The sequence below is a fragment of the Betaproteobacteria bacterium genome (assembly GCA_016713305.1).
Classification (GTDB): Bacteria; Pseudomonadota; Gammaproteobacteria; order Burkholderiales.
In genome coordinates, this window is the sequence record JADJPK010000009.1 from 172,031 (window position 1) to 402,716 (window position 230,686).

Genomic DNA, 230,686 nt, shown 5'->3' on the forward strand with positions numbered 1-230,686 from the left:
CCCACATTGCGGATCCCCAGCGCGTAGACGAATCTTGCCAGCGTCGTGTTACGGCTCTTGCCGATGCCCGCCACGATGTTGGCTGCCGATCGCTCGCCCATGCGATCGAGCCCTGCAAGATCTGCCGCGCCAAGCCGGTAGAGATCCGCAGGTGTGCGCACCATGTCGCGGTCCACCAGCTGATCCACCAGGCGCTCGCCCAGGCCTTCGATGTCCAGCGCCCGGCGCTGCGCGAAATGCAGCAAGGCCTGCTTGCGCTGGGCAGGACAGAACAGCCCGGCCACGCAGCGGCGCACCGCCTCGCCTTCTTCCCTCACGGCATCCGAGCCGCAGATGGGGCACCGGTGCGGCAGGTGGAACTCCTCGCCGCGTGTTCCATCGGAGGGCACGACACGCACCACCTCGGGGATCACGTCGCCCGCGCGCCGCACGATCACCCGGTCACCCACACGGATGTCCTTGCGCCGGATCTCGTCCTCGTTGTGCAGCGTCGCATTGGTCACGGTCACGCCGCCGACGAACACCGGCTTCAGCCGGGCCACCGGCGTGAGCGCCCCCGTGCGGCCGACCTGGACCTCGATGTCCAGCACCTCGGTCAGCTCCTCCTCGGGGGGGTACTTGTGCGCGATCGCGAAGCGCGGTGCGCGCGATACGTATCCCAGCATCTCCTGCTTGCGGAGTTCGTCCACCTTGTATACGACACCGTCGATCTCGAAAGGCAGCGAGGCGCGCCGCTCTCCGATGGCACGGTAGTAACCGAGCAGGCCCTCCATGCCCGACACCACGCGGCGCTCGTCGCTGACCGGAAACCGCAGTTCCTGCAGCCAGTCCATCAGCCCGCTGTGACGCTCGCTCGGCGCCGCGCCACCCTCGACCTGCCCGATTCCGTAGGCGTAGAACGAGAGCTTGCGGCTCGCCGTGATGCGCGGATCGAGCTGACGCAACGCGCCTGCCGCCGCGTTGCGCGGATTCACGAAGAGCTTGTCGTTGCGGGTGCGCTGCTCGGCATTGAGTCGATCGAACTCGCGCTTGGTCATCAGAACCTCGCCCCTCACCTCCAGCACGTCCGGGAGGCGCGGGCCGTCCCGCCCGAGCGGAATGGAGCGCACCGTGCGCAGATTGCCGGTGACATCCTCGCCGGTGGCGCCGTCACCACGCGTGGCCCCGCGAACGAGCACTCCTGCGCGGTAGGTCAGGCTGATGGCGAGCCCGTCGAACTTGGGTTCGACGGCGTACTCCACCGTCTCGGCACCGGTCGTCTCCCTCACACGCCGGTCGAACGCTTCCACGTCCGCGTCGGTGAAGGCATTGTTGAGCGAAAGCATCGGCACCGCGTGCGGCGCCGGAGGAAACGCCTCGACCGCGGACCCGCCTACCCGTTGCGTGGGGGAATCGGGGGATGCCGCCTCGGGATGCTCGGACTCGAGCCACTGCAGCCTCAGGAACAGGCGGTCGAACTCCGCGTCCGGGATCTCCGGCGCGGACAGGACGTAGTAACGGTAGTTGTGATGCTCGAGGTTCCGCCGGAGATCTTCGATCTCGGCCAGAACGTCCGGCGGAACGGGCATCAGGAGAACAGTCGGTTGGCGGTGGCGCTGCCCGCGGGGATGCCCGCCTTTTCCATGGCGGCGTAGACGCCGCTCAGATGACGGCGGATCGCATCCAGCCCGTTGTCGGACAGCGCATTCCGGTTGTCGTCCACGATGATGCCTTCCAGCGTGGAGGAAAAGCGCTTGGCGACCTGCACCATCCGGTCGAACGTCGCGATGCCGCCGCTCGCGCGCGGCACGTCGAGCAGGAAGGTGATGCCGTTGGTCGAGAGCGACTTGATGCTGTCGGGAAAGAACGGCTCCGTGGCCTGGTTGTCCAGCGTGAACTGCGACTGGCCCTGGGCGTCCTCGAAGTGGAACTGGCCGTCCGGCTTCAACTTGAGTCCGGCGCTTTCGGCCAGCGCGCGGATCGTCGTGCCCGGGAACTGATGTCCGCCGCGCGCCACGACCGACAATCCGATCGCGATGTCGACCTCGGCGCAGAAGTTGTCGAGTTCCTGGGCGCGGGCTTCCATGATCGAGGTGTCGGAAGCCGTGAGATCCACCGCGGCCTCGTCGGAGACCGCCTGCATCGCGCCGACGAATTCGTCGAGTTCCGCCCGCGAGATGACCGCCTGCCTGTCCGCGAGCTGCACCGAGGTGCGGATGCGCCGGAAACGTCCGCTGCCGGCCTCGTCGACCGGCACCCAGAGGCCGCTGCGGTCGTCGAGCCCCATCACGCGGACGGGTCGCGAGAGGGCGGAGATCGCCTGGGCGAGCCGCACCAGGAATTCGTCGCCGAAGGGTTCTTCCTGCTCGAACTCGGCGCGGCAATCGACCATGGCTTCGTCGGGTTCGCCGGCCGCCACGGGCGGGAGTTCGCGTACAGCGCGGGTCGGAACCTCGATCTCCGGCTCGCGATGTACCGGCTCTTCGGACGGGGGGTCATCGAGTGCGATCGCCGCGGGGCTGGGGAGTGGCGGCTCGGGCGCCGCAATCGGCTCGTGCTCGAACAGGATATCCCGGGCGGGCACGTCGAAGGCCTCCTCGGCGCGCCGGCGGTGGTTGCGTTCCTGCCACCAGTTGAACACCAGCACGCCGACGATCACCAGTACACCGAAGCCGAGAAGTCCCAACTGAAAATCGCTCATGTCATTGCCCTTTGCGGTACGCCCGGCACGACGGTCATGCGGCCTGCTCCTCGCGCATCTTGAGCGCTTCCTCGATGTCGACGGCGACGACCCTGGACACACCGAGTTCGGGCATGGTCACGCCGACCAGCTGCTCGGCGAGCTCCATCGTGATCTTGTTGTGGCTGATGAAGATGAACTGCGTCTGGTCCGACATCTTGCGGACCAGTTGACAGAAACGGCTCGTGTTCGAATCGTCCAGCGGCGCATCCACCTCGTCCAGCAGACAGAACGGGGCGGGGTTCAACCTGAACAGCGAGAACACGAGAGACACGGCGGTCAGCGCCTTCTCGCCGCCGGACAGCAGGTGGATGGACGCGTTCTTCTTTCCCGGCGGCCGGGCGATGATCTGCACGCCGGAATCGAGGATCTCCTCGCCGGTCATGACGAGCTTCGCCTCGCCGCCGCCGAAGAGCTGCGGGAACATCTCGCCGAGATTCTTATTGACCTCGTCGAAGGTGCCCTTCAGGCGCTCGCGCGTTTCGCGGTCGATGCGGCGGATGGCGTCTTCCAGCGTCGCCACGGCCTCGTTCAGGTCCGCCGACTGGGCATCCAGGAAGCCCTTGCGCTCGGTGGTCTTCTGCAGTTCGTCCAGCGCGGCGAGGTTCACCGCGCCCAGGCCCGTCAGCTCTTCCTGCAGGCGGGTGATCTCCGCCTGCAGCGCGTTGGGCCGTGGCGGCTTCTCCATGAGCGGCGCGAGTTCCGCCTCGTCCGCCCGCGCCTCCGCGAGCTGCGCCGCGAAATTCTCCTCGGCAAGCCGCGCTTCCTGCTCCTTGAGCCGCAGGTCGCCCAGACGGGTGCGCATCGGTTCGAGCTGGCGTTCGAGGCCATTCCGGCGCTCGTCCAGCCCCCGCAGGTCGCGCTCCGCTTCGCTCAAGGCGTCCCGGCACCGGGCGAGCGCGGCTTCGCGCTGCTGTTTCACATCCAGCGCCACCCCCAGTTCGGATTCCAGCGGGCCCTCGTCGGTGCGCTCCAGCTCGCCGAGAACTTCCTCCAGCGCGGCGCGCGCGCGCGTCAGCGCATCGCCCAGCCCCGTGAGGCCGCGCTTCAATTCGCCCTGGCGCGCCTCCAGCCCGCGCACTTCGAACTGGGCTTCCTGCCATTGCCGCTCGGCGGACATCGTGCGGTCGCGAGCGGTCGACAGACCGGCCTCCGCCGCATGAAAGCGCTCCTCTGCGCTTTCCAGTTCCTGGGAGAGCCCATCCGAGGCGTCGCCGGACATCTCGATGTCGCGGTCGGTCTCGCTGCGGATTTCGTGCTCGCGCGCCTGCTCCTGGGCGATCTCGGCAAGCTCGCCTTCGATCTGCGACCGCCGTTCTCGCGCCCGTCCCGCAAGCTGGGCCGCGCGCATGTGCGCCAGATCGGCTTCGTGCCGCGACTGGGAGAGCGAGGAAACCCGCTGGCGGATCCGGTCCAGTTCGGCACGCGCTTCCTTCAGTTCCGCTTCGGCATCCGTCTGCGTGTCGCGCTGCAGGGCAAGCTCGTTCTCGACTCCGGGGATCTCCCGCTCCAGCGCCTCGATTTCCTGCTTGCGCTCGAGCAGCCCGTGGATTTCGGAGTCGGGCGCATGAAAGCCCATGCTGTGCGCCGTGAACATGTGTCCTTCGCGGGACACGACCATCTCGCCCGGAGGCAGCGAGGCAGCCGCTGCCATCGCCTGCTGCGCCGACTCGGCCGCCCAGACGCCCGTCAGCCATTCCCGCAGCGCGCTTTCGACGCCCGGCTCCTGGCACGTCACGACGGCCGTCAGAGCGCGGCATCCCGCCGGAGCAGGCGCAGCATCCTGGCCGGCAGCGGCCGGCTCGGGGCGATAGACGGCGAGCTTTCCGGGAGGGGCGGAACCGAACCAGTCGGACAGGCGCGCGGGATCCACCAGGGCAAGCGCGTTGAGGCGTTCGCGGAGCACGGCTTCCACCGCATCTTCCCAACCGGCCTCGACGCGGACCTTCTCCCACAGGCGCGGCATGTCCGACAGGCCGTGCTGACCGAGCCACGCCGCCATCTGTTCCGACGATCCGACCTGCTGCTGCAGAGCCACGAGCGCATGGCGCCGCGCTTCGAGCGAGGCCAGCCGGCCGCGCGCCGATTCCACACCCTGCGCCGCGGTCCGGTAGGCCGATTCGAGTTGCGGGATGCGCGCCTGCAGCGCGCTCTGCCGTTCCTGCAGCCCCTGAATTTCCTCGGCGAGGGCCTCCTTTTCCTGCAGCAGCCGTTCGATCTCGGCCTCGTCCGGCGCCGCGATCGATTGCAGTTCGCCCTCTAGCCGTTCACGGCGCATGCGCAGCTGGCTCAGCAGCCGGTCGGTCTGGTCGCGGCGGGCGATGGCCACTTCGCGGTCCCGCTGGGCCTGGGTGATGGCCTGCCGCACCCGGTCCAGTTCCACGCGCGCATTGCGGAAGGCCGTCTCCGTCTCGGGCATCGCGTCCTGCGCATCACGCGCCTGCTCCGCGCTCTGCTCGGCAATCGCGACGGCAGCCTCGAGATCGGCCTCGGTGTTCTGCAGTTCGGAACGGACGTCGTCCATCCGGGTGCTGTCCCGTGAAATCTGGTCGTCCAGTTCGCGCCGGCGGGATTCGGCCCGGTTCCGGCTCGCCCGCTGGAACTGGAGCTGCTGCTCGATGCGCGCGAACTCGGCGTTTGCCTCGTACAGCAGACCCTGCGCGGAGTGCACGGCATCGCCCGCGGCATAGTGGGCGCTGCGGGAGGTTTCCAGGCCGGATTCCACTTCACGCAATTCGGCAGTCGTGCGTTCCAGATCCGTGGCGGTCTGCCCGATCTCTCCGGCCAGCCGCACCCGCAGGTTGCCGGCGTCGCGCCGCCGGATGGACCACAGCAGACACTGGCTGCGGCGGATCTCCGCCTCCAGCGTGCGGTAGCGTTCGGCGGCGACGGCCTGTTCCTCGAGGCGGGTGATCTGCAGGCCCAGTTCGCGCCGGATGTCCTCCACGCGCAACAGGTTCTCCCGGGCATCCTCGAGCCGGTTCTCGGTCTCCTTGCGGCGCTCGCGGTACTTCGACACCCCCGCGGCCTCCTCCAGGAACACCCGCAGTTCCTCCGGCTTCGCGTCGACGATGCGGGAGATCATGCCCTGCTCGATGATGGCGTAGGCTCGCGCCCCCAGGCCCGTGCCCAGGAAGATGTCCGCGACGTCCCGCCGCCGCACGGCGATGTTGTTGATGTAGTAGCTGGACTCGCCCTGCCGCTCGAGCACCCGCTTGATGGAGATCTCGGCGTAGTTGGTCCATGCGCCGGCTGCCTTGCCCAGGCTGTTGTCGAATACCAGTTCGACACTGGCACGGTTCACCGGCTTGCGTTCGCCGGAGCCGTTGAAGATGACGTCCTGCATCGTCTCGCCCCGCAGGTGCTTGGCGGACGACTCGCCCAGCACCCACCGGACCGCATCGATGACGTTCGACTTCCCGCAGCCGTTGGGCCCCACCACGCCGACCAGCTGGCCCGGCAATGCGATGTGGGTAGGGTCGACGAAGGACTTGAAGCCTGCGAGCTTGATGTGTGTGAGACGCACCCGGAAAACCCCGTTCAACGCCTACGGCATGAATGCAAGATAAAAAACAACCGCCTGGCGGCGTCACCGGGCCAGGCGGCTGATACGGCACACCGGACGCACCGCATACCGCGCGGATAATGCCCGATGAAAACGGCGGAATTGTAACCGATCCGACACCATTCACGACGTCGTCGTGGACCGTCCCGCGGTCCCTATAATCCCGCTTCCCGCCCGCCTCCGGCGCCGGCGTCCTTTCGCCCATTCCGAATGAATCCCGATCTCGCCCGCCTCCAGCCCTACCCCTTCCAGAAGCTCTCGCGCCTGTTCGCCGGCGCCGCCACCCCTCCGGACCTGCGCCCGATCAACCTGTCGATCGGCGAGCCCAAGCACCCCACGCCCGCCTTCATCCTCGACGCCGTGAAAGGCAATCTTGGCGGCCTGGCCGGCTATCCCGCCACGGCCGGGACGCCCTCCCTGCGCGAAGCCATCGCGGACTGGATCGCCCGCCGCTACGGCATCGCGAAGCCCGATCCTGCCGCGGAAGTCCTGCCGGTCAACGGCAGCCGCGAGGCGCTGTTCGCCTTTGCCCAGACGGTCGTCGACCGCACGCGGCCCGATCCCGTCGTGGTCATGCCCAACCCGTTCTATCAGATCTACGAGGGGGCCGCCCTGCTCGCAGGCGCGCAGCCGCATTTCCTCAACCAGCTTCCCGAAACACAGTTCCGCTACGACTTCGCGTCCGTGGCGGACGATGTCTGGGCCCGCACCCAGCTCATCTACGTGTGCTCGCCGGCCAACCCGACGGGCCGCGTCATGACGCTCGACGAGTGGCGGACGCTGTTCGAGCTGTCGGACCGGCACGGCTTCGTGATCGCCGCCGACGAGTGCTATTCGGAGATCTACTTCGAGGAAGGCCGGCCGCCGCTGGGCGCCCTGCAGGCCGTCGTCCAGCTGGGCCGGTCGGACTACCGGCGCCTCATCGTCTTCAGCAGCCTGTCCAAGCGGTCCAACGTCCCGGGCATGCGCACGGGCTTCGTCGCAGGGGACCGGAAGGTGATCGAATCCTTCCTGCTGTACCGGACCTACCACGGCAGCGCCATGAGCCTGACCGTGCAGGCGGCGAGCGAAGCCGCCTGGCGCGACGAGGCGCACGTGGTGGACAACCGCCGGCAGTACGCCGAGAAATTCCGCGCGGTCGTGGAAATCCTCGGCGCCGCCTGCGAAACCGCCATGCCCGAAGCCGCCTTCTACCTCTGGCAGCGCGTGCCGGGGGATGACACCGTATTCGCCCGGCGACTGCTCGAACAATATAATGTGACGGTTCTGCCCGGAAGCTATCTCGCGCGCGAGGCGCAGGGTGTCAACCCGGGACAGGGCTTCGTGCGCATCGCCCTGGTCGCCCCGTTCGCGGAGTGCATCGAGGCCGCCGGGCGGCTCGCCGAATTCGTGCGCAAGGCACGCTGATCAACGACAACCAACCGAATCGAGAGAACACCCGCATGTCCGCACTGGAATCCGTCATCGAGCAGGCCTGGGAAAACCGCACCGCACTGTCGCCGTCCTCGGCGCCGGCGGACATCAAGCAGGCCGTGGCGGACGTCATCGCCGGGCTGGACGCCGGCACGCTGCGGGTCGCGGAAAAGCGCGACGGCGACTGGGTGACCCACCAGTGGATCAAGAAGGCAGTCCTGCTGTCCTTCCGCCTCGCCGACAACGCCGTCATCCGCGACGGCTACAGCAACTACTTCGACAAGGTGGCGCCCAAGTTCGCCGACTACGGCGATGCCGACTTCCGGGCCGGCGGTTTCCGCGTCGTCCCTCCCGCGGCCGCGCGCAAGGGGTCCTTCATCGCCAAGAACGTGGTGCTGATGCCTTCCTACGTGAACATCGGGGCGTACGTGGACGAAGGCACCATGGTCGACACCTGGGCCACGGTCGGTTCCTGCGCCCAGATCGGCAAGAACGTGCACCTGTCCGGCGGCGTGGGCATCGGCGGCGTGCTGGAGCCGGTGCAGGCCAACCCGACCATCATCGAGGACAACTGCTTCATCGGCGCCCGGTCGGAGATCGTCGAAGGCGTGATCGTCGGCGAGGGCTCCGTGATCTCCATGGGCGTGTACATCGGCCAGAGCACCCGCATCTACAACCGCGACACCGGCGAGGTCCTCTACGGGCGCATTCCGCCAGGTTCGGTGGTGGTTTCGGGCAACTTGCCCTCCGCCGACGGTAAATACAGCCTCTATTGCGCCGTTATCGTGAAGCAGGTCGACGCCAAGACCCGCGCCAAGACAAGCATCAACGAACTGCTGCGGGGCGACTGAGGGCGGTCGGCGAAGCCGGGGATTCCCGCGATGCCGCCTTCACGGGCCCGGCAGTCCCCTTTCGATCGCACGCCACCGCGTCCCGACGGCGCCCCGGACCACGAACGGCCGGTGCGGACCGCAGCGGCGCCAGGGAGGATGACATGAGCACGTACCTCACGCCGCTGTTCAAGCTGATGGCCGAGAAGGAGGCCTCCGACCTCTTCGTGTCCGTCGGTTCCCCCATCTCCATCAAGATCCTCGGCAACATCATGCCGGTGAACCAGCAGGTCATGGATGCCGAGTCGGTGCGCAAGATCGCGTACGACATGATGACGGAGAAGGAGGCGCAGACCTTCGACGAGATCAAGGAGATGAACTTCTCCTATCCCGTCCAGGGCGTGGGGCGATTCCGGGTCAACGTCTTCCGCCAGCGCGGCAACATCGCGATGGTCATCCGCTACCTGCGCAACCGCACTCCCGGCTTCGAGAAGCTGCGTCTGCCGTCGCTGCTGAAAGACCTCGTGATGGAAAAGCGCGGTCTCGTGCTGATCGTCGGGTCCACGGGCTCCGGCAAGTCCACGACGCTCGCGGCCATGGTCGAGCACCGCAACCACACCCGCAGCGGCCACGTCCTCACGATCGAGGACCCGATCGAATACGTCTACACGAACAACAAGTGCGTCATCAACCAGCGCGAGGTCGGGCAGGACACCCTGTCGTACGACAACGCCCTGGTGAACGCCATGCGGGAAGCCCCGGACGTGCTGCTGATCGGCGAGGTGCGCGACCGCACGACGCTCCAGCACGCGCTGCTCTACGGCCAGACCGGCCACCTGTGCCTCACCACGCTGCACGCCAACAACAGCTATCACGCGCTCGGACGGGTCATCAATTTCTTCCCCCACGATGCGCGTGAAGGCCTGCTGGCGGACCTTTCCACCACCCTGCGCGCGATCATTTCGCAACGCCTGGTGAAAGGCCACGACGGCAGCCTCGTCGCCGCCGTGGAAATCATGCTGAACACCAAGCATATCGCCGAGCTGGTGAAGAAGGGCGACGTGGACCAGATCAAGGAAGCGATGGAGCAGAGCCTGTCGCCCGGCTGCGAGACCTTCGAGCAGGCCCTGTTCAAGCTCTACTCGCAGGGGCTCATCTCCAAGGAAGAGGCGCTCAAGAACTCCGATTCGCCCTCCAACCTGGCCTGGCTGCTCGACAACGCCGCGCTGACGAAGTCGAAATCCTCCGGGACCGGCGTCTTCGGCATGCCCTCGGCAGGCGGCAGTTCCGCGCCGGCGGCCTCCACGTCTGCGTCCCCGTCCCTGTCCAGCACCGGCGGCATGTCCATCGACCTCGACCGACTCGACCACTCCTGATTCATGCCTTCCGATACGCTGGAACTCACGCGGTCCCTCATCCGCTGCCGCTCCGTCACGCCTGACGACGGTGGCTGCCAGAACCTGCTCGCGGAGCGCCTGCGCGCGCTCGGTTTCGAAACGACCCCCCTGCGCTTCGGCGACGTCGACAATCTCTGGGCCCGGCGCGGCACGGCCGACCCGGTCGTCTGTTTCGCGGGCCATACCGACGTCGTGCCGACCGGCCCGCTGGACCGCTGGAACTCGGACCCGTTCACGCCCACGGAACGCGAAGGCGTGCTCTACGGCCGGGGCGCCGCCGACATGAAATCCTCCATCGCCGCGTTCGTGACGGCCGCCGAGCAGTTCATCGCGGCGCACCCTGACCATCCCGGGTCCATCGCGCTGCTCATCACGTCCGACGAAGAAGGCGTGGCCGTGGACGGTACGGTCAAGGTAGTGGAATGGCTGCGCGGCCGTGGCGAGAAGCTCCACTACTGCGTCGTCGGCGAGCCGACCTCCACCCACCGTCTGGGCGACACAATCAAGAACGGCCGGCGCGGCTCGCTCTCGGGCGAGATGACCGTGCGCGGGGTCCAGGGGCACATCGCCTATCCGCACCTCGCACGCAATCCCGTGCACGAGGCGGCGCCGGCGCTCGCCGAACTGGTGGGCGTGGTGTGGGACGAAGGCAACGAGTACTTCCCCCCCACGAGCTTCCAGATCTCCAACATCCACGCCGGCACCGGCGCGAACAACGTGATTCCGGGCGAGTTGAAGATCCTCTTCAACTTCCGCTTCTCGCCCGAGAGCACGGTCGAATCCCTGAAGACAGGACTGCATGCGCTGCTCGACCGGCATCGCCTCGACTACGCGATCGAATGGTCGCTGTCGGGCATGCCCTTCCTCACGCCCAAGGGCGGACTGGTCGACGCTGTGTCGGCGGCCATCGCCACCGAAACCGGTGTGCAGTGCGAGCTCTCCACCTCCGGCGGCACTTCCGACGGGCGATTCATCGCCACGTGGTGCCCCGAGGTGATCGAGCTGGGGCCGGTCAACGCGAGCATCCACAAGCTGAACGAACACGTCCGCATCGCGGACCTCGAACCGCTGTCGCGCATCTACCAGGGTGTCCTCGCCAGGCTCCTGGGATCGCAGGCTGCGGCAATTCGCTGACATGGCGGCGGCCGTCCCGGATTTTCCCTACGACGCCGCCGTCGCCGAGCTGCGTACGATCCGCGACCTGCTGCGCTTCGGCGTCACCCAGCTGCAGTCCCACCAGGTGTTCTTCGGCCACGGATTTCCCGACGCCCGCACCGAAGCCGGCTATCTCATCGCCTGGGCGCTGCACCTGCCGCCCGGCACGCTGGACGATCACCTCGGCGCCAGCCTGCTGCGCGGCGAACGCAAGATGATTCTCGATCTCTTCCGCCGGCGCGTGCTGGAACGCGTGCCTTCTCCCTATCTGACCGGCGAAGCGTGGCTGGGCGAGTTCTCGTTCCGCGTGGACGAGCGCGTGCTGATCCCGCGTTCGTTCATTGCGGACCTGCTCGGCGAAGGGCTCGCCCCCTGGGTCGCCGATCCGGAGCAGGTCACCGACGCGCTGGACATGTGCACCGGCTCGGGTTGCCTGGCGATCCTGCTGGCGCACGCGTTCCCCGCGGCTCGTGTGGAGGGCGTGGACATCTCCCCCAGCGCGCTCGACGTCGCCCGGCACAACGTAGCCGACTACGGGCTGCAGGAAAGAATCGCGTTGCACGCGTCCGACCTGTTCGCCTCGGTCCCGCCCCGTACCTACGACGTCATCGTCTCGAACCCGCCCTACGTGGACCAACCCTCCATGGAAGCCCTGCCTCCCGAGTACCGCAAGGAGCCGTCCCTGGCGCTGGCGGGCGGCAGCGACGGCCTGGATCTCGTGCGCCGTTTGATCGAGGAGGCCCCCGGCAGGCTCAAGCCCGGCGGCGTTCTTGTCGTAGAAATCGGCCATAACCAGGCAGCGCTGGAAGCGGCATTTCCCGACCTCCCCTTCACCTGGCTCGAGACCCACGCCGGCCACGAATTCGTCTTCCTGCTCACGCGCGAACAACTCTCATGAACCCCCTGCGTCCGTCGGGACTCCGGCTCGGGAAGGTGCCGTGGTGCAGCCTCGCCCTGTGGATGCTCTCGACGGCGACGGCGTGGCCGCAGGCGCGTCCCGTCGACGAAGTGAAGGCGCTGGTCCAGCGGGGCATGTTCAAGGACGCCTACGAACGTGGCCGCCGCTATCCGGACCAGCTCGGCGAACCGACCTTCGACTACTTCTACGGTCTGGCCGCGATCGATTCCGGTCATGCCGGTGAGGGCACGCTGGCGCTGGAGCGCTACGTCATCACGTATCCCAACGACCAGGCCGCCCGGCTGGAACTGGCGCGTGGGTATTTCCTCATGCAGGAGGATCAGCGCGCCAGGGAGGAGTTCGACCGCGTGCTCGCGACGAATCCGCCCGAAGGCGTCCGCGCGAACATCCGCAAGTACCTCGATGCGATCCGCGCCCGCGAGTCGCGTTACCGCACCGCCGTCCGCTTTTTCGCCGAAGCCGGCGCGGGCTACGACTCCAACGTGAACGGCGGCGTGAGCAACGGCAACATCTCGCTGCCCTTCGGACAGGTGATCGTGCAGGACAGCGGTGTGAAGGCGGACAACGGTTTTCTTGCCGCAGCCGCGGGCGCGCAGTGGTCCATTCCCGTGGCTCCCGGCTGGTCCGTGTTCTTCGGCGGTTCGGCCGACACCAAGAATCACCTGACGCAGGACGCGTTCGATCTGCGCAGCCTCACGGCCAGCGGCGGAGTCAGCCGCCTGGGCGAGAAGGATCTGCTGCGGCTGACCGCGGCGTTCGGCAGTCTCACGCTCGACAACACCCGCTACCGGGACGTCGGCAGCGTCTCCGGCGAGTGGCACCGGCAGACCTCCCCCACCCGGACATGGAGCGCGCTGGTCCAGTGGGCACAGCTCGGCTATACCGGGAGCAACGAAGCGCGGGATGCCGATATCTTCACCATCGGTGCGGGGGTGCGCCAGGCGCTCGGCGGCGCGTGGAACGTGGTCGCCCAGGGCGGGCTCACCTTCGGCGTGGAAGCCAACCGCCGCAACCGCGACGACCTGGGACGCACCCTGTCCGGCGCACGCCTGGGCCTCACGGCATCCCCGCAGGATCGCGTCACCTTCTTCGCCACCGCCTCGCTGCAGAACAGCGAATATCTCGAAGCCGACGCGTTCCTCGCCCGGCGTCGCAGCGACTGGTACTACGCGCTGGATGCCGGTTCCAGTTACGCCCTGGACAAGCAATGGAGCGTGCGCCTGGAACTGACCGCCGCGCGCAACCGCTCGAACATCGAACTGTACGACTTCAACCGCAACGTGGCCGCCGTCAAGGTGCGCTACGAAACGCCATGAGTCCCCTGGGCCGGACCTTTCTCTTCGCGGCGGCTGCCGCCCTGTGCCTGAGCGCGTTGTCGTCCACCCCGGTCTGGGCCGCTGCCGCGGGCCGCGTGCTGCTCGCCGCCGGTGACACCACGGCGATCCGCGGCGCACGGGTCGTGCGCCTCGTCGCGGGTTCCGAAGTGCAGAGCCAGGACCTGCTGCGTACCGGCAAGGACAGCAATCTGCAGGTGCGCCTCACCGACGAGAGCGTGATCGCCCTCAAGCCGGACTCCGCACTTTCATTGCAGAAGTACGTCTTCGAGGGCCGCACGGACGGTTCAGAAAGCGCCGTGTTCCGCCTGCTGAAGGGCGGTTTCCGGACCGTGACCGGGCTGATCGGCCGCATCAACAAGCCCGCGTACCGGGTCGGCACCGCCGTCGCGACCATCGGCATCCGGGGCACCGCCTATTCGCTCGCGCTTTGCGAAGGCGGCGGATGCCGCCACGACAACGGGGCGCAGGCGGCCGACGGCCTGTACGGCAACGTGACCAACGGGCAGGTGGTCGCCACCAATCAGACCGGAGAATCGGCCTTCCGCGCGGGCGACACGTTCTTTGCCTCCAGTCCCGAATCCCAGTTCCAGCGGCTCCTGTCGCCTCCGGCGTTCCTGGCTGACCGGCTCGAAGGTCAGCGGCGCGGGCCCAACCGGCGCGAAGACTCGGCGAACCGGGAGCAGGAACAGGCGCAAGGCCAAGGCCAGGGACAAGGACAGGGGCAAGGACAGGGGCAAGGACAAGGACAAGGTCAGGGACAAGGACAAGGACAAGGTCAGCAGAACCAGGGTCAGGGCCAGCGCGCCGCCGGCACGGCTGATGGCAGCGCGTCTGCCGCTGCGCCGCGACCCGCGGGGACCTCGGCGGGCGCACCCCCTCCCGCCGGTACCACGAGCGGGGACCCGAGTGCCCCCCCGCCCACCACCGATCCGACCGCCCCCGCGCCGGGCACCATCACGACGCAGCCAGCGCCGCTTCCCACGTCCCCCCTGCCGACGGCGGGCGGGCCGCTCATCGGGCAGCCGCTCGCCACACTGACCGGAACGCTGCCGCCCCTGACCACCGAGAATCTGGCGAGCACGGGTACGCCCGCGCTGCTGCCGCCCGCGGACGGATACGTGTTCGCCTATCCCTATGCCGCCGTCGCGACCGGCTACATCCTGCAGTTCGCAGATACCGGCGGCGTCTACGACAGCGGCAACAATCTGACGGGTTTCCTGTTCGGAACGATGACCGGCGGGGTCATCCTCGCGCAGATCTCGGACCGCGGCCAGATCGCGAGCGGCAACCAGGTGCTCACCTGGGGACGCTGGAACAACGCGACCATCCAGACCCCGCAGGGCGTGATCAACGGTCTTCCGCTGCTGTTCGGCACGGCCAACGGCGTGGGAGGCGGTTCGGGGCAGAGCCTGCCCGTGAGCGGGGTCGTCAACTACTCGATCCACCACGGGCCTGCGCCGGTCGCCTACTACCCCGGTCTGGGCGGCGCGGTCTCCGTGGGAAGCATCCAGAGCGCCGCGCTCACCATCGACTTCACCAATGCGCAGGCCAAGCTGAGCATGGCCATGGCGTTTCCGGAACCTTCGACCAGCGCGATACACACCGTCGCGTTCACCAACATGATCGCCCCCCAGGTCTTCGGCAATCCGCCACCGGCCAACATGGGGGACTTTGTTTCGGGCGCGCAGACGGTGGCCTGCTCGCCTTCGTGCGTCGGCAGTGCGCAGTATCAGGTGGGGCTGACGGGCCCCAACGGCGTGGGTCTGGCGGTGACCGCGGGCGGAGTGTCCGTCACGACGTTCTCCAATCCCAATGGCAACTTCAGCGCCTCCTTCCTGCGGGTCTTCGTGGCGCCCTGACGCGCGAAGGCGGTGGCGGCGCCGGCAGCGGTGCGTCGTCGGCCTCGTCGGCGTCCTCGCCCGCCAGCTTGCGGGCCGACGCCAGCCATTCCAGCACGCTGCGCGTCTGCGCTTCCGTGAGTTCCAGGTGCTGGCCGCGCTTCAGCCGCGGCGGCAGGTTCACGATGCCGAAGCGCACGCGCATGAGGCGGCTCACCGTGAAGCCGAAGTGCTCGAACATCCTGCGCACGAGCCGGTTACGGCCTTCGCGCACGACCACCCGGTACCAGTGGTTGCGCCCCTGCCCGCCCTGGTCTTCCAGCACGTCGAATCGCGCCGTGCCGTCGGTGAGTTCCACGCCGCTCAACAGTTCCTTGCCCTGCTCCTGCGTGAGTTCGCCCATGATCCGCACGGCGTACTCGCGTTCGACCTCGAAGCGCGGATGCGTCATGCGGTTGGCGAGTTCGCCGGAGGTCGTGAAGATGAGCAGGCCGCAGGTGTTGAAATCCAGCCGGCCGATGGCGAGCCACTTGCCGCTGCGGATGACCGGCAGGCGGTCGAACACGCTGGCGCGCTTGTCCGGGTCGTCGCGCGACACGATCTCGCCTTCCGGCTTGTGATAGATGATCACGCGCGGCAGGCGCGGCGACAGCTTGAAGCGCAGCTGCCGCCGTCCGACCTTGACCAGATCGTCCGGGTTCACCCTCATGCCCAGTGTTGCGGGCAGGCCGTTCACCAGCACCTTGCCGGTGGAGATCAGCTCTTCCATCTCGCGCCGCGAACCCAGGCCCGCCTGAGCGAGCACCTTCTGCAGCTTCTGCGACTGACCATCGGTCGAAGCCGGCGGGGGCGGCGGCGGTACGTGTCTGGAGACCGACGGGCTGCGCCGGGACACCGGCACCACCGGCACTTCGGGAATCGGCGCGCGATCGCGCGTGTCGGGCCCACCATGCAATCCGGGCTTGCGGCCCTCGCCGCCATTGCGGACAGCGGGTTTGCGCCCCGGAACCGCGGGTCCGCGAGTGGCGGATCCTCGCCCCTCACCGCTGCCACGAGCGCCGGGACCACTGCGCCCTTCGCTCTCTCGCTTCGAGCCCCCGGGCCTCCTCGTCCCTGGCTGCCGGCACGAGGGGCTGGCCCGCTGCGGCCTTCCCCCGCCCCGCGAACACCCGGGCCGCCACGTTCTGCACTGCCTGCCCGGCCGCCCGTGCCGCTGCTGCGGCCTTCGCCGCCGGCCCGAGCACCCGGTCCGCCGCGGCCCTCGCCCGTGCCACGCGGCCCCGTAGCGCGATCTTCCCCGCCGCCGCGCGCACCGGGGCTGCGCGACTGCGAACCACTTCGTGCACCGGCGCCGCGTCCTTCCGTTTCGCCTCGTGGACCGGGCTTGCGGTCCTCATCCCGATGCACCGGCCGGGCGTTCCTGTCGCTGGCAGTGCGGCGGTTGGGCACCGGCTTGTCTTCGCGCCGGGTGCCGGGACGTGGCGGCGGCTTGGTGCCCGTGCCCGTGCCCGCCCCGCTGCGGGACGACGGCTTGTTCGAGGACCTGCGACGCTGCTCCGCCATCAACCCACCTGCCTTCTTTCAATGAACGCCTGTGCGAGCGTGCCGCTGTCGACGAACTCCAGTTCGCCGCCCACCGGCAGCCCGCGCGCAATGCGCGACACCCGCAAGCCGCGCGCGCGCAGCGACTCGCTCACGTAATGCGCCGTGGCTTCGCCTTCGGCCGTGAAGTTCGTCGCGAGAATCACTTCCTGCACCACCCCGTTCACCGCCCGTTTCATGAGCCTGTCCAGATGCAGTTCGCGCGGCCCGATGCCGTCGAGCGGCGAGAGCCGGCCGAGCAGCACGTAATAGAGCCCCGAGTACGTCTGCGTCTGTTCCATGCGCAACTGGTCCGCCGGCGTTTCCACCACGCACAGCAGCGTCGCGTCACGGCGCGGCGAGGCGCATACCTCGCAAAGCGTCTGTTCCGTGAACGTGTTGCACTGCTCGCAGTGGCGCACCTGCTGCACGGCCGTTTCCAGCGCATGGGCCAGGCGCAGCGCGCCGTCCCGCTCGTGCTCCAGCAGCTGATACGCGATGCGCTGGGCCGACTTGGGCCCCACGCCCGGCAGCACGCGCAGGGCGTCGATCAACCCCTGCAGCGTGGACGGCGTCTTCATGAATGGGCGAGCCGCGCGTTCGTCAGAACGGCAGCTTCATTCCCGCGGGCAGACCCATGGCGCCCGTGAGAGCACCCATCTTTTCCTGCGTGGTGGCTTCCGCGCGGCGCACGGCGTCGTTCATGGCCGCGGCCACGAGGTCTTCCAGCATCTCCTTGTCGTCCCCCATCAGGCTCTGGTCGATGGACACGCGCTTGACGTCGTGACGGCAGGTCATGGTGATCTTCACCAGCCCGGCGCCCGCCTGGCCCTCCACCTCGATGGTGGCGAGCTCTTCCTGCGCCTTCTTCATGTTTTCCTGCATCTGCTGCGCCTGGCGCATGAGGCCCGGCGAGTTGTCCCTTGTTGATCATCCGTCTCTCCCGAGAGGTTGCGTGATTGGAGGGGGTCAGACGGGCCGCACGGACCCGTCGACCAGGCGCGCGTCGAAGTTCTCGACGAGATCGCGCACGAAAGGATCGGCGTCGATGGCTTCCACCGCGCCGCGCTGCCGGGCTTCCTGGTCCTTCGCCACGCGGACGGCCAGCGTGCCATCGCCGTCATCCGGCTCGCCCAGCACGAATTCCACGCGCACACCGGGAAAGCGCTCCTGCAGCACGGTGGCGAACTTGTCGCGGTAACCCTGTTCCAGCAGATGCTTGTGCTCGGCGGGGACCGCAAGCTGCAACCGGGCGCCTTCGCGAGACTTCAGCGCGCAGTGCTGCGCGAGCATGCGGGCCATGCCACCAAGCTTGAGCGCGTTGACGACGCCCGGCCAGGAATCGCGATCGAGGTGGTCGAGGTCCGGCGCCGAACCTCCGGCAGGCGCCGCACCGCTGTTGGGGGTGGCGCCGGTGCCGCTGCCCCGCGCAGGTTCGGTCGGTGCGGACCGCGGCGCAGGTTCCAGCGTCGCCGCGGGTGCGGATGCGGACCGGGAAGAAGCCTGCGGCGCAGGCGCCTGCGCCACGGCCGGGCGCGCCGGCGCCGCCGTGGAAACCGGCGGTCTTGCCGGTCTCGGGGCCGATTGCGGCGTGGCGGCTGCCACAGCATCGCCCGAATCGGGCCGGAACGCCAGCATGCGCAGCAGCGTCATGGTGAAACCGGCGTATTCGTCGGGCGCGAGCGAGATGTCCGCGCGACCGCGCAGGGCGATCTGGTAGTGGAGCTGCACGTCCTCGGGGCTCAGCGCACCCGCCAGCGCGAACAGCCGCTCGCGCTCCGGTTCGTCGTCCGGGATCGCCTCCGGCAGCACCTGGGCCATCGCCACGCGATGCAGGAGGCTCGCAAGATCCTGCAGTGCCGTCTCGAACGACAGGCCGCGGGCGTCCATCGCGTCGGCCTGGTTCATGAGCCCGGCGCCGTCGTTCCGCGCCACCAGTTCCAGCACCGTGAAGAGATAGCTCGAATCCACGATGCCCAGCATGTCCCGCACGCCGGCTTCTTCCACCTTGCCCGCGCCGTGCACGATGGCCTGGTCCAGCAGGCTCAGGCTGTCGCGCATGCTGCCGTGCGCGGCCCGCGCGATGAGCGCCAGCGCGCCGCCCTCGGCCTCCACGTTCTCCAGCCCCAGGACTTTCTCGAGCTGGCCGCGGATCTGCTGCGGCGTCATCTGCTTCAGCCCGAACTGCAGACAGCGCGACAGCACCGTGACGGGGATCTTCTGCGGGTCGGTGGTCGCCAGCACGAATTTGACGTGCGCGGGCGGTTCCTCGAGCGTCTTCAGCATGGCGTTGAAGGCGGACTTCGAGAGCATGTGGACTTCGTCGATGATGTAGACCTTGAACCGTCCGGCCGTGGGGGCGTACAGCGCGTTCTCCAGCAGCTCGCGCATGTTGTCCACCTGGGTGTTCGACGCGGCGTCCAGTTCCAGGAGGTCCACGTACCGCCCGCCGTCGATGGCCTTGCAGGTCTCGCACACGCCGCAGGGCGTGGCGGTGATGCCGGTTTCGCAGTTGAGCGACTTGGCGATGATCCGAGCGATGGTGGTCTTGCCCACCCCCCGCGTGCCCGTCAGCAGGTAGGCGTGGTGCAGCCGGTTCTGCTCCAGCGCATGCGCCAGTGCCCGGATGACGTGCTCCTGCCCGACCACCTCGGCAAAGGTGCGCGGTCGGTATTTGCGGGCCAGGGCGAGCGTCATGGATCGAGTGTCAAGGCGTTGGCCGGAGGTCGGGCTCCGGACCGGGAATGCGGGCGGGCATGCCCGGCCGGTTCCTTCAGAAGACGGCGCCCGCTCCCGCGGACGCCGCCTCGACATGGGGTGGCGAGCCTAACCCCGGCACTTGCAGAGAATCGTTATGGCTGCTTCCTTCCGGACCTGACCAGGTTCACGACCATGCAATGCGGGAGGCCCGCCGTTGATCATCAAGCCACACCGACCGCCCGGACGCAACCTTTTTCGGATCGCGGCCGGCTGCCGGGGCAGCCGGAAAGCTGTCGTTATGCAGTCACCACCGGAATCTTGCCGATGCGCGCCTGCCACTCCTTCGGACCCGTCTGGTGCACCGAAGTGCCCTTGGAATCCACCGCCACCGTCACCGGCATGTCCACCACGTCGAATTCGTAGATGGCTTCCATGCCGAGGTCGGCGAACGCCAAGGTCCGGGCGCCCTTGATGGCCTTGGACACCAGGTATGCCGCGCCGCCCACGGCCATGAGGTACACCGCCTTGTTGTCGCGGATAGCGTCGATGGCCGTCGGCCCCCGCTCGCCCTTGCCGACCATGCCCAGCAGGCCGGTCTTCTCGAGCATGGTCCGGGTGAACTTGTCCATGCGGGTGGCGGTCGTCGGACCGGCCGGCCCCACCACTTCGTCCCGCACGGGGTCCACCGGGCCCACGTAATAGATGAAGCGGTTGGTGAAGTCCACGGGCAGCTTCTCGCCCTTGGCCAGCATGTCGACCATGCGCTTGTGCGCGGCGTCGCGCCCGGTGAGCAGCTTGCCGTTCAACAGCAGGACATCGCCGGGCTGCCAGCTCGCGACTTCCTCGCGCGTGACCGTGTCCAGGTTCACCCGCTTGCCCTTGCTCGAGTCGTACGTGAGCCGGGGCCAATCGTCCAGCGAGGGCGGTTCGAGCCTGGCCGGGCCGGAGCCATCCAGCACGAAATGCACGTGCCGCGTGGCCGCGCAGTTGGGGATCAACGCGATCGGCAGGCTCGCGGCGTGCGTGGGGTAATCCTTGATCTTGACGTCCAGCACGGTCGTCAGGCCGCCCAGGCCCTGGGCGCCGATGCCCAGCGCGTTGACCTTCTCGTACAGCTCGATGCGCAACTCTTCCACCCGGGATTTGGGTCCGCGGGCAATGAGCTCCGGCATGTCGATGGGTTCCATCAGCGATTCCTTGGCCATGAGCATCGCCTTCTCGGCGGTGCCGCCGATGCCCAGGCCCAGGATGCCGGGGGGGCACCAGCCCGCGCCCATGGTCGGGACGGTCTTCATGACCCAGTCCACGATGGAATCGGACGGGTTCAGCATCACGAACTTCGACTTGTTCTCGGAACCGCCGCCCTTGGCGGCGACTTCCACCTCGACGGTGTCGCCCGGCACGAGCGACACGTGGATGACCGCCGGGGTGTTGTCCTTGGTGTTCTTGCGCGCCCCCGCGGGGTCCATGAGCACCGACGCCCGCAGCGTGTTGTCCGGGTGGGTGTAGGCTCGCCGCACGCCTTCGTTCACCATGTCTTCCAGGCTCATCGTGGCGTTCCAGCGGACGTTCATGCCCACCTTGAGGAACACGTTGACGATCCCCGTGTCCTGGCACATGGGCCGGTGACCCTCCGCGCACATGCGCGAGTTGATCAGGATCTGCGCCATGGCGTCCTTGGCCGCCGGCGACTGCTCCATCTCGTAGGCGCGAGTGAGGCCGCGGATGTAATCGGTGGGGTGGTAGTAGGAGATGAACTGGAGGGCGTCTGCGACGCTCTCGATCAGGTCGTCCTGGGCGATGGTGGCCATGTGGGAACTCAAGCGCGGGGGCGTCGCGGAAAAGCCCTGGAGTATACGCCACGCCCCCCTCTCCCGGCCATGCCGCGGCCATGTCCTGCGGAAGCTTCGGACAGCCCTGGAAACACTGGCAATCCCGGGCCTCCCGCCCCCTATAATTCGGGGCCGCGGCTGAGGGAGGTCAGCGCGCACGTCGTCAAACCAACTCGGAGACAGGCATGTCCACGATCGAATCCGTACTCCACGAAAACCGCGTCTTCGAGCCGCCCCAGAGCTTCGTGAGCCAGGCGAACATCAAGGGGATGGAGGAATACCAGAAGCTCTGCGCCGAGGCCGAGGCCGACTACGCCGGATTCTGGGCCCGCCTCGCCCGCGAGAATCTCCTCTGGGAAAAGCCCTTCACCCAGGCTCTGGACGAATCCAACGCGCCGTTCTTCAAGTGGTTCCAGGACGGCCGGATGAACGTGTCCCACAACTGCCTCGACCGGCACCTGGACACCCAGCCCAACAAGGTCGCCATCGTCTTCGAGGCCGACGACGGGTCGGTCACCAAGATCACCTACAAGCAGCTCTACCACCGTGTGTGCGAGTTCGCCAACGGGCTGAAGCGCCTGGGCATCCGCAAGGCCGACCGCGTGCTGGTCTACATGCCGATGTCTATCGAGGCCGTCATCGCCATGCAGGCCTGCGCCCGCATCGGCGCCACGCACTCCGTCGTTTTCGGCGGCTTCTCCGCCAAGAGCCTGCAGGAACGCATCCAGGACGCCGGCGCGGTGGCCGTGATCACCGCCGACGGCCAGTACCGTGGCGGCAAGGAGATCCCCCTCAAGCCGGCCGTGGACGAAGCCTTCGCCATGGGCGGCTGCGACGTCGTCAAGCACGTGGTGATCTACAAGCGCACCGGCAGCGACGTCCACTTCCACGCCCCGCGCGACGTGTGGTGGAACGACGTGACCCACAACCAGCCGGACGTCTGCGAGCCGGAGTGGGTGGAAGCCGAGCACCCGCTGTTCATCCTGTACACGTCCGGCTCCACCGGCAAACCCAAGGGCGTGCAGCACTCCAGCGCCGGCTACCTGCTGCAGGCCATGCTCACCATGAAGTGGACGTTCGATCTCAAGCCGGACGACATCTTCTGGTGCACGGCCGACGTGGGCTGGGTGACGGGCCACACCTACATCGCCTACGGCCCGCTGGCCTGCGGCGGCACCGAGATCGTCTTCGAAGGCGTGCCCACTTACCCCGACGCCGGCCGCTTCTGGAAGATGATCCAGGAGCACAAGGTCAGCATCTTCTACACCGCGCCGACCGCCATCCGCTCCCTCATCAAGGCCTCCGAAGCCAACCCGGCCGCGCACCCCGCGCGCTACGACCTCACCAGCCTGCGCCTGCTCGGCTCCGTGGGCGAGCCGATCAATCCGGAAGCCTGGATGTGGTACCACAACAACGTGGGCGGCGGCCGCTGCCCGATCATGGACACCTGGTGGCAGACCGAGACCGGCGGTCACATGATCACCCCGCTGCCGGGGGTGACCCCGCTCAAGCCGGGCTCCTGCACCCTGCCTTTCCCCGGGATCATCGCGGCCATCGTCGACGAGACGGGCCAGGACGTGGAAAAGGGCAAGGGTGGCATCCTCGTCATCAAGAAACCCTGGCCTTCCATGATCCGCACCATCTGGGGCGACCCCGATCGCTTCAAGAAGAGCTACTACCCCGAGGATTTCAAGGGCAAGTACTACCTGGCCGGCGATGGCGCCAACCGCGACATGGACGGCTACTTCTGGATCATGGGCCGCATCGACGACGTGCTGAACGTCTCCGGCCACCGCCTGGGCACCATGGAGATCGAGTCCGCACTCGTCGCCAACCCCCTGGTCGCCGAGGCCGCCGTGGTGGGCCGCCCCCACGACATCAAGGGCGAGGCCGTGGTCGCCTTCGTGGTGCTTAAGGGCACCCGCCCCGAAGGCCACGCCGCCCAGGAGATCGCCAACACCCTGCGCAACTGGGTGGGCCAGGAGATCGGCCCCATCGCCAAACCGGACGAGATCCGCTTCGGCGACAACCTGCCCAAGACCCGCTCCGGCAAGATCATGCGTCGCCTGCTGCGGTCCCTGGCCAAGGGCGAAGAGATCACCCAGGACGTCTCGACCCTGGAAAACCCGGCGATCCTGCAGCAGCTTAAGCAGGCGGTGAAGTAAATGGGGGATGGGGCACACAGGAGTCGCCCCCCTGGCAAGAAGCAATGGGCCCCTTCAAACGAAGGGTCCCTTCTCCTTCAAGTCCGGGGCCCCCAGGAAGTCGCAGACTTCCTGGGGTGGAACAGAAGGACAGGATGAGGATGGGTTGAGACCCTTCCTTTCCCCACCCAACTTAGCTATCCTTCGCGCCCTTCGGCAGGCCAACCACCCGGCCCGCCCACCTCTGCCTTCCCGGGCCGAGGTTCAAGAGCAAGACAGCGGAGAGGTGGATGAGCGGTTTAAGTCGCACGCCTGGAAAGCGTGTGTAGGTTAAGAGCCTACCGCGGGTTCGAATCCCGCCCTCTCCGCCAGTGATTTGTCTAAGAGCGTCCCAAAACGTCTCCCCAAAGACACCTGAAAGCCCCGGTTCACCTAGTGTTCGCGGGCTTTATTGTTTCCGGACGTCCCAGAACGGTTTTTGCCAGCCCAGGATTCTTGGGGGAATCTTTGGGGGTCCGCACCCCACTGTCTGTGGGTATTTCACCTTCGGGGTAAGGTTGGGAGCACAAAGTGGCGCTGACCAACACCGTAGTCCTGAAGACAAAACCCGGCGCATCCCCCATCAAGATGGCCGACGGGCGACGCTCGTTACTGTTTCACACCCGCAGGTTCCAAGCTCTGGCGTTGGAAGTATCGGTTTCTGGGCAAAGAGAAACTGATGGCGATCGGCGCTTACCCAGACGTTTCGCTCGCCCAGGCCAGGGACAAGGTGGACGAAGCCCGCAAGGAGCTCGCAACGGGCTCCGACCCGATGGCTGCCCGCAAGTTCGAGAAGATCGCCCGCCGTGTGGCTGTCGAAGACACCTTTGCGGCCGTGGCCAAGAAGTGGTGGGAAAGTTGGAGCGCCGCGCGCAGCGACAGTCACACGGTCTATGTGTGGTGCCGCCTGGAGGCAGATGTTTTCCCGGCAATTGGCTTGCGCCATGTCGCAGAAATCGAGGTTCCCGAGCTGGTTGCCATGATGAAGACCATCGAAAAACGCGTTGCCCTCGACATCGGCAAACGCTCGTTGCAGACCTGCTCCCAGATCTTTCGATATACCATCGCCCACGGCTTGGCGAAACGCAACCCGGCCGTCGAGATTCGTCCGAGCGATGCTCTGGCATCGCGCAAAAAGGAGAACTACGCCAGATTGGATGGCAAAGAGCTGCCCGAACTGCTGCGCAAGATGGAGGCCTATAGCGGCAGCACCGTCACCCGGGTGACCATCAAGCTCATGGCGATGACGTTTGTCCGCACCAGCGAACTGATCGGCGCATGCTGCGAAGACTTTGACCTCGACGGTGGGCGCTGGGACATACCGGCCTCACGAATGAAGATGAAGACGCCGCATGTGGTGCCGCTGTCCACCCAGGCAGTGACCCTGCTTCGAAGCCTGCATACCTTGATCGGGCACAGCCCCTGCGCTTCCCGGGTGAGCGCGACCATCAGAAGTCCATGAGCAACAACACCATATTGGGCACCCTGGATCGCATGGGCTACGCAGGACGTAGACCGGCCACGGTTGCCGGGGCATTGCCTCCACCTTGCTGCACGAACAGGGCTGGCCACACGAGCACATCGAATTGCATCTAGCGCACCAGGAACGCAACCAGGTCAGCGCTTCGTACAACCACGAGATGCACCTGCTGTGCAACCACGCACCCGGGCGATGCAGGATTGGAGCGACTACCTCAATGCATGCGTGGCCGGCGATGTGATCCCCATCAGGGGAGAGAGAAACTGGAAGAACCCATGCGGAATATGCAGGACAGCTCGGCATACCATCAACCTCCAGAATTCACAGACCGCTCTGCAGCGATAGCCGTCGCCGGCGCTCGAAGCGCAGCCGGCCAGTCAAATACAGAGAGCTGTCACTGGCGCCTAGACCGGGCCACCTGCCGAAGGTCTGGATCCGGCCGAGGGGCTGTCGATAGCGTCTTGCGCATGTCAGACGGCGACCTGGACAACCGCTTTCCGGCGGTGCGGATCAAGGCTGCCCTAAAGCAAAGGCCTGACGAGCGGCGTCAGAAGGTACCGGACGGCTCAAGCGACCGCCAGGGCCATCGATTGCAGCCGACGATAGTGGAAGGTGCTTACGCACAGGCCACCCTACGTCTCGGAAGTCTTGGTGCTTGCGTGGGTCAAACTCGCGAGCATGGGTATGCGGGTTTGATGTAGGTGTTTATAAATTGCCCCTTTGATCCAGCCGCCATCAGCTGCTCGTATATCGCGTCAGGCACGTTGTAGTACTGATAGACCCCATTCTTGAACTCGACTTCAAGGGTGCTGGTCGTTGGCTCATATCCGATCGAAACAACATTCGATGAGACCACCAGTTCACGTTCCATTGCTTCAATCTCCTGTTGGGGTAGCTTCGTGCAGATGACTCGCAGCGTGGTCCAGATCGGGCTCTGGGCCCGCCAAGACGCGGCGAGCCGACCGTAGTCTTCTGGGAGTCGGTCTACCATCCATCGCTTGGCGACGGCGGGGTCCTCGCTGTTGGGGCGGTGCTCCTCGCGCGGTAGCGTGATGCGGCAGCGAATAGGCAGGCGAGCCGCCTCGCCGGTGATGACGGCTTCACCGACGCGCAGGACGGGCAAGCTGTCAATCACACCAGCCAAGTTGTCAGGTAGGGATGCCTGTACCTTCGTCCGGTCGGCTGAGTTGGACAGGCGCAGAGCAATGAACGTACCGCATTGAGAGAGGATGGTGTCATCGACTTCCGATGGGCGCTGGCTGACGACCATTGCTCCGATGCCGAACTTGCGACCTTCCTTAACGATCCGCTGCACCATATCGCGGGCAGGCCCGTCGGCGTCCTTTGATAGGTATCGGTGCGCTTCTTCCATGACCACCAGCAGCGGCCGAGCGATCCCACCTTCGCTCTTGTCTCGTCCCCAGAAGAGACCCTCGTAAATGATCCTCAGGATCGCGCCGATGAGTCGAGCCACGACCGGGCTAGGGATGCCGGACAGGTCGAGGATTGTGATGGGCTTGCTATGCCCAAGCCAAGCCTCGAGAAGCTCTGGCAGCCCCTTCAGCGATTGGCTGTTGAGGTCCGGATCCCAGTCGCCGGGGTGAAGCAGAAAGTCGTATTGCCGATCGAGCAGGCGGGACCGCATTTGGTCCAGCTGTCGGCGTATGCCCAAGACTCCGACCTGGTTGATGAAGGGGGCGGCGGAGCCGGCCCCGTGAGGGCGGTACTTGGGTGCTTTGAGCGTTTCTGGGTCGCCGACCTCATCCAGCGCCGGTTGCGTCTTCTGCTGGTCCAGCCAAGTCCTGATTTCGGGATCTAGGAGCTCGGACCACAGCTTTTTCAAGCTGTAAGGACTCGGGCTGTCGGCGGTCATGGAATTGACGTCTAGACCCAGAACCGGCTGAGCGCTCACCGCCTTGACCTTGTAGTCCATGATCCTGTCGAGGATCTGCGTGAGCTGTTTGTCGTCTAGCTTGCCCATTAGGAAAGCCAGCAACTCAGCCGGGTCAAGTGCCCAGAACGGGATATGCAGCGGCAGTTCACCAGCGCCGGCGTTGGGATTGATCCTGAAGACTGTCGATACCGACTCCAGCGCCCGTCCATACTCCCCGTGGATGTCGAGCAGAAGGATGCGCGCGCTCGGAAACCCCGGTGCGGCTTCCGCATCGCCACCCAATGCGATCGACCGCAAGAGGCTGGATACCGTGGTTGACTTGCCCGCGCCGGTCGAGCCGAGCACTGCACTATGGCGAGTCACGAGCTTGTCGAGGTCGATCCGTACCGGTATTCCTTCAGCGCTTGCCAATCGACCAATCAGCACTTGACCGCCGTCCTGGGTACCGTAGATCACCGCCAGGTCTTCTTCGGTGACTAGGTGAACCTCGTCACGGACGTTCGGGTACTGGCTAATGCCTCGCTCAAAGGAGGTGCCAACGATCTCGCCGACCAGTTGGATGGTCATCCATCGATCGCTCACTTCGGGCTGGCCTTGTGGCGATGTCGGCGCCGCATTTGCGCCAACTTCGGCAACGATCCCGTACAGGTCGTGATATCCCTGCGGTATCCGAACGAAGCTGCCGACTTGACCGATGCGGTAGCTCTTGCCGCCGATGATGGCGATGCCTGATGCGACATTTGGCGAAAGGCGGACGCTGATCGCCGCGCCGGTAACGGCACCGACGTGGCCCAGCAAGGTCGGCTTGTTGTTCATGCGACTGGCGGCTGCGGGGCGTCTGCAGGGGCTGCCGGCGCAGCGCCAGGGTCGCTCGGAGGAGGCGGGGGCTGGTGCTGCTGGCTGGCTCGTGATGATGCGAAAAAGCGCGCCAAGCGGTCAAAGCGACCTAGCTCAAATCGCTTTACATTCGTCACCGGATCGGTGCCCCAGTAGGTGGCGCGGATGGCACCCCAGTCGCGGGTGGGTAGGTCGCCGGGAACCCACGGGGCGGCAATTCCATTGATCACAGCCTTGTCTGGGCAATACAAGCTCATGTTGGCTCGCCTGGCCGCGATCTCAGCCGCATAAGGCTCCTGATCGAGAGGCTTGAACTGAAAGGCAAACACGCTCGCCGACGGGTTGGCGGCCAAACACTCATCAATTCGAGCGGAGATGTGCGCGTCAGCGAAAGAAAAGCCGGTCGCAATCAGCAGGGTATCTGGAGTCATGAGGAAGGCCCGGAGCCTGTCGAACAGGGCGGCGTAGGGGGCCTTCTGCGTCTGGTCATATTTCAGGTGCTCTGGGAACACCAGGTGCGTAGTGTTGGTTTTGCCCGAGCGTACGACTTCTTCCCGCGCGTTTGCCGACCAGCCGAGAGACCCGTGCAGCTTCCACAGCCGGGTCCAACGAGCTGGGAGGTCATTTCCAGCTACCGTCGAAGGATCAAAAAACGGCTCGCTCGATCCGCTAAAGCCATCGAAAAAGGGCACACGCAGCCGCTCGAAGGCCTGCTCGAAGAGCAGGTCGTAGTTCGTGGTGTAGACCTCCACTGCGTGTTCACGTGGCGTGCCGCTGATCCAGGACACGAACTCCGTGTACGGTGACGGGCCATCGTGCAGCGGTTTGTTGACGATCTGCCCGATCTGGTCGCAAATCGACTCGCTCAGCTTCTTGAACCCGGCGCCGTCCAGGCCGTGAATTTCCATCTTGCCCAGCACCGACCCGAGAGTGCGAACACGCGAGAGGATCGTCTCGATGTTTGGGTTATCGAGTTCGGCGACCACTGCAGCCAAAGGCGTTTCATAGTCCTTCTTCAGGGCGTCCATGACCATTGTGGTCAGCCCGGCAACTGCTGGGATGAGGGGGGCTGTGCTGCCTGGCGGGAAGATCCCCGCTGGCGCGCCTGCACCGATCAACAGACCGATCCGCTTTCGACCCTGCGCGATGACTTGGCGCAGGCTGACCATGTACTGGTCCGGGTTGTGCACGCTAACCGACATCAAATGTCCTCCGCTTGCCCGCCGCTGCGATGGAGGCAGGTCATGCTCGATTCTACGCAGTCAGCTAGCTTGGGCGTTCACTCCTCAGTCGAGAGGCCGTGACTCTTGAGTTCTGCGAACTTGGCAGCCATGGTCGGGTTGCCCTTAGTCAGCTTCTTGATGGTCACGTCCTGGGCTTTGTCATTCGCCAATCGTAGGTTGCGATCAGCTCCCAGCAGGGCGTCTTTGGTTTTCTGCAGATGGTCGATGGACTTGTCGATCTCCGCAATCGCCTTTTGGAAGTGTCCCGTGGCCAGATCGTAGTTGCGTGCGAAGGCGCTCTTGAAGGTCTCCAGCTGGCTCTCGAAGTTGGTGATGTCGATGTTCTGGGCCTTCACCAGGGCCAGTTCCGTCTTGTACTTGACGGCGTTCATCGCAGCGTTGCGCAGCAGCGTGATGATGGGAATGAAAAACTGCGGCCGCACCACGTACATCTTCGGATGCCGGTGAAACACGTCGACGATGCCCGTGTTGTAGAGCTCGCTGTCGGGTTCCAGAAGGGAGACCAGCACCGCGTACTCGCAGCCCTTCTCCGTTCGGTCCTTGTCCAGCTCTTTAAAGAAGTCCTCATTGCGCTTCTTGGTGGCCGTCGCATCGCTCTCGTTCTTCATCTCGAACATGATCGACACGATTTCTGTGCCCGACTCATCAGCGTCGCGGAAGATGTAGTCACCCTTGCTGCCAGTGCTGGCGTCGTTGTCCTTCTCAAAGTAGGCGCGCGGGAAGGCGGTTGCGCGAATGCGATTGAACTCGGTCTCGCAGTGCTGCTCCAGCGTTTCGCCCACCATCTTGGTGGACAGACGCACCTTCATGTCGCGCAGGCGTTCAATGGTGTCGTCTCGGTCCTTGATCTGAACCTCGTAACGCTCTTTGAGTGACTGCTCGCCCAGATGCTTTTCCAGGCGAGCCTGAGCAAGACTGGCTTGCAGTTCGTCGCGCTGTTTCTCGACGGTGCCGAGTGCCTCGGTGATCGCTAGCTTCTGCGACAGTTCCACCTCAGCCAGCCGGGCTTTCAGTCCCTGGATTTCACTGTCTTTGCTGGCGGTGGTTTTCTGCAACTCGGCCATGCGTTGCGCCTCGGCCAGTTGTCGGACCGTCTGGGTCTCCTGCCGGGCTCTGTCCAGTTCGCTGGCCAGGGAATCTCTCTGCTTCTCGGCATCGTTGAGGGCCTGTGTCACGGCCAGCTGGCGGGCCACCTCCCCTGCCTCCAAGTGGGCCTTGAGCCGCTGGATTTCTGCTTCCCTCTCGGCACCCCGCTTCTGCAACTCCGCCGTCAGCTGGGCACGGGCGAGTTCCACTGCGCTCTGTTTGTCACGCTCGGCCAATTCCAGCCGTTCGTGTAGTTGATGCTCGAAATCGCTGTCGCGCACCTGTTTGAGGATGTGGGCATAGCCGGCCTCATCAATCTTGAAAGCCTTACCACAATGTGGGCAGATTATTTCGTTCATGGGTTTCACTCCCTGAGTCAATAGGGTAGCAAACACGCAGAATCCCGGGGCCACATGAGCTCCACCCGCAAATGCGGTAACCGCATACTTGAACGGCTATCGGCCCTTCTGAAGCGACCAACTAGGCTGTGCACTTTTCAGTGACTGGTACTAATGACAGCAGTCGTTGGCTCTACCAGTTCAAGTGACGGCTTCCTGACCCTGCCCCGGTTTCGCGCACACAAGAGAGTTGGAAACTTTATGATGAACGGAGGGCGAAATGACGAAGAAGGAAGCGGTGCCGAATCGGCAGTACACGGCGGGGTTCAAACAAGAGGCGGTCAGGTTGGCGGCCTCGATCGGGGGCAATGCAACAGCTAAGCGATTGGGTGTTCCACAGTCGACGGTGACGAACTGGGTTCGGCGAGTGCGCGATGGTCCGCCCGAACAAGCACAGCGCGAGGGCCTGCCTGTCCGACGGCCGATGTCCGATTTGGAAGCGGAGGTAAGCCACTTGCGACGGGAACTGGCCAGTGGGAAGCTGGACCTCGAAATCGAAAGTAAGGCGGCGGCGTAACTTGGGAAGGAGTCGCGGTGAAGTACGCTTAGATGGAAGCGCATCGCGACCTGTTCAGCGTAAGCCGGATGTGCCGGCAGTTCGATGTCTCGCGCCCGGGCTTTTGCCAGTGGCGAGTACGGGAGCTGAGCGATCGGTCAAGGGCCAACGAGAGGCTGGGTGTTCAGGTGGCGGCCATTCATGGAGCCAGTGGCCGCAGCTCGGATGAGACCGCATTCACCGGCAGATGCTCGATCAGGGGATACCGGTGGGCCGAGAACGCATCCGCAGAAGCGTCAGACGCCAGGGCTGCGCCCAGTGTACCGTCGGCCCTGTCGCGTGATGACGGATTCCAGCCACGACCACCCGGTGGCGCCGAATCTGCAGGAACGCCGATTCGATGGCTGGAAGTGAATCAAGCCTGGACGGCCGACGTCACCGGCGTGGCCGCCAGCGAGGGATCGCTGTACCTGGCAGTGGTCATGGATCTGGCCAGTCGACGCATTGTCGGCTGGTCGATGAGCGAACAGATCAAGGCCGATCTCGTGTGCGCGGCGTTGAAGTCGGCGTACTGGCGGCGCAGGCCCGGTCCCGGACTGATCATGCATACCGACCGCGGCAGTCAATACGCCAGCAGACCCTACCGTGCGCTGATTCGTGATTTCCGGATGAAGGCCTCGATGAGCGGCAAGGGCAATTGCTGGGACAATGCGGCGATGGAGAGCTTCTTCAAGACGCTGAAGGTCGAGCGCGTCTACCAAGTTCACTACCCCACGCGCGCGCAGGCCCGCCTGGATATCGTCAACTGGATCGAGGGCTTCTACAATCGAGAGCGACTGCATTCGTCGGTCGGCTATCGGACGCCAATCGCGGCAGAACACCGCCTCATGGCTGCATAGACTGGTGTACGTCGAATCGGAGCGGGGTCTTGGTGAACCCGCCAGAGATCAGTGAACAGATGGCACGCCCCAAGTCAAAGACTTCTGCGACAACGCTAAAGATGACTCCTGAAGTTCGGGTACTTTGGGAGCGCTGTGCAGCCGAGGAGCATCGCAACCTGACTAACATGTTCGAAGTCATTGTCCGCGCCGACGCCGAGACGCTGCGCAGCCCGACGGCAGGCAGCTCGAAGTTAAGGGCGGCGGACGAATGAGTGCGAGCCTCTTCTTTGAGGGCGACCGCAGTCGGTTCTTTCGGCCGCTGAACGGCACTCGTCGTGAGCTGGTGGTCGCGTGCCTACGTGCGCTCTATGAACGACTGCATGGGCCGACCGCCGATTACTCGCATAACATGACCCGCGATGCGTTGCGGGAACTTCTGTTCCCGGTCGTGCACGACTACCTCGACCGCGCTGCACCGGAGGCCGAACAGGACGAGTTCAACGAGCCTGAAGCCAACGACCCGCAGCAACTCACGTCGCTGCTCATGCGTACGCTGCTGCTCGATGGCTGGCTTGAACAGTTCGCCGACCGCCACGGCCTTGTCACCGCGTTCCGATTCTCCCGTCCTGGGAAGCTGTTCTCAGAAGCTCTGTGGGCCCTGGACCGTCCCAGCCGGAGCCGTCAGCGGAACATGCGTGGCTGCCGCAATGCTCTGGATGCGGCGCTTTCGACACGTGGCGACGCGCATGACCTGATGGACGCCTATGAGTACGCCGAAAAGGTCATCGAGGACCTGACAGAAGGCATCGACTACTTCCAGCAGCTGGTGCGCCACCTCATGCGGAGCGCGTCTGTGCACACGCAGTGGAGCGAGTTCGTCGAATTCCTGGACCGCTTTCAACGCGAGTATTCCAAGCAGCTCACAGCAGACGACGCTAACCTGAACCGGCAGGCTATCCGACAGAACATCGAGAAGTTGCGCGCCGTCACCGAGCAGAAGTTCAAGCGGATCGACGAGCAGCTTTACGATGTCGCTCATTGGGCGGTCAAGGAGTTCACAGGTCCGTCGATATATGACTGGCTGCTCGGGCGCATCGAAGACATCGTCGATGCGGCATGCGAGTCCAAGCAGCCCGGTTTCTTGAAGGCGATGGAAAGCTACCTCAAGCGCCTCACAGGCCTGGCGTTGCAATCGATGATGCTGCGTTCAGGCCAGACTCGCCATTCGTACCTCGCGGCCATCCAAAGCTGGCAGCGTCGTCCGAAGCTGACCAGGACGCGCTGCTGGCGCGAATCGGGAGCAGCTGGCCACTGCCGAGGTTCGTGTCCTCGATCCGTCGAGTTTCAAGCTGCGCCCGCCACGCAGCGTCGTAAGGCGGTGACGGTGACCATTCGGCCCCGGGCAACTCGTGAAGAGCGTCTGGCAGCAGCGATGGCGCGCGCCGAGTCCGAAGTGTTCTCGATTCCAAACGAGATGGTCGCCGAGAAGTTGCGATCCGACCTACGCCTGTTCCGTCACCCCATCCGCCTTCAGCGCTGCCTGCTGAAAGTGCGAGGACGTCTTGCGTGCGATGCAAGCCGTTGAAGCGCGCGCGGCGCCACTGGTAGCGATCTCACTGTCCGCAAGCTGACCACCCGCATGGACAACACGGTCTACATTGGAAACGACTACGAAATCGATCTCAAGAGATGAGCATATCTACTGCTGTGCGCGACCAGCTTGCCGTCGCCAACATCAAGGCCGACCGCTTCCGAGAGATCGTTGTCCGGCTGCTGTCATACGGGATTATCGTGCGCGACGAAGACCGCACCGAACAAATTCTCTACGACGACGCCCGGCGCGTCGAAGCCCTCCTTGAGGACTACTTCGAGGTCGCAGGCTTTCTGCTGCACCACGATTCGACGAACCAGTTCTACCGGCTCTACGCGCCGGGCGCGGTGGTCGACGGACTTCCGCAAGACACCCTGGAACCCGTGCCGTCCCTTCGCGCTCGTGTCTCGCCCGACTTCGTGGCGACTGCGCTAGCGCTGCGCTTTCTGTACCAGAACAAGCTCAACAATGGCGACATCCAGTCGCAAGGCGAGGCGCTCATCAGCTTCGAGGAACTGGCGGCGACCATGCAGACCCAGCTGAAGCGCTCGTTGCCCGTCGGCTCCACCGACAAGATGGCACTCCTGGCTGAACTCAAGCGCCACCGTCTGCTGCGCTACGCTGCAGGCTTCACGATCGCCAATGAAGATGCCCTGCTCGCCATCCGGCCGACCATCGTGGGCATCGTGAGCAACGATTCGCTGGCCGCTGCGCTCGACGCGGACGGTGTCATCGAGCAGGAAGCCACAGTCGGAGAGGCCGACCAATGAAGCTGGACAAGCTTGTGCTGGCGAACTGGGGGCAGTTGCCCCCAGGTGACTACGAATTCAGCAACATGACCGTGCTGACCGGCCCGACGGGTGCCGGTAAGTCCACGATGCTGGACGGTCTTCAGACGATCATGACTGCGGCCTACCAGGGCATCGTTGCCTACAACCCTGGCCAGGAAGAAGTGCAGGCCGGCCAGCGGCGCGGCAAGTCCAAGCGAACACTCGAGTCGTTTGTCTGCGGCGCCGAGTACGCCCTATTCTCGCGCCCTGACGGTGCTCATGGCTACGTGGCCGCCGTGTTCCGACCCGGCCCCAATGAGGGCCCGGCAAAGCCATTCACTGCTGTGGTCGCCGCCGCTGCCCGCGCAGACGGCTCCGGCGAACGGCGCATGGCCAAGCTGGAACGTCTGGAGCTCATCATCGTCGACGAGGATGCGCTGAATCTCGATGACTTCCTCAAGGACGCTGCCAACAGCGAGTGGGTCGCTGTCGAGGACATTGTCAAGCGCCTGAAGGCGAAGTACCGCAAGGTCACCAGCTATGAGAGTCACAAGAAGGATTACCTGTGCGCCCTCTACGGGCGATTTCGTGGCCGAACGAGTGTGAACTGGGATGAGACCCAGAACGCCGCCAAGGCGTGGAGCCAGTCGATCGCCTACAGGCCCATCGGCTCCGTTCACGACCTGGTGCGCGACGACATTCTGGAGTTTGACGGCAAGCAACTGCAGAGAGAGCATCACGCGCATCAGTGACCTGATGCGGCAGGTGAGCAATCTGCGCGAGGAAGGTGCCCGAATCGCCGCCACCGTGGAGCGGCTGCGCACCTTGAAGTCGGCGATCGCGGACACGACCGCGGCATTCGAGGAACAGGTGCAGTACGACCTGCTGGCAGCGCGGATGCACCTCCGCGATGACGCTGCCAGGATTGCCGGTGAGCGCAAGAAGATTGCCGACGACACCGACATCGTCGAGCGCAACACCGTGCTGCGCAATACCGAAAAGGCCCTGCGGGAAGGTGTTGACCGCAGCCGAATTGAGCTGGCCGCCAAGTTGAGTGGCATCGAAGCCCATGGCGTGAAGGAGCGTCTGGAGGACAAGCTCAGGTCGGCGACTTCCACTGCCAAAGGCACTTTGGAAGCGCTCCTCCTCGGGCTGCTGGCTGCAGGCCGGCTGGAGAACGCTGCGCGGACTTTCATCGGCAAGACAATTCCTGAGCAGTTTCTGCGTCTGAAGAAGTCGGTGCAGACGCTTGCTCAGGCTCTTGCCGCCACCGAGCTCGAGCGACTCGGACGGCTTCACACCGCAGTGGCCGAAGCCTCAATCGGTGACGATCCTGTACCTATCAAATTGTTGCAGCTGGTGCCTGCGTTCGAGGGCGCCCATATTGGATTGGCCGAGCTGCATGCCGCACTTATCGGGCCCACAGACAGCGTCTCGACGGCCATCGCCGCTGAGCAATCCACATTGGACGATCGGATACTGACCGAGCAGCGAGCAGTCAACGAGCTGGCCGAGCAGAAGCGACACTTGGCGGCTGGCGGTGGCAACTACAGCCGCGAGACGACCCTTGCCATCGATCGCATCCGGGAGGAACTGCCCGAAGCCAACGTCCAGGTACTGTGTGACCTGGTTGAGCCTCGCTCGGAGGAGTGGCAGCAGGCCATTGAGGGCTACCTCGACAACGCCCGTTTCAATCTCATCGTGAAGCCTGAGTGGGAGGCCCCCACCATCGATCTTCTTCACCGCGCGAGCTCGCGGGCCAAGGTCATCCAGGGGAAGCAGTGCCTGGATCGAGCCGACGCAAGTCGTGTACCGCGTGACTCCATCATTCACGAACTGCATACCAACCACCCAATTGCCAAGGCCTACCTTATCGAGCAGTACGGCACCGTGATCAAGGTGGAGAACTCGCAGCAGCTCCGAACGACCGCCCGGGGACTGACCAAGGATGGCAAGGGAAGCGGCTCGCGGACGATGTTCGTCGGCGAGAAGCGTGATCTCGTATTCGGTCGCGCAGCCCGAGAAAGGACGCTGAGGGAGGTGACAGCGAAGCTCGAAGCTGCGGAAGCTTCGTTCGGCCGCTTGCGCGAGCTGGGGAAGGTGCTGGCGACCCTGCGCGGCGCGTTGACGCAGTTGCACGAACCGAGCTTCAACGCTCGGCCGCTGCAAGCCGCCGCGACTGACATCGACCACGCGCGCCGCTCCTTAGACCAACTTGATCTGACAGAGGTCCGTGCGCTCGAGGCGCGGCTCGAGGAGATTAAGAAGCAGCTGGTCGAGCATGACGCCACCATCGAGTCGGCTGCCAAGGCCATCGCGCTTGCGGACAAACGCACAGAGGAATCCGAGAAGGTCATCAAGGGCGTCGAGGGCAAGCGCGGGGACCGTCTACTTGAGCTCAAGGCGCAGATTCAACGCCTGGAAAGGCTGTGTGAGGTGAACGCTGAGCGCACCTACACGGTGATGTCCGAACAGGTCGACGACTTGCTGGGTTCCGGTACGCTGACGGCAACCGACGTCGCCAGCCGGCGTGACAAACTCAAGACCTTGCCGGCAAACCGCTTGGGGGCAGTGCGTGAGCTGCTGGCCGACTACAACTCGAAGGCGAAGCCCCAGGAACGCTTCCAGTCGGCGTTACCGCATCTATACGATGACCAGGCGTTCGACGCCTGCTACGGTCCCTTGGTCGTGCTGGGCCGGTCAGTCAGTACGTTGCATACCGACTTCGAAGGCGTTGGCCTTTACAACAACCGCAACGAGGTCGAGAAGGCAGAGCGTTCGTTCCACGACGTGTTCACAAAACAGTTCTGCGTCGAGATCAAGACCAAGGTCGATGACGGCGTGCGCACGCTACGCCAGCTCAACGGCGAGCTGCAGAACCTGAAGTTCGGCACCGATCGTTTTTCCATCGACTGGTCGAAGTGGGAGCCAGAGTTTGAGGAGTACTACGGGTTCTTCAAGGCCGTCGCAGAACTGGCGGACTCCCCAGAGACTGTTGACCTGTTTGGTGAGACCGAGCTGTCGCTAAAGCACCTCCAAGTGCGCGACCGGTTGGCGGCGCTGCTGCTGGACAAGGACCAGGAGCGTGCGGGCCGCGATCTCTTGCGCATCGCTGACTATCGCAACTACCGTCGGTACGAGATATGGAACGAATCGGACAGTGGCGGTCGCATCGCGCTGTCGACGTGGGGCACGGGCTCCGGTGGCCAGCTCGAGACACCGGCCTACATCGTCCGCGCCGCAGTTGTGACCAACCGGATGAAGTTGTTCGAAAAGGGAGCGAGCCTTCGGCTTCTGATGAGCGACGAGTCGTTTTCAAAGATGGACGAGATCCGCGCTCGTGCCGTGCTGCGCTATTTGCGCGATAACCTAGACCTGCAGTTGATCAGCGCAATGCCTACCCGCAACGCCGGCGCGCTTCGCCCTGAATTCAACCGTGAGTACAGCTTCAGCCGCGTGGGCGTCGACGGGAACGGCGAGCTGGACTTCATTCTCGAACCCGACGACCGCATCTTCCACAAGGACAAGATGCGTGAACTCTGGGAGGCCGAGCGGGTCCTGGCGCGCGAGCAGGCACGCCTCGAATTCGAGGCACGCGAGCCTCCGGAAGTGCCCCCCCATGTCGTTGAGGCCAAGCAGTGGCAACGAGGCCGCTTTGGCTGGAGTCACCTGAGGTTCTGCAGTTGCTGGGCCTGTTGGTCGACCGGCTGGACGCCGCCGACCTGCGCGGCACCAAGCCTCAGTCGGTCGCACTGACCGAGAAGACCTGGCCGGCGCTCTACACGGCAACCTTCGAGTCCCGCAAGGAGGCGCTGTGGGAGCAACTCGGCGAGATGTATCGCTGGGGCTGGATTCAGATCAAGCCTGACGGAGCGGCCCGGGCACGCGCCGGCTACGACCAGTCGCCCAGGGTCACGGTTGTCGACGAGGCCGCGCTTCGGGCGGCTGCGGGTCGCCCCGAGCGGGTGAAGAGCTCGGTCGAGCGATGGCGCGACGCGGTGGCTCAGGGGCTGGCGGCCTCCGATGAGGTCAAGAGGGCTGTAGGTGACTACTGCATCGACACGCCGGATCACACGATGGCTGAGGTCGTCGCGCAGCTCAATTTACTGCCTTCGCTGGCAAGCAAACCCATGCTACTGCGCGAGGTGTCGGCACAACTCTTCTGGGGCATGTCGAAGGTCTTGGACAAGCGCCAAGGACTGGTCGCGGCCATCTTGGGTCTGGACGAGTGCCCATTCCTTGAGTCGCCGATTCAGCTGCAGGTACATCTGCCGCAGGCGGGCTATCGCGAGGTGTTGTTCATCGAGAACCTAGTTAGCTTCGAGGGGGCGTTGCGCTCGACCAATGGCACCTTTGACGGCTTTGCTCTCATCTATGCGTCCGGATTCAAGGGTAGTGCTCAGCGGCTGCGCAGTCCTGCGGGTTGCTCTCTTTTCTACGGCAGTAAGGGCGCCCTGGGCGGCGGCGTGAGAGATACCTTCGAGACGTGGTTGTTCGGACGTAGTGTCGCCCCTGTGTACTTCTGGGGTGATCTGGACTACGCGGGGATGCGGATCCTTGCCGCCCTGCGATCCAGCTTCCCCAGCTTGGCAGCATGGGAGCCCGGTTTCGCCCCGATGCTTTCGGTGCTGCTCGCTGGCCAAGGGCACTCCCCGGAAGCCGCGGACAAGCAAGGGCAGCGTCCGCTGACCGCGACGGGTTGCGCCTTTGCAGATGCCCACCTCATACCGGCTCTGGCGATGACAGGGCGCTGCGTTGATCAGGAGCTGTTTGCACTGTAAGCGACGTGAACTCCTCGAATGTCAACCGTCAACGGCAATCCAAATTTCCTCAGTTTGGCAATTCAAATCTACCGACCCGTTTGAGACGAATCGTCGTGTGAGCGCGGTGCCTGATCGCGCAAGGCCATACCAACGTCGGACAGGCGCCCTATCAAGAGCCCCTGGGCACGACTTACCTCGGCCAGAGGGACCGCGAGCACTGACAGGTCATAGCGCCACTTAGGCCAATCGGCTGTCTGCTAGATGTACGGATGATCTCCGCTCTTCATGCGGCGATTGTTCGCCCGATTCACCGCAGTCGCAAGCCATCCCCCGCGCCTGGTAAGACGAATACCCGAGTACCACTCTCCAAGATTTCACACCCCCAACCCCGCCGAGACCCCCGAGCTCCACGCCCACTGGAAATTGAAGCCGCCCAGCCACCCGGTGACATCCACGACCTCGCCAATGAAGTACAGACCCGCGACGGCCGTGGCCTCCATCGTCTTCGAGGAAAGGCCGCGGGTGTCCACCCCGCCCACGGTGACTTCCGCCTTCTGGTAACCGGTGGTGCCCGAGGGCTTCACTTGCCAGTCGTGCAGACCCGCGGCGAGGGCGCGTACTGTTTTCTCGGGCAGTTCGGCCAAGAAGCGTGTCGCTCCCATCGCCTCGCACCACTGCTGCGCGAACCGCTTCGGGAGTACCTCCGCCAGCACGGTCGCGGGCATCACGCGGGACTGTCGCGCCGGTGCCAGCAGCGCGTGGGCGTCGTAGCCAGGACAGACCGGGGTCGGGTCTTGCAATCAAGCATCTTGTAGTCCTTCCGACACTCCCGCCCTCGCCGCACCAATCTTTTTCGGCGTACTCGGCACGACAACCGCGCAAGATCGAGAGCACCACGCTTTCCACTAGAAACGTACCCCGCCTCCACAACGCTATTCCGCCAAATCGTTCAAGACGTAGCTTGTGCTGCGCCCGCCCGCCTCGGTCTTGAGCAACACGCCCCGCTTCATCAGATCGTTGATGTCCCGCAACGCCGTATCCGGAGAGCACTTGGCAATGGCCGACCACTTGCTGCTGGTGAGCCTGCCCTCGAAACCATCAAGCAGCCTGTTGAGCAATTTCCTCTGCCGCTCATTCAGCGGCATCGTCGCCCAGTGCTGCCAGAACCGTGCCTTGATGAACACGTTGTCGAGCGTGTGTTGTGCTTGCTCGACCGCACGGCGAAGCGTGTCAAGAAACCAGACGAGCCACTCCGTGACGTCCATGGTCCGCTTCTGGGTCCGCTCGAGAATGTCGTAGTAGGCCTTGCGCTCGCGCTGAATCTGCGCCGACAAACTGTAGAAGCGTCGTGGGCTGCCATCTGCCCGGGCCAGCAGAAGATCTCCGATGGCACGGGCGATACGGCCGTTGCCATCGTCGAACGGATGTAAGGTGACGAACCAAAGATGTCCGAGCCCGGCTTTGAGCAGCGCAGGCTCCCCCGAGGCACCATCCACCCACTCGAAAAAACGGCCGATCTCGAGTTCCAGACGGTCGGCAGGTGGCGCCTCGAAATGTACGCGCCGTCGACCGGGCGGGCCGGATACCACTTGCATCGGCCCGCTGACGTCGTCCCGCCAGTCTCCGATCCTGATCCTTGAAAGGCCGGAGTACCCGGTAGGAAAGAGTGCGGCGTGCCAGCCAAACAAGCGCTCACGCGACAGCGGAACGTGGCAGTTGGCGGTGGCATCGAGCACCATCTCGACCACACCTTCCACATTGCGGTCCACCGGGGCGAGCGCGCCGATGTCTACGCCGAGCCTGCGGGCGATGGACGAACGAACGGATTCGACGCTGAGCCGTTCGCCCTCGATCTCACTGGTCTTGACGGCATCTTCTGTGAGCGCGACAAGACTGGCCTGGTCGCGCAAGGCCATACCAACGTCGGACAGACGCCCCATCAAGAGCCCCTGAGCGCGACTGACCTCGGCCAAAGGGACCGCGAGCAGGGACAGGTCGTAGCGCCACTTCGGCCAGTCGGCTGCCTGCCAGATGTACGAATATTCTCCGCTTTTCATGCGGCGATTGTGCTCTCCATTCACCGCAGTCGCAAGCCATTACCCGCGCCAGGTGAGGCGATTGCCCGAGTACCACCGTCCAAGACTTCACACCGCCAACCCCGCCGCCACCCCCGAGCTCCACGCCCATTGGAAATTGAAGCCGCCCAGCCAACCGGTGACGTCCACGACCTCGCCGATGAAGTACAGGCCGGGGACGGTCGTGGCCTCCATCGTTTTCGAGGACAGACCGCGGGTGTCCACTCCGCCCACGGTGACCTCCGCCTTCTGGTAACCGGTGGTGCCCGAGGGCTTCACCTGCCAATCGTGCAGACCCGCCGCGAGGGCGCGTACCGTCTTCTCCGGCAGCTCGGCCAGGAAGCGTGTCGCGCCCGTCGCCTCGCACCACTGCTGCGCGAACCGCTTCGGCAACACCTCCGCCAGCACGGTCGCGGGCATCACGCGGGACTGTCGCGCCGCCGCCAGCAGCGCGTGGGCGTCGTGGTCGGGAAGGAGATCTACGTGGAGAGGTTGGCCGGGCTGCCAGTATGACGACGCTTGGAGGATCGCCGGGCCGGATAGTCCCCGGTGCGTGAACAGCAGGTTCTCCCGGAAGCGCGGGCCGTCGGCGCTGACCACGGCTTCCAGTGACACGCCCGAGAGATCGCCGAAGCGGGCCAGTTCCGCGGTGTCGAAGGCAAGCGGTACCAGCCCCGGGCGAGGCGGCACGACTGCGAGGCCGAATTGCTCCGCCAGGCGGTAGCCGAAAGGACTCGCGCCGATCTTCGGCACCGAAAGACCGCCCGTAGCCACCACCAGCGAGCCGGCCCTGAATTCTCCGGCAGAGGTCCGCATCTCGAAGCCGCTGTTGTCGGGCCCCCGAACCACAGACCGGATCTCGCAGCCCGTCCGCCAGACCACGCCGCCGTCTTCGCATTCCGCACGCAGCATGTCGATGATCTGGGTCGCGGACCCGTCGCAGAAGAGTTGCCCGAGCGTTTTCTCGTGGAAGGCGATGCGGTGGCGTTTCACCAGAGCAATGAAATCCGCCGGCGTATACCGGGCGAGCGCCGACCGGCAGAAATGCGGATTGCGCGACAGGAAGTTCTCGGGGCGGCAGTGCAGATTGGTGAAATTGCAGCGCCCGCCGCCGGAGATGAGGATCTTCTCGCCGATCTTCGTGGAGTGGTCGACCAGCAGGACGCGCCGTCCGCGTTGGCCCGCGGTCGCGGCACACATCATTCCGGCCGCACCGGCGCCGATCACGATCACGTCAAAGGTGTTCACATCAGGGCCGCGGCGGAGCGCCGGAAGATCAACGCTCCACCGAGGGACGGGGATGCTCACCCCCATTCCAAGTCATCCCGCGGTCCGGCCCGCGCGGCGACGCAATCCAGCATCTCGATGATCTCACCACTCTCTCTGAAGTCATCACTATCGTTTGAACGCACCGCTGTCCTGCCCTTCATCGCTTGATCAGTGGGCGGCAGTCGGCCCTGCCGAAGACACTCGCACGATTTCACGGCCTGAGTCCAGGCTCCGCGCAGGGGGCTCATTCTCCCGCATATACTTGGCCCACTATTCGAACAACACGACCAAGAATGAAATCACGCCTGACAGTGCTCGCGTTCACTGCCCTTTGCTCCGGCCCGGTCATGGCCGACCCCTGCGACCACATCCGCCACGATCAGCTCAAGTACTCGGAATGCATGCGGAACGACCCTTCCCGCAACACCCCTTCCGGCCGCAGCTACGAAAAGTACTACCAGAACACCCCAGACCCGGAGGAACCGCAGCAGGAGAACTCCTATGACCGGGAACGCCGCCTGAAGCGCGAAGCCGCCGAGGCGGAGCAGCAGCGCAGGGAAAACGAATATCGGGAACGGGAGCTCGTCCGCAAGATGCAGAAAGACGCCGCCGAGCAACGGGCGTTCGAAGCCAAGCGGGCCAATGACCTCGCACGGGTGAAACGGATTCGCGTCACTCAGTTGGCTGCCGTCAATGCCTTGGCCGCCCGGCTCAAGGACCCGAAGTTCGATACGCCGGACACCTACGACGCGATCCTCACGGCAGCGATACCCGAAGTGGACCTCATGGTCGACTGGGCGAAGAAGGCATACGCGCGCTTCCCGAACGAGTTCGCCCTCCGCCATTGGCTGGTCATGCGGTCGAGCTGTCACACGGTGAGCACCGAGCAGAAATTCGACCCCGGCTTTTCGCCATCGAGTCCCTGCATACCGGAACGGAAACAAGCCATTCTCGAGATCCCCGCGGCCGCCCGGCAGGGAGATCTCCCCAACCGCATACTGAACTGTGCCTACCTCCACTTCACTTTCGGCACTCTGGAAGACACGTGGGGCGCCGGCTACCTCTCGGAAGGCAAGGGCATCAAGGCGCACTGGGCAAGTACGGTCGAGGTCGAGAAGATGTACACGGATGTACTGGCGGCCTGCGAGAAAGATCTCGGTGCCGCCCTTCCGGCTGTCAAGGAAGGGCTGTTCAAGATGATGTGGAACCTGGGCAAGACCCGGAAGAACTCGATCGAGAGTTACGAGCCGGGTTACATGTGGCTGCTGCGGTCGCAGGCCGTATGGGCCGGTCGCACGACTATGGAGGCACTGCGCGATCCTGGAACGGCGATACAGGCGATCGAGAAGGCGAATGCGCTCTACAACAAACGTCTCCAGGGGGAATGAGAAGATGAACATCGCCCACCTTCGGAACGTCGCTTGCGGCATTGCCGCGCTCGCGACACTCGCCGGTTGCGCCGACAGCCTGCCCAAGGCCGTCGGACTCCAGCGCGAGAATCGTCTCAAGCTCCAGGAGAACATCACGACCAAACAGGACGTGATCGCCCTGACGGGGAAGCCCGACGACATGCTGGACGTCCCCCGGCTCGCCGTGCCCGCCGCAGTACGCGACCAGTGCATGAAATGGGATCAACGCGCCATCCGCGCGATCTTCTATTTCGACACCTACCTAAACAAGAGCGACAACAAGGCCTGGGAGCAGGAAACCCAGGTCTTTCTCACTTCGGACGACCGCGTCTGCACGTGGGTCGTCTGGACCTGGCTGAAGGGCTGGCACCACGACGAGAAGATGACGATCAAGGGCTGAAGCACACGCCATCACCCATCGAGCAAGCGATGGGTGAAAAAACCAGCAAGACCAGGGTCAGGTCTTGCAACCACGCATTCCGCCTACCCTCCCGGGCTCCCGCTCGGCGATCGCGCCCTCCCTCAACTGCCCATCAGCAGCGGTTCGCTTCGCGACTCACGGAGTGAAGTCCGGGTTGTGAAGCCTTGACCTCCCGCCTAGCTACCGGTGCCCCGCAGTCATCGCCTGGAACGCCCGCCGCAGCCGCTTCACCCCCTCGGTCAGCTTGTTCTCGTCGTTCAAGGTGAAGTTGATCCGCAGCGCCCGCCTATTGAGTCCCGTGGCGTCGAAGACGCTGCTGGGCGCAACGCACACGCCGGCGGACATCGCGTGAGGCAACAGGAGATCGGTGTTGAGCGCGGGGTCGCGCCCGGTGGCCCAGACGAACATGCCGCCGACCGGCACCTCCCAATCGAGCCATTCGGAGACGTGCTCGCGCATCGCCGCACACAACGCGTCGCGCCGCTTGCGGTAGGTATGGACGATGGTAGGCTGGATCTTCTCGATGAGGCCGGCTTCGATCGCGGCGAGCGCGACGCGCTGGGTCAAACCGCTCGTGCACATGTCCGCGCCGAGTTTGGCCCCGACGAGAGCCTCGATGAACTCCGGCGCGGCGATCACCCAGCCGATCCGCAGGCCCGGCGCGATTTCCTTGGACAACGTCCCCATGTAGACGACGGGCCCGGCATAGGGCGAACCCGGGCGTGCTCGCGTCGAGAGGTCGATCATCCGTGGAAGAGGTTCGCCGTCGTAATGCAAGGTTCCGTACGGGTCGTCCTTGACCAGCCACGTGCCCGTCCGGTGGGCAGCGTCGACGAGGGCCTGCCTGGCCTCCACGCCGACCAGGCGTCCTGAGGGGTTGGAGAAGTTCGGAACGGTGTAAGCGAATTGCGCCCCCTGAAGAGCCGCGACCGCGTCCAATGCGGGATCGTCGATCACCAGGTTGCGGAAGATGGGCGAGCGCGGCCGCCAGGCGTCGATGGCGCCGAGATAGGTCGGATACTGACAGGCGATCAGCTGACCCGGTTCGACGAGCACCTTGCCCACGAGGTCCAGGCCCTGCATGCCGGCCGTGGTGACAAGGACGTTGGCGCGGGTGAGTTGCAGGTCGCGCGAACTGAAGCGCTTCGCCAGAGCATCGCGCAGTTCGGGCAGGCCCTCCACCGGTCCGTAGCCCAGCACGTCCTGCGGATGACGGCGGACGACGTCGGCGGCGATGGCCGCAATCTCCTCGACAGGAAACGTCGCGGGCTCGGGAAGCCCGCCGGCCATGTTGATCAGACCCGGCACGCGGCCGGCCGCGAGGAAGGTGCGGGTGATGTCGTTGGTGTCAGAAAGCCATCCAGCGAAGGATGGGCGGGGGGGCTGCTCGGTCATCGACAGGCTCTGGCTCGCAGTGTTTGAGGTGCCGACATTCTATGTGGAACCATTGGCCTCCCCCCGGCCAGGACGATGCGTGCAGTCGTTGCCGCGCTGGCGCTCCAGATGTGCGAGGCCCCCGCCCAGCGCTCGACAAATGCACGCATCACAGCTTCGGATCCGGATCCGCCGTGTTCGCCCCGCCCTCCTGCAGCATCAGCCGATGCATCACGCACGCGGCATCGCGGTATTTCGTGATCGCCTTGTACTCCGGGTCTTCGAGCCAGGCTTCGGCGTGCGCGCGGTCAGGGAACTCCAGGATCACCATGCGGCCCGGATACTGTTGGCCGAGCACGCTGGTGATGGGCTCGCCGCGCGTGAGGAACTTGCCACCGTGCCGGGCGACCGTGGGGGGTGAACGGTCGGTGTACTTGCGGTAGGTTTCCGGGTCGGTGATCGTCATCATCGCGACGATGTAGGCAGCCATGCGGGTCTTCTCCCTGTGAGGGTTTGGGCGTGACGAGGGATTATGCCCGCGGCCACCTTCTGTCTTGCCGTCGGCAGCGTCGGTACCGTGCCTGACCCGGTGCGAGGTTGCACCCCGCACACGCCGATGCCGCCCCGGAAGCCGCGATCAGCGGGTCCCCACGAAAGCGTCGTAGAGCGTGCGATCGTCCGTCAGCACCTCCGAATCGATCGATCGCACCAGCCGTCCTCGTTCCATCAGGTGGGCGCGATCCGCCAGGGCGCTTGCGAAGGCAAGATTCTGTTCGACGAGCAGAACGGCCAGACGGTCGCGTGTGCGGGCGAGCGTCAGCACGTCCTGGATCTGGTCGATGATGGACGGCTGCACGCCCTCGGAGGGTTCGTCGAGCAGCAGCAGTTTCGGCCGCAACACCAGTGCGCGTGCGAGGGCCAGCAGTTGCTGCTCACCGCCACTCAACGTTCCGCCGAGCTTTTTCAGATGCACCCTCAGCCCGGGAAAGTCTTCCAGCACCTCGTCCACCCGGCCCCGGGGCAGGCCGCAGGCGTGCGCTCCCACGAGCAGGTTCTCCATCGCGGTGAGCTTGGGGAAGATCTCCCGGCCCTGTGGGACACAACCGAGACCGCCGCGCGCCCGCACCGTCGCGGAAGCCCGCGTGATGTCGTGTCCGTCGAACTCCACGCGGCCTCCGGTCGCTTGCAGCAAGCCCGCCAGCGCCCTGACCAGAGTCGTCTTGCCCACGCCGTTGGGACCCAGGATCGCCACCACGGTCCCTGCCTCCAGGCTCAGGTCCACGCCCTGGAGTATGGGGACGCTGCCGTAGCCTGCGCGCAGATCGCTAACGTGCAGGAGCATCGCGCCGGCCCAGATACACCGCCCTCACCTGCTCATCGGCATTCATGTCTTCGAAGGTGCCCGTCCTGAACACCTTGCCCTGGTGCAGCATGACGACCGGCGCTTCCAGCGCGCGGATGAACGCCATGTCGTGCTCCACGACCACGAGCGTGTGCTGCACGGCAAGTTCGCGGATGAGTTCCACGGTCCGGGTCCGCTCGGCCTCGGTCATCCCCGCCGCCGGTTCGTCGAGCAGGATGACGCTCGGGTTCTGCGCGAGCACCAGCGCGATCTCCAGCCACTGTTGTTCGCCATGCGCCAACTGCGAAGCGCGTTCGCGCACCCGATGCTGGAGGCCCACGCGCGCCAGCACTCGCGCGACGGCAGCAGCATCGCTCGGACCGGGATGTGCCATGAGTGCCAGCGCGACGTTGTCCGCGACGCTGAGCCCGGGGAAGATGCTCGGCACCTGGAGCTTGATGCCCAGGCCCATCCGTGCACGGCGGAACGACGGCATGGTGGTGATATCCGCCCCGTTCATCCGTATGCGGCCCTGGCTGGGCAGATGCCTTCCGGACAGCAGAGCGAACAGGGTGCTCTTGCCTGCCCCGTTCGGCCCGATCACCGACGTAACCGGGTGTGCGCCGAATTCCAGATCCACGCCACGCAATACTTCCACGCCGCCGAAGCGTTTGTACGCACCTTCGACTTCCAGGCGTCCGCCTCGAACGGGAGCCGCTGCGTCGACCGGAAGCCCGGGGTCCACGCGTCTCTCCAGCGTGGTTTCCCGTGCGTCCGGCCGTTCTTCCGGTACCCGCGCGGGAAGCACTCTCCGGCGCAACGCACCCAGCGCCGGCACGATGCCCCCGGGAAAAACCAGCACCACCAGCACCATCACGATGCCCAGCACTAGCGGCGTCTGCTGCGCGACAATCTTGTCTGCTGCATCGGCCATCCACTGCACGGCTGCCACGCCGACCAGCGCGCCCGACAGCGTTCCGCGCCCGCCGACCATCACCCAGATGGCGACCATGGCGGCCTGCGTGAGGTTGAAGACCGCCGGGTTGACGAACGTGCCCCACGCTGCGAACAGTCCCCCACCGAGCCCCGCGATGGCGGCCGCCACGACGAAGGCCCCGAGCTTGTACCGCCGGACGTCGTAGCCCAGCAGTTCCATGCGCGCTTCGTTCTCGCGAATGCCGGCGAGGATCCGTCCGAATCGTCCTCGCACCAGCACGGCGGTCAGGGCGAACAGCGCCGCGGTGAGCGTGACGGCGAACAGGAACTGCGCACGCATCGACAATTCGCCATCCCCGAGCGCGACGCCCGGGACGGACGGCATGCCGTTGAAGCCGCCCAGCTGGGCCGCGCCGATCGTGTATTCGGGGCCGGCCGTGCTGGACATCACCATGTACAGGATCAGCGTGACCGACAGCGTGACGATCGCCAGGTAGACATCGCCCACCCGGCCATAGAAGGTGACGTAGCCGATGACGACAGCCGAAGAGGCGGCCACCGACGCGCCGATGAACAGGGCGGAGAGCGTCTCACCGCTTTCGGGGAACAGATTGATCGCCGCCACGGCGAAGCCGTACGCGCCCAGCCCGAAGAACGCGTTCTGGCCGAAGCTGAAGATGCCTGCGACCCCCCACAGGAAATCCAGGCTCAACGCCAGGATCGCGAAGCTCAACCAGAGCGTCCACTTGAGCTGGAAGCTGGTGCTCATGAGCGGCGACAACGCAAGAACGACCGCAAGCGCGAGCGCAGGCCAGACGATGCCCGCCCAGGGGCTGCCGCGCAGCGCACGGACCCACCGATTCAGAGCTGACGCGACCACGAGCCGGAAATGCCGTTGGGCAGCAGGCGGACCAGGACGATCGCCAACACGAGCAATGCACTGAGGCCCCAGAGATTGGTGAACAACTGCGAGACGAGATTGCCCACTCCTCCCAGGATGGCGGACGACGCGAGCGTTCCGACCAGGAAGGCCGGTCCACCCGTCACCACGGTCATGAACGCCTGGCCGATGTAGCTCTGGCCTACGCCGGGGCTCACCGCCACGATGGGAGAAAGCAAACCTCCACCGAGTCCGGCGAGAGCGCAGCCGAGCATGAACGTCAGGCGGTTGACCCCCTTCACCTCGACGCCGAGCGCGCTCGCCATTCCGGGGTTCTGTACGGCCGCGCGTGCGAGCAGGCCATAGCGAGTGCGCGTGAACAGCAGATACAACGCGGCGAGGATGCTCACCGCCGCCACCGGTAGGAAGACCGAATACCACGAAACCGTATAGCGGCCGATCTCCACGAAGCCGCCGGGCGTGCCGATTCCGGGCGGGCTGTTGCCGAAGATGTCGACCGCCAGTTGGTAAAGGATGAGGCTCAGTCCGAAGGTCGCGAGCAAGGTGTCGATCAGGCGCCGCCCGTAAAGGGGCCGGATGAACAGAAGTTCCACCAGCAGCCCCAGCAAGGCGCAGCTCAGCGGCGCGCAGGCGATGCCCAGCCAGATCGGCGCACCGGCGCGCACCAGCAGCGTTGTCGTGAACGCGCCGATCATCAGGAACTCGCCGTGCGCCATGTTGACGATGCGCATGAGCCCGAACGTCACGGCGAGCCCGAGAGAGGTCAGCAACAGGATGGCGATGCTCGTCAGTACCGAGAGGGCGACGACGACGACGGCATCCACGCTGCTGACCCCGGACCAGCCGCTCTTACATCTTGGGCAGAATCATGCGATGCGAGTTCTTGTCCTTGCCCGTCAGGTCGCACGACTCGGCACCGACAACCTGAGTCGACGGCTTCACCTGCTTGAACGTCTCCAGGATCTGGAATTCGCGCTTGTCGTTCACGGTGGCCAGATTGATGTCCTGGATGTTCCGGTGCGAGACGCCATCCATCACGATCCGGCCGCTCGGCCCGACGAACGGGATGCCCGTCTCCAGCGCGGCGACGACCTTGTCGAGGTCGGTCGTGCCGGCCTTCTCCACGGCCATCTTCCACTGATGCCAGCCGTTCCACACCTGCGCGGGCAGATCCATCAGCGGTCCCGAATTCGGATAGGCCTTCTTGTACGCCGCCACGAACGCCTTGTTCTGCGGATTGTTCAGTGTCTCGAAGTACGAATAGGCGACCACGATGCCCTTGGTTTCCTCCGGCGAGAGCACCTGTTGCTCGTTGCCGAGACCGAACGACGGCGAGACGATGCGGATCGAACGGTTGAGACCGGCGGCGGCAAACTGGCGATAGAAGGCCATGTGGTTGCCGCCGACCAGATTGGACATGATGACGGCGGGCTTGGCCGTCTGGATCTTGCGGATGGTCGCACCGAAATCGGAGACGTCCAGGGGAATGAACTCGACCCCGACGACCGAACCCTTCGCCTTCTGGACCAGGGACTTGGTCCACGCGGTGGCCACATGACCGTAGATGTAGTCGGCCGCGACGACATAGAAGGTGTTGCCCGCGTTCTTGACGGCCCAGTCCACCAGCGGGCTCGACATCTGCAGGCAGTCGCTGCCCTGCATGAACGTGTACTTGTCGCACTCGCCGCCCTCGTCCACGCTGGGGAAGAACAACAGCTTGCTGTTCTTGCTCAGGATCGGGCGTGCCGCCTCGCGCGACGCACCGGTGATGCACCCCACCACCGCGCAGATTTCGTCGTTGGCACCGATCTCCTGGGCGTAGCGCGAATAGAGTTCAATCTTGGATTGGGTGTCGTACTCGTGCAATTCGAGTTGACGCCCCAGTACACCGCCCGAAGCGTTGATCGACTGGACCGCCATGCGCGATACGTTCATCTCGGCAGCCCGTAGATGCTCAGGCCGCCGGTGACATCGAACATGCTGGCGACGTGGATGGGACCGCTCTTGCTGGCAGCCCGCGCGAACGGCGCCTGCGAAAGAGCCATCGCACCGGCCACGCCGGCCGAGGCTTTGAGGAAACCGCGGCGAGACGTGCTGCTGAACGAAACGGCGGGTAAAGCGCTCGATGAGCGGGGTGTGTACTTCACGTTGAATCCTCCGGTGGTCGTTTTGGTTTTCGTGTGCAACCTGGGACGTATCAGGGTATGACTGCCTAAATTGCCAGCATCCTTCTCGGCGGCGGTCGCGAGTGCCCCGGGTCGATATTGCCAGAGCATCTGGACGCATCGGAAGCGTTACTTTCGTTGTTGACGCCCACCTGACCTCGCGGCAGAGTTCCAACGAAGGCAGTCCGAGACTGGCACCTGCACACCGGGTGCCGGTACAAGCGAATCCGACTCGAAGGAGACATTTCGTGCAGAAGGTGGGAACAATCAAGGAAATCTGGCGCTATCCGGTAAAGGGGATGGCAGGCGAAAAGCTCGACGCGTCCACCATCGGCGCCAACGGCGTACCCGGCGATCGCACCTGGGCGTTGCGAGATACGCAACGCAAGGAGATCCAGAGCTGCAAGTTCCGCCCCCAGTTGCTTCAATGCGTTGCGCGCGCGAACGGCGACGGCAAGACCGTGAGCGTGACGTTTCCCGACGGGAGCACCCTTCGCAGCGACGACAACTCGGTCCACGCCAGACTGTCCGCTCTCACGGGCCACGAGTCCACGCTGGAACCGCTGCGGCCGGAAAGCGATGTCGAGTTCTATCGCCGCTACAAGCCCGCCCAGGGTACGTGGCTGGACGAACTCTCCGCCACCTTCGACCGCGAACCGGGCGAGCCCCTGCCCGACTTCACCCACATTCCTCCCATCCTGGTCGATCACGTCTCCGTACCAGGCACCTTCTTCCTCGTGGTGCCCATGCACGTGGTGACCACGGCGACGCTGAGCCACCTCCAGTCCCTGAACGGCAATGGCAACTGGGATCGCAGGCGCTTCCGCCCGAACCTGGTGATCGAGACGGATCCCTCGATCACCGGGCTGGCCGAACAGGAGTGGGTGGGCAGGAAGATCGTGATCGGCGACCTGACCATCGACTGCGTGGGCGGCACTCCGCGCTGCGGCGCCGTCACACGCGCCCAACCGGACTTCGGCCCCGACACGTCGATTCTCCGGACCATCGTTGCCAAGGCGGACCAGAACGTCGGTGCCTACGGACTCATCTCACAGCCGGGGGCGGTGCGCGCCGGAGATACCGTCTACCTGGACTGACGGCCCCCCGAATCAGCAAGAATCAGGGTCAGGTCTTGCCTTTTGCCTCTGCAGAGCCTGGAGGTTCGGGGATGCGGGGTGTTCACTCTTGCAGACTGTCCTGGAAAGGCAGGACGCAAGACCTGAACATCCCGCCACGCATTGCGAGGGCGTGACTCCGGCCCTTGCGACGTTTGCCTGGACCGGCCGCCTCACCCGCCGCATTGCCGCGAGCATCAGCAGACCGCCGCCTACCAGGAGGTCCGTGGACGGCTCGGGCACCGGTGCGTACACGATCGACAGCGTTTCCCGTCCGTCGGTCAACTTGTGCTCGAGGCCGAACGTGCCGAACCCCGGCGCAGCGAAGCGCGACGTGTCGAGCACCACGTCCCCATCGTCGAAATCCTGTAATGCATCCGCTTCGAAGACGGTCCAGCGCCACGCTTTCGAGGCATCGAAGTGCGCCAGGATTCCCGGCACATCGTCGGGAGAAAGCGTCACGAGTTCAAGGACGAAGGGAGCGTCGCCCGGCCGAATATCGAAATACGCGGTCCCGTTCACGGACCACAGGTCGAAACCCGCTCCAGCGAGACCTGCCGCGTCGTTGATCTCGACCTCGTAGGCGCCGCCGGCACCGAGCCGCGCATCGCCCGTCTCGGCCCGACCGGGAGAGCTGCCCGGCGCGAACGTACCTCCGCTGATCGAGACGAAGTCGAACGTTCCGGTGCCGCCGGCGCGGCCGCCGCGTCCGACAATCACCGCCGATTCGACAATGCCGTGGTTGACGAGGGAACCATCCGACAACTCGATGAAGTCACCTGACACCTGCGCGCCCCTCGCCACCTCCAGGTAGGCACCGCCAGCCAGTACGACGGGCGTGCGCAAAGTCGTCATGGCCCCTGTTGTCAGATGCATCGCTCCGTTCAGGCGAACACTCGACAGCTGGCTCTCTCCTCTCAGTATGGCGTCGCCGCCGCGCTGGATCGTGAGCGACCTGAGCTCGGTCGTTCCGCCACCGGCGTCCAGTGTTCCTGCGAGTGTCCCGTTCTGCCACAGCAACCCCGCAGTCGAGATCACGCGTGCGCCCTCCGCGACCACCGTGCCCTGCCACGAGGCGGCGGAATCGTCCACCCGGTGCCCCCGACCATACAGCGTGCCACCCGACAATTGCATGCCGTCCCACCGAACGGTGCCGGTCGCGTCGGTATGGAAGGACTCCCCCTCGTGTGCCGAGTAGGCCACAGACGCGAACTGGACCGTGCCGCCGTTCATCGCGACGAGTTGGCGCGAGGCAGGATTCCGGAGCACTTCCATGACTGCGCCTCTTCCACTGACGATCGTCCGTCCGGTGTGCGCCGCGCCATCGAGTTTCACGTAGGAATCGTCACCCGTGAACGCGACACTTCCCGCTCCGGAGGAGCCGTCGTTCACCTCGCCAGTCAGCTGGAGCGCCCTCGAAACGGGTACGAACGGGCGCAGCCGGATCGTCCATGCCACCGGGGCCGAGAAGACGTCCTGCCCGGGAAGTGCCTCGGGATCCGAGAGGTCGACCCTGGCAAGCGCGTGAATGGATAACGAATCACCCGTGACGAGCGTCGCCCGGTCCACCTGCAGTTCGCCACCGGAGCCCAGGGTGATTCCGTCGGTGAACTCGCTCGCCGCTCCGTCCGCGAACTTGGCGATCACGTCCGGACCGGTCAGCGTCAGCCGATCGCCCGCCACACGGGTGCCGGAGCCTCTGACATTGAGCAGCGCCCCCATATTCACCACGGCACTGCCAAGGTCGGAGACGCGCGCTCCTTCCGCGATGTCGATGAAATGCCCGGCACCCGTCACGGAGAACGAGGAGGTGCCCGACGGCACCTTGGCATCGAACTCGCCCCTGATCAGCCGCACGCCCGCGCTCTTCACTTCCAGGCTGCCGAGTTTCATCTTCGTGCCATCGGCCGTGCCCTCCAACGTCTGCACACCCGCCCCTGCCTCCTTCAGAAGTCTGACCAGCCCGCTCGTGAAGCTACCCTTCCACACGCCGTCTCCATCCCCTTCGAGCACGACGGCCGAACCTGGCGCGGCAAGGTCGAAGGTCCCGTCGAGCGCACCCACCGCAACCGCCGCCCCCGGATAGGGAAAACTCACCTTTCCACGGCCGGAGACCGCCAGCGTCGCTCGCGCCAGTGTTCGCGGAGCAACGATCAGTTCCCCGTCTTCCACCTGCACCCGTCCGGGAAAGAGCCCCCTTTGATCGAAGAGGCTCAAAGTGCCGCCGCCGATCTTGCGCACGAGGCCGCCTGTACCCGTAAGCAGACCGGAGAACGAGGAGGTTCCGGCGCCGGCGACCGGTGCGATGGTTTCATCACCGAGGATCAGCGTGCCGCCAAACATGTTGATGGCACCCGCGTGGCCGAACGCCTGGGACGTGTCCACCGACCGGAAGCGCGCGGTGCCGCGGTTCGCGATCTGCAGTTTGACTTCCGACGTGGCCAGTGACGCGGAATGAAACTCGAGGACGGGTGCCGCGAGTTCGGTCCCGGCGCCGACGAAGACCTGGGCCGAAGCGCCGTCGACGCTGCCGATGCGAAGCGCCTGCCCGGCGAACACCTGGCTGCCTTCACCAGACAACGACAGGACCGCCCCGTTGCCATCGGTCCCCACCGCTATGGTCCCCCCGCCCACCGCCGGCGCGCGGTTGGCCCGCAAGGTGGATCCGGACTCGACGGAAATCCGCCCGCCATCGCTCACGCCGATCCATCCGGACGACGTGAGCGACGCAGAGTCGCGAAGCGTCAGGGTACTGCCTGCGCCGATCTGCACGGCAGGCTCCACGGGGGCGATGAACGGATCGACCGCCAGTTCGGCATTGGCGACGGTGACATCCCCCAGCACGACATCGAGAAACGACAGCGTGGAAACCGACGCGGGGCGAACGGCGCCGCCGATCTCGACCGAGGTCCTGGCGCTGGCGCCCACCCTGAGGCTCTGCGCCCCGAGTCCCGAGGAGAATGTGGACAGCTGAGACGTCAAGCCGCCACCGTCCAGTTCGAGCGAGGCAGCCCCGAGATCCTGCCGGCTCGCCGCGCGGATCGCACCGACCCCCACGCGGCTCAGGCCCGGGGCTTCGAACCGGGTAGTGCCCTCCAGCACGAGTGCCGTGCCGCGCAGCCCGTCCTGATTTCCCGCACGCAGCACGGCCCGGTCCGCCACGATATCGCCTTCGAACCTGGCGGGCAGCGACAGCGAGAGGGTGCCGCCCCCCGTCACTCGAATCGTTCCTTCCGGCGTACCTGTTGACGCGGGAGTATCGAGACTCGACCCGATCTTGGCCGACACGCCCTCGGCGAGCCGGATCGTGCCCCCGCCCGACCGGCTGATTCCGTCCACGAACCCGAGACCGCCGCCCGTGAGCGTGTAACCGGTACTCTCGAAGAAGATCTCGTTCAGGGACCGCGTGCCCTCGACGGCGACGACGCCCGCGATCCCGCCGAATGTGGCGGCGGAATTCGGGCCATCGACCCACACGGAGCCCTTGAACAGCGGATCGGGGAAGGGTGGAATGCCCGCCGGCGTCCGAGCCCAGAGCGAAGAAACCGCATCCCAGGTGCCTGCTCCGCCTGTCCCGGCCTCGCTCCCCTGGGGATCCCAGTAGAGAACATCTGCCGGGGCTGCCGGAACAAGAAGAACCAGCGACACGGCCACGGCAAGCCGGCGCGCGCACCCGGGAAAGCGCAATGGGCTGCGTTTCATGAGAGGTCTCCCCGGCCATGGTTCCCCGGGCAGCCTCGCATGCCGCGAAGCCCGGTCCGGCCTTTGTTGCGGGAAGTCTACCGCCGCCCATCCTCCAAGGCACGGCAAAACTGCACAGGGAAGAGACCCGGATAGGCCGGTTGCGCCCGCCCCCTCCAGTTACATCACCACCGAGAAGTTGAACTTCTGCGCGGAGGGCGCCTCCCGATTGACGAAGACGATCACCTCGTCCAGTTCCTTCACCACCTCGGATTGCTGATTGCTCAGCAACCCGAACCGGACGTTCTTCTGCACGACATGGTCACGCAATGCCTGCAGGTAATTGACTGCCTCCTTGATCGGCATCCACACGCCCTCTGCTGCCATGAGTTCGTCCGTCGAAGTCATGCCCGCGGGCAGATCCTTGTCTTCGAGATTGAACCGCTGATCCGTCGTGTCGCAGATCCCCACGAAAGATGGCAGGCCGAGCGATGTGGCGATGGAATCGAGCTTTGCCGCATGTTTGTACAGCGCGAAACAATCGCCTTGATCGGACTTGACCTCGCCGGCGGCGAGTACGTTGGCCCACAGGACTGTGCTCATCGCGTGCTCTCCCTGGAGTTCGATGTTCGTTCTACGACTGCGCTTGATGCACCGAAGATGTCAGACGGCACGCGGCTCCGCACGCATCCACCGACACCCCAAGCCGGATCTGGGGACGAGCCGACGCCAGTTCCTCGCATCGCACGCCGCGGAGCCCTTCCCGGTTTCCGACTGTATCGCGATCCGCGTACATTAGTCGGTACCTTGCCTGCGTTGCGGCATGCGCAACTTCGATGGGAGAACAACGATGAAGAACGTCGGCGTGATCGGCCTGGGTGCCATGGGCATGGGTGTCGCCAGGAATCTTCTGCGCGCAGGTTTTCGGACCCATGGCTGCGATGTGCGTCAGACGGCGCTCGACGAGTTCATCGGACACGGGGGAATCGGCCATTCCACGCCGGCGGCCCTGGCCAGGGAGTGCTCCGTGGTGATCCTGCTCGTCGTCGACAGCGCCCAGATCGACGAGGTGCTCTTCGGCGAATCCGGTGCGGCCCCGAACCTCGCCCCGGGATCCGTGGTCGTCAGTTCATCCACGGTCGCGCCCGCTTTCACGGCTCGCGCAGGGGATCGCCTCGCGGGGCTGGGCCTCCGGCTCATCGACTCTCCGGTCACGGGAGGTATTTCCGGCGCCATGAACGGCACACTGGCGCTGCTGACGTCCGGTCCGGAAGAAGCCTACCTCCAGTGCGAAGACGTTCTGAAGGCCTTCTCGTCCAAGATCTACAAGTTCGGTCCGGAACCTGGGCTGGGCTCCAAGATGAAGGTCCTCCACCAGCTGCTGGTGTGCTGCCACATGGCCGTATCCGCAGAGGCGATGGCCCTGGGGCTGCGCGAGAACGTCGATCCGAACGTGCTTTACGACGTCGTGACGCATGGCGCCGGGAACTCATGGATCTTCCAGGAGCGCATCCCGCGCGTCCTGGCCGGCGACTACAAAGCCAGGACGGCACTGGAAGTTCCGCTCAAGGACATCAGCCTCGTGATGGAAACGGCCAAGTCATCTAACTTCCCGCTGCCGATGACTTCGGCCGCCTATGAGATGTTCGCAAAGGGCATCGGCCGCCGGCCTGGGGAAGGAAGACGACGTCGCCTTGATCAAGACGTTCCCTGGACTTCGCCTGCCCGGCGAATCCTGACGCAGCGATCGCTCCATGGAGGGAGTCCACGCAATGGCGGCTTGTGTGGCCTTTCGGTGCATCCATTCCCCGGCCCGATTCGTACAATTCTCCATTCGACGACGAACGCCCCGTGCGACCGTCCCCGGGACGGGGACGAGCCGCGCAGCTGGCCCTCAGGAGTACCGATGCCCTACCCGCAGATCCCCATGATCCCGCCCTCCGAGATCACCCCTCGCGCTCTTTTCGACAGCCGCCGCAGCTTTCTTCGCGATGCAGGGCTGCTCGGGGCCGCAGCCGGACTGTCCCTGATGGGCGTTTCTCCTCGTGCGCACGCCGCCTTGCAGAACGTCGGCAGGAGCCCCTTCAGCACCGCCGAGAAGCCCACCGCCCACAAGGACGTCACCACCTACAACAACTTCTACGAGTTCGGCACGGGCAAGGACGACCCCGCCGAGCGCGCGGGCAGTCTCAAGACCCGCCCCTGGACCGTGACGGTGGACGGCGAATGCGGCAAGCCCCGGCGTTGGGACGTGGACGAACTGCTCAAGCTGGCGGCGCTGGAAGAGCGCATCTACCGGATGCGCTGCGTCGAAGGCTGGTCGATGGTGATCCCGTGGGTGGGCTACCCGTTGGCTGAACTGTTGAAGCGTGCTGCACCTTCGTCGAAAGCGAAGTACGTGGAGTTCACCACGCTGCTGGACCCCGCACAGATGCCGGGGCAGAACCGGGCCGTGCTCGCCTGGCCCTATATGGAGGGGTTGCGGATCGACGAAGCCATGCATCCGCTCGCCATCCTGTGCCTGGGCCTCTACGGCGACGTGCTGCCCAATCAGAACGGCGCACCGGTGCGCATCGTGGTGCCCTGGAAATACGGATTCAAGAGCGCCAAGTCCATCGTGCGCATCCGCTTCACGGCGGAAGAGCCGCGGACGGCCTGGAACAAGGCGGCGCCGAACGAGTACGGGTTCTACTCCAACGTGAATCCAAACGTCGACCATCCCCGTTGGAGTCAGAGCCGCGAGCGGCGCATCGGCGAGTTCGGAAAACGCGACACGCTGATGTTCAACGGATACGCCGAACAGGTCGCCTCGCTGTACTCGGGTATGGATCTCAAGAAGTACTTCTGAAGATCGACCGGAACCTCCCGGCGGCCGACGGGCCGCCGCCTGAACCGCATCGCAATGCCCTCGTCTCCCGGAAAGTCCGCCGTCGGCTGGATCAAGGCCGCCGTGTTCGCGCTGTGTCTTATGCCTCTCGGCCGGCTCGGCTGGCTTGCCTCCTCCGACAGCCTGGGCGCCAATCCGATCGAACACATCACCCGCGCGACGGGCTGGTGGACACTCGCCTTCCTGCTCATCACGCTGACGGTCACGCCAGCACGGCGCCTGCTGTCGATGCCCTGGCTGCTCCGGTTGCGCCGCATGCTCGGGCTGTTCGCGTTCTTCTACGCCTGCCTGCACTTCACGACCTACCTATGGCTGGACCAGTTCTTCGACTGGGCGGCGATGCTGAAGGACATCGCCAAACGGCCGTTCATCACGGTGGGCTTCACCGCCTTCGTGCTGCTCATACCGCTGGCCGCGACTTCCACCAATGCCATGGTGAAGCGGCTCGGTGCCCGACGATGGCAGGCGCTGCACCGCACGGTTTACGTGATTGCGACGTTGGGCGTCGTTCACTTCTGGTGGCTCGTCAAGAAGGATGTGACGGAGCCGGCGTGGTTCGCCGCAGTGCTCAGCGCATTGTTGTCGGCGCGAATCGCCCCTCTGCTCCTGGCACGGTATCGCAGCTAGGGGGCCGGTCTGGCTTGCCCGCGCTTCACGCGTGCATTGCGCGACAGGGCGGGGTCCAGAGACAGGGCGGGGTCCGGTCTTGCGTCTTGCCTGAGGATCCGTTCTGCAGCCGGTACTTCATGCGAAGATTCGCAAGAAGAGCAATCAAAGGACAGTAGCCAGACACGATCTGGGCTACCACCGCATTCCGACTGCTTCATCAAAGGAGATTCGGATGTCCTCGTTCGATGCGACGTCACGGTCGCGAGGCCGGCGACCCTTGTTCCATCGGGACAGGGGATCTCCCTGGTGGTTCATTGCCATGGCGGTGCTTCTGTTGCAGTGGAGCGTACCTTCGTCAGGTGAGCCCAACCAGTGTCTGGTTCCCTGGGAATGGCGTCTTCCTCCGAGTGTCGTTGACCGGAGAGAAGGCCCGCTGGGGAACTACCTTTGGCTGAGAGACCGGAACGGGAATCGTGTCGACGACTTTCTGGAGAATCTGGAGAGGCTTCAATTCGAACTGAGAAAGAGCAAAGGGGCGGAAGCTGACGTCGAGCATATCGATCTGATCATCGCTCTGAACACGTGTCAGCCGGAGCAGGAGATCAGGAGGATGCTCGAAGAATGGGACGCCCGGCCCAGGTCGATCTACATCGCGCGCTACGTCCCGTTGATCGTCCTCGAGGCCGTCACTCCTTACGTCGATCTGCTTGCACGAATCGCCCGGGACCATCGCGTTGCAATGATCGAATGGGCCGAACCCATGCGTCCCATGCTCGCCAAGGCGATGCAGACGATACGCTGGAATCCCGCGCCATCCCCCTACACCAAAGGCATGTCCGTCGCGGTCATAGACACTGCAGTCGCGGGGCAGCCGACCAACCGCGCTGCTGTGCGATCCGGCAATGCCTCGGTCCCCACGGCTGAAGGCTGCCTCGCCAACACCTGGGTGAAGGAATCCCTCGATGCCATGTCCGAGAACAGCCCCTGGGTACCGGGACCCATTTGTCCTTGCAACGACAGCGACTGCGCACACGGTACTGCCGTAGCAGCCATCCTGGCCGGCCACATGGACTCGTCCAAGTCACGCCACCCAGGGGTAAGTCCCGGCACTTCGATCATGAGCCTGCGTGCATGCACCGCGAGCGATTGCGATGTGCCCGCCATCTTCCGGTCCCTGGAGGCCGTCCTTGACCGGCGCAAAGACATTTCACTCGTCAACATGAGCGTGGCCGGGTGCATCGACGATGACGGCAGGAGCAGCTATGCCCAGATGGTCGACAGAGTCGCCGCCTCGGGCATACCAGTCGTCGTCGCCCTCGGAAATGCCAGAGGGTGTTCCGTTGATCAGGGGCAACGACTCGTCCCGCGTCCGGCCTCCGCAAGCCTTGCCATCGTGGTATCCGGTGTCGACGATCGTGGTGCCAGGCCGATGCCATTCGACCAGAACCTGCGGGGTCCACGCTGCGATGGACTAAGACCGGACATCGCCAACGAACTGAGCCGCAAGCCCGACATCATTGCCCCGGCAAAGGAGATCGCGCTCGGCGACAGCAATGTGCAACTGGACGGCGTATCGTTTGCTGCGCCATTTGTCACTGGAGTCATTGCGGGGTCCGTGAACCACCGCTCCGGCGCGCCCTCAGTCTGTGCAATCAAGTGTGCCATCAAGGAATCATCGAGGCGGACACTCCCCGACCATTCCGCGGGAAAGTGGCACGACGAGTACGGCCACGGCCTGCTGGATGGGGCTGCACTACTGCAGTCGCTGCAACTGGGGCAGGCGTGCAAACCCTCCAAGGCATGCGAGGAACGCGTTCGAATGGTGCTGCAACAGTCGCCGCCCTCCCGCGACGACCTTGAGGCATCGTCCTGTCGATGAGGTCGGCCAAGCCCCCGACAATTCAGGGTTTGGCCGGCGTCTTCGGCATGGGGCATGGGTCATCGTTCTGCGCCCTTCTACCCTTCTGCACATCGGCACTGCGCGAAAGACTCCGGAAGCGCGCCAGACACGAGACATGAACTCGATGCCTTGGTCCCTGGCAAGGCATTCCTGCAGGGAATCGAGATCGACGCGTCCGCCACCCTGTGCGTTGCGGATCTTGCACGCAAGGCCGCCGAGCCTTTGTCACCCGCAGGCCGCTGCCGGCTCAGACGAATTCATATGGACCGGGAACTCGCCGACGCTTCCAATGCCCGGGCGATCCCGTCGGACAGGTCCGGAACCTGAGTGACGTCCGGATCGTCCTTCAGCCACTCGCTCGCAAAGCTGGCGATCTTTCCGTAGGCGTTGTCTGAATAGTAGACGGGCACCCCCCGCAGCCAGCTCAGGATCACGGCATGCAATCGATCCGTCACCACGGCCCTGCCGCTCTCGAGCAAGGCCATTCCGCGCTCGAACCGATATCTCGCAAGGCGGTTCGCAGAGGCCCGCACGAGCCGGTCGAGCGTCGGCTTCAAGCGTGGGCGCCTGGAAGAATCGATCCCCTGCAGCCTGGCGTAGAGGCTGTGCGCGAATCCCCGGTCCTCGCTGGTCCAGTCCGTCACGAGCACCTTCTCGCCCGGCACATCCAGGGGCGCTGACGGACCGCACCTGGACTCCTTGTCCGTTCTTCTCACGACCACCACATCCCATCTTGCCGCCGAGGCATCGCCACGCACGTTCCGCGGAAGACAGCAAGCCATGTCCGGAACCATGACGGCCCTGTCTCCGGAAATGCGACGAGCGATCTCGAGACTGGCGGGGTCTCTTGCGAACAGATGGAAGTCCGGGTGCTGACGGAATATGGCGGTGGCCCGGTCTTCACGTTCCCGGTCAGCGAAGTGAATCGACTGGGGCAGCTGAACCACCCTGTTCCGGGGAAGCATCGCGACGACCCTCTCCCTGAAGACCTGGTGCGCTTCCCACACGTCGCCAAGATTCCCTCCGCCGCTCAGCAGCACCACTCGTTCCCCCGCGTCCCTGAGCACCGTCTCGATCGAATACCGGGAGATGTCGCCGATGGCCGCGATGCGGCGGCCGAGCTTCCTGAGCAGATGTACCTGGCCCAGCCATATCGCGCTGTCTCCGACATTGGCGTAATCGGGGAAATCGAGCAGCAAGCACTCGCGGTCTGCAGGAATGAGCCGATCGAGCATTCCGCGCATCTGCCCGATGCCGTCTTTCAGGTGTTCCATTTCGCGAGTATCCGCCCCACCGAGGTCTCCAGATCGCAGAGCGCGCGGACGCGATCTCTCGTCCAGCCGCCCGGACAGCACCAGGCGTACCTGAGCGCCCTTTCCAGCAGTTCTCTGTACCACCACCGAGGGACACCGAACCACCGGGCCGCGTCCTCGCACGGCTCCGTCAGGGAACAGGTCCGTCCCAGACCGCGGAAGTACTCCGCGACATACCGTTTCGAAAGCCGTTCAGCCGGAATCCAGTGCCGCACTCCCGCCTCCGGCACCCACCAGCCCTCGTGGCCCGCAGCCAGGATCCTGCGTACCACGTCCACCTCCTCTCCCAGCACCACACGACGCCCGTTTCGCCCTAGGGCAGGATCGTAACGATGCATTCTCTGGACATCGGTCCGGACGCAGAAGTTGGCTCCGTAGGGAACCGCGTTCGAACCGGCGTTGAATGGAATCGCGGTGTGACCGAGATCGCGTGCCGCGTAAGCCGAAGAGAGCAAGTCCCAGTTCTCGACGATCCATACCGGCGGATCCGACTGGAACCAGGGCGCGATCGGCCCTCCGAACACTGCCGCGTCGGGATGCCGGTCGAACGCGGCTTCGTACGCCTGCAGCCAGTTCCCGTCCACCAGCACGTCGTCGTCGGTCCAGAGAATGTAACTGCCCCGGGCGTGATCCATCGCCGCGTTGCGCGCATTCGACAAGCCCAGCCGATCCTGGCGGGCACGGCGCAGCGGAAGACGGCCCGTGTGCCGTTCGAGCACCGTGTCCGTGTCGTCGGTGCACCTGTTGTCGACGACAAGCACCTCCCAGGCGCGCCTTCTCGGAACCGCGATCTCACCGAGTCTCCCGAGCGTCCTGTCGAGGAGCTGCGACCGGTTGTGGGTGCAGATGGCGATCGTGATCACGGTGCCGCTATGCCGCCAGGTCTGCGAACGTTGCGCGGCGAGCTGCTGCGCCTTCCGTTGCACGCTCTGAGGGGTGCAAGACAGAGACGGTCCTGCCGGACCCGCTCATCACGTTCGACCATCGAACGACGGCCTTGGCAAGGCATCTCCGGAAAGTCCCCTGCGCCGTGCATGCAGATTGCCGGTCGGAAACCCGGGAACGTGCGTCCTGCCGCCGCGTCGCCATCGATCCGCATCCAGGCAAGCCGCTCAGCGCTTCTTCGTGCTCACAATCTGAATCGCGATGCATCCCTCCTCAGGGCATCCGCCATGTTCGAGAGCCGAGAGGCCGACTGCGCCGTATTGACCGCCACGGAGCTGTTCTCCTCGCACATGCGTGCGATGCTCTCCACATTGCGCGCGATCTCCTGCATGGTGATGCTCTGTTCGTTGAGCGTGTGCGCAATGTCGTCCACGGCCTGGCCGACCTTGCCCGATCCGTCCTGGATCCGGGTCATGGAACTTCCCGCGTGATGGGCCGTTTCCACGCCTCGGCTCACCCGTTCCACGCTGTTGTTCATTTCCGCCGTCGCTCGCTCCGCCCCGCTCTGGATCCGGCCGACCATCTCGGCGATCTTCCGCGTCGATTCACCCGTGCGTTCCGAGAGCTTCCTGACCTCGTCCGCTACCACCGCAAAGCCACGCCCCTGCTCGCCTGCGCGCGCCGCTTCGATGGCGGCGTTGAGTGCCAGCAGATTGGTCTGGTCCGCGATATCCCGGATCACGTTCACGATGACGGAGATCTCCTTGGAGTAAACGCCCAGTTCCTCCACCGTTCTCGCGGAACTGCTCACCGCATCGGCAATATGTTTCATCTCGTTGGCGGCATCGTGAACCACCGCGCCGCCTTCGCGAGACACTTCACCCGATTCCGCCGAGATGCGCTGGGCGATCCCCGCATGTTCGCCCACCTGGTCGATGGAGGTGGACATCTGCTCCACGGTCGCCGCCATGTTGGACGCGGACTCCGACTGGTCCTGCACCGCTCGTGCGGCGCGTTCTGCGGATTCGTTGAGCTGCGCCGCGGCCGTGCTCACCTCGTGCGCGTTCCGGCCAATCGAATAGATGATCTCGAAGAGATTGTCCCGGGTACGTGTGAGTTGCGTGATCAGGTCGCCAAACTCGTCAGCTCCGGCATGCGGCAATCGTCGAGTGAGATCACCCTGGCCATGTCCGGGTGGCCTCGGTGATCGCATGCAGCTGGCCAACAACGGTCCGGCTCAGCCACATGGTGATCGCACAAATGGCCAGACTCCCCACCACCATGATCGCCCAGAGGGCCGTGGGACTGGCATCGGCGCGCCCCGAGATGCGCCAGGACTCCAGGCCGACACCGAGGATGCTCAGCAGTGCCAGGCCCGCCATGCCCCACAGGCGTGAAGCGATCGTCAGATCGTCCAGGCGTTGTCCAACTCTCCCCAGCAACCCGGCCTTCAGGAGACGCCCTCCGGTCAGGCGTACAGCACACCTGCCTGTGCGCATCTCCCGATAGAGCGTTTCCGCGGTATCGATATCGTCACGGGATGGCCGCTGACGCACCGACATGTAACCGCCATCGTCCTGCGGCGTCACGCTGGCTCTCACCCAATAGTGATCGCCATCCTTGCGCCGGTTCTTCACCATCGCGCTCCAGGGACGGCCCGACTTGATGGTGGCCCAGAGGTCCCGAAACGCCTCCTCGGGCATGTCAGGATGCCGGACGATGTTGTGTGCCTTGCCGAGGAGTTCGGTCTCGTGGAACCCGCTGGATTCGATGAAGTCCTGGTTCACCCAGGTGATCCGACCTTTTGCATCCGTCTTCGAGATGATGGCGACGCCATCCTTGAGGACATACTCGCGCTGCGTGACTGGCTGGTTGTTCTTCATGGTTCTTCCCTTGGCGTGCCGCGTGTCGGGCGTTTTTCTTGCAGCTTTGTTACAGGAAGTGTGCTACGGATGGATCGCGCTGCAACTTGATAGAACCGGTCGCAATTTTCTCATTTCTTCGTTTGACACCGCCATTATTGACACATCCGTGACTCTGTCCGGTTCCATTCCGCACTGATCGGCGCCCCACTGCGTGCAGGTATCCCTTCCGCCAAGGGTTGTATGGCTCCCTCGCCGACCCCGCCTCCCTTGTGGCGACCGCCCGGACATGCGGGCGCCCTGTCACTTGTTCCGCATCACACGGGCAGACACACCCCTATACTCCGCCGAGTCGCACTCCCGGTAGGGGAATCCTTCGTGAAGCTTCGATTCAGCCTGTTTCTTTGGTTCGCCTCGCTGTGTCTCGATGCCTTTGCGGCCGAGCCCCTTCGTCTCGCCTTCATCAACGGAATCAGCGGAACCTTCGCGATCCAGGGCGACGAACAGTTGAAGTCGCTGCGCGCGGCGGCCGATCTGGTCAATGCAAGAGGCGGCGTCCTGGGAGGACGGATGCTGGAGATCGTCCCCTTCGACAACAAGAACAACCCGCAGGAATCCCTGATCATGCTGAATCAGGCGCTGGATCAGGACATCCGCTATGTGCTCACGACCGTGTCCAGCGTCGCGCACGCGTTGAGCGAAGCCATCGCCAAGAACAACAGCCGGCGTCCGGACCGCCGGGCCGTCCTGCTGAACTTCAACGCGCTGGATCCTGCGCTGACCGAAGCCAAGTGCAATTTCTGGCACTTCCGCTTCGAAACGCACGCCGACATGCAACTGAGTGCCCTCACCGACGTGCTCGCGAAGCAGCGGTCCAGTCGCCGCGTCTATCTGATCAATCAGGACTACGCCTACGGCCAGGCCGTGAGCCGGTCCGCGCGAGAGATGCTCGCGGCCAAGCGCCCGGACATCCAGATCGTCGGCGACGATCTGCATCCGCTGGGCAAGGTGAAGGACTTCGCCCCGTACGTGTCGAAGATCCGGGCCTCCGGCGCCGACAGCGTGATCTCGGGCAACTGGGGCAACGATCTGTCGCTGCTCATCAAGGCGAGCAAGGACGCCGGACTCGACGCGACGTACTACACGTTGCTCGGCGCGTTCTTCGGATCGCCCGCCGCCATCGGTGCGTCGGGCGCCGACCGCATGAAGACCACGCATGGATGGCACATCAACGCCGCCGACGGCACGTGGGAGCCCCGTCTCGTGCAGTCGCGGTCACGGTACACGGCGGTCTCCGACATGGCATACATCCCGGCTTACCGCGTCATGGACATGCTTGCCGCCGCCGTCACGAAGACCGGCAGCGACGACCCGCTCAAGGTCGCCTATGCGCTGGAAGGCATGGAATACATGGGTCCGACGGGCCGGTCGTGGATGCGCGCGGACGACCATCAGATGATCGGTCCGATCTACCTGATGAGCTTTGCCAAAGCAGGCAGTCCGGGCGTGAAGCACGATGCCGAAGGCACGGGCTACGGCTGGAAGACCGACGCGATCATCGAAGCCAAGGACAACATCCCGCCCGTGAAATGCCAGATGGAACGGCCCGCCAGGCCCTGACCTCGGGGACCGACCGGCTCGCGACTTACCGCGCGAACCTTCGTGCACCTGCCACGCAGGCCACCACGATCAGCGTGGCGGCCAGCATGAGCGCCGACACCTGTTCGTTCAGCAGCGAGGCCGCAAGCGCGAGTCCGAAGAACGGCTGCAGCAACTGCAGTTGCCCGACAGCGGCGATCCCCCCCAGCGAAAGTCCCCTGTACCAGAAGACGAAGCCGATCAGCATGCTGAACAGCGAGACGTAGCCCAGTCCGATCCACGCGGGCGTATCCACCGCTGCCAGCGAATCCGGCATCCGGAGCAGCATGAGCGGAATCATCACGGGCATCGCCAGCACGAGGGCCCACGAGATCACCTGCCATCCGCCCAGCTTGCGGGACAGCTGCGCACCTTCCGCGTAGCCGAGTCCGCACACGACAACGGCCGCCAGCATCAACAGATCGCCGGTGACCGATGCCGACAACCCCTGCGCCAAGGCGAATCCTCCCACCGCCGTGGCGCCCAAGATCGAGAAGAGCCAGAACGCAGGGCGAGGCCGCTCGCCGGCCCGGAGCACGCCAAAGAGTGCGGTCACCAAGGGCAGCACGCCGATGAACACGATGGAGTGCGCAGACGTCACGCGTTGAAGCGCCAGGGCCGTGAGAAGCGGGAAGCCCACCACGACACCCATCGCGACCAGCGCCAACGGCAACAGATCCTGGCGGTCCGGCCTCGTCCGATGTCCCATCGCCAACAGACCCGCCGCGAGCAGTCCCGCGATGACGGCTCGCGCGGCCGTCAGGAACACCGGTTCGAAGTCCATCACGGCCACCCGGGTCGCGGGCAACGACCCGCTGAAGATCACCACCCCTGCCAGCCCGCTCAGCCACCCGCTCGTATCCCGCCCCATCGCATCCTCCTGTCGATGGGCATTTATCCGTTTTCTGGCGAGGCACCGCCAGTTACACTCGCGTACGGTTTCATCGAACTGTTATGGATACAGGACCCATACGGATGGATGCTCGCACCAGAAGACCCGGCCGGGAACCCGCGCGGACGGTGGCGGTGATGTCGGCCATCCGCCAGCGCATCGCCACCCGCAATCTCCTGCACGGAGACAAGCTGCCGTCCATTCGCGCCCTGGCGGCGTCCATGCAGGTGTCGACGTCGACGGTCGTGGAGGCGTACGAGCGCCTGGTCGCCGAAGGCGCCATCACTTCCCGCCCCGGCTCCGCCTTCTACGTGGCCGCCAAGCCGACCCCCATGTCGGTCGCCGAGATCGGGCCCCGGCTTGACCGCGCCATCGATCCCTTCTGGGTATCGCGCCAGTCCCTGGAAACCGGGGATTCCGTGCTGAAGCCGGGTTGCGGATGGTTGCCGGCCTCGTGGCTGCCCCAGGCGTGGTTGCGTCGCGCGTTGCGAACGCTCGCGCGTGCGGAGGATTCCGCTCTGGCCGACTACGGCACGCCGCTCGGTCTGCCGGGCCTGCGGCAGCTGCTCTCGCGCCGCCTCGCGGACCGCGGCATCGGCGTGCCGCCCGATCAGATCATGCTCACAGAGTCGGGCACCCAGGCCATCGATCTGCTGTGCCGTCTGCTCATCGAACCCGGTGACGCGGTCCTGGTCGACGACCCGTGCTACTTCAATTTCCAGGCACTGCTGCGGGCACACCGAGCGCGGATCGTGGGCGTGCCCTGCACCGCCTCCGGCCCCGACGTGGAAAAGTTCGCGGCCGCACTCGCCGAGCATCGACCCCTCCTGTACATCACCAATTCAGCCATCCACAACCCCACGGGCGCCACGCTGTCGCCCGTCACTGCTCACCGGCTGCTCAAGCTCGCGCACGACGCGGACCTCACCATCGTCGAGGACGACATCTTCGCGGATTTCGAGCACGTGCCGTCACCCCGGCTCGCCGCGCTGGACGGCCTGGAGCGCGTCGTTCACATCGGAAGTTTCTCCAAGACGCTGTCGGCGTCCGCACGCGTCGGCTACATCGCCGCGCGCTCCGACTGGATCGAGGGCCTCACGGACCTCAAGATCGCCACCTGTTTCGGCGGCGGCCAGTTCGCCGCGCAGCTCGTGCTGAGCACGCTGCAGGATGGCGGGTATCGCAAGCACCTGGAAACGCTGCGGCAGCGCCTGTCCCACGCCATGTTCGACGTGAGCCGGCGGCTCGAGAAGCTGGGTATCGTTCCCTGGCTGAGACCGCAGGCCGGCATGTTCCTCTGGTGCCAGCTTCCCGAAGGCTTCGACGCGGCGGCGCTTTCGCAATCCGCACTCGCGCAGGACATCGTGCTGGCCCCGGGCAACGCGTTCAGCCTGAGTCAGACGGCCACTCGCTTCCTTCGCTTCAACGTGGCGCAGTGCAACGATGATCGCTTGTTCCGCTTCCTGAGGGATCAGATCGGTTCGCGGTGAGAGACGCCGCACCGACAGAACGTATGCTCGTTCCGCGCTGCGATTCCCCAGCTGCATCGCTCCCGCCGGGCAAGCGCACGCCCAGGATTTCGTCGCCCCTATCCTCCTTCCGGAGCCCGCATGCCTGCCGACTTCTCGTACGACCCCGTGACCGCACTCGACGAAGCGAAGGCCACCGGGGAGGCCGCCGCGATCTTTGCGGACATCCGCGAGACGATGAGCCTCCCGTTGGTCACGTCCATCTGGCGGGGGCTTGCCGGCATGGACGACAGCCTTCCGCGCGTGTGGGCGGCGACGAAGCCCCTCTTCCTGTCCGGTTTGCCTGAAGCAGCGCTGACACGCGCGCTGAGCGACGCACTGCTGCCCCGGCCCGAACCTCTCGTCCCCGTCCAGCTTTCCTGCATCGGCTTGGATGGGGAGGACGTGCAGGCGATCCGCACAATCCTGGCAGCGTACAACCGGTCGAACGGAATGAACCTGATGGCGCTGGCCGCCCTGATGAGCGCACCAGCACAGACGCGTTCGGCGCCCGCGGCGGCTCCGCCGCCATCGCCGAAGTGGCCTCCGTTGCGACCGCTGGCCGCGAGAGAGGCGATCGCCGACGACGTCTGGGGAGATGGTGAGGCACGTGAATTCCTTCGGCGCACCGGGCGAGGATTCAGCGGTTGCAACCCTGTGGCGCCATCTCGCGCACTGGCCCGCGCTCCTTGCGCTGGTCTGCAGCGCGTTCACGCCCCTGCAGTCCCGCGGGGAGATTCAGGCCGCGAGCGCCCGCCTGGCGGGGCTCGCGCTTGCCGAGGGCGCGCGCATGGCCCACCTTCGTCCCGCCAGGCTCGACTTCCCGCCGCTGGCCGTCGCCACGATCAGGAACTACGTGGAAGACCCCATGCAGGTCTGCCGGATGGTCGTCCTCGGTCACGCACTGGAGCAGTGGCTCGCGCCCTGAACGGGCCGTGGCAACGCCGGCTTTCGCGGGCCACCCCCGGGGGTCGGCTGGCCGGACCGCTCAGGGATCGCCGCCCGCAACGAAAACGGCCTCCCGAAGGAGGCCGCAGCGCGTGGGATCCTGCGCGGGTCAGACGTCCCCGCCCCATTTGAACGGACCGTACAGACCCTGCGCGATGTCGAGACGGTCGCGCTCCGCTCCGCCCAGCCACATCTGCACGATCTTGTAATCGCGCATGTACTTCTCGATGTGGCTCTCGTAGGCATAGCCCGCCGAGCCCATGAGCTGCATGCCGCGGTTCGTGACCATCTCGGCCGCATCGCCCGCGAACGAACGCGCAGACGAGAACTTGGCCTTCATGTGCGCCTCCCACGGGTAACCGTAGACCTCCGGGTGCATGACCTGGTAGGTGCAGCTCAGGTAGTACTGCCGCGAGATCTCGATGGCGCGGAACATCTCGGCGATCGTGCCGGCGAACAGCGAGCGTTCCCGCATCGGCTTGCCGGCGATCATGCGGTTGTTCGTCCAGTCGAGCACGATCTCCAGCACTGCTTCGGACAAGCCCGTGAGACGCGCCGCACCCGCGAGCCTCCCGAGCCCGATCACGTAGCCCTTGATGAGCTTGGAGCCCTGGCCGGGCTGGGTATCGATGCGGTACCGCTTGGGAATCCGCACATCGTTGAACCAGATGTCCGTATTGGCTTCGGTGAAGCTGAAGCCCATCTTCTGGTACGGCTTGGAGAACGACAGTCCGGGCGCATCGGGCGGTACGTAGAAGATGCCCACGTTCTCGTCCCCGCCCGCCTTGTCCGTGATGGCGCAGACCCAGTAGCCGAGATGGCCGTTCATGTACTCGCTGCGAAAATTCTCGGCCTCGCCCGCCGGACCGGGCCACAGCTTGTGCCCGTTGATCACGTAGTGGTCACCGTCGAGTCTGGCCATCACCTTCATGGTCCTGTATTCGAGCGCCGGATCCTCGACGTTGGCCCCGCCCGCCGGCTCCGTGATGGCGAAGCAGGCGGTCCACACTTCGTCCCCGGCGATACGTGGCGCGAACTCCTCGATGAGATCGTCACGTCCCGCCGCGAGCATCACGGACACCGCCCAATGGAGCTTGCCGACCTTCGTGGCCAACCCGATGTCGGCCCGCGACAGTTCCTCGTTGATCATCTGACGGACCACGGGCCGGTAGCCGAGGCCACCGAACCTGGTCGGAAGGATCGCCTTGGTGACGCCGAACTCCACGAGCTTCGCGTAGAGGCGATGGAGTGTCTGTTTGGCGAGCTTCTCGTCGCGATGCCACCCGCCTTCCAGATCGTGCCGGTACGGCATCAGTTCCCGGTCGACGAAGGCCCGGAAGTGCTCGGCGATCTCGATCTCTTCGGACGTGCAGAAGGCCAGGTTGTACTTGTGGCGTGGATCGAGCAGCCGGTACCCGCCCAGACCGCTCGGTTTGGGCTGCTGCATGGCGCCCGCGTGCATGTCCATCTCGCTTTCTCCCTGGTGTTGCGATCGATCGGCAATCGTGCGGGACGATATCAGCGCCGGCGCCGGCGTACCAGACCCGCCATCATCCCCAGACCCGTGATCAGCAGGCCCCAGGTGCCGGGCTCCGGCACGGCTGCGGTGGCCGTGTAGTCGCTCAGATAGACGGCATCCGAGGTGTAATCGATGAGGAACGAGCCACTGCCGTCGGCCGTGAAGACACGGTCGCCGTCGGCAATCCCATCGAACGTGCCCAGCACCGACTCGGCCGAAATGAACGCGAACGTGCCACTGGCGAGGCCGGCAAAGCTCGACAGAAGCTTCACGTCCAGCGTGCCGTCCAGCGACAGGGCGCCGGTCACACGCAAGACATCGTATTCAGTGCCCGCGGCCAGACCGGCGATCTCGCTCTCGAGGGCCGCACCGTCCTCGAGGGCGAGATCCCCTTGGATCGTCAGCTCACCGGGTGAGGCCCCAGGCGCGATTCGTCCACGCGCACGCATGTTCGAGACGCTGATACGGCCGCCTCCACCGATGGCCCCGTCCGACTCCAGTTGCCCCAGCACCTGAAGTGAGCTTCCTGCCCCGACGAAGATCTGCCCCGAATTGACCAGGTTGCCCATCGTCGTGAAATTGCGCCCGCCGGTGATCCTGAACGTGCCGCGGTTGTCCGCCAGACCGTCGATCGGCGCAAACGAGGAGCCTCCACCTTCCATCCAGACACTGCCGCCGTTGACCGTCACGATCGGGGCACCCGCCACCACGATGGCGCTGTTCGCCCCGACATGCCACGTGCCACCGGTCAGCATGGAACCCGCGATCTGCGTGACCCCGCCCAGCAACTCCAGCCGGCCGGCCTGCACGTTCACCACGCCCGTATTGTCGAACGCGTGGCCGGTGATGCGCGTGGTGCCCGCGCCGCTCTTGAGATACGTGCCGCCGTTGACGAAGTTCCCGCCACTGCCGCCATAGGCGCGATCGATGTCGCTGACTCCGGTCGTCTGGTCCAGCCACAGCCCCGCGTTCTCGATCCGGCTGCCGCCACCTCCCCGGATGGCACCCGCTTGCCAGTCCACTGTGCCCTCGTTCACCAGCACCCGCCGATCGAGGTCGTGGTTGCCCCCGCCCGCGATCATGAACACCCCGTCGGCGGCCACCCTTGTGACACCCGCGCCGTTCAGGGTGCCCGCGCTCCATCGGTAGCTGCCATGCAGCGTGTGACTGCCTCCGAGCACCCCACCCGCAATGTCGAAAGCCGTCGCGGTCAGGTGGCCCGTGACGTTGGCCGTTCCAAGGAGCTTCACCGCCCCATCGAGCGTCACCCCGTCCTCGAAGGTGTGGGTCGAATGGATCTCCAGCAGCGCTCCGGCCGCCGCCTCCATTCGCGATCCCGCCTCGTGCGTCGTGTTCCCCGCCAGCCTCAGAACACCCGCATCGACCTCGAACACCCCGCGGTTACGCAGCGTGTGCGCGAATGTCGTGATCGCGCCTCCGGTCTTGAGATAGGTGCCGTTGTTCACCCATTCGCCATCGGCGCCTCCGTAGGCCCGGTTGAACTCGGAATTTCCGGAGACCCGGTCCAACCACTCCCCGTTGTTGACCACGGTCGTGCCACTGCCCCCCCGGATGTTGCCGCCCTCCCACACGACCGTGCCGTCATTCACGAGCGTACGTCGATCCAGATCGTGATCACCGGCGCCGGCGATCGTGAACAACGCATCCGCGATGACGGTGGTTCCCGCGCCGTTGAGGGTGCCGGTTGTCCAGAGGTAGTTGCCATGCAGCGTATGGCTGCCGCCGAGCACGCCTCCGGCAAGTTCGAACGCCATCGCCGTCAGATTTCCCTCGACGTTGGCGGTCCCCAGGACCTTCACCGGCCCCTCGAGCGTCACCCCGTCCTGGAAGGTGTGGGTGGACCGGATCTCCAGCATCGCCCCTGCGGCCACCTGGATGAGGGAGCCCGTCTCGTGAACCGTGTTCCCGGACAACCGCAGCACACCGGCCTGCACCTCGATCAGGTTCCGGTTGCTCAGCGAATGGTTGAACGTGGTGATCACCCCGGTGGTCTTGCGGTACGTGCCGTTGTTCACCCAGCCACCATTGGCGCCGCCATAGGCACGATTGAACTCCGCATTGCCGGCCAGCTGGTCCAGCCACAGACCGTTGTTCTCGATGCCGGATCCACCACCACCGCGAATGGAGCCACCCTCCCACACGACCGTGCCGTCGTTGACCAGCCGACGCTGATCCATGTCGTGATCGTTTCCGCCAGTGATCGTGAGCGTCGCGTCGCCGCCGACCGTGGTCGTGCCGGCGCTCTTGAGGCTGCCCGTGGTCCAGCGGAAATCGCCGTGCAGCGCGTGCGTGCCGTACAGCGTGGATCCGCTGCCGATCTCGAAGTCCGTGGCAAACAGATGGCCGGAGATGCCGGCCCCACCGTACAGCTTCACGGGGCCATCGAGGTGCACGCCATCCTGGAACGTGTGATCCGCGCGCAGTTCCAGCAGTGCACCATCGACCACTTCGATCCGCGAGCCCGTCTCGTGGACCGTCGACGACGACAGCCGCAACACACCGGCCTGCACCTCGATCAGGTTCCGGTTGCTCAGCGAATGGTTGAACGTGGTGATCACCCCGGTGGTCTTGCGGTACGTGCCGTTGTTCACCCAGCCACCATTGGCGCCGCCATAGGCACGATTGAACTCCGCATTGCCGGCCAGCTGGTCCAGCCACAGACCGTTGTTCTCGATGCCGGATCCACCACCACCGCGAATGGAGCCACCCTCCCACACGACCATGCCGTCGTTGACCAGCCGACGCTGATCCATGTCGTGATCGTTTCCGCCAGTGATCGTGAGCGTCGCGTCGCCGCCGACCGTGGTCGTGCCGGCGCTCTTGAGGCTGCCCGTGGTCCAGCGGAAATCGCCGTGCAGCGCGTGCGTGCCGTACAGCGTGGATCCGCTGCCGATCTCGAAGTCCGTGGCAAACAGATGGCCGGAGATGCCGGCCCCACCGTACAGCTTCACGGGGCCATCGAGGTGCACGCCATCCTGGAACGTGTGATCCGCGCGCAGTTCCAGCAGTGCACCATCGACCACTTCGATCCGCGAGCCCGTCTCGTGGACCGTCGACGACGACAGCCGCAACACACCGGCCTGCACCTCGATCAGGTTCCGGTTGCTCAGCGACTGGTTGAACGTGGTGATCACCCCGGTGGTCTTGCGATACGTGCCGTTGTTCACCCAGCCACCATTGGCACCGCCATAGGCCCGGTTGAACTCCGCATTGCCGGCCAGCTGGTCCAGCCACAGACCGTTGTTCTCGATGCCGGATCCCCCGCCACCGCGAATGGAGCCACCCTCCCACACGACCGTGCCGTCGTTGACCAGCCGACGCTGATCCATGTCGTGATCGTTTCCGCCAGTGATCGTGAGCGTCGCGTCGCCGCCGACCGTGGTCTGCCGGCGCTCTTGAGGCTGCCCGTGGTCCAGCGGAAATCGCCGTGCAGCGCGTGCGTGCCGTACAGCGTGGATCCGCTGCCGATCTCGAAGTCCGTGGCAAACAGATGGCCGGAGATGCCGGCCCCACCGTACAGCTTCACGGGGCCATCCAGGTGCACGCCATCCTGGAACGTGTGATCCGCGCGCAGTTCCAGCAGTGCACCATCGACCACTTCGATCCGCGAGCCCGTCTCGTGGACCGTCGACGACGACAGCCGCAACACACCGGCCTGCACCTCGATCAGGTTCCGGTTGCTCAGCGACTGGTTGAACGTGGTGATCGCCCCGGTGGTCTTGCGGTACGTGCCGTTGTTCACCCAGCCACCATTGGCACCGCCATAGGCCCGGTTGAACTCCGCATTGCCGGCCAGCTGGTCCAGCCACAGACCGTTGTTCTCGATGCCGGATCCGCCACCTCCACGAATCGAACCGCCCTCCCACACGACCGTGCCGTCGTTGACCAGCCGGCGCTGATCCATGTCGTGATCGTTGCCTCCGCTGATGCGCAGGACGCCGCCCGACTCCGACTGCACGACACCCGGGCCCCTCAGCGACGCACCGGTCCACGCGAACAGACCGCCGTCTCCCACGCGAACGGTGCCACTGCCGCCGAGATTGAAGGCTTGCGCAACGAAGGTGGACCCATTGCCCACCACGAATTCGCCGTCGACGGTCAACGAGCGGTTCGACATCGAGAAATCACGACCCTCGCTCACCGTGAACCGGCCGCTCGCCGCGACCGTGTCGAGCGTGTCGAGGACGCTCTGATTCGTGCCACTGCGAAGGTAGGAACCGGCCCCCGCCAATGTCACGTCGGCGGCGATGGTGCGGATGCTCTGACCTTCGTGATGGAGTGTGCCGCGCAGGTCGTATCTGCCGCCGGTGAGCGTGCTGCCGGCCAGGTTCGAGAACGGGCCGAGTACGTGCAGCGTACCGGCGGTGACCTCGACGGTGCCCGTGTTCGAGAAAGCGCCGCGCAGCGATGCGTTCTCGTTCGCGCCGTCCATGACCAGGCGCCCCGCGTTCGCGAGCGACGGGAACAGCGTGCCGCTGCCCGAGATCTCGAACACGCCACCGGCCAGGTTGGTGAAGCTGCCCGGACCGGCCACGTCGCTGCCGCGCCAGGCGATCACACCGGCGTTCGCGATGCCTGTTTCCAGGACCTTGGCGCCACCCGGAATCATCTCCATCCGGCCACCGGACAACACCGCAAGGCCTCCGCCCGCGATCGTGCCGCCCGACCACAGGAAGACGATCCCCGTATTCACGTGCTTGGCGTCGCCGCCGCCAAGCAGGCCCGACTGCAGATGCGTCGAAGGAGGCAGGACGAACGGAGAACCCGCGTTCAGCAACAGATTGCCACCTTCGAGAACCAGCCCGCCATTCAGCGCATACGAGCTGCCCGCCTGGAAATCGAGCGTACCGCCCGTGATGCGCTCCGAACCCATGGCATAGCTGGCGCCATCGCGGAACACGACCGTCCCGCCGGTGAACAGGGCCCGTCCCGGGCCGATGAGGCTCGCATCGCGGCCGTGGAAGTCGAAAGTGCCGCCCGCGAACTCGACAGCGCCACCGGAAAAGACGTTGAATGCCGCGGTGCTCTCGCCGTTGCCCGACAGACGCAGCGTGCCGGCGCGCAGCCGCACCTCGGCCTGGGCGTCGAAACCGCCGGAGAAGTGCGCCACCTGGTCCGGAGCGAACAGGTCAAAGCGGCCCTGAGCCAGCAGGTTTGCCTGGAACGCCCCGCCGGTCAGCACCGAGAAATTTCCGGTATCGGCCACGTGCAGCAGGCCTCCACCGATCACATTGCCGGAGTTCCACTGCGCCTTGTCCTGCACCAGGACTTCCCGTTCCAGGGTCTTGTCGTCCGGCCCGTCGATGAGCAGCCGCGTGTTGCCGCGCAGCGTCAGGACGCCGGGACCGAACAGCGTGCCCCCGTTCCAGTCCAGATCGCCGGCCGTGAGATCGAACGGATCGGATCCACCGAGACCGCCCGCGTTCAACGCAACGGTGCGGCCGTAGCTCTGGGCAGATCCCGTGGACAGTTCGAGCACCGTGCCCTGGATCACGAAATCTTCGGGCAGCGTCATCGCGCTGCCGGCGAGGAATCGCACCGAACCGCCCGTCAGCTGAAGCGGACCCGTGAGCGTGAACGCACTGCCCTGGCCGAACGTCGTGAGGCCCGACGCGAACGTCATCGCTCCCGTGCCCGCGATGCCCGATCCCGTGCCGTTGAAAGTCCAGGAGATCCCGGCGAAGGTGAGATCGCCGCCGGCGTCCACGTCGAATCGCCCCGTGTGCAAGCCGGAGCCGCGGAACGTTGCAGCGGCCGGATCGATCAGCACCTGCCCGTTGTTGTTGAATTGCCGTGAAAGCGTGTACGAAGCGCCGCCGGCAAACTCCATGGCCGCGCCCGTCGCGATGCTCGTGTTGCCCTCACCGGTCGCCCCCCCGGTCAGGCGCATCGTGCCGGCATTGACGAGCAGCGAACCGTTCTGGGTGATCGGGCCCGAGTAGGTCTGGGTACCGGCGCCTTCCTTTGTCCATTGACCGCGATTGACGACCGCGGGTGCGAAGCTTCCCGTGGCCGAGGCTTCGAAACTGCCGCTCGACAGATGGGTGATCGTTCCCGTGCCGGCGACGTCGCCCTGGCCGTTCCACCGGAAACTTCCCGCGTTCTCGAAACTCGTGTCGATCCGGCCGTTCGTCACTTCGAACAGGCCTTCGTTGAGCGTGCTTTCAGCCACGATGCGGCCCCCGACCATCGTGTACCGTCCGCCTCCCGCCACACGCAGAAGCCGTCCCACATCGTGGGTGCCGCCCTCCTGCACGAACAGGCCGGGTGTGTCCGATGCGCCGATGGTCGAGAACTGTTCCACCTGCAGCAGGCCGTCGACCAGGGAGTAGCGGGCCTGGGCACCGCCGCCATCCTCCACGGTCAACTCGCCGGTGATGTGGCTGCCGCCGTACTGGCGAATGCTGCCCGTGACCCGCGTCTCGTTCGTGTCGAGGCGGCCTCTCAACTCCATGTCACCGCGGTTCGCGAGGCCCGAACCGGACAGCTTCACGGTGCGTGCAGCCGCGATGTCGAACGTCCCCCGATTGTCGACGCCATCGGCCGCCTCAAAGTCCGTCAGCAGTTCGATCAGCCCCTCGTTTCTCAGCCGCCCTCCGAACAGTGCGGGCGTCGGGCCGACCACCGTGAACAGCCGCTTGCTCTGCAGTTCGCCCAGGACCGTGCCGTGATCGAAGACGATCTGCAGGGTGTCGAGTTCCCCGCCGTTCTGGTGAATGCTGCCGTCGGGAAGGATGCTCAGTTTTCCGGCCCTGACCGTCCCGCCGGTCAGTTCGAGATATCCGATGCGATGGACGGGCGCCACCGGATTCGCCTGCAGCACGAGGTCCGAATTCCGCCCGAGATCCAGGGTGCCGTCGAACACCGAGGCGCTGTCGAACGATGCGATGCCCAGCCCTGCCGTGAAGGCACCCTGGCTGTTCAACCAGAAGTCGTGAGCGAGCAGTTTGCCGCCGAGGAGCTGGTAGGTCGCCGGCTGGCCGTGCAGTGCAAGCGTGACGCGCCCTGCCACGGTGACGTCGCCCCCGTTGTGCACGAACTCTGCGTGCCCGGTGTTGCCGACGACGAGATCGCGGTCGATGCGCAGGTTCGCATCGACCGCGATCTCGTACCGGCCCGCGCCGAAACCGCTGGCACCGAGCGTCAGATCGACGCCGATGCCGACCCGGCCGCCGGTGTGCGTGAAGGACCCCTGCCCGTCCGCCCCCACCGTCATCGAACCGGTGATCTCGAGCGCCGGCGCGTTGCCCGACAGCCCGACCAGCGTGCCCGTGCCGGTGACGCCCTGATCCCTGCCGAGCAGCACGTCCGACTTGACCGTGAACGGGGCTCCCTCGGAAGAACCTGCTGCGGAGGTGAAGGAGACCGTTCCGTTCCCCGCGGCCCCCACGACCAGCGCGCCTCCCACGGACAGATAGGATCCGGCATCGAACGTGCCGTCGCCCACGGCTCCCGCCAGTTCACCGAAGGTGAGTGCACCGCCCATCAGCAACGAACTGCCGCTGCGCAAGTGCAGACCCCCTTCGCCCGCGGCTCCCACGACCATGCTGCCGCCCAGACCCAGTCCGGTCCCGGTCATGTCGAGCGTACCGTGGCTGCCGGCCGCCTGCCCCAGGGTGGCCGCGCCAGTGACTGCGATCGTAGCGCCTTGACGCAACGTCGCCGTCCCGCGTCCCTTGCCGCCCAGCACGAGGTCTCCCCCGATGGACAACTGGTCGGCGGCGACGTCCCAGGTGCCCACACCGTCTGCCTCGCGCCCCGCCACGAAGCTGCCCCCGATCAGGAAGCCGCCGGAGGCCGCCTGAACGAGCGTGGCGCTGCCGTGGTCGCCGAGAATCAGATCGTGCGAGAGGCTGGTGCCGCCGCCGGCAACGTAGTTGAGCAGCGCGCGGGATCCCGCCTGGCGGCCGAACACGGCATTGCCGTGGACGGCCATCGTGCCGCCCCCTGCCCACACTCCCTTGCCTGCGTCGCCGACGATCCAGTCGCCGTCGACGACGAGACTGGCGAGCCCGCCGGCCGAGTAGACGCCCTCTCCCTGCTGTCCAACGATCAGGGATCCCCCCACTTCGACCGCTCCCGCGGCGAAATGGCCGAACACCCCCTTGCCTTCAGCGCCGACCACGAGATTGCCGCGGATGGGCACCGAGGCCCCGGCAAAGACGAGCATCGTATTGGCCGGGACGAACGGAAAATCCACGCGCAGTCCGTCGGAGAGCGTACGGAATGCGGTGTACTCGAGATCCGGCGACAGGCCGATGTCCGGCAGCGTCCCGAAGGTGGTCCCCAACGAGGGACTGGGCGCATTGGATGCCGCATTTGCGATCAGGTCCGACAACTGCACGTTAGGCAGGCCCGGCAACGACAGCGGAGGCAGCCCGACTGTCACGTTGCTCCGACCGACGGTCACGTTGCCGTCGGCGATCAGCCCCGATGCCACTCCGACCACGAGCAGGCCCCGTCCTCCATTGCCGACGACGACATCCCGGGTGACGATCATGTTCCCGGCGAGCATCTCGAAGGTACCGGCACCTCCGGCGCTGCGTCCGAGCATCAGATCACGCCCCACCTTGATCGATGAGAGCAGGTCCAGCACCTTGCGGCCGCTGCCCTCGCCCCCATCGCCCACGACGAAGTCGCGGGCGACGTCCACGAACGACGGGCCGTCGAAGTGCAGGGTCCCAGAACTGCCGCCAGCACCCGCGACGATCAGGTCGTTGCCCACGTTCATCAGGCCGCCCGAGAAGTTCATCGTCGCATTCCCGGCCGCACCGACCACCAGGTCCTTGCCGACGTGCAGCCGGCTGCCTGGAAGGCCGACGAACGAGGCCTGGCTCCCGGCCTGCCGGGCGAGCGTGAAGTTGTTGCCCACGGTATGCAGGGAGATACCCTGGATCATCCGTCCGGTGCCCGCATTGCCAAGGATCTCGTCGCGGCCGACGGTGAGTTCGCCGGCAAAGTGCATGGAGCCGACACCCCCGGCGAGATCGCCGAAAGAGAGGTCCCGGTCCACCGAGAACACGTTGTTGCTCATCGCGACCGTTCCGATACCGGCCGCGCCGATGAAGGCATCGCGGACGACATGGGCGCCGGAAGTGAAGTCCGGGCTGGTGATGCTGTAGAAACCCCAGCCGGTGTTCGCGTGGCCGAGACGGAGATCCTGGTTGACGGTGAGGAACCCCCGGTCTGGATCAGCGCGCCGGCCTGCGTTTCTCCGAGCGTGACGTTGTTCGACCGCAGGTGCATGGCCGGCAGGAGCACGTTTGCCGGAAAGTCATTGACGGCGGGGATGGGAATGACGGTGCTCGTCAGCGGCACGAACAGGAGCGGGTTCGTGTCCGTGGAGGCATTGACGGTCAGTGCCTCGAACGTCTCGTCGATGCCCAGAAGCGGCGCGAAAGCGATGCCCGGCCCCTTGTCGACAAAGATGACATCTCCCCCCCGCGGTTCGCCGACGGGCCCCCAACCCAGAGGATTGCTCCAGAGGATCCCCGGAAAGTAGTCGGAGACGTGCTTCGTGCCGGCAACCGCGGGCACCGCGGCGGAGAAGGCTCCGGCGGCGATGCTGGCCTGCAGCAAGGCCGACAGCGCCTTGAGCCGCGAGGCCTTGTTTAGCGGAGAGATGCGGGTGAGACGCGATGCAGTACGCGCTTTCAATTCGGGTCTCCCTGGGCGCTCGATCTACGGACTTGGCGCCGTTGCCTGCGGGGATCGATCGGATCCTCGATCCTCTCGCAGTCGCAATATCTTTACCAGCGGTGTCGGGGAATGAATGGATCGAGTCGTCACGAAGCAGGAGAAGAAGCGGACCCGAGGCAGCCAGGGTGAGGATGCCCGCCCTGGAACCCGGAGCTGCCAAGTGGCGGCCTGCGACGATCGATTCGGCCGGCATCGACGAAACCGGCGAACGTTCCCGGCCCCGCCCGGCCCGCTCTGCCTCAGGACGCCGTGGGCGACACAGGCCCGGCCCGCCTGCGCAGGCGTAGCGAAAGGAGGCCCACCGTCATCAACGCGAGCGGCGGGGGAACCGGTACCGAACTGACCGGCTGCAGGCTGGAGATCCGGAATCCGAGGCTGCTGCCCTGGGTGTTCGGGTTGTAGAAGCTGCTGTAGTCCGACCTGAGCTTGTCCGCTTCCAGCCACAGGGACCCTCCCCGGGTCACCCGGTAAATGCCGGTCACTTCATCGATCCACTCGATGACGTTGCCCCCCTGATCGAACGTGCCATACGGACTCGCGCTCTCCGGTCCGGCGCTTCCCACGGTGGTGAAGTGCCCCAGCGTTGCTTTCCGTGTCGCCCGTCATCAGCCAGTTCGCGAACCGTGCGGCATCGTGGAAGCTCACGTAGTTGACCGGCTTGTTCGCGTAGTTCTGCTTCGGGGCGTACTTGCTGCCCGCCACGGCCTCCGGAACAAGGTCGATCCCCCCTTTCACGACAGCGAAGCCGGTGGCATTCGTCATGTTGGGGTTGTAGAGATCATGGGGATTCACCCCGGACGGATCGACCGCGTTCAGGAAGGCCGCGTACTGGGCGTTGGTGACCTCCGTCGTGCCGATGTAGTACTCGTAGGGCACCGCGCCCAGGCCGGTCAGAGGATCGGCACCGTTGCCGGCGTTGCCCACCCTCACCATCGCGATGTCGAGCGTCGCCGCTGAAGCGATCGCCACGGGGGCGGCGGCCACGACACCAGCCAGCACGCTCCACGTCGGGCGGACGACCGCCACGGCTCAGCCGCGCCGGGTGCGACGGTGTCTCGCAACGCCCGCCAGGCCGGCCAGGCCGAGGCCCAGGAGCCACACGGGTTCCGGCTCCGGCACGGGAGACGAGAAGACGAAGGTACCCATTTCCGTACCCAGATCGTTGCTCGTGAAGAAGGCGTCGACGATCTCGGGGCTCCACTTCACCTTGCCCGAGATCTGCAGCGACGACGCGCTGCTCACGGCGGTGATGTCGGTCAGTTCGAAGGCCGGAACCGGCAGAGCGTAGTTGTTGAAGAGATACCAGCCGGATCCGCCGGCGGTGTTTCCGGCGCGGCTCGCGTCGTACTTGAGCGTGTAGTCGCCGGTGGCGAACACGCCCGAGAAGTTCCCCATGAATCGCAGGACCCCGCCCAGCCCGATCTGGCCACTCGCAGTTCCTTCGAGATTCGATGGATCGTAGGTGAAGCCGGTCGCCTTGATCGAACGGCCGGCGGGATTGACGACGGACGACCCGGTGACGCTGAAGACCAGCCCCGTGGCGGAGATGGCGCCCGAGCCCGGAACCAGATCCGCGGTCCCCGGTGTGTTGATCTGCACATTCGTCAGCGTGGCGGAGGCCGATGCGTCCCAGAACTCCTCCAGGTACATCGTGGGCGGCGTTCCGGACGGGTTGAACACCATCTGCGCGAGCGCGTCCTCATCCAGGTTCAGCGTGAAACTGCCGCTCGTCACGGTAGCGCCAGATGCCGCGGACGCGGCCCCCAGACTCATGGCCGCGGCAGCGGCAAGACGGACGACGGTTTTCATGAGCGATCTCCTCTTCATTGTTCGATTTGGATTCGGACCTGAAGGCTGTGCTCGAGCATTCGTGCCGGCACGTCGGTGCGGGTCCGGAGGACGCGGAAGCTCACATGACGACCTGCCAGGGTCAATGCGACAAATGGTCGCAGCCGTCCATCCCGTGGGGCTGAGGAGCTGGATGCCAACATCCATGGGGCCTCGGGTACCTCTCTCGCGAGCATCGGCATCGACATCGGCCTTGCCGGGCCTCTGCGCCACATCCTCGATCGGCGTCTCCGCGCGATGAGTTGTCACCCTTCCGCATGACGACTCATCGAATGCCCTTCCCTAGCCTGTCCAGGTCGCGCCCGCTCCGCCCGCAGTGCGGGCCGGTTCCGACTTCTTCTTCATCCTTCCGGAGACTGACATGGACATGGCATCGAGAATCCGCACCTTCCATCTGCCTGCACCGCGCGCGCGGAAACGGCCCGCCCTGACTTCCGCTTCGGCGTTGGCCGCACTCGCGCTGCTGCTGAGCGCGTGCGCAACGGCGCCCAACTCGGCCGGGCGCGGACCGGTCGACATCGACATCAGCCAGAAGGGTCCGGCCGCGGGGACGGGCATCGAATCGCGCGACATCGCGGCGATGACCGACGAGATGATGCGGGACCTCCTGGCCACGCCCGACGTCAGCCGGCGCGACAAGGCGCCTCGGGTCGTGATGGATCCCACGCTCTTCGTCAACGAGAGCTCGCAGACGATCAACAAGAACCTGATCGTCGACCGCCTGCGCGTGGGACTCAACCGCGCCGGGAAAGGCCGCATGGTCTTCGTCTCACGCGAACACGCCAAGGCGATCGACCTGGAGCGGGACCGCAAGCGCACCGGCGCCACGGATGTCGGCACGGCCGGCATGACCGAAGCGCAGTTCGGCGTGGACTACCAGCTCGCTGGCCGCATCGCCTCGCTCGACAGCCGCAACAACAAGTCCGGCATGCAGCAACGCTACATGCAGGTCACCTTCGAGATGCTCGATCTCGAATCGGGCGCGCTCGTCTGGAGCAACCAGTACGAGTTCGCCAAGGCCGCTGCCGACGACGTCGTGTACCGCTGATCCGCCACGGCGCCCCACCGGGTTCCGGAGACCGGGATCCGTCCATTCCATGCAGGAGGAAATCATGAAAACGTCCGCCCCGTTCCGTCCCATCGCCCTTGCCGTTCTCGCTGGTTCCACTCTCGGCCTCGCCGCCTGCGGCGTCGCCCCCGGCGGCAACGTCACGCTCACCGAACGCGATACCGCGCGGTTGAATCCGGTGCTCCAGACATTGACCGAGCCGGAGAGGGTCGCCTTCAAGCGTCTCTACCTCGAAGGCGAACGCAACGCCGCGCTCAATTTCCAGACACTCGGCGTCGCCGCGATGGAGGCGAACCACTTCGCCATCGCCGAGCGCGCGTTCGACGAGGCTGTCCAGCGCATCGAACGCTTCTACACCAACGATGCGAATGCGCAGAAGGCCAAGTCCACGTTCACCGCGGAGTCGATCAAGGACTTCAAGGGCGAGCCCTACGAGCGGGCCATGGCGTTCTACTACCGCGGGCTGCTCTACCTGCGTGCCGGCGACTACCAGAACGCGCGGGCTTCGTTCCTGAAGGCCGACTACCAGGACACGGTCGCCGAGAAGGAGGCCTATCAGGGCGACTTCGGCGTCATGAACTATCTCGCCGGCTGGGCGTCTTCCTGCGACGGCGATGTGGCCAAGGGCAGGGACCTGATCGAAGCCGGCGCGCGCAAGGATGCCAACGTGGCGGCATTGCCGGTCGAAGCACGCTCGCTCGTGATCGTGGAGAGCGGGTCCGGCCCCATCAAGGTCGGCTCGGGCAAGCACCGCGAACTGCTCACGATCCAGGAGCGCCCCGCGAGCGCGGACGAACCGCTGACGGTCAACCCCGTGGCCGACGGCATCGGGCGCTTCGTGAAGGTGGCGGACATCGTCTATCAGGGCACCACGCGCGGGGGCCGGCCGATCCAGGGAATCCTGGACGGCAAGGCGCAGTTCAAGGACTCCGCACAGGCCGTGGGCGAAGTGGGCGTGACGACCGGCGTGGCCGTCATGCAGAGCGGCGCCCTGAGCAACAACGCCGACATGATGAATGCCGGTGCGGTCGTGGGCCTGCTGGGCATGGTGGCGACGCTGGCCTCCGAAGCGGTGAAGCCCGCCGCCGATATCCGCTACTGGCCCAACCTGCCCCGCGACATCTACGTGAGCGCCACCGGCGCGGGCGATCTGCCCGAAACCGGCCTGGACGTCCGGTACCGCAAGCCGGATGGTTCCGAGCACTCGCTGCAGGCGCAGACCTGGCGCGCGGCCGGTCCGTGCGGCATCGCCTGGGGCCGGACCCGGCCCACGCCGCAGACCGCGGATCAGCGCCCGCTGGAAGGATCCCGTTCCCCCAAGGACGAGCAATTCCGCCAGCGCATCGTCGATGAATTCCGGATCGGGGAGGAAAAGGCATGAGCGCCCTCCACAGGAACTCGACCGGCGCTCGCCCTCCGTACGCGCTTTCGGGTGCCGGTGCCCTGGTGCTGATCGCGGCATGCGCCGCGATCGCCGCAGGGTGTTCGTCGCCTTCCAAGCCGAAACTGGTGGTCGAGTGCACCGGTTCGCCGAAGGATCCGGCCGCCGACGGCCCAGCCCTGGTGGGACAGGGTTACGGCCGTGAAAGCTCGCCCATTCCGCTCAACGCGGTCGTGTTCACCGGCAAGGACATTGCGAAGCGCGTCGCGGTGCAAGGGCTCTACGCAGCCCGCACCGACGCTGGCCCCGTGGAAGTCGGCGTGCGGCTCATCAACTGCACCCGCGACACCGTCAACGTCGCGGTCCGGACCAGTTTCATGGACGAGCGGCAGCGGCCCACCGAGAAGCCGACGGCCTGGAAGAATGTCCTCGTGCCGCCGGGATCGACAGGGAACTACAGCGCCCTGTCGATCGGCGACGAATCGGTGAAGTACTACCTGGTGGAGGTGCGCGATGGAACGCTCTGACGCGATGTTGCGGTGTCTTGCCGCCGTGGCCGCCGCCGCGCTTGCCCTGCCCGGCGCGGCGGCCGAACAACCGTTTCCCTACCGCAAGGGACTGCCGAAGTCGGCGGTCCCCGAAGAGACTGCGCTTCCCACCGCGGATGCGGCGGCCGCCGCAAGCTTTGCGCGCTGGAACACCCAGTCCGGGCGTCCCCGGTTCGTCGTCTACTGGGAACGGGAACTCACGTCCGACATCGACCTGCCGGACGGCGACGCTCTCGACATCCACGAGCGCGACGTCGGCAAAGGCACCCTCACCACCCTGGTCGTGCGCAAACGAGACGCCCCGGTACCGACAATGCGGGCTCCGCGCATCCCCGAGCGCGAAGCCTGGCAGATCGAGACGTCCTTCACCGATGCCATGGCCCGCGCAGGAGCACGGCTCGTGGATCGCGCCACCGCCATCCGCCTCAGGAACCTGACCGACAAGGAGGCCCGGACCCAGGCCCTGGAGATGTCCGCTCTTTCGGAACACGCGGATGTCCTGTGCGAGCTGCTGCCGACGCACGACGCACGGGCGTTGATGGGCTTCGGCTTCCGGGTGTCCTGCAAGGATGTCCGCACCGGCGCGGTTCTGGCGTCCACGTACGCGACAGGCGGGACGGCCCGGCGCGAATCCGACCGGCCCACGGTGTCCGGATGGGTTCCGCCGGAACGCCCGGATACCGCGCACCGCAATCCTGTTCGGGTCGGCCGGCAACTTGCGCAGACCTTGATGGCGGAACTGGCGCAGCACCAGCCCTGACGGCAATGCGAAAGGGGACCGAGGTCCCCTTTCGCTTCACTTCATGTGCCGGCAGATCAGCCCTCTCTCCGGACTCACTGCCGAACTCGTCGAGGATTCCGGCGGCGATCCCGGCCCGCCGGGCCACCGCCGCCGGCCTGCCTCAGCGGTAACCCAGCGACACGATCTCACGCGTGGCCTTCTCGCCGAAGGAATTCCGGTACGAGAACTTCACCAGCACGAGCTTTCCGGAGGCCGTGACCGCCCACCACTCCGTCCCGCTTTCCTTGCCGGTGAAGGCGCCGCCCTTCGAATCGGTTCCCTTGATCCGGCCACTGAATCCGACACGCCACGCCTGGAACGGCCCGGGTGCCAGCTTGACCGTCTCGACAGCCTCCACCTCGCGATCCTGGACGACGTCCGCCTTGAACGTCTCGCCCGTGACCGCAAATTCGCTGCGCCACTTGCGTCCCTTCGCGAGAGGAAGGAGGCCGCGTCCGACGCCGGGATCGAACGCGCACTGCTGTCCGTTGCTCAGACATGGTCCGCGCGTCCAACGCAATTCGTCGTTGAAGCCCGTGACTTCGTACGCACGGTCCGCCGTACGTTGGCTCAGAGCGAACCGCTGCCCGTCCGCCGCGGTCACCTCCTCGTCCAGTTGCAGCGTCTTGCCGTTCACGAACCACTTGAAGGAGGCGCGGTCGCCCGCCTCCCAGGGTGCGATGGCTTCCAGCGTATCGGCGGCGCCGCCGGTCAGTGGGGCGAAGGCCGAAACCAGTGCCATGCACAAGAGAAGATGCCGTTTCATTGTCGTGTTCCTCGTGGAAGTGCAGCGCCCCTCGGTCCTCGATCGGATGGAGACGCTGCGTGGGTCGAAGTGATGTTTCAGAAGTACTTCAGTGAAAGCGGTGCGTGCCCCGACGGTCTCACGGAGCCAGCGCACGCAGCAGCCCGACGAGCTGTGACTGGCGATGCGTGCCGGTCTTCTCGAGCACGCGCGACAACTGCGTCTTTACCGTGTTGTGCGATACGCCGCGCATCACGGCGTGGTCCCGCAGGGAGATCCCCCGCAGCAGAGCGAGCGCAAGATCGCATTCGGCCGCCGTCACACCGAACAGTGCGGACAGAACGTCCCGGGAAGGTTCCGGCGGATCGTCCAGATCGTGGATCAGGAGGCACAGGGCACGCTCCGCCTGGACCGTGACGGTTCTTGCCTGGAACAGCCGTGGCAGACCGCGATGGGAACTCCTGAGTGCGCTGAACGACCATTTGTCGGTGCGTTCGCGCTCCCGCGACGCGGCGAGATCGCGCAAAGCCTCGAGTTGCCTCTGATCGCCCGCCGAGACCGCCCTCGCGCGCCCGGTGGCGTCGAGGCGTACCGGCTCTCCCCGATCCAGCATGGCCCGCGCCGTGCCATTGGCGGCCAGGACCGCGAACTCGTCCGAGAGGACGAGCACGCCGAGAGAAAGGGCGTTGGCGAGCAAGCCGAACACAGCGTCGGCGCATGCGCCACCGTCGCGGGCGATCGGCTTCGCCGGCCGGTCCGCCACAGGCACTGCCGGTCTCATGCCGTACCCGGCGATGCCGCGCCGTTCCCGGACCACGGCTTCCGCCGGCGCGTCACCGGTCCGGTCTGCCAACGGCCCGTTCCATCTGTTCACATCCTGCGGCGACGCCGCCCACTGCGATTGCGATGTCATGGTGATTCCCCTCTGCTGCGAGTTGAACGCCGCGGCGTCCGGGGCACGCGTGAGAACGCGTGCCCCGAAATGCCGACTCACTTGGATGACGGGGAAGCCACGTCCTTGGCGTCGGCCACCGGCGCTGGCGCCTCGGGCACGCGGGCAGTCGTGTCCGAAAGGCGCGACGAGCACTCGTCCCGGATCTCGCAGCGCACTTCCGCGGTGAATTCACGGAACCGGATGCTGGCGCGCGCCGGACGGACTTCCTCCGGCAGGACCCACGGAGTACTCGGAGACGAGCACTCGTCGCGGATGTCGCACACCGCGCTGCGTTCGAAGTCGCCGTCCCCGGCAACGGCCTGCACCGACGCCAGGCTGGCGGCAAGCGCAACCACTCCGGCGGCCAGCGCAATGCCGCCGCGCGACGAAAGGACTCGAACGGCCTGTTTCCTGTTGGTCGTGTTCATGACTTCCTCCAAGGGTGGATGAGGTTTCGCGACACCCGGCCGGCAATCGCCGTTGACATCGCGAAACCATTGTTCTGGAGGCATTTGGGGAACTGAATGCGACGGACGTGGGAAACGCGCATGGCATTCGGGGGAAGCGGCATCCCCCGGATGGGGGGTGTGCAGCGGCACCGGCCGCGGGCAATCTGGGAATGGTCTGCAGCGCCCCACGCCTCTGGCTCGCACTGCGGCAAGGCCGGTTGCGCCGGAACGCCCGTGTCCGCGGGGAGTCCGGCAGTGTCACAAGCGTACGGAGGGCGTGAATTTGTACATTGCCATTGGCATTGCATCGCCTGTAACCTTTCCGGCAACAACTCGAACAAACCGGACCGGCCGCGGCCCGCGGGGGAACTTCCCGACGATGTCATCCCTGAACGAAGACACGCGAACGGCCACACCCTTCCCTGACATCGACGGCCAGGATGCTGCTGCGCCTGCGTGCGGATCGCCTGGCCTTCGTGGTGAAACAGGCGAACCGGGCTCCCGTCTTCGCGCTGGTCACGTCGCTCTACATCGTCTATCTCATGTGGGACTACCAGTCCCACTGGAAGCTCGTCGCGTGGTCGGGCGGGACGGTGGGATTGCTGCTCGCGCGATCCTTCGCGTGCAGGTTCTTTCTTCGACTGGACACGCCGGAGGCCGTACGGACATGGATCGGCGTCATGCTGGCGTTCGCCTTCCTGAACGGTGTCGTCGGCGGCAGCGCGGGATTCCTGTTCTTCGACGACGTTCCCGACAATCAGCGTGCGCAGCTCACGATGATTCTCGGGTGCTGGAGCGCGGCGGCCGTATCGACGGCGGGTTATCTGCCCGGCGTCTTCTATGCGTTCCAGGTTCCATTTCTCGCGCCGGTGACGCTGAGCTGGTTTCTGTCGGGCACGGACGAAGGCGTGCCGCTGGGTCTGCTGCTCGTGCTCTTCGGCGTGCTGGAGATGCTCTTCGCCCGCGACAACGGCCGCATGGCCGTGGAGTCCCTGCGGATCAAGTACGACAACATCTGGCTCATCGGCCAGCTGCGGCGCCGGCAGGCCGAGGCCACCCAGGCGCAGCAGGAGGCCGAGGCCGCGAACTCCGCGAAGTCGATGTTTCTCGCTGCCGCAAGCCATGATCTGCGCCAGCCCCTTCAGGCCCTTTCCTTGTTCAACGAGGTTCTGGAGGCCGAGGCGGCAAAGAACTCCGGCGCCGTTCCCAGGCTCGCCGATCTGGCCGCAAAGTTCGAACGATCGCTCTCCGCACTGCGCGACATGTTCGAGAAGCTGCTCGACGTCTCCAAGCTCGATGCGGGGCAGGTGCCGCTCTCCATCGGTCCCTGCGCACTGCAGGATCTGCTCGATCACCTGGAGACGACGCTCGGTCCATCCGCCCGCGCAAAGCACCTCGATTTCATCGTCCATCCGTCTGCCGAGCGCGTCGAGTCGGATCCCCATCAGCTCGCCCGCATCGTGTGCAATCTGGCCGAGAACGCGATCCGGTACACCGCAAGGGGAAGCGTCGCACTCAGAGTGATTCCACGGCGCCGGCATGTCGTCATCGAGGTGAGAGACACGGGCAGCGGCATTGCACCGGCCGAACGGCATCGGGTGTTCCGGGAGTTCTATCAGAGCAGGCGAAGCGAGGCCGAACAGCAGCAAGGCTGGGGGCTGGGCCTGCACATCGCGACGCTGCTCACGGCCATGCTCCACTGCCGGATCTCGCTGCATTCGGCCGTGGGCGAGGGGTCGGTCTTCCGGGTATTCGTGCCCAGAACCTGGCGCGACACGCTGGCGCGATCGCCGAACGATGTCCAGGTTTCCGCTCCGCCGATCGCCACCGAACAGCTTCGCGGCATGGCGGTCGCGATCGTCGACGACGACGAGAGCGTGCGCGCCGCGCTGTGCGCGCTGCTGGCCTCCTGGCAGTGCCGCACCTTCGACGGGCCGGATCCGGAAACGGCGCTCGCCGCACTCGAACGCGCCGGAACCGGCGCCGACGCCATCCTGTGCGACTACCGGCTGGGCCCCGATCTCACCGGACCCGATGCGCTCGTTGCGATGCTGCGGCGACATCCCGGCGCCGTCGCGCTGATCCTGACCGGCGACACGTCAGAGGCACGCCTTCACGATGCGCAGGCCAGCGGATACGCGGTCCTTCACAAGCCGGTCACGGGCCGCGCACTGAGGGAGGCGCTGAGCGTCGCCCTGTCGCAGGCGCCTCCGAGACTCGACACCGCCGCCTGATCGCCTATCGATTCCGCAGCCACGCGCAAGGAGAACAAGACATGCACTGGCTCTCCGAAGGTGCCGAAGTCCTGATCGCCGAACTCGAAAGCGGTTCGCCCCCCCGGTTCGACGTGGTGGTGGTCGGGTCCGGATACGGCGGATCGGTGGCAGCGGCGCGGTTCGCGCAGGGGGGGTTGCGCGTGTGCGTGCTGGAGCGTGGACGCGAATATCTCCCAGGAGAGTTTCCAGGCGACGTGGGCGTACTGCCTCGCCACGTGCGCATCTCCCGGCCCAAGAAGCGGAAGATCGTCGGCGATGCGGATGCCCTGTTCGATCTGCGTGCGGGTGACGATGTGGCAGTCCTGGTCGGCAACGCGCTGGGCGGGACGTCGCAGATCAATGCCAATGTGGTCGAGGAACCCTGTACCGACATCTTCAAGAGCGACAAGTGGCCGGCAGCTTTCCGCGACAGGCCGGATGAGGTTCTAAAGGACGGCTTTTCCCGTGCCAAGGCGATGCTCGCGGCCCACCCAGTGCCGGCCGGTCGCACCTACCGGAAGCTCGCAGAGCTGGAGAAGTTCCACGGAGTGCTGAAGGACGCGAAGATCGCATCGGACTTCAAGCGGCCGAGTCTTGCGGTGCATTTCGAGGATGAGACCAACCCGCAGGGGGTCGCGCAGAAGGCCTGCAAGCACTGCGGTGACTGCATCACCGGCTGCAATCACTGGGCCAAGAACACGCTCACGATGAACTACCTGCCGGAGGCACGCCGTCACGGAGCGCGGTTGTTCACCGGGGCGACGGTCCTGTACGTCAGCCAGCCGCAGGTGGACGGCGACGACTGGACCGTGGGCTTCCGCCAGACGTCGAACCTCAAGGACGGCGCACTGAACGTTCAGTACGGCCTCCGTGCCCGCATGGTGGTCCTCGCCGCCGGCACGCTCGGAAGCACGGAGATCCTGATGCGCTCCAGCGACAAGGACCTCGTTCAGCTTTCGACGGACAGGCTGGGCAAGCGCTTCAGCACCAACGGCGACACCATAGGCTTCGGCTACGACCAGGACGCCGAGGTCAACGCATTCGGCTGGGGAAGCGATCCGGCTCCGGACGAGAGCCAGCCCGTGGGACCGACCATCACGGGCATGATCGACCTGCGCGCGACGAAGTCCGGCTCGCCAAGAATCGTCATCGAGGACGGCGCCTTCCCAGGCGCGCTCAAGCAAGTGGCAGAGGAACTGCTGACGATGGCGGCGTTTCCTCACCAACTGGTCAGCCCGGCCTTGCGGGCGGATGTGCGGCGTCGCGACATCGATCCGCTCGCGGTCGACCCTGCGGCGATGAAGCGTACCCAGATCTACCTGGCCATGGGCGAGGACGACTCGCCAGGCGAGCTACGGCTGCCATTCAGGAACGCGTCCTGGACGGACATGCCGGGCGAGAAGTCGACCGGACCCGACGCCCGGGACAACGCCGCAGAGCCGAGAGACAGGAAGGACGATTGGCCGGCGGAAGGACTGCTCCAGGTCTGCTGGCCCAAGACCCGGCGCGGCGAGGAACCTCGTGCCGGCGTGGCGTTCATGAAACGGCGGCTGACGTCTTGAAACATGCCTCAAGACTGGGCGCGAGTTCCCGTCGAGAACCCGGTCTGGCAGCCACTGCCCAGGACAAGTTCTCCGAGATCCTGAGCGGTCCTCCCATCGAAGGGCCCCTCTTGACGGTCCACCCGCTCGGCGGTTGCGCCATGGCGGACTCCGCCGAACGCAGGGGTCGTGAACGATGTTGGCCAGGTCTTCTCCGGGGTCACCGGCTCCGCGTGTCCACGAAGGGCTGCTGGTTCTCGACGGTTCGATCGTCCCGACCGCCGCCGGGATCAATCCGCTGCTGACGATCACCGCGCTTGCCGAGAGGGCCTGCTCGAGACAGCGGGTCTGGGCCGCCCGTTGGCAGAAACCGGGCGCTGTTGCCGGCCCCTCCGCCCACGTTGCCGCGCCGCCTGGGCCGCCGCCCTATTTCCGGCCGGGTGACGGCCGCGTAGAGCTGCGGTTCGAGGAGAAGATTCGTGGCCCCCTCAGCGGCCAGGCATACCGGTTCATCCGTGGCGAACGCTGGTGGGACGCTCCGCCGCCTGCAACCCGGGAGGAAACGCCCGAGGAAAGTCGCCTCAGGCAGCGCGAGGAAGCACCTCGGACATGGAGGCGCAGCAGGCGCTCTCAGGGGCGTGAGGCGGACTTCGAAATCGAAGCGACCTTGTGCTGGCAACACGACGATCTTCGGGCCCTGACTCAGTTGGCCACCAAGACCGTGCCGCTCACCGGGACGGTCCGGTTCTTCGTGTGAACGGGTTCGACCTGCGGCTCGTTCCGGAGTCCGCCCGGGGCCCGTTCCAGGTCCCCTTCTACGAGGCAGCGGTCGTCAAGGGCTCGCTGCGGCTGATGGAACGGGACCGACGCGCCGCCGCCACCGTGCCCGCCGTGATCCGCTGGCTGCGTTCGCGTGGCCAAGGGGAAATCGCTCAAAGCACTGTTCGTGGATGCTCGCGCGAGGGCGAGGGAATGGGGAAGTGGCTGGGACGCTTGCAGGACATGATCCACGTCTGGGGGCACGCCGGCCGCCGCCGGACGCTGAAGTACGACATCGAATTCTTCGGCCCCGGACGGCGGATGCTATGCACTGAAGGGAACCAAGTGCATCCACTACGCCGGCACCAACCCCGTTCAGGTACCCCTCGAATTCGCCGAACGCCGTTTCGACGAAGTGTGCATCCACAGCACCGAAGCTCCCATCGCATCTGGCCGTTTCTGGGCCGCAAACGCGAAAGGAAGTAGGACCCGGACATCGGGGACTACAACGACAACCTCTGGGTCTCCTCGGCGCCATGCCGGTCGTTCTCGTCCCCAGAAGAACGCCGTCGCTCCTGTGCGGGACGATGACCGCAAAGACCCCCATCGCGTCCGGCCTGCTCAAGGTGGACCTCGTCGACCTGGTCCGGGAACCGTCCACCTCAAATCACGCAGGCAGCCGGATGCCATCCACGGCTGGCTCGGGCTGGGCAGTGCGTGCCTGTACCTGGCCGCGTGATGCTGCAGGGTCACGTCTTCGCATTCCAGGGCGCCGACTACCCCGAGGACCATTGACAGGAAAACAGCGAGCGGCAGCCGCCGAATGCGGCACGACGGGAGCGCCACCGAAGACGGACGCACCGCGCATCACTGCCGATCTGGCCCGAGGAGGTTGCCGGACTGCGAGCATCACGGCGGGTGTATCCGCCGGAACCGGCGGTACGGAGGTCCGCCTCACGCGCTATCGCCACCGGAAGGGCTGGCACATCCCAGCAACCCGTCCTCGTCTTTCACGGCTTCGCGCACTCCAGCGCCATCTTCGCCACATCACGCCTGGCACCGGAGCCCTCGACCCCGGTTGCGAGAACCTGGTCCATCACCTCTGCGATCACGGCTTCGACGTCTGGCTGGTGGATTACCGCACCAGCATCGCCCTGGACTCCTGCAAGGATCGCTGGGACTACGACTAGATCTCCCGGAAGGACGTCGCAAGCGGCGTTCGACAAAGTCGCCCATCAATGCCGACGAAAGGAAGACGCCCGGAAGGCAGGGGGCGGACGACGTCTTGGCGCTGTGACGTCCTGGCCCGTTGCATCGGCAGGGCGAACTGCACGTCGTCTCACCATGGGCGCTGCTGAACGATGTTCTGAAGACGCGCGATGGATGGAGGATCCGCAGAGCAGTCTTTTCGCAGGTGGGGCCGTTCGTTCGCGGATCGGACTCGAACCAGCTGCGGGCCGAGTTCGTCGCCCTGTTGCGGGACCTGCTGGACGTCGACTACATCGATCTATCCGCCAATCGCCCCAAGGACGAAGACTGGCTGATCAGCATCGCCGACCGCATCGCCTCGACGTACCCTATCTCCAAACAGGAACGTGCTCACCACCGTTCGCTCTCCGGGCGTGTGGAATGGACGGCACCGACGGGACCTCGCGGAGTCTCGACCCCTGCCGTGTCGCACGCCGAACTGGGCGACGAGTGCATTCCCCGCTTCGATCTCGCCACCTGTCTTCGGACCGCTATCGCCCTGGGCGAGAACTGGAACCACGCGAATCTTTGACCAAGACGCATGCATGAAGCGCTCGGAGAGCTCCTTGGCCCGGCCAACATGCGCACGTTCGAGCAGATCCAGGATTTCGTGCAGAAGAAGCGACTGGTCGCGAAGGAAGGCATCAACGTGTACTTCACAGAAGACAAGATCCGTCAGCACTACCAGTTTCCCATGAAGTTCATTCATGGAAAGGACAATGCCGTGTTCGACCATGCCACCTCCGGGGACTCCTGCGTCAGGATTCAGCGTGCCCTGGGCAAGGAGTATCCGGTTCTCTATTCCCGGATCGATGGTTACGGGCATCTCGACAACTGGCTTGGCAAGCACGCGTATCGAGACGTGTTTCCCGAGATCAGCCAGTTTCTTCTGGGCGCTCACGACCCCGATCTCTCCGCGCACACCGTCTCGAGGCGGCGGCGGTTCTTCAAACCGTGCGCCCTCGGCCCGATCCTCGGCTGGACCAGAAATGTCGACGGACCGCTTCGTCCGCGTCTGGTGGGAACCCGACGATGTCCCGTGTCGAGGATCAGGTAGCAGGCACGATCATGCTGTTCGAGAAGACAGAGATTCACTCCTCCCCGGCGCCGTGTCTTCCAGTGCGACATTCGAAGCGTCACGGTCGACTCGGTGCTGCTCGGCAAGTACTGCATAGCGGATATTCCGGCCTGCCATTTCCGCTCCGGCAACCGGATTGCGTTCGGCAGCACCGTCCTGCTCTCGGACGTCCAGAGGCCTGTCGGACAACTGCCCGGCGGACAGCCGGAACGCAACCGTGTGCTTCTGCCCAGCGAGATCGGTCCGCTGGGGAAATGGTTGGAAGCAGATTCCATCTGTCGCGGAGGTCCGCACGCGGACTACGAGTTACCCATCCATGACCCGGAAGACCGTCTAGCGGAAGCCTCGCTGTCGGACTTCGACACTCTCCAGCGCCACTTCGCCAATGCCGACCGGACACGGCTCTTCGTCGGTTCTTGCCGGTATGCCGGAACATCCTTCGAGCGGGACCTTTCGACGCGCAGCTTCGAGTCCACGACGGCAAGCCAGGCGCAGCCGGACATGCCTCGTCTTCTCGGGGACACCATCTACGCCGATGCCACCGGCGGCGTCGCGGATACGATGAGTTCCCGTCAACGGGTCGTGAAACGGTGGGTGGATGTCCTGGGCCTCGAGGCGCTGTCCGCGATGATCAAACGCACGCCGGTCGTGATGGGTATCGACGATCACGAACTCTGGGAGGACTTCGAACCTACTCACCTGGGTGCAGTGCGATCGGAGTCCGAGGACATACTGGGCGATGTGAAATGGGCACGGCGGGCGTTTCACGTCTATGCGGCGTCACATTCCGGCTTCGGCCCCGAGCCTCCGCAAGACCCCTCTTGCCCGGTCAGCCCGTGGACAACAGCGCGGGTTTCAGCCATAGGTTCGTCCTGCGCCGATTCCTCTTCCAGCTCGACACCCGCACCACCCGGCAGTCCCGCCCCGCGGGCAGCGATCCACGTCAGCACCGGATCGTGAGCGACGCGCAATGGCACGAATTCAGGAAGTGGTTGATCGAAGCGCAGAGCGAGACCGGAGACCGCCCCAAGTTCGTCCTGAGCGGCAGCGTGATCGCGCCCTTCCACCGCGAAACATCCCGCTACCGGGATTCGTCCGGGCGGGACATGTACCACTACACCCGGCGCGACGACAGCTGGCAGGGCTATCAGAAATCGCTGGAGGACCTGGTGGACCTCATCGTCGAAAATGGCATCCAGAACGTCGTCTTCCTGTGCGGCGACTACCACGCGTCCATGACCACCACGCTCGAATTCGGCAGCGGCGATCCCGCCGAGAACCACAAGGCCAGGTCGTTGCGGGCCTATTGCGTCGTCGCGTCGGGGCTCTACTCGCCGCTGCCCTTCGCCAACACACGGCTGGATGAACTCGTCCACGACACCAGAGGCGATACCGTGTACGGCGGCGACCGCCGCTACACCGTCAGAACCTGTGCAGGCCGGACTCTCGACTACAAGATGGACAACGCCACCGAGAAGTCGGGCTTCACGATCCTGGATGTGGAGAAGACCGGCCAGGGATGGCGGTTGACCGTGGACGTGCGTGACACCAACGGCGCCCAGGTGAAGATCAACACCTATCCGCTATGACCCGGGCCGGGGCACCGGCCCAGTCGCGGAGACTTCTCATGTCTTGCGGGGCACGGGCGGGGCGCCGCCTCCATCGGTCGACGGCATCCACCTCACGCCCGACAGCGCGATGAGCACTGCCGCCTCCGTCCGGTTGCATGCACCGAGCTTCTCGAGGCTGGAGCTCACGTAGCCCTTCACGGTCTGTTCGTCCAGCTTGAGCCGGTTCGCGATGCTCTTGTTGGGCAACGCGGCCACGAGACAGGACATCACGTCCCGCTCGCGATCGGTCAGCGTGGCCCAGCGTTGCGTCACTTCGGTGACCCGCTCGCCGTAGGTGCTCTCCGCCACTGCGGGCCTGGCACCGTCTGCGAACGCCCGCTCGCCGCTCCGGCTCCAATCGCGCAGCACGTCCGGCGGCACGGGGAATCCGCCTTCCAGCGCGTACTGGATGTCGTTGCGCATCTGCTTGCCGGACGACTTCTTCGAGATGAATCCGCTGGCGCCGAGATCGATGGCCTTGACCACCGTCGCACGATCGTCGTGCCCCGACACGACCACCACGGGCCAGGACTCCCGCTCCGCCCGGAACTTCTCCAGCGCGGACAACCCCGCCCAGCCGGGCAGTTCCAGATCGAGCAGCACCATGTCGATGGAGTCGAGCGATCCGGCGACCCGGAACGCGTCCTCGAGCGTGCCGGCCACGCGGATCTCGGCATCCGGATACATCAGGCCCACCACCGCCTCCATGCCCAGGCGGATCAGTTCGACGTCGTCCACAACCAGGAACTTCACGGCTGCCCCGGGGGCCAGGGAAAAAAGTTTCACCCCCCGGGGATTTTTGGGCCCGGGCTTTTTGGGGCCCGGGGGGGAATTTTTGGATTTTTTCTTGGGGGGGGGGGTTGGGGGGGGGGGGAGGAAGAGGTTGGGGGGGGGGGGGGGGGCCCGGGCCCTTTGTTTTTGTGGGGGGGGTGGGGGGGCGATGGGGGGGGGGGGGGGGAAATCATGGGGGAGAGGTTTGGGGCCTTTTGAAAAAGGGGGGGAATTTTTTTTTGGGGTTGGGGGCGGGCTTAAAAAACAAGGGGGGGTTTTGGGATCCCTACTTCGGCCGGATCATCTCGAACAGGCGGCTCACCTCGGTGTAATCGCCGCGATACCCGCACCGCGCGAGCAACCGCGCTCCGGCCGTATCGAAGATACCGTCCTTCAGGAACGCGGGATCCAGGTGCACGCCCACCACCTGCCCGATGGTCATCCACGCCTCCAGCTCCGCGCCGTCCATGTTCCGGAGCCTCACGACCTGGACCAGCCTGCATTCCATCGCGGCCACGGCGCCCGCCACGCGCGGCGCCTTGACCAGCACGCACGGCGCGGCCTCCAGGCCGGCAAGCGCGAACTCGTCGACGTCGCGTGGAACATTGGCGGCCGTCGCGTTCATCGCCTGCGCATGCTTGCCACCGACCACGTTGACGACGAACTCGCCGCGGCCTCGATGTTGCTCACGCTGTCCTTGCGCCAGCCGGTGGTGCTGAAGTACACCATGGGTGGCGCGTCGCACACGCCGTTGAAGAAACTGTAGGGCGCGAGATTGCGTTCGCCTCCTGGTCCCAGACTGGAGATCCAGCCGATCGGGCGTGGCGCGACGATCGCCTTGAACGGATCGTGCGGCAGCCCGTGGCCCTTGGCGACTTCGTAGAAATAGTCGGACATCGTCCTTCTCTGTGGGGCCGCGGTCGGCCGTTTGCCGGTAGGGCGGCTTGCCCGACGATCACGCGATCGGGCACCGCACGGAACCGGTGCTCAGGCGAAATCCTCCGGCGCCAGCACGATCGGTGTGCCGTGCGGCGTGCGCTCGGCGGCGTGGTGCCAGGCATCCTGGTAGCGATGCAGCGTTTCGTCCGTCGCCACGCCCTTGTCCCGGACCAGCGACTCGATGGCGCGAAGCCAGTGCTGGTAGTACGTGTTGCCCGCGTCGGGGTCGCCCTGGGCCTGAGCCGCCTTGATCTCGCGACCCAGCGTCTCCGCCCACTCGTTCCAGGTGAACAGGCCCTTGCGGTGCAGCGCCAGGGTGATCGCGAAGGCCTGCGCCTGCCAAGGCTCCTCGAAGACCGGGTTCCGCTGCGCTTCGGGGATGGCGTCCAGCGATTCGCGCACACGCGCGCTCATGGGTGCCTCGCGCATCATGTCAGACCGCCTCCAGATAGGGTTCGAACGCTTCGATGCTGACGATCACGCTCGGGTCGGAGTCCGGCCCCCAGAGATCGGTGCCCTGCATCACTACGGTGTAGAGCCACTGCGGATCTTCTCCCTTGCCCGCCACCACCGCATCCGGATACACGTGAAACCCCTGTACCCGTTCGATCACGCCCACCTTGTCCCGCGCATAGCGAGGCAGACGCGTGTGTCCCACCGGATGCGCGTTGATCGTCCGCACCCTGTCGCCGGGCCGGAAGCGGGCTTCGCGAGTGGCATCGCGGCCGAAGGGGCCCCTGATGTGGGCCAGCGGCGCCTCCGCCAGCGTCATCGTGCGCTGGACCGGCTTGGCAGGACCGAGCGAATGACCCGCGTCCAGCTCGGCCTGGGTCACGTAACCCTTCTCGAGCGCGCTCTGGACAATGCCGAGGAACCAGCGGTGGTAGTACGACACCATGAGATACACCGATGCCGGGAGACGCTCCTGCGAATCGCGGAACATGTCGAGGTTCCAGGCCCGCGTGTACAGGATCGTCCGCACCAGCGCCAGCACCCTGCCTTCCCACGCCTCGTGGAAATAAGGCTCGTTCGTCTCCGGCACCACGGGCCCGAAGCCCTGCATGCCGCCCATGTCGTGCACACCGTTCATGCCTTGACCTCCCTGGGCGGCAGCGCCAGCCCCGTGCCGATCATGCTGTCGCGTGTGACCAGTGCGGCCAATTGCTCCTCGCTCCAGCCCTCCGTTCCCTCGGGGCGCCGCGGCAGGACGAGAAAGCGCGTCTCCGCGGTGGAGTCCCACACCCGGATGCGCATGGACTCCGGCAGCGTCACCTGAAAATCCGCCAGCACGCTGCGCGGATTCATCACCACCTTGGACCTGTAGGGCGCCGACTTGTACCAGACCGGCGGCAGGCCCAGCACATCCCACGGGTAGCAGGAACACAGCGTGCACACGACCATGTGGTGCTCGTCCGGCGTGTTCTCCACGGCGATGAGATGGTCGCCGGTGCGGGGCAGATCCCCGCTGGCGTTGATGGCCGCCGTGGCATCCGCGAGCAAGGCCGCCTTGAACGCCGGATTCGACCACGCCCGGGCGACGATCTTCGCGCCGACGTGCGGCCCCACCTTCGTCTCGAAGTGCTCGACGATCTCGTCCAGCACCGCCGGATCGATGTAGCCCTTCTCCGTCAGCACTGTTTCCAGGGCCCGCACGCGGACCTGCATCTCGGACAGGTCGGACCCTTCGTGATCGTGATCGTGGTCGTGGTCGTGATGGTGCTCGTGGTCGCTCATGGCCTCTCTCGTCGAATCTGTCTGCGGAACGGCCGCGTCGTGATGCACTGCCGCGCTGCCACCCTCTGTCGCGGCCGTCGTCCGGAGGCGGGGAGGACCCGGCCACGCCGGAGCCCGCCACCGCGAACCGCCGCCCTTCGGTTCATGGAGAGGGTAACCAGCCGCGCGACTTCGGGCAACGGATTCGCCTCCCGGCCTTCAATCCGGGGGCGTCTGCCGCGGGTCGTGAAGCCGGTTCAGGAACTGCCCCACTTCCTGATAGCGCCGGAAAGACTCGCCATGGCGAGTGTGCAACGACCGGTCGGGCACCAGCCGGCGCTCCCTGACCACACTGACCTGCACCGCACTCTCCACGCTGGAGAACATGCCCGCGGCCACTCCGGCCAGCATGGCGGCTCCCAGGGCGGAGTCCCCATTCCTGACCGTGCAGGTTTCCAGTTCCAGAACATCCGTGATGATCTGCGACCAGACCGCGCTGCGGGTCACGCCGCCGGACATGACCGCCGAGCGCAGTTCCGCGCCGCTGCCCCGGAACATGTCCAGGCAGTCCCGCAGGGAGAACGCCACGCCTTCCATCACGGCGCGCACCATGTGCGGCCAGCCGTGGCGCAGGTCGAGCCCGGTGAAAGCGCCCCGCAGCGACGGATTCCAGTACGGCGCACGCTCGCCCTGCAGATACGGATGAAAGAGCAGACCTTCGGCACCCGGCTCGCATGCGTGGGCCAGACGGTCCATCTCCTCGTAGTCCAACGCCCGCTCCTCGCTTCCGCGCAGCGAACGCCCGAGGTCCCGCAGCCATCTGAGCGACGCCGCGCAGGCGTTGGTGCCTGCCTGCTGATAGAACGCTCCGCCGACCGGATGCGGGTAGGTGATGACACCGGGGCTCCACCGGGGCCTCTGCATCACGGCCATGATGCCGCCGGCCGTTCCGACCCTGACCATGCCTCCATCGCCGTGCGACAGCAGTCCGCAGCCGATCAGTTCTGCCGCCGAATCCAGCGTGCCCGCGATCACGGGAATGCCCTCGGTCAGGCCGAACCCTGTCGCCGCCCGCCTGCTCACCCGGCCCACGACCTCCAGGGGTGCCGCAAGCTCGGGCAACGCGCTGTCCGGAAGACCGCTCAGCCTTACGAGTTCGGGCGCCCACGACCTGCGCGCGGCATCCCACATGAGCGTCGCGGCAGCAGCGCCATGATCCATGCGCGGCACCCCGGTGAGGCAGAACGAAAGATAGTCCTTGGACGACAGAAACGTGCGGGTCCGCGGCAGCACGTCCGGTTCGTGCTGCCCGATCCACCGCAGCTGCGGCAGCGTCCATGTGCACCCCGGCTCGTTGAGCGTGAGCTCCTGCAGCGTGCCACCCAGCGTCTCGCGCAGGCGCTCCACCTGCTCCCCGCTGCGCTGATCGCTCCACAGGATCGCCGGCCGGAGCACGCGGCCGTCATCATCCAGCAGCACCGGAATGTGCGCGGCCGAGCAAAGCCCCACGGCCTGGATGCGCGCCATGAGTCCCGGCGCCGTCTGCCGCAGTTCGCCCAGGGCGCCGCGCAGTGCCTGCAGCCAATCGCGCGGGTCCTGCTCGGCCCAGCCGGAGGCCGGGCTGTGAGTCGGATACGAACGCTCGGCCGATGCCCGCAGCACGCCACCCTCGTCCAGCAGCACACACTTGAGACTTCCGGTACCCAGATCCACACCCAGGACACAACGGTCCGATGCGTTCATGACGGCTTCAACCCCGGGCAGACAGCGGCCGAACGTTCGCACGGCGCGGGGCCTTTCGGCAGCCCATCGTGCGGGGGAAGCAGGACGGCCGGCCCGGGCGGCCGAGCTCGCGCTGAGTCGCCTCTGCACCTGGCGTGTCGTGCCATGCGATCATCGCGGCGCCCGAGTTCCGCCCGCCACGCACTCCCCGTCCCCCCATGCCCGCTTCGCCCATCGTTCATTCCATCGCTCCCTTCGCGTGCGCGTGCACGTGCGTCGTTCTGGCGTTTTCCGGCCCTGCCCAGGCCGATCCTCGCCTGGACTGCACCATCGAACAAGGCGGAGAAACGCAGCAGATCCGGACCGCCCCGGTCGCCGACCCCTACACGGTCGCCCCCGTGGACATTCGCGGACGGTTCCGCTTCAAGGCCGTGATGATCGGCGACGAGCGGCACGTCGACTACATCCATCTGTACACCTATTTCGTGTCCGACGGGACACCCGTCCTCGTGCACCAGGCGAGCCATCACCCGCCGTTCGCGGTATCCGTCGACGGTTCCGCGACCCTCACCGGACTCCAGCGCGTCTACTCGCCGGTGCTGGGCCGCGAGATGACCTACCGCTGCGCGCTGACGGACGCCGCGCCATGATGACGCGTGCCCTGGCCGCTTTCTGGTTGCTGCTGGTTGCCGCTCTCGCGCAGGCGCAATCGACGCCCGGACCCGAGGTCACCCTCATGTTCGTGGGCGACATCATGCTGGCCGACACGCCGGGAAAGGTGATCGCCCGCCGCCGCGATCCCTTCGCGCACTTCGCGCGCCTGCTGTCGCAGGCCGACATCCGGGTCGGCAATCTCGAGTGTTCCGTGGCGCGCTCCGGGCGTCCGGCACCGGACAAACCCTACACGTTCCGGGCGCACCCGCGTGTGCTGCGGACCCTGGCGCGGCACTTCGACGCGGTGTCGGTCGCGAACAACCACTCCGGCGATTTCGGGCCGCAGGCTTTCGCCGAGACTCTCGAGAGACTCGAGCGGCACGGAGTCGGATATTTCGGCGGAGGCCGCACGCTGGCCGAAGCGCACGAGCCCCTGATCGTCGAACGGCACGGCCTGCGCATCGCGCTTCTGGGATACGACGAGTTCTTCCCACGCAGTTTCGAGGCCGACGCCGACCGCCCGGGAGTGGCGTGGAGCGAGGACGAACAGGTGGTGCGGGACATCCGTCGAGCCCGCGAGCACCACCGCGCAGACATCGTGATCCCGTTCATGCACTGGGGGTGGGAATACGAGTCGCTGGCCGCCAGCCGCCAGCGCCGCCTGGCGCGGCTCATGATCGATGCCGGCGCCGACGCGGTGATCGGCGGACATCCGCACGTGGTGCAGGATACGGAGACCTATCGCGGACGACCCATCGTCTACAGCCTGGGCAATTTCGTGTTCGACGGATTCAGCGACGCCGACGCGAACACCGGATGGGTCCTCGAACTGGCGGTCGGCCGTCAGGGCGTCACGCGGTGGAAGGCGCGGGAAGCGCACATCGATCGCGAGGGCGTTCCCCATCCCTCCACCGCCCGGCCCCGGTGCTGGGCCGCCGGAACGGATCGTCCCGGACTCTGCATCGACGACTGATGCGGGCACCACCGGATTTCCGGCAGGATTCCAGTAGCCATTCCCGGCGAATTATTCGCCGCCGGCCCTTCAACCGCTGATTCGTAAGCTATTCGTAAGGCCTTCGGAGGCATACTCGAATCAGCTCGTCTCCTCCCCCTCGGGCGCCGCTCGCAAAGCGCGGGCGGGCGCTCGACCTGTCGGCCGCCGCTCCGCGGCGCGCCGCATTCTTTTTTGGACGGGAGCAGCGATTGAACTTCGTCACGCCGCGGTGCAACATTACGGCCATCATCCAAATGACGCATCGCAGGTCGAAACCACCATTGCGCAGTGCGGCGACAACGCCCTGCCGGCCAGACTTCGGAGTGTCGTGCGCGCGACCGTAGTCAAGGCGCCGGCATCTTTCGTCCAGCTCGTGCCGGCGTGGCTGGCCCGCTGCCGATCGCCTGCCGCGACATCGCCGCCGCCAAACGGAACACAACGCATCCATGCCGCATCTCGCCTTGTTTCCCACGCCCGTGTCCATGTACGAGATCCCGGACACGGCCGAGCTCAACCGTGAACTCACCGAACGCCTCACCGCCGAATCGCTGTCCACCCCTTCGGACCACCGCAGCAACGTCGGCAGCTGGCATTCGCCCACCAATCTGCACACGCGCACGGAGCCCTGCTTCCAGCGGATCCTCCGGGAAATTCTCCTGAGAGTTAAGGAGACCTCCGAGGCTCTCGCCAAGGAAGCGGGCCGCACGCTGCCCAACCTCAACTACCGGGCACATGCCTGGGCAATGGTGATGCGAAACGGCGACTACACGCTGCCCCACGATCACTCCGAAGTGCACTGGGCCACGGCCTACTACCCCGATGCCGGCGACGCGAACGAGAGCGAGTTCCCCGACTCCGGGCTCATCGGATTCGTCGATCCACGTCACGGCGGCCGGCCGATTCCGGGGCTGGATCTGGTCGGCAAGACCTTCTACGGCAAGCCGCAGAACGGCCGGCTCTTCGTGTTCCCCGGCTGGCTGCTCCACTACGTCAACGCCTATCGCGGCACGCGGCCGCGCATCGTGATCTCCTGCAACGTGGTGTTCAGCCTGGCGTAGCCCGACCGGTCGCGCGGCGCATGGATCTTGCGATCCTCCGGACGCCGCGTGACAAAACGCCGGCCTCCCCACAGAATCCGGCGTCTTCTTCCGGCGCGTCGCGGCACCCGGCCGCACGGCCCATCACCAGAACATGAAGGAATACATGTACGACGTCGACGGCGTGTTCATCGCCGCGCTGCTGCTGTTGTCGATGGTGATCGCGGTGGACGGCGGGGCCCGTCTTGGCAGGCGACGCGCGGTGCAAGCGAGCGAGGCCTTCAAGTCGCACGTCAACGGGATTGCCGCCTCGCTCGTCGGCGTGCTCGCGCTGTTGCTGGGATTCTCGTTCTCGCTCGCGCTCCAGCGCTACGACTCCCGCAGCATTGCGGTCGTGGAAGAAGCCAATGCGCTCGGGACGGCGTATCTGCGATCGCGCTTGCTCCCGCCGAGCGTCCGGGAAGACGTCCGCCGGACGATGCGCGAGTACATCGATCTGCGCGTGCGCTCCAGCGGCATCTCGCTGGACCACCACGAGACACGCAGGACCGCGCTGGCCGAGGCCGGCAAGCTTCAGAATCGTCTGTGGGATCTGGCCGTTGCCGCTGCGGACGAAGCCCCCAACCCGGTGACCACCGGGCTCTTCATTCAGTCGCTGAACAATGCCATCGACGAGTTCGGGCGCCGCGACGCCTCGCTGGACCGGCACGTGCCGGAGTTCGTGCTGCTCCTGCTGTTCGTCACCTTCCTGATGGCAAGCGCCATCGTCGGATATTCGGCAGGGCTCTCCAGCCATCGGGCCTCCTTCGTGACCTACGTGCTCGTCGCGTTGATCACCGTGCTCGTCTTCGTGATCCTCGATCTCGACCGGCCGCGCCGCGGCTTCATCCGCATCAGCCAGCACAGCCTGCTGGAACTGCAGGCCGCCGTGCATCAGAATGAACCGCCCGCGTCCGGTGCCGTTTCGCCCGGACGTTGAATGCACCCCCAAAAATCTGCGGGAGGTCGTCATGCTCACACTCAGACCCTGGATGCCCCAGGACCGCGGGACCGTGCTGCGCATCGTCAACGAAGCCGCCCGGCGCTATTGCGGAGTGATTCCCGAGGACCGCTGGCGCGACCCCTACATGCCCGGCGAGGAACTGGACGACGAGATCGCCTCGGGCGTGGAGTTCCTCGTCGCGTGCGATGGTGACGAAACACTCGGACTGATGGGCCTGCAGGAACGCGCCGACGTTGCGCTCGTCAGACACGCATACGTCGCTCCGCACGCGCAGGGGCGCGGCGTCGGCACCGCGCTTCTCAACGAATGCATGGCCTCCACGGGCCAGCCGGTGCTCATAGGCACCTGGGCCGCCGCCACCTGGGCCATCGACTTCTACCGCCGCAACGGCTTCACTCTCGTGCCCGCACCCCGGAAAGATGATCTGCTGCGGCGTTACTGGTCGATTCCGGACAGGCAGATCGAGACGTCGGTGGTGCTGGCGGATGGCGCTGGATGCAACGGGGCTACGGCGTTTCGGTCAGCCCGCAACCCACGGGCGGACCCACCGGGTCAACGCGGGCCCGGATTTCACCATCGGGCGGGGCGGCACACGGCGCTCGTCATCTGGATTCCTGGCAGCTCTAGCCCCGCACGGGGCAGTTCCCGGGGACCGGCACGACCCAACGCAAGCTCTTCGCTTCCGTGACCGCGGCCTCGCTTCAGCCTTCCCGCTCTTCCATCGATTCCAGCAGCGCCTTGAGGTCGGACAGATCCACCGGCTTCAGCAGGTGGCGGTCGAACCCCGCCTCCTGCGCCTTGCGGCGATCCTCGCTCTGTCCCCAGCCGGTGAGCGCGACGAGCATCGCGCCGCGGTCGGAGAACTTGGCCCGGATGGTCCTGGCAACCTCGTAGCCATCCATCCGGGGCATGCCGATGTCCAGCAGCACGACATCCGGGACGAACTCCTCGAACGCCTGCAGTCCTTCCAGCCCGTCGCGGGCGACACGCGTTCGGGCGCCGAACATCTCCAGCAGCAGGGCAAGGCTCTCCGCCGCATCCGCGTTGTCGTCCACGATCAGTATCCGTTTCTCGCGAGCACCCACGATGTCCCCATCCAATTGCGCCACGGCCCCTGCCGCCTGCACGGCGGCGATCGGCAGTCGGACGACGAACTCGCTGCCCTGGCCGGGCCCCGCACTCGATGCGACCACGGTTCCGCCGTGCATCTGTGCCAATCTGCGGGCAAGCGGGAGGCCGATGCCCAGGCCGGCCTTGCCGCCTTCCGGCAGCTGGGGACCACGATTGAACATTTCGAAGATGCGTTCCGCTTCCGCGGCAGGAAGACCCATGCCGTTGTCGCGCACGGCGATGCTCGCCATGTGATCTTCGGTCCCGGCACGCAACGTGATCTCGCCATCCGGCGGCGTGTAGTTGGCTGCGTTGTTCAGAAGATTGGAAAGAATCTGGGACAGCCGCACCGGGTCTCCATCGAGCCAGACGCGCTCCTCCGGCAAGATCACCTGCAAACGGTGCCTGGCCGCGTCGATGAGCGGCTTGCTGGTCTCCAGAGCGTGCCGGACGATCTCCGCCAGTTCCACGCGTTCGATGCGCAGTTCGAGCGTGCCCCGATTGATGCGCGACACCTCCAGCAGATCGTCCACGAGCCGCACCAGGTGCCGCAACTGGCGGTCCATGATTCCGAGGGCGGCGCCGGCGGCATTCCCGCTGGCCGGACCCAGGCTCAGCACATGCAACGCATTGCGCAACGGGGCCATCGGGTTGCGCAGTTCGTGCGAGAGCGTGGCGAGAAATTCGTCCTTGCGCCGGTCCGCATCCCGCAAGGCCTCCCGGGCCGCCACCCACGGCGAGATATCGCGGAAGTAGCAGACCACGCCCTGGCGTTCACCCGCGATGGGAATGCGGTGGATCTGCCACTCGTAGATCTCGCGGACCTGGCGGTCCACCCGCACTTCGTCGTGCTCGGCGGTATGGTGCGGCTCGCCCGTCTGCAACGTGTGGCGGAACTGCCGGATGATCTCGCGGGCGTAGGCCTCGGGCCACAGGATCCTGATCACCTGCTCGAAGTCACGGCCGATCAGGTCCGGGATGTCGCCGAACACCGGTCTCGCGACCGGATTGACGGCGGCGATGCGCATGTCGTCGTCGACCAGATAGACGCCCAGCGGCGCATGCTCGAACAGCGCCTCGAACTGCGACAGCGCCTCCGCGGCCTTGCGGTGCGCCTGCGCCGAGTTCACCAGGGCGCCCACCCGGACCAGGAGTTCGCGCGCATTGAACGGCTTGACCAGATAGTCGTCCGCGCCCTCCGAGAGTCCTTCGATGCGCGCCTCGTTGCCCGCCCGGGCCGACAGCAGGATGACGGGGATGGCGCGCAAGGCGGGGTCGGCACGCAACTCGCGGATGAGGCCGAAGCCGTCCAGGCGCGGCATCATCACGTCGGACACGATCACGTGCGGCAAACGTGCACGCGCCGCCGCCAGTGCGGCGTGTCCGTCCGTGACGACTTCGACGTCGTAATGCTCCGCGAGCAGACGGCCGGCGTATTCGCGCAGATCGGCATTGTCGTCGGCAAGGATCACCCGCGGGGCGGGAACGGATCGGTGGGCGCCGCTCGGAGCGGGTGCGCGGTCCGCCAGCCAGCTCATGACCTCGCTCACGAAGTCTCCGGCGCGCGGCGAAGCGGCGGGTTCGCGCAGCGGCTCCTTCACGTGCTCGGCAGGCAGATGCGCCCGGCCCTTGGGCAGCGACACGGTGAAGGTCGTCCCCCGCTCGAGTTCGCTCTCGACCCCGATGCTGCCGCCGTGCAGCCGCACGAGTTCCTGCACCAGGGCCAGCCCGATGCCGCTGCCTTCGTGACTGCGTCCATGCGTGCCTTCCACGCGGTGGAAGCGCTCGAACATCCGGGGCAGTTCGTGCCGGGGAATGCCCACACCGGTGTCCGCCACCCGCAGCACGAAGCGATCGTCCTCGTCCCTCAAGCGGATCGCGATCTGGCCCCTGAACGTGAACTTGAACGCGTTGGAAAGCAGGTTGAGGACGATCTTCTCCCACATGTCGCGGTCGACGAAGGCGGGTTCCTGCTGCGTGGGCGTGTCCACGACGAGCCGGATGCCACCGCTTTCGCAGGCCGAACGGAAGTTGCTGGCCAGTTCGGCTGTGATCCGCCCGATGTCGGTGGGTTCGAACGTGGCCTGGGCGCGCCCGGCCTCGATGCGCGCGAAGTCGAGCAGCGTGTTCACCAGCTTCATGAGCCGCCGCCCGTTGCGCTCGACGACGGTGAGCAGTCCCCGCGCTTCCGGCGGCACACTGCCTTCGGGCTTCGACAGCACGTCTTGCAGCGGCCCCAGCATGAGCGTGAGTGGCGTGCGGAACTCGTGGCTCACATTGCTGAAGAACGTGGTCTTGGCGCGATCGAGTTCCGCCAGCGCTTCGGCGCGCCGGCGTTCTTCCTCGTAGGCCCGCGCATTGGCGATGCCCGCTGCCACCTGCCTCGCCAGCAGTTCCACGAACGACGCGTAGCCTTCGTCGAACTTGCGGAACGGATTGAGACCGATGACCAGCAGACCCGCCATGCCCCGCCCCGCCGACCCCTGCAGAGGCAACAGCGCCATGCGCGTGGGCGGGCGGCTCCAGGCCCCGCAGGGCAGCAGGCTGGCGGGTACCGGCGGATCGGCAAGACGCATCCTCCCCGTCTCGGCCACGCGCTCGCACGGCCAGAGAGACGCATCGGCCAGCGACTCCGCACCGGGTGTGTGCGCCACCGGTTCGAACCGTCCTTGGTCGTGCAGGAAGATGAGCGCGAACGCCACGTCGTGCGGATTGGTGTTCAGCGCCTCCACCGCCTTGGCGCATGCGTCCGCCCAGTTTCTGGCAGCTCCCTGGCGGGCCCCCAGCGTACTCAGCAAGGCAAGTTGCCGTGCACCGATCACGCGGTGGGTGTCGTCGCTGTTCGCGCAGATCAGCCCTCGCGGCACACCGTCGTCGTCCGGAACCGGGCTGTAGGAAAACGTGTAGTACGTCTCCTCCGGGTAGCCGTGCCGCTCCATGACGAGAAGCTGCGACTCCACGTACGTGCCCTCGTCGTTGCGCAGCACGTGCTCGGCCATCGGCCCCACCACGTCCCAGATCTCCCGCCACACCTCGTGGAAAGGCTTGCCCAGCGCCTCCGGGTGCTTGCCCCCGATGATGGAACGGTACGCGTCGTTGTAGAGGTAGGTCAGATCGGGTCCCCACCCGAGCCAGAAGGGCTGGCGCGAGGTGAGCATGATGCGCACGGCGGTCTTCAGGCTGCGCGGCCAGTCCTCGGGTGCGCCCAGCGGCGTGGCGTGCCAGTCGTGACTGCGCATCAGCGCGCCCAGTTCGCCTCCACCGTCCAGGAAGGACCGGCCCGCGCTGGCGCCATTGCCGGACCCGCTCACGAGCGCCTGCCTGTGGCGGGAAAGCACGCGGACGACGGCGCCGGCCGCCCGGGCCTTGCGCCACCCGCATCGGACGCGCACCAGGGCATCATGCAGTGCGTGAGCGGCCCGAGACCTGGGCGATGAGCCGTACCATCCGGTCGATGTCGTAGGGCTTGACGACGTGGGCCGAGAACCCCGCCTCGAGAGCGCGGCTGCGGTCCGACTCGTGTGCGAAGCCGGTGACGGCCACCGCCGGCACGTCCGGTCGGAGGCAGCCCTCCTCGGCTCGCATGCGCCTCAGCACGGAATAGCCATCCTCGTCAGGCATGCCGATGTCCAGGATGACGACGTCCGGCTTCCACGCGCTGCAGATCCTGAATGCCGACTGGCCGCTCTCGGCCGTGCGAACCTGCGCGCCTTCCGAGGCCAGCACCTGGGACATGAGGCTGCGTGCGCTGGCCTCGTCGTCGGTGATGAGCACCCGAAGTCCCGCAAGCACTCCGTGCGTCCCCGAAGACACCCCGGATGCCTCGTCGCGCGAGGCCGGCGAAGCGCTGCCGTTCGTGGGCACCGGCGTCATGGGCAGGACGACCGTGAACGTCGCGCCTTGTCCCAGGCCCTCGCTGGATCCCGTGACGGTGCCGCCGTGCAGTTCCACCAGGTGCCGGACGATGGCAAGGCCCAGTCCCAGGCCGCCATGGCGCCGGGTGGTCGATCCGTCCGCCTGCCGGAACCGCTCGAACAGCAGCGGCAGGACTTCCGGCGCGATCCCTTCGCCTTCGTCGCGGATCGTCACCCCGTACCGTTCCCCCTGCCGCGCCCCCGTCACCTGGACGCGCCGTCCCGATGGCGTGAACTTGATGGCATTGGACAGCAGGTTCACGAACACCTGGTGCATCCGGCTCGCGTCGAAGTACAGCGGTCCCGCGGGTTCCACCGTGGACGTAATGCTGACCTGCTTGGCATCGGCCGACAGCCGGACCGACTGGACCGCCCGGTCCACGATTTCGGTCAGGAGCACCTGCCCGCGCTGCAGTTCCAGCTTGCCGGCGATGACGCTCGAAATGTCCAGCAGGTCGTTGATGAGCTGGTTCTGCAACTGGGCGTTGCGCTCGATCGTCTCCACCGCCTGGGCCTGCTGGGCCGAGTCGAGCTTTCCGGTGCGCAGGAGATGCAGCCAGCCGAGAATCGCGCTCATGGGGCTGCGCAGTTCGTGCGACAGGGTGGCGAGAAACTCGTCCTTCAGCCGTGCCAGGTTCTCTGCCTCCCGCCGGGCGGCGTGCTCCACGCGCAACAGCTCCTCGCGATAGGCCTCGGCACGCTTGCGGGCCGTGATGTCCACGACCACGCCGATGAACCGCGTCGCCTCGCCGGTCACGTCGCCGTGGGTGCGCCCGTAGGGAGCAAGCCATCGCTCGGTGCTGTCGTCGGCGCGAACGATCCGGTGCTCCTGGCTGAACAGCTCGCCCGTGCGGCGCGCCCGGTCAGAGGCTTTCATGACCGAGATCTGGTCGTCGGGATGGATCCTGCGGCGCCACATCTCCCACGTGACCGGCGCGGAGGACGGCTCCATTCCCAGCAACCGGAAAAGCTGCTGGCTGAAGTGCGCCGAGCCGTCGCGCATGTCGATGTCCCAGGTCGCGATGCCGGCGCCCTCCGTGGCCAGACGCATCCGCTGCTCGCTTTCCACGAGATCGAGCTCGACGGCACGCAGCCTCAGGAGCGTGCGCACCACCGTGAGCAGTTCCTGCGGCTCCACCGGCTGCGCCAGGAAGATGTCGGCACCGCTTTGCAGGCTGCTCGCTTCCGTTTCCTCGTGCGCCCGCGCCGTCGCCGTGATGTGCAGCACGGGCAGGCGGATCGATGCGGGATCGGCGCGGATCTGCCGGCACACCTCGAAGCCATCCATGTCGGGCAGTTGCAGGTCCAGCAGGACCAGCTGCGGCCGGAACATGCGCACGGCGTTCAGGGCATCCGTGCCGTTGCCGGCTTCCATGACGTCGAAGCCGGCCTGCCGCAGGATCCGTGTCTTGGTGTAGCGGCCGATCTCGTCGTCGTCGACGTTGAGGACGAGATCGGCCTTGCGTCCCGGGCTCATGGCCGCGCCTCCACGCCGAGGATGGACGACACGTGCGCCAGCATCAGCGTTTCCGCGTCGCGCTTGTCCAGCACGGCCCTGGCGCGCCGCGCGAGCGTCTGCCGCTCCTGGTTCGACAGATCGCGGCTGGTGGCGATGAGCACGGGGATATCCCGCGTGGCCGGATCTTCGGACAGACGCTCCAGCACCTGCTCGCCGCCGATGTCCGGCAGGCCGAGATCCAGCACGATGAGCCGCGGCCGGGCCGCCTGCGCCGCCTGCAGCCCCGAACCGCCGTCGGTCGCCTCCAGCACCTGGTGACCCATCGCATCCAGCATGCGGCGCATCATGTAGCGGGCCGCGGGATCGTCGTCGATCAGCAGGATGCGCCGGCCGGTGAGGCCGTCCAGCTGCGCAAGCAGTTCCGCCGGTTCGAACGGTTTGATCAGATAGGCATCCGCGCCCAGCGAGAAGGCCTTGCGCCGGTCGTCCGTGGTGCTCACGATGACCACGGGAATGTCCTGCGTGACGGGGTCCGCCTTCAATTCTCCGAGCCAGTGCCAGGTCTGCTCGCCACGCAGCAGGAGATCCAGCACGATGGCGGCCGGACGCATGTGGGCGACGGCCTCGTACGCCTGCCGCAGGGTGCGGGCGCCGACCCACTGATAGGGAAAGCTTCGCAGCAACTTCTGGTACACGAGCTGCGCGTTCTCGTCGTCTTCCACCACCAGCACCGGCATGCGCATCGCGTCGGTCCGCATGGCCGCCACCGGGGCGTCCGCCTCGCGATGCGCCGGGTACTTCACCGGAATCGTCGCTTCGAACACCGACCCCCTGCCGCGCTCGCTGCGCACCGAGATCGTTCCCCCGAGCAGCGTCGCGAACTTCTTGCACAGCGGCAGGCCCAGACCCGTGCCCTTCACCCGCCGCTGGTGCGGTCCCTTGACCTGGGTGAATTCCTCGAAGATGAATTCCTGGTCCTCGGGCGCGATGCCGATGCCGGTATCGGCCACTGCGAAGCTCACCTTGTCCGTTCGCGGCTCGTAAGCCACCGTGACGCGGACCTCGCCGCGTTCGGTGAACTTGAGGGCATTGGAGATGAAGTTACGCAGGATCTGCGAGACCTTGGCCTCGTCGCTGAAAAGCGCGGGCACGCCCTCCGGCTCCTCGAAATGCAGCTGCACGGATTCGGACACGAGCAGCGGCCGCAGCATTCCGCGAAGCGCGCTGAAAAGATCGGGCACGGAGAACTCCGCGGGCTGGATGTCGATCTTGCCCGCCTCGATCTTGGCCAGGTCCAGCAGGTCGTCCACGATCTCGGTGAGCCCCTCCGCGCACTTGCGGATGAAGTGCACCTGCTTCTCCTGTTCGGGCGTGAGCGGCCCGTCGCTGCGATCGATCAGCAGGCGGGACAACGCACGGATCGAATTGAGCGGTGTGCGCAGCTCGTGGCTCATGTTGGACAGGAAGCGCGACTTCATCTCGTCCGCCCGGCGCAGGTGCATCGCCTTCTCGTCCAACTCCGCATACAGCGCGACGACCCCCCGGTTGGTGTCCTCCAGCTCCCGGTTGAGCGTCACCAGTTCGTCCTGCCGCTGTCGCACTTCCTCGAGTGCGCGCAACAGCTCGCGGTTCTGCTGTTGGATCTCCTGCAGGGGCGTGGCCGGCGGATTGGCGGCCAGTGCATTGGCCAGCGCGGCGAGATCCGTGCGCCCGAGGACAGCCGTCCCGGGGGGCAGGATCTTCTTCAGCGTGACGTCGGTGCCCTCGCCGGGCGCCGAACGGATGCCGAACTGATCCATGAGGCGACGTGCGCCCAGAATGCCCAGGCCCATGCCCGTGGAGGACCGGTACCGGCCGTCGAGTATGGCGTTGAGGTCGCGTATTCCCGGGCCCCGATCCGCGATGCGGACGATCAGCAGCTGCGGCGCGCTGGTGCCCTCCAGTTCGAACTCGACCCGCCCCTTGCCGGCGTAGCGGAAGGCGTTGCGCGCGATCTCGGATACTGCCGTGGCGATGCGCGTCTGGTCCTGCGCTTCGAAGCCGAGCAGCGCAGCGACCTGCCGCGCCCGCTGCCGGCTCGCGACGACGTCCTGCTCGTGATCGATCGCGAGGGAGATCAGCCGTTGCGTCATGGAACCTCCGTGCCGAGGTTGCGGATCACGACGATCGTGGTGTCGTCGCGCCCGCGGCTGTGATCCCTGAACAGGGCACCGGCAATGAGAGACGGATGCCGCGCCACCAGGCCCGGATAGGCGGACGGGTCCCAGCGGGACGTCATGCCATCCGAATAGGCATACAGGAGCGCTCCGGCGGGAAACGGGAAATCGAACGTCTGGAACTTGCGCACCTGGTGTCCCAGGATGCCGTTGTGCGAGGCAAGGCTGCGGGAAGTGTCGCCGACGCAGACCATGCAGCCGATGTTCCCTACCCCGCAGAAAGCGCCGGTTCCTCCCGCGGGACGCAAGTCCACCACTGCAGCGGCAGCGCCGCGGGTGGGCCGCAAGGCGAGGTGCACCGACTCGAGACAGTCCTGCGGGGAAGTGGCGCCCGAATTTTCCACGACTTCCGTTGCCCGCCTTGCCGCCTCCGCCGCCTCGGGCCCATGGCCCAGCCCGTCGACCACGATGAGCCGATGGCGGCAGCCTGACGCATGGAGGCCCCAACTGTCCCCGGACACGAGTTCGCCCTTGAGCGGAACACACACGGCTCCGTACTCCAGATGGCGCGGCGGCGCGGGCGGATCATCGCGCCACACGACGCAGCGCAGGATCGTTCCCTCCCCGCTCCGGGAATGGATCTGGAGGTCCGAGGCGAGCCGTGACAGCGCGCCCATGCCCCAGCCCGGCGAGCCCGCGGTGGAGTGGCCGTCCCGCATGCTGGCGGTGACGCTGGCCATGCCGGGCCCCCGGTCCAGCGCCAACACCTCCACTCCCCGCGCCCGGGCGTCGGAACGCCGCTGCAGGACGAGCGTGCCGTTCCCGGCGTGCTTGACCATATTGGACACCGCCTCGGTCACCACCAGCGCCAGGACACCGGCCCGTTCCTCGTTGAAGCCCATTGCGCCGGCCATGATCGAAGCCTGACGGCGGGCTTCCGCCACGGCGCTCCCCTCGTCCACCGAGAGTGCGATGCCGCCGCTGCTCATGCGCGCCACCGCGTGATGGTGATCCGCGTGCCTTGTCCCGGGATCGAGTCGATGTCGAATTCGCTCGACAGGCGCTTGGCGCCGCCCAGGCCCAGCCCCAGACCGTTGCCCGTGGTGAAGCCGTCCTTGAGTGCGCGCTCTATGTCGGGAATGCCAGGGCCGCGATCTGCAAAGACCAGGCGCAAGCCCGTGCGTCCGGCGTGCGAGAGCGATTCGATGGTGACTTCGCCGCCACCCCCGTAGTCGAGCGTGTTGCGCGCCAGTTCGCTGGCGGCCGTGACCACCTTGGTCTGGTCGACCAGTCCGAAACCCTGGGCGAGCGCCCTCTCACGAACGGCCTGACGCATGCGGACGATGTCCTCCGAGCTGCGAATCGGCAGAGTCGCGTGATCGGCCACGCCGCCGCTTCCTGCGCCGCGGGCAGAAGTCGTCACAGACGCTGCTTCACTCGCGTCTGCAGCAGTGCCATGCCTTTCTCCACGTTCAGCGCCGTTTGCACGCCGACGAGAGGCAATCCGAGTTCCACCAGCGTGATCGCGACCGACGGCTGCATACCCACCACGACGGTCTCGGCGTCCAGCACGCGGGCCATCCCCGCGATGTTGGCCACCATCCGTCCGATGAAAGAATCCACCATGTCCAGCGCGGAGATGTCGATGAGCACGCCGCGTGACCGTTCCGCCGCGATGCGATTCGTGAGGTCTTCCTGCAGCGCCAGGGCGAGCCGGTCGTGCATGTCCACCTGGATGGTGACCAGCAGGAACCTGCCCATCTTCAGGATCGGGATGCGGTCCACGGTCCTCTAGCCCTCGGAGTGCGCGCCGGCCACGATGCGGGCGCCCGTGCGCTGCAGCGCGACCGCAAAGGCATCCGCCAGCGTCGCCTTGGTCACGACCTCCCCCAGATCGACCCCCAGATGCACGATGGTCTGGGCGATCTGCGGCCGGATGCCGCTGATGATGCAATCCGCCCCCATGAGGCGGGTGGCGGCGATGGTTTTCAGCAGGTGCTGCGCAACCAGCGTGTCCACGGTGGGCACCCCGGTGATATCAAGAATGGCGATGGCCGCGCCCGTGTCCACGATGCGTTGCAGCAGCGTTTCCATCACCACCTGCGCACGCGAGGAGTCGAGGGTCCCCACGAGCGGCAGCGCGACGATGTCGTCCCACAGCTGCACGACCGGCGTCGACAGCTCGAGCAGTTCGCGCTGCTGGCGCACGATGACTTCCTCGCGCCTTCTCTGGTACGCCTCCGTAGTGAACAGCCCCATCTTGTCCACCAGTTCGGTCGTGTACCAGAGGGTGTCGGCCAGCGCCTGACCGTCGTGCCGCAATTTCTCCCGCAGCACCGAGAACAGCGCTTCCTTGAGCGAGAACACGAAGGTCGCCGTTTCCGACGGACTGAAACCCTGGTGCGCGCGGCTCGCCGAGATGTCTTCCAGCATGTGCCTCACATCGGTCCATTCGGTCCTGAAGATGTCGGTGGAGGTGGCATGTTCCAGCGCGGCCAGGAGCGCGCGCAGAAATTCGGTCGACTGCGTGGCGAGCGCCTTTTCGCCGATGAGGTCAGGGCGAAAGGCGGCAGATGCCTTCTGCCGCGCAACCCAGTCTTCCAGAATATTGGTTTCGTGCGCTTCGAGCAGACCGCGCAGCTGCTGCGGAGTGATGGCGTTCATTGGGCTTCCGTGGTGATGAGCGTGCGGAGGAACGGGAAACGGCTGCAGGCGCGATGCACCGGCATACCGTCCGGGAGCTGGCGTGCAGTTTCAGGAGATCGGCCGGACGCCGGCCGGGGCCGCCGGCTTCGCGGCTGCGGCGATCCCGGACCGGCCATGGACATTCGCACGCGAGGGCACCTGCCCCGGCGTACCGGCAATAAAGGAAGGCGAGCGGTGCGCAGGCAACACACGCAAAGCGCAGCGCGTCGCACTCCGGGCCACAGGCCCGGATGCAGAGGCGGATGCATAGGACGACTCGTCGGTTCGGGGAAAAACGCAACGCCCGCAGGATCCCTTCATTTCCGGTCCTGTCTGTCAGCACCACGCCGTTGTCATTCTAGGGAAGACGGCCGTAGTTAGACAAATGACTTCTGTTCAAATTGCAGGAATCCGCGCTCAACACACCGTAACCTGCACCGATCCCCTGTCCAAAAGTGAAGGGACCGCAGAGCACCCGCAATTCGTTCCGATGCGCGACCGGGAATCGCTCCCGACATCACCATTCAGGTCCGCTCCGCCCTGCCGATAACTGCACCATCATCGAGCATCAGGTGCCTTGCCCGCTCACGCGCGCCTCGCCCCGGATGCCCGTGACACGTCGGCCCGACCGGCCGGATCGCCGAACCCCCCGCATGTGTTCGGCCTCGCCCTCCGCCAGGTCCCATCCCCTCCTTCTCCCGGACCCGTTTCCGCCGGGAGCACTCGCCGTCAATCGCTCGCAGCCATGGCGCACCCACACCGCGAACCGCGCGGCGTGCCGTCGCCGCTTCGCCATCGGGACAAAGGGAACAACGATGCTCGGAAAGCTCACCATCCGCCGCAGGCTCGCCTACGGCTTCGGCTTCTTCTTCGCAATGCTGGCCGTCTCGGGCCTGCTGGGGCTCAACCGGCTGTCGAGCCTGGACTCGACACTGGACAGGATCGTGACCGTGGATTGGAACAAGACGGTCCTGGCCAACGAGGCCATGGACCTCATGAATGCGAATGCGCGCGAGACCTTCCTGCTCTTCCTGACGGACGACCGGGCTCCGGTAAAGGAGCGCATCGGGAAGAACGTCCTGGCGATCACCGAGCGACTGGACAAGCTGGAGAAGCTTCTCTATCGCCCCGAGGGACAGTCGCTGCTCGCCGAGGTGAAGTCCCGGCGCAGCGAGTACGTGGCGTCCTTCCACGAGGTGTCCCGGCTGCTGGACGCGGGGCAGACGGCCGAGGCGTCGCGCCGCATGTCCTCGGAGACCGTTCCGCGTCTCGCCGCGCTGCTCGGCTCGGTGACCCGGCTCATCGAGTTCCAGGGCACGATCCTCGAGCAAAGCGGCCGGCAATCGCATGAAACCTATACCACTGCGCGCAACGTGATTTCGCTGTTCCTGGCCATCGGCGGCATCGCCGCCGTGCTGCTCGCGGTCTCGATCATCCGGTCGGTCATGCGGCCGCTGGGCGGCGAGCCCGACGAGGCGAAAGCGGTGGTGCAACGAATCGCCGGGGGCGATCTCACGCACGAGATCGTGCTGCAGCCGGGCGACCGTACCAGTCTGCTTGCGGCCATGCGTGACATGCAGACCAGCCTGCGAAACATGATCAGCGAGCTGAAATCGAACTCCGACAGCGTTTCGGGGGCTGCGCAACAGCTTTCCGCCGCGGCCGTCCAACTCGCCGCGGGCACGGCGCGGCAGAGCGAATCTGCCTCGAGCATGGCTTCGGCAGTGGAGGAAATGACGGTCTCGATCACTCACGTGGCCGAAAGCGCGGACGTCGCCCGCCAGGCCACGAACGAAACCGGCCTGCAGTCGTCCAGCGGACGGCAGGTGATCGGCAACACCGTGGAGGAGATGGGCAAGATCTCGGAAGCCGTGGAAGCGGCGTCCGCGATCATCCACGACGTGGGTGACGAGTCGCAGAAGATCTCCGGCATCGTCCAGGTCATCAAGGACGTGGCGGAGCAGACGAATCTGCTCGCCCTCAATGCCGCCATCGAGGCCGCCCGGGCCGGCGAGACGGGGCGCGGCTTCGCCGTGGTGGCCGACGAGGTGCGCAAGCTGTCGGAGCGCACCGCCGCCGCCACCACCGAGATCGCCGCGATGATCCTCTCGGCACAGAACCGCGCTCAGGCCGCTGTCACCACGATGCAGGGCGTGGTGACCCGCGTGAGCAGCGGCGTGGCGCTCGCCCACCGTGCCGGCGAATCCATGAGCGCGATCGGCGACAGCGCGGAGAAGCTCGTGGGCACCGTGAACGAGATCTCCCGGGCGCTCAAGGAACAGAGCGTGGCGAGCAACGACATTGCCGGCAACATCGAGCGGGTCGCGCAGATGTCGGAGGAGAACAGCGCGGCGACGCGCGCCGCGGCCGAGACGGCCCACCGTCTCGAGAAGCTCGCCGTCGAAGCGCACGAGGCCGTGAGCCGCTTCAGCCTCTAGGACGGGCCGGATCGATGTGCGTGATGGGGACGAAGTGTGGGCAGGCGGATGACGCGACGGGTCGAGCCGCCGTGTGCCGGAGCACACAAGGCTTCCGCCGACGAAGTCAGCCGCCCGCCTTGCCATCGCCCGATTCCCACGGCCACACGATCCGCGACCCTCGAGCAGACCCCCACTCACCGCCATGATCACGATGCCCGGGCTGACGGAGCGCGAACCGTCGGCCGATGAATCCCCCGTGGGTCCCGGCCTTCCCTTGCCGCCCGCCCCACCACAGGAACGCCCCTTCTGGGTGCTCCTGCTGTCCTTCACGGTGCTCGTCCTCGTCATCGTCGCCGCCGGCGTCCTTGCCCACCGCCGCGCGGAATCTGCCGCCAAGGCGGAGGTGCAGACGGTCCTCAGCGCCGTGACGTCCATCAAGATCGCCCAGATCGAGTCCTGGCGCGCAGAACTCCACGACCGCGCGCTGACGCTCGCGACCGATCCCGCATTCGCTCGCGACGTCGACGCACTCGAGCGAAGCGCGCGGCGCGAGACGCCGCGGCTGCGGGACATCGCGTTCCGCCTGCAGGCCCTTCTGCGCACGCGCCAGTTCTCGGCGGTGACGGTCTTCGACCGCAGGGGCCGCGTGATCGATTCGGCGGGAGATGCCGTCATCCCCGCCGACGCCCCTCCGGACGACGGCTACAGCGAGGATCCGGTCCAGTGGCAGGACCTCCAGATATTCGGCGACGCCGGTGCCATCCGCATGGCCCTGCACGTGTGCATCGGGCAGAACGGAAGCGATCCGGCCGCGGCCTGTCCGAGTCTCAGACTCGAAGTCGATCCATCGCAGTACCTCTATCCCATCGTCCAGGCCAATCCCACAGGCAGCGCCACGGCGGAGACGTTCCTGTTCCGGACCGAGGACGAACGGATCGTCTATCTCAACGCGCTCAAGCACCGTCCCGGCCCCCCCCTGGCCCTGCACGTGGATGCGAACCGGCCAGAGCTGCTCGCCGCCCAGGTGATGAAAGGCTACGAGGGAATGCTGGAGGGAGAGGACTATCGCCGCGTGCGCGTGGTCGGCTACGGCAGGAAGGTTCCGGCTTCGCCCTGGTCGCTCGTGTCCAAGGTGGACGCCGCGGAAGTCTATGCGCCGCTTGTCCGGCAGACCCGCACGATCCTGGTTGCCACCCTCTCGGCCGTTCTGCTGTGCGGACTGACGGTCGGATCGTGGTGGCGGCAGCAACGGACGCGCGTGGCGCTGGAGCGGCTGCGGGCGGAGGAAGCGCGGCGCGCGCTGGCCCGGCACTACGGCTCCCTCACGCGGACTTCCAACGACGTGATCCTGCTGGCCGACGGCGAGCGCCGGATCGTCGAGATCAACGAGAGGGCGGCTGCGCAATACGGCGTCCCGCCCGACGATCTCGTTGGCATGCGTCTGCGCGACCTCTGCAGCCTCGATGCGGTCGAGGCGCACGAACTCGACTGGATGCGCTGTGGCGAACGCGGGCTGCTGTTCGAGACGGAACACCGGCGGGCCGACGGCACCGTGTTCCCGGTGGAGATCAGCGGACGCGCGCTGACGGACGCGCAGGGCGTCTGGTACCAGGCGGTCATCCGCGACATCAGCGACCGCCGGCGGCTGGAGAGCCGGATGCGGCTGTACTCCATGGTGTTCGAGACGACCGGCGACGCCGTACTCATCACCGACGAGCGCCAGCGCATCATCGCCGTCAATCCTGCCTTTCTCGAGATCACCGGCTACACGCTGGACGAGGTGATCGGCCAGACGCCTCGCCTGCTCTCGTCCGGCCGGCAGGACCGCGAGTTCTATTCGCGCATGTGGACTGCCATCGCACGGACCGGTCACTGGCAGGGGGAGATCTGGAACCGGCGCAAGGACGGCAGCGTGTATCCGGAGTGGCAGCACATCAGCGTCGTGCAGGATCTCGCCGGAAGAGTGACCCACTACGTCGCCATCTTTTCCGACATCAGCGAGCGCAAGGCAACGGAGGAAAGGATCAATCACCTCGCCCAGCACGATCCTCTGACGGACCTGCCCAACCGGTTCCTGATGCAGGAGAGGCTGGAAGATGCCATCGTGGTCGCTCGCCAGCAGAAGCACCGGGTGGGCGTGATGCTGATCGATCTGGATCGCTTCAAGAACATCAACGACTCCCTCGGACATCCCGTGGGAGACCGCCTCCTGCAGGGCGTCGCGTCCCGGCTCGCTCACGCGTTGCGGCGAAACGACACGGTCTGCCGTCTGGGCGGAGACGAGTTCGTGGTGATCGTTCCCGATGTGAAGGACACCAACTACCTCGGCGCGGTGGCCGACCGGCTGCTCGATGCGCTGGCGGAAGACTTCCACCTGGACGACCACGACATCCATGTGACGACGAGCATCGGCGTATCGGTGTACCCGGACGACGGCGAGGACATGGACGTGCTGATCCGGAATGCCGATACGGCCATGTACCAGGCCAAGGAAAAGGGCCGCAACGGCTACCAGTTCTTCACCGCGGACATGAACGAACGGGCGCTCGAGCGGCTCACGCTCGAGTCCGAACTGCGTGCGGGCCTGTCGCGGCGGGAGTTCGTGCTGCACTACCAGCTCCAGTGTTCCATGGCGACCGGGCGGGTGGTCGGTGTGGAGGCGCTCGTGCGATGGAACAGCCCCAAGCTGGGCCTCGTGCCCCCGGCACGATTCATCTCCGTCGCGGAGGAGAGCGGCCTCATCATTCCGCTGGGGGAATACCTGCTCACGCAGGCGTGCCGTCAGAGACGGATCTGGCTGGACCAGGGGCTTACCGATTTTCCGGTATCGGTGAACGTCTCGCCCCTGCAGTTCCGCGACGACAACTTCGACCAGCGGGTGGCGAACGTGCTGCTCGAGACACGGCTGCCCGCCCGGCTGCTGGACCTGGAACTGACCGAGAGCGCCGTCATGCACCGGGGAGTGGAGACTGTGCAGATGCTGGAGCGTCTCAAGGCGCTGGGCGTCACCCTGTCGATCGACGATTTCGGGACCGGCTATTCGAGCCTCGGCTATCTCAAGAGCTTCCCCATCGACCGGCTGAAGATCGACCGCTCGTTCGTGCGGGACCTGCTGGAAGACGCGAACGACGTCGCCATCGTCCGGGCCATCGTGGCGCTGGGTCACACCCTGGAACTGCGAGTGATCGCCGAAGGCGTGGAGACGGCGGAGCAGTGCGCCCTGCTGAGAAACACCGGTTGCGACGAATGTCAGGGATTCCTGCTGGGAATGCCGATGGAGGCGCACCTGGTTCCACGCGCGTGCGTCACTGCGCGCGACCGGCTCTTCCACGACGCGGCAGCAGACGAAGTGGCTTAGGATCGGCCGGGCATCGGGAATCCGATCGGCACGCAGCGCTCGCCGCAGATCCTGTCCGCCCGCAGCAGGTCCCTTCTCCTTCAAGGAGAAGGACAGGATGAGGATGGGTCGCGCAAAGCTCGGGCGTCAGTCGTCCGGCGTCCTGGAAGAATCCTGCCGGCGTGGCTCAACCCATCCTCACCCCCGCCCCTCTCCTTGAAGGAGAGGGGAGCCATCTGCGCGTCGCGCCTCTCGGATCCCATCCTCACCCCCGCCCCTCTCCTTGAAGGAGAGGGGAGCTATCTGCGCTTCGCGCCTCTCGGATCCCATCCTCGCCCCCGCCCCTCTGTTCCATCCCAGAAAGCCTTCGACTTTCGAGGGGCGCCCGCTTGATCGAGAGGGGAGTGATCTGCGCTTCGCGCACGCAGGATCGATCACGGCGCTCCGTTCGTCCGCGTCTCCCTTTGACGACAACACCATGCCATCACCATTCCCGTATGGCGATGCGCATATGGCCCGGACGATGTCACCGCGCGATTCTCCAATACTGGCGCTATGGAACGACGCGCGCGCAACAAAGTGTCGATTGACTTCGCGATCACGCCTATGTCATCTTGACCAAATAAAAGAAGTCAACGAAACAAAACCTGCAATCGTCGGAGGAGACCGTGCCGATGAAATCCCGGAACGTCGCGTTGCCGTCGCATGTGGTTCCCTCGGGTCTCGTGCGCCGCATCATCACCGATGCAGTCCGTCATGCATTCGGTCCCGATCCCTCCTCCGCTGGCACCGCGCCTCCTCGCCGGCGCCGCATCGAATTCGAATCGCTCGAAGCGCGTCTGCTGCTGTCCGCGGACTTGCTGCCGACGGTGGTGCCACCTGCGGATGCGGCAGAGCAGCAACACGTCGTGAGCGTTTCTGCGGAGAGTCCGTCCGCGGATCCGCTTCTGGCGGCCGCAGCGCAGAGTGTGACCGGTAGCGGCTCCGTCACCGCCCCCGCAGGCCGGGTGACCATCGAAGTTCTTCCGCCTCCGTCGCCTTCTGGCAACGACGCCCCCCAAGCCAGCCCAGCCGGTATCACGGGGTTGAACTACATCGCCGCCAGTGGCAGCACGCTCGACGCGGTGCTTTCCCTGTCGCGCATCGACGGTGTGGACACGGCGCTGCTGCGTGATGCCGCCACCGGCACCCTTCTCGCCTCCCACACGCTCGACTCGTCGCTCGAAGTCAGCATCGTGGGTGGCAGCGGGGCCGACAGGCTCCGGCTTGAATGGACCGATGCCGCGATGGCCTCCCGCCTGTCCGTGCGATTCGCGGGTGGCGAAGGGTCGGACACGCTCGCGGGCACGGCGCTGGACAGCGAATGGACGGTGGACGGGCTCGACCGCGGGCACGTGGGCGGCGTCGCGTTCGAAGGCGTCGAGAACCTGCTGGGCGCTGCAGGCAACCGCGATGAATTCACGGTGCTGGCGGGAGGATCCCTCAGCGGTGGCCTCGATGGGAACACGGGCGGCTTCGACACCCTGGTGCTCGGCCCCGGCGCATTCTCCTCGGTGATCTATCTGGCGACGGGCCCGGATTCCGGGACGATCGAGCGTGACGGCGACCTGCTGAGGTACGCCGGCCTGGAGCCGATCTTCGACAACACGTCGACCACGAACCGGATCATCCGCACCAGCAATCTCACGGACAACGCGCGGCTCACGGACCTCGGCGCGCAGTTCTCGCTCACGAGCCTGGATCCCGTTCCGACGTTCGAGAGCATCACCTTCGCCAAGCCGAGCGCGTCCCTCACGATCAATCTGGGCAACGACCTCGGAATACCGCTCACGGCCGACCGGCTGGAGATCCAGGCGCTCTCGTTCAACGGCGCACTGACGATCAACGGCGAAGGCGGCAACGACGCCGTGACGATCACCGGCAGCGTGAACCTCTCCGGCAATCCGTTCGCCGTCAATACGGAGCAGATCACCGTCGACCCGGGCGTCGTCGTGATGGCCGGGAACATCACCTTCAATGCCGCCGCCGCGGTGGGCAGCATCGGCACCCCGGACACATTCCCTCTGGCCAACGCCGCGGCGCTCATCGCGGTGAACGGTGCCACGCTTACGGGGGGAACCATCAGCCTCACCGCAACCGCGTCGCTCGTCTCCAGCGTCACCAATCCGTTGCCCAATGTTCCCGGCGCGGGCCTGGGCGCCACCCTGTCCGCCGAAGTTGCGCTCACCGGCAACGCGGCGATCAACGCGAGCGGGAGCTTTACCGCAAACGCGACCTCCACCGTCAACGCCACGGTGCAGGCCAATGCCGTCGCACCGGGCGGGCCGACCGAGGTGGCGTCCGCGCTGCCGGCCATCAGCACCACGGCGCGCAGCCGCATGTCGAACAGCGCGACCGTCAGCGCGGGCGGCGCCTTCGCGCTGACTGCGGCCACGAATACCGTGGTGACCTCCACCGCCGACGGTATCGCCGCCACGACGACGGTTGGCAGCACCGTCGCGCTGACCAACATCACCGCCGTCACCGAGGCTTTCATCGAGGACGCCGCCAGCGTGACGGCAGCGGATTCCGTGGACATCACCGCCACGGCCACCGGCACGATCGCCACCACGGCCAATTCCACCCCGGCCGGCGCGACGGCTAATCCGCCGACGCTCGCGACGCTGGACATCGCGACCGCCGCCGGCCCCCAGACCGCGGCGGCGGCCCTCGCCGCCACCATTCTCGACAGCCGGACCCGCGCGTCGATCGATACCAGCGGAGTCATCACTTCCGACAGCACCGTCGATCTGCTGGCGTCCTCGGCTTTCGACGTCGACACGTTCGCCGACGGCACGCCCACCGACAACGCCACGAACAACGGCTTCGCCGTGGCAGCCAACATCACACGCATCGTCGACGAGGCCTTCGTCCAGGGCACGCCCACGATCACGGCGACGGCCCTCAATGTGCACACGGGCGGAGGCAGCACGCTCAATGTGCTGTCCCGTTCCGGTGCTGCCGGCCAGGACGGCCCCAACCCCGGCGTCAACGCGGCCTCCCTCGCCCTCAACAGCAACATCGGCGGCGGGACGATCCAGGGCAACCTGAGCCACGCCTACATCGGTGCCAACGCGAACATCACGTTCGTGGGCAACACCGATGTCGACGTGGCTGCCGTCAACACCACGGTGACGGACGCCTCGGCGGAACCCGAAGGTGCGGCCGTCATCGCGCAGGACACGGGCACGGGACGTTCCGTCGCCACGAACATCTCGGCCTACACGACGCTCGCGTCCGTGGACCCCGGCGCCGTCCTGACAGGCGCGGGGGACATGAGCGTCACGGCGACCGGTACCCAGACCTCGCTCATCTCCGCCCTAGCGGGCGCGCTGGCCGGGGTCAACGCGAGCGCCCAGACCGTGGCGGCGTCCGTCACCGCGAACTCGAGCCTCGTCACCATCGGAAGTGGCGCCTCGCTCGCCCTGAGCGGCACCTTCACCGCGCGTGCCAATCACCGCGCCACCAACGTCGTGCGGGCGCGCGGCGACGCGGCAGCCGCGCAGGACGACACGCCGACCGAGTCCTTCGCGCTGCCCATGGCGGTGAATCTCGCCAACGATGTGGCGACCACCTCCGTGGCCGGCACCATCACCGCCGCCGGTGCCGTGCAGATCACGGCCGACGCGGACGTCGAGAACGAGACCGAGGGTGTCGCCGGTGTGCACGGCGCCGATGCGGCCACGACCACGGCCGGCAGTCTCGTCGGCGACGAGATCGCCTTCCTGTCCAACCGCGCGAACCTGGCCTTCGGCGGGAATCCCGTTCCGCCGGGGACGGAGGCCGATGTCGATATCGACGATCTTGCCGGACTGCTCGACAACCAGACCCAGGGACGCGCAGCCGCCATCGGCGTCAATCTCGGCAATTCGCTCTCGACGGCACAGATCGCGGCCGGCGGGAATGTCACGTCGTCCGGCGGATCGATCACCGTGCTGGGCACGAGTGACGTCGACTCCAGCGCCCTGGGCAGCGCGTCGGCCGTCCTGAACCTCGTGGGCCTGGCGGCCGGCGTGGCCATCGACGCGCAGAACAGCGTCGAGTCCGCCTCGATCGCCGGTGCCGCGAGCGCCCGCGGCATCGAAGTCCGCACCGGTCCGTCCGGTGACGGGGTTCACACGCTGAGCGCGCAGGCCACGTCGGGCACCGGCATCCAGGCGGTGGGAGTCGCAGGCGCCGTGGCGGCGACGTATGCCCAGGGCGGAAGCAACGCCTTCATCGCCGACGGCGCTTCGCTCACGCTCGCCAACGATACCGACCTCACGGTCCGCTCCGACGCCAACCTCGACAACACGACCGATGCCGTCCCGCTGCTCGACGCCGGGACCGCGCTGGGCGTGGGCGCGTCGTTCGAGCTCAATGGCGGCAGCTTCCGCACCCTGGCGGAGATCCGGGACGCCACGATCACGGGGGCCGACGACATCTCGGTGCTGGCCGACGGCCAGTACGACACCGTCGCCGACGCGAGGGCCGGAGCGGCCGCCGACAACAGCGCGGGTGCGGCCGTGGCGGTCCTGATCAGCGACAACTCCACCACGGCGAACGTCACCAACAGCACGACGACCACGACGATCACCGGCGGGTTCACCGTCACGGCCGATCACCGCGCCACGGCCACGCATCACGCGAATGCCGACGCAACCGCCCCGGAGATCGGCGCGGGCGCGGCCATCGCGCTGGGCGTGATGCAGGGGGGCGCGCAGGCCACTGCCGGCAACCGGCTCGACGCCGCAGGACCGGTGATCATCGCGGCCACCACGCAGACCACCATGGACGCCGATGCCATCGCCAGCAGCCAAGGCGTGGAGTCGGACGAGATCGAGGTGGTCGTGCGGATGGACATCATCCTCGAACAGGCTTACCAGCTGCTGCGTTCCGCACTCACGGCCGATCCGGTGACCGGCGTGAACGGTGGCACCGACACCTTGACCCTCACGGACCACGGCCTCGCGACCGGCGACTCCGTCATCTATTCCAACGGCAGCGACGACGAGAACATCGGCGGTCTCGCCGACGGCTCGATCTACTACGTCCGCGTGGTGGACGAGAACACGGTGCGGCTCTACACCTCCCAGGAGAACGCCGAGGGCGGCGTGAATGCCATCGATCTGGCGCCGGCCTCGGATTCCGACGTGCCGCACACGTTCCAGCCGCGCCTGCCCAAGGTCATCCGGGAGATCATCTCGGACAACCGGCTCCGCACCACCGACGGCACGCTGGGCGCCGCTGCGGCCGCCGCGCTCAACCTGGACTTCAACACCGCGCTGGCCGGCATCACGACCGGCGCGCAGATCGTGGCAGACGGCGACGTGTCCGTCACCTCGACGATGGACAGCGATGCCGACGCCTTCGCCACGGGCGAGGCGGTCGATTCGACGACCGCCATCGGTCTGTCCCTGGCCGCCAACGCGATGGGCCAGAACAACCAGGCCTTCATCGGCGGCGACGTCACGGCGCCCTCCATATCCGTGGAAGCCCTGCTGGGTGGCGACGGCGTGGCGGACTTCACAGCCAACGCGATCTCCGGTGGCGGCGGCGGTTCGGACCTCGGCGTGGCCGGCGCGTTCGCCGTCAACTACAGCGCGCCGCTGCTGCCGATCGGTCCGCTGGCCATTCCCATCCCGGCGCTCCCCGCCCTTCCGGCATTGCCTGCCCTGCCCGCCCCTCTGCCGCCGCTCGCGATCCCCCCGATCACGCTGCCGACGCTGCCGCCGATTCCCGCCCCCTCGGGCGGCCAACACGGCGCGATCATCCAGAGCGGCGCCGATCTCGTGCTGCTGGGCGGCGGCGACCTGCTCGTGCGGGCGGACTTCGAGGGACGATACGAGGCCACCACGCAGGCCACCCCCCAGGCCACGGCCGACGTGGGCATCGGCCCGTCCGCGTCCGCCAACGCCATCACGCTGCAGGTACTGGCCGAGATCCAGGACGCCACGATCACCGGCACGGCCACGGGCGACGGTACGCGCAGCGACATCGACGTGCTGGCCACCGGCGACTACACGCTCACGGCGGATGCCACCGCCGGCGCGACCAACGCGGTCAATGTCCCGGCTGCCGCAGCCGCGAACTACGCCGACATGAACACCGTGGCGCGCACGGCGAACACAACCGGCCTGTCGGCGATCAGCGGCAATCTCCGGGTGCAGGCCGCGCACACGGCAGCGACGACCCACACCGCCGATACGGACAGCGGCGTCGGCGGCACCGCGAGCCTCGGCGGTGCGGCCGCCCTGGGCTATGTCGTCGGAGGCGCCCAGGCCGCGAGCGGCATGCGCATCGAAGTGCCCACGGGCACGGTGTCGATCCTCGCGACCAATAATTCACCCCTCACGGCACTCGCGACCTCCGGCCAGAGCGGCGCGGAGAACGACCCGGCGGGCGACATCGTCACGGAGAAGCTGGAAGCGCAGCTCGAAGGGCTGCTCGCGCTGGCCGGCTTGGGCGAGATACCGGAAGACGTCATCCGCGTCCTGCAGCGCGCGAGCGCAGAGACGGCTGACGGGCCGATCGGCGCTTCCGCCGCCCTGGCCGTCAACCTGGACTACGGGTACGTCTCGGCTGAACTGTCGGACGGCGGCGAACTCACGACCGCCAGCACGCCTATCGTCTCGGCCACCGGCAACATGGACGTGAGCGCCACGGCGGATGCGCAGACCGTGGACTCGGCCACCGGGGTCGGCGTGGCCGTCGCCATCAACCTGGACGCGCAGCGCGTGGAGAACGCCATCGGCGGCACCGTCACCGCGCCGTCCATCACGCTGCACACGGGCGTGGGCGGCGACGGCATTCACCGCTTCGATGCGGTGGCACGTTCCGGCGCGGGCGCCGGCGACGTGGGCGTGGCGGGTGCCTTCGCTCTCAACCTGTCGGGCGACCCCCGCGACATCCTGGACGGTACCGAGACAGGCGGCGGCCAGCACGTCGCCCGCATCCTCGACGGGGCCGTGCTCACGCTCGACGAAGGCAACGACGTTTCCGTCAGCACGACCTACCAAGGCCTCTACAACGCCAACGCCTCGTCCGTGCCCTTCGGGGCGACCATCGGCGTCGGCCCTTCCCTGGCGGTCAATGCCATCAAGCACAGCGCCATCGCGGAGATCGGCGATGCGCTGATCGCCAATGCCGACGACGTGCGCATCACCGCCACCGGCAACTACACGTCCAACACCACGGCCCGGGCAGGCACGGAGAGCGCCGGCAGCTTCCCCGCCGCCGTCGCGCTCACCGGAACCTGGAACGACACCGTGGCGCGCATCCGCCCCGGCACCGACCAGAGCACCATCGCGGGCGACCTCGTCGTCCACGCCACTCACTCCGCCGTCGCCAACACGCTCGCCGATGCCGAGGCCGGCGGCGACGACGTGGGGGTCGGCGCGGCGGTCGCGGCCGGCGGCCCCTTGGGCGGCGCCATCGCCGACGGCGGCGCCAACATGATCGTGGGCGACAACGTGGACGTGAACGCGGACACGGACTCGCTGGCCAACAACGACGCCAGCGCCGCCCAGAGCGGCGGCGTCTTCGGCGGACTCACCTCGACCAGGAGACCGATCGCCAGCTGCGGCGTCTCGCCGCAATCGCCGGCGTGGACGACATCCTGTTCCCCTTCGTGGACCCGCGTCCGATCCAGGAAGTCTCGTTCGATGCGGGCACCGGCGTGGACGGGGCGGCCGACACGATCACGCTGACCGACTTCCACGAACTGGATACCGGCGACGCCGTGGTCTACCACAACAACCAGGACGACACGGACGTGGGCGACCTGGTGGACGGCGCGACCTACTTCGTCAGCGTGAGCGGTCTCGATGGCCAGACCCTGCGCCTGCACGCCACACGCGCCGCGGCACTGGCGGGAACCGGCGCCATCGATCTCGCGCCCATCGCGGTGCCGGAAGACCGGCACACGCTCGTGGCGGAACGCACCTTCGATCCGGCCGCCGCCGTGGACAGCGACGCGGACACGATCAACGTGGGTCCCCTCGCCGGGATGGTCGACGGCGACATGGTCAAGTACTTCAACGGCGGCGGCGACAGCGTGGGCAGCCTGGCCGACGGCCGGCTCTACTACGTGAACGTCGACGACTCCGACCCCGCGAACATCCGCATCCGCCTGTTCGAGTCGCGCCGCGAGGCGCTCGAGGACACCGGCGCCATCGACATCGATGCCGCCGCCGCATCCGGCGTGGCGCACCGCATCGTGCGTGTGGGCACGGCCCATCATTCGCGCGGGGCGGGGTTCGATCCGATCCTGCACGTGAACGACGCGGACAACCGCCTCGATATCCAGGCCCCGCCCTGGCCAACGGCGACTCCGTCATCTACCGCGTGCGCGGCGGCACCGCGATCGGCGGGCTTGCGGATGGAAATCTCTACTTCGTGCACGAGGTGCAGGACGACGACGGCAACCGCGTGGGCCTGTCGCTTCACGCCAACCGGGCGGACGCTCTCGCGAACGCCAACGCCATCGACATCGCGCCGTCCACGAACCCGCTGGGGCGGCATTTCCTCGAAGCCACGTATGTCGTGGATCCGGCCACGGCGGTCACGGGCGGTGCCATCGCCTTCGGTGCGCTGGCGCGTCCCTTCGACACTGTCGTCTACCACAACGGCGGCGGCCAGAGCATCGGCGGCCTGGTGGACGACGCCGCGTACTACGTGTTCACGCTGGACGGGAACACGGCGATTCTGCTGAATACCCTGGACCTGTCGGATTCGGTCCAGCTGGACGCGTCGGTGGCCGCGGGCACCCAGCATCGCTTCGAACGCGTGCAGCTCGACTCGGTCGACGAGGACAACCTGCCCGACATCCGCATGGGCGCGGCCGCTGCCATCGCCGTGAGCGCCGCGCGGCCGGTCAGCGAAGCCTCCATCGGCTCGGGCGCCACGATCGAGGCGAATGCCGTCAGCGTCGTCGCGAACATGAACTTCAACGCGGATGCCGATGCCGACGCAACCGCCATCGACGGTCCCGCCGCGGTCGGGGCAGCGCTCGCCGGGGGCTATTCCGAAGGCCGCCACATTGCGGAGATCGGCAAGGCGGCCACGGTCACCGCCAGCACGCTGTCGCTCCTGGCTTTGGGCCAGGAGGGCGTGGCCTTCGACTACGACGCCAACGCCGCCAGCGGTGCGCTGGCCCTGGGCGGAAACGTGGCCGGATCGCTCGCCGTCAACGCCATGCGCAATTACACGGCGGTCCGCGTGGGCGAGGACGCCATCGTGACCGTCGACGGGCAGCTGGACCTGCTCGCCAACGTGGTCCGCACCGATCTCGGATTCCTGGACAGCAACCGCGTGCGCTCGGAGGCCACGGCCGGCGAGGCGGCCATCGCGGGCCTGGCGGCGGCAGGCGCGGCGGGCGCGGGTGCCATCACGCTGGAAGGCGACATCAACGAGGCCTCCATCGGCAAGGGGGCCGTGGTCAACGCGCCCGATGGCGTTGAAGTCCGGGCGAGCACCAATCACGAGTTCGACAGTCTGGGCATCGGCGGCTCGGCGAGCCTCGTCTTCGCGGCCTCGATCGGCGCCGCGTTCAACTACACCAACAGCGAAGCCCTGGCCCGGGTCGACGGTTCGGTCAACACGGACGGGGACCTCAACGTCATCGCCTCGACGGGCAACGAGTATGCGCCGGAGGCCCTGGGGCTGGCAGCGGCCGGCCTGGTCGCCATCGGCGGCTCGGTCGAGGCCAACGTGATCCAGAACACCACCCGCGCGGCCATCGGTGGCGGGACGATCGGGGCGAACAGCGTGACGGTCTCGGCCACCGACACGTCGACGTTGAGCACGGACACGGGAACACTGGCGGCGAGCGGTCTCGTCGCCGCAGGCGGCGCCGTGGGCGCCAACGTCCTGCACAACACGGTGGAGGCCTACATCGGCGACGCCGAAGTCACCACGGCAGGCGGGAGCGTCTCGGTCACGGCCTCGTCCGGGAACGAACTCGACGCCCTGGCGCTGGGCGCGTCGCTCGCCGGCCTCGTGGCCGGCGTGGGCACGCTGACCTACAACGACATCGCCACGCTCACCGGTGCCTCCCTGCGCAAGGACGCGGTCGTCGAGTCCGCAGGCAGCGTGAACGTCACGGCCAGCGATTCGAGCACGCTGCAGGCGAACAGCGGCGGCCTGGCAGTGAGTCTGGGCGCGGGCGTGGGCGCGTCGTTCGCAGTGAACAAGCTCGCGAATACGGTCGAAGCCTACAGCGACGAGGCGGACGTGACTGTCGCCGAAGGATTCCTCGAACTGAATGCGGACTCGTCGAACGACGTCGACGCCTCGGCCCTGGCCTTCAGCATCAGCGGTCTGGTGGGCGGCTACGGCACCGTCAGCGACAACACGGATTCGACCAGCACCACCGCCACGATTCGCAACGGCGGCCTCATCGAGGCTCCCGTGGTGCGTCTGCGCGCGCGGGACGACTCCCTGCTGGATGCGGACGGGGGCGGTCTGGCGGTGAGCCTGAACGCCGGCGCCGGGGCGACGCTGTCGCGCAACACCATGACCACGAAAGTGGAGGCCGGCATCGGCGCGGCCACCGTGGAAACCACGGGCGGCAACGTCGACATCCTCGCCGTCTCGAGCCACGACGTGGACGCCCTGGGCATCGGTTTCTCGCTCGCGGGCGCCATCGGCGGCGTGGGCACGGCGTCGATGAACGAAATCACCGACACGACGCGCGCCTTCATCGACGATGACGCCACCGTGACCTCCGGCGGCGCGGTGCTGGTGGTTTCACTGGACGACTCGTCCTTCGACGCCGACGCGGGCGGCGTGGGCGCCGGCGCCATCGTCGGTGCCGGCCTGTCGTTCGCCTCCACCAAGGTCGTCAACACGGTGGAATCCATCATCACGGGCGAGGACACGGAGGTGGCAACCGAGACCTCCGTGAGCGTGCACGCCACCCTCTCCCCTTCTGCGGGGGCCACGGCCACCGGCTTCAGCGTGAGCGCCTTTGCATCCGCGAGCGGCGCGGTATCCATCGCCGAGTCCGGCGGGAAGGCCAACGCCGCGATCACGGGCAAGGCGAAGGTTTCGGGCGGGCCCGTCTCCATCCGCGCCACCGCGGATCCGACGCTGACCGCGAGTTCCGGCGGCCTGTCGGCCTCGGCGTTCGCCGCCGCCGGAGTGATGATTTCCGAGACGCTCGCCGGCCACAGCGCCTTCGCCGAAGCCAACGGCAGCATCACCGCGAGCCAGCTCGACGTCGTGGCGACCGCCACGCGCACGGGCAGCGCGGACACCAACTTCTTCGGCATCTCCATCCAGTCCGGCGAGGTGGGATTCGAGGCCGAAGAGGCCCGCGGCAACACCGAGGCGTTCATCGGTACCGATGCCGACATCGACATCCTCGGCAACGGCAGCGTCAACGTGAGCGCCACCTCCAACGACACGTCCGACCCGAACATCGTCGACGTGGGTGCCGGCGTGCTCACCATCGGTGCCCAGGCCACGCTGGCACGTGCCGAATCGAACACGCGCGCCCGGGTCGCCGGCCGCGTCAATGCCCGCAGCGGATCCGTGTCCTCCACGGCCAACAAGACCGCCTCGGCGACCACGAACATTTTCGCCATCAACCTGCTCACGTTGAACGGCGTGGGCCTCTCCGGCGTCCTCGATTTCCTGCCGGACGTGCTGCCGATCCCGATCGGCACGCCGGCGGACACGGATGCCCGCGCGACCATCCGCGGCACCAACGAGGCCTATCTGGCGCAGGGTGCCGACGTCACGACGGCGAACGCGTTCAGCCTCACGGCCACGTCGTCCAACAACGCGGTCGCCAACAACCTTTCCGCCGGCCTCACGCTCGTGAACGTGGCGGACACCGCCTCCACGGCCCTCGTCGAAGGCCAGACCCGCGTCCACATCGACCAGGGCGCGTCCATGAACGTGGGTTCGTTCACGAGCATCGCCGACGCCGACAGCGATGCCGTCGCGGGAGCCGAGTACGGCGGCGCCAGCGCGGTCAACGTGCAGATCGCCGAGGTCACCGCCCGCACGGACCACAAGGTCGAGGCCTTCGTCGGGCCCGACAGCGGCGTGCAGCCCGACAACACGCTCACCGGGACACTGCGCGTCGGCAGCGGCGGCATGAACCTGCAGGCGAAGTCCGCCAACACGGCGACCGTGCCCCAGGTCAACGTGGACATGAGCGCGGTGACGGTGGAGAAGCTGAAGCCCGTGGCGGATGCCGGCGGCGCGACCCGGGCGCACCTCGGCGGCAACTTCGACATCTTCGCCTCGGACGTGCGGGCCACCGCCAACTCGACCAACAGCGCGCGCGCCGAAGCAGTCGCCTTCGAGCTGAACCTGGTCGACATCGACCTGAACGAGCGCACGGTGGGGACGAGCCACACGACCGAAACCTTCCTCGGTCCGAACGCCATGCTGGACGTGACCGGCGGCAGCATCACGCTGGACGCGGACTCGTCGAACAACGCCGTGATCGACCAGATCTCCCCGCTCGATCTTGGTGCCGTCGACCTCAATTTCGTGACGTCCACGGCGACCGCCGGGGGAACGACCCGGTCGTTCGTCGACGAGGGCGGCACGATCACTGCCACCGGCGGTCTCGCCGCCACCGCGGATTCGGACAACGACGCGCGGGTGCTGCGCTTCCAGTTCGGGGCCTCGCTCTTCTCCCTCAACGAGGCGAGCCCCACGGCGAAGACGGATCACCGGACCGCCGCCTACGTCGGGCCCGCCGCGGGGGTCGAGCCGGCCAAGGACGTCTCCGGGACGATCAAGCTGGGCGGTGGCCTGGACCTCGATGCCCGGTCGACGAACGACGCCTCGATCGACGACGTGAACATCCAGATGAGCGGCGTGAGCGTCGATCTGGTCAAGCCCGTGATCACGACGGGCGGCTCCACCCGCACCCACGTGGGCGGCGCCTATGCCGTGAGCACCACGGGCGTGACGGGAGAAGCCGTCGCCACCAATCAGGCCGGCTCCACCACGGTGCCCATCAAGCTGGGGCTGGTGGACGTGACCGAGGTCCGCACGGAGGTGAAGACCGACCACGCGGCCGAGGCCTTCGTCTCGCGAAATGCCGACTTCGACGTGAACGGCGGCGGCATCTCGCTCACTGCCTCGCAGGACAACACGGCCGATCTCGACCGGTTCGAGTTCGGTGTCTCGTTCGTGGGCGTGAACACCTTCAAGCCCGTGCAGGAGACCGCCGGTGTCACCCGTGCCTTCGTCGAGGAAGGGGCGGTGGTCGAGGCAAGCAGCCTCGCGCTCGACGCGGCCGCCGAGAACACGGTCGACAGCAATTCCACGATCGTCACGCTTGCGGCCGTGAGCTTCAGCACCATCCGCCCCACACTGCACAACACGCACGTGGTCGAGACCTACATCGGCCCGCGTGCAGGAGCCGCCTCCACCGGCGCGGTGGGCAGCATCAACGTGAGCGGCGCACTGACGCTGAATGCCCACCAGTCTGGCACCGGCAACACGGTAAGCCTGGACGCGATCTCGCTGTCCTTCGGCCTGGTGAACGGCGACTCCGTGCGGCCGGACATCGTCGCCGGGGGCAAGACGCAGTCCTATCTGGGCGGCCGGTTCGCCATCAACGCGGGCTCGACCAGCGTCTCGGCGCGCTCGCCCAACAACACGGCGAGCAGCTCCGCGTTCTCGCTCGACGTGGGCCTGGTGAACGCCGGAGGCGGTACCACGCCGGTCGAGGTGAACCACCAGACGTCGGCCTACATCGCGGACGGAGCTGACCTCGACTTCACCGGCGGCGGCATCGGCTTCACGGCGGAATCCACCAGCGCGGCCGACGCCAGCAGCTTCAGCGTCGACATCGGTCTCGTCGACGTCGTGGATCTGGATGCCCGCGCCACGGTCAACAGCAGCACCCGCTCCTTCGTGGGTGCCAACGCGCGCGTGGACGCGACCGGCAGCCTGTCCTTCACCGCGCGTTCGCTGGGCAGCAGCGCCACCGCGGCCCTGTCCTCCGTGGGCGTGGCCCTGGTCGATGCCCCAGCGCTCACGCCCACGGCCATCTCCGAACAGACGGTCGAGGCCTTCCTCGCGGGAGGGGCCACCGTCAACGCAGGCAACATCTCCCTCAGCAGTTTCCACTCGTCCCGTGCGGACGCCGATGTCGATACGGTGTCCATCGGCCTCGTCACCATCGGCGACGTCACGCCGACCGCCCGGGTGCGCGACAACGTGCGCGCGTTCGTCGACGCGGCCGTCACCAGCGCGGCGCTCGCCCTGACGGCCACCGCCGTGCGGACGAGCGACACGAATGCGAACATCGTCTCGGTCGGCCTCGGAGCGGGAGCCGGCGCAGACCCCACGGCCGAGACGCGTGGCGACACGCAGGTCTATTTCGGCTCCGGATCGAGCGTCACGGCCACGGGCAACGTCACCGCCAACGCGACGGCGACCAACCGTGCGGAGGCAGAAGGCGACGTCGGCGCCGGTGGCGGCTTCGCCGATGGCCAGCTCGACGCCACGGTCACCCTGACCGGCGGCACCACGGCCTACGTGAATGCCGGCGCGCGGATTCTCCAGGCCGGCAACTTCCAGTTGCGCAGCCTCGCCGCCAACACGGCCCGGGCCGACGCGGCCACAGGATCGGGCGGATTCGCCGCCGTGCAGGGCACGCAGTCCACCGCCACCGTGACGCCCACGGTCGAGGCGGTGATCGACAACAACGTGGTCATGCAGAACGTCGGCGGCAGCGTGACGCTCCACGCGGAGTCGGTCCGCGCCGAGGGCGACGCGATCGCCAGCGCCTCCGGCGGCGGCTTCGTGGAAGTGGGTGCCGCCAACAGCGACTCGACGGTGACCCCGACGGTCAACGCGTACATCGACCGCGGCACGACCATCGACGCGGCCGGTTCCGTCACCGTGGAGGCGCTGGCCCGCAGCCAGCCGGCCGCCGCGCTGGACGACACGTTCGATCCGGACGCGCAGACGGTCAGCGCGGACTCGATCACGTTCACCTCCCACGGGTTGTCCAACGGCGACCGCGTGACCTACGACCCGAACGGCAACCCGGCCATCGCCACCGCCGACGGCGGGACGCTCTCGAGCTCGCGCGAATACAGCGTGATCGCCACGGGCGAGGACACGCTGCAGCTCGGCGCGGTGTTCGGCGCGGGAGCCGCGAACACCGGCAATCCGCTGGCTTCAGTGGCCGGCGTGGACGATGCGAGGGACCGCCTGCGCTTTGCCGTCGCGCACGGGTTCCTCACCGGTGACGCCGTCAAGTACACGCAGGATGGCGTGTCGATCAGCACCGATCTCAATGGTGCGGGCACCTATTTCGTCCGCAAGCTCGACGACTACACCGTCAAGCTCTACACGACCCGCAACGAGGCACTGGCCGCGGGCGCCTTCGCCGACGACCTGTTCCTGCCGTCGCTGGCCGTGAATTCCGCCACCGACCGCATCACCGTGGCGGGCAGCGGCTTCAGCGAGAACCAGCGCATCACCTATCAGGCGGCCCCCGCGGGCGAGTTCACGAGCGAGCAGGTGGACCTGAACGTGGTGGGCGGGGTGGGCACCCCGACGGACAACAACCAGTTCTACATCGCGTCGCACGGCTTCGGCACGGGCAACCGCGTGATCTACCGGGTCGAGCCCGACGGCACGGCCATCGGGGGGCTCACCTCCGGCACTGCGTACTTCGTCATCGTGATCGACGCGAATCACATCCAGCTCGCCGCGACCCGGGACGCCGCCGACCCCGACGACGGCGACGACGACGTGCCGGTCACCCCCATCGCGCTCTCTCCGGACAAGAGCTCCCCGGCGAACCAGCAGCGGCACCAGCTCGTCCGCGAATCCGTGGGCGGCCTGCAGGACGGTGTCACCTACTACGCCCGCAACGTCTCCGGCGATTCGTTCCAGCTCGCGACGGCTTTCAACGGCTCACCGATCACCAATCTCGACGGCAGCGGCCGGGTCGGCGTGCACCGCTTCTCCCGGCCCGGCGTGGATCTGACACCCGGCACCGGCACGCACTCGCTGCGGTTCGACCTGACCTCCGCTCCCGGCGCGAACCACCTGCTGCTGGGACCCGGCGGCGTGTCGCTGCGCGAACTTTCGCCTCCGGCCGGCGACGGCAAGAGCGCGTCGTCCGCCCGCGGCGGTGGCGGCGGCTTCATCGCCGTGGGTCATCCCGATTCGAACCTGCAGGTCACGCAGAACGTGCAGGCGTACATCGCCCCTGCCCTGCTGGAAGCCGGCGGCAACGTGTCGGTCTTCTCGTCCTCGTCGCTCAACACCTCCTCCCTCGCCAGCAACGGCGGTGGCGGCTTCATCGCGGTGGGCGACTCCAGTGCGCGTGGTGACCACTCGCACAACAACCGCGCGTTCATCGGCACCAACGACGGCGGCAACATCGACGGCAGTGGCGTGGTGGTCCGCGCAGCAGGTCACCTGAGCGTGGTGGCGGAATCGTCGTTCGACTCGAAGATCACGTCGAACAGCGATGCGGGCGGCTTCGTGGCAGACGTGAACGCCGCTTCGCGTGGCGGACTCATCGACGAGACGCAGGCCGTGGCAGGCAGCAATGCGGATGTCGAGGCGCGCAGCGTCGCGATGCGTTCGCAGTGGTCGCACCTGCAGTTCACGTACGACTCCGACGCCTCCGCCGGCGGGCTCTTCGGCGACGCCGGCGCGGAGTCGACAGGCCAGGTCAACCCCCACGCGACCACGGCGGTGCGGGGAGGCGCGCGGGTCACCGGATTCGAAGGGGTCGACCTGCGGGCCCGCCTCGACAACTCGGACATCGACCAGGACATCAGTGCGGCCTTCGTCGGCCTCGGTGGCTCCAGTGCAGACGATGAAGCCACCTACTCGCCCCAGACTCTCGTCGACGCCGATCCCGGTGCGACCGTCTCCGCCGGTCCGCGACTCTTCCCCGTGGCCGGTGTACCTCCCGCCGATGTCACGCCGCTCCAGCAGCCCGCAGGCTTCGACCGCCTGGCGCTCTTCGTCGAGATCGACGCCGAGGACGGCACGCGGGACATCGACTGGGACTCCAACGTGGTGCTGCTGTCCGGCCCCAGCCCCAACCTGATCGTGGGCCCGGACGGCCGCATCGTGAAGGCGATCAACGTGAGCGTGGCCGGCGTGGGCAGCGCCATCGGCAGCTTCGTGGACCCGGACGCCAACGGCAACTTCTTCGTCGACCCCATCATCAACGACAACGACCGCGGTCAGGCGCTGTTCCGGGCGAACGACGCGTCCACGAACGGCACGATCGAGACGGCGCTCGCCAACGGCCCGCTGTTCACGTTCCGCGAGACCTACCAGAAGGTGGACATCCTCAACCAGTCGGCCCTGGACATGAACATCCAGGACATCGAGGTGGTGAACACCTTCCTCGTGTCCGCCCAGGACGAAGTGATCATCGAGGTCGACCGGGTCAACGCCTTCGAATTCGACGTCAACCACGACTTCAAGCCGACGCCCATCACCATCAGCAACACGATCGAGACCAACGGAACCTCGCCCGACATCACGTTCTTCGGCGTGGTCAACAACCCGATCGGCATGACGAACGTCTTCAACGCCCGCGGCGACATCCTGTCCAGCCTGCCAGGCAGCGGGGAGTTCCCGCCGCCCCCCGGACTCATCCGCACGGACAGCTTCCGCATCAACGCCGTGCTGGGCCACGTGGGAAGGAGCGATTCGCAGCGGCTGCGGCTGGAGATCGTCGAGAGCAACGACGGCCCGACGGGCGCCGACCGGTATCGCACCTCCGACGCCGGCCAGCGCAACTTCATGGAACTGCGCGGTCTGCTGCGCCGGGCGCTGACGGGCGCCGAACCGACGACCGGCTTCAACGTGGACGTGGAGCGCATCAAGTCGGGCAACTTGCGCTCGACCGACGTGAACCTGGAACTGCTGAACGGCCTCTCGCAGCCGACCGTGGTGCCCGGACCGTACCGGGTCGAGGTCTTCGAGCCCGCGGGCATCGTCAACCTGTTCGCCACGCCGGTGGGCGCCACGAGCGCGCCCAACCGGACCACGACGGTCACGGACCACTTCACGACCTCCCCCGGCAGCGTGCCGACGGTCTTCCCGCGCGGCGTGTGGGGCGCAGGCACGGGCATGGTGGAGGTCCGCTACGTGGTCGGCGAAGCGCTGGACGCGGACCGCCGCATCATCAGCGGCGCGAACATCGACGTGGTGGGCCTATACCCCGAACCGGCAGGGCTGCCTTTCATCAACTTCCTGGCGTGGACCGACCTGGGCGACACCAATCCCGTCGGGCTGGGCAACATCGACATCAGGACCAACGGCAACATCACCGTCACCGAGGAACTGGGCGATTTCCGCATCGGCCTCATCGAGTCCACGCGCCGCAACGTCGTGCTCACGGGCCGCCACGCGGACATCATCGATTCGCCCAACGAAGAGGAGTTCAGCGGGACCACGGCGGACGTCGTGGGCATCAACCTCACCTTCTCCGCCCCGGAAGGCCACGTGGGCACGTTCGAGAATCCGCTGGAGATCAACTCGTCGAACGTCAGCATCGGCGCGGTCAAGGCAGACGCGGAACTGGACATCGTGCTGGTCGAGATCGCCGACCTCAACGTGGACCGCATCCGCTCCGAATCGGGCGACGTGTCGCTGCTGGCCCTGGACGGCAGCATCCTCGACTACTTCGACGACACGGCCGCCGACGTGATCGGCGTGAACCAGTTCCTGACCGCGCAGGGTCAGACCATCGGGCAGTCGGACAACGATCTGGACATCGATTCCTCCACCGTCCGTCCCGGTCGACTGGTGGCCCGGGCCAACAACAGCGCCTACATCACCGAGACCGACAGTTCGCTCAACGTGCAGAGCGTGTTCGTGCCGGGCGGGCCGATCCGCCTCACGGTGACGGACACGGCCGCCACCGACGAGGACTTCATCCTCATGGAAGGCGGCCTCATCTTCAGCAACGAGACGAACATCACCCTGAACGTGGGCGACGACGTCGACACGCGGCTGGGCAGCGCCATGTTCGCGGCGCAGGAGATCTTCATCAACGGCGACGCCGGCAACGCCGACATCGGCCTGGGCTCGCGCATCGTGCTGCGGGGCGCGACCCTCGCGGACCGTCTCACGATCACGACGCTGCGCGACGACGACGAGGTCCGCATCGAAAACAACGCCACGCAGACGCGCATCCTCACCTCCGACGGCGACGACCTGATCTTCGGGTCCGACGCCGGCAGCGACGACCCCGATCTGCTGGACGCGGTGTACTTCGGCGACTTCATCGATGCCGGCCCGGGCAACGACCGCGTGTTCGGCCTGGGCGGCGCGGACGTCATCCTCGCAGGGGACGGTGCGGACATCATCGAAGGCGGCGCCCACGGCGACCTGATCCGGGGAGGCCGGGGCGATGACGAGCTGCGCGGCGGCCTGGGCAACGACCGCATCGAGGGCGGCGACGGACACGACGACATCGACGGCGGACGCGGCGGCGACCAGATCCTCGGCGAAGAGGGCGACGACGAGATCGACGCCGGCGGCGGCACCCTCAACATCATCGACGGCGGTGCAGGCGACGACGTGATCCGCGGATCCGACGAAGGGGCCGACGGCATCCTCGGCGGGGATGGCCGCGACACGATCTTCGGCTTCGCCGGCAACGACGTCCTGGTCGGCGGCGCCGGCAACGACAGCATCGACGGCGGCGCGGGCGACGACTTCATCCAGGGCAGCAGCGGTGCCGACGTGCTCGTCGGCGGCGCGAACAACGACCAGCTCTTCGGCGACGACAACGTCGCCGGCGACGACAACGCGGTGGACTACCTGTGGGGCGACTTCGGCACCGGCCTGAACGAGGCCGGCTCGGGACGCGACCGCCTCGACGGCCAGGGCGGCAACGACGTCCTGTACGGCGAAGGCGACGACGACCAGATCAACGATGTGCTGGGCGCCTCCAACCTCGTAGTTGCCGGCACGGGCGACGATCCTTCCACGATCGTGCTCGCGCCGGTCACGCCCAACCCGGTACCCCTCGCTTCGACCGACGATCCGGCCGCGGTCGACACGCTGCCCATCGGCGCGATCTACTCCGGCTGGTGGGCGGAGATCGCCGGTTCGGCGACGAACAACGGACTGTCCGGTGGCGTGGGGGCCGCGCTCGACACGGCCGTGACCGTGGATGCCGCCGGCACGCGCTACGCCGCGTGGGCGGATTCGCGCAACGGCAACTACGAAATCTATGTCGCCCGCCAGACCTCGGCCGGCTGGCAGATGCTGGGCGGTTCCGCCGCGGGCGGCGGCGTCAGCGATTCCCTGACCGATTCGCGCCGTCCGGCGCTGGCGGTCATCAACGGCCGGGTCACCGTGGTCTGGACCGAAGCCACGGCCAACGGCACCGACATCATGGGCGCGCAGTTCGACGCCGGGACCGACACCTGGGTCACGCTGGGCAATTCCCTGCTGCCGGGCGGCATCAGCAACACGGCCCGCGCCGACCAGGCGCAGATCGTCATCGCCGGCAACCGTCTGGTCGTCTCGTGGATCGACACAAGCGTCGTGTCGTCGGTGTACGCACGCCAGTTCGACGGCGCCTCGTGGGTGGAGGTCACGCCCGGCTCCGCGACGGGCATGGGCATCACGCAGTGGCAGCCGGGCGTGGCGGAGTACGACCTCGCCACGGACGGAACCAATCTCGCCGTGACCTGGAGCAGCGGCTTCGGCGACACTGTCGACATCTACGCCCGGGTTCGCTCGGGGGCGACGTGGGTCGGCCTGGGAAGCTCGGCCGCCGGCACGGGACTGTCCGACACGGTCACGGAAAGCCGCGAACCCGACGCGGCCTGGCTGGACGGCCGGCTGTACGTGGCCTACCGCGAGCGCGTGAACGATTTCGAGCAGATCCACGTGAAGACCTTCGACGGTTCCAAGTGGGTCAGCGCCGGCATCGACGGCGCCGTGGGCAACGGGGTCAGCAACGCGAACCGCCGGTCTCTCGATCCGAAACTGGAATCGGGCGGCGGGCAGATGTTCCTGGCCTGGGTGGACCACGACGACGCAGACTACGCCGATCCCGACGCGCGCATCTACGCGAAGCGCTGGAACGGCACGCGGTTCGTCGAAACGCTGCCCGGCGACGCCAGCGGCGGCGGCATCAGCGCCACCGGCGGCAAGCTCTCGGCCCTGGATCTGGCTGTGGGCGCGAACGGTCTGCCCACCGTGGGCTGGACCGACGATTCCTCCGGCTTGCCGCAGGCGTATCTGCGGACCGTCACGGACCTTCCGGGCCAGGTGTTCCTCGCGACCTCCGCCTCGGGCGTGCAGGCAATCCTCGACGCCCAGACCCTCGGCGAAGGTGACGTGATCGTCCTCGCCCCCGGGTTGTACGCGGGCTTCACCGTGAGTGCGGCCGACGCCGGCGTCACGATTCTCGGCGCCCAGGGCGGAACCTCCGTCATCAACGGGGCAGTGCAGGTCCGCACCACGGCCACGCTCCAGCGCCTGAACCTGGCCGGCGCCGTGACCCTCACCGCCGATGCGGACGGCGCGGCGCTGGTCGACAACGCCATCGACGCGGGGGTCGTGATCAACGGCGCCGCCAAGGTGCAGGTCCTGCACAACCGCTTCAAGGGGACCGAAGGCATCCGCATCGCGACGGCGTCCTCCGGACTCATCGCGCACAACGACATCGCCGCGACCGGCGTCGGGCTCGCCATCGACGGCGCGTTCGACGGCACCATCGAAGACAACGACATCCACGGCGCCTCCCTGGGTGTGCGCTACGCGGCGGGCGCCCGGCTCTCGGACAACCGCATCTTCGGCAACGTGACCGGGATCCGCTCCACCGTGAGCGGCGAGACGCAGGGGCTCGGCTTCATCGTCGGCAGCACCGCCAACGACATCTCGTCCAACGTGACGGGTCTGCAACTGGTGGACGCCTCGGCCCAGGGCCAGCACATCTTCGGCAACCAGCGCGGCGTCGCGGGCAGCGGTGTCCTCGGCGGCGCGAGCCTGGACGCCGGCAACCTGATCGAGGACAACGGCACCGGCGTGTTCCGCTTCGACGGCACGATCCGCAACAACCGCATCGGCGGGAACGACACGGCCATCGACGCCGCGAGCGGCAGCCGCATCCAGGGCAACCAGATCTACCGCAGCAAGATGGGCGTGCTGATCGACGGCCAGTCGGACGTGCGCATCGAGGGCAACACGATGGTGACCCCCGCCGGCACCCTCGTGCGGCTCGTCAACGGCGCTTCCGACGTGGAGGTGCTGCGCAACACGCTGTGGACGGAGGACGGTTACGACCTGTTCGTCGCCAACGACTCGCAGTCGGGCTTCTTCTCCGACTTCAACAACCTGTACGCCACCGGTACCGGCAAGGTCGGCTTCTGGACGCGCGACTTCACCGACGTGCTGGACTGGCAGGCCGACATCGCCCGCTTCGATCTGCACTCCGTCGGCGCCACGGTCGTCAATCCGGAGTGGGCGCGCCCGCGCTTCACCGACCCGCACGACGACGGCTACGCACTCTTCCCCATGTTCGGCACGCAGCGCTTCACCTCGCCGATGCAGACGCCTGCGACCGGCGTCCCGCACATCGCCCTGCGCTCGCCGGATCTCTACGTGGATGCCATCCGCAACAAGCCGCTGGCCATCCGCTGGGAAAGCTTCAACAACACGGCGGGTTCGCCCGTGCGCATCGATCTGTACCGCGACACCGCCGACGGCCCTGCGTTCGTCACCACGATCGTCGCGTCCACCGCGGACGACGGGGAGTTCCTCTGGACGCCTTCGGCGAACGGCGTTCCGTTCGGCACCAAGGGCCTGCGCATCCAGATTTCGTGGGTTGCCAATCCGGTGGTCATGGACCGCAGCCAGGAACCCTTCACCGTGCCGGAGGACGGCACGCAGTACTGGGTGGACGACCATTCCAACGCCAACGACGAATACACGCCCGCGGGCATCGGCGACAACCGCAATACCGGCAAGACGGCCGCGGCACCCAAGCCTTACGCCACCAACCTGCTGCGCGTTTACGACGTCGGGCCCGGCGCCACGATCTTCGTCGACACGGGCGCCTACTCTATGATCGACCCGGTGGCCGTCTCCGGCACCACCGATCTGGGGCTCGGCCGGGATCAGGGATTCCTGCTCACCGGACCCACCAGCGCCCTGCGCGTGGCGGAACTGTTCCCGGCCATTCCCGGTGACCGCACCCGCCCGCTGATCGAGCTGAACGACGCCGACGGCGTGGAGGTGGCGCACCTCACCCTGCGCGACGCGCAGCGCGGCCTGTATGCGCACGGCGGCTCCGACGACCTGTCGGCGCACGACCTCATCACGTTCGGCCACGCGCTGGACGGCATCCGTCTCGAAACGAACTCGGCGGGCAACGCATTCTTCGATCTCACGTCCCACGGCAACGGCGGCGCCGGTATCGCGATCGAAGGTGCGGCCGGATCGCTGACCTCCTCGCTGGCCTACGAGAACCGCGGCGGCGGCATCGTGCTGCGCGGCCCGATCGACGAGGTGCTGAAGAACACCGCCCGCGACAACACCGGGGACGGCATGTCCGTTCGCGATTCCGGCGAGTCCGTCATCCAGGGCAACGCCAGCTTCCGCAACACCCGCGGCATGCGCATCGACAATGCCTCCGGCGGCGTGGCCACCGTGGGAGACAAGTCGCTGGCCGCCGGCACGGCGAACCTGATCTGGAACAACGTGACCCTCGGCGCGCAGATCTCCGGCAACGTCGTCTTCGCGGGCAACAGCATTGCGGATCAGACCGGCCTGGTGTCCATCGGACTCGTCGCGGGCCAGGGTTCCACGGCGATGTCCAACCTCATCCGCGGCAACACCATCGGCGTGGACGCGAAGGACGCGCTGCTGCAAGGCAACCGCGTGTACGGCAACGCGGCGCTGGGCATCCGTGCCGAATCGAGCGACGTGCTCCAGAACGTGGTGTACTCCGCCGGTGTAGGCGTCCAGTTGAACGGCGCCGGCAGCCGCGCGCGCAACAACCTGGTCTACGACACCGACACCGCGGCCCTGGTGCTGTCCGGCGCCCCCGGCGCGGAGATCGTGAACAACACGCTCTACGTTCCGGCCGGCGACGCGATGCGCATCGAGAACGCGTCCACCGGGGCGAACCTGCGCAACAACATCGTCTGGGCAGACAACGGCTACGGCATCCGCGTCTCCGCCGATTCCCAGACCGGCTTCGCCTCCGACAACAACGTGTTCTTCCGCGGCCTGTTCGGCACCGGCAACGTGGGCTTCTGGAACGGCGCCGACCGCGGCAGCTTCTTCCAGTGGCGCGCGGCGTCCGGCACCGACACCGACAGCATCTTCGCCAGTCCGCTGTTCGTGGACGCAGACGGCGCGGACGGCGTGCTGGGCTTCTCGGCCGGCGTGAGCGACGGACGCGACGACGACTTCCACGTCCGCAGCCAGACCGGCAGCTTCCATGGCGGATCGCTCGCGCCCGTGGAAGGGCTGTCGCTGCCGGGCATTCCCGGCCGGCCCATCGCCGCCACCGCCGTCCTGACCCCCGATGCCCAGCAGTCCCCGGCCATCGACCGGGGCGACGAAGGCGATGCCTTCGCCCTGGAACCCGCCCCCAACGGCGGCTTTGTCAACGTGGGGGCGTACGGCAACACGGCCCAGGCCTCGCTGAGCCCCGCGCAGTTCGTGATCGTGATGGCACCCAACGGCGGCGAATCGATCCGCCAGCTCCAGACCTTCGACGTGCGCTGGCGCACCGGCGGCTTCGCCGGCCCGGTGGACATCAGCGTGTCTTCCACCGGCGCGGGCGGCCCCTACACCGCCATCGCCACCGGCGAGACCAACGACGGCCACTTCGACTGGACCATCGACCCGGACGTCTTCCCGGCGGGCACGAACTACTTCGTGCGCGTGAACGAGAGCGCCAACCCTGCGAATGCAGACCGCACGGATGTCGCCTTCACCGTCCTGCACGCACCGCTCGTCGTGACGGCCTTCACACCCGACGTCTCCGGCTACTCGGTCCGGTTCAATCGCGAGTTCGATCCGTCCGTGCTCAATCTGTACGACGGAGCGGGCGGCGGTTTCGGCGCGGCGGACATGCTGCTGCGGCTGGGCTCGACGACGGTGCGCGGGTCCGTGTTCCTCGACGCCGACGGCAAGGGCTTCTCGTTCGTCAAGACGGGAACAGGGCTGACGGCCGGCAACTACACGCTGCGGATCGAAAGCGGCGCCCTCGCCCTAGTGGATCTCGAAGGCGTGAGCCTCGATGGCAATCTCGACGGCACGACCGGAGACGCCTATCAGACCGCCTTCGCCGTGGCGGCACCGACGGCCCGGATCTCCATCGCCGACTTCGTCCGCGGTCCCGAGCAGGGTGCCAACGTTTCCGGCACCACGGGCGGCGTGCCCGTGCGGATCACCGGCGCGGGGAATTTCACGCAGGCGGAGTTCGAGCTGCACTACGACCCGTCCATGCTGACGATCACCGGCGTGCAGGACCCGGACGGCGGCACGGCGACCGTGGACCTGAGCGTGGCCGGCATCGCCAAGGTGAAGGTGGCCTTCGCCGTGGCAGTCAGCGGAGCCGACCGGGAAATCGTGCGCCTCCTGGGCGACGTGCCCGCGACGGCGCCCTACACAGCCAAGGAACGCCTCGATCTGCGCAACGTGTCGGTGGACGGCGGTGCCGCGCAGGCCGACGACGGCGTGCACGTGGTTGCGTATCTCGGCGACACCACGGGCAACGCGCGCTACTCCTCCCTGGACGCCCAGCGCATCCAGCGCAACGTGGTGCGGCTCGACTCCGGCTTCAGCGCCTATCCGCTGGCCGACCCGGTGCTCATCGGCGACGTGAGCGGCAACGGGCAGCTTGCCTCCGCCGACGCGCTGCTGATCCAGCGCCGCGTGCTGGGAATCCCCGTGCCGCAACTGCCGCCGCTGCCGGCAACCCCGCCCGCGGTGTTCCGCAGCGGGCCGGATCCGCTCGTGTCTCTGGGCACGACCCGGAGCACGCTGGCGGGTGGAACGGTCACCGTCCCGGTCAACCTCGATACGGCCGCAGGACTGGAGTCGGCGGAACTCAAGCTGCGCTTCGATCCGGACGTGCTGGAAGTCCAGGCGGTCCGCCGCGGATCCCTCACCTCCGGCTTCGAGTGGTTCCTCACGCCGCAGTCGCCCGGCTTGCTGGTGCTCGATGCGGCCGCCATCCAGGCGCTGTCGGGCGGCACCGGCACGCTGATGGAAGTCGACTTCCGCGTGAAGCCCGGCACCGCGCCCGGAAGCTACGCGGTGGATCTGGAGTGGGCAAGCCTGAACGAAGACGGACTCACGCTGAACCCCGCTCCGCAAGCCGGGGCAGATCCGACGGACACGTCCATCGTGGTGACGGCACCGCCGAAGCCGCGGCTCCCGGCCGCCGCCTGGACGTTGCCAGCCAACGCCCTGATCGATGCCCTCCACGGCGTTCCGCTCCCCGCCATCCCCGGCGCCGACCGGATCGTGAAGCTCGATCCGCCGGGAACGGGCGCGAACCTTCCGGCGATCGGTTCACCGGCCGGCCAGAGCGACACCGCGGACGACGATCGCCCCTCGTCCAAGCTGCGCCTCGCCACGCTGCTGCAGAGCCTGGCACGGCTCACGGCGAAGATGCGCTGAAACCCATGACACGAAACCCAAGACAGGCGTACGCTTCCTGCCGATCCGCGAACGGACCAGCCGGCGGCCACGCGCCCGCACCACGAGGAACCTGACCATGAACCGCTTTCGCAAGCTTCTCGTCTCTGCCCTTGCCCTGACCGCGAGCTTCGGCGCGCAGGTCGCCCAGGCCGAGGTCTTCTACAGCGGCCAGACCAAGGGCCAGCGCGGCGACTTCGTCGAACTGATCCTCAACGCCCGGGCCGGCACCGGAATCGATTCGATCGACATCGTTCCCGAGATCGACGACGTGGCCGGCATCCTGAACCTCGACACCTTCCAGGCCACGGCCGCGCTGAAGGAAGGCGGCATCGGCCTGTGCGAAGACGGCACCGACGCGTGTGCGCTGTTCTTCCTGGAAACCAAGACCTTCGCCGCCGACACCCCGCTCGCCCGCATGCGTTTCCGCATCGCGGATTCCGCGCCCATCGGCATCGTGCCCTTCGATCCGGGCGTGACCGTGGGCGAGGACATCCTGCCCCTGCCCGCTGCGTCACAGTTCGAGGTGATGGCGATTCCGGAACCGGGCACGTGGGGGCTGGTGGTGGCGGGATTGGCAGTCGTCGGTCTTGGGGCGAGACGAAGGAAGTAACCGCAACGAGACCACGCCACGTACCGAAGATCCGCTGGTGCCATGGACCCGACCCACGAGACCCCGCAATCGAACGTCGTGCCCTGGCAGCCGAGCCAGCGCTACCCCGACCCGGCGATCCAGATTCTGGACGCCAGCTTTGACAAGTACCGCATCAAGCAGTCGTCCGTCGAACGCATCGCGCATGGCTGCCGCTGGAACGAAGGCCCCGTGTGGTTCGGCGACGGCCGCTATCTCCTGTGGAGCGACATCCCCAACGACCGCATTCTCAAGTGGGAAGAGGAGACCGGGGCCGTCAGCGTGTACCGCAAGCCGTCAGGCCACGCGAACGGCAACACGCGGGATCGCCAGGGCCGGCTCGTCACCTGCGAGCACAGCGGCCGCCGCGTGACCCGCACGGAGTACGACGGTTCGATCACCGTGATCGCGGACCGCTTCGAGGGCAAGCGTCTCAATTCGCCGAACGATGTCGTCGTGAAATCCGACGGCTCCGTCTGGTTCACCGATCCGCCGTTCGGACTGCTGGGCAACTACGAGGGGTATGTCGCCCAGCAGGAATTGCCGATGAATGTGTATCGAGTGGATGGCACCACGGGCGAGATGACCGTGGTGGTCGACGACGTCGTGCGCCCCAACGGACTGTGCTTCTCGCCCGACGAATCCACCCTGTATCTCGTCGAATCCGGCTCGACCCCGCGCAACCTCTACGCCTACGACGTCACCGACAACGGCCGCCGGCTCACCCGCAAGCGCAAGCTGTTCGACGTGGGCGCAGGCACGCCGGATGGCATGCGCTGCGACATCGACGGCAACCTCTGGATGGGCTGGGGCATGGGCGACGCCTCAGTGGACGGCGTCAACATCTACAACCCCGATGGCCGCCTCATCGGCCGCATCGCCCTGCCCGAACGATGCGCCAACGTGTGCTTCGGTGGCCGGCATCGCAACCGGCTGTTCATGGCGGCGAGCAAGAGCGTCTATGCGCTGTATGTGAATACGCAGGGGGTGGCGGGGGGGTAGGTCGACGTCGTGGCGATGGGTCGCGGGGCGATCGAACTGGCCCATCGTCCAGGCTGACTGCTCCTCCAGCGGCGACGCGTCTGCCACCAACGCAGGCTCCCTGACCTTGGATGTTTCCGCTCCGCCCGCCAGGAGCCTGCGGCGGAGTTGCGCTCGAACGAGCGCTCCGGCCTCAACGCGCAAGTCCTGCCCGCGCAGCCCATGGCTGCATGGGCGGGTGTATACGTCAGATCGAAACGGGATCACCCGTCCGGCGCAGGCGGCTCAAGAACACCCCACCCAAGGCGAGAAGCGCGAAAGTGGATGGTTCGGGTACGGGACTCGGGATCGAGTAATCGTGGCCTGAGGCAGAGATGACGTCTGATTGGCCGGGAAAATTGAAGGAATCGATGGTGAGTTCGATCGTGTTGAGGAAGTTGGCCGTTCCGGTCACGAACGACGATGGGAGGACTGTGCCTCCGTCCCCGGCACCCCTGCTGGCACTGACCTCGAGCAGGCCCACCACCCAGAACTTCGTTCCGTCTCTTTCGAAGATCGTGAACGCGCTGTCTTCGCCGAAGTCGGCCTGCCGGCTTTCGTCCGTTATCACGGTCTCACCTGTCTGGAGGTTGTACGTCCAGGTGGAGGATTGGTAAACCGAGCCCAGGAAGTTTGAAGCCGCCGCCTGCGTCAAATTCGTTTCAAACGGAACCCACCAGACCTGCGCGCGAATCTGGGCCGATGCACCTGGACGCGTGCGAGGCCGGACGTCGGGGGTCAGCGTTGCAAATCCCCCTGTGACACTGCCATGAACGTTCCAATCGATGCTGTAGCCGCCACCGTGCCCGAGCTGGATGGTGTCCACGAACATGGCCGTCGCCGTTGAAATCCCGCTGACAGACCCGCCGCCACCGCCTGCGGTCGCCTGGGCGCGGAGCTTGCCGGGGCTGGCAATGGCCGTGCTATTGATGAACCCCGATGTCGTGCCGACCGACACGCCACGGCCGTCCGAAGTCTCTCGAAAGGCATCTTCTTTCTCACCATTCACGGACGGACCGACGGATACGAAACCTAGGGGAGACGAGTAGGAATCGAAGGCAGACTGGATCTGAAAGAACGGTGGGTTAGGAAGAGGGAGCGGCTCAGGATCGGTGATCGAGATCGACCCTTGCACGGACGTGCCGAGCATGGCGCCGGTCTCTGCCAGGCGCGCGCTCGACGGCAGGACGGGAATCGGAGGTAGCAGAACGACGTTCGCCGCCGCGTTGGCGGACGGAGCCGCCACGAACGCAAAAGTCGCAGCGATCAGCACGCCGTTCAGCCCGCCATGGACGAGCCCCCGCAAGAATCGTTGAGAAGCATGCATGCAGATCATGATGGCCTCGCTCCTGAAGGAATTATGAGTATTGGAACGCTAGTATAGGTCCGCTGAATCCCCGTGATCACTCGTCCGGGACGAGGCCTCTCTGCCGCGCCGCCCGCGCCGCCTGGGTGCGGTTGGAGACGCCGAGAATACGGAACACGGTCGTGAGATGGGTACGCACCGTTGCTTCCGAGATGCCCAGTTCGTTGGCAATGGCCTTGTTGCTCCGGCCGCCACACAGCGCTGCGAGTGTCTGCAGTTCTCGAGGCGTAAGAACGCCGCTTGCAGCCGAGCCCTGGTCGGATCCCGGCGCACTCCGGGAGGAGACAGTCCTCGCCGCGGGTTCAACACCATCCAGCAGCAGTGCAGGAAGGTAGGTGCCGCCTTCTCCGATGAGTTTGAGCGCCGCCGCCAGTACTTCGGTGGCCGCGGACTTGGGAATGAAGCCCGAGGCCCCCGACTGCAGGCAGCTCACGACATCGGCCCGGCGCTCGGTAGCCGACACCATCACGACCCGCACGCCAGGAAAATCGTTCCGGATGCGCGCGAGCGCTTCCATCCCGCCGGCACCGGGCATCGCCAGATCGAGCAGCACCAGATCTGCAGACCCCATGTCGCGCAGGCGCTGCAGAGCGGTGACACAGTCGCCGGCAACGCAGATTGCCGCCTCGGGGAACACCTGCGACGCGATGCGCGCCAGCGCGTCACGGTACAACGGGTGATCGTCGACCACGAGGATGTTCATCGTCAGACAACCGCTTCCGGAACAGGACGGGAAGCCGGCAGCGAGCGAAGGGACACGAGCGTCTCGAGCATGGCTGTCGCGCTGGCCGGCTTCGCCAGCAACACGGTTCCGGGAGGCAGGGAGGATCTCGATGTCGCGGAATGCGCATCGCCGCTCACGAGCAATGCGGGGATCTCGCGATTGAACTCCTCTCGCAGCCACGCGACCAGGTCCGTTCCACTGCATGCGTCAGGCAACCGCAAGTCGCTCACGACGATGTCCGGTGCCGACGCCCACTCCCCGGCCACGCTCATGACCTCTGCCATGGAACCCAGTGCGATCACCTCACAGTTCCACTGGCGCAGCAGTGCCGCGGTGGCGTCGCGCACACCCGGCTCGTCGTCCACCACCAGGACCCGGGTGCCCGCGACACGCCTGACCGCGGGACTGGGCAATTGCGTGTCCGCGACCTCGGCCACGGGCCCGTCGAACGCGGGAACCCGGACGCGAAAAACGGAACCGCGCCCCGCCACCGATCGAAACTCCACGGTGTGTTGGAGAAGACCCGCGAGACGTTTGACGATGGCGAGACCGAGTCCGAGCCCCCGGCGGCGATCCCGCTCGGTGTTTCCGCACTGAAAGAACTCTTCGAAGATGGCACCCTGGTGCTGCGCCTCGATGCCGATGCCCGTGTCCCAGACTTCGATGGAGACGGCGGCTCCGCGCCGCCGGCTCGCGAGCAGGACGCCTCCCGCGTGGGTGTAGCGGATGGCGTTCGACACGAGATTGGCAAGCACACGTTCGAGCAACGCGGGATCGCTGTGGACCACTGCATGGCAATCGTGCGTGCGAAGCTGCAACCCTTTCTCGCGTGCCAGGGGTTCGAAGGCGGAGTGCAATGCAGTGAACAGCAAATGGACCGGCACGGCGGTCAGCCGCGGCGTTTCGGCGCCTGCATCGAGTCTGGATACGCCAAGAATGCCGTCGAACAGTTCCTCCAGCGCCTCGCATGACCGCGCCAGACGATCCACGATCTCGGCCTGGGCGCGCTGCAGCACCTGCCCCCGCAGCACACCCAGAAGCAATCCGATGGCGTGCACGGGCTGCCGAAGATCGTGGCTTGCCGATGCCAGGAACCGGGACTTCGCTGCATTGGCCTGTTCGGCCTCGCGCGTGCGTTCCGCCAGAGCCTCTGCAAGCTGCCGGTTGCGGTGGGCAAGCACGATCGACCGCCGCATCGTCCGGTTCATGAAGTGCCCGAAGCCGGCGGCGGCCGCGATCAGTGCCGCCATGCCGGCCGCCAGCCCTGCGTGCAGCGCATCTCCCAGGAGGAGAAACGCGACGACGAACGGGACCATCGATCCGAGGAGAAAGCCGAAGTAGCAAGGCAGGTGCATGGCGAGATGTCCGATCCCGCCGACGGCGACGGCCGTGACGCCCAGTACGACCATCATCTCGACCGCAGGCGGAGCGGGAATGAAGAAGAAGGCAGCCGACCCCCAGGCCAGCGCAGATGCGCTGGCGAGCCAGGTGAAACGGCGCCCCCAACGCCGCAACGACATGGCCGCGGGCGATTCACGCCGGTAGCGCCAGTAAGCCAGCAGACACGCGGAGAGAGCGGCGGCCACGGTGCCCGTCCACCAGGCGACCCCTGCGGACACGCCCAACCGGTAAAGACAGACCGCGATGATCGCAAGCGCCGCGTAGCCCACACCCAGTCCAGCGGGCAGCGAGTCCATGAACAGGCGGACCGTCTCCGTGTCTGCGCAAACCCGCTCCTGGGCTTCGCTTGCCCCGCTCCGCTCGTGGTCGAGGGTCGCCGGGATATCGCCGGACTGCGTCGGCATGGCGTGGATTCCAAGGGATCCTCAGCGCATTGTCGTACAACAATCACCCGATCGCCATTCACAGCGAGCGAATGTAGCCTGAACATCATCGTCGGTGATGAAAGGCGAGGCCGGGCCGCAACGATCGTCGGGAAGACGGCGCCCTGCCTGCAACAGGTGCCCTGCAGCGCCGGCTGCCTTTCTGCCGTGTGCGAGAGAGGCCTCCCATGAATCGCTTGAAACAAGATCGACGCGGGCAAGGTACACGGTCGTGCCGCACCCCCGGCCGTCTGGCCGGCATCATCGCGATCGCCGCACTGGCGTGGGCGGGCTCGCCCGCCCTCGCCCACTCGGTGACTGCGAGCTACTTCACGTTCACGGACAATGGTTCGTACATCGATGGCGGCGTGGACTCGTCCATTTCGAGGACCCGGGCCGTCGTGGACTCCGGATTCGCGCACACCCCGCTCCAGATCGGCGGTCAGCAGACGGATTGGACATGGCAGGGGAAGGCCTCCGCCAGCCTGAACACGGGATCCTTGCGAACCTATGCGTTCAGCGACACGACGGACAGCCACGCGAGCGAAGAATCCCCTGCTGCTGACCACGGTTGGCGCACACAAACGACCGCTGCGCTGTCCGACAGCGTGGTCTTTTCCGCGGCACCCGGCGCCTCGTCAGGTGCGCCGGTTGCCGTCACGTTCCGGCTGGATGTCGAGGGGAGCTTTGCCGGGTCGTTCGCGACGATGTGGAGTTCGACCTTCCTGATGGTGAACGGCGTCAAGTCGCAGGTGGAATTCTCGTGGGACGGCCGGCTCGGACCGAACGGCTCGACAGACGCCATGGCGACCGCGACCGGAACGGTCACCGGTCTGTCGACGGATCCGCACCAATTGCACGCTCTGCTTTCCGTGACCGCGATGGCCATACCCGGGAGTCCGATCGTCCTCACGGGAAACGCGACGGCCAGGGCTGCGGCGGGCCCGTTCGCATCCGTGACAGCGGATTTCGATCACACCGCGACATTGTCCATCGAAGCCCCGGCAGGCTACGTGTTCACGTCTCAATCGGGCGTGCTGCTCACCACGCCCGTGCCCGAGCCGAGTTCCTGGTGGTTGCTCGCAACAGGATTGATCGTGCTCGCTGCTGTCCGATGGAGACGGCAATTCCTGGCGTGGCGAGATCCAGGCCGGCCCTGGGTTGCCATGCCGCGTAAGCACGCGGGAGAGTCAGAGAGTGTCCGCGATCGCCGGTACGGTAAGCCCATACCTGGAAGGCTTCATCCCTCATGCCTTGTATCCAAGGTGACCTGCCTGTCCGAAACGTCGACAGCGTGCGAACGGAGATCGCCCCGGGCACGATCCGCCGCGAGAACGGCCATCGCGGTCCTGTCGTCGCTCGTGCTCGTGATGCCGTACGCGTTGGCGACAACGGACAACTCGTTACCCCTTTCCCAGGGCACCTTCGCTTGCGCAGGAAAAGCGGACAGTGGCGAGACGCGTGCGATCGGGACAAACGAGATCTCCTACATCGACGGCGGCAAGGCGTTCTGCTATGGCATCGGCAGCTCCTTCGGGGATGATCCCTTCGTCAATGCCAGCGCCACTGCCACAGGCGGAACCGACTTCCCCATCCAGATTCAGGTGAACGTCTCCACCGATTACTACTATCGTGCCCAGAAGACGCGGGAGCCCCCCTTCGTTCCCAACATTCTTCCGGAGAAGTTCGAACTCAAGGGTAAGGTCGAAACCGGCATGCCCTGGCCCGACAGCTTGTCGGCGTTCGTCTCGGCTTATGCCAACAGAGACGGCCACCCACAGATCCTGCTCGGGCAGCTTAGAGGCAACGGCACCCTGAACAAGAAGGCATCCATCGGCGCCGGCCACCTCGAGATCGTCCACGTCCAATACCGCGCGCAGTGCCGTGTCGTGGGCGACGCGGGCCAAACCGTCAAATGCAATGCCAGACTCGATCCACTCCCGGAATTCGACCAGGAAGCGTTCGACCTTACCAACGCGCTGGCAGGCCGGCCGACATTTCTGCTGGACGACTACTACACGCTGGAATTCAGTCCCAACATGGTCCCCGAACCCGAAACCTGGCTCGGGCTGGTCACCGGCCTGCCCCTGATCGCCCTGACGATCCGTGGTCGAAAGAAGATGGACAGGAAGCGGACGCCAAGAAACGTCCGCTGCGGACGCTGGATTCGACGAATCGCCGTTCTTGCAAGCGAGTAACGAGGGTTGTCTCGCCGAGCGAGAATTGCCGGTGGATGTGTAACGAGTGGATGGCACCACCGGGATTTGCATAGGCACGGGGTGGTGGGAGGGTAGTGACCCGCTCGCCTTTCGGGGACGTGTAGTTCGTCGTTCACGTGCACCCTACGCGGCCTCTATGTGGCGCTTTATGCCCAGCGCCCGTGCCACCTTGAGCACTGTCACGAAGCTGGGGTCACCATCGGCGCTGAGCGCTCGATAGAGACTCTTCGCTAAGCCCCGCGTCCTTCGCCACCTGAGTCATGCCTTTGGCGCGTGCGATGTCCCCGAGGGCACTTACGATGCCGGCCACATCGTCCGGTGCCTCTTCGAGCCAAACGTTCAGGTAGTCCGCCATGTCTTCGGGCGTCTTGAGGTACGTCGTGACGTCGAATGGCACTGTCTTCGTCTTCGACGTGCTCGGCTTCGAGATGGCAACCTTGGTCATGAAAAATCTACTCCTTCACGCCTTGAACGAGCTTGATCGCCAAGGCGATATCCTTGTTCTGCACGGCCCATGCGCGGGGTGCGCGCGCAGTTGGGGATGACCATGGTGTGCCAATCCGGGAGGAGATCGTCATGGGCGAAGGCAGCGTCTGTCTCGGTCTATAACGACTCGATCGCGTCGAGGCGTTCGAGGAAACTCGACGTCAACTCGACGCGATAGCGGCTATCCGCCTCGCGTCTTGGCGGGAGTTGCGGCGGTTGCTCGGCGTCGTTGCAATTGAGCGATGGCAGCTTCGGCCTCTTGCGTCCGACCCGCCTCGATATCGGCCAAACCCCGCTTGGCGTCATCGATGAGCAGCAGTTTGATGCGCTCAAGATTCATTACTCATTCCGGTCATCGAAGAGAGCAAACACCGAATAGCCGAGCACTACGCCGACGGCAAAACCCAGGGCAATGTCCATTCGCCCACTCTGACCGATTTCTCCCCTGGGAAACGACCCGATCAGGGCTACGAAGATAAGGAACTGGACAACGATTACTAAGCCAACGAAGAGGACAATCTGTACTCGACGCCACGTTGAGAGGCTAAGCGAAATCCGGCTGCATAGGTCCTTCAGCTTTCGGCCCGAGAATGCCGCCGCGATCATAGCCGTGGATCCCAACCCCAACGTTCGAATAACATCCCAGTCAATCATCTTCGCTCGAGATCTCCTCCATTGCCCTGACCAGATCATCGCTGATTGACGACGGCATCGAGGCCGAAAGGGCATCCGATGCCCGTAGGAGCGAAGATGCTGCAATGCGAGACCCGACCCTGCTGAGTCCGACGCTGCTGAGTCTCAAGCAAGGTACGACGACGCCTCTTGGCACATCCCCTGCAACTACATGTCAATTGAAGCGCTTAGCTGCGCTTTGCTCACCAGTTCGGAGCAGCTTTCGGAGCTCCCAAGCGACGTTCAAGAATGCGGCAATCGCAAGGCCATTCGATAGAAGCAAAGTGCCTATGAATCCCCACGCAAGCTTCCTGGACGACTGCCAGCTCCAACGGAAAAGCTCTGAATAACGATCGGCCTGGTTTGCGAGGTGATGGCAGGCCCGTCGCAGGGCATCGGCGTCCCTCAAAGTGTCAATCCACTCAATCTGGTTTTCATGGGGGACGTCGGGAATCATGCCAAGTACTCGGTCAGATTCGAGTTCCAGATACAGAACAAGGATCGGCACCAAGCCCATTATGGCGAACAGGGCAGCATAGATGAGGACAAGGCGAAGGAGCTTTTTCATACGGTATCCATCGTTTCTCGCTCCAACGTGGAAATGTGCGACCCGCGCGGCTTCTTGCGCATGCCCGTTCGACTGCAGGGTTGGGCGTCATTCAGAACACCCTTCAACGAACGTCACCTGCGGGAAGCGGCCAGCGTAGTGGGAGCTTCTGGGTCCTGTCTTGCATTCACGCATGACCATTGGTCTCCAGGCCGCACTCTTCCACAGATCGCCGACACCGCCCGTCGAACGACCGGCTAGTGGAGAGTCTCGTCGAATGCCGATCTGGGCTCAAGACCTATTAGACAGGCGCCATTCCTCGGTTACGAATGGTCCGACCCGCGGGGGGCCAAGGCAGGCCATGCGTTGATGCAAGACTTGACCCTCCCGTTAGTCGGGCTCGGGAAGACGCACTCGCGGCAGCCGCTGACTCGCCGGCCCGTCGGGCGCGTGGAGTTCCATCAGCGGACCACACGCCGGTGTTGGCCTTGGCGCCCACGATCGAGACCATGATTCTGTCAAACCACGACCACACTTCATCTGCCTCGCGCCACCTGCGAAAATCGGGACAGATCGGCAGATCCGTGACTGCAAGACCTGACACCAACAACGTTGCATCACGAGCTTGCGCCACTGGGCGCACAGGTTACGGCGTACTTGGCACCACGCCCGCTCTCGGCGCTGCCTTCCCTTCGCTCGTCGCGCCTTTATCGCCGCGATCAGCCCCTTGAGACTCTGAAGGTCCGATCCAAGATCCGTCGGGTTCGGCACCGGCGCGTTCTTGGCCGAGGCGGGATCATGCGCGTCGACGACATCACAGCACCGCTTGAAGAGGCGCGCAATTTCTTTCTGCTCACCCGCATCAAAGCCAACTACCTCGTCAAGATTGTCGACACGAATCCAGTCCCGGTAACGCTGGACGACGCCATTAAGAACCAAGTCCTGAACTACACGCTCGATAGTCGCGCGAAGAAAGCTGTACTGGTGCCTCATGTCGCCCGCCTCGGCCTCGCCGGGATACGCCGACCACCTTCTCTCAAGCTCGCTCCGTGCCTTCTCCAGGCGATCGATTCGTTCGTTGTAGCTCTTGTGCGCCCATGGCAATCCTGCAAAGACGAATCCCGGCCGGTTGCCCATCCACTCCAAATGGTGCATCTGATGATCGACAGCAAGCTGCTCAATCGCATCTCTGAGTTCGCCGAGAAACGTCGTGTCATGCGTCAGTATGATCACCTGCCTGCCTTTGGCCTCCTCGACAAGTCGACGCGCCACCTGCCGCCGGCGCCAGTGATCCAATGAGGAGACCGGATCGTCGAACACGATTCCGCCACCATGACTGGCGAGGCGAAGCTCGGCAAGAAAGGCACCGACAGCGATCGCCCTCTGCTCCCCTTCGCTAAGGATCTCCTCCAGCTTGTTGCTTACAGGCAAGTCAAGTACCAGCCGGTACTTCATCTTTCCCCTTGTCATTACGCTCGCTGAGCTTCGTCCGGATGTGCCCCATTCCAAGCATCCCAAACTCCTGGTCAAGTGCATCCTTCAGTGCCGCGGTCACCGCGGTGCTCGCGAACTCCTTCGACTTGTCAGAGATGGCCTTGGTCTTTAGGTCGTCCTTGCACTTTTCAAGGCGCGCCCTTAGTCGCATGCGTTCAATCAAGGACACGATGGCCTTCGCGGTGGGGCCGAGAGCCCCCTTAGCGACGAGTTCATCGCGCTGCGTCTCGAGCGTCTTGCGCTTCCCCTCGTCAGCAGCCTTGTCCAGTTCAGCTGCCGCCTTTCTGAGTCGTTCCGCTATGCCTCGAAGGCGATCACGCGGATCGCCCTCGAACGCGGGCACTTCGCTCCAAGCATGCGAACTTATGGCGCCAAGCATCCAGCCGCGTCGTACCTCGATACCCGACTCAAACTTGCTGACCTTATCAGACAACCCGTTCTCGATCGTATGGAGCTCGAAGAAAGCGCGGGGTCCAGGTCGAACACGAGACGGGCGGCCTCGATCTTGCGAACTGCGGCGCCCAGTTGCTCTCGCTTGGCGGCCGCGACCTTCGCGGCATCAGACTGGACGAAGTCCGCGAAACGCTTCATTCGATCGCCCGCACTGTCGATCGGTTGCTGGCACAAGACGCAATGAGCACCAGGCTTGACATGCGGAAACGGATGCCCCTCATACGCACTCTCTGTCGAGAAGCGTCGGGCAGCATCAAACATTGCCTTCCATACCTGCTCCCCCGTTCCCGGCAAGAGTGATCCGCCGGCGCGAAACTGCTCCGCCGCCACCTTCTCTGCTTGAGCAGCAACAAGGACTGCTTCGTCGAGCTCCTTCAGCTTGGCAATCGCGGCGTCGCTGACCCACACCTCAGCCGCGTCGACTCTCTTGACTAGTTCCTCGATGCGCTGTGCGGAAAGGCTGACTTCCTTTGCCTTGCTCCGAGGATCCGTCTCTGCCAATGCCTTCTGCAAGTCTGCGAGAGTCAAAGTCTCCTCGGGGTCATATGAGCAAGACGGCGAACATCGTCTGGATCGGTCTTTGCACTCAGTTCAGTGACCAGACGTCCTACGGCAGTCCCACCTCTAAGAAACGCGAACGGCTCCACGTCAATCTGCACTCCCGCGATCTCCGCGGAAAGCCGCCTAGCAAGCTCTGGCAGAACCTTGTTAGCAAGGTTCTCGACCACGTCGAGTCCGTACGGGAGGTAGGCGACATCCTGCTCAGCTGTCAGGTATGCGCGAGCGCAGTGGGTATCGAAAACAGCAATCGCCGACAGTTCGTCTGGAGGTGCTGCGTCCCTTTTCCAAACGACGGTCTTGGCTGCTCCACCCACCTCAATGTCAAACAGTGCCTCGGGAATGAGCTTGGAGAAAGCGGCATCCGTCGCATCCGGGAGGACACTCTCCTGCTGGTCGCGTGCTCGGCATGCACGCTTCCAGCACCCTCGAATAGCCTGACTTCCCGCTTCCGTTGCCGTAGATAACCGTCAACCCGTTCGGTGCGAATCGCAGAACCTGATCGGGCGCGATGCGATTCACGTACTTGAGTTCACGCATCGCTCTTAGAACCACGCCAGCAGCTCTAGCCGCATGCGTTGGAAGATGAACCGCAGCCAGCGGCACGGGGACCCGGTTCGTAGGATCCAGCAGGCCATACGCGGATTTCATCAACGCGTACAGGTCGTCATAGTCTTGCGCCGAAAGACCTTGTTGCTCCTGGAACAGGCGCCGCGCGGCATCCCGTTGCCAAGGGGTCAGGCTCGTCTCGGTCCACGCCAAGATTTCATCGAGAAGCGCCATGACTATCGCCTCGCCACAAGTTGTTCGAGCTTGCGTGTGACACTCAAGAAAGCGTCGTCGTGGCCGGCGACCTCGACGCACATCTGCTTAGAGACGCTTCACTTTAGATTGCCGCTGCAAGCTTCGATGCCTCCGCGAGCTCGACCAGTTGCTGACCTGCGCTCGCTGCCTATGCATCGGTTGAGCGTCTCGTTGGGCATCGCTATTCCTTCCACCAACTTCGAGCACTGTCCCAACACTCGACAGTGTCAAATCTTCGCTCGTACCAACGAATCTCGTAATCAATAGTGCAATTGTACGTGGGGGCACCTCGGCACTTCAGGCGATAACACAGCTGGTTGTCCTCAGCCTTGCCCGGTTCAATGATGACCTGGCCCCACTCATCGGGGGACTCGGTCTTATCATCCGTGCCGACTTGACGTGGTACCGTGACCGTGTCCTTCAGCACGAGACTGTTGGCTTCGGCGGAGATGCACTTGGGTTCAGGAGAGAGCCAAGTGATCTGGTTGTATTGGGACCACCTGAGTCTTTCTGTCTTCAATCTTCCTAGGAACTTTCTGTGAAGAACACTCTTTCTTGCCCAGAGTAGAGAGGTCTTCATCGCGGTGCTGTTCGTTCTTCGACTGAAGCGTGTTGACCAAGCTTGGGTCCAAGGTAATTCGCTGCATTTCAATCAACATCTCGACATAGAGGCTCTCTAGTCGATCTTTCTCCGCGCTAGGTCTCATACTGCGCAGTTGATGACATGTACGAGCTTGAAGAAGGTCGAGGTCTTGAAGCTTCTCGGTGGCCTCGCGATACTTTGGGTCTAGTTTCACCGATGCCATATTGGTTTCCACTCGGCCTGTCTTAGCTTGGATACCTTCAAGGTTTACCGTATAACTTGGTAGCTGACGTACTTGGGACAGGTGCAACCAGAAATCAGACACGCGAGAACAATGCAGCAGATTTGAATCTTCATCTCTACCCTCCTGCACAATTGCCGCGACACTCGGCTAACTGGGAATGTCTGTGTCGCCCGGATGGACCACATTTTTGGCCACGACGCGCATCTGGAAGTTGACGCATTTGGACGCATCGCATTCACAATTCGCCTTGTGTCGGCAAAGAACGCGTCGATTCGACGCATCTCATCCCAGCGCCTGCTAGAGTCACCCGCGTGTAGTTTGGCGAGGCTTCCCCAATCTCAAGCCGTTCTTCAGCCTCGAAATACCCCCACCGTCTCGGATCTTAAAGATACACTCGACGGCAAGTCCTTGCGCCACTCAGTTCCATGGTTGCGCCTGGCACTCAAGGGAGTCAACCCGTTACCATCGAATCGTCATAAGACTCGAGTCGCCACGTGGCCAGAGCCTTGCTATTCAGTATTCCACTGTTCGCCGTCTCTTTGCAGTGACTTTTTCACAGTCCGGCCAGGGCTTCCGTCGCATCCGATGTCCTGTACCTGGCACTCGCTGCGGCCCGCTTCTCCCCAGTAGTACACTCCCCGCACCCTCTTCCCCGCGAGGTCCCGGAATGCGCCGCTTCCCCCATTTCGTTCCCGCCGGTGTCATCCCGGCCACGCTGCTCGCCCTGAACGAAGACCTGAGCATCGACGAACGCCAGACACGCCGTCACCTGCGTGACTGCGCGCTGGTCGAGGGCGTGAGTGCGGTGACGGTCAACGGACATGCCTCGGAAGTTCACGCCTGTACCTTCGATGAGCAGCGGCGCATCCTGGCCATGTCGCTGGAGGAAGTGGGGGACCGGGTTCCGCTGATCAACGGCGTGTACGCCGACGGCAGCGTGGAGGCCGCGCGGATCGCAGCGATGGCGGACAAGGAAGGCGCCTCGGCGCTGCTGGTGTTCCCCCCCAACAGCATGTCAATGGGCGGGCAGCTTCGGCCCGAGATGGCCCTCGCCCACTTCCGCCGCATCGCGGACGCCACGGATCTGCCGATCATCGCCTTCTGGGCGCCGGGGTCGGGTCTTGCATTCACGCATGGCCACTAGCCTCCACGCCGCCCCCCTTCCACAGTTCAACAACACCACTCATCCAACCACCGGCCAGTGGCGAGTCTCGTCGAATGCCGATCTCCGCAATAGACGAGGGTCGGGTCTTGCAATCCAGCATTCAGCTGAGCTAAGTGAACCTGGCTTCGTCCGACTTCTTCACCATTCGTCTTACGGTCGAGTGTGGAGAGGGTGGTACATGAGCGGATGTGAGGTGACGAGATGTGTTCCTGCAAGACCCGACCCCCGTCTGCGAGGGTCGCCGGGATATCGCCGGACTGCGTCGGCATGGCGTGGATTCCAAGGGATCCTCAGAGCATTGTCGTACAACAATCACCCGATCGCCATTCACAGCGAGCGAATGCCGCAGCTCGGCGTGCGCTGTACATGCCAGGTCTGGTGGCGCTTCAACACAATCCTGCTCTGAAGGTGTTCGGCGAACGACTCATCGCCAACGGACTGGCAAAGAAGGCGGTGATCACGGCGGTGATGAGAAAGCTCGTCCATCTCATCTACGCCGTGGTCAAGTCAGGCCAACCCTTCGACCCCAACTATCACCGCCAGGGGGTTGCTATTCAAGACGGTATCTGACCCTATTCCCACCACCGCCAGGGACTTGCTATTGAAGACAGTATCTGACACCTGCTCGTGCTGCGCCCTCGACGGAACATACGATCAGAACCATCCGCAGTTTGGATTCGGTCCGAAGGCTGGCCCTTCCGCTGAAAGCTGTCTATCTCGGCGCCCCTGGGGGCCGACCGCAAACTGCGAACCAAAACGCGATCTGCCTTCAGAATCTCTACAGCCAAGCTTTACATCACTCCCACCATCTTTGGCGCTAAGTAGTGCGCAATAGTCTGAGGTGGCATCTGGACTCAACGCTGTTTCATAACTTCTCGGATGCTGTGGGTTCCCGCCGAAGACGATCCAGCACAACTTCGTGTCCGCGGCTCTCTTGTCTATAGGATGACAAGCCACCTTATCGACACTGAATTCCTGGCGCTCGTCTTTGCACCACCCGGGTTCTCTGCAAAAGAACACTCGCGGTCCCTTTGAATGACATTCTCCAGCGACGTCACCGTTTTGATCACGAAGTTGCAGGCCAACCTTGCCTTGGCAAGCTTTGTCAACGTTCTCAGCCATGAACAAATATGTGCCCTGCGGGCAAGTCGGGCTCGTTGCACAGCCGCCTGCAACGAGGCTTAGTGTCACAAGTAGGACTTGGGTCTTCATGGCATGCATCTCCTGTTCAAAGTAGGCGGTGACGCTGCAAAGGGGCACGACAATTTCCACTTTCCCAACGAGCAGGCAATGGGGTGAAGAACGACCGTACGCGGCATAAACGGTGCCGTAACCGCTGGATGGCACGAGGCATGATCGGGCGTCAATTCTTGAAGTGCATATCAATGACTTCTTCAAAGAACTGCCTTCCCAATACATCTAGCTTATCTTCCCGCAGATGGCCAATTCTGCTTCTAGAGACAAACTTCTCCTCCGTGGGTTTGTAGCCGATTTCTACCATCGTTGGAACATTCGGTGCAGTAATGTGCTCAAGTCTCTGGAAGCGAAAGGATCCAATTCCTTCCTCCCTCGAAACAGAAAGTGAGACATCGCAGTGCCGTTTCAGGTGAAAACTGGGGGAACCAAAGAAGAAGAGATATCGGGCAGATTTTTCACCTGCCCGGAAATCCACTCGGAAGAACCAAGTCTTCTTTGTAGATTCTCCAGCCTTAAGGCTTAAGTACTTCTCAAACTCAAGCGTTCCAAAATCCTTGAAGTAGACGTTGGCAATCTGTGCCATCTCGTCAAGCATAGCTGCCGTTTGTTTGAAGTACCCTTTGAGCAGATCCATCGCGCTTCGCCAAACCTCATACTCATTGGCGGCCTTAATCTTCTCACGGGCAGTGAACTTGTCCGCCAACGTCGCAAGCCATTCCGTCTTCTCTCGTTGCTCTTCTGCAGCACGTGAATATTCTTCAAGACTTTCGTGAATGCATTCCGTCAGCAATGTGAGAAAGCTGGAGAGATCGGATTCCTGAGATTCTTCAAGCGCGTCGTAATAGCGCAGTCGATCTTCCTTTGCGATGATGGCTATGGGAAATCCGAACCGCATAAGAATGACGTTCATTAAGAGACGCCCGACTCGCCCATTCCCGTCGACAAATGGATGGATCTGGACAAACCACGAGTGTGCTACTGCCGCGTTTAGGAGTCCTTGCTGGTCGCCAAGATCGAAATGCCCAAGAACACTGGCATTCCTGGCCAATCGCCAAACTGATGCATCTGAGAGTTCAGTGATTCCGGTGCTGGGGGCTTGTATTTGGACCCTGAGATCTCCACTTGAACTGAGCGATACACGCCCGCGTTCGCGTCATCGATGCCCTTAAGTACGAGAAAGTGGAGTTGGCGAACATCTGCCTCGCTGATCGGCCTTAATGGATTTCCGGCTAGTTCCTCTAGGAAGTCGAGGGCTTGAGAGAGGTTCTTAGCTTCCGCCTGGTCTTTGAGGGGTCGTCCGGTGAGCGTTAGGCCAAATTCAACAATCTGTCTGGTTTCTCCGACCGAAAAGAACGTTTCCTCGATGGCGTTGGGATTTGTGATAGATATTCTTTACTCAGGAAATAATTTATGTGCGTATCGTGTGCAGGACTTCAGGCGTCAATCTGCCACTTCCCCTAAGCTCCCGAACGGCTTGCTCTAGCTGCTCAATTGACTGCTCGAGGAGATCGGCATAGCTAAATGGTGTTGACGGAATGTCTCTTAGATCGTCCATTACTTGTGCCCCACGTCTTGCCAATACATGCCACATGCCAACTCAAGAAAGAGGTCGACTTTGAAGCCCGACTGTAGGCCGACGCAACCCACGCACCCTCCGGAATATAGACGCGGCATAGCGTGTCAATTCATTTCGACACCTGGTATCTGCATCAGATTTTAAGGGACAGCATGTTTATTGAGCTGCACGATTGAGTCCTCAAAGGGGAGCCAATGGGCTCCAACTTGGTTCACGGGGAACTTCGGGTCTCTGGACAGTGACGGGCGCCGGGGTCGGGTCTTGCATTCACGCATGGCCACTAGCCTCCACGCCGCCCCCCTTCCACAGTTCAACAACACCACTCATCCCACGCCACCGGCCAGTGATGGCAGAGTCGTCGAATGCCGATCTCGGCTCAAGACCTATTAGTGGACAGGCGCCATTTTCCCAGTTGAATTTAACGACTGGTTCGAACCGCGAGAAACCCAGGACACTCCAACGTGCACGTTGCCACCATTTCGTCGGCATCACGGGGGCCAAACAGTGCGTCGTGCCAAGAGACTCAGGATCAGCGTACGTTCTCCGACCTTTCGGCTTCCGGTAACGAACTGAAACAAAGGTACTAGACGCTCCCTGTCAATGCGATACCTCATAAAGAAGCGAAGAAGTTCGAGAAAGGAATGCGGTGTAAATGAAGCTTGATCAACGAACACCAACATCTCCTCCCCTCGACCAACAAATCCTTGAAACCCGGGAATTGATTCCAGCCACCCAACCAAGTCGTAGTTCTAGTCTATCGACATTCATCAATCACTCTCTCGTGCCCACGGGGTAAAGGCCGCAGAACGGGGTCGCCATAGCGGAACGGATCCTGTAACCGCCCATGACATTCTTGCCTCCCGCCCCCCCCCTCTTGCACAGATCGCCTACAACGCGCGTCGAACCACTGCCCGATAGCGAGTCTGGTCAAGTGCAGATGTCGGCTCGCGACCTGTAAGACGGTGCATGAACCGCAACAAGCTTCCACTGGACCATTCGCATTGCAGATAACGCCCCTCTCACGCGGCGACTTCCAGCAATACCTCAGGATGCTTGTCCGCAATTCTCAAGAGCGTTTGTGCCGCGCCGGAGGGTTCTCGGCGCCCCTGCTCCCACTGCTCCAGGGTTCTCTTCGATACCCCTAGCACCGCTGCAAACTGTGCTTGCGACAGGCCGCTCTTCATTCGGACACGCACCACTTCCGAGGTCGGTTTCACCGCCACCTTTCGGCCCCCACCTCTCTTTATCTCTTTGACTCCGTCGAGGACTTCCTGCCAAACATCACGCGTGGCTTCCAGCTTCGCCAATTCCTTCTGGGAGAGTTTCTTAATCATCGCGGAACGCCTCCAACAACTGTTTCAGTATCCTGCCCGGAACATTGTCCAGATTCGCCTTGGCGTAGAGAGTCAGCAACCAGATCTCCTCCGGCGACCTATGCACGTAATAGATCACACGGAGTCCACCTCGCTTTCCCATACCTGATCTCGACCACCGTACTTTCCGCACACCGCCAGAGCCCGGGACAATAGCCCCTGCACTCGGATTCAGAATCAAGAATTGCCGGAATTCGGCAAACTCGTCCTCATCCAGATAGGCGGGACGATAGCGTTCGAAAGCGGCGGACTCGAAGAAAGTGAACATGGTCCGAATATACGCCTTAGGCGTATTTCTCGCCAAGCACCTCACCCTTCGACGGAAAGCGGATATCTCCAAGACTGCATCGACGACTTCTTCGGGTCCGGGACCGCCCCCCGTCGCGGCCCGCATTGCTTTCGCCCCCGGTAGTACACTCCCCGCACCCTCTTCCCCGCGAGGTCCCGGAATGCGCCGCTTCCCTCATTTCGTCCCCGCCGGTGTCATTCCGGCCACTCTGCTCGCCCTGCACGAAGACCTGAGCATCGACGAACGGCAGACACGCCGTCACCTGCGTGACTGCGCGTTGATCGAGGGCGTGAGTGCGGTGACGGTCAACGGACATGCCTCGGAAGTTCACGCCTGTACCTTCGATGAGCAGCGCATCCTGGCCATGTCGCTGGAGGAAGTGGGGGACCGGGTTCCGCTGATCAACGGCGTGTACGCCGATGGCAGTGTGGAGGCCGCCCGGATCGCGGCGATGGCAGACAAGGAAGGCGCCTCGGCGCTGCTGGTGTTCCCTCCCAACAGCATGTCGATGGGCGGGCAGCTTCGGCCCGAGATGGCCCTCGCGCACTTCCGCCGCATTGCGGACGCCACGGATCTGCCGATCATCGCCTTCCAGTACCCCATGGGCGGCGGCCTGGGTATCCCTTCGACACCCTGCTGCGCATGTTCGAGGCGGTGCCCACGATCCGCGCGATCAAGGATTGGTCGAACGATGCGATGCTGCACGAGCGGCACATCCGCTCGTTCCAGTCCCTGCCCCGCCCCGTGAACGTGCTCACCACGCATTCATCGTGGCTGATGGCGTCGCTGACCATGGGTCCCAACGGCCTGCTGTCCGGGGCCGGCAGCGTCATCGCCGATCTCCAGGTGGCGCTGTTCCGTGCGGTGAAAGCCGGGGACCTCAAGGCGGCGCAGGCGATCAACGACCGCATCGTGCCGCTTTCTCAGGTGTTCTACGCCGCCCTTCCTGGACATGCACAACCGCATGAAGGAAGCCCTGGTGCTGCTGGGCCGCCTGGACAAGGCGGTGGTGCGGCCGCCCTTGGTGAAGATCACCGATGCCGAGATCGGGCGTCTCAAGGCGGCGCTGGATCAGGCCGGTATCGGGCGCGAAGGCGCGTTGAAGCGCGCGGCCTGAACCGACCGCGCGCCTCGAGAATCCCGACCGGCCTCAGCCGGTCGATGCCCGCCACGCCCGCCTCCCGCCGAAGGCCGACAGGCGCTGTGCAGAAAGCGTCTCGGCGGCACGGAGGTTCCGGGCCTTGCCGTGCTCGTCCAGCGTGATGCCGTGTTCGCGGAACCAGTTTGCGACAGCGTCGACCGTGAGCGCGCGACCGGCCAGCGCCACGTGGCCGTCGGGCCGGAGCAGGTAGAAGGACGGCACGGGAATGCCTGCGGCGGCGAGCTTCTCCCTGTTGTCTTCCTTCGCGTCCACCTCGATCCAGTCGATGCCGCTTGCTCCGTCCTTCGCCCCCGGCGGCACCGGCTGTCCGACCGCCAGCACGCTGAACCGTGAATCGTTCAGCCTGCCGAACAGATCCTCCGACCGCCCCTCGGCACCGAGACGCAGCCGCATCCACGGAAAGCGATCCCCAGCGCGCGGCGCGCCGTCGGGATGCTCACCGAGGTTCTGCGACAACACGCTGCGGCGATAGCGGATGCCCACCTGCGAAATGGTGCGGAAGGCGAGCCGACGCAGTCGCCTGGATCGCATCGCCAGGGCCATCAGGCGAGCGGCGACGCGGGTACGGATGAACGACGCGATCGGGCCTTCGGACACGACGAGCTGGAACAGGCGGTCGGTCGTGCGCAGCAGGCGCTGGGTCATCGGCATGCGTTCCTGCTCGTAGGTGTCTAGTAGCGATTCCCCCGCCTGGCCGTTGAGGACCCAAGCGAGTTTCCAGGCGAGGTTGTAGGCGTCCTGCAAGCCGGTGTTCATGCCCTGCCCGCCGGCGGGACTGTGGATGTGGGCGGCGTCGCCCAGCAGGAAGCAGCGTCCCGCCCGGAAGCGCTCCGCACTCCGGTGGTGGATGCGGTACACGGAGAACCAGTGGCACTGCGCGAACCGGATCGCGGCGCCCGCCTCTCCCAGGATGGACGGCACGACGTCCTCGAACGTCACGTCGTCGCGGTTGCGCAGCGCCTTGGGCAGGATGCCGATCACGCGCCACGCGTTCTCCCCCCGCATCGGAAAGAACAGGTGAAAGCCATCGGGCCAGAGGTAGATGTTCAACTCGCCCGGCCGCATCGGCCCTTGCGCGACCGTGTCCGCGACAAAGAACGTCTGTTCGTAGGGCGCGCCGGGAATCCAATGCCGTTCAGGCGGCGCACCGCGCTGTGGGCGCCGTCGCAGCCGCACACGTAGGCGGCCCGCACCGTGCTCGTCGATCCGTCCGGCGTCCGGAGCGTGGCCCGTTCGTGATCCGCGGCATGCTCCAGCGCGGTCAGTTCGGTGTTCCAGTGGATCTCCACGCCCCCTTGCCGCAGATGGCCGCCGAGAATGCGCTCGTTCTCGTCCTGGCCCAGCATGAGCACGAAGGGAAAGGCGCTGATGTCCTGGCCGATGTCACCGAGCGGAACGCGCGCCGTCGGACGGCCGCGTGCCCACAGATTCGCGGCCGTGCCACGCTGCCCGAGCGCCAGGGCCTGGTCCGCCACGCCCAGCTTGCGATAGATCTCCAGCGTGCGTGCCTGCACGGCCATGGCCCGCGATTGCTGGGCCGGCCCCGAGTGCCGGTCGACGATCGTCACGCGCACGCCGAAGCGGGCGAGCTGGTTGGCCATCATGAGGCCGGTCGGGCCGGCCCCCACCACGAGTACGTCCGTTTCCATGTCAGTTCCTTGTTTCCAGGGTTCGAGTCGTTGTCGGTCTTGTCATGCCCGCGGCACGTCGAGGGCCGGTCCGGAGGTGCGGGCTGACCGCCCGCTCCCGAACAGCTTCGCGATCCTCGCCTTGGCGTCGTCCACGACGGTGAAGACCACGGGCACGTAGAACAGCGAGAGCACGGTGGAGGTGATCAGCCCGCCCACCACCGCGATGGCCATCGGCGCGCGGAAGTCGGCGTCGGCGCCGATCTTGAGCGCGATGGGCACCATGCCCGCACCCATGGCCACGGTGGTCATCAGGATCGGCCGGGCGCGCTTGAGGCACGCGTCGAGCAGCGCTTCGTTGCGCGGCACGCCGCGCTCGATGGCCACGAGCGCGTACTCCACCAGCAGGATCGAGTTCTTGGTCACGATGCCCATCAGCATCAGGATGCCGATGATGGCCGGCAGCGAGAGCGCCTCGCCGCTCAGGTACAGCAGACCGAGCGCTCCGCCCAGCGACAAGGGCAGCGCCGCCATGATGGTCATGGGCTGCGCAAAGTCGTGGAACAGCAGCACGAGCACGCAATACACGAGCACGATGCCGGCCACGATGGCGATGGCGAACTCGCCGAAGAGCTCGTTCATGCGCTCCGCGTCGCCGTACGCCTTCTGCTTCACCTCCGGCGGCAGGTTGCGCATGGACGGCAGCTTCTGGACCGCTTCGGTCACTTCGCCCAGCGGGGCACCGGCCACGTCCGCCTTGATGCTCACGCTGCGCCTGCGGTCGAAGCGCGTGATCTGCGCGGCGCCGCTGCCCATCTCGAGCGTCGCCACAGATTCCAGGGGCACGCTGTGGCCGTGGGTGCCCGGCACCTGCAGGAGCTTCAGTGCATCGAGGTTGCCGCGCGCGGAGTCCTCGAGCTGGGTTCTCACCGGAATGCTGCGCTCCTCCAGGTTGAACTTCGGCAGCTGGGCGGACGTGTCGCCCAGCGTGGCCACCCGCACCGTGTCGGCGATGTCCGCCACCGTCACGCCCAGGTCGGCCGCCCGGTCCAGCGCGGGGCGGATCGTCACCTCGGGCCGGCGCACCGACGAACTCGCCGCCGCGTTGCCCACGCCCGGCACGCTGCGCATCTCGCGCTCGACGGCCTCGGCCGCGCGGTCCAGCACCGCTGCGTTGTCGCTCACGAGCACGATGTCCAGCGTTTCGCCGGCATTGCCGGCGCCGAAGCGCACGCGCAACCCGGGAATGGTCTTGAGTTCCTCGGCGATGCGCAGCTCGAACTCGCGCTGAGATGCGGTCCGCTTCGATTCCGGCACGAGCTTCACGGTGAGCGTTCCGGCCCGGACTTCGCCGTTGCTGCTGGTTCCCAGCGCATCGGTCTGCGCGCCGTTGCCGATCGAGCTCAGGATGCCCACGACCTCCGGCTGCGCGGCGATGAGCTTGCGGGCCCGTTCGGCCGCCTGGACGGTCTGTTCGAGCGGCGTGCCCGGGGGCAGCTCGAAATTGAGGGTGGACAGGCTGCGGTCGGACGCCGGGATGAACGTGGTGGGCAGCAGCGGCAGCAGCGCGACGGACGCGGCGAGCAGGCCCAGACCCGAGGCCAGCGCCAGCCCACGGCGGCGCAGCCCCCACTTCACCAGCGCTTCATACCGGCCGGCGAACCGCGACGGGCGTTGCGCGTGAGCGAGCGGCTTCAGCAGATAGGCGCCCATCACCGGCGTGAGCAGGCGGGCCACCAGCAGCGAGATGACGACCGCGATGGCGACGGAGATGCCGAACTGGCGGAAGAACTGGCCCGGCACGCTGGACATGAAGCTCACCGGCACGAAGACCGCCACGATGGTGAGCGTGGTGGCGACCACGGCCAGGCCGATCTCGTCCGCCGCTTCCAGCGCGGCCTTGAACGGCGACTTGCCCATGCCGATGTGCCGCACGATGTTCTCGATCTCCACGATCGCGTCGTCGACCAGGGTGCCCACGACGAGCGACAGCCCCAGCAGGGTGATGAGGTTGAGCGTGAAGCCCAGCCACGACATGAAGATGAAGGTGGGGATCACCGACAGCGGCATCGCCACGCCCGCGATCAGCGTGGCGCGCCAGTCGCGCAGGAAGCCGTACACCACCACCACGGCCAGGATCGCGCCCAGCACCAGCGCCTCCACCGAGGCGTTGTACGACTCCTTGGTGAAATCCACGGTGGAGTTGAACTGACGCACCTCCAGTTCGGGATGGTCGCGCGACAACGACTCGATGGCCGATTCCACGCGCCGCGCGACATCCACAGACGACGATCCGATGGCACGCAGCACCTGGAAGGCCACGACGCGCTCGCCGTCGACGAAGGCATCCTGCGTGCGGTCCTCCATGGTGTCTTCCACCGAGCCCAGGTCCGAAAGGCGCAACGTGCGTCCGTCACGCAGGGTGATCTGCGTGGCACGCAACGCCTCCACGCTGCCCGCCGAGCCGAGCGTCCGAATGCTCTGCTCCATGGATCCGACCGTCGCCTTGCCGCCGGGCACGTTGGTGTTGACGGACTTCAGCTGGCGGCTGACTTCGGCCGCCGTGATGCCGTAGGCGGTCAGCCGGTCCAGGGCGAGGCGGATGCGGACTTCGCGGTCGACGCCCCCCACACGCACCACCTGCCCTACCCCCTGCACCGACAGCAGCGTCTTGGAGACCTCGTTGTCGACGAACCAGGAAAGCTGCTGCGGCGTGGCGTTCTTGCCGCGCACCGTGTAGGTCATCATCGGCCCGCCGGTGGTGGTGATCCGCGTGATCACCGGCTCGTCGATGCTGCCGGGCAGTTCGCCCCGCACACGGGTCACGGCGTCGCGCACGTCGTTCATCGCGCGGTCGATGTCCTTGCCGAAGACGAACTCCACGGTGGTGACCGACACGCCGTCGGTCACCGAGGAGACGATGTGGGCCACGTCGCCCACCGTCGCCACCGCGTTCTCCACGGCACGCGTGACGTCGGTTTCCAGCTCGGCTGGCGCAGCGCCCGGATCGCGGATGGTGACGGTCACGACGGGAATGTCGACGTCGGGGTACTGGTTGATGCCCAGCTTGCCGAAGCCCACCAGGCCGGCGAACGTCAGCAGAATGAACAGCAGGATGGCCGGGATGGGATGCCGGATCGACAGGGGCCGACCAGTTGCTCACGCTGGATGCGGAATTCGTGCTCATGGCTTGTCTCCTTGCGTGGCCACCTGTTGCGGCACCACGTCCGCGACTCGGACGAGATCGCCTTCCTTGACGAAACCTGCGCCGGTGCCGACGACGCGGACGCCCCCGGTCAGCCCTTCCGTGACTTCCACACGGCCGGTGCGCCGGGCGCCCGTGGCGATGCGCGTGCTGTGCGCCACGTCGTCGTCGCCCAGCACGTAGACGAAGGCATAGCCGTCCCGCACGAGAATCGACGATTCGGGCAGCGACAGCGCTTCCACGCTGCCTTGCAGGATCTCTCCGCGCGCATGCTCTCCCGCCTTGAACGGCGCATCGGGCGGAAGCGAGACGTGCACGAGACCGGTGCGGGTGCCGCGGTCCACCGTGGGGGCCACGAGACGCACGTGGCCTTCGATGGAACGGCCGTCATCGACGGCGATGCGTACCGTCGCCCCGGGCTCCACTGCGGCGATGGCATGACCGGGCAGTTCCGCCTGCCACTCCAGTTCGCCATCGCGGATCACACGGAACAGTTCTGCGCCGGGCTGCACGACGGCACCGACCGTCGCAGCGCGCCGGCTCACCACGCCGGCTGCAGGCGCCAGCACGCGCGTCTGCGCAATCCGCACTTCCAGTTCGCGAAGCTGCGCACGGGCGAAGTCCACGCGGGCGTCCGCGGACAGCGCGGCCGTGTTCTTCGTCTGTCCGGCCTCGATGCTGTAGAACCCGGCTTCCACCAGTTGCCGCGCACGGGTCAGATCGCGCTGCGCCTGGGCCTGGTCCGCCAGCGCCTGACGAAGCTGCGCTTCCTGCTGGCTCAGCATGGCGCGCAACTGGGCATCGTCGGCCCGGGCCAGCAGGTCGCCCTTGCGCACGACCGTGCCCACGTCGACCAGGACTTCGACCAGCCGCACGCCGGAAGCATCGGACCCGACCAGCAATTCGTCGCGGGCGGCAATGGTTCCTGTCGCGGCGATGGACCGGTCGAAGGATTCCAGCATCGGTGCCACCGCCTGCACGGTGACGCTCGCCACCGGGGCGCTCCGCGGTGCGCCTTTGGACGCATCCCGGTGGACCGCCACGGCGACAGCGGTTCCGCCGGCCAGGGCGACGCCGATCAGCGCACAGAGCACACGGCGCCGCGTGCGCAGCGCGCGGGGGACCGGACCGGGGGAAGTTGCTTGGGCATTCATGGTTCTCTCCTCGGGGAAAGGCATCGGCAGACGGGCCGTCGGATCAGGGAAACCGGATGGGGTGGACATCGACGCCGCCGGGCTCGACACCGGCAGATTCGTCGAGCAGGCAGGCGAGCAGTTCGTCGCCGGAGCGGAACTGGCGGGTCCGGCCGCTGGACATGTGTTCCAGGCGGCCCGCGATCCGGCCGGGCTCGTTCGCTTCGACACGGTCGAGCTTGAGCACGAAGCTTCGCCGGCTGGAGTGGAGGGGTTGGCGGTCGAGGGTCATGGCGGCGTACCTGTCGCGGGTGTGTCGATGGTTCGCAGCCTAGGGGGAGCCCCCCGGCAAGTCGTCAGGAAACCGTCGGGAAACGGTCGGGATGGCGTGAGCGGTCGCGCCGGTGCCCGGGCACCGGACGGCTCAGAGGCGGTCTTTCAGGAGGGAGTCGAGGTGGGCGAAGAGCGGGGTGTCGCGGCCTTCGGTCATGCGGTCACGGGCGGCCGCGAGGGCCTGGAAATCCGGCTCACGGGCGCTTTTCAGGGCGCAGCGGCCGGCGAGCGCCGTGAGTTCCAGCCAGGCGGCCCGCTGGCCGCGGGCCTCCGCGATGGCCTTCTCCGCGAGGTCCAGGGCCCGTCCGCCGTCGCCCAGGCCGTCCGCGCAGCGGGCACGAAGCAGCCAGAGCTGGGTCTGGTAGACACGCTCGCCGATGCGCTCCGCGAGATCGAACGCTTCGTCCAGGGTCTGCCAGGCGCGTTCCCACTCGCCCGCGAGCACCAGCGCCTCGGCCGCGTAGCCCAGCACTTCCGACCCGCCCGAGAGCATGCCCATGCGGACGTTGTGATCGAAGGCCTCGCGGATGGCGGCATGGCCGGCGTGCGGATCGCCCTGCCTGGCCTGCGCCCAGCCGCCGAACCAGCGGCTCGGGGCCCAGCCTTGCGCGATGGCCGCCTCGTCGCTCACCGTGCGCATTTCGCGGGCGAAGGCTGCGACCCCCGGCGCATCACCGATGCGCACGCCGAACAGCGATCCGAACCAGCAGACGATCATGCGGGCCATGGGTTCGCCCAGTGCCTGCGCGCGCTGCTGCGCGTGGCGGCGACGCATGCGCGCCTTGTCCACGTGCCCCATGTGAAGCAGCGGCATCGCGGCCACGGTGTGCAAGGTGACCGCAGGGTCGACGACGAACGCGGCGCTCAACTGGGCGTCCCCGAGGGATTCGCACACGGCGAGGCCCCGCTCGAGCCATTCGATCGCCTCGGGCTGGCGGCCCTGCAGGGAGTGGACCTGCCCCATCACGCTGCAGGCGGAAAGTGCGGAGGCGGGATCGCCGGAACCGGCAGCCGCGTAGGTGGCTTCGCACAGTTGCCGGGCGTCGTCGTACTCGCCGCGCACCAGGAAAGAAAGCCCCAGCCCGTGCAGCACGAGACCCCGGAGCGGATGGCCCGGCGCACGGGCGAGCAGTTCGCGCCCGCGCTGGAAGGCGTCCCGCGTTTCCAGCGAGCTCACCCCCACGACCTGGGCGGCGGCCGATCCGCGCAGCGCGCTCAGCGCGATCTCCAGCGCATCGCGTTCCGGTCTGCCGGCCAATGCAGGCAGCAAGGCCAACGCCCTCCCCGTCAGGATCATCGCCTCGGCGGGCGCGAAACGGCGCAGCGCAAGTTCGGCCGCCTCTGCGTAGTGCCCCGCCGCGGCAGGCGCTTCGTGCCCCTGTTCGAAATGCGCCGCGAGTTCGGAGGCCGTGACATTGCTGCCGCGGGATCTCGCCCGTGCCAGGGCTTCCGCCACGGCACGGTGCAGGCGTGCCCGGCCGATGGCCGTGAGCCGCTGATACAGCACGTGGCGGTGGAGCGCGTGCCTGAAACCGAACCGGCTTTCGAGCGCGCCCGCCGCAGTGCGCGCGAGAGTGCCCGGCACGAGCCAGCGCTGATGGCGCCCCAACCGCTCGCAGATCGCTTCCGCCTGCAACGGATCGAGTCCCAGCGCCTCGGCCACGATCGACGGGTCGAACTCCACGCCGCACACACTCGCGGCCTCCAGCAGCGAACGCTCCGCTTCGGGCAGCGTGGCGATCTGCCGCTCGATCACAGCCGCGAGGTTCTCGGGCACCTGCAACGCATCGAGCACCGCCGCCGCCTGATCGCCCTCGCGCTCCACCGCACCCGCGGCGCCCTCCGCGAGTTCGTCGGCCACGCTGCTCACGAAGAGCGGCAGTCCGTCGGTGCGCGCGTGCAGCGCGCGGACGAGCGTTTCGGACACGGGGTGGCCAGGTCGGCGGCCTTGCAGATACTCGCCCACCTCGAACTCCGAGAACGGGTCCAGCACGATCTCGTCGCACAGGTTGTGCAGACGCAGCTCGTGCCGGACGGCCTTGAGCGGATGCTCCTCGGCGATCACCTCCGCGAGACGGAAGCTCGCGAGCCACATGAGGCGCGCCGGTCCGCGCCTGCGCGCCACGTGGTTGAGCAGGTGCACGGTGGCGTGGTCGCTCCAGTGCAGGTCTTCTGTCACGAGCAGCAGCGGGCGCTCTCGCGTGTAACGGTCCAGCAGCTCGCCCAGCTCCCGCAGCATGCGTTCCTGGTTCACGCCGGCCAGCTCCCGTTGCAGCGCCTCCCGATCCGGTTCGCTCACGTGCCAGGGAAGCTGCAGCAGCCAGGTGGGGGCGACGCTGCGCATGAGACCCGGCAGCGCGGGGTCGTCGGCGCACAGGGAACCCAGCGCTTCGAGCACCGGCAGATATGGCTCGCCCGCGCCATGCTGTTCCACGCACTGCCCGTGCGCCCGGCGGGCGTCGGGCACGTCGGCGACAAAACGCTCGATGAGGGTCGTCTTGCCGATGCCCGGCTCGCCGGCCACCCAGCAGATCTGCCGCCGGCCCTCGCGGGCCTCGCGCCAGCGGTCGTGCAGGCGGTCGAGACTCGCTCGCCGGCCCACGATGCCGCCGTGAGCGACATGGGGCACCTCGAACTGCGCCGAAGCGGAACGCCCGGGGGGGGACGGCCGAAGAGGCTGCGCGACAGAAGAGGGAGAAGCAGCCATCGGCGAGACGGCCGCGATAAACCGGTAGCCGCGGCGGGCGACGGTCTCGATGAATCGCGGTACGCGCGGATCGTCGTCCAGCGCGGCACGCAGCTCGCTGACCGTGGTCTTCAGCACGGATTCGCTCACGTGCTGATGGCCCCAGACCGCATCCAGCAGCCGGTCCTTGGCGACGAGGCGGCCAGCGTTGCGGGCCAGTTCGCACAGAACGTCGAAGGCGCGTGGCGGCAGCGGCACAGGCCGGCCGGCCATGCTCAGGCTGGCTTCGGCTTCGTCCAGTTCGAACGCATCGAAGCGCACTCGCAGCCGGTCACTCGCGTCCAAACGCACCTCGTCGGGAGAACGCAGGAATGCGCCATTCCCGCGAGCGGGGATGGTAACGCGAAGTGTTGCGCAGACACGCGACGCGAGGCCGAGTGCACTCGGCGGATCCGGAATTGGCGACGCCAGGCCGACGCACGGCGAACAGGAAACGACTTGACCGGAGCCTGCCCTGCGCTTCCACAGGTCGAAGCTGTGCTCCGCCCGGCATCTCGAAGCGACGAAGCCGGACGGAGACCGTGACCCCGAAACGACGAAGCCGGGCCAGAGCCCGGCTTCTCGATCACACCGCATTGCCGCGCCCGCGGGAACCGCCGGCGCGGCAGGTGCCGGATCAGGCGAAGCAGTATTCCGGCGTGGGGAACGCGCCGCTCTTCACTTCCTTGACGAAGTTCTGCACGGCTTCCTGCACCGAGCCCGCGCCCTTCATGAAGTTCTTCACGAACTTGGCCTTCTTGCCCGGATAGATGTCCAGCATGTCGTGCAGGATGAGGATCTGGCCGGAGCAGTCGGGACCACCGCCGATGCCGATGGTGGGGATGGAAAGTTCTTCCGTGACCGCCTTGCCCAGCGGCGAAGGCACGCATTCCAGCACCAGCGCCGCGGCGCCGGCGTCCTGCAGCGCCTTGGCTTCGTTGCGCAGCCGTTGCGCCGCTTCGTCCGTCTTGCCCTGGACACGGTAGCCGCCGAGGGTGTGGACCGACTGCGGGGTGAGGCCCAGGTGGCCCATCACGGGAATGCCGCGCTGGACGAGGAAGTTGACGGTCTCGGCCATCACCAGGCCGCCTTCGAGCTTGACCATGCCCGCACCGGCGGCCATGAGCCGCGCGGCGCTCTCGAACGCCTGCTGCGGGCTCTGCTGGTAGCTGCCGAAGGACAAGTCGCCGACCACAAGCGCGCGCTGGCTGCCGCGCACGACGCAGCGGGTGTGGTAGACCATGTCGTCGATGGTCACAGGCAGCGTGGAATCGTGCCCTTGCACCACCATCCCCAGCGAATCGCCCACGAGGAACATCTCGACGCCGGCCGCGTCGCAGAGACCCGCGAAGCTCGCGTCGTAACAGGACAGCATGGTGATCTTCTCGCCTTCCTGGCGCAGTTTGTGGAGTTGGGGAATGCTGATTCTCATGGGATCCTCGTTCGACAAGATTCCGCCTGATCGCTCGCCACCGTGGGAACGATGCGGAAGGCTGACGGGATGTTACCCCCGCAGATGCAGAAAAGGCTTCCGAAGCTTCTGGCCTTTGGCACGGAAAGAGAAAGTTATTCTCCCCTGTACCGTCACGGCACCTCGGCCACCTGGTTGCCGCCCCCGCGCAGCGCCCGCGCGATGGCGTGCTCGGCCCGCTTCACGATGTGCTGGTAGTCCGGGTGCCCGTCGTAGGTCACGACGCCGACGCTGGCCGTGATCCGCACCGGCCGGGATCCCTTGGCGGCGAAGGAATGCGCCCAGATCCGCGACCGGAGGTCGTGAGCCATCTCGTTGGCGCGCTCGCGGTCCGTCTCCACGGCCAGCACCAGGAACTGGTCGTCGGCAAAGCGGAAGGCGTGGTCCCCCGCGCGAACGAAGTCCACGATCAGGGCCGCGATCTGCCGCAGAAACAGCGTTCGAGCCTCCTCGGTGCCCGCCGCGAGATCGAGATTGTCGATCTTGACGAGGAGGAGACTGAAGCGGGAGCCCGAGGATGCATGCTGTTCCAGTTCCCGGGACAGCACGGCCGACAGGTGCCGCCGGTTCTGCAGACCCGTGGTCGCGTCCCGGCCATGGTCGGCCGCGACCAGACGCTCGAACAGGTCCGACAGCAGATAACGCACGAATTCGATCCGGCCGCGCAGGTCTTCCAGCAGCGCCTCCGTGTCTTCCGGTGTGCGGGATGGGGCGAGGAGTTGCGGCAGGATCACGCGATCGACTTCGTCCACGGTGTCGAGCACCGGCTCAAGATCGTCGTGCTCGTCGAACAACAGTTGTGACTTGTGCTTGAGCCAGGCGCCGAACTCGGATTCCGCCAGGTGCTCGATGCGGCCCATGCCGGATCGGGCGTGTAGCGCGAACAGCAGCCGGTTGACCCAATCGGACGGGCCGCGCGCTGCCGCTCCCGTTCCAGACTGATGTCCTGCCGAAGGCCGGTCATCCGGTAGTGCTTATCGTTGCGCACGGCTTTCTGCAGTTCCCGCACGAAGGCGCTCATGATGAGCCCGTCGGCCAGATGCATGAGATCGGTCACGTACAGATGCACGCGCAGCGCCTGATCGGGAGGCAGCGGCATGCGGTCGACCACTCTGCGCATCCCGCCGGTGAGGACCCGCATGCCCATGGCCATCATGTGCGGCGCGAGCTTGATGCGCGCATGGACCGCACCCACCTCGATCTGCTTGGAGATCACGCCGGCGAAATCGACGTCCTCGAAATTGAAGAGCTGCGTGATCCACCGCTGCAAGGACGCGCGCAATCGCCGGTTGACCACGTCGTGCGAGAGGTAGCCCTTCGCCTCCTCGTCGTGCAGCAAGACGCTGTAGAACTGCTCGGCCAGCGCCGGCGCGTCCTCCCCGATCATGCGGCCCACCGCCTCCCTCAAGTCGGGATCGAGCGCACTGAAGATGTCCTCGAGCGCTGCCGAAGCGTGTGCCCCGACGGCGGAGGCTTCCTGATGGTCGTTCATGGCGTTTCCCCTGTACTCAGCCTCGCCGTCAGATATCCGACGACGCAATCGGCAGAGCATTGCCCGCCCGGGACAATGCCCTGGAGTATCGTCGACGCGCGACACCCCGTCGCGTCCGGCAGCCCGTTCGCGCTCTCGTGGGATCTAGTTTACGGCCTGAGGGTGTTACCAGCTCAGCCTCGAACGGCCGAACTGGAATTCACATCTGCCGGAACAGGTGCGCGTAGGCGCGGCTGACGGCCACCGCATCGGGAACGCCCCGGATGCGCAGGGACAAACGGCCCGCGAGATCCCGCGAGGCCTTCTCGATGGCGCCCACCCGGGCGATGGTGTTGCGGTGGATGCGCCAGAACTCGCGCGGGTCGAGTTCCGCTTCGAGATCCTTGAGAGACGTGCGGATGAGCCACTCCCGCTCGGCCGTGCGGACCAGGGTGTACTTGTCGGCCGCCTGGAACAGGTTCACGTCCGCCACAGGCAGGAAGCGGATCTCGTCGCGGTCCAGCACCTGCAGCCACTGCAGGTGCTCGCGCTTCGGGGCCTCGCGCGTCATGAGCTGCCGGACCAGATCGCCCAGATCGGCCGGCGCCTGGCCGAGACGAGCTTGCAGCCGCTCCACCGTCTTGGCGAGCCGCGCGGGCTCGGCGGGCTTCAACACGTAGTCGACGGCGCCCTGCTCGAAGGCGCGAATCGCGAATTCGTCGTAGGCCGTCACGAACACCACGTGCGTGGCCCCGCCGATGCGTTGGGCCGCGTCGAGGCCGGTGATGCCGGGCATGTGGATGTCGAGAAACGCCACGTCGGGACGCAACGCGAGAATCGCCTCGAGCGCCTGCGTTCCGTTCGATGCCTCGGCCAGGATCTCGAGCGCCGGCCAGCATTGCCCGAGCAGACGCTTCAGCTCGGCCAGCAACGCCGGCTCGTCGTCGGCGATGACCGCCGTGGGCCGCACGGCCGTCACGTCGCTGCCTCCGCGACGGGAACGCGCACGACCACGCGCACACCGGAGGGCGTGTTGGCGCGGATCGTGAGCTCGGCCCGGCCTTCGTAGAGAGTCTGCAGCCGCTGGCGGACGTTCTCGATGCCGACTCCCGACGAACCGCGACCGTCGAAGCCCCGTCCGTCGTCCGTCACCTCGAGCGTGACGGCATCCGGGTCACGCCGCACCGTGACGCAGACCCGGCCGCCCTCCGTCAGCGGTCCGATGCCATGCTGGATGGCGTTCTCGACGAACGGCTGGAGGATCAGTGGCGGAAACGAGATGGCGTCGACGTCGGAATCCGCCATCACCGACCACTGGAGGCGGTCGCCCATGCGGATGGCCATGATCTCCAGGTAACGGCGCACGAGTTCCAGTTCCTGGCCCAGTGTGGTCCGTCCGGTGCGCGTGCGCTCCAGGCTGCCGCGCAGGTACGCGGTGAAATTCACGAGCATCCGCTTGGCCGTGGCAGGGTCGGTCTCGATGAGGCTCGCCACGTTGGACAGCGTGTTGAAGAGGAAGTGAGGCTCGATCTGCGCCTGTAGCGCCTTCAGCTCCGCCTCTGCCAGACGCTTGCCGGCATTGACGCGCTCGACCTCGTGCAGCCGCAGGCGCGTCTGCGTTTCTTCCAGCGTGTGACGCGAGTAGAAGAAGTAGGAGATCGCGACGCCGAAGATGAGGGCGCCCAAGAGCGAACCGGGCAGCAGCCCCTCCTCCATCTGCACCGTGCCGTACACGAGCCAGACGATGAGGTAACCGATGGCCGTGCCGGTGATTGCGCCCACGGACACGGCGATGGGCATGATGCCGGGCGTGGGCTTGGTCACGCCCCGCAGGCGCATGAGCAGATGGGTCGCCGTGAAGATCGAGACGCCGATCGCCTGCGAGAAGATGAAACTGCGCACGAGCCCGCCGCGCATGATCGCCGCGAACAGCACCGCGATGAGGGTGTCGAAGACCAGGACCAGCGCGAAGTCGCGCCGCCAGTGCAGAGGCGCGCAGCTCGTGCCGGTGGAGGCGGGATCGGTCATCTTGTCCGCGGGGATTGCGGCGGGGAATGACGAAGGCGCGCACGGGGAGAGATCCGCGTGCGCCGCGCGGCTGCCGGCCTGTGAGGGAATGGGTTTTCGCGTCGTCTCGGCACGCCGCAACCTTCTCAGAAAAACCACTGCGACGCCAGCCACCCGACGGTGCGCTCCGGCAGCAGTCCGTAGGCGGAATCGGGCGGTCCGGCGAAGCGCCGCACGCCGGCTTCCCAGCGCCAGCGGTCGTACTGCCGCGAAAGCGTGAGCGTCAGCACACTGCCCCGGTCGGAGGGCGTGACGAGCCAGTCGACGGCGGCATCCCAGTATTCGCCGTCGTAGGACGCCCGCAGCAGCGCGTTGTCCCGCAGCAGGTTGGGACGGTCGAACGCCTGGACGCCATACGCGAGGTTTCCTTCGATCGCGCTGCGCGGAACCGGCGTTCCGAAGAGCGCGCTCTGCGCCCGGGTGATCGATGCGGCGCGGATCCACTCGTCCTTCGTCCAGGCCGTGCCGTCGTACCACGCTTCGGCCATGACGCCCCAGCCCGACCCGTGCGTCCAGCTGTAGCCCGCCGCGACCTGCGCCGCTGCACCCTCCTTTCGGACGTGCAGCGGATCCGACACCGACAACGGAAGCGATGCAGCCGGATCCACAACGTTCGTGCGGCGCTCCGTGCGTTGCGCCAGCAGGCCGCTCGCGTACCACTGGGCCGACTCGCCGACGACGCGGTTCACGCCCGCCCCGCCCTGCACTCCCGTGCGGGCGCTCCACCGGGCGACGGCATGCAGGTCCCGGTCGCCGTCCTGGCGGAACCAGCGGAGCGCCACCGATTCGTCGTCGCGCGAGGAGGACGTCTTGCCGTGCAGGGGGTTGGCCCACACCAGGGTCCAGGCCGACGTCTCGGTGAAGCGTTCCCAGGCCAGCGAGGGAATCCCCTCCAGCGTGAACTGGTTCAGGACGCGGCGGTCCTGCTGCTGGATCACGTCCAGCGGACGGAAGCCGAAGCCGATGCCCCAGCCGAGAATCTTCTTGCCTGCGGACACGCGCTGTCCGCCCAGGACGGTATCGACGTACAGCTCGTTCAGGAGCCCTTCGTGGCGCGGCTGCTGGCCCTCCAGCGCCGTGGAACGTGCCGTGCCCACGAAGACGGCATCGCGCAGACGGCCGCGCACCTCCAGTTCACCGCGAACGCGGTCACGCCCGAAATCGGTGAGCGGCGCCGCACCCGCGAACGGCGATGTGCCGCGCGCTCCGTGCAGTTCGGGGATCGCGCGCAGCACGGCCGACACCTCGTCTTCCGCCGCCCCTGCGCTCACGAGGGCGAGCGCGGCCAGTCCCATCCAGCGTCGCACGATCACTCCTTGAAGTCACCGCGGGCGAGGAACATGGGGTTGAAGACTTCGTCGGGCACGGTCTTCGGCTTGCGCGAGACATAGGTGACGAGCGTCTCGCGCGAGGTCTGGATCTGGTCGACCAGGCGCATGCTGCTCACCTGCCGCCGTCCGTCGATCTCCTCCACCTTGAAGAACGCCTGCTTGGCGAGGCGGTCCGAGGCGACGAACAGATCCGCGCGCACCGGTTCCGCCGTCGCCTTGACGAGATACAGCTCGATGCGGGCGTAGGTCACGCCAGTGCGCTGTGCCGTCAGATCCAGGCGCAGGCACACGCGGCCGTCGATGGTCGACTCGCCCGCCACGGTCCCGTCGTAATCCTCGTTCCAGGACAGCGTCGCGATGTCGCCGGTGGAGGCATCGCCCAGCAGCTTCTGCTGTGGCGTCACCCGGATGGGCCGACCGGTGCCGGGCATCATCAGCCAGAAGTCGTCGGCCGACATGAGCAGCTTCTGGCCGGCTTCGCTGGGCGACTTGAACAGCACGAGCGACTTGCGGCCCGGCTTCACGTACACGGTGTAGCGGCGTTCCTTGTCGAGCTTGCCGGACTTCAGCACCTGCACCTGGGTCTCCACGACCATGGGTCCGGGCGCGAGGCGGAACGCATCGGCGTCCTTCAGCAACGGTTTGACCTCCGCCGCCGCGGCCGAGACCGCAAACAGCGCACAGACGAACGACACGATGAGCTTAGACATGGGTCAGGGCTTCCACGATGGGTTTGCGGGCGGCCTTGCGGCTCATGAGCCACGCGGCGACCGTCGAGACGCCGATCACGGCCACGGCGGCCAGGACGTACAGCAGGGCGTCGACATTGATGAACAGCGGGTAGCCGTCGGAACGTCCCGGCGGCGGCGGCATCTGGAAACCGGCCACCGCGAAGAAGCCCGCCGTGGCGAGTGCCACGAGCACGCCGGCGAGCGCCCCGGCCGATCCGAGCACCCAGCCTTCGAGCGCGAACACACGGACGATCTGCGCGGGCAGCGTGCCCAGGGCCCGCAGCGTGCCGATCTCGCGGGTGCGTTCCACCACCGCCATGGCCATGGTGTTGGAGACCGCGAACAGCACGATCACCACCATGATGGCGCCCAGCAGACCGAAGATGCGGTTGTAGAGGCTGCGCACGGCAACGTAGTAATAGGCCTGGTCTTCCCAAGTCTGCAGCGCACGCGACGGATAGCGCGCCGAGACTTCGCCACGCATCGCGGCGGTGTCTTCCGTGCGGGTGAGATAGATCGCCAGCAGGCTCGCGCGGTCCGTGACCAGCAGCTTCTGTGCGGTACCCAGCGCCACGTAGACGGCGCGCTTGTCGATGTCCGGCACGCCCAGGCTGAAGACGCCGCGCACGGTGACGTCCAGGGCATTCAGGCTGCCCTCCGTGGTGGTCGAGAGCAGCGTGAGCACCGATCCGGGCTTCGCGTTCAGCTGCTTCGCCAAGGCCTCGCCCAGCATCACCTCCGGCAGGGGGCCGGTCGGCGAGGCGCTCAGCACCTCGCCCCCCAGCATCTTCATGAACGGGCCCTTGACGTGGAATTCGGTCGCGGCGTCCACGCCCGTGCCGATGAACACCGACGACTTGTCGCCGTTGCTGATGAGGCCGCTGAAGTGCAGCCGCGGCAGCACGGCCCGTACACGGTCGTCCTGCAGCAGCGCCTGCTTCGCGGCGGCGAAGTCGTCCAGGCCCAGCGACATGGGCGTGTCCTCCTCGCGGTCGAAGTACTCCTTGTGCGCGAGGATGAGATGCCCGCTGTCGCGGGCCGCGGCCTCGCGCAGCGATTCGTACGTGTACAGCGCGAAACCGCCGCCGATCAGGATGGCCGCCGTGCCGACGGCCGTGATGAGCACGGTGATGAGCGCGCGCCGGCGATTGCGGCCGACGTTGCGGAAGGCGAACAGGAGCCACTTCATTGCAGCACTCCATCGACGAGTCGGAAGACGCGGTCGCAGTGGTCCGCGACCCGGGGATCGTGCGTGGCGATGACGCAGGTGGTGCCTTCGTCGCGGCCCAGCGCACGCATGAGGTCGGTGACCTGTGCGGTCGTGACAGAATCGAGATTGGCCGTCGGTTCGTCCGCGATCACCAGGCGCGAGGACTTCACCAGTGCCCGCGCGATGGCGACGCGCTGGCGCTGGCCGCCGGACAGCTCGTCCGGCCGTCGTTTCTCGAAGCCGGCCAGGCCCACGCGGTCGAGGATCTCGCGCACCCGCCCTGCCCGCCTGCCTGCCTCCACGCCCTGGAGCAGCAGCGGGAATTCGACGTTCTCGAACACCGTCATCACCGGGACCAGATTGAACGACTGGAAGATGAAGCCCACGGATTCGCGCCGCAGAAGCGTCAGCGCGTCCTCGTCGAGCCCGGCCGTCTCGCGGCCCGCGACCGTGAGCGAACCGGAGTCGGGACGATCGATCAGCCCGCACAAGTTGAGCAGCGTGCTCTTGCCGCTGCCCGACGGGCCGGTGAGCGCCACGAACTCGCCCGTGCCGATGGTCAGGGTGACGTCGTTCAGCGCGCGGAAGGGCTGAGTGCCCATCACGTAGGACTTGGAGACACCGGTCACTTCCAGGACTGCCCGCGAGCCCCGTCTCTGCTGCGCCGGACCTGCGGCTGCGAGGACGGCGCTCATGCTCCCAGCTCCTTGAGGCGCGCGCGTGCCGCGTCGGCTTCGTAGCCCTTGGGGTTCGCGCTCAGTGACTGCCTCAAGCTCGCGATTTCCTCGTCGCGCTTGCCTTCGCGCTGGGCCACCTTGGCCCACTGGAAGTGGAAATTCGCCTGCATCGCCGGGGGAATCCGGGAGAACTCGGGATTCTTCATGGCCTCGGCGACGACCCGCTTGCCCGCGTCGAAGCGATTGAACAGGCTCGGCAGCTGGAGGAACGTGGTGCCGGCCACGAGGCGCGCTTCCATGCCCACGGACGTGCCTTCGAACCGTTCGGCATCCCGCTCCGGGGTCACCAGGGCCAGCGCCTTGTCGAGCTGGGTGAGCCCGTCTTCCACCAGGCGCATCTTGGTCCAGGGCATGTAGGCCTCCCGCCCCTGCAGCGTGAGGCAGCTGCCCCAGTAGGCACGCAGGAGCACGTTGCCGGGCTCTCCGCGGTGCATGGCTTCGAACCGTTCGGAGGCAGTCTTGACGGCGGCCTTGTCGCCGCGGACGCCGTCGAGGAAGACGGCCCGGGTCGCGGCGAGGTCTTCGGCCAGGACCGCGGGCGCGAGGACGGCGCCGGACACGGCGATCAGCCAGGCGGCCAAAGCGAGCAAGGGACGGCGGAGATCGAAAGTCAGGATGTTCATGACAGCTCCGGTGGGTGATCGATGGAGCCCATGCTGACCGGCGGCGGACTGTCTCGCGACACCGGTGCGACGAACTGCCGGTTTGGTGGAATGAACCGCAGACAACGGTCGTGAACGGCGCCCCCTCCGGTGCCGTGGCGTTCCGCGTTGACTCGGCTAGAACCGCCCTGCCCCGCGACCGCCACGATTCACGGACGGGTTGCCCGGGAATCCGCGTGAAAATTTCTCACATCGGGTTGAACCGGAGATCCCCTCGCCGGTATTGACCGACCGGATGCCGGAAGCCCAAGGAGCTTGTCGCCGGGCGTCGGCGTACGCGAGGGCGGTGTACCGGAAACGGGCCTGTCCTTCATGCAACGCTGCCGGAAACCCCTCTCGAGGATGTGCCGGCAGACCTGCCGGACCGAGGCGATCCTGCCCCGGCCGGAGCAAGGGCGTGCCGAGGGGCACATTGGCCAGGAGACCCAGAATCATATGAAACCCACCCTACGTGCGTCGGTGACGACCGCACTTCTGCTGCTGGCGGCAAGCCAGTCGGCTTCCGCGCAGGTCTACGGAAGCCTCGCGAACTTCGACGCCGTGAACGACACCGGCTACGTGGCCCATGGATTCGAGATCCGCATCGAGGACAGCAGCTTCGACCACACCAAGATCCAGAGCATCTTCGGTTACGACCGCGACTTCGGCGTCCCGCCCCAGTCCGTCGTGCGTTACGGCGCTCCCACAGTGGAGGATCTCCCCGGCGTCGGCGTGCTCATCCGCTATGCGGCGAGCTTCAGCAACGGCGCCTGGAACCTCGGGACCCCGACAGGCCCGTATGCGAACGCCGGGGATAGCTGCTGGCCTTTCGGCAACCCCCTGTACGCCTCGGGTGCCCTGTCGTGCGATCACTTCGGTGTCGGCACCTATGCCAACCCGGCCAAGACGACCTACAGCTGGCTCGTCGATCCCGAGAACGACGGCACCCTGGCCGCCATCAACGCCGGCCTCCCCCCCGTGAACTTCTTCTACGCGCCCGTGGGCGGCGGAGGGGAAGTGCGAGAGGCCCCCGAGATCGTCGTGGCCGAGATCGAGGCCGAGAAGGACGACAACGAGGTCTTCGGCGAAGCCTACTGGGTCAAGACCTTCGCGAAACACGTGGACCACAACGTCGGCATCGACGACCTGATGAAGGGCAACGACGTGGTGCCTGACGACGACGAGGTCGAGGTGGAATGGGAGCTCTTCCAGGCCGGTGACGAACAAGGCGGCGGCGGCGGCGAAGGCGGCAATGGCCGCAAGCGGCACGAACTGCAGCTCAACCCGGAAGACGCCGCACTGGTGCTCCGGTACGAGTTCTACAGGTACCAGGGCGCATTCAAGGCCGACGGCGAAGCCGACTGCAGCGGCAAGAATCGGGGGGGTGGCGGCGGCGGGCCCGGCCCGGACGACTGCGGCGGGCTGGGCGAGTACGTCGGCGCGCAGATGGCCGGGTTCAATGCGATACAGCCTCCCGGCGCCGTGGTACAGGTCGTTCAGGTTCCGGAACCGGGCACCTACGCGATGCTGGCCGCCGGCCTGGGTCTCCTCGGGCTCGCTCGCTCCCGCCGCAGCAATACCTGACAGTCCCCGCACGTTCGCCGGAGTCTTGCTGGCTCCCGGATTCCGGCGAACGGGTAGAGCGGGATGCGCGATCCCCTATCGCGCATCCCGCGTTTTCCACGGGCTGGGCCGCAAGGCCTAGCCCGTCTTTTCGAAGTCGATGCGTTCGTCCACGGGCAACCCCTGCAGGAACCGGCGCAGGCAGTCCAACCCCATTTCGGCAGCGCCCAGCCGGATCCAGTCCCGGCCCCCCAGCAACCGCGCACGTCGCGAGACCACGCGATCCGCCGTGGCGATGGCCAGACAGATGGTGCCGCCGAATTCGATGCGGTCGGCACCTTCGTCCAGTTCGACCAGCACCGCCAGCGCGTGAGTCGCCTGCCCTTCCACGCGCACGGCGTGAGCGACGGCCTCCGCATCGCTGACCGTCAAGGCGTGACCCGCGGGCGGTGGTGGAAACCCCACGACCGTCATCGCCTCGGCGGGCGACGGGGCGACCGTACCGCGTGCGATCACGCCGCCCGCCCCCGCGAGCGGCACCAGCCTCGCCGCGATCGCTCCGCCGGTGAAGGTCTCCAGGATCGCCAGCCGTGCGGTCTGATGCTTCAGCCGCTCGAGAACCACCGTCTCGAGCTTGCCGTCGTCTTCGGCCAGGATGAAATTGCCCAGCCGCTTGCGCACTTCGGCTTCCACCGGCGCGAGCTTCGCGTCGATCTCCTCGCGCGTCGCTCCCCTCATCAGGAGCTTGGTCTCCAGTTGCGGATAGTGCGCGCGGAAGCCCAGCTTGAGGGAGCCGTCGGGTACCATGGCTTCGAGGTCCGCGAGCATGGCGTCCACGCGCGACTCGCCCAGGCCGTAGGAGTGGAACCGCTTGAGGAAGCTCGCGGTGGGCCGGCCGGCACGGGCCAGCAGACGCGGGACGATCTGCTCGTCCAGCATGCGATGCAGTTCGCGCGGCACGCCCGGCGTGAAATAGAAGCGCGCGCGGCCGATGTCCACCGCGAATCCGCAGGCCGTGCCGATGGGGTTGTCCAGGCGTTCGCTGCCGGACGGCAGCATCGCCTGTTTGCGGTTGTTGGGGGGCATCACCCGCGCGCGGCGGCGGAAGTAATCCTCCATCCGCACGAACCAGTCCTCGTCGAAGACCAGTTCCACGCCCGCGGCCCGGGCGGCGATTTCCTGCGACAGATCGTCGACCGTCGGGCCCAGTCCGCCGTTGACGATCACCGCGTCCGCGCGCATCGATGCGCGCTGGAAGGCATCGAGCAGCGTCTCGCGGTCGTCCCCGACCGTCGTGCCCCAGCGGACTTCGAAACCGGCGTCGCCGAGCTTCTGGCTGATGTGGCTGAAATTGGTGTTCACGGTGGCGCCGGTCAGGACTTCGTCACCGGTGCAGATGATCTCGATTCGCATGGACAGGAACCTGGTGCGGTTGACTCGGGGATCGCGGAAGACGCGACCCTCCCGGCGGCGGACGCTAACACCGAAGGGGGCGTGCCGTCATTCCAGTTGCACGCCCGCCTGCCGGGCGATGGCGCACAGGCGCGCAACCTCGCGCTGGACCCATTGGCCGAGTTCGTCCGGCGTCGAGTGCACAGGCTCGCTGCCGAACGTGGCCAGGAACTGCCTGAGCGATGCGTCTTCGGTCGCCTTGGCGATGCCCTGCGCCAGCTTGTCGACCACGGGGCGGGCGTGCCCCGGGGGGCGAAGAACGCCCCCCAGGACACGACTTCGAGGTCGGGGCGCCCGGCTTCGGCGAACGTGGGGGTGTCCGGCAGTCCCGGTATCCGGGCCTTGGACGTCACCGCCAGCGCGCGCAGCTTGCCCGACTGGATGTGCGGCATGGCCACGAGCGGAAAAGCGAACATGACCGGGAGCTGTCCCCCCACCACGTCGGTGATTGCCGGCGCCTCGCCCTTGTAAGGGACGGGCCGCAGCCGTGCGCCGGTGGCCCGCGCGAGTCGCTCCATCTCCAGATGCTGCAGGGTGCTGAGCCCGGGCGAGGCGTAAGGCATTCCCTCGGACTCCGACTGGCTGCGGCTGACGAGCTCGGCGAGCGACTTGATCGGCGTCCCGCTGTTCACCACCAGCACCATGGCGCCGCGGGATCGCAGGGAAATCGGCTGGAAGTCCTTCTGGACATCCACCTTCATCTTCGGAAACACGCAGGGGTTGATGCCGTGGGTGGCGATGTCGCCGGAAAGGAGGGTGTAACCGTCGGGCGGCGCGTGCGCGACCAGTTCGGTGGCGAGTTGTCCGCTCGCGCCAGGACGATTCTCGATGACGAAGCGGGCCCCGAGCGTCTTCTCCATCACCGCCACGAGCCGGCGTGTGCCGCTGTCGGAGACGCCACCCGCCGGCCAGGGCACGACGATGCGTATGGGACGCGACGGATACCCATCGTCCGCATGGCACGCCACGGGAACGACGACACCCGCAGCACCTGTCAGCAGCATCAGGGCGCCGAGGATGGCCGACGCGGTCCGACGCTTGGGCGCAGTGCCCGGAATCTGGACATTCACCTGATGGTTCTCCCCCTCCGTCAGCGGCCGGTCATCGCCGCCGCTTTCCGATTCAGTCCTTCAACGCCTCCGGCATCCAGTGCCGCGATTTCCGGTCGGCACGGAAGAAGCACTTGCCATGGCGCGCCAGCGCCTCGCCATCGATGTCGAAACCCAGCCCTGGCGCTGTCGGCGGCGTCAGCACACCGCGCTCGTGGGTCCACGGTCGCGCGAGCACGACGTCGCGCGCCTCGACCGTCCAGCCCGGCGGGCTCAGCGGGTACTCGAAGGGGCATTCGTTGGCGAACCCGGATCCGAGGAGGATCTGCAGATTCACGGCGAAGCCCAGACCGTTGCTCCAGGTGTGCGGGGTGAAGCCGAGACCGTGCTGGCGGCACAGCGCGGCCACCTCCATGGTCTCGGCGATGCCGCCCGTCCACATGGCGTCAGGCTGGAAGATCCGGTAGCAGCGCTTCTCGATCATGTGGCGCAGCTCGGGCAAGCCCGCCGTGTGCAGTTCGCCGCCGGACACGGGCACACGTGCGGAATACGCTGTGAGCGCCGCCATGTCGTCGAACCACTCCATGAAGAGCGGCTCCTCGATCCACGCCACGCCGACGTCCGCACAGGCGTCCGCAAAGCGCTTCGCACGCGCCAGATCCCACACGGGCCCCGGCGCGTTCTGCGTGAGCCGGAACGCCTGATTGCAGTCCACGGCGATCTTCATGCGCCCTTCCATGGCCCTCGCCGTTTCCTGCACCTGCCGAATGTCCACCGCTTCGTCGAAATCGTGCACACGGATCTTGAGGGTCCGGAAGCCCTCCTCGTAGCGCGCCCACGCCTCGTCGATGCGCGCGGCCGGATCCTTCACTTCGCCGGAAGAGGCGTACAGCGTGACCGGCACCGCCTTTCCACCGAGCAGCTCGTACACCGGCTTGCCCGCGAGCTTTCCCTTGATGTCCCAGAACGCCGGTTCGAGCCAGCCATTGCGCACGCCCAGCACGCCCATGATGTGGATGCATTCGCGCACGCGGCCGATATCCGTGGGGTCGGCTCCGAGGAAAAGATTGGCGACGGCATCGCCGATTCCCGCGCGTTCGCGGCCGCCGGCGGAGAACGCGCTCCAGCCTTCGATGCCGTCATCGGTGACGAACTGCGCAAGGTAGAACAGCGTGCTGCGGCGAGGCGGCCCGGGCACCCATGCAGGGGAGAAAGGCGCCGGCAACGGCCCGTTGACGAAATGAAGCGCAATGCGGTCTATGACCGGCATCGTGTCGACTCCTGCATGGCAGACATGTCCCTGCGTCGGGTCCGGCCCATCCGGTTTCGAACGCGCGGCCGCTGATATGTCAGCCGTCGACAAGCGGGGGATGTGGTGTAGTCTACCGCGCCGACAGAACACTTTTCCGAGGAGAACCGGTGGCTTCGACCCCCTTCGATTACACGGCGCTGCTGCGTGCCGACCTGCCCCCGGCGGCTGCCCGCTGGAACGGACTGCCACGCCATCACTTCGTGGGCGGCAACAACGACGAAGCCAGCGTGCCCGTGGACGATCTCGTGGCGGCGGCGGAACGGGTGCTGAGGCGCGACGGCCATGCGCTCGCGCTCTACGGATTGAAGAGCGGGCCTCTGGGATACCGGCCCCTGCGCGAGTTCATCGCCGCGAAGCTGCAACGCGAGGCCGCCATTGCCGTCTCGCCCGACGACATCCTCATCACGTCCGGATCGCTGCAGGGGCTCGACCTGGTCAATGCCGTGCTGCTCGCGCCGGGCGATACCGCGATCGTCGAGGAGATGACCTACGGTGGCGCCATCTCCCGCCTCAAGCGCCTCGGCGTGAACGTCGTGGGAGTCCCGGTCGACAAGGACGGCCTGAGCGCCGAAGCGCTGTCGCAGACGCTCGCGGAGCTTGCGGCAAAGGGCGTCCGTCCGAAGTACATCTACACCATTCCCACGGTCCAGAACCCGACGGCCACGGTGATGAGCGAAGGCCGCCGCAAGGAGATCATCGCGCTCTCGCGCCAGTACGGCGTGCCCATCTTCGAGGACGAGTGCTATTCGGATCTCGTGTGGGAAGGCCGCCGCCCGGCGGCCATGCGCGCCATGACCGACGACGGCAGCGTGATCCACATCGGCTCGTTCTCGAAGTCCATCGCGCCCGCGCTGCGGGTGGGCTACATCGTCGCGGACTGGCCGGTGATGAGCCGCATCCTCGCGGTCAAGACAGACGCGGGTTCCGGGGCGCTGGAGCAGATGGTGCTCGCCGAGTTCTGCCCGAAGCACTTCGACACGCACGTGCAGACGCTGCGCTCGGTGCTCAAGGGCAAGCTGGACGTGATGGTGGAATCGGTCCGCAGTCAGTTCGGCGAGACCGCCGACATCGAATTCGACTATCCGGCGGGAGGCATCTTCCTGTGGCTGAGGATGCCGGACAGCGTGGACACGTCGCGGCTCGAACAGATCGCCCTGCGCGCCGGCGTGGCGATCAATCCGGGGGCGGAGTGGATGACCGATGCCGTGGGCGGACGCAAGCGGCTGCGCCTGTGTTTCGCGCATCCCACGCACGAGGTGATCCGCGAAGGCGTCGGCATGCTCGCGGAGATCTGCCGCCGCGAGTTCGGCGTGCCGCCGGTACCGGCCGGTGCGCATCGCTGACGCCGTACTTTCCGCCCGAATCGCTCCGGAGCCCCCATGCACGCCCCCTTCACCGCCGCAAGCCGTCTCGTTTCAGCCCTTCGCACGACCGCCCTGGGCCTGTGCGTCGCGATCGCTTCCTTCGTGCACGTGACGTCCGCCGCCGCACAGGAACTGCCGGATGTGATCCGTGTCGTCGTACCGCTCGCAGCCGGCAGCAGTCTCGATTCGCGCGCCCGGATGATCGCGGATGTCCTGGGAAAACGCCTGCAGCGGCGCGTGCTGGTGGAGAACAGGCCCGGCGCCGGCGGATCGGTGGGCACGCTCTATGTCGCCCGGGCGAAGCCGGACGGCGCCACGCTGCTGTTCGTCAACAGCAGCCACGTCATCAACCCGCACATCTATCCCAACGCGGGCTACGACGCGCTCAAGGATTTCGTGCTGGTCTCGCCCGGTTACGACTCGGGCCTGGTCATCGTCGCCCATCCGGACATGAAAGTCGGGAGCGTGAAGGACCTGGTCGCGGCAGGCAAGGCGGCGCGCGAAGCCTTCTCCTTCGCCTCCAGCGGCACGGGCGGACTGCCGCACATCGCGATGGAGATGTTCACCGAGGCGGCCGGACTCGACATGGTCCACGTGCCCTACCGGGGAGACGGTCAGGCCATGACCGACGTGCTTCCGGGACGCGTGCCTCTCGTGGCGAGCGGCTACCCCGCCGCGGTGCCGCACGTGAAGGCCGGAAAGTTGCGCGCGCTTGCCGTGACGAGCAGCAAGCGCACCGGCATCCTGCCCGACGTTCCCACGGTCGCCGAAGCCGGCTATCCCGCCGCCACCCTCGATGTCTGGACCGCCTTCTTCGCTCCCGCGAAGACGTCCCCTGCCCTCGTGGAGCGCTACGGCAAGGAACTGCGCGCGGCCCTGGGCAACCCCGCCTTGCAGGAGCAGTTCACGGCGACCGGTGCGCAAGCGATGACCATGACCAACGCGGAGTTGACGGTGTTCATGGGCAAGGAATTCGAACGCTACGGGCGGATCGTGCGCAAGCTGGGGTTGAAGCCGGAGTAGCGGCGAGAACAAGACGCCGGCCCCGGCAGGAGCGGCCGCAGGTCACCGGCGCGCGCCCGAAGCCAGGCTCAACGCGACCGCAGCCTCCTCACCTCTTCGAGAAGATCCGCCACGAACGCCGCGAGTTCGGGCGAGGCGTCGAAATGGCGTTCGAGGAGCAGCAGATCGCGCGCACGGCGCAGTTCCCGCGCCGAGAAGCGCCACTCCGGGCGGTCCAGAGCAAGGGGCAGCAGACCCTCGCCGACGCGCTCGACGATCCACTCGCGTTCGATGGCGCAGACCGCCGCGAACTGATCCAGCGTGAGACAGGCTTCCTCCAGGAGGTCGGCCAGCAGGATGTCTTCTTGTCGCATGTCGTCGTCCCTCACGCCCGCGGATCGAAGGCCAACTCGCGGGCCATGGTCTCGTACAGTTCGCGCGCCTTGGGCGTGGTGGCCGAAGGCAGCACCACCTGCAGTTCCAGCAGCAGATCGCCAGGTGGCTCGCCGGGAATGCCCTTGCCGCGCACGCGCAGTTGCTTGCCGCTCTGCGCGCCTCCAGGAATGCGCACCTTCAGCGATCCGCCATCCGGCAGACCGACGGCCACGACACCGCCCAGCGCGGCTTCCCACGGCGCGACCCGCAGGTGCCGGTGGACATCGCGTTCCACCACCCGGAAATCAGGGTGCGGACGGAACTGAACCTCGAGGTAGAGATCTCCGGCGCGGCCGCCGCCGAACCCGGGATTGCCCTGCCCGGAGAGGCGGATCATCTGTCCCGGCTTCACGCCCTTGGGAATCTGCACGTTCAGCGTCCGGGTCTCCAGCACCATCCGGCCCCGGTCATCCAGCTTGGGCACGCGCAGCGAGATCTGCCGTGCTCCGCCCCGGTAGGCATCCTCCAGGTCGAGCATCACTGAGGCGTGATGGTCTTCCCCTCGGTCGGGCGCGGCACGCCGCCCGCCTCTGTGCTCGCGGGCTCCCGTGCGGGCGAAAAGTTCGGAGAAGAAATCGCTGAAATCGCCGGCACCCATCCCGCCCATGCCATCGAAACCCCGCCCGCTGAACTCGAACCCGCTGCCCCAGTCGGGCGGCGGCTGGAAATCCTGACCGGCACGGTAGTTGGAGCCGAGCCGGTCGTAGGCCGCCCGCTTCTCGGGATCGGAGAGCACCGTGTAGGCCTCGTTGACTTCCTTCATCCGGGCCTCGGCGTTCTTTTCCTTCGAGACGTCCGGGTGGTATTTGCGGGCGAGCTTGCGGAAGGCCTTCTTGATGTCGTCGGCCGTCGCGTCGCGGGCCACGCCCAGCGTCTCGTAGTAGTCCTTGAAGTCCACGCACCCCTCCTTCGCCAAGCCGGTACGCGCAAGCGTTCGCCGCGCCCGTCACGGTGGATGTTCAACTCTCTCTCAGATGGTGCCGGCCAGGGTCGGCGTCAAGGGCCGGCATCCGCCGGGTCGCATGGCCGGGCGACCCGTCCGGGCTATTGAAACCGGAAGCGGGCGACCCGATCTTCGGCGTCGAGCGCAAGGACAGACACCCCATGCGCTTCCCCGTTCAACGGACATTGGAGAAATGGCCATGTATCGATCCCTGTTTCCCCGCGATGTCTTCGCCGAACTGGATCGCCTGCAGCGCGGTCTGCAGCAGGCGTTCGACGACACGCCCAGCATCCGCGGCGTCGGCCGTGGCGGTTATCCCGCGCTCAACGTGGGCGGCACTCCCCAGGCGGTGGAGATCTACGCCTTCGCCCCGGGCCTCGACCCGGCGTCGGTGGACATCAACCTCGAGCGCGGCGTGCTCACTGTCTCAGGCACACGGCAGGAATCGCTCCCCGCGTCCGACGAGAAGACAACGCTGCACGTGGGCGAGCGCTTCTCAGGCAAGTTCCGCCGCGTGGTGAGCCTGCCTGACGACATCGATCCCGAAGGCGTCACGGCCGCCTACCGCGATGGCGTGTTGCGCATCACCGCGCGCCGCCGTGAATCGGCGCAGCCGCGCCGCATCGACATCCAGTGACCTGGAGGACACCATGACACAGACCCCGACTCAACAACGCAATGCGCGCGACGACGTCGCCCTGCTCCCGCCGGTCGACGTGATCGAGGACGCAGCCGGCATCACCCTCTTTGCCGATCTTCCCGGCGTCCCGCGCGACAAGCTCAATCTCAACGTGGAAGCGGATACGCTCACCATCGAAGGCGAGATCGCGGTGGAACTGCCTCAGGCCATGTCGGCCAGCCATGTCGAAGTCGGCTATCCGCGCTATCGACGCGCGTTCACGCTGAGCCGCGAACTGGACCCCTCCGGCATTTCCGCGGAACTGAAGGATGGCGTGCTCAAGCTGCGGATTCCCAAGGCCCCGCACGCGCAACCGCGACGCATCGAAGTCACGGCAGCGTAACTTCCTCTGCCTCAGGCAAAAGACAAGACCTGACCCCGATTCTGACCCCAACGAATCGGGGTCAGGTCTTGTCTTTTGCCCCCTTCAGTCGAGTGACGCGCCGGATTCCTTGACGATCCTGGCCCAGCGGGGCAGTTCGTCCCGGATCGATGCCGCCAGCTGCGCTGCGGTTCCGAAGCGTGCCTCGCAACCTTGCGCGGCGAGCTTCTCCTTTACATCCTGAGCGTCCAACACCTGTTGAAGCGCTGCGCCCAGACGCGTCACGATGCCCTTGGGCGTTCCGGCAGGCGCCAGGACGCCATACCACGGCGTCGAACCGAATCCCTTGAGCGTCTCGCCGATGGTCGGCACATCCGGCAGCGCCGCTAGACGCGAAACGTTGACGACCCCCAGCACTTTCAGCTTTCCCGTCTGGATGAAACTCAGCGATGCCGGGACGCTGACGACCGCGAGCGGGATCTGACCTGCGACGACGTCCGTCACCGCTGCGGCGGCCCCCTTGTACGGCACGTGGACGAGATCGATGCCCGCGGCCTTCTGCAGCATTTCTCCGATGAGGTGATTGAGCGTTCCGTGTCCGACAGACGCGTAGTTCAGCGTGCCGGGGGCCGCGCGAGCCGCTGTGATGAGCTCGTTGATGGATGACGGCCCGAACGAGCGATTCGCGACCAGCAGGTACCCGGCAGTGGCCACGGTCCCCACCGGCTCGAAGTCCTTGACCGGATCGAAGCCGGTGGACCGATACAGTGCCGGATTGATGACCAGCATGCTGTTCGCGGTGAGCAGCAGTGTGTGCCCGTCGGGCCGGGCATGCGCCACGTGCGCCGTGCCGATGTTCCCGCCGGCTCCGGGCCGGTTTTCCACGACGACGGACTTGCCGAGAACTGCGGCGAGCTTCTGCGCGACGATGCGGCCGATGGTGTCGTTCGCTCCGCCGGCAGCCTGGGGCACGATCATGGTAACCGTCCGCGATGGGTAGACGGTGTCTTGCGCGCAGGCAATCGTGGGTAACAGCAGCAGCGACAGGACGGCGGCAAGTCTTCCGAACTTCACGGGGTCACCTCCGGCAGCACACAGGGGCGTCTATGATGACGGAGAACAGGCAGCCGATGAGCGCTCCCGCCCGCAGTCGCGAGACGGTCCCGCACCGGGCGCCCGGCCCCTTCCCCCTTCCGCGCAACCGCAGCGCGGGTCGAACCACGAGGAGAACGACACGATGACCGGCAATACCATGGCCGCGCTGGAGGCGCGCGATTTCTCGATCGCTTCGCTGGCGCTCGGCCGCCGCCCGATTCCGGAAGCCCGGCGCGGCGAGATCCTGATCCACCTGAAGGCCGCCAGCCTCAATTACCGCGACCTTGCCATCCTGGTCCAGAAGTACCTGCCGAACCTCCCGCTGCCCTACGTGCCCGCGTCCGACGCCTGCGGAGAAGTCGTGGCGGTCGGCCCGGAAGTCACCCGCTTCAAGGTGGGCGACCGCGTGATGCCCATCTATACGCAGACCTGGTACGACGGTTACCCGACGCCCGAGATGCGCACCCAGCGTACGCTCGGCGGTCCGCTGTCCGGCGTGCTGCAGGAGTACATCGCCGTGCCAGCCGAGGATGCCGTGAGCGTTCCCGCCCACCTGACGGATGCGGAAGCCGCCACGCTGCCCATCGCCGCGCTCACGGCGTGGTCGACGTTGCAGGAAGGAGGCGTCAAGCCGGGCGCCTCGGTGCTGGTCCAGGGCACGGGCGGTGTCGCGATCTTCGCGCTGCAGTTCGCCAGGCTGGCCGGCGCCCGGGTCATCGCGCTCTCGTCGAGCGACGAGAAGCTGGCACGCGTGCGCGACCTGGGCGCGGAAACCGGCATCAACTACCGCACGAACCCCGACTGGCATCTGGCCGTCAAGGAAGCCACGGGCGGGCGCGGAGTCGACATCGTCGTGGAAACGGCGGGCGGCACCCTGGAGAAATCGCTGGCCTCGCTCGCGTTCGGGGGCTTCGTGGGAGTCGTGGGTTTCGTGGCCGGATACCGGGCCGACATCCCGCTGCGCGCCGTCCTGGGGCCGATGATCCGCATCCAGGGGATCGCGGTGGGATCGCGTGCCCGCTTCGAAGCGATGAACCGCGCCATCGCCGCGCACGGTCTGCGGCCGGTGGTGGATTCCCGCTTTCCGCTGGCGCGCGGCGCGGAGGCCTTCCAGCACCTTCAGGACGGCAAGCACTTCGGCAAGGTGGTGATCGACCTCTGAGCGGGTGCCGGCCGCAGCCCGGTGCCACGGCCGGCAGCGGACCCGTGCCGCGATTCCCGCCACCCCGGACGGGAGCAATCCCGGTCCCGCGGGTCCCCCGTCGTCTCGCACTCCGTTAACATTCGCGGTTTTCCACCCTGGGCGAACCGGCCCCGGGGCGTGTTTTCCGTGCAGCCTCCGGCCGCGAGAACGACCCGCCTCCGGCCCCCGATCCGGCCGGGATTCACGGACACACCGGAGCAGCAGCCATGCGTCCCCTGGACGGAATCACTGTCGTCGCGCTCGAGCACGTCATCGCGGCCCCTTTCTGCACCCGCCAGCTCGCCGAACTGGGCGCGCGCATCATCAAGATCGAGCGGCCCGAAGTCGGTGACCCCGCCCGCGGCTACGACACGCGCGTGAAGGGCATGGCCTCGCACTTCGTGTGGACCAACCGCTCGAAGGAAAGCCTCACGCTGGACCTCAAGCATCCAGAAGCTTCGGTCATCATCCACAAGCTCCTCGCGAACGCGGACGTGCTGATCCAGAACCTGGCCCCGGGCGCGGCAGACCGGATGGGTTACGGCTACGACGCGCTCAAGGACAAGTACCCCCGCCTCATCGTCTGCGACGTGTCCGGGTACGGTGCCGACGGCCCCTATCGCGACAAGAAGGCTTACGACCTGCTCATCCAGAGCGAATCGGGACTCCTCTCCGTGACCGGCACACCCGACCAGCCGGCAAAGGCGGGCTGTTCCATCGTCGACATCTCCGCGGGCATGTACGCCTATACGAACATCCTCGCCGCCATCATCCAGCGCGGCCGCACGGGCAAGGGCTGCCGCATCGACATCTCGATGCTGGAGTCCATGACCGAGTGGATGAGCTTTCCCCTCTACTACGCCTACGACGGGGCCCCGCCGCCACCGCGCGCAGGTGCATCGCACGCGACGATCTATCCCTACGGCCCCTTCCCCGCCGGCGACGGGAAGTCCGTGATGCTGGGCCTTCAGAACGAGCGCGAGTGGGCCACCTTCTGCGAGAAGGTGCTGAAGAAGCCCGAACTGACCGGCGATCCGCGTTTCTGCAAGGGACCTCTGCGATCTTCCAACCGTGACGAGCTGAAAGCGATCATCGTCGAGACGTTCGCCTCGCTCACCGCGGAAGAAGTGGTCGCCCGGCTGGACGCCGCCCAGATCGGCAACGCGCGCATGAACGACATGCACGACCTTTGGGAACACGGACAGCTCGCCGCGCGCCACCGGATCGTGGACGTCGACTCACCTGCGGGTCCGATCAAGGCCCTGCTGCCGCCCGGCATGCCGGATTCCTTCGAACCGCGCATGGATGCCATCCCGTCGATCGGCCAGCACACCGAGGCGATCCTCGCGGAGATCGGCTACGACGCCGCGGCCATCGCGTCGCTGCGCGCGCAGCGGGCCATCTGACGGAGCGGCCATGACATCCATCGCCCGCTCCTATCTCTTCGTGCCTGGCAACCGCCCGGAACGGTTCGAACGCGCCTGCAATGCGGACGCCGATGCGGTCATCGTCGATCTCGAGGATGCCGTTCCGCCCGATCAGAAGGATCAGGCGCGGGCATCGCTCGCCGCCTGGCTCTCGCCCGCACACCCCGTCCTGGTCAGGGTGAATGCCGCCGAAACGCCCTGGCACCAGGCCGACGTGGCCTTGTGCCGCATGCCTGGCGTCGCCGGCATCGTGCTGCCCAAGGCCGAACACCTCGACGGGGAACTCGTGGACCTGTGCCGCGACAACGGCCGCGTGCTCCTGCCGCTCATCGAGACGGCCGTTGGATTCGACCGCGTGCGCGAGCTGGCGAAGACGCCCCACGTGCAGCGCCTGCTGTTCGGCAGCATCGACTTCCAGGTGGATCTGGGTATCGACGGCGAAGGGGACGAACTCCTGTACTTCCGCTCCCGTCTGGTCCTGGATTCCCGCATCGCGGGCCTGCAGCCTCCAGTGGACGGCGTCTGCACGGAAATCGACGACCCCGAGATGCTGCAGGCCGACACACTGCGTGCGAAGAAGCTCGGCTTCGGTGCCAAGCTCTGCATCCACCCGCGCCAGGTGCCTCTGGTGAACGCCGCATTCGCGCCGACCGCCGACGAAGTGGCATGGGCCGAGCGGGTGCTGAGCGCCGCCGAGAAGGCGGCGGGAGCCGCGGTCGCCGTGGACGGGAAGATGGTCGATCGCCCGATCATTCTCAAGGCCGAGCGGATCATGAAAAGCACGAAGCGCGGCTGAAAGCCGCGCTTCGCCCGAACTCCGGCCCCGGTCCCCATGGACCGCGGCCGATGGCGGGGTCTTACAGCCGGAACCGCCCCACGAGTTGCCCCAGCTGATTCGCGCGGTCGTTGACCGCCTGCAGCGAGCGCTCTGTCTCCTGCAGCGCGTGACCGCTGCCCTGGATCATTGCGTGCACCTGTTCCGCGCGCTTGGCCATTTCGCTCGTGGCTGTGGCCTGCTCGGTGGTGGCACCCGAGATGTCGCGGATCCGCGCCATCACGTCCGCGACACGATCCCGGATCACCTGGATGCGCGACGACGCCTCGTCTGCCAGCGACGCGCCGGAGGAGACGATCTTCTGCGCGTCTTCCATGCCCGTGACGGCGCTGCTCATCTCGCTGCGGATGGCGTCGATCATGCGGCCGATCTCCACCGTGGATTCCGCCGTTCGTTCCGCGAGCTTGCGCACTTCGTCCGCCACCACCGCAAAACCACGCCCGCTTTCGCCTGCACGGGCCGCCTCGATGGCGGCATTGAGGGCCAGCAGATTGGTCTGGTCGGCGATGCCGCGAATGGCACCGACGATGCCGGCGATCTCGTCGGAGCGGCTGCCGAGACGGCTCACCACCGTGGAGAGTCCCCCCATGGTTTCTGCCGCGCGGCTGATCTCGCGAGTGACTTCCTGGACGGATTCCGCGGTGCGGATGGACTCGGTATCGGCGGTGCGCATGGCCGTTTCGGTCTCGCGCACCGTATCCGCAATGTGATTGATGCTGACGGTCACCTGCTCGATGGTCGCCGCCGTGGCGCTCATCTCGTCCGTCTGCCGGTTGAAGTCGAGTGCCAGACGGGACGTGGTGGCCGCGACGCCGCCGACTTCGCCGTGCACGCCGCTGGACTGCTCGCGCACCTCGCGGAACATCGTGTGCAGCCGCTCCAGGAACTGGTTGAAGGCTCCCGCCGCCTGACCCACTTCATCCTCGCTTCTCACCGGCAACCGCACGGTGAGATCTCCCGCCCCCTGGGCGATCTCCTGCATCGCCTGCCGCAGGGAGACGAGTTCCTTCAGCATGCGTCGGGTGCCGACCACCGCCAGCGCGCACACCACGGCCAGCACCACGACGGTCGCACCGATCAGGGCATAGAGCAGCTTGTTGAGCGGCGCCAAGGCGGCGGCGCGATCCACCACCACCCCGAGGTACCAGTCGGAGTCCGGAATCTGCCGCAGTTCCAGATAGCGGAGCTGATCCCCGATCCTGACCTCTTCCATCTTGCCGCTGGCGGCGATGGACGCGATCCTGTCGGCCGTGAGATCGGGCATGAGATTGGTCACGGGCTTCAGTACCGCACTCTCGTCCCGGTAGGCGATGAGCGTTCCATCCTTGCCCATGAGGAAGGCGTGGCTGTCGCCCACCAGTTTCATGCCCAGCACGCCGGAGACGATCTCGTCCAGCAGCGTATTCGACGACATGATCGCGGCGATCTGGCCATTGCGCATGACCGGACCGGCCACCGATACCACGAGCTTCTTGTCGCCGACGCTCATGAACGGCGGCGTCACGACCATGGCCTGCTTCTCCATCACCGCTTTCCACCACGGCCGAACGGTCGGGTCGAACGTCGGGGGCAAAGGCATGTCGCTGCCCTGCAGGAAGGACTTGTCAGGGTAGCCCACGTAGACGTTGGTGAAGGCACCCGAGGCGGCTGCCCGTTGCAGTTTCGCCTTCAGGTCCGGTTCGAAGGCAGCCGGGAGGGTCGCTTCGATGATCCGGCGCTTGGAAGCCAGCCAGGCGGCCACGCTCGACTTCTGCTGGTCCGTGGCGGCACCGACCTCGCGCTCCAGCGTCTCGAGGACGTTCTGGCGCATGCTCAGATACGTGAGCGAAGTGAGCAGCAGGGCGCTGACCGCGAGCGTCGCTGCAAGAAAGATGGTGAGACGTGTGCTGAGTGACTTCATCGATACCCCTCGTGAAAGCTCTCCGGCCACTGACGGCCCGAGCCGGCGCGGCACCCCTACCGCGCTTCAGACAATGGCGTTCAGGCGCGAGGCGATGGGCGCCGATGCTTCATCCGTTGGAACATGCGCGCCGCGCGGGACGTTGGGCGGGGTCGCGTCTTGAGAAGCCAACTATCGGCGACTCGCTCTCGAACTTGACGGTAGTCAAATCGTCGCCAGTTCCTTGCCGAAAAATGGTCATCGCGAGATCCCCGGATTCGTCGCGACCACCCCGGCAATTCCAACAGCGCCCCCAACAGAACCGGCCGCGGGGCTCCTGTGGAAAGGACGAGAACGCTGCGGGCCCGCACCTTCGTTTTTTGCCACGACAGGCGGTTCAAGGCAGGAACAGGCCCGGCACGGATCGGGCTCGCCGGACAGCCCGGAACGCGCCGATGGGGCCTTCCCGGAGAAGGGCAGGACCTCGGTCATTGCAGCGCAACATCGTCCGTGCCTCCAACGTCAGGCCCGCGGCGGCACGCACGCCGCCATCCGACGGCAAACGTGACAAAGTTGCAGGCAGTGCTCTAGACTGCGGCTCGACCCGACCGAGTTGCGCATTCGCTGTCCCGCCATGCACCGCCGCCTGAAATCACTGTTCCTGCACGCGTTCGTCGCCATAGCGTTCGCGTTCGCACAACAGTCCGGCATCGCGCATCTGGCCGCGCATCTGGCCGGACAGACGCAAGGCGCTCAGCAGGACAAGACCGCCACCCTCTACGCCTGCGACGAGTGCCTCTCGTTCGCCAAACTGCAGGGTTCGGCTCCGGAGGTCACGGTGTTCGCCGCGGCCCGCTTCGGCGCAGTCCGCGGATTCGAAGTCCTGGAAACGGGCGTCCGCATCTTCCATCACCCCGCCTTCCGATCCCGGGCCCCTCCGTTCATCCCCGTTTGACAGCCGAGCCGCGACCGGTACGACGCCGCCGCGACGTACTTCAGTGTTCAACGGGAGTCCTCCATGCAGAAGTCACTCATCGTCACGGCACTCGCCGTGGCGATCGGCGCACCTGCCATCGCCTCGGCGCAGAATGCCGATCTCGATCAGATCCGCCGGCAGATCCAGGAACTGCGCGATACCTACGAGACCCGCATCAAGGCGCTCGAGGATCAGTTGAAATCGGCGGAAGCCGCCGCCAGAAAAGCGGAGGAAGCCGCGCGTCAGGCCACGGCCTCGGCCACCCGCGCGGAAGAATCCGCCCAGCGCACCGTGGAGCAGGCTCAGCCGCCTGCGGCGACCGGCGCCCAGCCTGCAGTGTCGCAAAACGCACTCAATCCCGGCATCTCGCTCATCCTCAACGGCAGCTGGGGCCGCTACGGCAAGGATGCCACGGCCCAGATCACCGGCTTCCACGGCAGCGGGGCGAGCGAGATCATCGGACGCGGACCCTCGCTGGGCGAATCGGAACTGTTCCTCTCTTCCAACATCGACCCCTACTTCCGTGGCGCCCTGCTCGCGGCACTGACGCCCGAGAACGAGGTGGAGGTCGAGGAAGCGTTCGTCGAAACCACGGCCCTGGGCTACGGACTCACGGTCAAGGGCGGACGTTTCTTCAGCGGCCTCGGATACTGGAACTCCGTTCACCCGCATGCGTGGGATTTCACGGACGCCTCGCTGGTGCAGCGCGCATTCCTGGGCAAGAACTACGGCGACGACGGCGTGCAGCTGCGCTGGGTGGCGCCGCTTCCGGTCTTCGTGCAGCTGGGGGCGGAACTGGGCCGTGGCCGCGAATTCGCCGGGATGGGCGAGATCGAACGCAACAGCAACGGCAAGAGTTCCGAGACCTTCTTCGTCAAGGTCGGGGGCGATCTCGGCGACTCGCACAGCTGGCAGGTGGGGGCGTCGCACCTGCGCCAGCGGACCACGACCGACGGTGTGACACTCTTCGACTATGACGATCTGACCGGGCTCGTGAATCTGTTCGCGGGCCGGCAACGCATCACGGGCGGAGATTTCGTCTGGAAATGGGCGCCCGACGGGAACCCCAAGTACCGGAACTTCAAGTTCGTGAGCGAGTTCTACCAGCGCAAGCTGGACGGCGACTTCACCTTCGACACCGCCGGCGCGGCGACGACGGACGCCATGCGCGCGAAGCAATCCGGCTGGTTCATGCAAGGCGTCTACCAGTTCCACCCCTACTGGCGCACCGGCCTGCGGTACGACCGGCTCTCCGCCGGAACCGTGTCGCTGAACGCCAATGCGGCAAACCTCACGCCCCCAGGCTTCGATCCCAATCGCTGGACGGTGATGATGGACTACAACCCGAGCGAGTTCAGCCGCATCCGCCTGCAGTTCGCCCGGGACCGCTCGCGCCAGGACATCGCCACCGGCGAGACGATCGGCGACACCATCGTCTTCCTCCAATACGTCTACAGCCTGGGCGCGCACGGCGCGCACCGCTTCTGAGGCGGTCACGCACAGGCAAAGGAACCGAAACATGAAGATCATCTTGCGCATTGCGCTGGCCGTCGCCCTGATGGCGGCATTGCCTGCCCGCTCGGCCCTGGAAGTGTTCGCGTGCGAACCGGAATGGGCCTCGCTCGTACGCGAAGTCGCGGGGAGCCGCGCCAGCATCTACGTCGCCACCACGGCAATGCAGGACATCCACCGGATCCAGGCGAGACCGAGCCTGATTGCGCGGGCCCGCATGGCCGATCTCGTCGTCTGCACTGGCGCGGAGCTGGAGGTGGGCTGGTTGCCGATGGTGCTGAGCCAGTCGGGCAACGACAAGGTGCAGCTGGGCAAGCCGGGATACCTCGCCGTCGCGAGCGTCGTGCCACGCATCGAAGTGCCGGCGTCCGTCGACCGCGCGATGGGGGACGTGCATCCGGCGGGCAATCCACACATCCAGTGGGGGCCGCGGCAGGTGCAGCTCGGCGCCAACGAGATCGCGAAGCGCCTGTCGCAGCTCGACCCGGCGGGCGATGCGGAATACAAGAACCGGCTGGCGGATTTCACCTCGCGCTGGAGCGCCGCCACGGCGCGCTGGGCGCAGCAGGGGGCTCCCCTGAAAGGGGTCGGCGTGATCCAGCACCACAAGAATTTCGCCTATCTGTTCGAGTTCCTGGGCATGAAGGAACTGGGAACCCTGGAACCCAAGCCCGGCGTGGAACCGACGTCGTCGCATCTCAACGATCTCGTCCAGCGGCAGCCGTCGGACCCGGCACGACTCATCCTGCGCTCGTCCTATCAGTCGCCCCAGGCGTCCGAATGGCTCGCCGAACACACGAAAGTGCCCGCCGTCATGCTGCCCGCCACCGTCGGCGGTTCCGAGGGCGCGAAGGACCTCTTCGGCATGTTCGACGACGCCATCCGCCGGATGCTGACCGCTCTGGGCGCCTGATTCCGGTGTCGTCTCCGGCGGCCTTGCGGGCGCCGGAGCCTCCCCTCCCCGGCCATGGGTTCCTATAATCCAGCCGCCGCGAGCCCCCGGTACAACCCTCGACCCGAATCGCTCCTTGCCTTCCGATCCTCTCATCGCGCTGGACGCCGTCACGGCCGGCTATGACCGGCCCGTGATGGGGCCCGTGACGCTGTCCGTCGAGCCGGGCGAAGTCGTCGCGCTCTGGGGTCCGAACGGATCCGGCAAGAGCACGCTCCTCAACGCTGTCGGAGGCAGCGCGCGGGTGTTCTCCGGTACTGTTCGCCGCCGCCCCGGTCTGCGCGTGGCGCACCAGCACCAGAACCCGCTCCCCGTTCGCAGTGTGCCTCTGTCGGGCCGGGAACTGCTGTCGCTCACCAATGCGGATGTGTCGACGCTTCCGGAGCAGACGCGACCGCTCCTTTCGCGGCGGCTTTCGGAACTCTCGGGCGGCCAGCTGCAGTTCCTGCAGGTCTGGGCGAGCTTCGCCTCGCCGGCCCAGCTCGTCCTGCTCGACGAACCGACGAACAACGTGGACCCGGCGGGCGTCGGGCTGCTGGAGACCGCGCTCAAGGCGCGCGATCGGGCGCGCGGCTTCGTGCTCGTGAGCCACGACCGCCGGTTCGTCGAATCGGTCGCCACGCGCATCGTGGAGCTGGCACCGCGATGAGCTTTCTCACGATCCACGAGCCGCTCTTCCTCGTTCCTTTCCTGACCGGGCTCTTCCTGTCCGTCGTGCTCCCGCTGCTGGGCATGTATCTGCGGCTGCGCGAGGAATGGCTGGCATCGCTGGCGTTCGCGCAGCTCGCCGCAGCGGGTTCGCTGGCCGCGGCGATTTCCGGGCTGCCGGTGCTCCTGGGCAGCTTCAGCGCGGCCGGCTTCGCCGCGGCGACCAAGTCGTGGCTTTCGCGCTCGGGCAACAACGGCTATGCGTTGCTGATGGTGGGCGCCTGGGGAGCCTCGATCCTGATGCTGTCGAACGCCCCTTTCGCCGATCACCTGGGTCACGCGCTGTTCGACGGCCAGCTCTACTTCACCGGCACCGAGCACCTCTGGAGCGTCGCGGGCTTTTCCGTCGTGGCGCTGGCACTGCTGCGGTGGCTTTCCCGCAAGCTGCTGCTGGAACGCATGTTTCCCGATTTCTTCCGGGCGAGCGGGCTTTCGCCGCAGCGCTACCACCTGGTGTTCGATCTCCTGGTGGCCGCCGGCATCTCGCTGGCCACCGCCAGCATCGGCGTGATGGCCGCGTTCAGCCTGGTGTTCATCCCTTCGATGATCGCCTGGACCTGGGGGCGGAGCTGGAAACGCGCCCTGGCGATCTCCCTCGTCACGGGCATGACGAGCTACGTCACCGCCTTCGAGCTGGCCTTGCACCTGGACCAGCCGTTCGGCCCGGTCCTGGTGCTCAGCATGGTCGCCGTCGCCGGTCTCTCCTGGGCCGTGGGCGCCCTCCTGCGCCGGTAGTCCTGCCCGTCTGCAGGCCCGGCACTGCCGCATTGCCCTTTGCACGCCGTCACGCCATGCTTGCGGTTTGCCGACCCAAGACATTTCCCATGGATCTCGATGCTCTCAAACAGTGGATCGGCCGCACCGAAGACCGGCAGGACACGGTGACGGCCGCGCCCGTCGCGATGATGTCGGCCACGCTCGACCGGGATGACCCGCAGCCCCGCCCGGGGACGCCGTTGCCCGCGCTGTGGCACTGGCTCTACTTCACCCCCCAGGCCCGCCACAGCGAGATCGGTCCCGACGGTCACGCGAAGCGGGGCGGATTCCTGCCGCCGGTGGAACTGCCCCGGCGGATGTGGGCGGGCGGCCGGCTGGAGTTCCGCCGCCCGCTCGCCATCGGCGACGAAGTCAAGCGGACATCGACCATCGCGTCCGTGGAAGGCAAGCAGGGACGCAGCGGCACGCTGGTCTTCGTGGGCGTGCACCACGATTACCGCGTCGGCAACGAACTGGTGATCCACGAAGAGCACGACATCGTCTATCGCGACAACCCCCAGCCCGGACAGTCCGCTCCGCCCGCCCAGCCCGCGCCCGCCGGCGAAGCCTTCTCACGCGAGATCGCGCCCGATCCGGTGCTGCTCTTCCGGTACTCCGCCCTGACCTTCAACGGCCATCGCATCCACTACGACCGCACGTATGTCACGGAGGTGGAAGGCTATCCCGGACTCATCGTGCACGGGCCGCTCATCGCGACGCTGCTCGTGGATCTGCTGCGGCGCCAGGCGCCGGAGCGGGCGGTTCGAAAATTCTCCTTCCGCGCGGTGCGGCCCGTCTTCGACATCCACCGCTTCACGGTGTGCGGGCGGATCGAGGACGGCCACCGTGCTGCGCTGTGGACACGCGACCACGAAGGCCATCTGACCATGGACGCCACCGCCGAGCTGGACTGACGCGGCGATTCGAGACGACGGAACACCCATGCCGAAATATCAGGACATCCGCGACACCGTTCGCGATCTTTGCGCACAGTTTCCGACAAAATACTTCCGCAGGATCGACGAACAGCGCGCCTATCCGGAAGAATTCGTGAACGCCCTGACGGGCGCGGGCTGGCTTGCGGCGCTCATCCCGCAAGAGTATGGCGGGTCCGGGCTGGGGCTGGCGGAGGCCTCGGTCATCATGGAAGAAATCAACCGCTGCGGCGGCAATGCGGGCGCCTGCCACGGTCAGATGTACAACATGGGCACGCTGCTGCGGCACGGTTCGGACGAGCAGAAGCAACGCTACCTGCCGAAGATCGCGAGCGGCGAACTGCGGCTTCAATCCATGGGTGTGACCGAACCCACCACAGGCACGGACACCACGAAGCTCAAGACGACCGCCGTTCGCAAGGACGACCGCTACGTGGTGAACGGGCAGAAGGTGTGGATCTCTCGCGTGCAGCACTCCGATCTCATGATCCTGCTCGCGCGCACGACGCCGCTTGCCGAGGTGAAGAAGAAGTCGGAGGGCATGTCGATCTTCATCGTCGATCTGCGCGAGGCGATCGGCCGCGGCCTCACCGTGCGGCCGATCCCGAACATGGTGAACCACGAGACCAACGAACTGTTCTTCGAGGACCTGGAGATCCCCGCCGAGAACCTCATCGGCACGGAAGGCCAGGGCTTCAAGTACATCCTCGACGGGCTCAACGCCGAGCGGACGCTGATCGCGGCGGAGTGCATCGGCGACGGCTACTGGTTCGTCGACAAGGTGTCGAAGTACGTATCCGAGCGGGTGGTGTTCGGCCGCCCCATCGGGCAGAACCAGGGCGTGCAGTTTCCCATTGCGGAAGCGTACATCGAGGTGGAGGCGGCCAATCTCATGCGCTGGAAGGCGTGCGAGCTGTTCGACGCGCACCAGCCCTGCGGCGCCGAGGCCAACATGGCGAAATACCTCGCGGCCAAGGCGTCCTGGGAAGCCGCCAACGCCTGCCTGCAGTTTCACGGCGGTTTCGGTTTCGCGTGCGAGTACGACGTGGAACGGAAATTCCGCGAGACCCGCCTGTACCAGGTGGCCCCCATCTCCACCAATCTCATCCTGTCCTACGTGGCCGAACACCTGCTGGGCATGCCGCGATCTTTCTGACGCCCGGCATCCGGGGCGTCGCCGATCGGTGACAGCCTCGGGGCGCAGGGCTATCATGCGCTCGGCGTGGAATCACGAGCACGAGCGCGCATGCATCAGCCGAGCACCGAACCCAGACGCTCCCTGTATTACCGGTACCGGGTCTTCCCCGCGTTCCAGCCTTCATCGACCCTGCAACGCCAGGGTGAGCGGCGCAAGGTCGTCATCGTCGGGGCGGGTCCCATCGGCCTCGCCGCTGCGCTGGATCTCGCCCGCTTCGGGGTTCCCTGCGTCGTCCTCGAATCCGAGCGGCAGGTCTGCGACGGCAGCCGTGCCATCGTGTTCACCCGCCGTTCGCTCGAGATCCTGCAGCAGGTCGGCGTGGCCGAGCGCATCTGCGAAAAGGGTCTGCCCTGGCGGTTCGGCAATTCGTTCTACCGCGGCGAGCGTGTCTTCCGCCTCGAGGCGCCCTACGACGAGGACGACCGTTTCTTTCCGATGATCAACCTCCAGCAGCAGTACGTGGAGGACTATCTCGTCGGCGCGATCTCGCGCGAACCGCGTATCGAACTGCGTTGGGGAAACCGCGTGACCGGCCTTGCGCAGAACGACGCGGGGGTCGGCCTGGACGTGGACACGCCCGCAGGACCGTACCGGATGGATGCCGACTGGGTCATCGCGGCGGACGGCGCGCGCTCCACCGTCCGCCAGTTGCTGGGACTCAAGATGGAAGGCGATGCCTACGAGGGCCGGTTCGTCATCGCCGACATCCGCATCGACATCGATCTGCCCACCGAACGGCTGGCCTTCTTCGATCCGTCGTGGAATCCGGGCAACACGGTGCTCATGCATCGCCAGCCCGGTGACCTGTGGCGCATCGACTACCAGTTGCCTCCGGGCGAGGAGCCGGAACAGGCGCTCGCGCCCGAATCATTGCGCGCCCGCATCGCCGCGCAGCTGGACATGATCGGCATGGGGCATCTGCCGTGGGAACTCGACTGGTCTTCCGTCTATTCCGCCCGTGCGATGACCCTGCCGCAGTACGTGCACGGACGCGTCGCATTCACCGGAGACTCGGCCCATCTGCTGCCCATCTTCGGCGTGCGGGGTGCCAACACGGGCTGGCAGGACAGCAACAATCTCGCGTGGAAACTCGCGTGCGTGGTGAACGGCTGGTCTTCGCCCTCGCTGCTGGAGACCTATTCCCGGGAGCGCGTCACGGCCGCCCGCGAGATCATCGACGAGGCAGGCAAGAGCACCCGGTTCATGACGCCGCCGACCCGCGGATTCCGGCTGCTGCGGGACGCCACGCTTTCGCTTTCGCTGCAGCACGCGTTCGTGCGGCCGCTGTTCCATTGGCGCACGTCCCGCCCGCACGAGTATCTCGATTCCGCACTCAACGCCGGAGATGACGACGACGGACTGTTCCGCGCCGGACCGGTGAAAGGCGCGGCCGTGCCCAATATCCGGCTCGGCCAGCATCGGCACCTGCTGGATCGCTTCGGCCCCGCATTCCAGTTTCTTCACTTCACGGAGGGCGGCGAGGTGCCGGCAGCGATACGGAACACCATCGCGTCGCTCAGAACGATCGGAATGCCGCTGCAGGTCATCGCGATCGGCAATCAGGGCGAAGGGTCGGTGTACGGCGCAGACGTGACCGTCACCGACGCATCGGGACATGCGTGGCAGAAGTACGGCGTCGAGAGCGCGGGTGCGGCGTATCTCGTCCGGCCCGATCAGCACGTGTGCGCCCGCTGGCTCGCGCCAACACCTGCGCGGCTTGCGGCGGCATTCCACCGCGCGCTCGCTCACGACACCGCGGCGGTGCCTGCACCATGAACCAGAGCGACCTCGAACGTCTCTACGACGTCCTTGCACAAGCCATCGACGAGGCCGGCGCGGACAAGTCGGAACTCTTCCTGACCAAGCTCGCCCTGCTGTTGGCCGATGCGCTGGACGACGCGGACAAGGCCTGCCAGCTCGTTCGCAGCGCGCTGGACGATCTCTGATCGGCGGGCCCGCGTCGTCGCTTCGGGAACCGGGACCGCACGCGAACGGCTCGACCGGCTCCCGCTATCGAAACGTCCAACAGCCCCCGCTCAGGGCAGACCGTCGATCGTTGCCTTGAGGTTGCCCAGCATCTCGTAGATCGCGAGCGAGCTTCCGCGATAGGCGGACATGTTGGGCACGAAGTCCCACACCGATTCGATCGCGAGATCCGGCACGAAGGTCGGCGCGGGAGTGACCTCGAAACCCGCGGCCGTCATTTCGCGGCGCGCCCGCCGCATGTCGACACCGTGAGTCACCAGCAGCACGCGGCGGATGCCCAGCGGGTGCAGGATGCGCGCGGCGTTGAGGGCGTTCTCGTGCGTGTTCCGGGACTGCGTTTCACGCCATTTCACCGGCACGCCGAAGTCGCGGTCCAAGACGTCGGAAATCACGTCGGCCTCCGGTCTTCCTTCCCGTACCACTCCGCCAGCCACGAGGATCGGCAGTCTGCGCTGTTTCGCGAGAAAGGCCCCGTAGTGGGCGCGTTCCAGACTCAGCGGGGCCAGCCAGTCTCCGCCGTACTCCGGCGCACGCTTGATGATCCCGCCGCCGAGCAGGACGATGGCTTGCGCATCGCGGCCCCGGTCCGCAACGAGCGGTTCTCCCTCCGCAATGGCCCACGACAGTACGCCGGAGACGACGGGAACCGAGAGGAGCAGCAGGATCCACAGCCCTGCATACGCCATGAGCTTTCCCAGTTTCTTCGTCCGCCGCATGAGCGCCAGCCCCAGAAAGGAAAGCAGCAGCGGCCCGAGCGGAGGCAGGATCAGGGCAGCGATGAATTTATTGAGCCAGAACATGGGATTCACGCGAGGGGCGGCATGCGGTGGAGCGCGATACATTCTGGCACCAGGGTGGTCGATGCGCGCGATGGCGCGAACCGGGCAGGCCCACCCCCATCCTGTCCTTCCCCCTGAAGGGGAAGGGACCTGCTGCCACCGACAAGACCGCGCGGATCTGGAGAGGCGCGAAGGTGGGTGAAGCTCTCCTCCCCTTCAGGCCGGGGCCCCCGGAAAGTCGGAGACTTTTCGGGGTGGAGTGGAGGAGCGGAGGTGGGGGTGGGCATTCCGAGAGGCGCGAAGCGCACGAAACTCTCCTCCCCTTCAGGCCGGGGCCCCCGGAAAGTCGGAGACTTTTCGGGGTGGAGTGGAGGAGCGGAGGTGGGGGTGGGTTCCCACTCAAACTGCCCGCTGAGTGCCAAACCCCGTCGCCCCCATCCTCATCCTGTCCTTCTCCTTGAAGGGGAAGGGGACCGGCTGCGAGAGTGCAGATCGATAGCAGCCGCCGGAACACTGTCCGGCGGTCCGGACCCTCCCGCTCGGCGAGGATCGTGCGTCCGGGACCTGCCGCAGAGACATCCCGAGGGCCACAGCCGCCCCCTACTCCCGGCTCACCACCAGCGACGCATTCTGCCCGCCGAATCCGAACGCGTTGACCTGCAGCACGTCGATCGCGCCCGGTGCGGGTTCCTTGATCACCGCGTGCAACCCTGCCGACCTCGGGCATCAATTCGCGCTTGTCGTGAGTACCGGCCGTGGGCAGCACCGCACCCTCGCTCATGCCCAGCATGCCGGCCAGAAGACCCAGGGCACCCGCCGGACCGTGGGGGTGGCCGAAATTGCCCTTGGGTGACATCACGCGCAACGGTTCGGTGCGGTTTCCGAAAATACGGTTCAGGGCCGACAGTTCCGCGATGTCTCCGACGGGCGTGCCCGTTCCATGCGCCACCACGGCATCCACGTCGTCCACTCCGCCCGGCAACCTGGCGTCGGCGATGGCCATCTCCATCACGCGCTGTTCCCACCGTCCCTCGGGTTCGGGCGAGGACGGGTGATAACCGTCCGCCAGCGTGGCATAGCCGCGCAAACGGCCGTGAATCGTCGCGCCGCGCCTGCGCGCCCTGTCCGCCCGTTCGAGGACGAACATGCCGGCACCCTCGCCCAGCATGACGCCGAAGCGCTCCACGTTGAAGGGCCGGCACGTCTTGTACGGGTCCGGCTGTGGCGTGAACATCTTGTTGTTGCGGGCGCCGAAGAAGACGAGCGGACTCACCGGGCAGTCCGTGCCCCCTGCGATCGCGACGTCGATCTCGCCCGATTCGATCATCCGCGCCGCGAGTCCCATCGCGTCGTGCGACGACGCGCACGCGGTGGCGATGGAGAGTTGCGGACCGTGCAGCCCGAAGCGCAACGCGATGTGGGCGGCCGGCATGTTGAGGAGCGAATTGGCCATGAACTTGGAGGAGATGGCCTCCGGCCCTTCGTCATCCAGCAGAGCCTGGTTCTCGGCATGCCAGTCCACGCCACCCAGCGCGCTGCCGACAATCACTGCCGTGCGGATCGGATCGAACGTCTCGATGCCGGAGTCCTTCACCGCCTGGACTGCCGCTGCGATCGCATAGTGTGCGAACCGGGCGGAGTTGCGCATCACGCGGTCCTCCATCCAGTCGAGCGCATCGAAATTCTCGATCAGCGACATCCAGATGTTCTCGTGTCCCGTCTTCCAGGGCGCAGGACCGGCGACCACTTTCCCGGCAAGCAGACCGGCATTGAACGTCTGCAGATCGTGTCCGATGGACGAGATCACGCCCCTGCCGGTGATGGCAACGTTGTCCAAGATTTCCTCCCGATGCATCCGGCCGGACCTTCCGCCGGTCCGGCGCTTTCAGCGGCCATCGCCATGCGCGATCAGCCTCGTGAACGAAAAGAACGGTCTCCCGCAGCCGAGACTGCAAAGCCCGGAAACCGTACCACCCGACTTGGCGGGTCCGAGGTCCAGGGTCCAGGGTCCAGGGTCTAGGGCCTGAGATCAAGGCCCGTACTTGAGGCCCATCGCCTCCCTCACGTCGCGCATCGTTTCCTGCGCGAGTTCGCGCGCCTTCTCCACGCCGTCGGCGATGATGGTGCGCACGAGCGTCGGATCTTCCATGAAAGGCTGCGCCCGTTCGCGCATGGGCTTCTGCTCCTCGAGCACGCCGTCGATCACCGGTTGCTTGCAGTCGAGACAGCCGATGCCCGCGCTGCGGCAGCCCTGCTGCACCCACTGCTTCGTGGCGTCGTTCGAATAGACCTGATGCAGTTGCCAGACGGGACACTTCTCGGGGTCGCCGGGGTCGGTGCGGCGCACGCGGGCGGGATCGGTGGGCATGGTGCGGATCTTCTTCACCACGCTGTCGGTCTCCTCCCGCAGGGAGATCGTGTTGTTGTACGACTTCGACATCTTCTGGCCGTCGAGCCCCGGCATGCGGGAGGCCTCGGTCAGCAGGGCGCGGGGCTCGGAGAGGATCATCTTGCCACCGCCTTCGACGTAGCCGAAGAGCCGCTCGCGGTCCCCCATGGACAGGTTCTGCGCTTCTTCGATCAGCGCCCGCGCGGCCTCCAGTGCTTCCTGGTCGCCCTGTTCCTGGAATCGGGTGCGCAGTTCCACGTACAGCTTGCCGCGCTTGCCGCCCAGCTTCTTGATCGCGGCTTCCGCCTTTTCCTCGAAGCCCGGTTCACGCCCGTAGATGTGATTGAAGCGGCGGGCGATCTCGCGGGTGAATTCGATGTGCGGTACCTGGTCCTCCCCCACCGGAACGAGATTGGCGCGGTACACGAGGATGTCCGCGCTCTGCAGCAGCGGGTAACCGAGGAAGCCGTACGTCGAGAGATCCTTGTCGGTGAGCTTCTCCTGCTGGTCCTTGTAGGTAGGCACACGCTCGAGCCAGCCCAGCGGCGTGATCATGGACAGCAACAGGTGCAGTTCCGCGTGCTCGGGAAGATACGACTGGATGAACAGCGTCGCCTGCGACGGATCGACCCCAGCGGCGAGCCAGTCGATGACCATGTCCCACACGTTCTGCTCGATGACCTCGGGCGAGTCGTAGTGCGTGGTGAGCGCGTGCCAGTCGGCCACGAAGAAGTAGCACTCGTGCTCGTGCTGCAGCTTCACCCAGTTCTTGAGTACGCCGTGATAGTGGCCCAGATGAAGCGATCCGGTGGGACGCATGCCGGAGAGAACGCGATCAACAAACATGGAAACGGTCCGTCGTTGGAAGTCTTGGTGATTCGATTGGAGAAAACCCCGCCCGCAGTGCGCGCGACGGGCCCCGCCCGGTTTGCGGCCGGAACATGCGGCGCCTCAGGGAGAATCCTCCCCGTCCAGCCCGAAGATTCCCGGGTCGCCACGTCCGCGCCGGACCAGCGCCGGCACCTCGCCGGTGAGGTCCACCACGGTCGTCGGATCGAGGCCGCACGGCCCGGAGTCGATGACGAGATCCAGCCGCTTTTCCAGGCGGTTGCGAATTTCCTGCGCGTCGTTGAGGGGCAGGGAGTCCTCGGGAAGGATGAGCGTGGCCGACAGCAGCGGCTCGGCGAGGGCGGCGAGCAGCGCCTGCGCCACGGGATGATCGGGAACGCGCAGGCCGATGGTCGAACGCTTCGCGTGCTGCAGGCGCCTCGGGACTTCCCGCGTGGCCTGCAGGATGAACGTGTAGCTGCCGGGGGTGGCCGACTTGAGCAGCCGGTATTGCCGGTTGTCGACGCGCGCGTACTGGGCGATCTGGCTCAGATCGCTGCACACGAGCGTCAGATGGTGGGTCTCGTCGAACTGCCGGATCGCGCGGATGCGCTCCACCGCCGCCTTGTCGCCAAGATGACAGCCCAGCGCATAGCAGGAGTCCGTGGGATACGCGATGACCGCACCGCCGCGAATCATCTCCGCCGCACGGTCGACCAACCGCTGCTGCGGATTCACGGGATGTATGGCGAACAGCTGGGCCATGCGGTGAGCCGGAACGCGTCGGCACGATGAGGGCGCAGGTCATCGGAAATGATTTCCGGGCCTGCACGAACCGGCTGCGGCCTGGGACCTTGAATCGCGCTGTGACGAAGCCACGCGTATCCGGTTGAGTGGATGTTGACCGGATCATATCAAATGGGTCCCGGCCGCCTCGTTGCGGACTCGCTCCCCACGCCCTCCTTGTGGAAGAATAGGCCCGCTTTCACCGCGGGGCGATGATGCATGCGCGCCCCGGTCCGGTCACGGCTGTTCCCGCAGGGGCAGCGACAACAACATGGGAGGAAGAGTGCGCGCCCCGAAAGATTTCGCGGCGGGGATGCTGTTCGCTGCGATCGGCGCCGCCGCTCTGTTCATCGGAGCCGACTACCGGCTCGGCACCCTGCTCAACATGGGCCCGGGATACTTTCCCCGCATCATCGGCATCCTGCTGCTCGGGCTGGGCGTGGTCGTGGCGCTCACGAGTCTGCGGGTGCAGGGCGGCCCGCTCGACGCCTGGCGGCTGCGACCCCTTCTTCTCGTGCTGGGAGCCATCGTCGCCTTCGGCTGGATGCTCGAGCGCTTCGGTCTCTTCGCGGCCATCGCCGCGCTCATTCTCCTGTCCGGATTCGCGCAGACGGGTCGCCGGTTCTGGGAGATCGCGGTGCTCATCGGTGTGCTGGGACTCGTGGCATGGCTCGTGTTCATTCTGGGCCTCGGCCTGCCCATCGCCCTCTGGCCCGAAGGCGGAGGCGCCTGATGGAACTGCTGAACCATCTTGCACTCGGCTTCCAGGTGGCGCTGAGCCTGGACAACCTGCTTTACTGCTTCGTGGGTGTCGTGCTGGGCACGTTGATCGGAGTGCTGCCCGGAATCGGTCCGGTGGCGACGATCTCCATGCTCCTGCCCATCACCTTCCAGCTGGAACCGACCTCTGCGCTCATCATGCTCGCGGGCATCTACTACGGCGCCCAGTACGGCGGTTCTACCTCGGCCATTCTCGTCAACCTTCCCGGGGAGGCCTCCTCCGTGGTGACCTGCCTGGACGGATACGCGATGGCCCGCTCCGGACGCGCAGGTCATGCGCTCGCCATCGCCGCCATCGGGTCCTTCTTCGCCGGGTGCGTCGCGACCCTTCTCCTGGCAGCGGCCGCACCGCCGCTGGCGGAACTGGCATTCCAGTTCGGCGCCGCCGAGTATTTCTCGCTGATGGTGCTGGGGCTGGTGGCAGCCGTGGTGCTGGCGCAGGGTTCCCTGATCAAGGCGGTCGCCATGATCGTGCTGGGCATTCTCCTCGGGCTCGTGGGCATGGACACCACCACCGGTGATCAGCGCTACACCTTCGATTTCCCGGAGCTGTCCGACGGCATCGGGTTCGTCGTCGTCGCCATGGGCCTGTTCGGTTTCGCCGAGATCATCGTGAATCTCGAACGCAGCGAGCACCGCGACATCCTCACGCAGAAGCTCGGCGGACTGCTGCCCTCCCGCGCGGAACTGCGCCGGGCCTGGGGCGCGATACTGCGGGGAACCGGCATCGGCTCGCTCCTGGGCGTACTGCCCGGAGGCGGTGCGACGCTGGGCTCCTTCGCCGCCTACATGATGGAAAAGCGCATCGCCAAGGACCCGTCGCGCTTCGGCAAGGGCGCCATCGAGGGCGTGGCGGGACCGGAATCCGCAAACAACGCCGGCGCGCAGACGTCCTTCATTCCGATGCTGACCCTGGGCATCCCCTCCAACGCCGTCATGGCGCTGATGATCGGCGCGATGACGCTGCACGGGATTCAACCCGGGCCGCAGGTGATGTCCCGTCAGCCCGACCTGTTCTGGGGAATGATCGCCAGCATGTGGGTGGGCAACCTGATGCTGGTGGTGCTCAACCTGCCTATGATCGGCGTGTGGGTGCGCCTGCTCTCGGTACCCTACCGATTCCTGTACCCGGCGATCCTGCTCTTCTGCGTGGTGGGCCTGTACAGCCTGCAATCGAGCGTGCTGGATGTCTTCCTCGCCGCGGGCTTCGGCGTGCTGGGCTACATCTTCATCAAGCTCAATTGCGAACCGGCGCCGCTGCTGCTGGGCTTCGTGCTGGGGCCCATGCTGGAAGACAACTTCCGCCGTGCGCTCACCATCTCGCGCGGCGATCCCACCGTTTTTCTGACCCGGCCGCTGTCGGGTGCGCTGCTGGCCGTGGCCGCCGTGCTGCTCCTGGTCGTCATCGCGCCCAATGTCCGCAAGGCGCGGGAGCAGGCTTTCAAGGAGTCTTGACGATGACCGATTTCACCTGGGATTTCCCCTACGCATCGCAACGCATGCCGGTGCTTGCCGCCAATGTCGTGGCGGCCTCGCAGCCGCTCGCCGCACAGGCCGGTCTTCGCGCCATGCTGGCCGGCGGCAACGCCATCGATGCCATCGTCGCCACCGCCTCCGCGCTCACGGTGGTCGAACCGGTCATGAACGGTCTGGGTTCGGACGCATTCGCGCTCGTGTGGGACGGCAACGGACTGCACGGGCTGAACGCCTCGGGCAGAGCACCGGCAGCGTGGACACCCGAACGATTCGCCGGCCGTACCGCGATGCCGCCGCAAGGATGGGATACGGTGACGGTACCTGGAGCCGTGTCCGCGTGGATCGCCTTGTGGAAGGCCTACGGATCGCTGCCGCTCGCAACCGTCTTCGCTCCGGCCATCGAGTATGCGGAACGCGGCTTCGTCGTCTCGCCCACCATTGCAAGACAGTGGGCCGGCCAGGCGGAAGTCTTCCGCAACGAACCGGGGTTTGCCGAAGCCTTCCTTCCCGGAGGACGCGCCCCCCAGGCGGGAGAGCATTTCCGTTGCCCCGCCCAAGGAAAGACGCTCCGTGAAATCGCCGCCACGGAAGGCGAGTCGTTCTATCGGGGCGCTCTGGCGCAGCGCATCGAGGCATTCGCACGCGCCACCGGCGGCGCCCTCACGGCGGCCGATCTCGCAGATCATCGTGCGGACTGGGTGAAGCCGGTGTCCCAGGACTATCGCGGTTACACGCTCAACGAGATCCCGCCCAACGGCCAGGGCATCTCGGCACTCATGGCGCTGGGCATGCTGGGCCATTTCGACGTGGCGTCGCTGCCGGTGGACTCCGCCGCCAGCATCCATCTGCAGGTGGAAGCGATGAAGCTCGCGTTCGCGGACGTCTACGCGCACGTAGCGGACACCCGCAAGATGAAGGTGCACGCGACCGACATGCTGGCGCCCTCCTACCTTGCCCAGCGTGCGAAACGCATCGATCGCGATCGCGCTCAGGACTTCGGCGCCGGGGCTCCGCCGCAATCCGGCACCGTGTACCTCACGGCTGCGGACGCCAGCGGAAAGATGGTGTCGCTGATCCAGTCGAACTACAACGGTTTCGGTTCGGGCGTCGTGGTGAGCGGCACCGGCATCAGTCTGCAGAATCGTGGTTCCGCGTTCTCGCTGGATCCGTCACACCCCAACTGCGTGGGTCCGGGCAAGCGGCCGTTCCATACCATCATCCCGGGATTCGTCACGCGCGGCGGCGAACCGGTGATGAGCTTCGGCGTGATGGGCGCCGACATGCAGCCTCAGGGACACGTGCAGATGCTCGTCCGCCTCGCCGACTACGGCCAGAATCCCCAGGCCGCCGCCGATGCCCCGCGCTGGAAGATCGCCAAGGACAAGACCCTCCTCGTCGAGCACGACATGCCTGCCACGACGGTGGAGGGCCTGCGGAAGCTCGGTCACGCCGTGAAGGTCACGCCGCGCTGGGCCATGGACTACGGCTCCGCCCAGCTGATCTACCGGATGCCTCACGGCTACCTTGCGGCTTCCGAGCCCCGGAGAGATGGGCAGGCGGTCGGGTTCTAGGGCTAAGCCCCAGGCCATAGTCCCCAGGCCCTGGACCCTAGGGTCTTCGTCGCGGCCGTCGGCCGCGACCATTGAGGTGGGTGGGCCGCCAGCAGCGGCCCGGCTTTCCCCCGGCCCAGGGTCTCACGACGCCCCTCACCCACCACCCTCGCACAAAGCAGGTCCCCTCTCCTTCAAGGAGAGGGACAGGGTGAGGATGGGTTCCTCGGGTCGCAGGGTCCAGGGTCTAGGGTCCAGGGTCTCGGGTCCAGGGTCTCGGGCCCAGGGCCCAGAATCTGCCCTATTTCCCCTCGCCGATCGCCTTCTTCCGTATCGCGCCCAGCGTGGCCCGGGTGGTGATCACCTCGGGGTCGAGCAGGATGTCGAGGATCGCGGGCTTGCCCGAGGCGCGGGCGCGCTCGAAGGCTGCGGGAAACTCCTCCGTGGTGCGCACCGTTTCGCCGTGACCGCCATACGCGCGTGCGAGCGCCGCGAAATCCGGATTGGTCAGGGACGTGCCGTGAACCCGGGCCGGATACTCGCGCTCCTGGTGCATCCGGATGGTTCCGTACATGCCGTTGTTGAAGAGCAGCACGATGATCGGCAGTCCGTACTGCACGGCGGTGGCGAACTCCTGCCCGTTCATCATGAAGTCGCCGTCACCGGTGAAACACAGGACATTCCGGCCGGGATGGACCGCCTTGGCGGCCACGGCCGCGGGCACACCGTAACCCATCGCGCCGTTCGTCGGGCCGAGCTGCGTGCGCCACGGACCGTAGGGATAGAACCGGTGCGCCCAACTGGAAAAGTTGCCCGCCCCGTTGGTGATGATCGTGTCGCGCGGCAGGGTCTTTGCGATCCACTCCACCATCCGGCTCGGATTGAGGGGGCCGGGAACCTCCACCGGCGACGAATTCTCCACGTGGTCGCGCCGCGCGGACGCGGTCCATTCGGACCAGCGGCTGCCGTTCACGGGGTCGAGCGCCGCTGCGGCCTCCGCGAATTCGCGCATGCCCGAATTGATGAGCAGATCGGCCTGATAGACACGGCCCAGTTCCTCGGCGCCCGGATGGACGTGCACGAAGTTCTGCCTGAGTCGTGGAACATTGAACAGGGCATAGCCGTTGGTGGTCATCTCGCCCAGACGGGCCCCGACGCACAGGATGAGATCCGATTCCTGCAGCCGCTTCTGCAGCTTGGGCGAGACGCCCACGCCGATTTCGCCGGCGTACTGCGCATGCAGATTGTCGAAGAGGTCCTGCCGGCGGAACGTGCAGGTCACGGGCAAACCGTTGCGCTCGGCGAACCGCTGGATGTCCGCGCAGGCTTCCGCGTTCCAGCCGCCGCCGCCGAGAATCACCATGGGACGCTGCGCTTCCTGCAGCATCTTCCGCATCGCAGCCAGGTCGCGCGCGCCGGGGTTCGCCGCGACACGCTGATAGGGCTTCGTCTGCATCGGTGCCAGGCGGGCGGTCAGCATGTCTTCCGGCAACGAGAGCACCACGGGTCCGGGCCGGCCGGACATCGCCACGTGGAAGGCGTGGCTCACGAGTTCGTGGATGCGGTCGGGGCGATCGATCTGCGCCACCCACTTGGCGATGTTGCCGAACATGCGCCGGTAGTCGACTTCCTGGAACCCTTCGCGCTCGACCACGTCGCTGCCCACCTGCCCCACGAAGAGGATCATGGGCGTGGAATCCTGCTGCGCGGTGTGCACCCCGATGGAGGCATTGGTCGCCCCCGGTCCGCGCGTGACGAAGCAGATCCCCGGACGATCGGTGAGCTTGCCGCAGGCCTCCGCCATGAACGAGGCACCGCCGTCCTGGCGGCAGACATAGAGGCTGATGCGATCCTGCACGTCGTGCAGTGCGTCCAGCACCGCGAGATAGCTCTCGCCAGGCACGCAGAAGGCGGTGTCCACGCCGTGCGTGAGCAGCGAGTCCACCAGGATCTTGCCGGCGTGCGGCAGGCCGTTGTCCGAAGTCATGTGAGAGTTCCGTGATCTGTTCGAGAGGTCCGCACCCGCGACGCAGCGGCGGACGGCAATGATGGCAGACGGTCCGGACGGGAGGAAGGGCCGTGAGCCCTTGGTTTCGAGTGTGCGACGGCCGGCACGGCCACGGAGCCGCCGCGATTTCGCGGAACCCGCCACGGAGACTCTTTCCCTGGCGACTGGAGTACGCCCTGTCGATATAATCCGACCCCTTCGGCCCGGGGGGCCGGCCTTGCGGCCGGACAGGGCCGATCGAGCCGCGAACAACGATTCAGGAGGAGCACACCCATGATCTGGCAGCAAGTCTACGACCCGTTGAACAACGCGGTCCTGTCAACGCTCTGCGCCGGCATCCCCGTCGTCGTGCTCCTCGGCGGCCTCGCCTTCCTGCACCTGTCGGCGCACATGGCCGCGATCTACGGGCTCATCAGCGCGCTCGTCATCGCCATCTTCGTGTTCGGCATGCCCTCCTCCATGGCGTTCGCCACGGCCGGCTACGGCGCGCTGTTCGGCCTGCTGCCCATCGGCTGGATCGTGCTGAACATCATCTTCCTGTACCAGCTGACCAAGGACAAAGGCTACTTCCAGGTGCTGCAGGACAGCATCGCCAACATCACGGAGGACCGGCGGCTGCAGCTTCTGCTGATCGCCTTCGCGTTCGGTGCCTTCTTCGAGGGGGCCGCCGGATTCGGCACACCGGTGGCAGTGACGGGCGCGATTCTCATCGGCCTGGGTTTCTCGCCCCTGGCGGCTTCCGGACTCTCGCTGATCGCGAATACGGCGCCCGTCGCGTATGGGGCTCTGGGTACGCCCATCATCACGCTGGCCAAGGTCACGGGCCTGGACGAGATGGCACTGTCCGCCATGGTGGGCCGCCAGTTGCCGTTCTTCTCCGTCCTCGTGCCGTTCTGGCTCATCTGGGCATTTGCGGGCTGGAAGGGCGTGAAGGGGATCCTGCCCGCCATCCTAGTCACCGGGGTCTCGTTCGCCATTCCGCAGTTCCTCATCTCCAACTATCACGGTCCGATGCTGGTGGACGTGGGCGCGGCGATGGTGTCGATGCTGTGCCTGGTGCTGTTCCTGAAGGTGTGGAAGCCGAAGGAGATCTGGACGACGACCAAGCTGCGCGGCCACGAGACCGACAGCGGCGAAGCGGATCCGGCGGCCAAGACCGCGTTCACGAAGCACGACCGCTCCGTGATCGTGAAGGCATGGATTCCCTGGCTGATCCTCACCGTGTTCGTGTTCGCCTGGGGGTTCCCCACGGTCAAGGACTTCCTCAACGGCTCGACCAAGCGCGTGGAAGTGCAGGCCGACGGCACGAAGAAGGATGTGAAGGTGCCTTACGCCTGGGATGGCGCGACCAAACTCGACTTCCCCATCGCGGGACTGAACGAGCAGGTCGAGAAGGTGCCGCCCGTCGTGGCGAAGCCCGTGAAGGAAAAGGCCATCTACACACTCAACTGGCTCTCCGCCACCGGCAGCGGCATCTTCCTCGCCGCGATCTTCGCCGGACTTTTCATGGGCTATTCGATCCCGGGTCTCCTCAAGAAGTACTGGCAGACCATCAAGCTCGTGAAGTACTCGCTGATCACCATCGCCGCCATGCTGTCCCTGGGATTCGTGACGCGGTATTCGGGTACGGATGCGACCATGGGCCTTGCCTTCGCATTCACCGGGGCCTTCTACCCGTTCTTCGGCACCATGCTGGGCTGGCTGGGCGTCGCGCTGACGGGTTCCGACACAGCGTCCAACGTGCTGTTCGGCGGACTGCAGCGCATCACGGCCGAGCAGTTGCATCTCAGCCCGGAACTCATGGCCGCCGCCAACAGTTCCGGCGGCGTCATGGGCAAGATGATCGATGCGCAATCCATCGTCGTGGCCTCCACGGCGACGCGGTGGTACGGGCACGAGGGCGACATCCTTCGCTACGTGTTCTGGCACAGCCTGATCCTCGCCGGACTCGTCGGCGTGGTGGTGTCTCTGCAGGCTTACGTGTGGCCGTTCACCGAGATGGTGGTGCACGGCGCAGCCGCCGCCGCAGCACACTGACACGGCGCATCGTCCGCCGGCGTCGTCCGGCGGACGGTGTCGGCGCAGCGCCCGGCACAGGGCGCCCGTTTCGCCGGTATCGTGCTTGCTGCCCGTGACGTCTGCAGCCGGCACATCACAGCCAAAAGAAAAAGCCCGCGATCGCGGGCTTTTTCTTTTGGGGCCGGGAGCGAACTCCCGGCCAGGCGGGACGGGATCAGCCTTGCGCGGGCGTCTCGTTCAGCAGCGCCTTCATGGACAGGCGCACCTGACCTTTCTCGTTCACCTCGAGCACCTTCACGCGCACCGTCTGGCCTTCCTTCAGGTAGTCGGCCACGCTGTTCACGCGCTCGTTGGCGATCTGGGAGATGTGGACCATGCCGTCCTTGCCGGGCAGCAGGCTCACCACGGCGCCAAAGTCCAGCAGACGCAGGACGGTGCCTTCGTACACCCTGCCCACTTCCACCTCGGCCGTGATTTCCTCGATGCGGCGCTTGGCGGCTTCGCCGCCTTCGGCCGAGACGCAGGCGATGGTCACGGTGCCGTCGTCCTGGATATCGATGGTGGTGCCGGTTTCCTCGGTGATGCTGCGGATCACCGCGCCGCCCTTGCCGATCACGTCGCGGATCTTCTCGGGCTTGATCTTGATGACCATCATGCGCGGCGCGAAGGTGGAAAGCTCGGAACGCGGAGCATCGAGCGCACCCATCATCTTGCTGAGGATGTGCAGGCGTCCGTCGCGTGCCTGCAGCAGCGCGGAGTGCATGATCTCCTTGGTGATGCCCTGGATCTTGATGTCCATCTGCAGCGAGGTCACGCCGGCTTCCGTGCCAGCCACCTTGAAGTCCATGTCGCCCAGGTGATCCTCGTCGCCGAGGATGTCGGACAGCACGGCGAAGCTGTTGCCTTCCTTGATGAGGCCCATGGCGATGCCGGCCACGTGAGCCTTCATCGGCACACCGGCGTCCATCATGGCGAGACAGCCGCCGCACACGGACGCCATGGAGCTGGAGCCGTTGGACTCGGTGACCTCGGACACGACGCGGAAGGAGTAGCCGAACTCTTCGGGTGTCGGCAGAACGGCCACCAGGGCGCGCTTGGCGAGGCGTCCGTGACCGATCTCCCGGCGCTTGGGCGAGCCGACACGGCCGGTTTCGCCGGTCGCGTAGGGAGGCATGTTGTAGTGAAGCATGAAGCGCTCGGAGTATTCGCCCTGCAGCGCATCGATGATCTGCTCGTCACGCGCCGTGCCCAGGGTGGCCACGACGAGCGCCTGCGTCTCCCCGCGCGTGAACAGCGCGGAACCGTGGGCGCGCGGCAGCACGCCGGTGCGGATGGTGATCGGACGGACGGTGCGGGTGTCGCGGCCGTCGATGCGCGGCTCGCCATCGAGGATCTGGAACCGCACGATGCGCGCTTCGATGTCGCTGAAGAGATTCTTGACGGTGCGCTCGTCGGCGGGCGTGTCCGTGTCCTTGCACAGCGCGGCCACCACGCGATTGCGGATCTCGTCCACGCGCTGTGAACGGGCCTGCTTCTGCTTGATGGCGTAGGCTTCGCGGGTGTCGCGTTCGGCCAGTTCGGCCACGCGCGCCACCAGGGCCTCGTCCTTGGCGGGCGGCGCCCAGTCCCAAAGCGGCTTGCCGGCGACTTCGACCAGTTCGTGGATCGCGTTGATGACGGCCTGCATCTGGTCATGGCCGTACACCACGGCACCCAGCATGACGTCTTCGGACAGCTCCATCGCTTCGGACTCGACCATGAGGACGGCCTGCTGCGTTCCGGCCACGACGAGATTGAGCTTCGATGTCTTCAGCTCGGTGGCGGAGGGATTCAGGACATACTGGCCATCGATGTAGCCGACGCGCGCGGCGCCGATGGGACCGTTGAAGGGAATGCCCGACAGCGCCAGTGCCGCCGATGCACCGATCAAGGCGGGGATGTCGGGATCGACATCGGGATTGGACGACATCACCGTCGCCACGACCTGCACTTCGTTGTAGAAGCCTTCCGGGAACAGGGGCCGGATCGGCCGGTCGATCAGCCGGGACGTCAGCGTTTCCTTTTCGGAAGGACGGCCCTCGCGCTTGAAGAATCCGCCGGGGATGCGGCCCGCGGCGTAGGTGCGTTCCTGATAGTCGACGGTGAGAGGGAAGAAGTCCTGTCCCGGAGCGGCGTCCTTTCTTGCCGACGGCGGTGACCAGCACCACCGTGTCGTCCAGGGAGACCATGACTGCACCGGAAGCCTGTCGTGCGATCTCGCCGGTTTCGAGCGTCAGTGTGTGACGACCATACTGGATCGTCTTGCGGGAAATGTTCAAGTTCGTTGCCCTCTAGGGAATGCGAATCCCTCGGCGCATCTGCGCAAGCCCGCGCGCGCCAACGACAACGGCTGGCCAAAGCCAGCCGCTGCGAGAGAGATCCGACAGACGGAAATGGAAGAACGGCCGTCCACGGTTGCGGACGCGCTGTTCAATGGACTACTTGCGAAGACCGAGGCGCTCGATCAGCTTGCGGTAACCGTCGACGTCACGGCCCCGAAGATAATCGAGGAGCTTGCGACGGCGGCTCACCATCTTCAGCAGTCCACGGCGGGAGTGGTGGTCACGCATGTTGGACTTGAAGTGGGGGGTCAGCCCGTTGATGCGGGCGGTCAGCAGGGCAATCTGCACTTCGGGCGAGCCCGTGTCGCCCTTTGCGCGCTGGTAGTCGGTGACCAGCTGCGCCTTTTCGGCGGTCGTCACAGCCATCTCGATGTTCTCTCCTTTAGCGAAGGGCGCGATTGTAGCCATGATCGGCCCGGAATCCAAGCACAATGAGCGGGTTAGCGCAGTTTTTCGGCGGTCTTTCCGGCGGGCTGGGTGGCCATGAGGCGAACCGGCCGCAGGACGCCTTCCCCGGTGGTTTCGCCCACTCCCAGAAACCGCCCCTCAGGATCGTACACCCTTGATCTTCCTGGAAAACCTTCACCCCTCAGGGAAACGACCTGCCCTCGCGTCAGGCTTCGGGCCTGCTCTTCTTCCAGGTCCAGGCGGGGCAAGGCATAGGGAAGCCGGTCCACCGGAAGCAGGCAGAGGTCGCGTTGCGGCTCGTCCATTGCCCGGAGCGCCTCGAGCGAGCAGGCGCCGGACACGTCGAACGGACCCGAAGCCGTCCGGCGCAGCGCCGACAGATGGCCGACGGTGCCCAGGGCGGCCGACAGGTCCTCGGCCAGGGAGCGGACATAGGTGCCGGTGCTGCAGACGACCGCGAAGCGCAACCGGTCGACCTCGATGCGCTCCAGGCCGAGTTCGCTCACCGTGATCGAGCGGACCTTCACCTCCACCTCCACTCCCTT

The 230,686-nt window shown here is 66.2% G+C and carries 158 protein-coding genes, 1 tRNA gene, 1 other RNA gene and 12 pseudogenes (2 of these 172 cut by a window edge); 73 read left to right on the forward strand and 99 right to left on the reverse strand.

Translation table 11 applies throughout. The annotated features are described in order from the left end of the window. The 3 genes in view from ligA to smc are tightly spaced (at most 34 nt apart) and all read right to left on the reverse strand, a layout consistent with a single transcriptional unit that may run on beyond the window. Positions 1 to 1,568, reverse strand: partial view of an NAD-dependent DNA ligase LigA gene (ligA, locus tag IPK20_13085; protein MBK8017548.1) — the 5' portion only. Its footprint begins 481 nt before the window's first position; the window shows 1,568 of its 2,049 coding nt (coding positions 1-1,568); it begins with the start codon at positions 1,566 to 1,568; its stop codon lies off the left edge, out of view. Continuing rightward, complete coding sequence (locus tag IPK20_13090) at positions 1,568 to 2,680, reverse strand: hypothetical protein (GenBank protein MBK8017549.1); 1,113 nt, start codon at positions 2,678 to 2,680, stop codon at positions 1,568 to 1,570. Before IPK20_13090 ends, ligA begins: the two co-directional genes overlap by 1 nt. Positions 2,681 to 2,714: 34 nt before the next feature. Then, entirely contained in the window at positions 2,715 to 6,245 is a 3,531-nt protein-coding gene (gene smc, locus IPK20_13095; protein ID MBK8017550.1) for a chromosome segregation protein SMC, read from the reverse strand. A 249-nt stretch (positions 6,246 to 6,494) separates the two neighbouring features. On the opposite strand from smc, the gene IPK20_13100 reads away from it, so the two are divergent. The 7 genes from IPK20_13100 (at position 6,495) to IPK20_13130 (ending at position 15,194) form a co-directional block, all read left to right on the forward strand. Beyond that, a complete protein-coding gene (locus IPK20_13100) occupies positions 6,495 to 7,691 on the forward strand; it encodes a succinyldiaminopimelate transaminase (protein MBK8017551.1) in 1,197 nt (398 codons plus the stop codon). A gap of 35 nt (positions 7,692 to 7,726) precedes the next feature. After that, positions 7,727 to 8,548 carry a 2,3,4,5-tetrahydropyridine-2,6-dicarboxylate N-succinyltransferase gene (gene dapD / locus IPK20_13105; GenBank protein MBK8017552.1) on the forward strand — a complete coding sequence of 274 codons (822 nt, stop codon included), beginning with the start codon at positions 7,727 to 7,729 and terminating at the stop codon, positions 8,546 to 8,548. Positions 8,549 to 8,691: 143 nt separating this feature from the next. Next, the gene (locus IPK20_13110; GenBank protein MBK8017553.1) at positions 8,692 to 9,903 is read left to right on the forward strand and encodes a PilT/PilU family type 4a pilus ATPase; all 1,212 of its coding nucleotides are present in this window, start codon (positions 8,692 to 8,694) and stop codon (positions 9,901 to 9,903) included. 3 nt (positions 9,904 to 9,906) lie between these two features. Beyond that, complete coding sequence (dapE, locus tag IPK20_13115) at positions 9,907 to 11,058, forward strand: succinyl-diaminopimelate desuccinylase (protein ID MBK8017554.1); 1,152 nt, start codon at positions 9,907 to 9,909, stop codon at positions 11,056 to 11,058. A gap of 1 nt (position 11,059) precedes the next feature. Further along, positions 11,060 to 11,977, forward strand: coding sequence for a 50S ribosomal protein L3 N(5)-glutamine methyltransferase (prmB, locus tag IPK20_13120; GenBank protein ID MBK8017555.1), 918 nt, complete (start codon positions 11,060 to 11,062; stop codon positions 11,975 to 11,977). Beyond that, positions 11,974 to 13,314, forward strand: coding sequence for a DUF560 domain-containing protein (locus tag IPK20_13125; GenBank protein MBK8017556.1), 1,341 nt, complete (start codon positions 11,974 to 11,976; stop codon positions 13,312 to 13,314). Before prmB ends, IPK20_13125 begins: the two co-directional genes overlap by 4 nt. Further along, positions 13,311 to 15,194 (forward strand): FecR domain-containing protein, encoded by a 1,884-nt coding sequence (locus IPK20_13130; protein ID MBK8017557.1) that lies wholly within the window; start codon positions 13,311 to 13,313, stop codon positions 15,192 to 15,194. Before IPK20_13125 ends, IPK20_13130 begins: the two co-directional genes overlap by 4 nt. Here IPK20_13130 and IPK20_13135 read toward each other — a convergent pair. The 7 genes and pseudogenes from IPK20_13135 to IPK20_13165 all read right to left on the reverse strand — a co-directional run bounded on the left by IPK20_13135 (position 15,157) and on the right by IPK20_13165 (position 21,265). After that, positions 15,157 to 16,281, reverse strand: a pseudogene (locus IPK20_13135) (rRNA pseudouridine synthase). The gene IPK20_13130 and the pseudogene IPK20_13135 sit on opposite strands and share 38 nt — an antisense overlap. Further along, positions 16,214 to 16,570 (reverse strand): hypothetical protein, encoded by a 357-nt coding sequence (locus IPK20_13140; protein ID MBK8017558.1) that lies wholly within the window; start codon positions 16,568 to 16,570, stop codon positions 16,214 to 16,216. Before IPK20_13140 ends, IPK20_13135 begins: the two are co-directional and overlap by 68 nt. A 165-nt stretch (positions 16,571 to 16,735) precedes the next feature. Next, a complete protein-coding gene (gene recR, locus IPK20_13145; protein ID MBK8017559.1) occupies positions 16,736 to 17,335 on the reverse strand; it encodes a recombination protein RecR in 600 nt (199 codons plus the stop codon). Between the two features lie 22 nt (positions 17,336 to 17,357). Next, the gene (locus tag IPK20_13150; GenBank protein ID MBK8017560.1) at positions 17,358 to 17,657 is read right to left on the reverse strand and encodes a YbaB/EbfC family nucleoid-associated protein; all 300 of its coding nucleotides are present in this window, start codon (positions 17,655 to 17,657) and stop codon (positions 17,358 to 17,360) included. A gap of 66 nt (positions 17,658 to 17,723) precedes the next feature. After that, entirely contained in the window at positions 17,724 to 19,451 is a 1,728-nt protein-coding gene (gene dnaX, locus IPK20_13155; GenBank protein MBK8017561.1) for a DNA polymerase III subunit gamma/tau, read from the reverse strand. 119 nt (positions 19,452 to 19,570) lie between these two features. Then, positions 19,571 to 19,667, reverse strand: an RNA gene (gene ffs / locus IPK20_13160) — signal recognition particle sRNA small type. A gap of 83 nt (positions 19,668 to 19,750) precedes the next feature. After that, positions 19,751 to 21,265 carry a fumarate hydratase gene (locus IPK20_13165; GenBank protein MBK8017562.1) on the reverse strand — a complete coding sequence of 505 codons (1,515 nt, stop codon included), beginning with the start codon at positions 21,263 to 21,265 and terminating at the stop codon, positions 19,751 to 19,753. A 206-nt stretch (positions 21,266 to 21,471) separates the two neighbouring features. On the opposite strand from IPK20_13165, the gene acs reads away from it, so the two are divergent. The 3 genes and pseudogenes from acs to IPK20_13180 all read left to right on the forward strand — a co-directional run bounded on the left by acs (position 21,472) and on the right by IPK20_13180 (position 25,294). Beyond that, the gene (gene acs / locus IPK20_13170) at positions 21,472 to 23,451 is read left to right on the forward strand and encodes an acetate--CoA ligase (protein MBK8017563.1); all 1,980 of its coding nucleotides are present in this window, start codon (positions 21,472 to 21,474) and stop codon (positions 23,449 to 23,451) included. 259 nt (positions 23,452 to 23,710) lie between these two features. Further along, positions 23,711 to 23,801, forward strand: a tRNA-Ser gene (locus IPK20_13175). 199 nt (positions 23,802 to 24,000) lie between these two features. After that, positions 24,001 to 25,294: pseudogene (locus IPK20_13180) on the forward strand (tyrosine-type recombinase/integrase). 319 nt (positions 25,295 to 25,613) lie between these two features. Here the strand turns inward: IPK20_13180 and IPK20_13185 are convergent. The 3 genes from IPK20_13185 to IPK20_13195 all read right to left on the reverse strand — a co-directional run bounded on the left by IPK20_13185 (position 25,614) and on the right by IPK20_13195 (position 30,369). After that, positions 25,614 to 27,659: a DUF853 family protein gene (locus IPK20_13185; GenBank protein ID MBK8017564.1), complete on the reverse strand. Its 2,046-nt coding sequence runs from the start codon at positions 27,657 to 27,659 to the stop codon at positions 25,614 to 25,616. After that, positions 27,656 to 28,882 (reverse strand): SIR2 family protein, encoded by a 1,227-nt coding sequence (locus IPK20_13190; GenBank protein ID MBK8017565.1) that lies wholly within the window; start codon positions 28,880 to 28,882, stop codon positions 27,656 to 27,658. Before IPK20_13190 ends, IPK20_13185 begins: the two co-directional genes overlap by 4 nt. A gap of 77 nt (positions 28,883 to 28,959) precedes the next feature. Beyond that, a complete protein-coding gene (locus tag IPK20_13195; GenBank protein ID MBK8017566.1) occupies positions 28,960 to 30,369 on the reverse strand; it encodes a DUF2130 domain-containing protein in 1,410 nt (469 codons plus the stop codon). A 259-nt stretch (positions 30,370 to 30,628) separates the two neighbouring features. On the opposite strand from IPK20_13195, the pseudogene IPK20_13200 reads away from it, so the two are divergent. From IPK20_13200 to IPK20_13220, 5 genes and pseudogenes are all read left to right on the forward strand, one after another. After that, positions 30,629 to 31,803, forward strand: a pseudogene (locus IPK20_13200) (IS3 family transposase). 250 nt (positions 31,804 to 32,053) lie between these two features. Continuing rightward, positions 32,054 to 33,478, forward strand: a pseudogene (locus IPK20_13205) (ferrochelatase). After that, positions 33,475 to 34,146, forward strand: coding sequence for a DUF4194 domain-containing protein (locus tag IPK20_13210; protein MBK8017567.1), 672 nt, complete (start codon positions 33,475 to 33,477; stop codon positions 34,144 to 34,146). Before IPK20_13205 ends, IPK20_13210 begins: the two are co-directional and overlap by 4 nt. Further along, positions 34,143 to 37,902: pseudogene (locus tag IPK20_13215) on the forward strand (AAA family ATPase). The gene IPK20_13210 and the pseudogene IPK20_13215 overlap by 4 nt, the downstream one beginning before the upstream one ends. A gap of 320 nt (positions 37,903 to 38,222) precedes the next feature. Beyond that, complete coding sequence (locus tag IPK20_13220; GenBank protein ID MBK8017568.1) at positions 38,223 to 38,927, forward strand: hypothetical protein; 705 nt, start codon at positions 38,223 to 38,225, stop codon at positions 38,925 to 38,927. 68 nt (positions 38,928 to 38,995) lie between these two features. On the opposite strand, the pseudogene IPK20_13225 reads toward IPK20_13220, so the two are convergent. The 4 genes and pseudogenes from IPK20_13225 to IPK20_13240 form a co-directional block, all read right to left on the reverse strand. Next, positions 38,996 to 39,196 (reverse strand): annotated as a pseudogene (locus IPK20_13225) (DUF4172 domain-containing protein). A gap of 87 nt (positions 39,197 to 39,283) precedes the next feature. Further along, positions 39,284 to 39,634 carry an NAD(P)/FAD-dependent oxidoreductase gene (locus tag IPK20_13230; GenBank protein ID MBK8017569.1) on the reverse strand — a complete coding sequence of 117 codons (351 nt, stop codon included), beginning with the start codon at positions 39,632 to 39,634 and terminating at the stop codon, positions 39,284 to 39,286. 207 nt (positions 39,635 to 39,841) lie between these two features. After that, positions 39,842 to 40,966, reverse strand: a complete 1,125-nt coding sequence (locus IPK20_13235) for a Fic family protein (protein ID MBK8017570.1) — start codon at positions 40,964 to 40,966, stop codon at positions 39,842 to 39,844. A gap of 87 nt (positions 40,967 to 41,053) precedes the next feature. Then, positions 41,054 to 42,298 (reverse strand): NAD(P)/FAD-dependent oxidoreductase, encoded by a 1,245-nt coding sequence (locus tag IPK20_13240; protein ID MBK8017571.1) that lies wholly within the window; start codon positions 42,296 to 42,298, stop codon positions 41,054 to 41,056. Between the two features lie 248 nt (positions 42,299 to 42,546). Between IPK20_13240 and IPK20_13245 the strand changes: the two genes are divergently transcribed. Next, a complete protein-coding gene (locus tag IPK20_13245) occupies positions 42,547 to 43,641 on the forward strand; it encodes a hypothetical protein (protein ID MBK8017572.1) in 1,095 nt (364 codons plus the stop codon). Between the two features lie 4 nt (positions 43,642 to 43,645). Beyond that, complete coding sequence (locus tag IPK20_13250) at positions 43,646 to 44,062, forward strand: hypothetical protein (protein MBK8017573.1); 417 nt, start codon at positions 43,646 to 43,648, stop codon at positions 44,060 to 44,062. Between the two features lie 201 nt (positions 44,063 to 44,263). Here IPK20_13250 and IPK20_13255 read toward each other — a convergent pair whose 3' ends face one another. The 7 genes from IPK20_13255 to IPK20_13285 form a co-directional block, all read right to left on the reverse strand. Then, positions 44,264 to 45,478: a PLP-dependent aminotransferase family protein gene (locus IPK20_13255; GenBank protein ID MBK8017574.1), complete on the reverse strand. Its 1,215-nt coding sequence runs from the start codon at positions 45,476 to 45,478 to the stop codon at positions 44,264 to 44,266. Between the two features lie 148 nt (positions 45,479 to 45,626). Then, the gene (locus IPK20_13260) at positions 45,627 to 45,947 is read right to left on the reverse strand and encodes a DUF1330 domain-containing protein (GenBank protein ID MBK8017575.1); all 321 of its coding nucleotides are present in this window, start codon (positions 45,945 to 45,947) and stop codon (positions 45,627 to 45,629) included. A gap of 147 nt (positions 45,948 to 46,094) precedes the next feature. Further along, positions 46,095 to 46,799 (reverse strand): ATP-binding cassette domain-containing protein, encoded by a 705-nt coding sequence (locus IPK20_13265; protein MBK8017576.1) that lies wholly within the window; start codon positions 46,797 to 46,799, stop codon positions 46,095 to 46,097. Further along, entirely contained in the window at positions 46,783 to 48,615 is a 1,833-nt protein-coding gene (locus IPK20_13270; protein ID MBK8017577.1) for an ATP-binding cassette domain-containing protein, read from the reverse strand. Before IPK20_13270 ends, IPK20_13265 begins: the two co-directional genes overlap by 17 nt. Continuing rightward, a complete protein-coding gene (locus IPK20_13275) occupies positions 48,597 to 49,460 on the reverse strand; it encodes a branched-chain amino acid ABC transporter permease (GenBank protein ID MBK8017578.1) in 864 nt (287 codons plus the stop codon). The genes IPK20_13270 and IPK20_13275 overlap by 19 nt, the downstream gene beginning before the upstream one ends. 25 nt (positions 49,461 to 49,485) lie before the next feature. Then, entirely contained in the window at positions 49,486 to 50,571 is a 1,086-nt protein-coding gene (locus tag IPK20_13280) for a transporter substrate-binding protein (protein ID MBK8017579.1), read from the reverse strand. Further along, positions 50,568 to 50,783: a twin-arginine translocation signal domain-containing protein gene (locus tag IPK20_13285; protein MBK8017580.1), complete on the reverse strand. Its 216-nt coding sequence runs from the start codon at positions 50,781 to 50,783 to the stop codon at positions 50,568 to 50,570. The genes IPK20_13280 and IPK20_13285 overlap by 4 nt, the downstream gene beginning before the upstream one ends. 266 nt (positions 50,784 to 51,049) lie before the next feature. On the opposite strand from IPK20_13285, the gene IPK20_13290 reads away from it, so the two are divergent. Next, entirely contained in the window at positions 51,050 to 51,898 is an 849-nt protein-coding gene (locus IPK20_13290) for an MOSC domain-containing protein (protein MBK8017581.1), read from the forward strand. 12 nt (positions 51,899 to 51,910) lie between these two features. On the opposite strand, the gene IPK20_13295 is transcribed toward IPK20_13290, so the two are convergent. Both IPK20_13295 and IPK20_13300 read right to left on the reverse strand, forming a co-directional pair. After that, positions 51,911 to 55,618, reverse strand: coding sequence for a PEP-CTERM sorting domain-containing protein (locus tag IPK20_13295; protein ID MBK8017582.1), 3,708 nt, complete (start codon positions 55,616 to 55,618; stop codon positions 51,911 to 51,913). A 159-nt stretch (positions 55,619 to 55,777) separates the two neighbouring features. Next, positions 55,778 to 56,200 carry a hypothetical protein gene (locus IPK20_13300; protein ID MBK8017583.1) on the reverse strand — a complete coding sequence of 141 codons (423 nt, stop codon included), beginning with the start codon at positions 56,198 to 56,200 and terminating at the stop codon, positions 55,778 to 55,780. A gap of 247 nt (positions 56,201 to 56,447) precedes the next feature. Here IPK20_13300 and IPK20_13305 point away from each other — a divergent pair. From IPK20_13305 to IPK20_13320, 4 genes and pseudogenes are all read left to right on the forward strand, one after another. Further along, a pseudogene (locus IPK20_13305) lies at positions 56,448 to 57,336 on the forward strand (NAD(P)-dependent oxidoreductase). A gap of 167 nt (positions 57,337 to 57,503) precedes the next feature. Further along, entirely contained in the window at positions 57,504 to 58,445 is a 942-nt protein-coding gene (msrP, locus tag IPK20_13310; protein ID MBK8017584.1) for a protein-methionine-sulfoxide reductase catalytic subunit MsrP, read from the forward strand. A 54-nt stretch (positions 58,446 to 58,499) separates the two neighbouring features. Beyond that, a complete protein-coding gene (locus tag IPK20_13315) occupies positions 58,500 to 59,111 on the forward strand; it encodes a sulfoxide reductase heme-binding subunit YedZ (GenBank protein MBK8017585.1) in 612 nt (203 codons plus the stop codon). A 592-nt stretch (positions 59,112 to 59,703) separates the two neighbouring features. After that, positions 59,704 to 60,972, forward strand: coding sequence for a S8 family serine peptidase (locus IPK20_13320; protein MBK8017586.1), 1,269 nt, complete (start codon positions 59,704 to 59,706; stop codon positions 60,970 to 60,972). Between the two features lie 278 nt (positions 60,973 to 61,250). Here IPK20_13320 and IPK20_13325 read toward each other — a convergent pair whose 3' ends face one another. The 4 genes from IPK20_13325 to IPK20_13340 form a co-directional block, all read right to left on the reverse strand. Beyond that, positions 61,251 to 62,267, reverse strand: coding sequence for a polysaccharide pyruvyl transferase family protein (locus tag IPK20_13325; protein MBK8017587.1), 1,017 nt, complete (start codon positions 62,265 to 62,267; stop codon positions 61,251 to 61,253). Next, positions 62,255 to 63,232 carry a glycosyltransferase family 2 protein gene (locus IPK20_13330; GenBank protein ID MBK8017588.1) on the reverse strand — a complete coding sequence of 326 codons (978 nt, stop codon included), beginning with the start codon at positions 63,230 to 63,232 and terminating at the stop codon, positions 62,255 to 62,257. Before IPK20_13330 ends, IPK20_13325 begins: the two co-directional genes overlap by 13 nt. Before the next feature lie 203 nt (positions 63,233 to 63,435). Next, entirely contained in the window at positions 63,436 to 64,404 is a 969-nt protein-coding gene (locus IPK20_13335; GenBank protein ID MBK8017589.1) for a methyl-accepting chemotaxis protein, read from the reverse strand. Then, entirely contained in the window at positions 64,367 to 65,074 is a 708-nt protein-coding gene (locus IPK20_13340; GenBank protein MBK8017590.1) for a PAS domain-containing protein, read from the reverse strand. Before IPK20_13340 ends, IPK20_13335 begins: the two co-directional genes overlap by 38 nt. 357 nt (positions 65,075 to 65,431) lie before the next feature. On the opposite strand from IPK20_13340, the gene IPK20_13345 reads away from it, so the two are divergent. Further along, positions 65,432 to 66,673 carry a branched-chain amino acid ABC transporter substrate-binding protein gene (locus tag IPK20_13345; GenBank protein ID MBK8017591.1) on the forward strand — a complete coding sequence of 414 codons (1,242 nt, stop codon included), beginning with the start codon at positions 65,432 to 65,434 and terminating at the stop codon, positions 66,671 to 66,673. A 25-nt stretch (positions 66,674 to 66,698) separates the two neighbouring features. Here the strand turns inward: IPK20_13345 and IPK20_13350 are convergent, their stop codons facing one another. Further along, positions 66,699 to 67,562, reverse strand: a complete 864-nt coding sequence (locus IPK20_13350; GenBank protein ID MBK8017592.1) for a DMT family transporter — start codon at positions 67,560 to 67,562, stop codon at positions 66,699 to 66,701. A 104-nt stretch (positions 67,563 to 67,666) separates the two neighbouring features. Here IPK20_13350 and IPK20_13355 point away from each other — a divergent pair, with 104 nt between their 5' ends. Beyond that, positions 67,667 to 69,073: a PLP-dependent aminotransferase family protein gene (locus IPK20_13355; GenBank protein MBK8017593.1), complete on the forward strand. Its 1,407-nt coding sequence runs from the start codon at positions 67,667 to 67,669 to the stop codon at positions 69,071 to 69,073. A 98-nt stretch (positions 69,074 to 69,171) separates the two neighbouring features. On the opposite strand, the gene IPK20_13360 is transcribed toward IPK20_13355, so the two are convergent. Then, positions 69,172 to 69,336 (reverse strand): hypothetical protein, encoded by a 165-nt coding sequence (locus IPK20_13360; GenBank protein MBK8017594.1) that lies wholly within the window; start codon positions 69,334 to 69,336, stop codon positions 69,172 to 69,174. Positions 69,337 to 69,701: 365 nt separating this feature from the next. On the opposite strand from IPK20_13360, the gene IPK20_13365 reads away from it, so the two are divergent. Beyond that, positions 69,702 to 70,019 (forward strand): hypothetical protein, encoded by a 318-nt coding sequence (locus IPK20_13365; protein MBK8017595.1) that lies wholly within the window; start codon positions 69,702 to 69,704, stop codon positions 70,017 to 70,019. A 129-nt stretch (positions 70,020 to 70,148) separates the two neighbouring features. On the opposite strand, the gene IPK20_13370 is transcribed toward IPK20_13365, so the two are convergent. From IPK20_13370 to IPK20_13395, 6 genes are all read right to left on the reverse strand, one after another. Further along, entirely contained in the window at positions 70,149 to 71,507 is a 1,359-nt protein-coding gene (locus IPK20_13370) for an acyl-CoA dehydrogenase (GenBank protein ID MBK8017596.1), read from the reverse strand. A gap of 3,235 nt (positions 71,508 to 74,742) precedes the next feature. Further along, positions 74,743 to 80,613 carry a hypothetical protein gene (locus tag IPK20_13375; GenBank protein MBK8017597.1) on the reverse strand — a complete coding sequence of 1,957 codons (5,871 nt, stop codon included), beginning with the start codon at positions 80,611 to 80,613 and terminating at the stop codon, positions 74,743 to 74,745. Then, complete coding sequence (locus tag IPK20_13380) at positions 80,610 to 81,236, reverse strand: hypothetical protein (protein ID MBK8017598.1); 627 nt, start codon at positions 81,234 to 81,236, stop codon at positions 80,610 to 80,612. The genes IPK20_13375 and IPK20_13380 overlap by 4 nt, the downstream gene beginning before the upstream one ends. A 281-nt stretch (positions 81,237 to 81,517) precedes the next feature. Further along, on the reverse strand, positions 81,518 to 81,841 hold the full coding sequence (locus IPK20_13385) for a hypothetical protein (protein ID MBK8017599.1): 324 nt from the start codon (positions 81,839 to 81,841) through the stop codon (positions 81,518 to 81,520). Next, positions 81,762 to 82,304 (reverse strand): SUMF1/EgtB/PvdO family nonheme iron enzyme, encoded by a 543-nt coding sequence (locus tag IPK20_13390; GenBank protein MBK8017600.1) that lies wholly within the window; start codon positions 82,302 to 82,304, stop codon positions 81,762 to 81,764. The genes IPK20_13385 and IPK20_13390 overlap by 80 nt, the downstream gene beginning before the upstream one ends. A 3-nt stretch (positions 82,305 to 82,307) precedes the next feature. Beyond that, positions 82,308 to 83,087, reverse strand: a complete 780-nt coding sequence (locus tag IPK20_13395) for a PEP-CTERM sorting domain-containing protein (protein ID MBK8017601.1) — start codon at positions 83,085 to 83,087, stop codon at positions 82,308 to 82,310. Positions 83,088 to 83,493: 406 nt separating this feature from the next. Here IPK20_13395 and IPK20_13400 point away from each other — a divergent pair, with 406 nt between their 5' ends. From IPK20_13400 to IPK20_13415, 4 genes are all read left to right on the forward strand, one after another. After that, entirely contained in the window at positions 83,494 to 84,174 is a 681-nt protein-coding gene (locus IPK20_13400; GenBank protein ID MBK8017602.1) for a penicillin-binding protein activator LpoB, read from the forward strand. 64 nt (positions 84,175 to 84,238) lie between these two features. Next, positions 84,239 to 85,576, forward strand: a complete 1,338-nt coding sequence (locus tag IPK20_13405; protein MBK8017603.1) for a hypothetical protein — start codon at positions 84,239 to 84,241, stop codon at positions 85,574 to 85,576. Then, positions 85,573 to 86,103, forward strand: a complete 531-nt coding sequence (locus IPK20_13410) for a hypothetical protein (protein ID MBK8017604.1) — start codon at positions 85,573 to 85,575, stop codon at positions 86,101 to 86,103. The genes IPK20_13405 and IPK20_13410 overlap by 4 nt, the downstream gene beginning before the upstream one ends. Further along, on the forward strand, positions 86,090 to 86,884 hold the full coding sequence (locus IPK20_13415) for a hypothetical protein (GenBank protein MBK8017605.1): 795 nt from the start codon (positions 86,090 to 86,092) through the stop codon (positions 86,882 to 86,884). Before IPK20_13410 ends, IPK20_13415 begins: the two co-directional genes overlap by 14 nt. Positions 86,885 to 87,026: 142 nt before the next feature. Here the strand turns inward: IPK20_13415 and IPK20_13420 are convergent, their stop codons facing one another. The 3 genes from IPK20_13420 to IPK20_13430 all read right to left on the reverse strand — a co-directional run bounded on the left by IPK20_13420 (position 87,027) and on the right by IPK20_13430 (position 89,012). After that, the gene (locus tag IPK20_13420) at positions 87,027 to 87,671 is read right to left on the reverse strand and encodes a hypothetical protein (GenBank protein ID MBK8017606.1); all 645 of its coding nucleotides are present in this window, start codon (positions 87,669 to 87,671) and stop codon (positions 87,027 to 87,029) included. 118 nt (positions 87,672 to 87,789) lie between these two features. Beyond that, on the reverse strand, positions 87,790 to 88,563 hold the full coding sequence (locus IPK20_13425; protein MBK8017607.1) for a helix-turn-helix transcriptional regulator: 774 nt from the start codon (positions 88,561 to 88,563) through the stop codon (positions 87,790 to 87,792). A gap of 77 nt (positions 88,564 to 88,640) precedes the next feature. Further along, positions 88,641 to 89,012, reverse strand: a complete 372-nt coding sequence (locus IPK20_13430) for a hypothetical protein (protein MBK8017608.1) — start codon at positions 89,010 to 89,012, stop codon at positions 88,641 to 88,643. A gap of 461 nt (positions 89,013 to 89,473) precedes the next feature. Between IPK20_13430 and IPK20_13435 the strand changes: the two genes are divergently transcribed. The 7 genes and pseudogenes from IPK20_13435 to IPK20_13465 all read left to right on the forward strand — a co-directional run bounded on the left by IPK20_13435 (position 89,474) and on the right by IPK20_13465 (position 97,503). Beyond that, on the forward strand, positions 89,474 to 91,267 hold the full coding sequence (locus IPK20_13435) for a hybrid sensor histidine kinase/response regulator (protein MBK8017609.1): 1,794 nt from the start codon (positions 89,474 to 89,476) through the stop codon (positions 91,265 to 91,267). 41 nt (positions 91,268 to 91,308) lie between these two features. Next, the gene (locus IPK20_13440) at positions 91,309 to 92,850 is read left to right on the forward strand and encodes a GMC family oxidoreductase (GenBank protein ID MBK8017610.1); all 1,542 of its coding nucleotides are present in this window, start codon (positions 91,309 to 91,311) and stop codon (positions 92,848 to 92,850) included. 140 nt (positions 92,851 to 92,990) lie between these two features. Continuing rightward, a pseudogene (locus tag IPK20_13445) lies at positions 92,991 to 93,586 on the forward strand (hypothetical protein). A gap of 793 nt (positions 93,587 to 94,379) precedes the next feature. Then, positions 94,380 to 94,778, forward strand: coding sequence for a hypothetical protein (locus tag IPK20_13450; protein ID MBK8017611.1), 399 nt, complete (start codon positions 94,380 to 94,382; stop codon positions 94,776 to 94,778). A gap of 224 nt (positions 94,779 to 95,002) precedes the next feature. Beyond that, positions 95,003 to 95,368 carry a hypothetical protein gene (locus tag IPK20_13455; GenBank protein MBK8017612.1) on the forward strand — a complete coding sequence of 122 codons (366 nt, stop codon included), beginning with the start codon at positions 95,003 to 95,005 and terminating at the stop codon, positions 95,366 to 95,368. Between the two features lie 9 nt (positions 95,369 to 95,377). Then, positions 95,378 to 95,893, forward strand: a complete 516-nt coding sequence (locus tag IPK20_13460; protein MBK8017613.1) for a hypothetical protein — start codon at positions 95,378 to 95,380, stop codon at positions 95,891 to 95,893. An 857-nt stretch (positions 95,894 to 96,750) separates the two neighbouring features. After that, positions 96,751 to 97,503 carry an alkaline phosphatase D family protein gene (locus IPK20_13465; protein MBK8017614.1) on the forward strand — a complete coding sequence of 251 codons (753 nt, stop codon included), beginning with the start codon at positions 96,751 to 96,753 and terminating at the stop codon, positions 97,501 to 97,503. 36 nt (positions 97,504 to 97,539) lie between these two features. Here IPK20_13465 and IPK20_13470 read toward each other — a convergent pair whose 3' ends face one another. The 6 genes and pseudogenes from IPK20_13470 to IPK20_13495 all read right to left on the reverse strand — a co-directional run bounded on the left by IPK20_13470 (position 97,540) and on the right by IPK20_13495 (position 102,690). After that, the gene (locus tag IPK20_13470; GenBank protein ID MBK8017615.1) at positions 97,540 to 98,310 is read right to left on the reverse strand and encodes a response regulator transcription factor; all 771 of its coding nucleotides are present in this window, start codon (positions 98,308 to 98,310) and stop codon (positions 97,540 to 97,542) included. Positions 98,311 to 98,581: 271 nt separating this feature from the next. Continuing rightward, positions 98,582 to 99,192, reverse strand: a pseudogene (locus IPK20_13475) (flavin reductase family protein). Between the two features lie 90 nt (positions 99,193 to 99,282). Further along, the gene (locus IPK20_13480) at positions 99,283 to 99,663 is read right to left on the reverse strand and encodes a nitrile hydratase accessory protein (protein MBK8017616.1); all 381 of its coding nucleotides are present in this window, start codon (positions 99,661 to 99,663) and stop codon (positions 99,283 to 99,285) included. Between the two features lie 4 nt (positions 99,664 to 99,667). After that, positions 99,668 to 100,324: a nitrile hydratase subunit beta gene (nthB, locus tag IPK20_13485; protein MBK8017617.1), complete on the reverse strand. Its 657-nt coding sequence runs from the start codon at positions 100,322 to 100,324 to the stop codon at positions 99,668 to 99,670. Beyond that, positions 100,321 to 100,968 (reverse strand): nitrile hydratase subunit alpha, encoded by a 648-nt coding sequence (gene nthA, locus IPK20_13490; protein ID MBK8017618.1) that lies wholly within the window; start codon positions 100,966 to 100,968, stop codon positions 100,321 to 100,323. Before nthA ends, nthB begins: the two co-directional genes overlap by 4 nt. 198 nt (positions 100,969 to 101,166) lie before the next feature. Continuing rightward, positions 101,167 to 102,690 carry a xylulokinase gene (locus tag IPK20_13495; protein MBK8017619.1) on the reverse strand — a complete coding sequence of 508 codons (1,524 nt, stop codon included), beginning with the start codon at positions 102,688 to 102,690 and terminating at the stop codon, positions 101,167 to 101,169. Positions 102,691 to 102,887: 197 nt separating this feature from the next. Between IPK20_13495 and IPK20_13500 the strand changes: the two genes are divergently transcribed. From IPK20_13500 to IPK20_13520, 5 genes are all read left to right on the forward strand, one after another. Further along, on the forward strand, positions 102,888 to 103,319 hold the full coding sequence (locus IPK20_13500) for a hypothetical protein (protein ID MBK8017620.1): 432 nt from the start codon (positions 102,888 to 102,890) through the stop codon (positions 103,317 to 103,319). After that, positions 103,319 to 104,296 carry a CapA family protein gene (locus IPK20_13505; GenBank protein MBK8017621.1) on the forward strand — a complete coding sequence of 326 codons (978 nt, stop codon included), beginning with the start codon at positions 103,319 to 103,321 and terminating at the stop codon, positions 104,294 to 104,296. The genes IPK20_13500 and IPK20_13505 overlap by 1 nt, the downstream gene beginning before the upstream one ends. 467 nt (positions 104,297 to 104,763) lie before the next feature. After that, complete coding sequence (locus IPK20_13510) at positions 104,764 to 105,375, forward strand: hypothetical protein (protein ID MBK8017622.1); 612 nt, start codon at positions 104,764 to 104,766, stop codon at positions 105,373 to 105,375. A 133-nt stretch (positions 105,376 to 105,508) separates the two neighbouring features. Continuing rightward, complete coding sequence (locus tag IPK20_13515) at positions 105,509 to 106,333, forward strand: hypothetical protein (protein ID MBK8017623.1); 825 nt, start codon at positions 105,509 to 105,511, stop codon at positions 106,331 to 106,333. Between the two features lie 52 nt (positions 106,334 to 106,385). After that, complete coding sequence (locus IPK20_13520; protein MBK8017624.1) at positions 106,386 to 107,045, forward strand: GNAT family N-acetyltransferase; 660 nt, start codon at positions 106,386 to 106,388, stop codon at positions 107,043 to 107,045. Between the two features lie 13 nt (positions 107,046 to 107,058). Here IPK20_13520 and IPK20_13525 read toward each other — a convergent pair whose 3' ends face one another. The 7 genes from IPK20_13525 to IPK20_13555 all read right to left on the reverse strand — a co-directional run bounded on the left by IPK20_13525 (position 107,059) and on the right by IPK20_13555 (position 117,660). Then, entirely contained in the window at positions 107,059 to 110,805 is a 3,747-nt protein-coding gene (locus IPK20_13525) for a response regulator (protein MBK8017625.1), read from the reverse strand. 61 nt (positions 110,806 to 110,866) lie between these two features. Then, positions 110,867 to 112,858, reverse strand: a complete 1,992-nt coding sequence (locus tag IPK20_13530) for a response regulator (protein ID MBK8017626.1) — start codon at positions 112,856 to 112,858, stop codon at positions 110,867 to 110,869. Then, a complete protein-coding gene (locus IPK20_13535; GenBank protein MBK8017627.1) occupies positions 112,855 to 114,972 on the reverse strand; it encodes a response regulator in 2,118 nt (705 codons plus the stop codon). The genes IPK20_13530 and IPK20_13535 overlap by 4 nt, the downstream gene beginning before the upstream one ends. Further along, positions 114,969 to 115,985: a SpoIIE family protein phosphatase gene (locus IPK20_13540; protein MBK8017628.1), complete on the reverse strand. Its 1,017-nt coding sequence runs from the start codon at positions 115,983 to 115,985 to the stop codon at positions 114,969 to 114,971. The genes IPK20_13535 and IPK20_13540 overlap by 4 nt, the downstream gene beginning before the upstream one ends. Then, positions 115,982 to 116,332, reverse strand: a complete 351-nt coding sequence (locus IPK20_13545) for an anti-sigma regulatory factor (GenBank protein MBK8017629.1) — start codon at positions 116,330 to 116,332, stop codon at positions 115,982 to 115,984. The genes IPK20_13540 and IPK20_13545 overlap by 4 nt, the downstream gene beginning before the upstream one ends. Before the next feature lie 83 nt (positions 116,333 to 116,415). Next, the gene (locus tag IPK20_13550) at positions 116,416 to 116,781 is read right to left on the reverse strand and encodes an STAS domain-containing protein (protein ID MBK8017630.1); all 366 of its coding nucleotides are present in this window, start codon (positions 116,779 to 116,781) and stop codon (positions 116,416 to 116,418) included. 6 nt (positions 116,782 to 116,787) lie between these two features. Then, positions 116,788 to 117,660, reverse strand: coding sequence for an STAS domain-containing protein (locus IPK20_13555; protein MBK8017631.1), 873 nt, complete (start codon positions 117,658 to 117,660; stop codon positions 116,788 to 116,790). An 836-nt stretch (positions 117,661 to 118,496) separates the two neighbouring features. Here IPK20_13555 and IPK20_13560 point away from each other — a divergent pair. From IPK20_13560 to IPK20_13585, 6 genes are all read left to right on the forward strand, one after another. Beyond that, entirely contained in the window at positions 118,497 to 120,119 is a 1,623-nt protein-coding gene (locus IPK20_13560; protein MBK8017632.1) for a methyl-accepting chemotaxis protein, read from the forward strand. A 184-nt stretch (positions 120,120 to 120,303) separates the two neighbouring features. After that, the gene (locus tag IPK20_13565; GenBank protein ID MBK8017633.1) at positions 120,304 to 123,459 is read left to right on the forward strand and encodes an EAL domain-containing protein; all 3,156 of its coding nucleotides are present in this window, start codon (positions 120,304 to 120,306) and stop codon (positions 123,457 to 123,459) included. Positions 123,460 to 124,112: 653 nt separating this feature from the next. Next, the gene (locus IPK20_13570; protein MBK8017634.1) at positions 124,113 to 131,165 is read left to right on the forward strand and encodes an LEPR-XLL domain-containing protein; all 7,053 of its coding nucleotides are present in this window, start codon (positions 124,113 to 124,115) and stop codon (positions 131,163 to 131,165) included. A 688-nt stretch (positions 131,166 to 131,853) separates the two neighbouring features. Next, positions 131,854 to 150,087: a right-handed parallel beta-helix repeat-containing protein gene (locus tag IPK20_13575; protein MBK8017635.1), complete on the forward strand. Its 18,234-nt coding sequence runs from the start codon at positions 131,854 to 131,856 to the stop codon at positions 150,085 to 150,087. A 97-nt stretch (positions 150,088 to 150,184) separates the two neighbouring features. Continuing rightward, on the forward strand, positions 150,185 to 150,718 hold the full coding sequence (locus IPK20_13580; protein MBK8017636.1) for a PEP-CTERM sorting domain-containing protein: 534 nt from the start codon (positions 150,185 to 150,187) through the stop codon (positions 150,716 to 150,718). A gap of 42 nt (positions 150,719 to 150,760) precedes the next feature. Then, positions 150,761 to 151,738, forward strand: a complete 978-nt coding sequence (locus tag IPK20_13585; protein MBK8017637.1) for an SMP-30/gluconolactonase/LRE family protein — start codon at positions 150,761 to 150,763, stop codon at positions 151,736 to 151,738. 226 nt (positions 151,739 to 151,964) lie between these two features. Here the strand turns inward: IPK20_13585 and IPK20_13590 are convergent, their stop codons facing one another. The 3 genes from IPK20_13590 to IPK20_13600 all read right to left on the reverse strand — a co-directional run bounded on the left by IPK20_13590 (position 151,965) and on the right by IPK20_13600 (position 155,651). Beyond that, a complete protein-coding gene (locus tag IPK20_13590; GenBank protein ID MBK8017638.1) occupies positions 151,965 to 153,092 on the reverse strand; it encodes a PEP-CTERM sorting domain-containing protein in 1,128 nt (375 codons plus the stop codon). Between the two features lie 67 nt (positions 153,093 to 153,159). Further along, positions 153,160 to 153,825: a response regulator transcription factor gene (locus IPK20_13595; protein MBK8017639.1), complete on the reverse strand. Its 666-nt coding sequence runs from the start codon at positions 153,823 to 153,825 to the stop codon at positions 153,160 to 153,162. 2 nt (positions 153,826 to 153,827) lie between these two features. Then, positions 153,828 to 155,651 carry a hybrid sensor histidine kinase/response regulator gene (locus IPK20_13600; GenBank protein ID MBK8017640.1) on the reverse strand — a complete coding sequence of 608 codons (1,824 nt, stop codon included), beginning with the start codon at positions 155,649 to 155,651 and terminating at the stop codon, positions 153,828 to 153,830. 206 nt (positions 155,652 to 155,857) lie between these two features. Between IPK20_13600 and IPK20_13605 the strand changes: the two genes are divergently transcribed. Further along, complete coding sequence (locus IPK20_13605) at positions 155,858 to 157,867, forward strand: PEP-CTERM sorting domain-containing protein (GenBank protein ID MBK8017641.1); 2,010 nt, start codon at positions 155,858 to 155,860, stop codon at positions 157,865 to 157,867. Positions 157,868 to 158,011: 144 nt separating this feature from the next. On the opposite strand, the pseudogene IPK20_13610 reads toward IPK20_13605, so the two are convergent. From IPK20_13610 to IPK20_13640, 7 genes and pseudogenes are all read right to left on the reverse strand, one after another. After that, positions 158,012 to 158,333, reverse strand: a pseudogene (locus IPK20_13610) (putative addiction module antidote protein). A gap of 888 nt (positions 158,334 to 159,221) precedes the next feature. After that, a complete protein-coding gene (locus IPK20_13615) occupies positions 159,222 to 159,614 on the reverse strand; it encodes a hypothetical protein (protein MBK8017642.1) in 393 nt (130 codons plus the stop codon). Positions 159,615 to 159,983: 369 nt separating this feature from the next. Beyond that, the gene (locus IPK20_13620) at positions 159,984 to 161,048 is read right to left on the reverse strand and encodes an AAA family ATPase (GenBank protein MBK8017643.1); all 1,065 of its coding nucleotides are present in this window, start codon (positions 161,046 to 161,048) and stop codon (positions 159,984 to 159,986) included. Next, positions 161,026 to 161,430 carry a hypothetical protein gene (locus tag IPK20_13625; protein ID MBK8017644.1) on the reverse strand — a complete coding sequence of 135 codons (405 nt, stop codon included), beginning with the start codon at positions 161,428 to 161,430 and terminating at the stop codon, positions 161,026 to 161,028. The genes IPK20_13620 and IPK20_13625 overlap by 23 nt, the downstream gene beginning before the upstream one ends. Before the next feature lie 20 nt (positions 161,431 to 161,450). Continuing rightward, a complete protein-coding gene (locus IPK20_13630) occupies positions 161,451 to 162,053 on the reverse strand; it encodes a hypothetical protein (protein MBK8017645.1) in 603 nt (200 codons plus the stop codon). A 369-nt stretch (positions 162,054 to 162,422) separates the two neighbouring features. Continuing rightward, on the reverse strand, positions 162,423 to 162,881 hold the full coding sequence (locus IPK20_13635; GenBank protein ID MBK8017646.1) for a hypothetical protein: 459 nt from the start codon (positions 162,879 to 162,881) through the stop codon (positions 162,423 to 162,425). Between the two features lie 482 nt (positions 162,882 to 163,363). Then, positions 163,364 to 163,810 (reverse strand): hypothetical protein, encoded by a 447-nt coding sequence (locus tag IPK20_13640; GenBank protein ID MBK8017647.1) that lies wholly within the window; start codon positions 163,808 to 163,810, stop codon positions 163,364 to 163,366. Positions 163,811 to 164,396: 586 nt separating this feature from the next. On the opposite strand from IPK20_13640, the gene IPK20_13645 reads away from it, so the two are divergent. Continuing rightward, positions 164,397 to 164,873 (forward strand): dihydrodipicolinate synthase family protein, encoded by a 477-nt coding sequence (locus IPK20_13645; protein MBK8017648.1) that lies wholly within the window; start codon positions 164,397 to 164,399, stop codon positions 164,871 to 164,873. A 288-nt stretch (positions 164,874 to 165,161) separates the two neighbouring features. Continuing rightward, positions 165,162 to 165,464 carry a hypothetical protein gene (locus tag IPK20_13650; GenBank protein ID MBK8017649.1) on the forward strand — a complete coding sequence of 101 codons (303 nt, stop codon included), beginning with the start codon at positions 165,162 to 165,164 and terminating at the stop codon, positions 165,462 to 165,464. A gap of 793 nt (positions 165,465 to 166,257) precedes the next feature. Here the strand turns inward: IPK20_13650 and IPK20_13655 are convergent. The 4 genes from IPK20_13655 to IPK20_13670 all read right to left on the reverse strand — a co-directional run bounded on the left by IPK20_13655 (position 166,258) and on the right by IPK20_13670 (position 169,308). Then, entirely contained in the window at positions 166,258 to 167,139 is an 882-nt protein-coding gene (locus tag IPK20_13655) for a Fic family protein (GenBank protein ID MBK8017650.1), read from the reverse strand. After that, complete coding sequence (locus IPK20_13660) at positions 167,079 to 167,480, reverse strand: Fic family protein (GenBank protein MBK8017651.1); 402 nt, start codon at positions 167,478 to 167,480, stop codon at positions 167,079 to 167,081. Before IPK20_13660 ends, IPK20_13655 begins: the two co-directional genes overlap by 61 nt. A gap of 1,206 nt (positions 167,481 to 168,686) precedes the next feature. Continuing rightward, complete coding sequence (locus IPK20_13665; protein MBK8017652.1) at positions 168,687 to 169,001, reverse strand: helix-turn-helix domain-containing protein; 315 nt, start codon at positions 168,999 to 169,001, stop codon at positions 168,687 to 168,689. Then, on the reverse strand, positions 168,994 to 169,308 hold the full coding sequence (locus IPK20_13670; GenBank protein MBK8017653.1) for a transcriptional regulator: 315 nt from the start codon (positions 169,306 to 169,308) through the stop codon (positions 168,994 to 168,996). Before IPK20_13670 ends, IPK20_13665 begins: the two co-directional genes overlap by 8 nt. 181 nt (positions 169,309 to 169,489) lie before the next feature. Between IPK20_13670 and IPK20_13675 the strand changes: the two are divergent. Then, positions 169,490 to 170,446, forward strand: a pseudogene (locus IPK20_13675) (dihydrodipicolinate synthase family protein). 33 nt (positions 170,447 to 170,479) lie between these two features. Here the strand turns inward: IPK20_13675 and IPK20_13680 are convergent. From IPK20_13680 to IPK20_13755, 16 genes are all read right to left on the reverse strand, one after another. Continuing rightward, positions 170,480 to 171,541, reverse strand: a complete 1,062-nt coding sequence (locus IPK20_13680; protein MBK8017654.1) for an FAD-dependent monooxygenase — start codon at positions 171,539 to 171,541, stop codon at positions 170,480 to 170,482. Next, the gene (locus IPK20_13685; GenBank protein MBK8017655.1) at positions 171,538 to 172,140 is read right to left on the reverse strand and encodes an FAD-dependent oxidoreductase; all 603 of its coding nucleotides are present in this window, start codon (positions 172,138 to 172,140) and stop codon (positions 171,538 to 171,540) included. The genes IPK20_13680 and IPK20_13685 overlap by 4 nt, the downstream gene beginning before the upstream one ends. A gap of 42 nt (positions 172,141 to 172,182) precedes the next feature. Continuing rightward, positions 172,183 to 175,263, reverse strand: coding sequence for an efflux RND transporter permease subunit (locus IPK20_13690; protein MBK8017656.1), 3,081 nt, complete (start codon positions 175,261 to 175,263; stop codon positions 172,183 to 172,185). Between the two features lie 39 nt (positions 175,264 to 175,302). After that, positions 175,303 to 176,478: an efflux RND transporter periplasmic adaptor subunit gene (locus tag IPK20_13695; GenBank protein ID MBK8017657.1), complete on the reverse strand. Its 1,176-nt coding sequence runs from the start codon at positions 176,476 to 176,478 to the stop codon at positions 175,303 to 175,305. Positions 176,479 to 176,521: 43 nt separating this feature from the next. Further along, positions 176,522 to 176,749, reverse strand: coding sequence for a hypothetical protein (locus tag IPK20_13700; protein ID MBK8017658.1), 228 nt, complete (start codon positions 176,747 to 176,749; stop codon positions 176,522 to 176,524). 132 nt (positions 176,750 to 176,881) lie between these two features. Next, positions 176,882 to 179,749: an AAA family ATPase gene (locus IPK20_13705; protein MBK8017659.1), complete on the reverse strand. Its 2,868-nt coding sequence runs from the start codon at positions 179,747 to 179,749 to the stop codon at positions 176,882 to 176,884. A 403-nt stretch (positions 179,750 to 180,152) separates the two neighbouring features. Next, positions 180,153 to 180,947, reverse strand: a complete 795-nt coding sequence (gene panB / locus IPK20_13710) for a 3-methyl-2-oxobutanoate hydroxymethyltransferase (GenBank protein ID MBK8017660.1) — start codon at positions 180,945 to 180,947, stop codon at positions 180,153 to 180,155. Positions 180,948 to 181,099: 152 nt separating this feature from the next. Then, positions 181,100 to 181,738: a GGDEF domain-containing protein gene (locus tag IPK20_13715; protein ID MBK8017661.1), complete on the reverse strand. Its 639-nt coding sequence runs from the start codon at positions 181,736 to 181,738 to the stop codon at positions 181,100 to 181,102. Further along, positions 181,717 to 182,478 (reverse strand): hypothetical protein, encoded by a 762-nt coding sequence (locus tag IPK20_13720; protein MBK8017662.1) that lies wholly within the window; start codon positions 182,476 to 182,478, stop codon positions 181,717 to 181,719. Before IPK20_13720 ends, IPK20_13715 begins: the two co-directional genes overlap by 22 nt. 199 nt (positions 182,479 to 182,677) lie before the next feature. Beyond that, positions 182,678 to 183,427, reverse strand: a complete 750-nt coding sequence (locus IPK20_13725; protein ID MBK8017663.1) for a response regulator transcription factor — start codon at positions 183,425 to 183,427, stop codon at positions 182,678 to 182,680. A gap of 5 nt (positions 183,428 to 183,432) precedes the next feature. Further along, positions 183,433 to 184,485 carry a sensor histidine kinase gene (locus IPK20_13730; protein MBK8017664.1) on the reverse strand — a complete coding sequence of 351 codons (1,053 nt, stop codon included), beginning with the start codon at positions 184,483 to 184,485 and terminating at the stop codon, positions 183,433 to 183,435. Between the two features lie 125 nt (positions 184,486 to 184,610). Then, positions 184,611 to 185,831, reverse strand: a complete 1,221-nt coding sequence (locus IPK20_13735; protein ID MBK8017665.1) for a hypothetical protein — start codon at positions 185,829 to 185,831, stop codon at positions 184,611 to 184,613. Positions 185,832 to 185,833: 2 nt separating this feature from the next. After that, a complete protein-coding gene (locus IPK20_13740; protein MBK8017666.1) occupies positions 185,834 to 186,565 on the reverse strand; it encodes an outer membrane lipoprotein-sorting protein in 732 nt (243 codons plus the stop codon). Continuing rightward, the gene (locus IPK20_13745; protein MBK8017667.1) at positions 186,558 to 187,775 is read right to left on the reverse strand and encodes an ABC transporter permease; all 1,218 of its coding nucleotides are present in this window, start codon (positions 187,773 to 187,775) and stop codon (positions 186,558 to 186,560) included. Before IPK20_13745 ends, IPK20_13740 begins: the two co-directional genes overlap by 8 nt. After that, positions 187,772 to 188,491 (reverse strand): ABC transporter ATP-binding protein, encoded by a 720-nt coding sequence (locus IPK20_13750; GenBank protein MBK8017668.1) that lies wholly within the window; start codon positions 188,489 to 188,491, stop codon positions 187,772 to 187,774. Before IPK20_13750 ends, IPK20_13745 begins: the two co-directional genes overlap by 4 nt. Further along, positions 188,488 to 189,156 (reverse strand): hypothetical protein, encoded by a 669-nt coding sequence (locus IPK20_13755; protein ID MBK8017669.1) that lies wholly within the window; start codon positions 189,154 to 189,156, stop codon positions 188,488 to 188,490. The genes IPK20_13750 and IPK20_13755 overlap by 4 nt, the downstream gene beginning before the upstream one ends. Positions 189,157 to 190,323: 1,167 nt before the next feature. Between IPK20_13755 and IPK20_13760 the strand changes: the two genes are divergently transcribed. Then, a complete protein-coding gene (locus tag IPK20_13760; protein ID MBK8017670.1) occupies positions 190,324 to 190,758 on the forward strand; it encodes a PEP-CTERM sorting domain-containing protein in 435 nt (144 codons plus the stop codon). A 117-nt stretch (positions 190,759 to 190,875) separates the two neighbouring features. On the opposite strand, the gene IPK20_13765 is transcribed toward IPK20_13760, so the two are convergent. Together IPK20_13765 and IPK20_13770 are read right to left on the reverse strand one after the other, a co-directional pair. Beyond that, positions 190,876 to 192,150 carry a CinA family nicotinamide mononucleotide deamidase-related protein gene (locus IPK20_13765; GenBank protein MBK8017671.1) on the reverse strand — a complete coding sequence of 425 codons (1,275 nt, stop codon included), beginning with the start codon at positions 192,148 to 192,150 and terminating at the stop codon, positions 190,876 to 190,878. A gap of 87 nt (positions 192,151 to 192,237) precedes the next feature. After that, a complete protein-coding gene (locus tag IPK20_13770; protein MBK8017672.1) occupies positions 192,238 to 192,420 on the reverse strand; it encodes a hypothetical protein in 183 nt (60 codons plus the stop codon). A gap of 378 nt (positions 192,421 to 192,798) precedes the next feature. Here IPK20_13770 and IPK20_13775 point away from each other — a divergent pair, with 378 nt between their 5' ends. Further along, positions 192,799 to 192,951, forward strand: a complete 153-nt coding sequence (locus tag IPK20_13775) for a hypothetical protein (protein ID MBK8017673.1) — start codon at positions 192,799 to 192,801, stop codon at positions 192,949 to 192,951. A 360-nt stretch (positions 192,952 to 193,311) separates the two neighbouring features. On the opposite strand, the gene IPK20_13780 is transcribed toward IPK20_13775, so the two are convergent. Then, on the reverse strand, positions 193,312 to 194,508 hold the full coding sequence (locus tag IPK20_13780; protein ID MBK8017674.1) for a mandelate racemase/muconate lactonizing enzyme family protein: 1,197 nt from the start codon (positions 194,506 to 194,508) through the stop codon (positions 193,312 to 193,314). 149 nt (positions 194,509 to 194,657) lie between these two features. Between IPK20_13780 and IPK20_13785 the strand changes: the two genes are divergently transcribed. Continuing rightward, the gene (locus tag IPK20_13785; GenBank protein ID MBK8017675.1) at positions 194,658 to 195,893 is read left to right on the forward strand and encodes a PLP-dependent aminotransferase family protein; all 1,236 of its coding nucleotides are present in this window, start codon (positions 194,658 to 194,660) and stop codon (positions 195,891 to 195,893) included. Between the two features lie 36 nt (positions 195,894 to 195,929). Continuing rightward, the gene (locus IPK20_13790) at positions 195,930 to 196,937 is read left to right on the forward strand and encodes a tripartite tricarboxylate transporter substrate binding protein (protein MBK8017676.1); all 1,008 of its coding nucleotides are present in this window, start codon (positions 195,930 to 195,932) and stop codon (positions 196,935 to 196,937) included. Between the two features lie 68 nt (positions 196,938 to 197,005). On the opposite strand, the gene IPK20_13795 is transcribed toward IPK20_13790, so the two are convergent. Both IPK20_13795 and IPK20_13800 read right to left on the reverse strand, forming a co-directional pair. Further along, positions 197,006 to 197,290: a MerR family transcriptional regulator gene (locus tag IPK20_13795; GenBank protein MBK8017677.1), complete on the reverse strand. Its 285-nt coding sequence runs from the start codon at positions 197,288 to 197,290 to the stop codon at positions 197,006 to 197,008. An 11-nt stretch (positions 197,291 to 197,301) separates the two neighbouring features. After that, on the reverse strand, positions 197,302 to 198,249 hold the full coding sequence (locus IPK20_13800; GenBank protein ID MBK8017678.1) for a DnaJ domain-containing protein: 948 nt from the start codon (positions 198,247 to 198,249) through the stop codon (positions 197,302 to 197,304). A gap of 244 nt (positions 198,250 to 198,493) precedes the next feature. Here IPK20_13800 and IPK20_13805 point away from each other — a divergent pair, with 244 nt between their 5' ends. Further along, positions 198,494 to 198,931 carry an Hsp20/alpha crystallin family protein gene (locus IPK20_13805; protein ID MBK8017679.1) on the forward strand — a complete coding sequence of 146 codons (438 nt, stop codon included), beginning with the start codon at positions 198,494 to 198,496 and terminating at the stop codon, positions 198,929 to 198,931. 13 nt (positions 198,932 to 198,944) lie between these two features. Continuing rightward, entirely contained in the window at positions 198,945 to 199,316 is a 372-nt protein-coding gene (locus tag IPK20_13810; protein ID MBK8017680.1) for an Hsp20/alpha crystallin family protein, read from the forward strand. A gap of 84 nt (positions 199,317 to 199,400) precedes the next feature. Here the strand turns inward: IPK20_13810 and IPK20_13815 are convergent, their stop codons facing one another. Next, positions 199,401 to 200,273 (reverse strand): tripartite tricarboxylate transporter substrate binding protein, encoded by an 873-nt coding sequence (locus IPK20_13815; GenBank protein MBK8017681.1) that lies wholly within the window; start codon positions 200,271 to 200,273, stop codon positions 199,401 to 199,403. Positions 200,274 to 200,547: 274 nt separating this feature from the next. Here IPK20_13815 and IPK20_13820 point away from each other — a divergent pair, with 274 nt between their 5' ends. From IPK20_13820 to IPK20_13830, 3 genes are all read left to right on the forward strand, one after another. After that, a complete protein-coding gene (locus IPK20_13820) occupies positions 200,548 to 201,552 on the forward strand; it encodes an NAD(P)-dependent alcohol dehydrogenase (protein ID MBK8017682.1) in 1,005 nt (334 codons plus the stop codon). 248 nt (positions 201,553 to 201,800) lie between these two features. After that, the gene (locus IPK20_13825; GenBank protein ID MBK8017683.1) at positions 201,801 to 202,979 is read left to right on the forward strand and encodes a CoA transferase; all 1,179 of its coding nucleotides are present in this window, start codon (positions 201,801 to 201,803) and stop codon (positions 202,977 to 202,979) included. A 10-nt stretch (positions 202,980 to 202,989) separates the two neighbouring features. Continuing rightward, entirely contained in the window at positions 202,990 to 203,796 is an 807-nt protein-coding gene (locus tag IPK20_13830) for a CoA ester lyase (GenBank protein ID MBK8017684.1), read from the forward strand. A 61-nt stretch (positions 203,797 to 203,857) separates the two neighbouring features. On the opposite strand, the gene IPK20_13835 is transcribed toward IPK20_13830, so the two are convergent. After that, on the reverse strand, positions 203,858 to 205,735 hold the full coding sequence (locus IPK20_13835) for a methyl-accepting chemotaxis protein (GenBank protein MBK8017685.1): 1,878 nt from the start codon (positions 205,733 to 205,735) through the stop codon (positions 203,858 to 203,860). A 613-nt stretch (positions 205,736 to 206,348) separates the two neighbouring features. Between IPK20_13835 and IPK20_13840 the strand changes: the two genes are divergently transcribed. The 9 genes from IPK20_13840 to IPK20_13880 all read left to right on the forward strand — a co-directional run bounded on the left by IPK20_13840 (position 206,349) and on the right by IPK20_13880 (position 214,697). Continuing rightward, complete coding sequence (locus tag IPK20_13840) at positions 206,349 to 206,669, forward strand: hypothetical protein (GenBank protein MBK8017686.1); 321 nt, start codon at positions 206,349 to 206,351, stop codon at positions 206,667 to 206,669. A 63-nt stretch (positions 206,670 to 206,732) separates the two neighbouring features. Then, positions 206,733 to 208,178: a hypothetical protein gene (locus IPK20_13845; protein ID MBK8017687.1), complete on the forward strand. Its 1,446-nt coding sequence runs from the start codon at positions 206,733 to 206,735 to the stop codon at positions 208,176 to 208,178. A 31-nt stretch (positions 208,179 to 208,209) separates the two neighbouring features. Beyond that, entirely contained in the window at positions 208,210 to 209,115 is a 906-nt protein-coding gene (locus tag IPK20_13850) for a zinc ABC transporter substrate-binding protein (protein ID MBK8017688.1), read from the forward strand. Positions 209,116 to 209,290: 175 nt separating this feature from the next. Next, complete coding sequence (locus IPK20_13855) at positions 209,291 to 209,803, forward strand: ABC-F family ATP-binding cassette domain-containing protein (protein ID MBK8017689.1); 513 nt, start codon at positions 209,291 to 209,293, stop codon at positions 209,801 to 209,803. Further along, positions 209,800 to 210,597 (forward strand): metal ABC transporter permease, encoded by a 798-nt coding sequence (locus tag IPK20_13860; protein MBK8017690.1) that lies wholly within the window; start codon positions 209,800 to 209,802, stop codon positions 210,595 to 210,597. The genes IPK20_13855 and IPK20_13860 overlap by 4 nt, the downstream gene beginning before the upstream one ends. Before the next feature lie 56 nt (positions 210,598 to 210,653). Then, the gene (locus IPK20_13865) at positions 210,654 to 211,532 is read left to right on the forward strand and encodes a MaoC family dehydratase N-terminal domain-containing protein (GenBank protein ID MBK8017691.1); all 879 of its coding nucleotides are present in this window, start codon (positions 210,654 to 210,656) and stop codon (positions 211,530 to 211,532) included. Between the two features lie 28 nt (positions 211,533 to 211,560). Beyond that, positions 211,561 to 212,709 carry an acyl-CoA/acyl-ACP dehydrogenase gene (locus IPK20_13870; protein ID MBK8017692.1) on the forward strand — a complete coding sequence of 383 codons (1,149 nt, stop codon included), beginning with the start codon at positions 211,561 to 211,563 and terminating at the stop codon, positions 212,707 to 212,709. Positions 212,710 to 212,799: 90 nt separating this feature from the next. Next, a complete protein-coding gene (locus tag IPK20_13875) occupies positions 212,800 to 214,527 on the forward strand; it encodes an FAD-dependent monooxygenase (protein MBK8017693.1) in 1,728 nt (575 codons plus the stop codon). Beyond that, complete coding sequence (locus tag IPK20_13880; protein MBK8017694.1) at positions 214,524 to 214,697, forward strand: DUF2783 domain-containing protein; 174 nt, start codon at positions 214,524 to 214,526, stop codon at positions 214,695 to 214,697. Before IPK20_13875 ends, IPK20_13880 begins: the two co-directional genes overlap by 4 nt. A gap of 90 nt (positions 214,698 to 214,787) precedes the next feature. Here IPK20_13880 and IPK20_13885 read toward each other — a convergent pair whose 3' ends face one another. From IPK20_13885 to IPK20_13900, 4 genes are all read right to left on the reverse strand, one after another. Beyond that, positions 214,788 to 215,546, reverse strand: a complete 759-nt coding sequence (locus IPK20_13885; GenBank protein ID MBK8017695.1) for a YdcF family protein — start codon at positions 215,544 to 215,546, stop codon at positions 214,788 to 214,790. Further along, positions 215,521 to 217,353, reverse strand: coding sequence for a beta-ketoacyl-[acyl-carrier-protein] synthase family protein (locus IPK20_13890; protein MBK8017696.1), 1,833 nt, complete (start codon positions 217,351 to 217,353; stop codon positions 215,521 to 215,523). The genes IPK20_13885 and IPK20_13890 overlap by 26 nt, the downstream gene beginning before the upstream one ends. Positions 217,354 to 217,545: 192 nt before the next feature. Continuing rightward, positions 217,546 to 218,751 (reverse strand): tryptophan--tRNA ligase, encoded by a 1,206-nt coding sequence (locus IPK20_13895; GenBank protein ID MBK8017697.1) that lies wholly within the window; start codon positions 218,749 to 218,751, stop codon positions 217,546 to 217,548. Between the two features lie 105 nt (positions 218,752 to 218,856). Next, entirely contained in the window at positions 218,857 to 219,498 is a 642-nt protein-coding gene (locus IPK20_13900; GenBank protein MBK8017698.1) for a threonylcarbamoyl-AMP synthase, read from the reverse strand. 304 nt (positions 219,499 to 219,802) lie between these two features. Between IPK20_13900 and IPK20_13905 the strand changes: the two genes are divergently transcribed. Genes IPK20_13905 through IPK20_13915 form a run of 3 tightly spaced genes read left to right on the forward strand, consistent with a single transcriptional unit; the run spans position 219,803 to position 223,346 of the window. Next, a complete protein-coding gene (locus IPK20_13905; protein ID MBK8017699.1) occupies positions 219,803 to 220,252 on the forward strand; it encodes a tripartite tricarboxylate transporter TctB family protein in 450 nt (149 codons plus the stop codon). After that, complete coding sequence (locus IPK20_13910) at positions 220,252 to 221,754, forward strand: tripartite tricarboxylate transporter permease (GenBank protein ID MBK8017700.1); 1,503 nt, start codon at positions 220,252 to 220,254, stop codon at positions 221,752 to 221,754. Before IPK20_13905 ends, IPK20_13910 begins: the two co-directional genes overlap by 1 nt. 44 nt (positions 221,755 to 221,798) lie before the next feature. After that, positions 221,799 to 223,346 (forward strand): gamma-glutamyltransferase family protein, encoded by a 1,548-nt coding sequence (locus IPK20_13915; GenBank protein MBK8017701.1) that lies wholly within the window; start codon positions 221,799 to 221,801, stop codon positions 223,344 to 223,346. 280 nt (positions 223,347 to 223,626) lie between these two features. Here IPK20_13915 and IPK20_13920 read toward each other — a convergent pair whose 3' ends face one another. Further along, positions 223,627 to 225,312: a thiamine pyrophosphate-binding protein gene (locus IPK20_13920; GenBank protein MBK8017702.1), complete on the reverse strand. Its 1,686-nt coding sequence runs from the start codon at positions 225,310 to 225,312 to the stop codon at positions 223,627 to 223,629. Between the two features lie 294 nt (positions 225,313 to 225,606). Between IPK20_13920 and IPK20_13925 the strand changes: the two genes are divergently transcribed. Then, positions 225,607 to 227,370, forward strand: coding sequence for an L-lactate permease (locus tag IPK20_13925; protein MBK8017703.1), 1,764 nt, complete (start codon positions 225,607 to 225,609; stop codon positions 227,368 to 227,370). 196 nt (positions 227,371 to 227,566) lie between these two features. On the opposite strand, the pseudogene pnp reads toward IPK20_13925, so the two are convergent. The 3 genes and pseudogenes from pnp to truB all read right to left on the reverse strand — a co-directional run. Continuing rightward, a pseudogene (gene pnp, locus IPK20_13930) lies at positions 227,567 to 229,580 on the reverse strand (polyribonucleotide nucleotidyltransferase). A 249-nt stretch (positions 229,581 to 229,829) separates the two neighbouring features. Beyond that, positions 229,830 to 230,099, reverse strand: a complete 270-nt coding sequence (gene rpsO / locus IPK20_13935) for a 30S ribosomal protein S15 (protein ID MBK8017704.1) — start codon at positions 230,097 to 230,099, stop codon at positions 229,830 to 229,832. 74 nt (positions 230,100 to 230,173) lie between these two features. Beyond that, positions 230,174 to 230,686 carry the 3' portion of a tRNA pseudouridine(55) synthase TruB gene (gene truB, locus IPK20_13940; GenBank protein ID MBK8017705.1) on the reverse strand. Its footprint extends 453 nt past the window's final position, so only the last 513 of its 966 coding nucleotides appear in the window; its start codon lies beyond the right edge, outside the window; its stop codon occupies positions 230,174 to 230,176.

Coding starts and splice junctions, on each gene's coding strand:
- IPK20_13165 (MBK8017562.1), bottom strand. CDS start 21,265: ATGGCCACCATCGCCCAGGACGACCTGATCGAGAGCGTCGCAGACGCC.
- IPK20_13555 (MBK8017631.1), bottom strand. CDS start 117,660: ATGAACGCCATCACTCCGCAGCAGCTGCGCGGTCTGCTCGAAGCGCAC.
- IPK20_13595 (MBK8017639.1), bottom strand. CDS start 153,825: ATGAACATCCTCGTGGTCGACGATCACCCGTTGTACCGTGACGCGCTG.
- IPK20_13295 (MBK8017582.1), bottom strand. CDS start 55,618: ATGAAACGCAGCCCATTGCGCTTTCCCGGGTGCGCGCGCCGGCTTGCC.
- IPK20_13355 (MBK8017593.1), top strand. CDS start 67,667: ATGGATGCTCGCACCAGAAGACCCGGCCGGGAACCCGCGCGGACGGTG.
- IPK20_13090 (MBK8017549.1), bottom strand. CDS start 2,680: ATGAGCGATTTTCAGTTGGGACTTCTCGGCTTCGGTGTACTGGTGATC.
- IPK20_13515 (MBK8017623.1), top strand. CDS start 105,509: ATGAAGGAATACATGTACGACGTCGACGGCGTGTTCATCGCCGCGCTG.
- IPK20_13335 (MBK8017589.1), bottom strand. CDS start 64,404: ATGCGATCACCGAGGCCACCCGGACATGGCCAGGGTGATCTCACTCGA.
- IPK20_13420 (MBK8017606.1), bottom strand. CDS start 87,671: ATGAAACGGCATCTTCTCTTGTGCATGGCACTGGTTTCGGCCTTCGCC.
- IPK20_13435 (MBK8017609.1), top strand. CDS start 89,474: ATGCTGCTGCGCCTGCGTGCGGATCGCCTGGCCTTCGTGGTGAAACAG.
- IPK20_13755 (MBK8017669.1), bottom strand. CDS start 189,156: ATGAACATCCTGACTTTCGATCTCCGCCGTCCCTTGCTCGCTTTGGCC.
- IPK20_13325 (MBK8017587.1), bottom strand. CDS start 62,267: ATGGAACACCTGAAAGACGGCATCGGGCAGATGCGCGGAATGCTCGAT.
- IPK20_13740 (MBK8017666.1), bottom strand. CDS start 186,565: ATGTCTAAGCTCATCGTGTCGTTCGTCTGTGCGCTGTTTGCGGTCTCG.
- IPK20_13915 (MBK8017701.1), top strand. CDS start 221,799: ATGCCGGTGCTTGCCGCCAATGTCGTGGCGGCCTCGCAGCCGCTCGCC.
- IPK20_13830 (MBK8017684.1), top strand. CDS start 202,990: ATGACATCCATCGCCCGCTCCTATCTCTTCGTGCCTGGCAACCGCCCG.
- dnaX (MBK8017561.1), bottom strand. CDS start 19,451: ATGACGCTCGCCCTGGCCCGCAAATACCGACCGCGCACCTTTGCCGAG.
- IPK20_13315 (MBK8017585.1), top strand. CDS start 58,500: ATGCCCTCGTCTCCCGGAAAGTCCGCCGTCGGCTGGATCAAGGCCGCC.
- IPK20_13820 (MBK8017682.1), top strand. CDS start 200,548: ATGGCCGCGCTGGAGGCGCGCGATTTCTCGATCGCTTCGCTGGCGCTC.
- IPK20_13510 (MBK8017622.1), top strand. CDS start 104,764: ATGCCGCATCTCGCCTTGTTTCCCACGCCCGTGTCCATGTACGAGATC.
- prmB (MBK8017555.1), top strand. CDS start 11,060: ATGGCGGCGGCCGTCCCGGATTTTCCCTACGACGCCGCCGTCGCCGAG.
- IPK20_13840 (MBK8017686.1), top strand. CDS start 206,349: ATGCACCGCCGCCTGAAATCACTGTTCCTGCACGCGTTCGTCGCCATA.
- recR (MBK8017559.1), bottom strand. CDS start 17,335: ATGAAGACGCCGTCCACGCTGCAGGGGTTGATCGACGCCCTGCGCGTG.
- IPK20_13815 (MBK8017681.1), bottom strand. CDS start 200,273: ATGATCGTGCCCCAGGCTGCCGGCGGAGCGAACGACACCATCGGCCGC.
- IPK20_13910 (MBK8017700.1), top strand. CDS start 220,252: ATGGAACTGCTGAACCATCTTGCACTCGGCTTCCAGGTGGCGCTGAGC.
- IPK20_13805 (MBK8017679.1), top strand. CDS start 198,494: ATGTATCGATCCCTGTTTCCCCGCGATGTCTTCGCCGAACTGGATCGC.
- IPK20_13720 (MBK8017662.1), bottom strand. CDS start 182,478: ATGAACGACCATCAGGAAGCCTCCGCCGTCGGGGCACACGCTTCGGCA.
- IPK20_13495 (MBK8017619.1), bottom strand. CDS start 102,690: ATGAACGCATCGGACCGTTGTGTCCTGGGTGTGGATCTGGGTACCGGA.
- IPK20_13150 (MBK8017560.1), bottom strand. CDS start 17,657: ATGCGCCAGGCGCAGCAGATGCAGGAAAACATGAAGAAGGCGCAGGAA.
- IPK20_13865 (MBK8017691.1), top strand. CDS start 210,654: ATGCTTGCGGTTTGCCGACCCAAGACATTTCCCATGGATCTCGATGCT.
- IPK20_13765 (MBK8017671.1), bottom strand. CDS start 192,150: ATGCGAATCGAGATCATCTGCACCGGTGACGAAGTCCTGACCGGCGCC.
- IPK20_13835 (MBK8017685.1), bottom strand. CDS start 205,735: ATGAAGTCACTCAGCACACGTCTCACCATCTTTCTTGCAGCGACGCTC.
- IPK20_13340 (MBK8017590.1), bottom strand. CDS start 65,074: ATGAAGAACAACCAGCCAGTCACGCAGCGCGAGTATGTCCTCAAGGAT.
- IPK20_13395 (MBK8017601.1), bottom strand. CDS start 83,087: ATGAAAACCGTCGTCCGTCTTGCCGCTGCCGCGGCCATGAGTCTGGGG.
- IPK20_13350 (MBK8017592.1), bottom strand. CDS start 67,562: ATGGGGCGGGATACGAGCGGGTGGCTGAGCGGGCTGGCAGGGGTGGTG.
- IPK20_13760 (MBK8017670.1), top strand. CDS start 190,324: ATGAAGGGCAACGACGTGGTGCCTGACGACGACGAGGTCGAGGTGGAA.
- IPK20_13130 (MBK8017557.1), top strand. CDS start 13,311: ATGAGTCCCCTGGGCCGGACCTTTCTCTTCGCGGCGGCTGCCGCCCTG.
- IPK20_13870 (MBK8017692.1), top strand. CDS start 211,561: ATGCCGAAATATCAGGACATCCGCGACACCGTTCGCGATCTTTGCGCA.
- IPK20_13855 (MBK8017689.1), top strand. CDS start 209,291: ATGGGGCCCGTGACGCTGTCCGTCGAGCCGGGCGAAGTCGTCGCGCTC.
- IPK20_13620 (MBK8017643.1), bottom strand. CDS start 161,048: ATGAAGTACCGGCTGGTACTTGACTTGCCTGTAAGCAACAAGCTGGAG.
- IPK20_13850 (MBK8017688.1), top strand. CDS start 208,210: ATGAAGATCATCTTGCGCATTGCGCTGGCCGTCGCCCTGATGGCGGCA.
- nthB (MBK8017617.1), bottom strand. CDS start 100,324: ATGAACGGTGTGCACGACATGGGCGGCATGCAGGGCTTCGGGCCCGTG.
- IPK20_13705 (MBK8017659.1), bottom strand. CDS start 179,749: ATGGCCGGCCGGCCTGTGCCGCTGCCGCCACGCGCCTTCGACGTTCTG.
- IPK20_13235 (MBK8017570.1), bottom strand. CDS start 40,966: ATGAAAAGCGGAGAATATTCGTACATCTGGCAGGCAGCCGACTGGCCG.
- IPK20_13685 (MBK8017655.1), bottom strand. CDS start 172,140: ATGGAAACGGACGTACTCGTGGTGGGGGCCGGCCCGACCGGCCTCATG.
- IPK20_13260 (MBK8017575.1), bottom strand. CDS start 45,947: ATGGCTGCCTACATCGTCGCGATGATGACGATCACCGACCCGGAAACC.
- IPK20_13570 (MBK8017634.1), top strand. CDS start 124,113: ATGAAATCCCGGAACGTCGCGTTGCCGTCGCATGTGGTTCCCTCGGGT.
- IPK20_13605 (MBK8017641.1), top strand. CDS start 155,858: ATGAATCGCTTGAAACAAGATCGACGCGGGCAAGGTACACGGTCGTGC.
- IPK20_13230 (MBK8017569.1), bottom strand. CDS start 39,634: ATGCCCGCGACCGTGCTGGCGGAGGTACTCCCGAAGCGGTTCGCGCAG.
- IPK20_13405 (MBK8017603.1), top strand. CDS start 84,239: ATGAAAACGTCCGCCCCGTTCCGTCCCATCGCCCTTGCCGTTCTCGCT.
- IPK20_13875 (MBK8017693.1), top strand. CDS start 212,800: ATGCATCAGCCGAGCACCGAACCCAGACGCTCCCTGTATTACCGGTAC.
- IPK20_13255 (MBK8017574.1), bottom strand. CDS start 45,478: ATGACCGAGCAGCCCCCCCGCCCATCCTTCGCTGGATGGCTTTCTGAC.
- IPK20_13635 (MBK8017646.1), bottom strand. CDS start 162,881: ATGGCGCTTCTCGATGAAATCTTGGCGTGGACCGAGACGAGCCTGACC.
- IPK20_13860 (MBK8017690.1), top strand. CDS start 209,800: ATGAGCTTTCTCACGATCCACGAGCCGCTCTTCCTCGTTCCTTTCCTG.
- IPK20_13895 (MBK8017697.1), bottom strand. CDS start 218,751: ATGTTTGTTGATCGCGTTCTCTCCGGCATGCGTCCCACCGGATCGCTT.
- IPK20_13240 (MBK8017571.1), bottom strand. CDS start 42,298: ATGGGGGTGAGCATCCCCGTCCCTCGGTGGAGCGTTGATCTTCCGGCG.
- IPK20_13645 (MBK8017648.1), top strand. CDS start 164,397: ATGCGCCGCTTCCCCCATTTCGTTCCCGCCGGTGTCATCCCGGCCACG.
- dapD (MBK8017552.1), top strand. CDS start 7,727: ATGTCCGCACTGGAATCCGTCATCGAGCAGGCCTGGGAAAACCGCACC.
- IPK20_13585 (MBK8017637.1), top strand. CDS start 150,761: ATGGACCCGACCCACGAGACCCCGCAATCGAACGTCGTGCCCTGGCAG.
- IPK20_13925 (MBK8017703.1), top strand. CDS start 225,607: ATGATCTGGCAGCAAGTCTACGACCCGTTGAACAACGCGGTCCTGTCA.
- acs (MBK8017563.1), top strand. CDS start 21,472: ATGTCCACGATCGAATCCGTACTCCACGAAAACCGCGTCTTCGAGCCG.
- IPK20_13615 (MBK8017642.1), bottom strand. CDS start 159,614: ATGAAAAAGCTCCTTCGCCTTGTCCTCATCTATGCTGCCCTGTTCGCC.
- IPK20_13920 (MBK8017702.1), bottom strand. CDS start 225,312: ATGACTTCGGACAACGGCCTGCCGCACGCCGGCAAGATCCTGGTGGAC.
- IPK20_13535 (MBK8017627.1), bottom strand. CDS start 114,972: ATGACGCAACGGCTGATCTCCCTCGCGATCGATCACGAGCAGGACGTC.
- IPK20_13730 (MBK8017664.1), bottom strand. CDS start 184,485: ATGACCGATCCCGCCTCCACCGGCACGAGCTGCGCGCCTCTGCACTGG.
- panB (MBK8017660.1), bottom strand. CDS start 180,947: ATGAGAATCAGCATTCCCCAACTCCACAAACTGCGCCAGGAAGGCGAG.
- IPK20_13545 (MBK8017629.1), bottom strand. CDS start 116,332: ATGCGTCAGGCCGTTCGTGAGAGGGCGCTCGCCCAGGGTTTCGGACTG.
- nthA (MBK8017618.1), bottom strand. CDS start 100,968: ATGAGCGACCACGAGCACCATCACGACCACGACCACGATCACGATCAC.
- IPK20_13580 (MBK8017636.1), top strand. CDS start 150,185: ATGAACCGCTTTCGCAAGCTTCTCGTCTCTGCCCTTGCCCTGACCGCG.
- IPK20_13530 (MBK8017626.1), bottom strand. CDS start 112,858: ATGAGCCCGGGACGCAAGGCCGATCTCGTCCTCAACGTCGACGACGAC.
- IPK20_13480 (MBK8017616.1), bottom strand. CDS start 99,663: ATGCGCGAGGCACCCATGAGCGCGCGTGTGCGCGAATCGCTGGACGCC.
- IPK20_13750 (MBK8017668.1), bottom strand. CDS start 188,491: ATGAGCGCCGTCCTCGCAGCCGCAGGTCCGGCGCAGCAGAGACGGGGC.
- IPK20_13505 (MBK8017621.1), top strand. CDS start 103,319: ATGACGCGTGCCCTGGCCGCTTTCTGGTTGCTGCTGGTTGCCGCTCTC.
- IPK20_13300 (MBK8017583.1), bottom strand. CDS start 56,200: ATGAGCACAGTCCTGTGGGCCAACGTACTCGCCGCCGGCGAGGTCAAG.
- IPK20_13745 (MBK8017667.1), bottom strand. CDS start 187,775: ATGAAGTGGCTCCTGTTCGCCTTCCGCAACGTCGGCCGCAATCGCCGG.
- IPK20_13670 (MBK8017653.1), bottom strand. CDS start 169,308: ATGTTCACTTTCTTCGAGTCCGCCGCTTTCGAACGCTATCGTCCCGCC.
- IPK20_13370 (MBK8017596.1), bottom strand. CDS start 71,507: ATGGACATGCACGCGGGCGCCATGCAGCAGCCCAAACCGAGCGGTCTG.
- IPK20_13590 (MBK8017638.1), bottom strand. CDS start 153,092: ATGATCTGCATGCATGCTTCTCAACGATTCTTGCGGGGGCTCGTCCAT.
- IPK20_13265 (MBK8017576.1), bottom strand. CDS start 46,799: ATGCTCCTGCACGTTAGCGATCTGCGCGCAGGCTACGGCAGCGTCCCC.
- IPK20_13600 (MBK8017640.1), bottom strand. CDS start 155,651: ATGCCGACGCAGTCCGGCGATATCCCGGCGACCCTCGACCACGAGCGG.
- rpsO (MBK8017704.1), bottom strand. CDS start 230,099: ATGGCTGTGACGACCGCCGAAAAGGCGCAGCTGGTCACCGACTACCAG.
- IPK20_13430 (MBK8017608.1), bottom strand. CDS start 89,012: ATGAACACGACCAACAGGAAACAGGCCGTTCGAGTCCTTTCGTCGCGC.
- IPK20_13560 (MBK8017632.1), top strand. CDS start 118,497: ATGCTCGGAAAGCTCACCATCCGCCGCAGGCTCGCCTACGGCTTCGGC.
- IPK20_13460 (MBK8017613.1), top strand. CDS start 95,378: ATGCATGAAGCGCTCGGAGAGCTCCTTGGCCCGGCCAACATGCGCACG.
- IPK20_13780 (MBK8017674.1), bottom strand. CDS start 194,508: ATGCCGGTCATAGACCGCATTGCGCTTCATTTCGTCAACGGGCCGTTG.
- IPK20_13665 (MBK8017652.1), bottom strand. CDS start 169,001: ATGATTAAGAAACTCTCCCAGAAGGAATTGGCGAAGCTGGAAGCCACG.
- IPK20_13790 (MBK8017676.1), top strand. CDS start 195,930: ATGCACGCCCCCTTCACCGCCGCAAGCCGTCTCGTTTCAGCCCTTCGC.
- IPK20_13125 (MBK8017556.1), top strand. CDS start 11,974: ATGAACCCCCTGCGTCCGTCGGGACTCCGGCTCGGGAAGGTGCCGTGG.
- IPK20_13360 (MBK8017594.1), bottom strand. CDS start 69,336: ATGCCGGCAAGCCCCCGCCAGATGGACGTGACCAACGGGAGGCTCATC.
- IPK20_13845 (MBK8017687.1), top strand. CDS start 206,733: ATGCAGAAGTCACTCATCGTCACGGCACTCGCCGTGGCGATCGGCGCA.
- IPK20_13415 (MBK8017605.1), top strand. CDS start 86,090: ATGGAACGCTCTGACGCGATGTTGCGGTGTCTTGCCGCCGTGGCCGCC.
- IPK20_13440 (MBK8017610.1), top strand. CDS start 91,309: ATGCACTGGCTCTCCGAAGGTGCCGAAGTCCTGATCGCCGAACTCGAA.
- IPK20_13410 (MBK8017604.1), top strand. CDS start 85,573: ATGAGCGCCCTCCACAGGAACTCGACCGGCGCTCGCCCTCCGTACGCG.
- IPK20_13245 (MBK8017572.1), top strand. CDS start 42,547: ATGAAATCACGCCTGACAGTGCTCGCGTTCACTGCCCTTTGCTCCGGC.
- IPK20_13520 (MBK8017624.1), top strand. CDS start 106,386: ATGCCCCAGGACCGCGGGACCGTGCTGCGCATCGTCAACGAAGCCGCC.
- IPK20_13220 (MBK8017568.1), top strand. CDS start 38,223: ATGGCTGAGGTCGTCGCGCAGCTCAATTTACTGCCTTCGCTGGCAAGC.
- IPK20_13280 (MBK8017579.1), bottom strand. CDS start 50,571: ATGAACGTATCGCGCATGGCGGTCCAGTCGATCAACGCTTCGGGCGGT.
- IPK20_13185 (MBK8017564.1), bottom strand. CDS start 27,659: ATGAACAACAAGCCGACCTTGCTGGGCCACGTCGGTGCCGTTACCGGC.
- IPK20_13540 (MBK8017628.1), bottom strand. CDS start 115,985: ATGAGCAGCGGCGGCATCGCACTCTCGGTGGACGAGGGGAGCGCCGTG.
- IPK20_13795 (MBK8017677.1), bottom strand. CDS start 197,290: ATGCGACAAGAAGACATCCTGCTGGCCGACCTCCTGGAGGAAGCCTGT.
- IPK20_13100 (MBK8017551.1), top strand. CDS start 6,495: ATGAATCCCGATCTCGCCCGCCTCCAGCCCTACCCCTTCCAGAAGCTC.
- IPK20_13695 (MBK8017657.1), bottom strand. CDS start 176,478: ATGAATGCCCAAGCAACTTCCCCCGGTCCGGTCCCCCGCGCGCTGCGC.
- IPK20_13825 (MBK8017683.1), top strand. CDS start 201,801: ATGCGTCCCCTGGACGGAATCACTGTCGTCGCGCTCGAGCACGTCATC.
- IPK20_13810 (MBK8017680.1), top strand. CDS start 198,945: ATGACACAGACCCCGACTCAACAACGCAATGCGCGCGACGACGTCGCC.
- IPK20_13250 (MBK8017573.1), top strand. CDS start 43,646: ATGAACATCGCCCACCTTCGGAACGTCGCTTGCGGCATTGCCGCGCTC.
- IPK20_13400 (MBK8017602.1), top strand. CDS start 83,494: ATGGCATCGAGAATCCGCACCTTCCATCTGCCTGCACCGCGCGCGCGG.
- IPK20_13190 (MBK8017565.1), bottom strand. CDS start 28,882: ATGTCGGTTAGCGTGCACAACCCGGACCAGTACATGGTCAGCCTGCGC.
- IPK20_13210 (MBK8017567.1), top strand. CDS start 33,475: ATGAGCATATCTACTGCTGTGCGCGACCAGCTTGCCGTCGCCAACATC.
- IPK20_13900 (MBK8017698.1), bottom strand. CDS start 219,498: ATGGCCCAGCTGTTCGCCATACATCCCGTGAATCCGCAGCAGCGGTTG.
- msrP (MBK8017584.1), top strand. CDS start 57,504: ATGCCCTACCCGCAGATCCCCATGATCCCGCCCTCCGAGATCACCCCT.
- IPK20_13110 (MBK8017553.1), top strand. CDS start 8,692: ATGAGCACGTACCTCACGCCGCTGTTCAAGCTGATGGCCGAGAAGGAG.
- IPK20_13425 (MBK8017607.1), bottom strand. CDS start 88,563: ATGACATCGCAATCGCAGTGGGCGGCGTCGCCGCAGGATGTGAACAGA.
- IPK20_13700 (MBK8017658.1), bottom strand. CDS start 176,749: ATGACCCTCGACCGCCAACCCCTCCACTCCAGCCGGCGAAGCTTCGTG.
- IPK20_13375 (MBK8017597.1), bottom strand. CDS start 80,613: ATGAGCAACAACGTGTTCTCGGTGGACCGGGACCTCTCTTTCGGCGAT.
- IPK20_13565 (MBK8017633.1), top strand. CDS start 120,304: ATGATCACGATGCCCGGGCTGACGGAGCGCGAACCGTCGGCCGATGAA.
- IPK20_13880 (MBK8017694.1), top strand. CDS start 214,524: ATGAACCAGAGCGACCTCGAACGTCTCTACGACGTCCTTGCACAAGCC.
- IPK20_13650 (MBK8017649.1), top strand. CDS start 165,162: ATGGCGTGGATTCCAAGGGATCCTCAGAGCATTGTCGTACAACAATCA.
- IPK20_13195 (MBK8017566.1), bottom strand. CDS start 30,369: ATGAACGAAATAATCTGCCCACATTGTGGTAAGGCTTTCAAGATTGAT.
- IPK20_13140 (MBK8017558.1), bottom strand. CDS start 16,570: ATGAGGACCGCAAGCCCGGTCCACGAGGCGAAACGGAAGGACGCGGCG.
- IPK20_13320 (MBK8017586.1), top strand. CDS start 59,704: ATGCTCGAAGAATGGGACGCCCGGCCCAGGTCGATCTACATCGCGCGC.
- dapE (MBK8017554.1), top strand. CDS start 9,907: ATGCCTTCCGATACGCTGGAACTCACGCGGTCCCTCATCCGCTGCCGC.
- IPK20_13500 (MBK8017620.1), top strand. CDS start 102,888: ATGCCCGCTTCGCCCATCGTTCATTCCATCGCTCCCTTCGCGTGCGCG.